This is a genomic window from Bradyrhizobium sp. USDA 4451, from assembly GCF_054822585.1.
Genome location: NZ_JBTRCH010000001.1, coordinates 4251881 through 4481101 on the forward strand (window position 1 = coordinate 4251881; position 229221 = coordinate 4481101).

Genomic DNA, 229221 nt, shown 5'->3' on the forward strand with positions numbered 1-229221 from the left:
CTAGATGGATCGCCGGGAGCATTGACGGGCGATGTTACCCCTCTATGACAAGGGCATGACCGCTGTTTCACGCCGCCGGGCGGATTGTGCTAACAAGCGACCACAAGATCAAAAAAGGAGACGCCGATGATTTCGCTCACGCCAAAAGACGTCCTGCCGGAGGACGGCACCGCCGGCACGCTGGTCGGACGGGTCTGGCTGCCGCAGGCCGGCGGGCCGGCCGTGGTCGCGGTACGCGGCGACGGCGTGTTCGACGTCACCGCGCGCTTTCCCACGGTGAGCGCGCTGTGCGAGGAGAGCGATCCGGCAGGTGCGTTGCGTGCGACCAAAGGCGAGCGGATCGGCGATCTCGCGGCGATCCTCGCCAACACGCCGCCCGACCGGCGCGACAAGGCGAAGCCGCATCTGCTGGCGCCGGTGGATCTGCAGGTGCTGAAGGCCGCCGGCGTCACCTTCGCGATCTCGATGCTGGAACGCGTGATCGAGGAGCGGGCGCGCGGCAACCCGTCCTCGGCGGAGGCGATCCGCAAGGAGGTGGTGCGCCTGGTCGGCGATGATCTCTCCAAGCTCAAGCCCGGCTCCGAGCAGGCGATGCGACTGAAGCAGGTGCTGATCGACCAGAATGCCTGGAGCCAGTATCTCGAGGTCGGCATCGGCCCCGACGCCGAAGTCTTCACCAAGGCGCCGACGCTGTCCTCGGTCGGTACCGGCATGGATGCCGGGCTGCATCCGAAGTCGACCTGGAACAACCCGGAGCCGGAGGTCGTGCTTGTCGTCTCCGGTGCCGGCAAGATCGTGGGTGCCGCGCTCGGCAACGACGTCAACCTGCGCGACTTCGAGGGCCGCTCGGCGCTCTTGCTGTCGAAGGCCAAGGACAACAACGCGTCGTGTGCGATCGGCCCGCTGCTCCGGCTGTTCGACGCGACCTTCTCGCTCGACGACGTCAGGCAGATGGATGTCGGCCTCACCGTGACCGGCACCGACGGCTTCGTGCTCGAGGGCCATTCCTCGATCTCAAAGATCAGCCGCGACCCGACCGACCTGGTCGCGCAGACCATCGGACTGGTGCATCAATATCCCGACGGCTTTGCGCTGTTCCTCGGCACGATGTTCGCGCCGGTCAAGGATCGCGACGCCAAGGGCGAGGGCTTCACCCACAAGCGCGACGACATCGTCACCATCGCAGCGCCGCAGCTCGGCAAGCTCGTCAACCGCATGCGCAGCAGCGACCAATGCGAGCCCTGGACCTTCGGCGTCGGCGCGCTGATGAAGAATTTGGCGCAGCGCAAGGTGCTGTGAGGACAAGCGTAGGGTGGGTTAGTTAGCCGAGGCGTAACCCACCGACTTCGTGCTGCGGGGAAGAGGGACCATCGTGAGGTGAGCACGCTCGTCAGGCTCCCTACCCCCTTGCGGGGCCAGCAAGGGGGAGGGAACCCTTCCTCCGGTGCTCGCCTCACTTGGTCATAGCTCACGTAATTTGCCGTCACGCTGCCGAGCGGCATGAAAATCGGGCAACGCAGGTATCGTCGTCGCCGCCGCGCCCGCCGTCTCGTGCTGCAACACGAAACGCAGCTTGAGGAACCGATCGTATTTCGCGTTATTATTCGCCGGTACATTGAACATTTTCACGGTGGCCCATGTTGCAGTGCCACGAAGGCGATTATTGCCCGCCTGTCCCGCATCCGCCGCGAAGCCGGCTTGGATTCATTGAGCTGCTGACCAGGTTGCGGCGAAATCCACTTGAGTGCTGGAGCGAGGACTTCTTCCGGGAGCCGATCGTCAAGCTGCGTCTGCCGTTCACCGACGCATTTGTCGTTCACGATCCGCACGCCATCAAGCACGTGCTGATGGACCGTGCGGGGAATTACCCGAAAGACACAATCCAGCGCCGCATTCTCTCGTCCGGATTGTCCGACGGCCTGCTGAGCGTCGACGGAGAGCGTTGGGAGGTGCAGCGGCGAACACTCGCCCCGATCTTCGCGCGCCGCAACGTCACCTCCTTCACGATGCGGATGCTGGTTGCCGCCAACGAACTGTCGGCGAAATGGTCCACGATGGGACCCGATGCCACGGTGGATGTTGCCGCCGAGATGACGCTGGTCACGCTGAACGTGCTCGCGCTGACGATCTTCTCGGACGGCATCGGCGATGATCTCGACGAATTCCGGATGGCGATGAATGTCTATTTCAGCGTGATCGGTCGCATCGGGGCGCTCGATCTGCTCGGTGTGCCCAAATACGTGCCGCGCCCGGGTCATCGTCGCCTGCGCGCGACGATGGCTTACTTCGAGGCCGTGATCGACAGGATCATCGACGTTCGATGCCGGGGACGTACCGTCCCTGTCGAGGGCCCGAGCGATCTGCTGGCCTTGTTGTTGCGGTCGCCGGATCCTTCGACCGGACGGCAGCTGAGCCCGCGGGAGATTCGCTCCAACGTCCTCACCTTTCTCTCCGCGGGACATGAGACGACCGCAAACACGCTCGCCTGGTCGATCTTTCTGCTGTCGCAGTCGCCTGAGTGGCGGTCGCGTGTCGCGTCGGAAGCCGAGCGCGAGCTGTCCAATCCGGCCGATGACCTCGCCGAGCGGCTGGTCGTGACGAAGGCGGTGATCGAGGAGGCGTTGCGTCTTTATCCTCCGATCGCCGCCCTTAGCCGGACGGCGCGCGAGGCGGACAGGCTGGGCGACCTGGCGGTCGGCGCGCGATCCCTGATCGTGATCGCGCCCTACGTCCTGCATCGGCATCACAGGCTCTGGCGCCGCCCCGATGCATTCGACCCCTCGCGCTTCCTGGGGGAGGCGCGCGGCGCAATTCCGCGGTTCGCCTATCTGCCTTTCGGGGTCGGGCCGCGAACCTGCATCGGCGCGTCGTTCGCCCTGCAGGAGGCGGCCATCGTGCTCGCGGTCCTGATCCGCGATTTCGAGATGAGGGTGCTGCCGAACGCCGACGTGCAGCCGCTCCAGCGCATCACATTGCGTCCGGCGCATGGACTGCCGATGGCGATCAGCCGAAGGTCCGCGGCGTAGCGCTTGTTGCGCAAGATATTTCCATTCGAGTCCGTCAGCGCGATCCCTGCGCCGCGCGACTGCGGCGGCAGCGCGCTGCGCGATGATGTGCTAGTGTTCGCTGCTGCCGCCTTCGTTGTCGAACATGTTCAGAAACCTGGGCGGCAGATCAATCGCATGCCGCAACTTGTGCGCGCGCAGATGCGCGAAATCCGGAGCGACCGCTTGTCGCGCCGTTGTGTGAACCAGTTCATCCTCGTCCGCGCCGATCCGTTTCAGCATAGTGGCTCGACGCGAACAGAAGGAGTCGCGGACATGAACGAGCAGCCATCAAATGGAATGCCCGATTGGCTCACGACGGACATGCTGGTGATCGCCGTCGCACTGGCGATCATCGTGATGGGAATCTGGATCGCGCCGTAGCGGCCGCAGGCGCGCGGCAATGACGCGGCTTACAGGCCGATCATGCGGAAGATCATGCCTCCGATATTCGGACCATGATGGTGGTGGCGGCGATGACGGCCTCGCGGAGCTTCGTCATTGCTTGCGGCCATCGCGGTGCCGCCGCCGTTCCGCTCGGGGCCAATCGCGTCGAACGCGGCCTTCTGCTCGTCGCTGAGCGCGCTGTAGAAGGTATCCAGCGCAGGACGCACCGTGCCGATCGCCTGCAGCATGGCATCGAGCCGGGCTGCGACCGCCGCAAGGCGCGCCGGCGGCGTGCGGGCGTCGGTGGGCGGGCAGGATGATTTCAAGGTGTCCTCGGCCTTTGTCGCCGCATCCCGCAAGGCCTCGAGGTTCGCCCGCTGTGCGTCGGTCGGCTTGACGTCGCGGTCGATGATGTCGCCGGGCCACGCAATGGCGGCAGGCTGCGCCGTGTTGCAGGTGGCATTGTCCGAGGTCGCCTCACGCTGACCGCGGTGCTGATCCGCCACCAGTGCCGTCACCTTGGCTTTCTGATCGTCGCTGAGCAGCCCGTAGAACTTCTCCAGCGCCGGCTGCAGGATCCCGACCGCATCGCGCATCGCCTGGAGCCGCTGCTGCATCGCGGAGAGCCGGCTCGGCGCGGTCAGCGGCACGTCCTTGGGACAGGAATTGAGAATGGTCTCGGACGCCCTCTGCGAGGCGCTGGCGAGTTCGTCGAGTGCCGCGCTCTGCTCCGCATTGGGCTGGATGGCGCTGCGGAATTGCTCGATCGGGAAGCCCGCGATGTCGGTTCGATCGCTGCCGCACATGTCGGCGAGAGTCGTTGCCTGACTGCTGCGCGATCGACCCGTGGCCGGCGGCCGGGGACCGGCATAGCCGGGCAGGTAGTAGGCATAGCCGCTCAACGCATCGTAGTCGTAGGGACCGAACAGACCGGCATAGAGATCGCCGTAGCCGTAATCCCAGAAGTACGGGTCGTAGCCCCAGCCCCACCAGGTGTAGTCGTAGAGATCGTAATAGGCGTAGGGCCAGAACACCGGGCCGACCCAGCCATAACCGCCATTCGGATGGCGCCACCAACCATCGCCATTGCGATAGCCCAGGGCGGCTCCAGCGGCGGCGGTCGTGATGGCGGCGCGCGTCATCGGGTTGCGCAGGCCGCCGGGTCTGCCCATCGCGGCTCGGATCTGGCGAGAGGCCAGCGAGCGCCCCACGACGTTCGCATTGTGCCGCATCGCGGCGGGCGAGGCGGCAGCACGGCCGGCGGCTACCCCCGGCGCGGAGCGTGCCGTGCGCGCGGCAGGACGGAATTGGGAATGGCGTGCGGCTGAACCGCCGCCGAGCCTCGCTCCGGCTCTTGCGGCCGGACGAATGGTATGAAAGCCGCCGCCGCGATGAAAACCACCGCCAGCGTGGGCGGCACCGCCGCCATGAAACCCGCCGCCATGAAACCCGCCACCGTGGAAGCCGCCTCCGCCGCCATGAAATCCACCACCACCATGGCCGCCGCCACCGTGACCTCCACCACCATGGCCGCCGCCACCGCGCGCGGCGTCCGCGCTCCCTGCCAACAGCGCAGTCGATGCCGCGATTGCCAGGATCGCGGCGAGTGCCAACACGGTGTGTCGGCCGCGAGCAGGCCTCAGCATGGGTCGTTACCCTCCGGATACTCAGTGATGCCCGACATCAACATCGCACGCCGCCGCCGGGTTCCGGCGGGGGCGTGGATCGCGACGGATTTAATTGGCGAGGCGGGCCTTCAAGGCGGTCGGCACCCGGTCGTCTCGCGTCACAGGTTGCTGAATTTTGCACGCCGGCCGACGCTTACGATGACGGTTGTGGCGCTTGCCCGGTCATTCCCTGCTGGCCTAACAGCCAGACCGCGGGACTCTCGGTCTCGCCGAGCATCGTGCCCAACACGTCCGCGCCGTTTGTCGCGCGATCTAGGCTGCGGACGGTCGCGCGATGCACCACACGGCGAAACGCAACGGTCGGCGTCGTCTCGCGTTCGTCCTTGCTCGTGACCCAAGTCTTCAGCTTGTGGTCGATATAGGCAATGATGCCGTCCCTGAGCGCCTGGAAGTCGAGCCCATTGGCCTTCATCACGGCCGATGCATCGGCGTCATCGAGCAACGCAAGTAGGAGATGCTCCAGCGTCGCGAATTCATGCTGCCGCTCTCGGGCATATGCGATCGCTCGATCGAGCGTCGCCGCCAACTCGTGGGTAAATCCGGAGGGCCAGACCACATTCGCGCCCGGCCTTGAGGCCGTTTCCGACTTTTGGCCGGAAACGCCGCGCCGGATCGCGGCAGCAAGGGTGTTCCAGTCGGGAAGACCGAACATCTCGGCGGTCAATTCGAGAATCTGACCGATGGTGATCTTGAGACCTTTGGTGGCGAGAGCGGCACGAAGCGTGTGTGCCATGGCTTTTGAATCGCGAAAGTCGCGCATGTCCTGTCCTTTGCGTCGAAACGGAAATGCCAGGCCTTGCATTGCTGACCCGTTTGTCCGGGCAAAGGGATGTGGACGTCGTCGCGATACGTTCACCATTCCCCGACTGGGGCGCAAGCGGCAGGTCGTATCGAACCCGCTGAAAAAATGGTCCGCTGGACCGGGATCGGGTGCGGTCAGCGGAGAGCCTGACAGAATGCCGATCACTGAGTTGCCCGACGGCGCAAGCCCCTTGTGAAAAAATATTTCGCTTTATCCGAAGGGCAACTCAGTGTATGGTCTGTGCGTCTCACCCGATCGAGGGGCGCTTCGCGGTCGTCACGAACGCGGGTCGAGATGCGGTGGACGCCGAATGCGCAGTTGACGAATGCGCATGAGGCGGACGGCGAAATCGTGCAGGCCTGACGCCCTAGCGGCAGGTGTCTCTTCGCGTTGCGCGACGCGCGTTGCGAAGACGGTGACAACAAAGCCAAGTCTCGCCGGGGAGAGCACGTATAAGCCGTAGCCCATCGCGCAGGGAAAGCCGGGTTGTTTCCGGTTACACCTGTGGTCCTACCCCCGAGCTTTCTACCCATTTGCTCGGGGCCCATGGGTGCGATCGGCACCCGGCTTTCCCTGCGCCCTCTGATCGAGAGAGGGCGGAACGACAAGCAAAGCTCGGACAGATCATGTCGCGAGAACGCGCAGTTGCATCCTTATCCTCACCTGTCATCGCCCGGCTCGATGTCCAGTCCAAACAATGCGCGGTTGATGACACCGATGTTGGATATCTTGAATCGAGAACCATCCTCATCGTCGTCCTGGCCTGCCAGGACGACGCCGTGGTGTCGGCACCGTTCGCGTGATCAACCAACACTCACACCGGCAACGCCGTCGAATACTTCACCTGGCTGAGCGCAAAGCTCGACTCGATCGAGGCGATGCCATCGAGGCGGGTCAGCTTGTTCTTCAGGAATGCCTCATAGGAGGAGAGGTCGGCAGCGACGACGCGCAGCAGGTAATCGCGGTTGCCGGTCATCAGGTAGCATTCGAGCACCTCGTCCCATTTCGAGATCGCGCGCGCGAAGCGGTTGAGATCTTCCTCCTTCTGCCGCGCCAGCTTGATCGAGATGAAGACCGAGACATGCAGCCCGATCGATTTCTGGTCGACGGTCGCGATGTAGCGCGAGATCACACCGCGCTGCTCGAGCAGCTTGACCCGGCGGTGACATGGCGACACCGACAGCCCGACCTTGTCGGCGAGCTCCTGCATGGTCATGCGGCTGTCGGTCTGGAGCAGACTCAGGATCTTGCGGTCGATGGCGTCGAGGGCAGGCATTGGGATGAACTCGGTGGTTGCGGCAGGATCGTGGGAATTTATCCCAATTTTTTCTGTGCTGTCGCGTGGAATTGAGATTTTCGGCGGCGCAGCCGGCAGTAACATCGGGAATATCGCTCGGAGCCCTGCCATGGGAATTGCGCCTGAACGCCTCGACATGCTCACAGCCCTGGCCCGCAAGGTGCTGTGGCTGTCGTCGTGGACCATCCATCACGCCAATCATGTCAGGCCAAATGCCGATGGGCTGAAGGTCGGCGGCCACCAGGCCTCGTCGGCCTCGCTCGCCAACATCATGTCGGCGCTGTACTTCTCGGTGCTGCGGCCGCAGGACCGCGTCGCGGTGAAGCCGCATGCGAGCCCGGTGTTTCACGCCATCCAGTATCTGTTCGGTCACCAGACCCGCGACAAGCTGGAGAATTTCCGCGGCTACAAGGGCGCGCAGTCCTATCCCTCACGCACCAAGGACGCCGACGACGTCGACTTCTCCACCGGCTCGGTCGGCCTCGGCGTGGCGCAGACGCTGTTCGCCTCGCTGGTGCAGGACTACGTCAAGGCGCATGGCTGGATGAACGACCGGCCCGAGGGCCGCATGATCGCGCTGGTCGGCGATGCCGAGATGGACGAGGGCAATATCTTCGAGGCGCTGCTGGAAGGCTGGAAGCACGGCCTGCGCAACACCTGGTGGGTGGTCGACTACAACAGGCAGTCGCTCGACGCCGTGGTGCGCGAGGGACTGTGGGCCAAGTTCGAGACCATGTTCCGCAATTTCGGCTGGGACGTGGTGATCGTGAAATACGGCAAGCTGATGCTGGAAGCGTTTGCCGAGCCCGGCGGCGAGGCATTGCGGCGCTGGATCGACAATTGCCCGAACCAGATGTACGCGGCGCTGTGCTTCCAGGGCGGTGCGGCGTTCCGCAAGCATCTGCGCGACGACATCGGCGACCAGGGCGACGTCTCGGCGCTGATCGATCGCCGCAGCGACGACGAGTTGCTGGCGCTGATGTCGAATCTCGGCGGCCACGACATGGCAAGCATGATCGAGGCGTTCGAGGCTGTTGATCACGACCGTCCGGTCTGTTTCATCGCCTACACCATCAAGGGCGTCGGGCTGCCGATGCAGGGCCACAAGGACAACCACGCCGGCCTGATGACGGTGGCGCAGATGGAGAAGTGGCGCACCGCGCAGAACATTCGCGCCGGCCATGAATGGGACAAGTTCGAGGGCCTGTCGCAGCAGCCTGCGAAGCTCGAGGCGTTCCTGGCCGAAGCGCCGTTCAACCGCGAGGGACGCCGCCGGCTCTCGGCGCCGGAAATCGCGGTGCCGGAGCGGCTGGCGTTCAAGGCCTCCGCGCAGATGTCGACGCAACAGGGCTTTGGTCTCGTGCTGCATGAACTCGCGCGCGGCGACAGCGAGCTTGCCTCGCGCATCGTCACCGTGTCGCCCGACGTCACCGTGTCGACCAATCTCGGTGCCTGGGTCAACCGCCGCGGCCTGTTCGCCAGGGCGGAGAACCACGATCTGTTCCGGCAGGAGAAGATCCCGTCGGCCTACACCTGGGAATATTCACCGAAAGGCCAGCACCTCGAGCTCGGCATCGCCGAGATGAATCTGTTCATCATGCTGTCGGCGCTCGGCCTGTCGCAGCAGATCAACGGCGCGCGGCTGCTGCCGGTCGGCACGCTGTACGATCCCTTCATCGAGCGCGGCCTCGATGCGCTGAACTATGCCTGCTACCAGGACGCCCGCTTCATGGTGGCGGCGACGCCGTCGGGCATCTCGCTGGCGCCGGAAGGCGGCGCGCACCAGTCGATCAAGACGCCGCTGATCGGCATGGGACAGGACGGGCTCGCCTCGTTCGATCCGGCCTTCGTCGATGAACTTGCCGTGATCATGGGCTGGGGCTTTGGCCACATGCAGCGCGAGGGCGCCGAGGGTGGTTCGGTTTACTTGCGGCTGTCGACCCGGACGCTGGAACAGCCGCAACGGATCATGACGCCGGAGCTGCAGCGCGACATCACCGATGGCGCCTATTGGATGCGCAAGCCCGGCCCGAACTGCGACGTCGTGATCGCCTATACCGGCACCGTCGCGCCGGAGGCGATCGAGGCGGTCGGCCTGATCGGCGAGAGCCACCGCGATGTCGGTCTCCTGGCGGTAACCTCGGCCGACCGGCTCTATGCCGGTTGGTCCGCGGCGCGGAATTTGCGCCGCGACCGCCGTGGCGCGCAGCATTTGAGTCGTATCGAGCGCATGCTGGCGCCGCTCGGCCGCGACTGCGGCATTGTGACCGTAATCGACGCCCATCCGGCTTCGCTCGGCTGGCTCGGCAGCGTGCGCGGCCACCGCCTCGAGGCGCTCGGCGTCGAGCATTTCGGCCAGACCGGCACCATCGGCGACCTCTACCGCCACTACGGCATCGACGCCAATGCCATCATCGACGCGGCGGAGAGCGTCTCGGCCGGCGCCCCGGTGCGGCATCGCAAGATGGCGGTGTAGCCGCATCGTGGTCCCGGCCCCGTGCGCAATTGCGCACAAGGCCGGGACGACGGATGTAATCTTGCCACCGGCGCGGCAGCGACATTATATGCCGTTCGCGTGCACGAGCCGCGCCCCGCATATGGCGGGTTCAATTCGCCCTGCTTTCGTGCAAGGATGCCTGCCGAACGCTTTCCGTTCCCCTTATCCATACGCCCCCTACAAGAGGTTTCCGATGGTCAATCGCATGCAATTCTACATCGACGGCGCCTGGGTCGATCCCGTCGTCAAGGGCAAGTCCACCCCGGTCGTCAATCCGGCGACTGAAGAGGCGATGTATGAAGTTGCGCTCGGCTCCAAGGCCGATGTCGACAAGGCAGTCGCCGCCGCCAAGCGCGCCTTCGAGACCTATTCCCAGACCAGCCGCGAGGAACGCATCGCGCTGCTCACCAAGATCGTTGAGGTCTACAAAGGCCGCATGAAGGAGATCGGCGCCGCGGTTTCCGACGAGATGGGCGCGCCGCTGCCGATGGCCGAGAAGCTGCAGGCCGGCGCCGGCCTCGGCCACCTCATGAACACCCTCGAAGTGCTCAAGAAGTACGAGTTCGAGGAGACCATGGGCACCGCCGTAATCGTGCGCGAGCCGGTCGGCGTGGTCGGCATGATCACCCCCTGGAACTGGCCGCTCAACCAGATCGCCTGCAAGGTCGCGCCCGCGCTCGCCGCCGGCTGCACCATGATCCTGAAGCCGTCGGAGTTCACCCCGACCTCGGCGCTGATCTTCGCGGAAATCCTCCATGAAGCTGGCGTGCCGAAGGGCGTGTTCAACTTGCTCAACGGCCTCGGCCCGGAGGTGGGTGCCGCGATGAGCGAGCACCCGGACATCGACATGATCTCGTTCACCGGCTCGACCCGCGCCGGCGTCGACGTCGCCAAGCGTGCGGCGCCGACCGTCAAGCGCGTCAGCCAGGAGCTCGGCGGCAAGTCGCCGAACGTGATCCTCGAGGGCGCCGATCTCGCCAAGGCGGTGACCGGCGGCGTGATGCACATGTTCAACAACTCGGGCCAATCCTGCAACGCGCCGTCGCGCATGATCGTGCCGCTTTCCAAGATGAAGGAAGTGGCCGCGATCGCGAAGGGCGTCGCCGACAAGACCAAGGCCGGCGATCCGCGTGCCGACGGCACCACGATCGGCCCGGTGGTCAACCGCGGCCAGTGGGACAAGATTCAGGCGCTGATCCAGAAGGGCATCGACGAGGGCGCAACGCTCGTCGCCGGTGGTCCGGGCCTGCCCGAGGGCGTCAACAAGGGCTTCTATGTCCGTCCGACCATCTTCGCCGACGTCACCAACGACATGACGATCGCCCGCGAGGAGATCTTCGGACCGGTGCTGACGATCCTCGGCGCCAAGGACGAGGCTGAGGCGGTGAAGATCGCCAACGACACGCCCTATGGTCTCGCCGGTTACGTCTCCGCCGACACCGTGGAAACCGCGCGCCGCGTCGGCCGCCAGATCCGCGCCGGCAACGTCAACCTGCAGGGCGTGCCGAACGAGCGCACCGCGCCGTTCGGCGGCTACAAGCAGTCCGGCAACGGCCGCGAGTGGGGCCGTTACGGTCTGGAAGAATATCTCGAGGCCAAGGCGGTCGCCGGCTACAACGCCGCGTAAGCCGGAGCTGCGAGAGACACGATTTCGGCGCCGGGGCGAATCACCGCTCCGGCGTCAGGCGTTTTGGGATAGCTGCATCTTCAACGTCGTCCCGGCCTTCGCCGGGACGACGTTGAAGTCTAACCGCCGGGCGCGCCCTGGGTGTTGACGTAGAGCGCGTAGATCGACTGGCTCGCCGCCATGAACAGGCGGTTGCGCTTGACGCCGCCGAAGCAGAGGTTGGCGCAGCGCTCCGGCAGCGCGATGCGGCCGATCATGACGCCGTCGGGCGCGAACACGACGACGCCATCGAGCTCGGGATCGCCCATTCCCCAGCCGCACCACAGATTGCCGTCGATGTCGCAGCGCATGCCGTCCGGCGTGCCGGGACCGGCATCGATGAACACGCGCTTGTTGGAGATCGTCGTGCCGTCGGCGGCGACGTCATAGGCGAGGATCTTGCGGTTCGGCTCGCCGCGGGATTCCACGACGTAAAGGATCTTCTCGTCCGGCGAGAAGCACAGCCCGTTCGGGCCGAGCACGCCCTCGGCGACGATGGTGGCCTTGCCGGTTTCGGGATCGAGCCGGTAGACGTTCGGCGCGATCTCCGGATCGGCCTTGTAGCCCTCGTAATTGCCGAGCAGGCCGAAGGTCGGATCGGTGAACCAGATCGAACCGTCGGATTTCACCACGACGTCGTTCGGCGAGTTCAACCGCTTGCCGCCGAAGCTATCGATCAGCACGGTAATCGATCCGTCATATTCGGTGCGGACCACGCGGCGGCCGCCATGCTCGCAGGTGATCAGCCGGCCCTGGCGGTCGCGGGTGTTGCCGTTGGCGAAGTTCGACGGCTTGCGGAAGATGCTGACCGCGCCGGTCTCTTCCTCCCATTTCAGGATGCGCTGGTTCGGGATGTCGCTGCACAGGAGATAGCGGCCATCGCCGAACCACACCGGGCCTTCGGCCCAGCGCAGGCCGGTGGCGATCCGCTCGACGGCGGAGAGTTTCAGCCAGTATTTCTCGAAGCGCGGATCGAGCGCGTGGATCGCGGGATCGGGATAGCAGGTCGCGGGACGCCAGCCGGCGGAATGAACATCGGACATTTGCTGTTCTCGTTGTTGTGTTTCGATGGTGTTTCCTTGAGCGCATGGTTTGCTATCATTGTCGGCCTGCGACCGCAATTCGATCGCAGCAATCAGGACAGACGAGGGACGGCATGCCACGCATATTGATGACCGGCGCATCGGGCGGAATCGGAACGAGCCTGCGCAAGATGCTGCCGTCGATCTATCCGGATCTCCTGCTGAGCGACATCAAGCCGCCCTCCGATCTCGGCGCACACGAAAAATTCAAGGCCGCCGATCTCGCCGATCTGGCGCAGGTCGAGGCGGTCTGCGAGGGCGTCGACGGCATCCTGCATTTCGGCGGCTATTCGGTGGAGGGCGCGTGGGACGCGATCCTGCAAGCCAACATCATCGGCGGCTACAATCTGTTCGAGGCGGCGCGCAAGCAGGGCGTCAAGCGCGTGATCTTCGCCTCGTCCAATCACGCCGTCGGGTTCTATCCGCGGCATCATCGCATCGGCACCGACGTCACCGCGCGGCCGGACAGCCGTTACGGCGTCAGCAAGGTGTTCGGCGAAGGCATCGGCGCGCTCTATGCCGACAAGCACGGCATCAAGGTGACCTGCATCCGGATCGGCAATTTCGGCGACGCGCCGCTCGATCACCGCAGACTGTCGATCTGGCTCAAGCCGGAAGATCTGGTGCAGCTCTGCCGCATCGGGCTCGAGCATCCCGATATCCATTTCGAGGTGCTGTACGGCGCCTCCTACAATGAGCGCTCATGGTGGGACAATCACCGCGCCTATGATCTCGGCTATCGCCCGACCGGGCGGGCTGAGGATTTTCGCGAACACGCAATGGCCGAGCAGGCCAAGCTGCCGCCGGATCCGGTCGGCGATTACTACCAGGGCGGCGCGTTCTGCAGCATGGAGTTCGACGGCGACCGGACGAGGGTGATCGACTGGAAGACGTGATCAATCCTCGCATTGCGGCAGCTGCTTGACCGCCTCGGTGTGCTCGCGCTGCGGCTCAGTCGCGCTTTTCCCGGACGTCGCCTTGGGTGCGCTTCCGGGCCCGTCATAGACTTGCGAAAAGTGGTTGAGCGGGAAGCTGAGGCTGATTGTCCGTCCGGTCAGGTTCTTGGCTTCCACCGCGATCGCCTGCGCGTGCTTGAGCCGTTCGATCAGTTCGCCATTGGCCTCCAGCGTGCCGCCGCAGCCGAGCGTGTAGCAGTGCGTCCTCGCGATCTGCATCGGCTCGTCCTGGTCGATCCGCAGGCTGATCGTGCCCTCCAGCATGGTCCGCGTGCCGACATTGGCGGTGAGCAGGGCGCGCGTGCTGCTCTGCGGCGAGATGCTGATGGTGCCGCCTGACGGTGCGCACTTGCCGCGCGCGGCGGCCGCGACGAAGCAACTCGCCTCGGTGAGGCAGGTCTTGCTCCATGGCTCATAGGTCAGCTCGGTGGCGCGCGGATCGGCCGCCTCGGCAATGCCGCCAAGCGCAAGCTGCGCCGCGAACGATCCCACCAACAAAGCCACATGACGCATCGCCGTCTCCTTTACGAGGAGGCCGCGTATCGCGCTATTGCGGCTTTTTGTCGTTGGAGATGCGGACGAGATAATCCGCCTTGCTGTACTGCATGTGATCGACGCAGAGCTGTGCCAGCGCCCAGCTGTCGCGGCCTTTCAAGAGCTCGATCATCAACTCATGCTGGCGGCGCGACAGTGCGAGGCCTTCGCTGTCGGCGAGGTTTTTGGCGCGCATCGGCAGCGTCAGGTTCATGTAGTCCTGCAACGAACGGACCAGATACGGATTGCCGCAGGCCGAGAACAGCGCGAGATGGAACGCGTCGTTGGTCTCGTGGATGCCGCGCATGTCCTGCGCGTCGGCCCTGAGGCAGTACTGCCGTTGCAGCTCGCTCAACCGGTCGATCAGGCCGTCGGGCGCGGGCAGGGCGATCATCAGCGCGGCTTGGCGCGTCAGCATCTCGCGCACCTCGTAGATCTGCCGTACTTCCTTGGCCGAATAGAACCGCACCGTGGCGCCGACATTCTTTTCGCGCAGCACGATGCCCTGGCGCTCGAGCTGGAACAGGGCCTGACGGACGAAATGCCGGCTCGCGCCGTAGCGCTGCATCAGCGTATCCTCAACCAGCCGCAGGCCGGGCGCGAAGCGGCCGAAGATGATGTCCTCCTCCAGCCGGCGGATCACCTCCGCCTGTTCCTCCTCGCGCGAGGGGGCCTGGAGTTCGGACAAGGTGGGTTCGGCTTTCATATGCGCTCGGCTTCGGATCGGTGCCGGAGGTCAGCATGGCGCTCCGGTTATTGTCAATAATGCGGGCGATTTTGCCGCAGACCAGCCGTGCTCTGTCGCCGGATTATCTCATATTGACAATAATTCCCGCCGCTCCTTAAGTGCGGCCGGATAACCATGGGACGAGAAGAAAATGGCCGACGGACTTCGCAAGGGACTGACCAGCTATGGTGACGCCGGCTTCTCGCTGTTCCTGCGCAAGGCCTTCATCAAGGCGATGGGCTATTCCGACGATGCGCTCAATCGCCCGATCGTCGGCATCACCAACACCTACAGCGACTACAATCCCTGCCACGGCAACGTGCCGCAGATCATCGAAGCGGTGAAGCGCGGCGTCATGCTGTCGGGCGCGATGCCGTTCGTATTCCCGACCATCTCGATCGCCGAGAGCTTTGCGCATCCGACCTCGATGTATCTGCGCAATCTGATGGCGATGGATACCGAGGAGATGATCCGCGCCCAGCCGATGGATGCGGTGATCGTGATCGGCGGTTGCGACAAGACCCTGCCGGCGCAGATCATGGCGGCGATCAGCGCCGATCTGCCGACGGTGGTGATTCCGGTCGGCCCGATGGTGGTCGGCCATCACAAGGGCGAGGTGCTCGGCGCCTGCACCGATTGCCGCCGGCTGTGGGGCAAGTATCGCGCCGGCGAGATCGACGACAACGAGATCGAGGCGGTGAACGGACGTCTTGCGCCTTCCGTAGGCACCTGCATGGTGATGGGCACGGCGTCCACAATGGCCTGCATCACCGAGGCGCTCGGCTTGTCGCTGCCGATGAGCGCGACGATCCCGGCACCGCATGCCGAACGCTTCCGCTCCGCCGAAGCGAGCGGCCGCGTCGCCGCCGAGATGGCGAAGACCAAGGGACCGAAGCCGAGCGAGATCCTGACGCCGGCGTCATTCCGCAACGCCCAGGTCGTGATGCAGGCGATCGGCGGCTCGACCAACGGGCTGATCCACCTCACTGCCATCGCCAATCGCTCGCCGCACAAGATCGACCTCGCGGCATTCGACAGGCTCGGCCGCGAAGTGCCCGTCCTGGTCGATCTCAAGCCGTCGGGCGAGCACTACATGGAGCACTTCCATCATGCCGGAGGCGTGCCGAAGCTGATGGCGCAACTCGGCGACCTCATCGACTTGGACGCCAAGACCATCACCGGTCAGACCTTGCGCGAGATCGTCGCCAACGCCGAAGACGTGCCGGGACAGGACGCGATCCGCTCCAAGGCCAACCCGATCAAGTCCGAAGGCGCGATGGCGATCCTGCACGGCAATCTCGCGCCGCGCGGCGCCGTCATCAAGCAGTCGGCGGCGAGCGAGAGGCTGCTGCAGCACACCGGCCGCGCCGTGGTGTTCGAATCGGTCGAGGATATGACGCTGCGGGTCGACGATCCCGCGCTCGACGTGACCGCCGACGACGTGCTGGTGCTGCGCAACGCCGGGCCGAAGGGCGCGCCGGGCATGCCCGAAGCGGGATATCTGCCGATCCCAAAGAAGCTCGCGCGCGCTGGCGTCAAGGACATGGTCCGCATCTCCGATGCGCGGATGAGCGGCACCGCGTTCGGCACCATCGTGTTGCACATCACGCCGGAGTCCGCCGTCGGCGGTCCGCTCGCGCTGGTTCGGAACGGCGACATGATCCGGCTCGATGTCGCCAAGCGGAGCATCGATCTCCTGGTCGATGAGGCCGAGTTGCAGAAGCGTCGCGCAGCGCTCGCGCCGGCCGGTACGCCTGATTGGGCCAGGCGCGGCTATGCGCATCTCTTCAACGAGACCATCCTGCAGGCCGACGAGGGCTGCGATTTCGACTTCATGCGCGCCAAGGGGAAGTAGCACGCGAAAATTCGGCGCAGCAGCCGAATTGTCGATAATTTCAGCAATGCGGCGCTCATTCTCGCCTACGACGAGCTGGTTACCTCTGTTTTATTGACAATCCCGCGCCGCAGGTGGGATGATCCTGTCAATCAAAAACAGGGGGAACGTCGCGATGGGCTATATGGCCAAAATCGTCGGGATCGTCATGGCCGCAGCGGCGCTGCTGCTGCCCGCGCGTGCCGGCGCGCAGGAGGTCAAGCATTTCCGCTTCGCCTACGACCAGCCGCGCAACACCGGCTATTCGGTCGCCGGCGATCTGTTCGCCGACAAGCTCAAGGAGTTGAGCAAGGGCACGTTGATCGTCGATCAATATCCCGGCGCGCAGCTCGGCCAGGAGCCGCAGCTGCTGCAACTCGTGAAATCAGGCGATATCGAGTTCGCGATCATTTCCTCCGCCAACACCGCGACGATCTCGCCGCAGGCCGGCGTGATGTCGCTGCATTTCCTGTTCCGCAACGACGCCCATGTGATCAAGGCACTGGCCGACCCGCAGGTGTTCGACGCGATCAGGACCATGATCGACGAAACCACGCAGGGCCTGCACGTGATCGGCACCGGCTCGCAGGGCGTGCGCCACATCTACAGCAAGCGGGAAATCCACAACGTCGGCGACCTCAAGGGATTGAAGGTCCGGGTGCAGGCGACTGCGACCGAGGACACCATGTTTCCGGCCTACGGCGCGCAGACCGTGCACATGCCGTTCGGCAGTGTCTACACCTCGTTGCAAACCGGCGTGGTCGACGCCGCCGAGAACAGCATCAACGTCTATCTCGTCAACAAGCACTATGAGGTGGCGCCGGTGCTCTCGATCACCGAGCACGAGGCCAACAATGCGCTGCTGTTCGTCTCCGACAAGCTCTGGCAGAGCCTCTCCGCCGAGCAGAAGCAGTGGGTGCAGGCGGCCGCCAACGAGGTCAGCGCCAAGGAGCCGCAGAAGGCGTTCGAGCTCGAGCGGAGCGCGCTGACCAAGCTGAAATCGTTCGGCGTCAAGGTGGTCGAGGACGTCGACAAGAAGAGTTTTACCGCGATCGCCGATCCCTATCTCGACAAGCTCGCCAAGGATCTCGGTCCGCATGCGGAGAAGATCAAGAATTTGATCCGCGCGATCAACTAGCCCCTCCATGCGTCGTCCCGGAGAAGGCCGGGACCCATACGCCGCGGCCTATCGGTTGAAGCACTGGCCGCCGTTTTTATCAAAACAACACGCGCCGGGTGTTACGGGTCCCGGCCCCCCGTGCGCAATTGCGCACTAGGCCGGGACGACGAGGAATTTCGAGCATGGCCATCGCCGACAAACTGGTGCTGCAACGGCAGCGGCATCTGAAATGGCGGGCGCTCGACCGGCTCGAGCTGGTCCTGATGATGCTGTGCGGCCTGTTGTGCTTCGGCTTCTCGCTGTCGGTGACTGCCGACATCGTCACCCGGACCATCGGCCATCCCTGGCTATGGCTGCAGGAGGTGACCTCGACGCTGTTCATCTATGCGATCTTCATCGGTGCCGCGGTCGCGACGCGGCGCAACGATCATCTCTATCTCACCGCGATTTCGGAGGCGATGCATGGCAGGTCGCGGACATTCGTCGAGATTATCATTCGTCTGGTCGTGCTGGGCGTCGCCTTCTGCCTGGTCTGGTATGGCTACCAGAACTACCTGCGCGGCTTCGGCAGCTTCCGCCTGCCGTCGGGCACGCCGATCGCCTCGCTCTATGCGGTGATCCCGCTGTCCGGCATCCTGATCGGGCTGTTCACGATCGAGCAGCTCGTCAACGGCATTCGCAACGGCTTTGATCATCCGGAGCCGCCGGATGACGACCTTGCGATCCCGGCGATCAATACCGGCGCAGCGACGGGAGCGCAGCCGTGAGCGCACCGGTCGTGCTTGCGCTGATGTCGTTCTGCTTCCTGTTCTTCGGCTATCTCGGCGTGCCGGTGCCGTTCTCGCTGATGGCCGGCGTGTTCGTCGGTGCGATGCTGTCCGACGTGTCGCTGGCCGCGATCATCCAGAAGATCTTCGACGGCGTCGATTCCGAAGCACTGCTTGCGATTCCGTTCTTCCTCCTGGTCGGCGAGCTCATGAGCTCGGCAAACGTCGTGGTCCGCATCGCCAACCTCTCGGTTTCGCTGGTCGGGCATATCAGGGGCGGGCTGTCGCAGGTCGTCGTTGTGTTCAGCATGTTCTTTTCGGAAATGTCGGGCTCGACCACCGCCGACGTCGCCGTCATGAGCCGGGCGCTCGGCGGCCCGATGCGGCGTGAGGGTTACGAGCCGGCCTTCATCGCCGCGATCATCGCCTCGGCCTCGACCATCGCGGCGCTGGTGCCGCCGAGCATCACGGCCGTGGTCTATGGCGCGGTCGGCAATGTCTCGATCGCCGGCCTGTTCATGGCCGGCGTCGTCCCCGGACTGATGATCGGCTTCGGGCTGATGATCTATTGCTACTTTTTCGGCCCCTCAGGCCTGCGCAAGCCGCGCGCGCCGCTGCGCCAGATCGCGTTCGCAGCCGGCGACGCAGCGCTGCCGCTGATGATCCCGGTGATCCTGCTCGGCGGCATCCTGACCGGCTGGTTCACGCCGACCGAGGCCGGCGTGGTCGCGGTGGCCTACATCATCATCGTGGTGATCCCGGCGCTGAACCGCGGGCACCTGAAGAAGATCCCGTACGATTTCTGCCTTGCCGGTCTCATTTTTTCGCTGCCGCTGATCACGATCGGCGCGGCGAACGCGTTCGGGTGGATGCTCGCCTATCTGCGCGGCGCGATCTACATCGCCGACTGGATCACCTCGATCGCCGGCAACGATCCGCATCTCATCATGCTCTTGATGGTGCTGCTGTTCACCGTGGTCGGCGACTTCATCGAGCCGGTGCCGACCATCATCATCTTCATGCCGCTGGTCAATGCGCTGACTCAGGCCGGCGACATCAACGGCGTCCACATGGGCGTGGTGCTGATCGCGACGCTGGCGTTCGGCCTGATCACGCCGCCCTACGGGCTGGTGCTGCTGATGGCCTCGAAATTCGTCGGCATCAGTTTTGCGAAGGCACTGCGGGCGGCGCTGCCGATCTATGTCGTGTTCCTGGTCACGATCTGCTTCACGATCTATTTCCCGAAGGTCGTGCTGTGGCTGCCCAAGCAGGTGATCCCGGAATCCGTCGGCTGCTTCAAGGCCCCCGGCGGCACCGGTTACATCTGCCCGAACTAGCCCTACCGGGGAGGACCTTCATGGGGAGGAGCTCGCATCGCTCCATCCACGTCATTGCGAGCCACCCGGTCGGCGCGAAGCGCCGCCGGATGACAGGCTCCGCGAAGCAATCCATCGCCCCGCAAGCGGAGAAATGGATCGCTTCGTCGCTATCGCTCCTCGCAATGACGGCAGTGCGAGGTGGCACCGGATGACAGGCAACAGCGGCTGTCACGCAGTCGTACCTATTGTTGCTACTTCGACTTGCTGGTGAACTTCTTCACCGCGACGCGGAAATCGTCGGTATGCATGGTCGTGATGATCTTGTGCTCCTCGGCATCGAGCTGCTGTTTGGTCGGCGTGGTGGCAGCCTGATAGACCAGTGATTTGGTGGCCGCGATCGCGGCGGGCGGATTCTTGGCCAGGCGCTCGGCGAGCTGCCGGGTGGCGGCCTTCAGCTCGGTCGCCGGCACGGTCTTGACCACCAGCCCCCATTCATAGGCCTGCTGCGCGGTGAAGCCGTCTTCCGCGAGGAAAATTTGCAGCGCGCGGCGGGTACCGACAGTGCCGACGATGCCGACCGTGCTGCCGCCGTCCGGCGACACGCCGATCTTGGCGTAGGCGGGCGTGAAGCGGGCGTCGTCCGCGGCGATGCACAGGTCGGTGACGAAGGCGAGGCCCATGCCGGCGCCGGCCGCCGAACCATGCACGCTGGACAGCACGATCTTCGGCATCCGTCGGACCGTCTCGATGAAAGCGTGGTAGTGATGCAGCATCTCGCCGACCACGGGCGTGACATTGTTGGCCTCAGTCGCGGCGCCAATGGTTTGCAGATCGCCGCCGGCACAGAAGGCGCGGCCTTCGCCCTCGATGACCAGCACGCGGACGTCCTTGTTGGCCTCGACCTCGGCGCTCAGTTGCTTGAGCTTTTTGGCGATCGTCAGGTCGATCGCATTGAACGCGGCCGGCCGGTTCAGCGTGATGGTGGCGATGGCGCCATCGATGCGGAGCAGAGCGGGGTCGTTGGCGGAGGCGGGTGCTGGCATTTTGAAGACCTTGGGCTTGTCATTTCCGGACATTTAAGGCCTTGCCGGGAGCTGTGGCAATCCGGCCCGGCGCCGCGGCGGACCCAGAATCGCCGGGGACCCCCCTTGCATCGACGCGGTCCATGAGGCCAAATAGCCCGCGCCTTCGGTACGCAGACACGAGCGCTGTGGGGACGGGGCGAGCAAGCTAACATCGACAAGAGGAAACGGCATGGGTCACTCCTGCTCGCGCGTATTTGGGTTGTTCCGATGACAGGCTCGGTCATCATCGTCGGCGCCGGACATGCCGGCTTCCAGCTCGCGGCCTCGCTGCGCCAGGCTGGCTTCACCGAGCGCATCGCCTTGCTCAACGACGAAGGTCATTTGCCGTATCAGCGGCCGCCGCTGTCGAAGGCCTATCTGAAGGGCACCGGCGGGCCCGAGACCCTGATGTTCCGGCCCGAGAATTTCTACCACGACAACAAGATCGAGCTGATCACCGATCGTGCCCACGCCATCGATCGCAACGCCCGGAAGGTCGCGCTCGCCTCCGGCACCTCGCTCGACTACGGCCATCTGGTATTTGCGACCGGCGCGCGGAACCGGCTGCTCGATATTCCCAACGCCAGGCTCGACGCCGTTCGCTATTTGCGCATTCTTGACGAGAGCCAGGCGCTGCGCGATTTGATCGCGCCCGGCATGCGCGTCGTGGTGATCGGCGCCGGCTTCATCGGGCTCGAATTCGCGGCCACCGCGCGGGCCAAGGGGCTCGAGGTCGACGTGGTCGAGCTGGCGTCGCGCGTGATGGCGCGGGCGGTGACTGCGGAGATTTCCGAGTTCTCGCAGTCGCGCCACGCCGCGGCCGGCATCCGGATTCATCTCGGCGTTCAGGTTACCGCGATCGAGGCCGATGGTACCAAGGTCACCGGCGTCAGCCTGAGCAACGGCACGCATATCCCGGCCGATCTCGTCGTGGTCGGCGTCGGCGTGCTGCCGAATGTCGAGCTCGCAGCAGAAGCCGGTCTGCCGGTCGCATCCGGGATCATCGTCGACGAGCATCTTCTGACCGCCGATCCGAATGTTTCCGCGATCGGCGATTGCGCGCTCTACACCAGCAAGCGGTTCGGCGGATCGCTGCGGCTGGAGTCGGTGCAGAACGCGACCGACCATGCGCGCTGCGTGGCGGCGCGGCTGACCGGCAAGACCGAGGTCTATGACGGCCTGCCGTGGTTCTGGAGCGACCAGGGCCCCGACAAGCTGCAGATGGCGGGCCTCACCACCGGCTACGACCGCGTCGTGGTGCGCGGCGACCGCGCGCAGGGCGCGTTCTCGGCGTTCTGCTATCGCGGCGACCAGCTGCTCGGCATCGAGTCGGTCAATCGCGCCGGCGATCACATGTTCGGCCGCCGGCTGCTCGGCGCCGGCGGCTCGATCACGCCGGAGCAGGCGGCGGATGCGAGCTTCGATTTGAAGAGTGCGCTGAGCTGAGTGCGTAGGGTGGGCAAAGCGATAGCGTGCCCACCATCACGATCAGTCCGCTCGATGGTGGGCACGGCGCAAACGCGCCTTTGCCCACCCTCCGTTTCTACGCATCGAGAGCGGCTTTGACCTCCGCCGCCGTCGGCATCGACGGCGCGGCGCCCATCCGTTGCACGCAAATCGAGGCGGCGGCGTTGGCGTAGCCCAGCGCGTCGCCGAGCGGCTTGCCGTTGGCGAGCTGCGAGGCGAGGGCGCCGACGAAGCAGTCGCCGGCGCCTGTGGTGTCGACGGCCTTGACCTCGCGTCCCGGCACCAGCAGTGGCTGGCCCTCGACCAGCGCCAGCACGCCGCGCCTGCCGAGCGTGACGCAGACTGTCTTGCCTTGCCCCAACTGTCGGGCCGCCTCCGAGATGCGCTCCGGCGTGTCGCTGTCTCGCAGCTCCGTTCCGGCGAGGGCGCCGAGCTCGGTCTCGTTGAGAACAAGGATGTCGACCAGATCGAGCAGTGTCCCGTTGGCCTGCTTTGCCGGCGCCGGATTGAGGATCGTGGTGGCTCCGGCGGCGCGGGCACGGCGGAAGAACGCGGTGATCGCCGGCAGCGGAATCTCGAACTGGCTGACCGCGACGTCGCCCTTCATCAGGGCGGGCACCGCGACATCACGAGCGTCGACAAGCCCATTGGCGCCCGGCACGACCACGATCGTATTGTCGGCATTGGCAATGGTGATGATCGCGGTGCCGGAATGCGCACCAGCCGTGGTCTTGACGAGGCTGAGATCGACGCCTTGCGCGACGAGGAACGCTCTCAGCTCCTTGCCGAACGCATCGCTGCCGAGCCTGCCGATGAGTGTGGTCGCTACGCCGAGTTTTGCCGATGCCACGGCCTGGTTGGCGCCCTTGCCGCCGGGAAAATAGAGCACGGCCTCGCCGGCCACGGTTTCGCCGACCCGCGGATGGCGCTCGGCGGTCGCCACGACGTCCATATTGATGCTGCCGGCGACGAAAACGTGCCGCATGGCCCTAGCCTCGATCCGCCCGGTCAGGCCTCGGCACGAAACTCCTGCTTGACGGCCGCGATATCGGCGAGCGTCGGCAGGCCGGCCTCATTGCCGAGCTTCTGGATCTTGTAGGTCGACGCCGCGCGCGCGAACTTGAAATGCTCATGCCAGCCTTTGCTCGGATTCGAGAGGTAAGAGTAGATGTAGGCGCCGTGGAAGACGTCGCCCGCGCCGTTGGTGTCGATCACGCGCTCGCGCGGGATCGGAAACGCCGGCAGGGTGCGCACCACGCCCGCCTCGTCATACCAGAGCAGGCCGCGCTCGCCCATGGTGATACCGCCGACCTTGCAGCCGCGGCTCTTGAGATAGTCGAGCATCTGCTCCGGCGTCTTGTCCATCTGCTCGCACAGCCGCTCGGCGACGATCGCGATGTCGATGTAGGCGAGCAGCTCGTGGGTGTTGGTGCGCAGGCCGCCGCCGTCCAGCGAGGTCAGGATGCCGTCCTCGCGGCAGAGCTTTGCGTAGTGGATCGCGGCGTCCGGCTGGTGGCCATCGATATGCAGCGCCCGGCAGCCCTTGATGTTCAAGAGCGGAAAGGGATGGATGTGCTGGTCGTCGCGGCAGCGGACGATGGCGCGCTTGCCGTCATGGGGCATGATGAAGGACAGCGAGGAGGAGTTGACCTTGCGGGGGTGGAACGAGATACCGTAGCGGTCGGCCATGTCCCAGAACATCCGTCCCAGCCAGTCATTGGCCATGGTGGCGATCAGGTCCGGCTGGATGCCGAGCTTGGCGCAGCAGAACGCCGCGGTCACGGCGTTGCCGCCGAACGATACCGCATAGGCGTCGGCGACGTGCTTCTCGTCGCCAACCGGCATGTGATCGGTGATGAAGGTGACGTCGATATAGGTCTGTCCGATGAAGAGAGCCTGCATTCGTTGTCCGTCGTCGCTTGGTGTGGTCCCGGCCGGCAACCAGACTAGAGCATTTTCGGTTCTGATTGAAATCAGAACCGAAGCTCTCGAATCGCTGAAAATATTCGCAACCCTGCTTGGTTTACAGGTAGAGATGATGGATTCCCCGAGCGGGCCGTGGTTCCGGGCGGGTTAAGGAGACGCACAATGACGGCAGATTCGGGGAGACCACAGCCATGATTACCGGCCTCGATCACGTCGTCGTCCTGACCGGTGACATCACCGCCGCCAGCGCCGCCTATCAGACGCTGTTCGCGCGGGCGCCGGCCTGGCGCAACAGCGGCGACGGCGCCGATCGCGTGCTGTTCACGCTCGACAACACCACGCTGGAATTGATGGCGCCGCGCGGCGATGATGCCGCAGCCCAGCGCGTCCGCAGCGCGCTCGTGACGCAGGGCGAGGGGCTTGCGAGCCTTTGCTTCCGTGTCGGCGATATCTCCAGGATGCACCGCCGGCTCGACCGGCTGACGCTGAAGCCCGAGCCGGTCGCCGAGGTCGAGAGCCGCGACGAGACCAGCGGCGCCACGCTGTCATGGCGGCGCACGCGCGCCGCGACCGATGCGACGCGCGGCATCCGGATGTTCTTCCTGGAGCGGGAGCAGGAGCGGCCGCTGTCGGTGCGCACCACACCGGCCTCGATCACCGCGATGGATCATGTCGTGGTCTCGACGGCCGATCCGGAACGCGCCGCTGCACTCTACGGCGCGCGGCTCGGGCTCGACATGGCGCTCGATCGCTCGCATCCCGAGTGGGGCCGGCTGATGTTCTTCCGCTGCGGCGACCTCGTCGTCGAGGTCACGCACCGGCCGGGCAAGGGAAACAGCAAGGCGGAGGCGGACGCGCCGGACCGGCTGCGCGGCATCTGCTGGCGGGTGGCCGATATCGACGCCACGCATGCGCGGCTGGTTGCCGCCGGCGTCGACGTCTCGGAGATTCGCACCGGCCGCAAGCCCGGCACGCGCGTGATGACGGTACGCAACGGCACCTGCGGCGTGCCGACGCTCCTGGTGCAGCCCTCGCAGGGAAAGCCAGACTAGGCGGCGTTTCGCACGCGCGTCGTTCCGGCAGCGGGCGTGACGGGGAAGTGCGTCCATTTTTCTTTGTCATTCCGGGGCTCGCGAAGCGAGAATCCGGACAAGCCGCACGTTCAGCGGACTGATGGATTCCGGGCTCGTGCTGCGCACGCCCCGGAATGACGAAGCGACCGTCACGACAACATTCGTTCTCAAACCGCGTGCGTCATGCTACATTCGTCAGCTCAGCATCACAGGCGACCGAATTGGCCAAGGCAAAGCGGATACAGAGATGGCAGCGCGACCCGGAGGGGATGCGGCTGCGGATTCTCGAGGCGGCCAAGCAGGAATTCGCCGCCCATGGCCTTGCGGGCGCGCGGGTCGACCGCATCGCGGCCAATGCCGGCGCCAACAAGCGCATGCTGTACTACCATGTCGGCAACAAGGAGGATCTTTATCTCGAGGTACTGGAAGGCGCCTATGAGAAGATCCGCGCCGAGGAGCGCACGCTCGATCTCGAGCATCTCGATCCGCCCGAGGCGATCGGACGCCTGATCGACTTCACCTGGAACTATTTCCTGCGCAACCCCGAGTTCCTGGCACTGCTGAACACGGAAAACCTCGCCAAGGCAAAACACCTGAAGCGCTCGACCAAGGTCAAGTCGATGCACTCGCCTTTCGTCGAGATGATCCGCACCGTGGTGACGCGCGGGGTCGAGAGCGGCGATTTCCGCGTCGCGGTCGATCCGGTGCAGCTCTATATCTCGATCGCGGGACTCGCGTTCTTCTATCTCTCCAACAGCGCCACCTTGAGCGTGATCTTCGGCCGCGACCTCTTGAAGAAGGACGCCCGCGACGAGCGCCTCGAGCACATGACCGCGCTGGTGCTGGCGGCGCTGACCGGCAAGTCCACCGCCGCATTCGGTGGCGCGATGCCGGTGCTGCGCGCTGCGGAACACCGCGTGGTGTGAGGTCTCGCGATCATTGCGATGACTCCTAGCCCGGATGAAGCGAAGCGCAATCCGGGGCGCCTCTATCCATGGCGAGGCCGGCCCCCGGATTTCGCTTCGCTGCATCCGGGCTACGAAGCGTTCGAGCCCAAAAGTTCTCATCTGACGAAATGTGGGAATTTCAGCGCGATTTTGCCGCGTGCCGGGGGCTGGACAGTATTTATCCAACGGGTTAATTTCTAACCGAATTGAGAAACGGCAAGGGAGCGTGGCGTGGCGGAGGCAAAGAGCCCTTCGGGCCTGTCGAAGGTGCTGAATGCGGCATGGGTGCGCCCGTTCCTGTTCCTGGTCGTCATCGTGGCGGCCTGGGACCTTTCGATCCGGCTGTTCCATATCCCGGCCTATCAGATCCCGTCGCCCGGCGACGTCGTTGCGGTTCTGATCAGCGACTGGCCCGAGCTGCTGCGGCAGTCCTGGCCGACCACCTATGCGACGATCTGCGGCTTCCTGCTTTCGGCGGTGTTCGGCATTCCCGTCGCGATGCTGATCGCGGGCTCGAAGACGGTCGAGAGCTACGTCTATCCGCTGCTGGTGTTCTCCCAGTCGGTGCCGAAGATCGCGATCGCGCCGCTGTTCGTGGTGTGGTTCGGCTTCGGCATCATCCCCAAGGTGATTTCCGCGTTCCTGCTCGGCTTCTTCCCTGTGGTGGTCTCGGCCGTGCAGGGCTTCAAATCGGTCGATCCCGACATGGTCGATCTGGCGCGCGCGATGCAGGGCAGCCGCTTCAAGGTGTTCTGCGCGGTCAACCTGCCGCATGCGATGCCAGCGATCTTCTCCGGGCTGAAGGTCTCGGTGACGCTCGCCGTGGTCGGCGCCGTCGTGGGCGAGTTCGTCGGGTCCAATTCCGGCATCGGCTATGTGATGCAGCGATCGATCGGCACCTTCGACCTGCCGACGATGTTCGCCGCATTGGTGATCCTGGCGCTGCTCGGCGTCATCCTGTTCTGGATCGTCGACCGCATCGAGCGGCTGGTGATCCCCTGGCACGTCAGCCAGCGCGACGACATCAGCTTCGCGTCCTAGCGCGGCAACCGGACAAGCGGCCCACGCAAGGGCCGCGGACAATAAAGGGAGAACAACCATGAAGCGTTTGATTGCGGTCGCCGGCGCCGCACTGGCCTGGACCGCGCTTGCGGTGGCACCCGCGTCTGCGGCGGACAAGGTCGTGCTGATGCTCAATTGGTACGTCTATGGCGAGCACGCGCCGTTCTATTACGGCAAGGCCAAGGGCATCTATGCGGCCGAAGGCATTGATCTGGAGATCCAGGAGGGCCGCGGCTCGGCCGCGACCACGCAGGCGGTCGCCGCCAAGACCGCGGATTTCGGTTATGTCGACGTGCCGACGATGATGCGCGCGGCGGTGAAGGGCGCGCCGGTGATCGCCACCGGCGTGCTGTTGCAGACCAGCCCGATGTCGGTGATGGGCTTCGTCGACAAGAACATCAGGAAGCCGGAGGACATCAAGGGCAAGACGGTCGCGATCACCCCCGCCGATTCGATGACCCAGATCTGGCCGCTGTTCCTGAAGAAGACCGGCCTGAAGGAAAGCGATTTCAACACGGTTGCCGGCGACGGCCAGACCAAGCTCAACGCCGTCATCAACGGCCAGGCCGATCTGCTGCTCGGCTATGTCATGGACCAGTCGATGAAGATCAAGGACGCCACGGCTAAGGACGTCTATCCGATCAAGTTCGCCGACTACGGCATCAACATGGTGTCGTCGGGCATCATCGCGAACTCCGACTACGTGAAGGCCAACGCCGACCTGGTGCGCCGCTTCATGTCGGCGACGACAAAGGCGGTTGAAGCCGCTGAGAAGGAGCCGAAGGCCGCCGCGCAATCGATCCTCGACGCCAACCCGAAGGGCGGCAAGATCGAGACGCTGACGCAGGGGTTCGAGCTGACGATCCCGCTCTATCGTACGCCGGAGACCAAGGACAAGCGGCCATTCCAGGTCACCGACCAGAACATGACCGAGTCGGTCGATCTGATGGTCGAATATGGCGGCCTCGACGCCAAGGCCAAGGCCAATCCGAAGGCGTTCTACACCAACGACTATCTGCCGAAGGGTAATTCGTGACCCAACATTCCCCGCTGTCGTCCCTGCGAAAGCAGGGACCCATAACCACCGATCTTGTTTGTTGCGAAAGGTCTCTCCTCGCGTGCCCGAACGAGAAGCCGCGGCGTGTGGGTCCCTGCTCCGTGCGCAATCGCGCACTCGGCAGGGACGGCGGGTGGAGAAAGCTGCGATGAATCCTGCGACCAAGCCAACTCACGCTGATCAACCCGCCGCGCATCTGCGCCTGGTCTCGGACCGCGCGGCCGGCGCGGCACCGGGCATCAAGCTCTCGGGCGTCTCGAAGACCTACCGCTCGCGCGATGGCGACGTGCCGTCGCTGCGGCCGCTCGACTTCACCATCAATGACGGTGAGTTCTTTGTCGTGGTCGGCCCCTCCGGCTGCGGCAAGTCCACGCTGCTCAAGATGATCTCGGGCCTGCTGCCGCCGACGACAGGCGAAGTTCTGGTCGACGGCGAGCCGGTAACGAAGCCGCATGGCAATGTCGGCATCGTGTTCCAGAACGCGCTGCTGCTGCCGTGGCGCAACATCCTCTCCAACGTGATGTTGCCGATCGACATGAAGCGGCTCGCCCGCGACAAATATCTCGACCGCGCCAAGGCGCTGTTGAAGCTGGTCGGGCTCGAAGGCTTCGAAAAGAAGCTGCCCTGGCAGCTCTCCGGCGGCATGCAGCAGCGCGCCTCGATCTGCCGCGCGCTGGTGCACGATCCCAAAATCATGCTGATGGATGAGCCGTTCGGCGCGCTCGATGCCATGACGCGCGAGCGGATGAATGTCGAGCTGATGCGGATCCAGCGCGAGACCGGCAAGACAGTGCTGCTGATCACGCATTCGATCCCGGAGGCCGTGTTCCTCGCCGACCGCGTGCTCGTGATGACCGAGCGGCCCGGTGCAATCGCGGCGATCTACGACGTGCCGATGCCGCGGCCGCGCTCGCTCGAGACGATGTCCGATCCGGTCTTCACCGAGCTGGTGCAGCGGATCCGCAAGCATTTCTTCACGCAGGGGTCGCTGGACTAACGCCGAGCCTTCCATGCCGCTTCGCCTCAAAGTCAACGATATCGCCTTCTTCGAACGACCGCTGCTGTTCGCCCGGCCGTTCCGCTTCGGCGCGGTGACGATCACCGCGTCGACGCAGCTGTTCGTGCGGGTCGAGATCGAGGTGGAAGGCAAGGGCCGTGCGACCGGTGCCAGCGCCGAGATGCTGGCACCGAAATGGTTCGACAAGCGGCCGCATCTGACGGCCGAGCAGACGGTCGACGAGCTCCGCGGCTCACTCGCGATCGCGTGCGAGCTCTATCTGGCAAACAGCGGTTTCGACACAGCATTCGGCCTGCACGCCGCGCGTATCGGCCGGCAGGTCGCTGCTTGTGCCGCGAAAGACATTCCGCCGCTCGCGGCCGGCTTCGGCCCGGCCGAGATCGACAAGGCGATCCTGGATGCGCTGCTGCGCGCGGTCGGGGTGAATTTCTTCGACGGCATGGCCGGCAATATTGCCGGCATCGACGCGCGGCTGACGCCGGATCTCGATGATGCGGCGATCGCGCGGTTCCTGTCGACGCGCAAGCGGCTCGACCGTGTCGCCGTCAGGCACACGGTTGGGATGGACGACAAGGTTGAGGGTGAGGGCGGTGTCGCAGACCCCAACGAGAACGCGGGGGCACGCTATTTCAAGCTCAAGCTGAATGGCGATCCGGCGCATGATGCGGCGCGGCTGGCGCGGATCGGCGGTGAACTCGCAAAGCTCCCTTACGCCGTCAAGGTCACGCTCGATGCCAACGAGCAATATGCCGACCTTGCCGCCCTGAACGCTCTGGTCGAGCGGCTCGACCACGACGCCGCGCTGCAGCCGATCGCAGCGAACCTGCTCTATATCGAACAGCCGATGCCGCGCGATATCACGAAGGCCTTGCCGCTCGGGACGCTGGCGGCGCGCAGCTTCATCATCGACGAGGCCGATGATTCCTACGATGCGTTTCCGCAGGCGCGGGAGCTCGGTTATCGCGGTATCTCCTCGAAATCGTGCAAGGGCATCTACAAGTCGATCATCAATGCGGCGCGCGCGGCGGCGTGGAGCGCAGATGGCGACCGGTATTTCATCAGCGGCGAGGATCTGACCTGCCAGGCCGGACTCGCGGTGCAGCAGGATCTCGCGCTCGGCGCGCTGATCGGCGTCGCCCATGCCGAGCGCAATGGACACCATTACGTCGACGGCTTTGCCGACACTCCGGCTGATGAGGCCGATGCCTTCCTCACCGCGCATCCCGATCTCTACGCGCGCACCGGCGGCAAGGTCCGCCTCGCGATCCACGGCGGCGATCTCCTGACCGGATCGATCGCCGCCGCGGCGGGCTTTGCCAGCTCGGTCCATCCGGACTGGTCCACCATGCAGCCGCTGCAGCGGCCAACACCACGCGTTTCCCAGGAGCAGACAGTATGACGACCAAACGCCTCGGCCTGATCATGAACGGCGTCACCGGCCGGATGGGGCTCAACCAGCATCTGATCCGCTCGATCGTTGCGATCCGCGAGCAGGGCGGCGTGCTGCTTGCGAACGGCGACCGCATCATGCCCGATCCGATCCTGGTCGGCCGCGACGCCGAGAAGGTCGGCGCATTGGCAAAACGCTACAACATCGAGCGGCACACCACCGATCTCGACCGTGCGCTGGCCGACAAGGATGACACCGTATTCTTCGACGCCGCCACCACGCAGGCGCGCCCTTCGCTGCTGACCAAGGCGATCGACGCCGGTAAGCACGTCTATTGCGAGAAACCGATCGCGACCAATCTCGAGGAAGCCGTTGCGGTCGTGAAGCTCGCCAACGCAAAAGGGCTCAAGCACGGCACGGTGCAGGACAAGCTGTTCCTGCCCGGCCTTAAGAAGCTCGCCTTCCTGCGCGACTCCGGCTTCTTCGGCCGCATGCTCTCGGTGCGCGGCGAATTCGGCTACTGGGTGTTCGAGGGCGGCTGGCAGGACGCGCAGCGGCCGTCCTGGAACTACCGCGCCGAGGACGGCGGCGGCATTATCCTCGATATGGTCTGCCACTGGCGCTACGTGCTCGACAATCTGTTCGGCGAGGTCGAGAGCGTGGTCTGCATCGGAACAACCGATATCCCCGAGCGCTACGACGAGAAGGGCAGGAAGTACCAGGCGACCGCCGACGATTCCGCCTACGCCACCTTCAAGCTGAAGGGCGGCGTGATCGCGCATATCAACATGAGCTGGGTGACGCGGGTCTATCGCGACGATCTCGTCACCTTCCAGGTCGACGGCACCCATGGTTCGGCGGTGGCGGGCCTGACCGACTGCGTGATCCAGGCGCGCCAGGCGACGCCGCGGCCGGTGTGGAATCCGGACGAGAAGCGCATGCATGATTTCTATGCCGACTGGCAGAAGCTGCCCGAGAACGTGGTCTACGATAACGGCTTCAAGGAGCAGTGGGAGATGTTCATCCGCCACGTCTGCGAGGATGCGCCCTACAAATACACCCTGCTCGAAGGCGCCAAGGGCGTGCAGCTCGCCGAATGCGCGCTGAAGAGCTGGAAGGAGCGGCGCTGGATCGACGTCGCCCCGATCGTGGTCTGAGAGAGGACCTTTGTCATGAACAAGCCAGTCCTGCCGATCTCGTCGCTGTCGTTGAATCTGCCGACCGCCGATGGTGGCCTTGAGACCTATCGCTTGGCGGCATCGCGAACCTTTCCGGCGAAGCTCGAGGGCACACTCAATCGTGTGGCATTCTCGGCCGCCCATGTGGTCGCCGATCCCCGCGCCGACGTCGATCCGTGGCTGACGGCCGCGATCGATTGGGACAAGACGATCGCATTCCGCGAGCATGTCTGGGACCTCGGCCTCGGCGTCGCCGAAGCGATGGACACCGCACAGCGCGGCATGGGGCTGGACTGGGCGACCTCGCTGGAATTGATCCGGCGCTCGGTCAAAGCGGCGAAGGCCAGGGGCAACGCGCTGGTGTTCTCGGGCGCCGGCACCGACCACCTCGCTGTGGAAGATGCCAGGTCGATCGACGACGTGATCCGGGCCTATGAGGAGCAGATCGCGGCGGTGGAGAAGGCCGGCGGGCGGATCATCCTGATGGCGTCGCGCGCGCTGGCCAAGCTCGGCAAAAGCGCGGAGGACTACGCTGGGGTCTACGACCGCGTGCTGTCGCAGGTCCGCGAGCCCGTGATCATCCACTGGCTCGGCGACATGTTCGATCCGGCGCTGGCCGGATATTGGGGCACGGCCGATCTCGACAAGGCGATGGACACGGCAGTTGCGATCATCAACGCCAATGCGGCCAAGGTCGATGGCGTCAAGGTCTCGCTGCTCGACAAGCAGCGCGAGATCGACATGCGGCGGCGGCTCGATCCCCGCGTCAAGATGTATACCGGTGACGACTTCAACTATGCCGAACTGATCGCCGGCGACGACAAGGGCTTCTCCCACGCACTGCTCGGCATCTTCGATGCGATCGCGCCGGCCGCGTCCTACGCGCTGTCGCGGCTGGCCGCGGGCGATGCGGCCGGCTTCCATGATGTGCTGGGCCCCACGGTGCCGCTGTCGCGCCACATCTTCAAGGCGCCGACCCGCTTCTACAAGACCGGCATCGTGTTCATGGCCTATCTCAACGGGCATCAGGATCACTTCACGATGGTCGGCGGACAGGAGAGCGCGCGCTCGACCCTGCATCTCGCCGAGCTGTTCCGGCTCGCCGACCAGGCCGGGCTGCTTGCCAATCCGGAGCTCGCGACCCACCGGATGCAGGCCATCCTGACCACACGCGGCATCGACGCCTGATGCGCGACTTTTCCCACGACCACCGCTGGCTGTCGCTGAACACGGCGACCGTCCGCAAGCAGGGCGATCTCATCGCCATCATCGACGCCTGCGCCCGCCATGGCATCCGCGCCATCGATCCCTGGCGCGACCAGGTCGCAGTCATTGGCCTCGATCGCGCCGTGCGCGCGGTCCGGGATGCCGGGCTCGATCTGTCGGGCTATTGCCGCGGCGGCATGTTCACGGCGGATGGAGCGCACCGCAGCGAGGCACGCGACGACAACCGCCGCGCGGTGGACGAGGCCGCCGCGCTCGGCGCCTCCTGCATCGTGCTGGTGGTCGGCGGCTTGCCGCAATATTCGCGGCCGGGCAGCGCGGCCTCGAAGGACATCGCGGCAGCGCGCAACCAGGTGCATGACGGCATCGCCGAGATGCTGGATTATGCCAAGCAGGCAAAACTGCCGCTCGCGATCGAGCCGTTGCATCCGGCCTATGCCGCCGATCGCGCCTGCGTGAACACCACGAAGCACGCGCTCGACATCTGCGACGCGCTCGATCCCGGCCGTACCGGCGCGATCGGGGTCGCGCTCGACGTCTATCACATCTGGTGGGATCCCGAGCTGACGAGCCAGATCGCCCGCGCCGGCAAGGATCGCCTGCTGGCGTTCCATGTCTGCGACTGGCTGGTGCCGACCAGGGACATCCTCAACGACCGCGGCATGATGGGTGACGGCGTCATCGACATCAAGTCGGTGCGCGCAGCGGTCGAAGCGCAAGGCTTTGCCGGCTACTCGGAGATCGAGATCTTCTCGAACGACTGGTGGACGAAGCCGATGGATGCGGTCTTGACGACGTGCATCGAGCGGCACCGCTCGGTGGTTTGACCCAGCGGCCGGTGCGGTGGACAAGGCGAAGCGTGCCCGCTATGCCGGATGCCGTGGCGTGAACGGCACAGAGAGCCGTTGAACGCCGCGGTCCGGACCTTCGGAGCACGACATGCGCTTGAGCCATTGCCACAACTTCCATGATTTCCGCGAGCTGGCGCGGCGGCGGCTCCCGGGACCGATCTTCAATTATATCGACGGCGGAGCGGATGACGAGGCCACGCTTCGGCAGAACACTGCGAGCTTCGAGCGGTGCGACTTGGTGCCCAACGTCCTGCGCGGCGTGCAGAACGTCGATCTCTCGGTCACCGTGATGGGGCAGAAGCTGGCGACGCCGTTCTATTGCTCGCCGACCGCGCTGCAGCGTCTGTTTCATCATGATGGCGAACGGGCCGTCGCCGCAGCAGCGTCGAAATTCGGCACGATGTTCGGCGTGTCGTCCCTCGGGACCGTGAGCCTCGAGGAATTGCGCAAGGCCTATGCGACGCCGCAGGTCTATCAGTTCTATTTCCACCGGGATCGCGGCCTGAACACGGCGATGATGCAGCGCGCCAAGCAGGCCGGCGTCAACGTGATGATGTTGACGGTCGACAGCATCACCGGCGGCAACCGCGAGCGCGACCTGCGCACCGGGTTCTCGATTCCGTTCCGCCTGACGCTCGGCGGCATGCTGCAATTCGCCGTCAAGCCGGCTTGGGCCATCAACTACGTCACCCATGAAAGTTTCAAGCTGCCGCAGCTCGACGAGCATGTCGACATGAGCGGCGGCGCCATGTCGATCGGGCGGTACTTCACCGAAATGCTCGATCCCGGCATGACATGGGACGACGTCGCCAAAATGGTGCGGGAGTGGAACGGCCAGTTCTGCCTGAAGGGCGTCATGTCGGTCGAGGACGCCAGACGCGCCGTCGAGATCGGCTGCAGCGGCATCATCCTCTCCAACCATGGCGGCCGGCAGCTCGACGGCTCGCGGGCGGCGTTCGATCAGCTGGCCGAGATCGTCGATGCCGTGGGCGACCGGATCGACGTAATGATGGACGGCGGCATCAAGCGCGGCAGCCATGTGCTGAAGGCGCTGTCGCTGGGCGCCAAGGCCGTCGGCCTCGGGCGCGCCTATCTCTATCCGCTGGCATCAGCCGGCCAGGCCGGAGTCGAGCGGGCGCTCGGTCTGCTGCAGGCGGAGCTGGTGCGGGACATGCGGCTGATGGGGTGTTCCTCGATCAGCCAGCTCTCGCGCGCAAACCTGCGGTTCAGATAGCCGCCCGGCTAACCCGCATCGCGCTCACGAGTCCTGATCCTGGTGCGCGATCTCGAGCGTGACCAGCCGCGCCAGCAGCGTGGCGGGGTAGAGCTGGCCGAAGATCGCCTCGACGTTGCACAGGCTGCGCGCAATCGGATGCAGCGGCGCGACGTCGCCATAGCCTGTCGTCGTCAGCGTGGCGAAGGAGAAATAGATCAGCTGGCTTGCGAGCGTCGGGCGGTCCTCGACCTTCATGCCGGCGAACGCATCCGGCACCAGCGTGCCGATGAAGGTGTAGAGCGCCGAGAAGATCACCGCGACCGTCAGATAGAGCAGGATCGCGCCGATCACCCGGTGATAATTGACGCGCCCCTGGGCGAAGGTGGCGCGCGCGACCGTCACCGCCATCGTGATGCCGACCAACAGCCAGGAGCCGGCGAACAGATTGAGGTCGAGGATCGAGGGCGAGCGCAGGCGCAGGATCGCGCCGGTCACGATCATCGCGAGCGCGATCAGCATGGTGACGACGGCAAGTGCGCTGCCCGACATCACGAATACGCCGCCGACCAGGAAGAGGGCGAGCAGCAGCTCGAAGATCTGAAACTCGAACAGGCCGAGCGCCTGCAGAGGTGCCACTACGAACATCATGACAAGGATCAGGACAGTGAGCACGGTCAGCAGCGAATCGCCCCAGCGATCGCGCAGCTCACTGATGCTCGTCCAACTGCGTTTCATGTCCTGCCCCGTCACTCGGCATGGCATCAGGATGCCGGTGCCGGACATTGCTGCGCGGCGGCCGCAAAGGCAAGGCGGGGGGCCGGCGTCGCCCGCACCGTGCAGCGAAGATCGCAGGCCGGCGGCCTCAGAGCGTTTTCGAGCGAAGTGGATGCCGGTTCGCGTCAAGAAAACGCGCCAAAAGCAAGATCTAAAGCCCCGTTCCGATTCCATCGGAACCGAAAGGGCTCCCTAAGGGCTCGCGACCTGCTGCAGCGTGTTGAAGCGTGCCTTCTGCTCGCTGCTCAGCGTGGCATAGAACTGGTCCAGTGCAGGCTCGATCAGCTGCGCGGCTCGCTGCATGGCCTCGAGCCGGTGCTGCATCGCCTCGAGCCGGCCGACCGGCGTCAGCGGCACGTCGTTCGGGCAGGCCGCCTGCAGATCCGCAATGGCTCTTGTGGTCGCATCGCTCAAGCGGCCGAGCGCTTCCTTCTGCTTGCCCGCCGGATGAAGCGAGGCCTCGATCCGGTTGATCGGCAATTGGGCGAGGTCGGATTTCGAATCGCCGCAATTCCCGGATCGCGCGGTCGTTTCCTGCTGTTGCGGCGAACGTTCGCCGACATGTGGACCGAGCGCATTGAAGCGGGCCTGTTGCTCGTCGCTGAGCGAACTGTAGAAATTCTCCAGTGCGGGCCGCACGATCTTGATCGCCTCGAGCGTCGCGCTGATGCGGTTCAGCATCGACCGCAAGCGGCCGGCCGGCGTCAGCGCATAGCTGTCGGTGCAGGAGTCCTTGAAGGCATTGGCAGCTTGCGCCGCGGCAGCCTTCAGATCGTCCAGCAAGGCGCGCTGCTGCTGGTCCGGCCGCACCGCCCGGGCGATGTCGGCAAGCGGCCAGGCCGTGACGCCCTTGTCGGGTTCACCGCACAGCTGCTTGATCGCCTGCGGGCTCGTATCGGCGCGTTGACGGGATCGGGTGCGGCCTGCGGTCGCCGGATAATCGCCCGGCTCGATGCTGGCATAGGCGGAGTAGGGACTGTTGGTGTCCCAGAACACGGTGTCGACGAAGTCGTCATAGGCGTAGGCCCAATAGCCGGGGTCGTAGGCATAGGACCAGAACGTGTAGTCGAAGATGTCCGAATAGGCGTAAGGCAGGAACACCGGGCCAAGCCACGCCACGAATGCCGCGCGGTGGCCGCGCCGCCAGGCATTCCGCGGCGCCCAGCCGCCTTGGCGCGCCGCAAGCGCCGCCTGGCCTTGCGCGGCGGACTGTTCGCGGAAGCGTGCGGCAAATCGCTCGCGCTGGGCCGCCTGCGTCGCGGCGCTGGTTGCGGCGGCGACCCCAACTGTCGCTGCCGGTGCCAATCGCTGCTGCCGGGCAAGGTCGGCTTGCTGTGCGCGTTGCTCGCGCTGCAGCAGGCGGTTCTGCGCCTCCAGGGCGCGGTCGTGGACGCGTTGCGCACGGGCGCCTTGAACCTTTTCCGATTGCAATTGCTGCACACGCTGCTGCAGGCGATCGATCCGGTTTTGCCGCTCCGCGGTCTGGCGCGAAAGCGTGTCACGCTGCCGCTGCTGCGCGGCCTGCTGGCGCTGCTGGGTGAGCCGCTGCTGCACACGCTGTTGAATTCGCTCGGCCGGCGAGGGCCGCTCGCTCACGCGCGCCGGCAGGCTCGGGCGTGATGGCGCGGCGATGCGGGGAGCAGGGCGCGGCGACGGGGCGCCGCGACGAAATTCGGGTCGGTGCGTTGCGACGTGCGGCGCGGCGATATGAGGAGCCTGGCGCACCGACGGAGCGGCGAAATGCGGTGCCGGGCGCGCCGCCATCGCCGGTCGCTGCGGGGCATGGAAGGCAGGTGCGGCCGGTCGAGCCATCGCTGGTGGCCGAGCCATTGCAGGCGGTCTCGCCATCGCGGGCGGGGCGGCGTGGACCATCGGCGCGGCAGGCCGCGTCATCGCCGGCGGCGCGGCCGGACGTGCCGCCGCTGCTGAGGCTCCACCTCTTGCGTGTGGATCGTGTGGTTGGGCGGCCGCGTCGCTCGCCGCCAGCGTCGCGGCACCAACCAGGAGCATGGCAAAGCAGATACCGTGGGGAGGCATGAGCGTGGCTCTCCATCCATCCCTGCCCGCAGCGCTTCAACGCACAGATGTCGAAATCGTTCGTGTCGGCCATCGCCGGCGGTGCGGTCTTGCGACGCAGGGCACCGTCAGGAGACATCCTGCGTCAAAGCGGCCGCGATCCGCTCCGTCGCCCAGTCGACCTGATCGGCGGTGATCACCAGCGGCGGGGCGATGCGGATGGTGTGCTCGTGGGTGTCCTTGGCGAGGATGCCGCGCGCCTGCAGCGCCAGGCAGTAGCGGCGGGCGCCGCCGGCTTCCGGGTGCAGTTCGATCGCCAGCATCAAGCCGCGCCCGCGCACCTCGCGGATGACGTGGGCGCGGATGTCCTGCAGTCCGGCGAGAAAGCGCGCACCCTGTTGCGCCGCGTTCTCGATCATCCCTTCCTCGACCAGCACCCGCAGCGCGGCGCGTGCCACCGCGCAGGCCAGCGGATTGCCGCCGAAGGTCGAGCCGTGCTGGCCCGGCCGCAGCGTGCCGAGCACCGCGTTGTTCGAGAGCACCGCCGACACCGGATAGAAGCCGCCCGATAGCGCCTTGCCGAGCAGCGTCACATCGGCCTCGATGCCCTCGTGCTGCTCGGCGAGCAGCTTGCCGGTGCGGCCGAGCCCGGTCTGGATCTCGTCCAGCACGAGCATCACATTGCGCGCGGTGCATAGCTCGCGCACGCGCGCGAAATAGCCCGGCGGGGGAAGGGTGACGCCGGCTTCGCCCTGCACCGGTTCGACCAGGAAGGCCGCGGTGTTCGGCGTGATCGCCTGCTCGAGCGCCGCGGCATCGCCGAACGGGATGATCTTGAAGCCCGGCGCGAACGGGCCGAAATGGTCGCGCGACCCCGGATCGGTCGAGAAGCCGACGATGCCGAGCGTGCGACCGTGAAAATTATTGGCGCAGACGATGATCTCGGCCTGCCCATCCGGCACGCCCTTGATCTCATAGGCCCATTTGCGCACCGACTTGATCGCGCTCTCCACCGCTTCGGCGCCGCTGTTCATCGGCAGCACCTTGTGCGAGCCGGTCAGCTCCGCGAGCTCGCGGTAGAAGGGAGCGAGCTGGTCGTTGTGGAAGGCACGCGACGTCAGCGTCAGCTGGCGCGCCTGCTCGATCATGGCTGCCAGGATCTTCGGATGACAATGGCCCTGACTGACCGCCGAATAGGCGGAGAGACAGTCGAGATACCGGTTGCCGTCGGTATCCCAAACCCAGACGCCTTCGCCTCGGGATAGCACCACCCCGATCGGCTCGTAATTGTAGGTGCCGAACTGCGCTTCGGTTGCGAGGAAATCAGTGACCGATGCATTCATCATGCGTCACTCCCGCTGCAGCGCACGAGAGATTACATCAATCCGTGCCTGCAGTTGATTTGGGTATCAGTTCTTCCACAGGGAAGTGTTGCCGCCAGCCAAATTCGCAGGGGACAATCTATGCGTTGATGCTGCATGGCACGCTGAGGAAGCCGCGGAAGCGCACCCGCCCGCCGCGCACCGGCTCGCCGTCAAGCGCGTAATTCGGGAAGCGCGCCAGGAAGCGCGAGATCGCGATGGCGCCCTCGAGGCGCGCCAGTGCCATCCCTGCGCATTGATGCGCGCCGGTGCCGAAGGCGAGGTGGCGGTTCGGCGTGCGTGCGACGTCGAAGCGCTCGGGCTCGGGGAATTGCGCGGGGTCGCGGTTGGCGGCGCCGATGCACAGCGTGACCAGCGTGCCGGCCGGCAGCTTGATGCCGCCGAGCTCGGTCTCCTCCACGATCATCCGGTTGCCGAGCTGGTTCGAGCTCTCGTAGCGCAGCATCTCCTCGACCGCAGTCTTGATCAGCTCCGGCTGCGCGATCAGCCGCTGCTTCTGATCCGGATTGTGGGTGAGCGTCACCAGCCCATTGCCGATCAGGTTGGTCGTGGTCTCGTGGCCGGCGTTGAGCAGGAAGATGCAATTATGCAGCAATTCCTTCGCGGTCAGCCGCTCGCCATTGTCTTCGCCCTGAATCAATCGCGTCAGCACATCGCGTTCGGGATTGCCTGGTTTGGTGCGGCGGCGTTCGACGAGGGTTTCGAGATAGCCAAGAAAATCCTTCACCGCGTTGTTGCCGCGGTCGAACGCCTGCTTGCCGATCACCGGCTCCAGCGCGCCCAAAATCGCCAGCGACCAGTCGCGCAGCGGCTCGCGTTCGTCGTGCGGCACGTCGAGCAGATTGCCGATCACCTCGACCGGAATTGCCGAGGCGAAATCCTCGATCAGCTCGAAATGATCTTTCGTGGCGATCCGGTCGAGCAGGCTGTCGACCAGCGCGATCAAATCCGGCTCCATGCCGGCGATCGCCCGCGGCGACAATGCGCCCATGATCAAGCGCCGCACGCGGGTGTGCGCCGGCGGATCGTTGAAGACGAGGCTGGTGGTGTGGTGCTCGTAGAGCAGCGAGTCGCCGTATTTCGGCAGGAACTCCTTTTTCTTATCGGAGGAGAACGCCTTGGTGTTCTTGTAGGCGGCGATCAGGTCGTCGTAGCGGGTAAGGAAATAGCAGCCGTTCGGCAGGCGTTTGACCGGCGCGGTCTCGCGCAGCGCGCGATAGGTCGGGTAGGGGTTGGCGTAGAACTCAGGCGTCAGCTTTTCCAGGTCGAAGCCGTCAGCCAGCTCTCGCGCGTGCCTGTCCATGGCCGATATCCAACCCTGATTAGTTTCATTTGCAACTATCGTAAGCCGCGGGCGGCGGCCGCGCAACACAATTTGCGGGCTGACGGAACAGCGCACCGCGCGCCGCGCGATGCCTGTAAATCGCAGAGCCACATGCGGTATTGCACTTTGATGAAGCCCGCGCGTCCCTCTACAGTCGCCGCCAAATAAAAGAGAACCGGAAACGCCGATGCATGCCCGTGCCGAGACTGCGGCCTCCTGGCCCGAGGAGATTTTTTCGATATTGCAGCGCTTCGAGGTGCGCCAGGTGCCCTACGTGCCGGACGCCGGGCACTCGGAGCTGATCGAGCGGGTGCTGGGTTCGACCTCGATGCGCGGTATCGCGCTGACGACCGAGGAGGAGGGTGTGGCGCTGCTCGCAGGCGCCTGGGCCGGCGGCCAGCGCGGCGTGCTGCTGATGCAGTCGAGCGGCGTCGGCAATTGCATCAACATGCTGTCGCTGGTGCAGATCTTCCGCCTGCCGTTCCTCACGCTGGTGACGATGCGCGGCGAATGGGGCGAGTTCAATCCCTGGCAGGTGCCGATGGGCTCGAACACCCAAGGCATTCTCGAATTGTCCGGGATCAAGGTATTGCGCGCCTCGCATCCGAGTGAGGTCCGCGAGGTCGTCGAAGCCGGCGCAGCGCAAGCCTACAACGCCTGCACGCCGACCGCCGTCCTGCTGTCGCAGCGCCTGATCGGGGCAAAGGTCTTCACCAAATGAGCAAAGTGAATCTCCTCGACCGCCGCGCCGTGGTTTCCGAACTGCTGCGGGATCGCAAGGGCGCTTTCGCCGTCGGCGGCCTCGGCGCCTCGACCTATGACATTGCAGCCGCCGGCGACCACGACCGCAACTTCTATCTCTGGGGCGGCATGGGCGGCGCCGTGATGATCGGGCTCGGCCTGGCGCTGGCCCAGCCGACGCTGCCGGTTATCGTGATCACCGGCGACGGCGAGATGCTGATGGGGATGGGGAGCCTCGCCACCGTCGGCTTGCAGCAGCCCAAAAACCTCTCGATCATCGTGCTCGACAACGAGGCCTATGGCGAGACCGGCGGCCAGGCCAGCCACACCGGTGGAACCGCCGACCTCGTCGGTATTGCCAAAGCCTGCGGAATCGGGGATAGCCGGGCGATCAGCACGATGGCGGAGGTCGAGGCTTTTGCTTCGTCTTTGCAAGACGTTACGGCGGGGCCGCGGTTCGCCAGCGCGAAGATCGACGGGGCCAATCTGGAGCGCGTGCTGTCGAGCCGTGACGGCACCTACATCGTCAACCGCATCCGCGGGTCAATCGGCCACACTCCAATTTAAAGTAGCTTTCGCGGTGCAATAGAACCTTGACTTTTGGTAAAGTGAGTGATTACTCACGACCCAAATGTCTACCTTACGCATGACGAGTGACTTGCGGCGTCAGTTGATCCTGAGCGCCGCAAAGCGGTGTTTCGCCCGCAATGGCTTTGCCGGCACCACGACAAAGAGCGTGGCGGCCGCGGCTGCCATTTCGGAGGGGCTGCTGTTCAAGCACTTCCCGTCGAAGGCGGCGCTCTATGCCGAAATCCTTGCCGAGGAGTGCGAGGCCGATCCCGATCTTGCACACCTGCTTGGCCAGGAGCCCTCGACCGCGACGCTGGTCGAGCTGGTGGAGGGCATGGTCGGTCACTTCATGCAGCTGCGCGATGCGCCGGACCAGGAAGAGGCGCAGCGGATGCGCCTGATGGTGACGAGCCATCTCGACGACGGCGAGTTTGCCCGCCTGCTCTATGACAAGGTCGGCAAGCTGATCGGTCCGACCTTCGCCGCCTCGCTGGATCGGGCGATCGCCGCCGGCGAGGCGACGCGGATCGGCGACGAGCCGCTCAACCTGTTCTGGTTTGCGCATCACACCGTGCTTATGGGCGCGTTGACGCAGTTGCCTGCGACACCATGTCTCCCCTACGGCGATGCCGCCGCGGCCGAGCGGCAGCTTTGCCAATTCATTCTTCGCGGCATCGGACTTACCGACGCCGCAATTTCAACTCATTTGGGCCGCCAGCCGTCGCCGAGCGCAGGACCGTCGGTAACTGCAGAAAGTGCATGACATGAATATTCAGACCGAAAGCCACATCTCGGGGCAACCGATCAAGGAAAAGCAGGCCAAGCGTCCGGTCAAGCTGGTGCGCTGGTTCATCATCGTGGGGTTGCTGCTGGCGCTGCTGGTCGGCGCGCTGGTCGGCTTCAACGCCTTCCGCAGCCACATGATAGCGCAGTTCTTCGCCAACAATAAGCCGCCGCCGTCGAACGTCACGGCGGCCGAGGCGAAGACGGAAGTGATTCCGAATCTGCTGACCGCCGTCGGCGATCTCGTCGCCGTGCACCAGGTCAACGTCACGACCGACGTGCCGGGCCGCATCACCGAGATCCTGTTCACCGCCGGCAGCCATGTGAAGGCCGGCACCCCGCTGCTGCAGCTGTTCGACGCACCGGAGCAGGGCGACCTCGCGAGCTTCAAGGCGCAGGCGATCGTGGGCGAGCAGCAGCTCGACCGCGCCAAGCAGCTTGCGTCGCGCCAGTTCGGGCCGCAGTCGACCGTCGACACGGCGCAGGCGACCTACGACCAGGCCAAGGCGGGCATTGCCAAGACCGAAGCGCTGATCTCGCAGAAGCTGGTGCGGGCGCCGTTCGAAGGTGATCTCGGCGTTCGCCAGGTCGAAGTCGGCCAGTATCTGACCGCCGGCACGCAGATCGTGTCGCTGACCGATTTGTCGGTGCTGTACGCCAACCTGACCGTGACCGAGAAGCAGAGCTCGCAGATCAAGGTCGGCCAGGCGGTGCGGATCTCGGTCGACGCCTATCCGGGCCGCACCTTCGACGGCAAGATCACGACCATCGAGCCGCAGATCGCGACCGACACCCGCAACATCCGGGTGCAGGCGACGATCCAGAATCCGGACAGCATCCTCAAGCCCGGCATGTTCGCGACCGCCACGATCGTGCTGCCTGAGAAGCCGCCGGTCGTGACCATTCCGGAAACCGCGGTCGACTACACGCTGTACGGCGACTCCGTGTTCGTGATCACCGAGAAGAAGGGTGAGGACGGCAAGACCACCCTGACCGCCGAGCGCACCTTCGTGAAGACGGGCAACCGCGTCGGAGGCCGAGTCGAGATCCTCAAGGGCCTGAAGGCCGGGGACCGTGTCGTGGCCGTCGGTCAGATCAAGCTGCAGTCCGGCATGGCGGTCGCGATTTCGACCGATCCGCCGCCGCCGGTGCCGGCCGAGCCGCCGCGCTACTGATCTCCACTATCTGAATTCGGAGGGCCGATTGGCCCTCCGCCACATGTTGCCGCAACCGGCAGACAACACGAATCGAGTTGGCGATGGCCTTCACTGATATTTTCATCAAGCGCCCGGTGCTGTCGGTCGTCGTCAGCCTGCTGATCCTCCTGATCGGCTTGCGCGCGGCGATGGTGCTGCCGATCCGGCAATACCCGAACCTGTCGAACACCGTGGTGACGATCACGACGTCCTATCCCGGCGCGTCGCCCGAATTGATCAACGGCTTCATCACCACGCCGATCGAGCAGGCGGTCGCTTCGGCGGAAGGCGTCGACTACATGACGTCGAACTCGGTGCTCGGCACCTCGACGATCCAGGTCTACGTCAAGCTCAACCATGATCCGAACCAGGCGCTCACCGAAGTGCTCGCCAAGGTCAACTCGGTCAAATATCTGATCCCGAAGGAAGCCTTCGATCCGGTCGTGACCAAGGCGACCGGTGACACCATCGCCGTGATGTATCTCGGCTTCTCCAGCGAAGAGCTGACCGGATCGGCGATCTCGGACTATCTGACCCGCGTCGTGCAGCCGGTGCTCTCGACGGTCGATGGCGTCGCTTCGGCCGACATCCTCGGCGGCCAGACCTTCGCGATGCGCGTCTGGCTCGATCCGACCCGCATGGCCGGCCGCGGCGTGTCGCCGAACGACGTCGCCGCCGCGATCGCCGCCAACAACTTCCAGGCGGCCGCCGGCCAGACCAAGGGCTTCTTCATCGTCTCCAACGTCTCGGCCAATACCGACCTGCAGAACATCGATCAGTTCAAGCGGATGATCGTGAAGGCGAAGGACGGCGGCTTCGTGCGCATCGAGGACATCGCGACCGTTGAGCTCGCGGCGCAGTCGACGGACGCCAGCGTCGCCTTCAACGGCGAGCACGCGATCTTCATCGGCATCAAGGCGACGCCGCAGGGCAACCCGCTGACCCTGGTGAAGGGCGTGCGCGCGCTGTTTCCCGATCTCGAGCGCAATTTGCCGCCGTCGATGAAGATGAAGGTGGCTTACGACTCCACCAAGTTCATCCAATCCTCGATCGACGAGGTCGAGAAGACGCTCACCGAAGCGGTGCTGATCGTCGTCGTCGTGATCTTCCTGTTCCTCGCCTCGCTGCGGTCGGTGATCATCCCCGTCGTCACCATTCCGCTGTCGCTGATCGGCGTCTGCATCCTGATGCTGGCAGCCGGCTTCAGCTTCAACCTGCTGACGCTGCTGGCGATGGTGCTGGCGATCGGCCTCGTGGTCGACGACGCCATCGTGGTGGTGGAGAACATCCATCGACACCTCGAGGAGGGCCTGCCGCCCGTGCAGGCGTCGCTGAAAGGCGCGCGCGAAATCGTCGGCCCCGTCGTCTCGATGACGATCACGCTGGCGGCGGTGTATGCACCGATCGGCTTCCTCGGCGGCGTGACCGGCACGCTGTTCCGCGAATTCGCCTTCACGCTGGCCGGTTCGGTGATCGTGTCGGGCGTGATCGCGCTGACGCTGTCGCCGATGATGTGTTCGGTGTTCCTGAAGAGCGCGGACGAGGGGCGGTTCGCCAAGCTCGTCAATCGCGTGTTCGGCGCAATGACCCGCGGCTATGGCCGCCTGCTCGACCGTTCGCTCGACTACCGTCCGATCACGGCGCTGTTCGCCGTGACCATCCTCGGCCTGGTCGGCTTCCTCTACATGCACATCCAGAAGGAGCTGGCGCCGCAGGAAGACCAGGGCATCGTGTTCGCGGTGACCAAGGCGCCGAAATACGCCAACATCGACTACATCGATTTCTACGGCGACAAGATGGACAAGGAGTTCCAGAAGTTTCCCGAGACCGACCTGCGGTTCATCCTGAACGGCATCACCGGTCCGCAGGGCGGCTTCGCCGGCATGCTGCTCAAGCCGTGGGATGAGCGCAAGCGCTCGGCCCAGACGCTGCAGCCGCTGGTTCAGGCCGAACTGTCCAAGATCGAGGGCGTCAGCGCGTTCGCGTTCAGCCTGCCGCCGCTGCCCGGCGGCCCCGGCGGTCTGCCGGTGCAGATGGTGATCTCGTCGACGGCCGGCTTCCAGCAGGTGTTCGACCAGATGAACAAGCTGAAGGATGCCGCGCGCAAGAGCGGCCTGTTCATCGTCACCGACAGCGATCTCGACTTCAATCAGCCGGTGGTCCGGGTGAAGGTCGATCGCTCCAAGGCGAGCGACCTCGGCATCACCATGCAATCGATCGGTGGTGCGCTGGCGACGCTGCTCGGCGGCAACTACGTCAACCGCTTCAACCTGGAGGGGCGCTCCTATCAGGTGATCCCGCAGGTGCCGCGCGCCAACCGGCTCGCGCCGGAGGCATTCAACGATTACTACGTCCCGACCGCGACCGGGCAGCTGGTGCGGCTGTCGACCGTGGTCTCGGTCGAGACCGGCGTCGATCCGAACGCGCTGACCCACTACAACCAGCTCAACTCGTCGACCTTCCAGGCCGTGCCGATGCCCGGCGTCTCGATGGGCCAGGCGGTCGAGTTCCTGCAGGGTGAAGCCAAGAAGCTGCCGTCCGGCTTCAGCTATGACTTCCTTGCCGACTCCCGGCAGTACGTCAACGAAGGCAATCAGCTCCTGGTCACCTTCGCGTTCGCCATCATCATCATCTTCCTGGTGCTGGCGGCGCAGTTCGAGAGCCTGCGCGATCCGTTCGTGATCATGATCTCGGTGCCGATGGCGATCGTTGGCGCCTTGATCCCGCTGTTCTTCGGCGTCGCCACCATGAACATCTACACCCAGGTGGGCCTGCTGACGCTGGTCGGACTGATCACCAAGCACGGCATCCTGATGGTGGAGTTCGCCAACGAATTGCAGCTCAACGAGGGACTGGACCGCCGCTCGGCGATCGAGATGGCGGCCCGGATTCGTCTGCGTCCGATCCTGATGACGACGGCGGCGATGGTCACCGGCCTGCTGCCGCTGCTCACCGCCTCGGGCGCCGGCGCCGCGAGCCGCTTTTCGATCGGGCTCGTCGTCGTCACCGGCATGACGATCGGCACGCTGTTCACGCTGTTCGTGCTGCCGATGGTCTACACGGTGATCGCGACCGACCATCAGGCCGCGGCCCGTTCCGACCGCGCCAAGCAGATCGCCGACTACGAGCTCGAGGGCCGCGGCGGCGCACTGAAACCGACCTGAGCCCTCCAGGCTCATGCTCACGGAGAGGGCGGCACTGGCGAAAGCCACTGCCGCCTTTTTCTTTGTCTCGTGATAGCCTTGCCGAAGGGCGAGGCCGAATGTCCTCGCCACCCGGAGGATCAGGCATGGCGAGCGAATTTGCAGCAGGCAATTACCGGTTCATTCCGGCCGTGTTCCAATATTCAAGCGGCGCGCAGGCGAACGCCGGCTACGAGATCGAGCGGGTCCGGTTCGACCGGCTGGTGCCGCTTGCGGAAGGCTTTGCGCGGATCGCCGCCTACATCAAGGACGCCGGCCGGCCGCTGGCCTCGTTCTGCGCCTGCGAATTGCGCTCGCCGGCCGCCTTCACCGAGGACGGCTTCCGCGCCTTCAACCAGCACTATGTCAAGACGCTCGCTGAATGGGGCCTGTTCGACGGCACCATCAATCCGGTGGCGCGCAGCAATGTCTGTCCCGAGATCGATCCGCCGGCCGAGCCGTCGTTCCATGCGTTCTCGTTCACGCGGCCGAGCACGAGCACGTCGCCGTCCTTCGTGATCGCCGGCGGCGCCGAGGCGCGCGACGGCACCGCCCCCTATCCCGACCGCATCGTATGCTATCGCGATCTCAGCCCCGGCGCGTGGCGGGAGAAGGTCCGCTTCACCACAGGCGAGATGGAACGGCGCCTGGCGGAGTTCAGCTTCGGTTGGCAGGACACGACCGCGGTGCAGGCCTACACCGTGCACGACATCCATCCGGTGATGGCCGACGAACTGGTCCGCCGCGGCGCCACGCGCTCCGGCCTGACCTGGCACTTCTGCCGCCCGCCGGTGATCGATCTCGAATATGAGATGGATTGCCGGCGCGTGTTGAGGGAAGTGGTGATCTAGCCGAAGAGCTTTGGATCGCGTGCACTACTGGTCCCGTCATCCTGAGGAGACGCGCTACGCGCTCCTCAGGATGACGGTGGGAGAGTGGAGGCCACGCTCACCGCGCCTTCGGATCCAGCGCATCGCGCAGGCCGTCGCCGACCAGGTTGAACGACAGCACGACCAGGAAGATCGCAAGGCCCGGCCAGATTGCCATCCAGGGCGCGGTGGTCAGGAAACGCTGCGCGGCGTTGAGCATGCTGCCCCAGGACGGCGAGGGCGGCTGCTGGCCGAGGCCGAGGAACGAGAGTGCGGCTTCGGCGATGATCGCAGCCGCGATCGACAGCGTCGCCTGCACGAGAAGCGCCGGCAGGATATTGGGCAGGATGTGGACCAGCGCGACGCGCCAGCGCGGATTGCCCATCGCGCGCGCCGCCTCGACAAAGTCCTCGACCTTGACATTGATCACCTGGCCGCGGGTCAGGCGGATGAAGATCGGGGTTGCCGAGACGCCGATCGCGATCATCGCATTGCCGAGGCTCGGGCCGAGAAAGGCGGACAGCGCGATCGCCAGGATCAGGAACGGGCAGGCCAGCATCGCATCGGTGATGCGGCCGATCAGGGCATCGACGAAGCCGCCGCGATAGCCGGCGAGCAGGCCAAGCGGAACACCGATCGCAAGCGCGATGCTGACCGAGATGAGGCCCGCCAGCAGCGAGGCGCGGGTGCCGTACACGACACGCGCGAGGACGTCGCGGCCGAGGTCGTCGGTGCCGAACCAGTGCTGGGCCGACGGCGCCTTGCGCACCAGCGACCAGCTTGCCGCGATCGGATCGTAGGGCACGATCAGCGGCGCGAACACCGCAAGCAGGATGAAGAACCCGATCACGAGCAGGCCGGCGACGGCGCCCTTGCGCCGTTTCAGCCGCCGCCAAGCGCGGCGCGACGGGCTCTCCAGCGTATCGGAGGCGGCAAGCGGGACCAGCCCGAGCGCGGTGTCGGTCATGGCGTCAGCCCCTCAGCCGCGGGTTGACGAGGATATAGGCGACGTCGGCGATCAAATTGAGCGTGATGTAGATCGTCGCCGTGGTCAGCACCACGCCCTGCACGACGGCATAGTCGCGGTTGAACACGGCATCGACGATCAGCTTGCCGAAGCCCGGGATCGAGAAGATCTGCTCGGTGAGGACCGCGCCCGACAGCAGCGTGCCGAGCTCGAGCGCGCCGAGCGTGATGATCGGCGTCAGCGCGTTGCGCATCGCGTGCTTGAGGATCACCGTGCGCTCCGAGAGGCCCTTGGCGCGCGCGGTGCGGACATAGTCACTCTCCAGCACCTGCAGCATGGCGCTGCGGGTATGCCGCATCAGGATCGCCGCGATCGCATTGCCGAGCACGAAGGCCGGCATGATCGACGCAGCCAGGCTGGCGCGCCAGTTTTCGCTCAAGGGCACGTAGCCCGAGGCCGGCAACCAGCCGAGCTTGATGGAAAACAGGAAGATCAACATGATGCCGAGCCAGAAATTCGGCGTCGAGATCCCCCACAGCGCGAACAGATTGGCGCCGTAGTCCCAGGCGGTGCCTTTCTTGACCGCGGAGACGATGCCGGCCGGAATGCCGATCAGGAAGGCGATCACGATGGCCATGCCGCCGATCTGCAGCGTCACCGGCAGCTTCTGCGCGATCAGGCTCAGCACCGGCATCTTGTTACGCAGCGATTCGCCGAAATCGCCCGACAACACGCCCTTGATCCAGTAGACATATTGCATCGGGATCGGTTGATCGAGGTGATACTGCTGCCGGATCTGCTGGATCACGGCCGGGTCGCGCTCCTCGCCGGCCATCACCAGCGCCGGATCGCCCGGCAGCAGATGTTGCAGCGAGAAGATCAGGATCGACACGAAGAACAGCGTCGGGACCAGCTGAACCAGCCGCCTGGCGAGGAAGTTCAGCATTGTCGGCCCCGCGTGCCCTGCGCCGTGGCGATCATTTCAATTTCAGCCCGGTCACGCGCACCAGGCCGTCCGGCATCTGCCGGTAGCCCGCGAGCTTGGTCGTGTGCGCGATCAGCAGCGTACGGTGATAGAGGTAGATGATGGGCTCGTCATCGAGCAGGATCCTGGTCAGCTTCTCGTAGATCGCCTTGCGCTGCGCCGGATCGGCGATCAGCCGGGCGTCCTCCATCAGTTTGTCGGCTTCCGGATTGGAATAGCCGCCGTCGTTCTGCGGCGCCTTCGCGTGCATGAAGATGTAGGAATTGCCGTCGGGATCGATCCGGCCGCTCCAGTTGATCTGGAAGATCTGGAATTCGCCGGCCTGGGCCTGCTTGAAGGTGGTGGCGAATTCGACCACCCGGATCCTGATGTCGAAGCCGGCTTCCGCCGCCATCGACTGGACCACCTGGGCCACCGCTTCATATTCCGTGCCCTTGGGCACCATGTAGTCGACGGTCACCGGCAGCGCGACGCCGGCTTCCTTCAACAACGCCTTGGCCTTGGCGACGTCGGCGCCGCGAACCGGAAACGCCTTCTGGTAATAGGGATGAGTCGGAGAGACCCATTGATTGCCCGGCGTGAACTCGCCGTTGAAGACGACCTGGTTGAGCGCCTCGCGATCGATCGCCAGATCCAGCGCCTGGCGCACCTTGACCGACTGGCTGAGCGGTCCCTTGGCCTTGTCGTTGCCGATGTTGATGGTCAGGCCGAGATAGCCGAGCTCGGGCGCCGTCGACAACACCAACTTCGGGTCGGAACGAACGTCCTTGATATCGGTCGCCAGCACGCGTTCGATCAGGTCGAGCCCGCCGGATTTCAGATTGGCGAGCCGAACCGTGGCGTCCACGATCGGCAGATAGACGATGCGATCGATGAAGACGTTGTCCTTGTTCCAGTAGTCGGCGAATTTCTCGAACACGATGCGGTCCTGCTGCACGCGCTCGACGAATTTGTACGGGCCGGCGCAGACCGGGTGCAGGCCGAACTTGTCGCCGGCCTCCTTCGCCGCCTTCGGCGACACCATCATGCCGGCCCGGTCGGTGAGCTGGGCGATCAGCGGAGAGTATGGCGTCTTCAGCACCAGCTTGATGGTGAGCGGATCGACCACCTCGACGTGATCGACGCTGGCGAGCTCCGATTTGCGGAATGAGGTCGGCAGCGTCATGTGGCGGTCGAGCGAGAATTTGGCGGCGTCCGCGTCGAACGGCTCGCCGTCCTGGAACTTGACGCCGGGTCGCAGCTTGATCGTGACTTCCTTGCCGTCGGCCGAGGTTTCGTGCGCCAGCGCGAGCTGCGGCACGATGTTGAGCTTTTCGTCGATGTCGAACAATTTGTCGCAAACGGCGGCAAACACGATCCGGCCGACATAGGTGCGTGCGGTCGAGGGATCGAGAATATCCGGGTCCTCGGCGAGGCCGATCCGCAACGTGGTCTGGGCCTGCGCGCCGGCGCCGAGCGCCAGCAACAGCGCCGCGGCCATCGCCGCCAAACGAAACATCTTCATCACACTGCTCCCCATGTTCACGCGCCGACCTCGGTCCCGCCTGTACCAACCCCGGAGCGTCCGGCCCCTTCCGCCGCGCCAAAGGCAGCGAGTAGCTTTTCCAATGTCGGCGAAAAACCGCCGTCGGACGGGACGATCGCATCCGCCGGCGGCAGCTCCGTCGTCCGGTGACATGCCGTTGCATGTCCGGTGCCATCTTCGACGAGCTGCGGCATTTCGCTCCGGCAACGCGCGACGGCATAGGGACATCTTGTGTGGAAGCGGCAGCCCTTCGGCGGATTGAGCGCGCTCGGCAGCTCGCCTTGCAGGACAATCCGGTTGCGTTTTGCCTTCGGTTTGGGCACCGGGATCGCCGACAGCAGTGCGCGGCTATAGGGATGGCGCGGCGCGGTGAACAGCGCTTGCGCATCCGCGGTCTCGACGATGCTGCCGAGGTTCATCACGGCGACGCGGTCGGCGATGTGCTTCACGACGGCCAGATCGTGCGAGACGAAGATGTAGGCGAGCTTCAGGCGGTCCTGCAGGTCGCGCAGCAGATTGAGGATCTGCGAGCGGATCGAGACGTCGAGGGCCGACACCGGCTCGTCGCAGATGATCAGTTTCGGCTCGACCGCCAGCGCGCGCGCAATCGCGATGCGCTGGCGCTGGCCGCCGGAGAATTCATGCGGGTAGCGGCGGGCGAAGCGCGGCTCCAGCCCGACCAGGCGCAGCAGCTCCTCGACCCGCTCGCGTCGGCCCGCTGCCGGCACCAGATTGTGCAGGGCCAGCGGCTCGCCCAGGATCTGGCTCACCGTCATGCGCGGATTGAGCGAGGCGTAGGGATCCTGGAAGATCAGCTGGGCGTCGCGGCGGAACGCGCGCAATTGCTCGGCATCGAGCGTGCCGAGGTCGCGGCCCTCGAAGCTGACGCGGCCGGCATCCGGCTCGATCAGTCGCAGCACCAGCCGGCTGACGGTGGATTTGCCGCAGCCGGATTCGCCGACCAACGCCAGCGTCTTGCCGGCCTCGACCGTGAAGCTGACGCCGTCGACCGCCTTCACATGGGCGGTCGGCCGGCCGAACAGCGAGCGCTCGGCGACGAAATGCTTCACCAGCCCTTCGACCTCGAGCAGCGCGGTCATGACACCAGCCGTTCCAGCGGCGCGCGGATGCAGCGCGAGGCGTGGGTCGCGCTCAGCAGCGCGAGCGGCGGCGGCGATTTTGCGCAGGCATGCTCCACGAACGGGCAGCGCGCGGCGAAGCGGCAGCCCGCCGGCGGGTTCGCCATGTTCGGCACCATGCCCTCGATGGTGGCGAGATGGCTGGTGCGGCGGTCGAGCCGCGGGATCGAGCCGAGCAGGCCGACCGTGTAGGGATGCTGCGGATTGGCAAACAGCTCGTCGACCGGGGCGCGCTCGACGATCTCGCCGGCATACATCACGGCGACCTCGTCGCAGACTTCGGCGACGACGCCGAGATCGTGGGTGATCAGGATGATCGCCGCGCCACTGGCGGCCTTCAGCTCGCGCATCAGATCGAGGATCTGCGCCTGCAGCGTGACGTCGAGCGCGGTGGTCGGCTCGTCGGCGATCAGGAGCTGCGGATCGCAGGCCAGCGCCATCGCGATCATCACGCGCTGGCGCATGCCGCCGGACAGCTTGTGCGGATAGTCGTCGATGCGTTTCTCGGGCGAGGGGATGTGGACGCGGCGCAGCAGCTCGACGGCGCGTTCGCGCGCCGCGCGTCGGGAGCCGCCGCGATGGCGCAGAATCGTCTCGGTAATCTGGTCGCCGATGCTGAAGCTCGGGTTGAGCGAGGTCATCGGCTCCTGGAAGATCATGGCGAGCCGATTGCCGCGCAGGTCGCGCAGCGTCGCATCCGGCACCTCGAGCAGGTCGAAGCCGTCGAAACGGATCGCGCCGGACACGGCGGCGGATTGCTTCGGCAACAGCCCCATGATCGCAAGCGACGTCACGCTCTTGCCGCAGCCGGACTCGCCGACCAGCCCGAGCGTGGCGCCGTTGGCGACGGACAGGTCGACGCTGTCGACCGCATGCGTGATGCGGCCATCGTCGCCGTGGAAGCTGACGCGCAGGCCCTCGATCTCGATCAACGGGCCCGCACTCATTCGCGGCCCGCTTTCGCGGCGGCGATGCCGGCGTCGATCCTGGTGCGGTCGCTGATTCCGGCCGGGTTGTCCCGGGTCGGCATGAAGCTCCGGAACGGCACCCAGTGCTCGCGGCTGACCGCTTCCAGCCGCTCCAGCTCGCGCAGGGGATCGGTGTGGTCGTCGACCCGCAGGTCGAGCAGCGGCCATTCCTCGGCGCCGTGGATCAGCAGGGCCGCCGATTGCTTGCCGCGCTTGTCGCCGCCAGCCGCTTCGCCGGCGAACATCGCCTTGATCAGCCGCTCCGCGAACGGCAGCCGTTCATTCGCGGCATAGACGTGCGCGGTCTCATCGAGCACCGCAGGTCCGGCCAGCATGTTTCCGGCGATCGAAAAACCGTCGCCGGCGATCTGGCCGAACCAGTCGATGCAATCCTTGCCGGAATGCGCCGCGATGCGGCCCTTAATGTCAATGACATGCAGCTGCCGGCTCTCGCGGCCGCCGTCGGGCCCGATCAGCGCCGCGATCACCTCGTGCGGGGTCTTGCCGTCGCGCAGCAGCGCGAGGCCGTCGATGCCGTAATAGGGATTGACCAGGGCCTGCGTCGCGATGGCGCCGACCCCGGGTGCAATATGCGGCACCAGCGCACCGACCGCGAAGAACCGCGTCGCGACGGCGATGCCGAGCTGGCCGGTGGCGCTGTCGCGGGCGATGATCGACCAGGTCATCTCGCTTCTCTTCTCCCTCGCCCCGCTCTTTGCGGGGAGAGGGTTGGGGTGAGGGGCTTGTTCCGCGAAGATGGTACAAATCGAGATTGCGGTGACTCCCCCTCACCCGGATCGCATCTTCGATGCGATCCGACCTCTCCCCGCAAGCGGGGCGAGGTGGAGTTTGGGGCTCGCTCCGCGATCCGACCCGACGTCATCATGCTGTGGCGATCATCTTCGTGTTTATCGGCCTGCGGCGTAACCCTGCATGCCGCGCGGGTTGGCGGCGGCGCGGCGGCGGGGGCCGACCTTCGAGGCCGCGGTGAGGCGGCCTTCCGACCAATCGGGGCCGATCTCCACCACATGGCCGCGGCGCTTCAATTCGTCGATGGTCGATTTCGGCACGCGGTTTTCCAGCACCAGCACGCCGGGGCGCGAGGTGCGCGGCCAGAACGAGATCGGGAAATGCTCGGAGTGCCAGGCCGGCGCGTCGATCGCTTCCTGCAAATTGAGCTTGGCGTGGACGTGGCGCAGGAAGAACTGCGTGATCCACTGATCCTGCTGGTCGCCGCCCGGCGAGCCCCAGGCGAGATACGGCGTGCCGTCGCGCAGCGCCATGCTCGGCGACAGCGTGGTGCGCGGCCGCTTGCCCGGCGCCAGCGAAGCCGGGTGGTTCTCTTCCAGCCAGAACATCTGGGCGCGGCTGCCGAGGCAGAAGCCGAGCTCGGGAATCACCGGCGAGGATTGCAGCCAGCCGCCGGACGGCGTCGCCGAGATCATGTTGCCGGCCTTGTCGATGATGTCGAAATGCACGGTGTCGCCGCGTACCTCGCCGAACCGGCCGACCGTCGGCTCGCCCGCGCCCATGGCGCCGACGGCCTCGCGATGCCCTTCGGCGTGACGCAGCTTGACGACGCCGCCGAAGCCTTCGACCGAGCCGGGGCGGAAGTCGAGCGACGCCTTGTCCTTCGAAATCAGCTTGCGCCGTTCGTTGTTGTAGGCATCGGACAGCAGCGTCTCGATCGGAATGTCGGTGAACTTGGGATCGCCATAGAACGTCTCGCGATCGGCATAAGCAAGCTTGGCGGCCTCGATCTGCAGATGGATGAAGTCGGGGCCTGCAGGATCGAGCCCGTCGAGCTCGAAGCCCTTCAGCAGCGCGAGCTGCTGCAGCATCACCGGACCCTGGCTCCAGACGCCGCACTTCTGCACGGTGTAGCGGCCGTAATCGTAGGTCAGCGGCGCCTCGATGGTCGGCTGCCAGCGCGCCATGTCGTCGGCCGACAGCACGCCGCGGTGCGGCGAGCCGGAGACGTCCATCACCTCCTGGGTGCGGCAGAACTTGTCGATCGCTTCCGCAACGAAGCCCTTCGACCAGGCCTGCCGCGCACGCTCGATCTGCGCGACGCGATCGCCGCCCGCGCCCTCCGCCTCGGTCAGGATGCGTGTGTAGGTCTCCGCGAGTGTCTTGTTGGTGAAAATGGTGCCGGGCTTCGGCACCTCGCCATTGGGCAGATAGACGTCGGCCGATGTGGTCCAGTATTTCCGGAACAGCTGCTCGACGGTCTTGATGGTGGCGGACGCGCGCTCGACCAGCGGGTGGCCGTCACGCGCATAGCCGATCGCAGGCTCCAGCACGTCACGCAGCTTCAATGTGCCGTAGTCGCGCAGCAGCAGCATCCAGGTTTCGAACGTGCCGGGCACGCAGGCGGCGAGCAGGCCGGTGCCGGGCACCATCTCGAGCCCCTCGCTGCGATAGTGCGCGATGGTCGCCTTCGCCGGCGCCGGGCCCTGGCCGCAGATCACCTCGGTTTTGCCGCGCTTGATGTCGTGCACGATGATCGGGACGTCGCCGCCGGGGCCGTTCAGATGCGGCTCGACCACCTGAAGCGTGAACGCGGCTGCAACGCCGGCGTCAAACGCGTTGCCGCCCTTCTCCAGCGTCGCCATGCCGACCGCGGTGGCGATCCAGTGCGTCGAGGTGACGACGCCGAACGTGCCTTCGATCTCGGGCCTTGTGGTGAATGGATCGGGGTTGACGTTGCTCATGGCTATTCACCGTTCGGCGGCTTGCTGGGCGTGTTGCGCGCGCACTTGATCACAGGCGGGCTGGCATGCCAACCGCTTGGTGGACATGGCCGCTCCCATCCGCGTGATCATGCCCGAATGGCCGCTGCCGGACTGTTGACGGCGTGGCAGGCGACGCCGTCGATCAGGTCCGGCGTCTTCCGGCGGCAGAGGTCGAAGGCGAGGGGGCAGCGCGGATTGAAGGAGCAGCCCGATGGCGGATCGATCGGGTTCGGAATCTCGCCCTTGACCGGGATGCGCTGGCGCCCGGACATCGCAAGGTCCGGAACCGCGCCGAGCAGCATCCTGGTGTAGGGCATAAGCGGGTTCTCGAACAATTTCCGGCCCTCGGCGATCTCGACGATGCGGCCGAGATACATCACGCCGATCCGGCTCGCCATGTGGCGGACCACAGCGAGATTGTGGCTGATGAACAGATAGGTCAGGCCGAACTTGTCCTGCAAATCGCGCATCAGATTGAGGATCTGCGCCTGCACGGAAACGTCGAGCGCCGAGGTCGGTTCGTCGCAGACGATGAACTCGGCCTCGGATGCCAGTGCGCGGGCGATCGCGATGCGCTGGCGCTGGCCGCCGGAAAATTCGTGCGGGAATTTCTGGCCGTCGTCGGGATGCAGGCCGACCAGCGAGAGCAATTCGCCGACCCGGGCCTTGATGTCGCGCTCGCCCTGGATCAGGTCGAAGGCGCGGATCGGCTCGGCGACGATGGTGGCGACCCGGTAGCGCGGATTGAGGCTCGCATAGGGGTCCTGGAAAACCATCTGGATGCGCCGGCGCAACCGGCGGCGCGCGTGGCCCTGCCGCGGATCGGTCATCGAGGCGCCGTCGATCACGACTTCGCCGGAGCTCGGCGGCAGCAGGCCGACAACCATGCGCGCAACCGTGGTCTTGCCGGAGCCGGATTCGCCGACCAGCGCAAAGGTCTCGCCGCGCCTGATGTCGAAAGAGACGCCGTCGACGGCCTTGAGATATTCGAGATGGCCGCCCTCGAGCACGCGGTTGAGCCATGGCTTCGAGACGTCGAACACGCGGCGCAGGTTCCTGACCTCGATCAATGTCCCGCTCATGCCGCGGTCTCCTTCGCGGGATCGAACAGGTGGCAGGCGACCGATTGCGCGCCCTGCCGGATCGGCTCGGGGCGTTCGACGCGGCAGCGATCGAAGACAAATGCGCAGCGCGGATTGAACGGGCAGCCCGGCGGGATCGCCGACAGCCGCGGCATCGAGCCCGGGATCTGCACCAGCCGCTTGTCCTCGCCCGCAAGTGTCGGGATCGCGCCCATCAGGCCACGGGCGTAGGGATGCAAGGGATTGCGCACCACCTCCTGCACCGGGCCGATCTCGGCGATGCGGCCGGAATACATCACCGCGACGCGGTCGCAGGTCTCAGCGATCACGCCCATGTCGTGGGTCACCAGCATCACCGCGGTGCCGTGGTCGCGGCCGAGCCGCTTGATCAGCGCGATGATCTGCGCCTGCACCGAGACGTCGAGCGCGGTGGTCGGCTCGTCGGCGATGATCAGCTCGGGCTCGGCGCAGATCGCGAGCGCAATCACGACGCGCTGGCGCATGCCGCCGGAGAATTCGTGCGGATAGCCGTCGATGCGCTTCTCCGGCGCAGGGATGCCGACCTCGGCCAGCAGATCGATGGCGCGCCGGCGCGCGGCGCTTTCGCTTAAGCTGGTGTGGGTGCGGATGGTCTCGACGATCTGGTCGCCGATCCGGTAGAGCGGATTGAGGCTGGTCAGCGGATCCTGGAAGATCATCCCGATCCGCTTGCCCCTGACGCGGCGGATTTCTTCCGCCGGCAGATGGTCGATCCTTGTGCCCGACAGCTCGATCTCGCCGGCGCAGATGTGGCCGGGCGGATCGATCAGCCCGATCACGGCGAGGCCGGTGACCGATTTGCCGGCGCCGGACTCGCCGACCACGCCGAGCACCTCGCCCTTGGCGATGTCGAACGACACGCCGTTGATGGCGCGCAACGTGGCGCGGCGGGTGACGAATTCCACCTCGAGATTGCGTACGGAGAGAACGGGCGTGGTCATCGGAGCTTCGGGTTGAGGGCGTCGCGCAGCCAGTCGCCGAGCAGGTTGATGGAGAGGATCAGGCCGGCCAGCGCGATGCCCGGGAAGGCGACGATCCACCATTCGCCGGCGAACAGATAGTTGTTGCCGATCCGAATCAGGGTGCCGAGCGAGGGCATGGTGTCGGGCATCCCGGCGCCGAGGAACGACAGCGTCGCCTCGGTGATGATCGCGAGCGCGAGGTTGATGGTGGCGATGACCAGGATCGGGCCCATCGTGTTCGGCAGCACGTGGCGGAACATGATCTTCGGCGCCGGCAGGCCGATCAGCTGCGCTGCCGCCACGTAGTCCTTGTTCTTCTCGACCATGACCGAGCCGCGCACGGTGCGGGCATATTGCACCCAGAAACTGAGGCCGATCGCGATGATCAGGACGCCGAGCGTGCTCATCTCGTCGAGCCGGTTGCCGAGCAGCGATTTGGCGACGCCGTTGACCAGCAGCGCGATCAGGATCGCCGGGAAGGTGAGCTGCACGTCGGCGATCCGCATGATCACGGTGTCGACCGCGCCGCCGAAATAGCCGGCGATCAGGCCGAGGGCGATGCCGAGCGCGCCGGCGAACACCACGCCGGCCAGGCCGACGGCAAGGGAGATGCGCAGGCCGTAGAGGATCGCCGAGAGCACGTCGCGGCCTTGCTCGTCGGTGCCGAGCAGGAACGGACTCTGGCCGTCGGCGGTCCACAGCGGCGCGATCCGCGAGTTGATCAGCTGCAACTGTGCCGGATCGAACGGATTCTGCACCGCAAGCCAGGACGCGAAAATCGCCAGCAGGAAGAACAACAGCGTGATCGCAGCGGCGACCATCGTCAGTTTGGAGCGGCGGAACGAATAGAAGATGTCGCTGTCGAGCGCGCGGGCGAACCAGCCGGCAGGTGGCTGGTGGTCTTCGGCGCGATGGGGGACGACGGCGTCGGACATCGGTCAGCCCCTCACGCCGCGCGGCCGACGGTCGACCGCAAGCGCGGATCGACTACGGTGTAGAGGATGTCGACCACGAGATTGATGGTGACGAAGATCAGCGAGACCATCAACAGATACGCGGCCATGATTGGGATATCGACGTTTTGCACGGCCTGGACGAACAGGAGCCCCATGCCCGGCCATTGGAACACGGTTTCGGTGATGATCGAGAAAGCAATAACCGAGCCAAACTGCAGGCCGGCCACCGTGATCACCGGAACCAGGGTGTTCTTCAGCGCGTGACCGAAATGGATCGCGCGCGTGGTCAGCCCGCGGGCGCGGGCGAAGCGGATATAGTCGGTGCGCAGCACTTCCAGCATTTCGGCGCGCACCAGCCGCATGATCAGGGTCATCTGGAACAGCCCGAGCGTGATCGCCGGCATGATGATCGCCTTCCAGCCGGAGACGGTGAGCAGCCCGGTCGACCACCAGCCGAGCTTCACGACCTCGCCGCGCCCGAACGAGGGCAGCCAGCCCAAGGTTACGGCAAACAGATAGATCAGCAGGATGCCGATCAGGAAGGTCGGCAGCGAAATGCCGATCAGCGATATCGCCTGGAATAATCTGGCCAGGATGGTGTCGCGGCGCAGCGCCGAATAGACCCCCATCAGGATGCCGGCCACCATCGCGAAGATGGTGGCGACGATCGCAAGCTCCAGCGTCGCCGGCATGCGCTCAGCGAGCAGCGAGGAGACCGGCAGGCGGAACTGGTAGGACACGCCGAACTTGAACTGCAGCGCGTTGATGAAATAGCGGCCGAACTGCACCAGCACGGGATCGTCAAGGCCAAGCGAGTGCCGGATCTCGGCGCGCTGCGCGGCCGAGGTGTCGATCGAGACGATCTGATTGACCGGATCGCCGGCGAAGCGGAACATCGCGAACGCGATGATGCCCACGGCGAGCATGACGCCGATCGCCTGCAGGAAACGGCGAAGAGTGAAAGCGAGCATCTCTACCTTTCACTGCTTTTGACATTTGGCGCGCGGCGTTGCGCGACCGGAAAACGCGAGGTCCCGGAAGCCTGCGCTTCCGGGACCCAATTCGCCGAGACCACTATTCACCCTCTTTGGTCGCCCAGTACAGCAGCACCTGGTTGTCCGCGCGCTGGGTCAATTTGACCTTTTTCGACACGCCCCACACCAGCGGCTGCTGATGCAGCGGAATGTAGCCGTAATCCTTGATGACGATCTCGTAGGCCTGCTTGATCAACCGGTCGCGCTTGGCGGTGTCGCTCTCGACCAGCACCTTGTCGGTGAGCGCGTCGACGTCCTTGTTGCAATAGCCGCCGAGATTGGCCTCGCCCCGGGTCGAGTCCTTCGGGTCGTCGCGGCAGCCGAGGATGTCGTGCAGCACGTTGTGCGAGTCGGACGTGGCGGGCGTCCAACCCAGCATGAAGAACGAGGTCTGGTAGCCGCCGGGCTTCAGCACCTTGCCGAAATACTGCGCCTTCGGCTGCGCCAGCAGGTTCACCTTGACGCCGATGCGGGCCAGCATGCCGACCACCGCCTGGCAGATCGCGGCGTCGTTGACGTAGCGGTCGTTCGGGCAGTCCATCGTGACCTCGAAGCCGTTCGGATAGCCGGCCTCGGCCAACAGCTTCTTGGCGCCTTCCGGATCGGGCTTCGGCCGGGTGAACTCCTTCGACAGCGGATACAGCTCGGGCGCGATCATCAGGGCCGAGGGCGTCGACATGCCGCGCATCACGCGGGTCTTGATCAGGTCGACGTCGATCGTCTTGTAGAAGGCTTCGCGGACCTTGATGTCCTTGAACGGATTCTTGCCCTTGACGTTGGAATACAGCAGCTCATCGCGCGCCATATCCATGCCGATGAAGATGGTGCGGATCTCGGGCGCGGTCATCACGGTGGCGACGCCGCTGGAATTGACGCGCTGGATGTCCTGCAACGGAACCGGTTCGATGACATCGACCTCGCCCGACAGCAGCGCGGCGACGCGGGTGGCGTCGGAGCCGATCGGGGTGAAGATGATCTCCTTGAGATTGTGCTCCGGCTTGCGCCAATAGCCCGGGAACGCCTTGAACACGGTCTTCACGCCGGGCTGATGGCTCTCGATCGTGAACGGGCCGGTGCCGTTCTCGTGCAGCGCCGCGTAGCTCGGCGTGGTCGCCGAGGCCGGCGTCGGTGCAACGGAGTTGTTCTCCTCGCACCACTTCTTGTCCATGATGTACCAGCTATCCCACTGCGAGATCAGGATGGGATTGGGCGAGTCCAGCGTCACGTCGACGGTGGTGTCGTCGACCTTGGTGAACTTGGCATCTGCGGGGACGTTGCTGAGGAAGTTGGAGCCCTTGGCGCGGACCCGGTCGGCGGAGAACAGCACGTCGTCGGCGGTGAAGGGGTCGCCATTGTGGAATTTGACGCCCTTGCGCAGATGGAAGCGCCATTTGGTCGGGCTCAGCGTCTCCCAGCTTTCCGCCAGGGCCGGAATGATCTTGAGGTCCTTGTCGCGGGCGGTGAGGCCTTCGTAGACGTGCGCATGGTGCGCGATCGTGGTGGTTTCCTTCAGCGTGTAGGGATCCAGCGACTTCAGTTCGCCCTGGTTGGCATACTTCAACGTCTGGGCCGATGCCGGCAAGGCAACGGCGACCAGCGCGACGGCAGCCGCCGCAAACAAACTCCAACGTACCGACATGTGATCCCGCGTCCCCGTTCTTGTCGGCCGGCTGCTTTGTCCGGCTGGTATTATTGATGCATGTTGCCAGAGTTTACCGGCCGCGCAAGCGCGATTTCCCAAAGGGTTAACCTGCTCGCGCGGGTGCAGCGCAACCACTGGGATTCTCACGATGGGCGGTCGATATCGGCGCGTGACATTCGACTTTCGGAGTGCTGCGTGCGGGGCACGGGAGTGATCTGCGGCGCGCGCTGCCGATGCCGGTCGCTGCAAGACAGTTTGGTTGACCATAACGGATGATTGAGGCCGACTGCATCTTGGGACGGCCGGGGCCGACTTGCGCAACGCACCCCGTCGCGGCGATACTGAACCGGGTCACGGCGCATTTGAGGAGGCGGATATGAAGGTCAACGTCGAGATAGATTGTACGCCCCTCGAAGCGCGGCAGTTCTTCGGCCTGCCCGACGTGGCACCGATGCAGAATGCCGTCATGGACAAGCTGCAGCAGCAGATGTTGTCGAACATCGATAAGATTTCGCCGGAATCGCTGATGCAGAGCTGGTTCACCTTCGATCCCAAGCTCGCCGAGCGCTTCCAGGACATGTTCGTGGCGATGGCCGGCTTCGGCGGCGCGAGCAAGAAGAAATAGTGACCGACATGGACAGGAGCGCTGATGGGACCGAACGCCGGTTGCGCCCGCCCAGCCTGTTCCTGATGCTGGCGGAAGCGCGCGGCGTGCTCGAACTCAATTCGAGCCTGCTTTTGTCGCCTTTGCTGATGCAGGCGCCGAAGGGCGACGGTCATCCGGTGCTGGCGCTGCCGGGCTTCCTCGCCAGCGATCTGTCGATGGCGCCGATGCGGCGCTATCTGAAACAGCTCGGCTACGACGCCTACGCCTGGAACATGGGCCGCAATTTCGGCGGCATCTCCAGCAGGCGAGGTGCGCTGCGCGACCTGCTGAAGCGGGTCCATGAGGCCACCGGGCGCAAGATCTCGATCGTCGGCTGGAGCCTCGGCGGCGTCTATGCGCGCGATCTGGCGTCGCAGATGCCCGAGCTGGTGCGCTCCATCATCACGCTCGGCAGTCCGTTCGCCGACGACATCCGCGCCACCAATGCGACCCGGCTCTACGAGCTCTTGTCCGGCGAGGGCGTGGACGACATCCCGGATGTCCGCGCCGCGATCGCCGGCGACATGCCGGTGCCGGCCACCTCGATCTATTCCCGCACCGACGGCATCGTGAACTGGCGGACCTCGCGGGTGCGGCCATCGGCGACCGCCGAGAACATCGAGGTGCATCTGGCGAGCCATCTCGGCCTCGGCGTCAACCCCGCAGCGCTGTGGGCGATCGCGGACCGGCTGGCGCAGCCGGAAGGCGAGTTCCGGCATTTTGACCGGTCCGGCCCCTTTGCCATTGCCTACGGACCGGCAGAACAGGCACTATCCTAAACCAAACGACGAGAAGCGCCTCAAGGCGCCCGCGTGAGTTGGCTCTCGGGAGGAGATCATGAGCGACGCCAAGAAGCTGTCCTCGCTGGACGCATCGTTTCTCTATCTGGAAACGCCGGAAATGCCGATGCATGTCGGCAGCATGGCGATCTTCCGCCTGCCCGACGGCTACAAGGGCGACTTCTTCGAGGAGTTCAAGGCGATGATCGCCTCGCGGCTGCACATCGCGCCGATCCTGAAGGCGCGCCTGCAGAAGGCGCCGCTCGACATCGATCATCCGTCCTGGGTCGAGGACGACCAGTTCGACATCGACCGCCATATCTTCCGCGCCAGCCTGCCGGCGCCGCGCGACCGCGCCACGCTGGAGCGCATCGTCGGCTGGATGCACGCCAAGCTGCTGAACCGCGCCCGCCCGCTCTGGGAATTCTACGTCTTCGAGGGCATGAAGGACAACGAGATCGGGCTCTATTCCAAGATGCACCACGCCTGCATCGACGGCGGCGCAGGTGCCGCGCTGACCAGCATGATCTACGATTTGACGCCGGTGCCGCGCGAGATTGAGCCGCCGAGCGCGAAGAAGGTCGCGCAGGAGCCGCGCGACATCGCGGCCAACCTGATCGATGCCTATCAGCAGCTCTGGACCCAGCCGTTCGAGGCGGCCGCCGCCGCGCAGAAGAGCCTGGAACTGCCGCGCTCCGGCAAGAGCGACCTCGGCTCGATCCTGTTCGACAACGCCATGTTCCAGATCGAGAGCGCGGTGAAGTTCGCGGGCTCGATGCCGACCGTGATGAAGAGCCTGTCCGACGTCGTCGCCAAGGTCGCCGATCCCCGTTCGCGCGAGAGCCTGCAGGCGATGTCCTCGCCGCCGACCATCCTCAACAAGGCGATCTCGTCGGAGCGCAGCTTTGCCGGCACCTCGATCTCGCTGTCGCGCGCCAAGGCGCTGGCGAAAGCGTCCGGCGGCAAGCTCAACGACGTCGTGCTGGCGCTCGCCTCCGGCGTGGTGCGGCGCTATCTGATCAGCCAGGGCGCGCTGCCGAACAAGTCGCTGACCGCCGGCGTGCCGATCTCGCTGCGCGAGGAGGGCAATGCCGAATCCAACAACCAGGTGTTCGGCATGATCTGCTCGATCGCGACCGACATCGAGGATCCCAGGAAGCGGCTGGAGACCATCATCGCGCAGTCCACCAAGTCCAAGGAGATGTCGCATCCGCTGCGCGCCCTGATGCCGCAGGTCTCCAACATCTCCATGCTCGGCGCACCGATCCTGGTGCAGATCATGGCGCTGCTCTACAGCCGTTCCGACCTCTCCAACGTGCTGCCGCCGGCGACCAACATCACGGTCTCCAACGTGCCGGGGCCGCGGCAGACGCTGTATGCGGCGGGAGCGGAGCTGTTGCATATCTTCCCGGTTTCGATCTCGACCCACGGCGTTGCGCTCAACATCACCGTGCAGAGCTACCGCGATCAGCTTGATTTCGGCTTCATCGTCGGTGCCAACATCATTCCCCACGTGCAGGTGATGTGCGACATGCTGCCGCTCGAGTTCGATGCACTCGAGGCGGCGTTCGCGCCTCCGCCTGCGGACATCAAGGGCGCGGCCGAATAGGATTTCACAATGATCGAAATGCCACCGCTGCAGTTCGCCGAGACCAACGGCATCCGCATGGGCTTCTACGAAGCCGGCCCCAGGACCGATACGCCGCCGGTGGTGTTGTGCCACGGCTGGCCCGAATTGGCGTTCTCCTGGCGCCACCAGATCAAGGCGCTGGGCGACGCCGGCATCCGGGTGATCGCGCCGGACCAGCGCGGCTATGGCGCGACCGACCGGCCGGAGCCGGTCGAGGCCTACGACATGGAGCACCTGACCGGCGATCTCGTCGGCCTGCTCGACCATCTCAAGATCGACAAGGCGATCTTCGTCGGTCACGACTGGGGCGGCTTCGTCGTCTGGCAGATGCCGCTCAGACATCATCAGCGGGTCGCCGGAGTCGTCGGCGTCAACACGCCGCATTGGGATCGGGCGCCTGTCGATCCGATCGCGTTGTTCCGCCAGCGCTTCGGCGACCAGATGTATATCGTCCAGTTCCAGGATCCGGGGCGCGAACCGGACCGGATTTTCAGCAGCCGGGTCGAGCAGACCTTTGACGCCTTCATGCGCAAGCCGGCTGCCCGCCCGCCCGGCGCGCCGGAGGAGCAGCCGATCGCCGGCGTCGGCGCGTCGGCACGGCTCAATCTGGCGTTTCCGCAGATGATCGCGAATTACGACGCCAGGCACGATCCGCGGACGCCGATCCTGTCCGCCGACGAGAAGAAGGTGTTCGTCGACACCTTCAGCAAGACCGGCTTCACCGGCGGCATCAACTGGTACCGCAACTTCACTCGCAACTGGGAGCGTTCGGCCGGGCTCGATCATCACGTGCGGGTGCCGTCGCTGATGATCATGGCCGAGAACGACGCGGTGCTGCCGCCGTCGGCCGCCGATGGCATGGAGCGACTGGTGCCGGACCTCGAAAAATATCTGGTCAAGGACAGCGGCCATTGGACGCAGCAGGAAAAGCCTGACGAGGTCAGCGCCAAGCTGATCGAATGGCGCAGAAAGCGGTTCGGGTAATTCCTGGCCGTCATTGCGAGGAGCGAAGCGACGAAGCAATCCATTCTATCCGCTTGCGGCACGATGGATTGCTTCGCTTCGCTCGCAATGACGGTTGAGACAAGGTAGGGGGCAATCTCGACATGGCGTCCGGCAACAGACTGAGTCCGATCCCGCAACCGCCGACAAAGCCGGTGGTCGGCAACATGCTGTCGCTGGATTCAAGCGCGCCGGTGCAGCATCTGGTGAAGCTCTCCAAGGAACTCGGCCCGATCTTCTGGCTCGACATGATGGGCGCGCCGATCGTGATCGTGTCCGGCCACGACCTCGTCGACGAGCTGTCCGACGAGAAACGCTTCGACAAGGCGGTGCGCGGTTCGCTGCGCCGGGTGCGTGCAGTCGGCGGCGACGGGCTGTTCACCGCCGACACCAGGGAGCCGAACTGGAGCAAGGCGCACAACATCCTGATGCAGCCGTTCGGCAACCGCGCCATGCAGTCGTATCACCCGAGCATGGTCGATATCGCCGAGCAGCTGGTCAAGAAATGGGAGCGGCTCAACGCCGACGAGGAGATCGAGGTCGTCCACGACATGACGGCGCTGACGCTCGATACCATCGGGCTGTGCGGCTTCGACTACCGCTTCAATTCGTTCTACCGTCGCGACTACCACCCGTTCGTGGAATCGCTGGTGCGCTCGCTCGAGACCATCATGATGACCCGCGGCCTGCCGCTCGAGGGGCTGTGGATGCAGAAGCGGCGCAAGATGCTCGCCGACGACGTCGCCTTCATGAACAAGATGGTCGACGAGATCATCGCCGAGCGGCGCGGCAATACCGACGTGACCGACGACAAGAAGGACATGCTGGCCGCAATGATGACCGGCGTCGACCGCTCAACCGGCGAGCAGCTCGACGACGTCAACATCCGCTACCAGATCAATACCTTCCTGATCGCCGGCCACGAGACCACCTCTGGCCTGCTGTCGTGCACGATCTACGCGCTGCTGAAGCATCCCGAGGTGCTGAAGAAGGCCTATGAGGAGGTCGATCGCGTCCTTGGTTCCGACCTCGATGCCAAGCCGACCTATCAGCAGGTGACGCAGCTCACCTACGTCACCCAATGCCTGAAGGAGGCGCTGCGGCTGTGGCCGCCGGCGCCGGCTTACGGCATTGCGCCTTTGGCCGATGAGACGATCGGCGGCAAATACAAGTTGAAGAAGAACACCTTCATCACCGTGCTGGTGATGGCGCTGCATCGAGACCCCTCGGTCTGGGGTCCGAATCCCGATGTGTTCGATCCCGAGAACTTCAGCCGCGAGGCCGAGGCCAAGCGGCCGATCAATGCCTGGAAGCCGTTTGGCAACGGCCAGCGCGCCTGCATCGGCCGCGGCTTTGCCATGCACGAGGCGGCGCTGGCGATCGGGATGATCCTGCAGCGCTTCAAGCTGATCGACGTGCATCGCTATCAGATGCATCTGAAGGAGACGCTGACCGTCAAGCCCGACGGCTTCAGGATCAAGGTGCGGCCGCGCGACGACCGGGATCGCGGCGCGTTCGCCGGCAGCGCGGGCGCGGTTGCGGCAGCGCCGAAGCCTCAGCGCGCGCCGACCACGCGTCCCGGCCACAACACGCCGATGCTGGTGCTCTATGGCTCCAATCTCGGCTCGGCCGAGGAATTGGCGACCCGCATGGCCGATCTCTCGGAGATCAACGGGTTTGCAACCCGCCTTGGCCCGCTTGACGATTATGTCGGCAAGCTGCCGGAAGAGGGTGGTGTCCTGATCATCTGCGCGTCCTACAATGGCGCGGCGCCCGACAACGCGACGCAGTTCGTCAAATGGCTGGAGAGCGACCTGCCGAAGGACGCCTTCGCCAAGGTGCGCTACGCCGTGTTCGGCTGCGGCAACAGCGATTGGGCGGCAACCTACCAGTCGGTGCCGCGCTTCATCGATGAGCAGCTGACCAAACATGGCGCGCGCGCGGTCTATCCGCGCGGCGAGGGGGATGCGCGCAGCGATCTCGACGGCCAGTTCCAGAAATGGTTCCCGGAGGCGGCCAAGGTCGCGACCAAGGAATTCGGCATCGACTGGAATTTCACCCGCACCGCCGAGGACGAGCCGCTCTACGCGATCGAGCCGGTGGCGCAGGGCGCGGTCAACACCATCGTGACCCAGGGCGGCGCGGTGCCGATGAAGGTGCTCGCCAACACCGAGCTGCAGACCAAGGACGGAGCCCATCCGTCGGAACGCTCGACCCGGCATATCGAGGTCGAACTGCCCGCCAATCTGAAATACCGCGTCGGCGATCATCTCAGCGTGGTGCCGCGCAACGATCCGACCCTGGTCGACTCCGTCGCGCGCCGGTTCGGCTTCCTGCCGGCCGACCAGATCCGTCTCCAGGTCTCGGAGGGCCGCCGCGCGCAGCTGCCGGTCGGCAACGCCGTGTCGGTCGGGCGGCTGCTGACCGAGTTCGTCGAGCTGCAGCAGGTCGCGACCCGCAAGCAGATCCAGATCATGGCAGAGCACACCCGCTGCCCGGTGACCAAGCCGAAGCTGATGGCCTATGTCGGCGACGACGAGGCATCGGCGGCGCGCTACCGGACGGAGGTGCTGGGAAAACGCAAATCGGTGTTCGACCTGCTCGAGGAATATCCGGCCTGCGAGCTGCCGTTCCACCTCTATCTCGAAATGCTGTCGCTGCTGGCGCCGCGCTATTACTCGATCTCGTCGTCACCGGCGGGCGAGGCGCAGCGTTGCAGCGTCACCGTGGGCGTCGTCGAAGCGCCCGCAAGCTCGGGCCGCGGCATCTACAAGGGCATCTGCTCGAACTATCTGGCGCGCCGCCGCGCCGGCGACACCATCCACGCCACCATCAAGGAGACCAAGGCCGGCTTCCGCCTGCCCGACGACAACGCGGTGCCGGTCATCATGATCGGGCCTGGCACCGGCTTGGCCCCGTTCCGCGGCTTCCTGCAGGAGCGCGCCGCGCGCAAGGCACAGGGTGCTGTGCTGGGCCCTGCGATGCTGTTCTTCGGCTGCCGCCATCCCGAGCAGGATTTCATCTATGCGGACGAGCTGAAGGCATTCGCCGCCGACGGCGTCAGTGAACTCTTCACCGCGTTCTCGCGCACCGATGGGCCGAAGACCTATGTGCAGCATCTCCTGGCCGCGCAGAAGGACCGGGTCTGGGAGCTGATCCAGAACGGCGCGATCGTCTATGTCTGCGGCGACGGCGGCAAGATGGAGCCCGACGTCAAGGCGACCTTGATGTCGATCTACCGCGAGCGCACCGGCACCGATGCCGATGCTGCCGCGCGCTGGATCGAGGAGATGGGGACAGGGAATCGCTACGTGCTCGACGTCTGGGCCGGTGGGTAGTTTCCCGCCATTGTAGCCCGGATGCAGCGAAGCGAAATCCGGGGCCGTCGGCCCGCGGTTGCGCTTTCCCGGATTGCGCGGAGCCTGTCATCGGGCGCGCGTTCGCGCGACCCGTTGGCTTCATCCGGGCTACGGCAGAGGTGCCGCCCATGCTACAAGCCGCCGCATGATTCCATGGGAAAAGATCGATACCGCGCGCATTCCCGGCACCGAAGGTGAATTGCGTCTGATGCGGCGGGGCCGCGAATTCTCGATCATGCTCGGCACCAACGAGCTGATGAACAGCCGCCTGTCGGGCTCGGAAGAGGCGCTGGCGACGCTTGCGGCGAAGAAGATCGAGCAGGTCGCAAAGCCGCATTTTCTGATCGGCGGCCTCGGCATGGGCTTTACCTTGCGGGCTGCGCTCAAAGTGCTCGGACAAGACGCGAAGATCACGGTGGCCGAACTGGTGCCGGCGGTCGTTGCCTGGGCGAGGGGTCCGATGGCGGAGATCTTCGGCGACAGCCTGAGCGATCCGCGCGTCAGCATCCAGGAGGAAGACGTTGCCGGCGTCATCGAGCGCCACCCGCGCAGCTTCGATGCCATCCTGCTCGACGTCGATAACGGCCCCGAGGGCCTGACCCGCAAGGCCAATGACGCGCTGTACGATGTCTCCGGGCTCAAGCTGGCGCACACCGCATTGCGACGCGGCGGCGTGCTCGCCGTCTGGTCGTCCGGGCCGAACGCAAAATTCCCGAAATCGCTGTCCCGGGCCGGGTTCGCGGTCAATGAGATCGCCGTCCGCGCCACCGGAAAAGGCCGCGGCGTCCGCCACGTGATCTGGATCGCGGCCAAGGACTAAGAGCGTTTTCGAGCGAAGTGGATACCGGTTCGCGTGAAGAAAACGCGTCACAACAAGAATCTAGAGCCCCCGTTCCGATTCTATCGGAACGGGGCTCTAGCCCGGAATCCGGGGCGGCCTTTGGCCCAGCGATCGCCTCAGAACATCGTGTTGCTGTTCGCCGGATTTTCCGGAATGGGCTGCACCACGTCCCAATGCTCGACGATCTTGCCGTCCTCGAGCTTGAAGATATCGACGATCGCGTTGCCGCGGGTGCCGGGCTCGCGCACGGCGTGGACGTGCAGGATCACGTAGTCGCCATCGACGAAGGAGCGCTTGATCTCGCTGTGCGAGTTCGGAAATTTTTCACGCAGGAAGGCGATGAACTTGCGGAAGCCCTCGGCGCCGTCGGCCGCGCCGGGATTGTGCTGTACATAGCGGTTGCCGACATAGGCGAGCGCCGCGTCGGCATCCTTCTGGTTCAGCCCTTTCTCGTAGAACGCCAGCACCGCCTTGCGGTTGGCTTCCTGCTGCGCCTCGCTGGTGGCGGCCATCGCGGACGACGATGCGAGCGCGAGGAGGAGGGCGGCGACGGCTGTCCGCGGCCGAAGCAAGGTCTTCATCTGGTTGCTCCCGGTGGCTGAGCGATGGATAGCGCTCTCTACAGCGTCTATGCCGCGCCCGGAAGAACGCACTCCCGGCTCACATGGTTACCGGGAGATACCGGCCCTCACGCTGCCTTCGCTGCCGCCCCGTGTGCGTGCTTGTCGATGGCGTCGATGATCTCTGGCCACATCGGGATCGGCAGGGCATGGCCCATGCCTTCGATCATCAGGAGCCTTGCGCCCGGGATCGAGGCTGCAGTGTCCCGGCCGCCTTCGGGATGCACCAGCGGATCGACGGTGCCGTGGATCACCAGGGTCGGCGCCTTGACGCTGCGCAGCCGCTCCTTGCGGCTGCCGGAGGCGAGAATGGCGCGCAACTGGCGACCGACGCCCTCCGGATTGAGGCCGCGCTCGAAGGTGCGCCGCGCGCGCTCGGCATCGAGCGCCTCGTCTTCCGGGAACAAGCCGTTGCGCAACACCTTCCAGGTCTGCCCGAAGCGGACGAAGTATTCTTCCTTGCTCTTCGGCGGCGGCGCCATCAGTACCGCGGTCGCCTCGCGGGTCGGCCCAGGGATCTTTGGATTGCCCGTGGTCGACATGATCGAAGTCAGCGAGAGCACGCGCTCGGGAAAGGTGATCGCAACCTCCTGCGCGATCATGCCACCCATCGAGGCGCCGACCAGATGCGCTTTGCGGATGCCGAGCGCGTCCATCAGGCCGATCGTGTCCCGCGCCATGTCGGCCAGTCGGTAGGGCGCCGCGACCGGAATTTTCAGGAAGCGCAGCTTGATGAGCTCGAGCGCGGTCAGCCGCTTGCCGCCGCTCATGCGGGAGGATTTGCCGATATCCCTATTGTCGAATCGGATCACCCGAAAACCGCGCGCGGCGAGCTGGCGGCAGAATTCGTCGTCCCAATGGATCATCTGGGCGCCGAGGCCCATGATCAGCAGCAGCGGCTCGGAATGCGCCTCGCCAAAAACCTCGTAGCAGATGTCGATGCCGTTGGCGCGGGCAAGCTGCGGCGGCTGATGGGCGAGCGTGGTCACGGGCGTCCCCTGCTGGTGTCGCGGTCAGCAACCTCTATGCCACGGATTGACGCAGCGCAGAAGGGCTCCGACGTCGCCGGGCGTGTCGCACTGTTGACCGATCATCGGCAACAGTGTCGTATGGCACAAACAAGTGGAAGCGCGGCAAGCGCTCGCAATTGGTGTGGAGGAGCGCCGCATGGCCGACAAGGGCAACGACCCTGCCGTGATTTGGCAGACGATGATTGGCGAGATGGAGAAGGGGTTCAACTCCTTCGGCAATCAGTTGATGAGCTCGCCTGAATTTTCCAAGGTGATGAATCAGGCCGGCGGCGTCGCGGCTGGTGCGCAGAAGCAGCTCGGCGAGCTGATGGAGAAATATCTGCTGGCGATGAACCTGCCGAGCCGCTCCCAGCTCGTCGGCATGGCCGAACGCCTGCAATCGATGGAGAACCAGCTCAACGAGATCAAGACGCTGCTGCAGCAGGTGCACCACAATTCGCTGGCGCCGGATGACGGCCACGGCGCAACGCCACGGCCGCCGCGCACCAGGCAGCCGCCAGCGGAGGGAGGCAGCAAATGAATGCGCCCACCCCGTTTGATTTTGCCTCGATCTCCGAGCGGGTGCAGTCCGAGGTGCAGCGCGCGATCCAGCGCAGCATCAAGGGCGTCGAGTATTTCTCGTCCTCCGGGCCCTCGCTCGGCGAGACACCGAAGGACGTGCTGTATTCGCGCGGCACCATGAACCTCTATCACTACCGGCCGCAGGCCAGTGAGGTCTATCGCGTGCCGGTCCTGATCGTGATGGCGACCACCAACCGCGGCTATATCCTCGACCTGGTGCCGGGGCAGAGCTTCATCGAATTCCTGCTCAAGCGCGGCTTCGATGTCTACATGCTGGACTGGACCGCGCCGAAGCCCGAGGAGAAATCGCTGCGCATGGAGGACTATGTCCTCGACTTCATCCCGGAATCGGTCCGCCGGGTGCAGCAGGATTCCGGCGAGAAGGACGTCTCGGTGATCGGCTATTGCTTCGGCGGCGTGCTGTCGCTGCTCTATGGCGCGATCTTCAACGACGGGCCGATGAAGAACCTGATCTGCTTCACCACGCCGATCGATTTCCGCGAGATGAAGCTGTTCTCCAATTTCGCCGACCGCCGCTATTTCGACGTCGATCGGCTGATCGACAGCACGGGCAACATGCCGCCCGAACTGATCCTGCAATCGTTCGACATGCTGCGGCCGGCCGCGCGCGTCGTCGGCCAGATCCAGTTGTGGGACAACATCTGGAACGACGAGTTCGTCAAGTCGTACCGGATGTTCGACCGCTGGGCGACCGACACGCTGCCGCTCGCCGGCGAGTATTTCCGCGCCATCACCAAGGATCTGATGTGGGACAATAAGCTCTACAACGACACCATGACGGTCGGCGGGCGGCCGGCCAGGCTTGCCGACATCAAGGTGCCGATCCTGCACGCGGTCGCCGAGCATGACCACATCGTGCCGTATGATGCGGCAAAGCATTTGATCACCAAGATCGGCTCCGAGGACAAGGAGGAGGTGATGCTGAAAGGCGGTCACGTCTCGCTGGTCGCCGGCGCCAATGCAATCAAGCGGCTGTGGCCGAAGCTGGACTCCTGGTTGGGCAAGAGATCGACCTGAGAAGGGTCGACTTGAGAGAGATCGACATGACCGAACAACGTTCCTATCCGCGCCACGTCAAGACCGAGGCCGGCGACATCGAGTTCCGCCTGATGAAGCGGGCCGACGAGGCCGCGGTGCAGGCCTTCGCGCAAAAGCTGCCGACGCACGACCTGCTGTTCCTGCCGCGCAACATCAGCCAGCCGAAGGTGCTGTCGGCCTGGATCAACGAGATCGAGCGCGGCGACATCACGAGCCTGCTCGCGATCAAGGACGGCAAAGTGGTCGGCTGCGGCACGCTGGTGCGCGATCCGCATTCCTGGTCGCCGCATGTCGGCGAGATCCGGATGGTGGTGTCATCAGACGTGCGCGGCCAGGGCGTCGGCCGGGCGCTGTCGCAGGAGACGTTCGCCATTGCCCTCGGCGCCGGGCTGGAGAAGTTCTCGGTGCAGATGACCGTCGACCAGCGGGCCGCGATCGCGCTGTTCGAAAGCCTCGGCTTCAAGGCGGAGGCCCTGCTGCGCGACCATGTCCGCGATGTCGAGGGCAAGACCCACGACATTGTCGTGCTCGGGCATAATGTGGCGCAGGTCCGGGCGCAGATGGAGGCGTATGGGCTGCCGGGCGCGGTTGGAGGTGCTTAAACACCTCTAGCTGCCGGTTTCGCAGGCAATCTGCCGGTTATTCATGCTGTTCACGAGTTCGTGATGTCGCGCTGCAACATCAATGTTGCGGCGCACCATGGGGTGTGTCATAACACCGCTGCCCCGGGCCAATCCGGACGGGGTGAGCCCATAGCTCAAACCTGAGGATGGAGAGAGACCCCAATGACCACCGAAACCAATTCCGTGCTGAACAGCGTCAAGGAAGCCTTCGCGCCCGTCACCGAGGCGTTCACCAAGCTCCAGAACCTGGAAGTTCCGGAAGCCGCCCGTGAGTTCGTGAAGAAGCAGGCCGAGGCCGCCAAGACCCGCGCTGCCGATGCCTATGCCGGCTCGGAGAAGGTGACCAACGTGATCGAGACCGCCGTTGCCGGTTCGGTGACCGAAGCCGCCAAGATCAGCCGCAACATCCAGCAAGCGATCTACCAGGACGCCGAGGCGTTCTTCGCCGGCATCGACAAGCTCGCGTCGGCCAAGTCGCTGAGCGAAGCCGCCCAGATCCAGTCGGACCTGGTCCGTGCGCGTGGCGAACTGTTCGTCTCGCGAGCGAAGGCCACGTCGGAGTATCTCGGCAAGCTCGTCACCGACGGCGCGAAGACCGCGCAGGACAACTTCGCCAAGGTCTACGGCAAGACCGCCTGATCGCGCTTGCACTGACAACTGCCCTTTTCGAAGGCCCGCCATTTCGCGGGCCTTCTTTTTTGGCGGCGTTTCTCATACATCGTTGATGTCGCGCCTGCCGTCATTGCGAGGAGCGATAGCGACGAAGCAGTCCATCTCTCCGCATGCGGTGAAATGGATTGCTTCGCTTCGCTCGCAATGACGGCTAGTGTTGTGCCCGTGCGCGAGCTTCCTCAATTCCCATGACCCTTCCCGCCGCCCTCATCGCAACCCCCGTCGATGCCGAACGTGCCGCCGAACTGCGCCGCGTGAAGTGGCTGGCGACCGGCGTGCTGGCGACGACCCTCATCGTCTTCATTGCGTCGAAGGTCCTGCTCCCGGTGCATCCGGCCTTCGGCTTCATCGCCGCCTTTGCCGAGGCTGCGACCATCGGCGGGCTCGCCGATTGGTATGCTGTCGTCGCCCTGTTCAAGCGGCCGCTGGGGCTGCCGATCCCGCACACTGCGATCATCCAGAGCAATCAGGAACGGATCGCCGAGAAGCTCGGCGAATTCATCGAGAACAATTTCCTGGAGTCGGGACCGGTCGAGGCCAAGCTGCGCGAGATCGATTTCGGCAGTTTCATCGCCGACTGGCTGCGCGACCGCAAACGCTCCGAGGACCTCGCGCGCTTCGTGCTGCGGATGTTGCCCGAAGCGTTCGCGGCGACCGAGAGCTCGGGCTTGATGCAGTTCATCAGCCGCCGCGTCACGACGCAGGTGCTCTCCATCGATCTCGCGCCGCTCGCAGCCGGCGCGCTGCGCGGTTTCGTGCAGGAGGGCAGGCATGGCGGGCTGCTCGATGACCTGCTGCGCGTGCTGCACCAGACGCTGACGCAGCAGGAGACCATGGCGGTGATCCGCGACAAGGTCCGCGCCGAGATGCCGACGCTGCTCAGGCTCTATCGCGCCGACAAGTTCGTGGTGAACCGGATCATCGCCTCGGCCACGAAATTCTTCGAGGAGGTGCGCAACGATCCGCAGCATCCGTTCCGCGGCGAGTTCGACCGCATGCTGCTGTCGTTCGTCGACCGGCTCGGCAGCGACAAGGCGTTCGCCGATCGGATCGACGGGCTCAAGCGCGACCTGCTGGCACGGCCGGAGCTCGCCAATCTCGGGCGCACCGTCTGGGCCAACGTCAAGGACTTCATCGCGCGCAGCGCCTCCGGCGAGTCGCAGGTGTTGCAGCATCAGCTGGCGCGTATGTTCGTCGAGGCCGGCGATGCGCTCGACGGCGATGCGGACCTGCGCAGCGAAATCAATCAGGGCCTGGTCGCGATCCTGCGCACGGTCGTTGCCGAACAGAAGAGCGGCGTCTCGAGCTTCATCGCCGACCAGATGAAGAGCTGGGACATGGAGCAGTTGATCTCGCTCATCGAGGTCAATGTCGGCAAGGACCTGCAATACATCCGCTTCAACGGCTCGCTGATCGGCGGGCTTGCCGGCCTTGCGCTTTACACGCTGGAATATGCGCTGCGCCTGCTGTGACCGATTGGGCACGGCGACCACATTAGTTGTGGCAAGTGTGACCTGGACCGCTTGCACGAAAGTGATCGGTTCCCTAGCTTTTCATGATCGTTTGTTGCGTTGCGGAACGATTCCGCCGGGTTTGCGTCAACCCTATTGACTCACCTGATGATCCCATTGCCGGCCGTCACCACGGCGCCGGAACAGGAGCTGAAATGTCCGTTGCTGCGCAGACGCTACGCCCGCCGTCCAGGACGCTGATGTTTCTGGAAGGTCGCGCCATTCATGAGCTCGGTGCTTTCCTCGGTGCATTGCCGCTGTTGAGCCTCGCGCCGCGCGGCGATGGGCATCCGGTGCTGGTGCTGCCCGGACTGATCGCCTCCGACATGTCGACGCGCCCGCTGCGCGACTTCCTGAAGACCAAGGGCTACGCCGTCAGCGGCTGGCGCCAGGGCCGCAATCTCGGGCTTCGCGCCGGCGTGCAGGACGGGATGGTCGACCTGCTGCAGGAGATGAACGAGACGACCGGCCGCAAGGTCTCGGTGGTCGGCTGGAGCCTCGGCGGTCTCTATGCGCGCCAGCTCGCCAAGATGATGCCGGAGCGCGTGCGCCAGGTCATCACGCTCGGCAGCCCGTTCGCCGCCGGCCCGAAATCGACCAATGCCTGGCGCGTCTACGAGATGGCCAGCGGTCGCCGCGCCGACGAAGAGGATTCCCGCTTCGGCGGCTCGCTCGCCAGCGCACCGCCGGTGCCGACCACCGCGATCTTCAGCCGCACCGACGGCGTCTGCGCCTGGCAGGGCTGCCGCGAGCAGGCCTCGTCGATGACCGACAGCATCGAGGTCGAGAGCAGCCATTGCGGCATGGGCCATCATCCGGCCGTGGTCTATGCCGTCGCCGATCGCCTCGCGCAGAAGGAAGGCGAGTGGGCGCCGTTCGACCGCAGCGGCTGGCGCAGCCTGGTCTATCCGGATCCCAACCGCTGACTTTGTTTGCCTCGCCCCGCTTGCGGGGAGAGGTCGGATCGCATGAAGCGAAGCGCAATGCGATCCGGGTGAGGGGGAGTCTCCGCGAGTCGTCTTTCACCGTGAGCGCGGAGGCAGCCCCTCACCCCAACCCTCTCTCCGCAAGAGGGTGGCGAGGGAGAAGCCAGAGCGGCGACATTGTCGTTCCTCGACAAAACGCGCTATGCGTTGCGGCATGCCACAGCCGCTTGCCCGCATCGTCGATCAGCTGAAGCGCGAGCCGTCACGCACCGGCTCGATCATCATCACCGTGTTCGGCGACTCCATCGTGCCGCGCGGCGGCGCGGTGTGGCTCGGCACGCTGCTCGAATTCTTCAAGTCGCTCGACATCGACGGCAATGTGGTGCGCACCGCGATGTCGCGGCTGGCGGCCGACGGCTGGCTCGAGCGCAGCAAGGTCGGCCGCAACAGCTTCTATCGGTTGAACGCCCGGGGACGGCAGACCTTCGACACCGCGACGCGGCACATCTACGATCCGCCGCCGTCGGACTGGACCGGCCGCTTCGAGCTGCTCCTGATCGGCAATGCCGAAGACCGCGACGCCGCGCGCGAGGCGTTGAAGAATGCCGGCTTCGGCAGCCCGCTGCCGGGCGTGTGGGTCGCGCCGTCGGGCGTGCCGATCCCGGATGAAGCGTCGCGCGCGATCCGTCTCGAAGTCTCCGCGGAGGACGACAGCGGGCGCCGGCTGCTCAGCGCGAGCTGGCCGCTCGATCGCACCGCGGACGCCTATCTGAAGTTCATGAAGACGTTCGAGCCGCTGCACGGTGCGATCATGCGCGGCGAGAGACTGAGCGACGCCGACGCCTTCACCGCGCGCATCCTGCTGATCCACCATTACCGCCGGGTCGTGCTGCGCGATCCGCTGCTGCCGTATCAGCTATTGCCGAAGGACTGGCCGGGCAGGGCTGCGCGCAAGCTCTGCGGCGAGATCTATCGCGGGCTGCTTCCCGCGTCGGAACAATGGCTTGACGATCACGCGACCAACGAGGACGGGCCGCTGCCGAAGCCCAACGGGGCGGTGGCGCGACGTTTCGAGGGCGTCTGAACATATTACAAAAATATCTTGCGTTTAAAAAATTGTGTTATATATTGCTGCCTAACAACACACTGGGAGGTCGGCCATGTACACGCAGGCGCTCAACTCATCCGACGGCGACGATCGCGGCGTCGAGGATGTTGCCCGTGCCGATCAGTTCCAGGCCCGCATCGACGCCGACGAGCGCATCGAGCCGAACGACTGGATGCCCGCCGCGTATCGCAAGACGCTGACCCGGCAGATTTCCCAGCATGCCCATTCCGAAATCGTCGGCATGCTCCCCGAGGGCAACTGGATCACCCGCGCGCCGTCGCTGCGCCGCAAGGCCGCGCTGCTCGCCAAGGTGCAGGACGAATGCGGCCACGGGCTCTATCTCTACGCCGCCGCCGAGACGCTCGGCACCTCGCGCGAAGAGCTCATCGACGGCATGCTCTCCGGCAAGGCGAAGTATTCCTCGATCTTCAATTATCCGACGCTGACCTGGGCCGACATCGGCACCATCGGCTGGCTGGTCGATGGTGCTGCGATCATGAACCAGATCCCGCTGTGCCGCTGCTCCTACGGCCCCTATGCCCGCGCGATGATCCGCGTCTGCAAGGAGGAGTCGTTCCACCAGCGCCAGGGTTTCGAGATCATGGTGACGCTGTGCCGCGGCACCGCCGAGCAGAAGGCCATGGCGCAGAACGCGCTCGATCGCTGGTGGTGGCCGGTGCTGATGATGTTCGGCCCGCCTGACCAGGTCAGCCAGCACAGCGACACCTCGACCAAGTGGAAGATCAAACGCTTCTCCAACGACGAGCTGCGCCAGAAATTCATCGACGCCACCGTGCCGCAGGCCGAATTCCTCGGGCTCAAGATTCCCGATCCCGGCATGACGCAGAACGCAAACGGCAATTGGGTGCACAGCCCGATCGACTGGGACGAGTTCAAGCAGGTGCTGGCCGGCAACGGTCCCTGCAACCGCGATCGTCTCGCCGCGCGCCGCAAGGCGCATGAGGAAGGCGCCTGGGTGCGCGAGGCCGCGATGGCCTATGCCGAGAAGCGCAAGCGCCGCCAACTCGCGCAAGCCGCAGAATAAGGGAGCCCGAGATGGCCACGCCGAACGTTCCGCTCTGGGAAGTCTTCATCCGCAGCCGCAACGGCCTCGCGCACAAGCATGTCGGCTCGCTGCACGCAGCGGACTCGACGCTGGCGCTGCAAGCTGCGCGCGACATCTACACCCGCCGCGGCGAGGGGCTGTCGATCTGGGTGGTGCCGTCGAACGCGATCACCGCGTCCGATCCGGCCGAGAAGGGCATGATGTTCGAGCCGGCGGAGTCCAAGATCTACCGCCACCCGACGTTCTACGACGTCCCCGACGAAGTCGGGCATATGTGAATTTCACCCGTCATGGTGAGGAGGCGCGTTAGCGCCGTCTCGAACCATGACGCCCGGATCGTGATCGCGGCCCATCCTTCGAGACGCCTGCTGCGCAGGCTCCTCAGGATGACGTCGAGCAAGTGGATGCAGGTGGAATAGAGAGCATGGCAACCGCCAATATCGAAGTCTCCGAAACGCCGCTGGTGCTCTACGCGCTGCGCCGCGCCGACGATGCGCTGATCCTCGGCCATCGGCTGTCCGAATGGTGCGGCCATGCGCCGGCGATGGAGGAGGACATGGCGCTCGCCAATATGGGGCTCGACCTGCTCGGCCAGGCCCGCGAGCTCTACACCTATGCCGCCAAGGTCGAAGGCCGCGGCAATGATGAGGACAAGTTCGCCTATCTGCGCGACGTCCGGCAGTACCGCAACCTGCTGCTGGTCGAGCAGCCGAACGGCGACTTCGCCCGCACCGTGGTGCGGCAGTTCTTCTACGCGGCGTTCGCCGATCTCTACTGGCGCGCGATGATGGCCTCCTCCGATCCGACCCTCGCCGCGATCGCGGCGAAGTCGGAGAAGGAGAGCGCCTATCACGTCAGGCATTCGTCGGAATGGATCGTCCGGCTCGGCGACGGCACCGAGGAGAGCCACCGCCGCGCGCAGCATGCGATCGACGATCTCTGGGCCTATACCGGCGAGATGTTCGCGGTCGACGACGCCGAGCGCGGCCTGATCGATGCCGGCATCGCGATCGATCCGGCGACGCTCAAGTCGCGCTGGCTGAAGACCGTCAGCGGCATCGTCAACGAGGCGACGCTGGCGTTGCCGAACAGCGATTGGATGCAGCAGGGCGGCCGCGTCGGCAGCCATAGCGAGCACCTCGGCCATCTCCTCAGCGAATTGCAATCCCTGCAGCGGACCTTCCCGGGGGCCACATGGTGACCGTCGCGCTCAGCGATGCCGATCTGCGCCGGCGGGCCTGGCGCGCGGCCGCACAGGTGGTCGATCCGGAAATCCCGGTGCTGACCATCGCCGATCTCGGCGTGCTGCGCGATGTCTCGGTCTGCGACGGCCATGTCGAGGTCGCGATCACGCCGACCTATTCCGGCTGCCCGGCGATGAACATGATCGCGCTCGAGATCGAACTCGCGCTGGAGCGCGAAGGCATTCACGCGCCGAAGGTGCGCACCGTGCTGTCGCCGGCCTGGACCACCGATTGGATGAGCGAGGACGGCCGCCGCAAGCTCCGGGACTACGGCATCGCGCCGCCACAGCCCGGCTCCTCGCGCCGCGCGCTGTTCGGCGAGCAGCAGGTGGCGTGCCCGCACTGCAGCTCCGTCGATACCGAGCTGCTGTCCGAATTCGGCTCGACCTCCTGCAAGGCACTGTGGCGTTGCAAGAGCTGCCGTGAACCCTTCGATTACTTCAAGTGTCATTGACCATGCTCGAGGCTATCAACAAGCACCCCGTCATTGCGAGCGAAGCGAAGCAATCCATGCTTCCTCGCTCGCGGAGCGATGGATTGCTTCGTCGCTTCGCTCCTCGCAATGACGGCGGAGATAGCTGATGTCCCTTGCGCCGCGCTTCCACCGTCTGTCCGTCAGCGACCTGCGCCGCGAGGCGTCGGACGCCGTCTCGATGACCTTCGCGATCCCCGACGATCTGCACGACGACTACCGCTTCACGCCGGGCCAGTACCTGACCTTGCGCACCACGATGGACGGCGAGGAAGTCCGTCGCTCCTATTCGATCTGCTCCGGCCCCGACGACGGCGAATTGCGCATCGCGGTGAAGAAGGTCGACGGCGGCGCGTTCTCGAACTGGGCCGCCGACGAACTCAAGGCCGGCGACCAGCTCGACGTGATGACGCCGACCGGCCGCTTCGGCCTCGCGCATGCGCCCGACGAGGCGCGGACCTATGTCGGCTTCGCCGCCGGCAGCGGTATCACGCCGATCCTCTCGATCATCAAGGGCGTGCTGGCGCGCGAGCCGAATAGCCGCTTCTTCCTGTTCTACGGCAACCGCTCGACCGAAGGCGTCATGTTCCGCGAGGCGCTGGAGGAGCTGAAGGACCGCTTCATGCAGCGGCTGTCGGTGTTCCACGTCATCTCGGGCGAGGAGCAGGACATCCCGATCCTGCACGGGCGGCTCGACGGCGACAAGGTGCGGGTGCTGCTGCGCTCGCTGGTGCCGGCCGCAACCGTCGATCACGTCTTCATCTGTGGGCCGGCCGCGATGAGCGAGACCATCGAGGCGACCTGCCGCGAGATCGGCATCGCCGACGAGCGCATCCATGTCGAGCGCTTCGTGTCGGAATTCGGCGGCAAGCCGCGCCCGAAAATCGTCGTTGCCACCGGCGCGCCGCCGAAGGCGATCGCCGGACTGATCATCGACGGCAAGCGCCGCGAAGTCCCGGTCGCCGACGGCGAATCGATCCTCGACGCCGCGCTGCGCGCCGGCATGGACCTGCCGTTTGCCTGCAAGGGCGGCATGTGCTCGACCTGCCGCGCCAAGCTTATCGAGGGCGAGGCGCCGATGGACCTGAATTATTCGCTGGAGCCGTGGGAGCTGAAGGCGGGGTTCATCCTCACCTGCCAGGCCAAGCCGTGCTCGGAGAAGGTCGTGGTCGATTACGACCACGTCTAGGTGTCATTCTGGGGCGCGCGTAGCGCGAGCCCGGAATCCATTCTTCTACCGGGGACGCGGCCCGATGGATTCCGGGCCTGCGCCTTGCGGCGCATCCCGGAATGACGGCGCAAGAGTTGACGACCATTGGTGTCGCGCACGACACTGATGTGACACCAAGAGGCCCATCGCAACGGGCCCGTGCACAGGGAGTTCGACGTGAATGTGAAGGCCACGCTATCGCCTGAGGATGTCGCCCGCGCCTGCGCGGATGCGATGTGGAAGGAAGACGACGCCAGCAAGGGCCTCGGCATGGAGCTGGTCGAGATCAAGCCGGGGCAGGCTGTGATGGCGATGACCGTGCAGCCGCATATGGTCAACGGCCAGCGCATCTGCCATGGCGGCTATATCTTCACGCTCGCTGATTCCGCGTTCGCCTTTGCCTGCAACAGTCATAACGATCGCGCGGTGGCGGCGCAGGGCAACATCACCTTCATCCGGCCCGGCAAGCTCGGCGACCGGCTGGTCGCGACCGCGCGCGAGATCTCGCGCAGCGGCCGCTCCGGAATCTACGACGTGCGCGTCGCCGCCGGCGACAACGTGATCGCCGAGTTTCGCGGACATTCGCGGGTGATACAAGGCAGCTGGCTGCCGGATACGGACATCAAGGCATAACGTTCAGGGGAAACGTCGATGGCTACGGCAAAGCTCAGGGTTGGAGACAGCGGCTATCACGCCGAGCTCGATGCGGCTGAACGCGCCTCGCGCGACGAGATCATGGCGTTGCAGACCAGGCGGCTCGCCTGGTCGCTCAAGCATGCCTATGACAACGTCGCGCATTACAAGAAAAGCTTCGATGCCGCGGGCGTGCACCCCACAGACTTCAAGCAGCTTTCCGACCTCGCCAAATTTCCCTTCACGGTGAAGACCGACCTGCGCGACAATTACCCCTTCAACATGTTCGCGGTGCCGCGCGAGCAGCTGGTGCGGGTGCACGCTTCCTCGGGCACGACCGGCAAGCCGATCGTTGTCGGCTATACCAAGGCCGATATCGACACCTGGGCGGACGTGATGGCGCGCTCGATCCGCGCCGCCGGCGGCCGCACCGGCATGCTGATGCATAATGCCTATGGCTATGGCCTGTTCACCGGCGGCCTCGGCGCGCATTACGGCGCCGAGCGGCTCGGCTGCACGGTGATCCCGATCTCCGGCGGCATGACCGAGCGCCAGGTGCAGCTGATCAACGATTTCAAGCCCGATATCATCACGGTGACGCCGAGCTACATGCTGGCAATCCTCGACGAGTTCAAGCGGCAGGGGCTCGATGCGCGCAAATCGTCGCTGAAGTTCGGCATCTTCGGCGCCGAGCCCTGGACCAACGCGATGCGCGTCGAGATCGAGCAGGCCTTCGACATGGATGCGTCAGACATCTACGGCCTGTCCGAGGTGATCGGCCCCGGCGTCGCACAGGAATGCGTGGAGACCAAGGACGGGCTGCACGTTTGGGAGGATCATTTCTATCCCGAGGTGATCGATCCGCTGACCGGCAAGGTGCTCGCCGACGGCGAGAAAGGCGAACTGGTGTTCACCTCGCTGACCAAGGAAGGCTTTCCGATCATCCGCTACCGCACCCGCGACCTGACGCGGCTGCTGCCCGGCACGGCCCGGCCCGGCATGCGGCGGATGGAGAAGGTGACCGGCCGTTCCGACGACATGATCATCCTGCGCGGCGTCAACGTGTTCCCGACCCAGATCGAGGAAGCGCTGCTGGCGACCGACTGGTGCGGCGGTCACTTCATCATCGAGCTGACCCGCGAGGGCCGCATGGACGAGATGACGGTGCTTGCCGAAGCCCGGCCCGAGAGCTGGGACGGCGAGGGGCTCGCCGCGCACGCCGAAAAGCTCTCCGGTTTCATCAAGAACACCATCGGCATCTCGACCCGAATCCGCGTCGTCGCGCCCGACACTCTGGAACGTTCCCTCGGCAAGGCGAAACGGGTTTACGATAAGCGGCCGAAAGGGTAACTCCTGCTCATAACAGAGCAGGGTGATCCTTGATGCCGGTTTCTTCAAAGCCTGACGCGCGACCCGTCTCGGTCGACGCCCGCTGCGTCCGCCTGCTGGCGAAGGCGGAGAACGCGGCGGCGGTGGCGCCGGTGGTCGAGAACCACCTTCTCTCGCGCGGCGACAATGACGTCCTGATCGAGCTGAAAGCCGCGGCGGTCAATCCGTCCGACGTCAAGGCTGCGACCGGGCTGATGCCTTATGCCGTGTTCCCGCGCACCTCCGGCCGCGACTATGCCGGCGTCGTGATCGACGGCCCGTCGGGCCTGATCGGGCGCGAGGTGTTCGGCTCGTCCGGCGACCTCGGCATCCGCCGCGACGGCAGCCATGCCACGCATCTGGTGGTCGAGGCCGCTGCCGTGGTGGAAAAGCCCGCCGGCCTGTCCTGGGACGAAGCTGCCGGGATCGGCGTGCCGTTTGTCACCGCGATGGAAGGCCTGCGCCGCGCCGGTCTGCCGAAACCAGGCGAGACCATGCTGGTGATGGGCGTCAACGGCAAGGTCGGCCAGGCCGCGGTGCAGATCGCGAGCTGGCACGGCGCGCGCGTGATCGGCGTCGTGCGCAAGAGCGAGCCTTATGAGGGCCACAGCAATGCGCCGGTCGAGGTGATCGATGCCTCCGCCGCCGATGTGGCGGCACGGGGTGCGTGAGCTGACCGGCGGCAAGGGCGCCGACATCGTCTACAACACCGTCGGCGATCCCTATTTCCAGGCGGCGCACAAGTCGCTGGCGCTGCGCGGCCGCCAGGTCCTGATCGCGGCGGTCGATCGGATCGTGCAGTTCAACATCCTCGAATTCTATCGCGGTCAGCACACCTATGTCGGCATCGACACGCTCGCGCTGTCGTCGGTTGCGACCGGCGAGGTGTTGCGCGAGCTCGCACCGGGCTTTGCCGGCGGACATCTGAAGCCGTTTCCGATCCGGCCGAGCGCGATCTACCCGCTGGAACAGGCCAAGGCCGCGTTCGTTGCCGTGGCAGGCTCGTCGCGCGACCGCGTGATTTTGCGACCGTGAACTACCGTCATTGCGAGCGAAGCGAAGCAATCCATTCTCTCCCATTGCGGTGCTATGGATTGCTTCGTCGCTCCGCTCCTCGCTATGACGAACCCTTGAGGACGTTTCCATGGACCCCGCAACGATCGTCATCCTTGCCGCCCTCATCATCGGCCTGATCTACGGCTCGGTGGGTTTGCTCAGCGGCTTCTGCATGATGAGCGGCCTGCGCGGCTGGTGGGCGGAGGGCGACGGCCGGCTGGCGCGCACCTATGCGCTGGCGATGGGCGTGGCGATCGCGGCTTCGCAGCTGCTGGCGGCAGCAGGGCTCGTCGATCTCGGCAAGTCGATCTATCTGCAGCCGTCGTTCTCGGCGCCGGCGATGTTCCTCGGCGGGCTGTTGTTCGGTTACGGCATGGTACTGTCGAACGGCTGTGGCTCGCGCGCGCTGGTGCTGCTCGGGCGCGGCAACCTGCGGTCCTTCGTGGTCGTGATCGTGCTCGGCATCGTGGCCGAGATGACGCTGAAGGGCGTGATCGCGCCGGCGCGGATCGCGATGGTGCAGGCCTCGCAGGCTACGGTCGCGGCCAATTCGGTGCCGGCGCTGCTGGCAAGCGTCGGTCTCGGCGCGGTGCCGGCGCGGATGGTCGCGGCCTCGATGCTCTCAGCCGTGCTGATCATCTTCGCCTTTGCCCACGCGCCATTCCGCAAGTCGCCCGGACAGATCGCGGCCGGCCTGATCGTCGGCCTGCTGGTGGCGGGCGGCTGGTACGCGACCGGCTATCTCGGTGCCGACGATTTCAATCCGGTGCCGGTCACGTCGCTCACCTTCATCGCGCCGATCGCCGACGCCCTGCAATATGTCATGCTGTCGACCGGCTCGACGCTGAATTTCGGCATCGTCACCGTGTTCGGCGTGTTTGCCGGCAGCCTGGTCACGGCGATCGCAACCGGGCGCTTCAAGCTCGAAGGCTACCAGTCGCCGCAGCACATGCTGCGCTCGGCAGGCGGCGCAGCCCTGATGGGCGCGGGTGGCGTGATGGCATTCGGCTGCTCGGTCGGGCAGGGGCTGACCGGATTGTCGACGCTGTCACTGTCGTCGTTCATCGCCGTGGCCGGCATCATGCTCGGCACCGGCGCGGGCCTGCGCGGCGCGCTGCGGGTCAGGCCACTTGCCGCGGTCTAAGGCGTCAAACCGTCGGCTGCCAGTCATAAAGCGGAAGTTGCCTAGTTCGATAGTTGTCGGCGGCTTCTGACCCATTGCGGACCTTTGAAAGGTATGGCCAAACACGTTCCGTTGCTTTCGGAGAACAACATGGCGGGTGAGCGAGACAAGTATGGCGATCTGATCAATCCAGCCGAACGATATGAAGAGTTTATGCTCCAGATTTATGATCTTTGGTCTCTAGCTGAAGAATACGGCTATTCGAAAGAAGCTCGTGGCGCCCTCAACCAAGCTCGCCTCATGTTCATGGATGAGTTTCAGACTCGACATCCGGGTTTCGGAAGTGGTCGCGCGACATGGAGGTAGAGCCGCTGGACTTGGCCCTTATCTGCTGTTGGCAGTAGACCGGACGCACGGCCGCACCTGCCTGACCGCCGGTTTTGACCCTGAACGGACATTCCAGCTTCTAAACTTCTGCGCTAATATTGGGCTACAAGAAGGGCAGAGCATTGGAGGGCGGCTTCTTATGTCGAAGTTGAAGTGCCTTGCTGTCTTCGCTGGTTGGCTTATTCCAGCGTATGCGAGCTTCGCCGACGACCGTGAAAAGGTGATCGGCATCTGGAAACTTGTTTCTCAAGAGATTGAAATTCAGGCCACCGGGCAGAAAGAACCTGTCTTCGGAAGTTCTCCTACGGGATACGCGATTTTCACGGCCGAGGGCCGGGTGATGTTTGTCCTGACCGGAGAGGGGCGCAAGCCGCCGCAAACGGTCGAAGATCGCGCCGATTTGCTGAACAGCATGGCTGCCTATACCGGCATCTATCGTCTCGAAGGTGACAAATGGATTACGAAGGTCGATGTCGCTTGGAACCCTGAATGGGTGGGCACTGAGCAAACACCCTTCTTCAAACTAGACGGTGATCGCCTTCAGGTCACCTCGACGTGGCGAATAATGCCCAATTGGGCAGATAGGGGGATGCAGAGAAGCCTTCTTGTATTCGAAAGAACGAAATAGAAGTTAGAAAACCTACCTTCGCGAGCCGGGCAGCGCCCGGTTGCGTTGCATGCGTCTCTTATTGGCCCAAGGCCGACATGCAGCGACGTCGGTTTCGACGTCAGTTTCCGAGACCGAAGCGGACGTGACGAATCTATCAGTGCGGGCCCTCATTACGCCCGCGCCGGCGCGTCCGCGAGCGAGCTCAGCGCGATACCGCCGATGATCAGGGCCGCTGCGATCGCCAGCGAGAGATCGATCGGCTCGCCGAGCAGCAGTGAAGCGGTCACGATGCCGACGATCGGCGTTCCCGTGGTGCCGAGCGATGTGGTCAGCGCCGGCAGGCTCTTGTTGACCATGGACATCGCCCAATAGGCGAGCGCCGTGCCGATGAAGCCGGAATAGAGGAACAGCAGCACGAGATGCGGCGACCATGTCACCGTGGGCATGCCCTCCGCCACCAGCGCCGTCGTGGTCAGCACCAGCGTCGCGACCAGCACCTGCCACAGCAACAGTTGCAGCGGCGTCGCGATCCAGCGGTGCGAGCGGATATAGATGATGTTGGCAGCCCAGCAGATCGCGGCGAGGATGATCATGCCGGCGCCGGCGATGACGTGCAGATTGCTCCAGTCCAGCGATGCCGGGTTGAGGATCACGCAGAGGCCGGCAAGCCCCGACGCGACGCCGACGAGCTTCAGCGTTCCGAGCCGTTCGGTTCGCGCGGCGCCCGCGGCGAGCGCCACCCAGAGCGGCGTGGTGTAGCCGAGCACGATGCCCTTGCTGGCCGGCAGATAGCGCAGGCCGGCGGCGACCAGCGTCGAGAAGAACGTCATGTGCAGCAGCGCGACGCTGAGCACCACCGGGACATCGGCGATCCGCGGAATGATCAGATTGCCGCTGGCGCGCAGGATCACCGAGAGCGCGGCCAGGGCGACCCAGCTGCGGATCGATGCGGTCCACAGCGGCGGCACCGCCACGACCAGCGATTTCGTCACCGACCAGTTGATGCCCCAGGCCAGCACCACGACGATGAACAAAGCGGCGGCTTTGGCCGGCGATAGCGATTGATTCACGGCGGTATCCTTGCAGGCGATACCGCTTGTGAATAGGATCGCGCTGGCTCTATCGAAAGAGCCAGATCGGATAGAACCAAGGAGCCAGATTGATCCTCGCCGAATTGCTCGAGCTGAAGCGGTCGGACGATGCCGGGCTGGCCGCGCAGCTGACGCAACAGCTGCGCGCGCTGATGGCGAGCGGCCGAATCCGCAGCGGCGCCGTGCTGCCGTCGAGCCGCACGCTTTCAGCCGAGCTTGCGGTCTCGCGCAACACGGTGACGCATGCCTATGAGCAACTCGCGGCCGAAGGGTATCTGTGCGTCGCCGCGCGGCGCCGGCCGGTGGTGACGGACGATATCGAGGCGCGCTTTGCCAAACCTGCGCCTGCGCCGCGGCGCGACGACGCCCGCAAGCCCTTGCTCTCGCCCTGGGCCTTGCAGCTCTCCGACACCGATTGGCCGCTGTCCTACCAGGCCAATTTCCGGCCGCTGCGTTCGGGGCTGGCGGATGCGCGCGAGTTTCCGCACCAGATCTGGGGGCGCTGCCTGCGCCGCAGCGCGCTGCGCCGCCGCTTGAACGACCAGACCGTGGTCAACCGGCCGAGCCTGCGCGAGGCCTTGCGCGACTATCTCGAAATCAGCCGTGGCGTGCACGCCGAGGCCGATCAGATCCTGATCCTGCCGACCGCGCAAGCGGCGCTGACGCTGATCGCCGCAACCGTCATCGCGCCGGGCGATGCGGTGTGGACCGAGGATCCCGGCTATCCCGGCGCCGCGGCGGCGTTTCGCGCGGCCGGCGCCGACGTCGTCGGTGTCAGGCTCGACCAATGGGGCATGATGCGGACGCGCGCGGCGCGTGCGCCGAAGCTGATCTTCACGACCCCCTCGCATCAGCATCCGACCGGGCGGGTGATGCCGGTTGCGCGCCGCACCGAATTGTTGGCGTCCGCCGCGCCCGGCAAGACCTGGATCGTCGAGGACGATTACGACGGCGAGTTTCACTATGACAGCCGTCCGATGCCGGCGTTGCAGGGGCTCGACCGCGAGGGACGCGTGCTCTATCTCGGCACGTTCGCAAAAGCGATGACGGCCGATATCCGCATCGGCTATCTGGTGGTGCCGCAGCAACTGGCGCGGACCATGGAGATCGCGCAGCGCCATCTCGGGCTGATCGCGTCCGTGCATGTCCAGGAAGCGCTGGCCGATTTCATGGCTGACGGGCATTTCCCGGCACACATCAGGCGGATGCGGCGGATCTACCGGTCGCGCCGCGACCATCTCGCCGCGGCGCTGGCGCGGCAGCTCGGCGAGGTGCTCGCGGCCGAGGTCCCGCCGGGCGGCATGCAGCTAATCGCGCGTTTCAAGGACGGCACGGTGGACCAGGGCGCCGTGACCCGGCTGGTGGCCGCCGGTGTCGAGGTGCGCGCGCTGTCGAGCCTCGCGCTGGAGCGGCCGCGCGATCACGGCCTGTTGCTCGGCTTCGCGGCCTGGCGCGAAAGCGAGATCGGCGCCGCGGTGCGGACCATGGCGAACTGCCTGACGGGGAAGCGCGCGGCGCCCAGGTAGACGGCGAGGGGGCGTGCAGGATTTCGGAATACTAGAAGTATATTGCTGAGTTGCCCGACGCGTCAAGTGGCTTTGGCCGGCGGTGTCTTTGGTCGGCGGTCGCCGGCTACCGCCGGCTCCTTTGCATGGGGTTGTTCCTCGATATTTGTGAGCGCGCCCTTGCGACGGCTCTTTTCCCTGCCTCGCAGGCTCACTCCGCCGCCCTGGTGACGATCCGCACCTCCGAGGTCAGCGTCTTGTGCACCGGGCACTTGTCGGCGATCTCCATCAGCCGCTTGCGCTGGTCGGCGTCGAGCTCGCCGTCGATCCTGATGACGCGCTCGATCTGGTCGAGCATGCCCTCGCGCGTCTCGCACTCCTCGCAATCCTTGGCGTAGATCTTGTTGTGCTGGAGCGTCACGGTGATGCGATCGACCGGCAGCGACTTGCGGTCGGCATACATCCGCATCGTCATCGAGGTGCAGGCGCCGAGCCCGGTGAGCAGGAAATCGTACGGCCCGGGCCCGCTGTCATTGCCGCCGACGGCGACCGGTTCGTCGGCGATCAGCCGGTGCGGACCGGTGGTGACGAGCTGCTGGAACTTGCCGTTGCGGGTCTCCTGCACCACGACGTTGCGCGGCGCGCTGCCGGCCTCCGCCGCCGCCTGCGGCATGAGGTCGACATAGCGCTCGGCCCAGGCGCCAATCACGTCGGCGACATAGGCGGCGTCCTGCTTGCCGCTCAGGAGATGATCCGCGCCCGCCAGCGAGACGAAGCTTTTCGGATGCCTGGCCGCGATGAAGATGTTGGTGGCGTTGTCGATGCCGACGGTGTCGTCGGTCGGTGCATGCATGATCAGCAGCGCCTTGTGCAGCTGCTTGACCTGCGCCATCAAATTCTGCTCGGCGACATCGTCGAGGAATTCGCGCGTGATGCGGAACGGGCGGCCGGCGAGCGACACCACGCCTTCACCCTGCGCGCGGATGTCCTCGATCTTGTCCTTGAAGAAATGCGTGACGTGGGTGGGGTCGGACGGTGCGGCGATGGTGACGACGGCCTTGGCCTCGGGGATCTGGCCCGCTGCCGCCAGGATCGCGGCGCCGCCGAGGCTGTGGCCGATCAGGATCGCCGGCGCCTTGCGCGTCTCGCGCAGATGGTTGGCGGCGCGGACCAGATCGGCGACGTTCGACGAGAACGTCGAGTTGGCGAAATCGCCTTCGCTGGAGCCGAGGCCGGTGAAATCGAACCGCAGCGTGGCGATGCCCTTGGCGGCGAGCGCTGTCGCGATGCGCTTGGCCGCCAGCACGTCCTTGCCGCAGGTGAAGCAATGCGCGAACAGCGCATAGGCCTTGATCGGGCCGTCAGGCGTATCGAGCGCGGCGGCAAGCTGGTGGCCGCCGACACCGGTGAATTGGAAGCGCTCGTGCGGCATGGCCAGGCTCCATCATTGCGTTGGTTCGTCAGTCGCCAGAATAGCGCTGTTCGGCCCAGGGATCACCGCGATTGTGATAGCCGCGCACTTCCCAGAAGCCGGGCGCATCCTCGGTGACGAATTCGATGCGTTGCAGCCATTTGGCGCTCTTCCAGAAATAGAGATGCGGCACCACCAGCCGCACCGGGCCGCCATGCTCCTGCTCCAGCGGCTTGCCGGACCAGCTATGCGCGAGCAGCGCGTCCTCCGCGGCAAAGTCCTCGATCGGCAGGTTCGTCGTATAGCCGTCATAGGAATGCAGCACGACGAAGCGCGCGTCCTCGCGCGGTTGGCAGGCGGCGAGCAGGTCGCGCGTCGCAAGCCCCTCCCATTGATTGTCGTAGCGCGACCAGGTCGTGACGCAGTGGATATCCGAAACAAATTTCGTTTGTGGCTGCGCGTTGAATTGCGGCCAGTCCCAGTAGATCGTCTGTTCGACCGCGCCGTAGACGTCGAGCCGCCAGCGCTCCCGCGTGATGTTCGGCAGCAGCCCGAGATCGAGCACCGGCCAGTCCTTGGTCAGATGCTGTCCCGGCGGCAGGCGCTGCTCCTCCGGCCTTGTGACCTTGCCGGTGAGGAATTTGCCTTCGCGGGCCCAGCGCTGCTTGCTGCGCGTCAGCTTGCTCTCGGGCGGCTCCTGGTCGTCGGTCATCGCGTCAATCCATCATTCGTGCCGATGCATCGCGGAGTCGTGCTTGGTGTCGCGCATGGTCGAGTAGATCAGCAGCGACAGGAAGATCATGCCGCTGAGATAGTAATAGAACCAGTCCTCGTGCCCGATGCTCTTGAAATAGAGCGCGACCGCGGGCGCTGTGCCGCCGAAGATCGATACCGTGATGGCGTAGGGCAGGCCGACGCCGAGTGCGCGGACATTGGTCGGGAACAGCTCGGCCTTCACGATCGCGTTGATCGAGGTATAGCCGGCGACAAAGATCCAGGCGCCGCAGATCAGCAGGAAAGCGATGAAGGGCGATTTGGTCTCCTTCAGCGCGGTCAGGATCGGGATCGTCGCCAGCGTGCCGGCGATGCCGAAGAAGATCAAGAGCGGCTTGCGGCCGATCTTATCGGAGAGGCCGCCATAGATCGGCTGCAGGAAGGTCGCGAAGATCAGCGAGCCGAAGATCACGAAGGTGGTCTGGTCCTCGGTGAGGCCGACCGACAGTTTCACGAAGGTCTGCATGTAGGTGGTGAAGGTGTAGAACGCCGCGGTGCCGCCGGCGGTGAGGCCGACCACCAGCAGCAATTCGCGCGGGTAGTTGAGGAGGCCGACGATCGAGCCGGTCGGCTTGGAGACCTTCTTGGCCTCCTCGAACGCCTCGGTCTCGTGCAGGCCGCGCCGCATCACCGCTGCGAAGATCGCGAGCAAGGCGCCGATCACGAAGGGGATCCGCCAGCCCCAGGCCTTCAACTCGTCCGGGGTCAGGAACACCTTCTGCAGCAACAGCAGCACGATGATCGCGGTCAACTGGCCGCCGATCAGGGTGACATACTGGAAGCTGGAGTAGAAGCCGCGATGCTTGGGATCGGCGACCTCGCTGAGATAGGTGGCGCTGGCGCCATATTCGCCGCCGAGGCTGAGGCCCTCGATGACGCGGGCTAGCGCCAGGATCGCCGGCGCCGCAATGCCGATCGTGGCGTAGGTCGGCGTCACCGCGATGATCAGCGAGCCGAAGCACATGCAGACCACCGAGAGCGTCAAGGACAGCCGGCGGCCGTAGCGGTCGGCGATGAAGCCGAACAGCCAGCCGCCGAGCGGGCGCATCAGGAAGGTCGCGGCGAACAGCACGGCGGCATTGAGCTGCTGCACCACCGGGTCGCTGTGCGGGAAGAACGCCGGCGCGAAATACAGCGCGAACGCGGTGTAGGCGTAGAAATCGTACCATTCGACGAGATTGCCGACCGATCCGATGAAGATCGCCTTCACCCGCCGCTCGACGTCATGGATGTCGAGATGATCGCTCGCGGATTGAGCGGTTTGTTCGGACATTGGCAGGCCTCCCCGGATTCTCTGGCACGATTCCGGGGCAACCTATCTCATTTGCGTGGGGCGATGTAACTGCTGTCCTGTTCCTCAGGCGTTCCTGCCGAACAGGACCGGCAGTTGACGCGGGCCGCGCACCGTGCCTTCGGACCAGGTGACCTTGCCGGCCGGATCGAGCCGGAAATCGGGGATCCGCTTCAGCCATTCCTCGATCGCGACTTGCATCTCCATCCGCGCCAGATTGGAACCGACGCAGCGGTGGATGCCGAGGCCGAACGCGGCGTGGCGGTTCTCCTTGCGGTCGATCACCACCTTATCGGCATCGGGGAACATGGCGGGGTCGCGGTTGGCCGCGGGGAACGACAGCAGTACCATGTTGCCGGCCTTGACCGGGCAGCCCGAGATCGTGGTCTCCTTCATCACCTCGCGCGCCATCGTGACCGGCGAATAGGCGCGCAGGAATTCCTCGATCGCGGTCGGGATCAGCGCCGGCTCCGCGACCAGGCGCGCGCGATCGGCCGGCGTCCTGGCGAGGTGCCAGAGCGAGGAGCCGATCGCGCTCCAGGTGGTGTCGATGCCGGCGATCAACAGCAGCCGCAGCGAGCCGAGCACGTGCTCGTCGGTCAGCGGCTGGCCGCCGGGGCCCTTGGCCCGCAAGAGCTGCGAGATCAGATCGTCACCCGGCTCAAGCTTGCGCTGCTCGAGATGGGCCATAAAATAGCCGGTCATCTCGCGCACGCCGTTCATCAGCTCCTCTTCATTCTTGATGCCGAGCTCGAGGATCTGGTGGATCCACTTGATGAAGAGGTCGCCGTCCTTCTCGGGAATTCCCAGCATATGCGCGATGGCGCGCACCGGGATGTGCTTGGTGTAGCGCGCTGCGGCGTCGCAATGGCCATCGGCGATGAACTCGTCGATCAGTTCGTTGCAGATCGCGCGCACCCGCGGCTCCAGCCGCTTCATCGCATCCGGCGTGAACGGCGGCAGCAGCACCTGCTTGGCGGGCTTGTGTTCCGGCGGATCGGATGTGATCGGCGGTGCGCGGGCCGAGATCTCCGGGCGGACGTCGCGCACGATGACGCGGCGCGAGGAGAAGTGCTCGGTGTCGTAGGCGATCTCCTTCACCGCCTGATAGGTGGTCGGCATGTAGCAGCCGAGGAAACGCTCGGTGTGCACGACCGGCGAGGCCGCGCGCAGCGTCTCCCAGATCGGGAATGGGTCGTCGGTCCAGACCGGATCGGTGTGGTCGAAATCATGCACCCAGTCGGTGACCGGAGGATGTTCGGGCAGATAGCTTGCGGACGGGGAATCGGACATCAGCTCGTTTCCTTCTCGTTCGATCAAACGCTGGTCGGCGCAGCGGGCGGCGCGCGGCCGTTACTCCTCGGTGACTTCGATCGCGATTTCCGGGCAGTTGGTCTGCGCGAGCCAGGCCTTGTCCTCGAGCCCGGCGGGAACGGTCCCGTCGCCGGCTTCATGAGCGTTGCCGTATTCATCGAGCTCGAACAGTTCGGGGGCGAGTGATTTGCAGCGCGCGTGACCCTGGCATTTGTCCTGGTCGACGCGGATTCTGAGCTTGGACATGCAAGCACTCTCCCTCGGCTCTGGCGCGCTGCGGAGCGCGCCGGGTTCCTCATTTTCGCATGATGCAAGTTCTAGCTTGCTTGGGCGGCCGGCCTCAAAGCCGGATCGCCAAGTTATACTCTATTACATTATCGTCAGCCGCGCGCGTCAAGCGAAAATTCAGTGGCTGGGCGCCGGCCGTTTGGGATGGCGGGCCGTCAGCCCGGCGAATTTTCCTGCAGCGCCCGGTCGAGCGCGTCGGCCAGCAGGTCGACATGCTCCGGGCCGAATACCAGCGGCGGTCGGATCTTCAGGATGTTGCCGCCGGGCCCCGCCGCGCTGATCAGCACGCCGTTCTCGCGCAGCGCATTGACGATCCGCGCCGCCTGCTGGCCGGCGGGAGCGCCGCCATGGCGCAGTTCGACACCGATGAACAGGCCGGCACCGCGGACCTCCGCCACCAATTCATGGCGCGCGCGCAATGCGTCGAGCCGCTGCCGCAGAAGCGTACCGGTACGCCCGGCATTCCCGACCAGGCCTTCGCGCTCGATCACGTCGAGCACCGCCATGCCGGCGGCGGCCGACACCGGATTGCCGCCAAAGGTGTTGAAATAGCGCGAGCGGGCGCCGAACTCCTTCAGCAACTCTGGTCGCGCGGCCATCGCGGCGATCGGATGGCCGTTGCCCATCGGCTTGCCCATCGTGACCAGGTCGGGAACGATGCCGTGGCGGGCAAAGCCCCAGAGGCCTTGGCCGCAACGGCCGAAGCCCGGCTGCACCTCGTCGGCGATGAACAGTGCGCCGGCCGCATGCGCGGCCTCCACCGCCGGCCGCAGGAAGCCCGGCGGATCGGCGAACACGCCGTCGCTGGAGAAGATCGTGTCGACCAGCAGCGCGGCCGGACGAATGCCGCTGCGGGCCATATCGGCGAATGCGGTCCGGACGTGGCTTGCAAAGATCTCGCCCGTTTCATCGCCGGCGGACTGCGGCGCCGACACCAGACGGACATGGGGCGCGGTTGGCTCGGGCAGGCCGAGTGACGGCGACAATTCGGCCAGCGCGCCGGTGACGCCGTGATAGGCGGTGCGGGTGACGATGACGCCGGTGCCGCCGGTGCAGGTGCGGGCGACGCGGAGCGCCAGATCGTTGGCCTCGCTGCCCGTGCAGGTGAACATCACCTGGCCGATTTCGGCCGGGAAGGTCGCGAGCAGCCGCTCGGCGTAGTCGAGGATCGTCTCGTGCAGATAGCGGGTGTGGGTGTTGAGCACCGCGGCCTGCCGCGCGATCGCCTCGATCACATGCGGATGGCAGTGGCCGACGCAGGCGACGTTGTTGTAGGCGTCGAGATAGCGCTTGCCTGCGGCGTCGTACAGCCAGATGCCGTCGCCGCGCACCACATGCACCGGCTGCTCGTAGAACAGCCGGTAGGCGGGACCGAGCAGCCGGTTGCGGCGCGCGATCAGCTCTTGCGTCGAGGTTTCGGCCGGCATTGTTACTCTCCCTGACAGGCACGCTCGATCTGTTGTGCGGCCTCTGTTCGCGTCAGCGTCGCGATCCGGGCGAGCCGGGCCGACGCCTGCTTGTTGTTGCGCAGAATATAGCCGCTGTTCTCCGGATAGCGAGCGGCCCTGATGTTGCTGATCACGATCGTCATCACCATGCGGGTCGCGATCAGGTCGAACAGGATGCCGCGCTCGCGCGGCTCGAGCGGCGAGACCGCATGATAGGCCGCGATCAGATCGAGTGTCGGCGCCAGCGGCTCGTCGCTGTCGGTCACCTGATAGGCGGCTGCTATCGCGAGGTCGTTGATGCGGGCCGTCGCCGTCATGTCGCCGAAATCGATGATGCCGCAGACGCGGGCTTGCGAGGCCGCGTCGACGACGATGTTGTGCGGATTGAGATCGTTGTGCAGCGGTTGCTTTGGAAGCTGCGCCAATACGGGCGCGGCGTCGGCCTCGAAATGATCGAGGACGCGTTCGACCTGCTCGCGCTGGGCTGATGGCACCGCGCCGAGCAGCGGCCGCAGCTCGGCGGCATGCTGGATGTCCCAGAGCAGTTTGTGGTCCGCGCCGGGATGAACGAAGTCGCGCAGCGCAAGCGCGAGCCGCGCCGCGCAGCGGCCGACGTCGCCGCGCAAGGTCGCCGATTGCGGCGCCTGATGCATCGGCGTTCCCGCAAGGAACGTCAGCAGCCGCACCACCCTCGTCGAGCCGTCGTCGAAGCCGATGTCGAGCTCGGCTGCGCCATTCCGCGCAGGGATGATGCGCGGGATCGGCAGCAGCGGATCACGGATCGCGACGTGACGCAGCGCCTCGGTCTGCAGATTGGTGACGGCGCGATCCTCCGTGGGATTGGCGATCTTGAGGACGTATTCGCATCCATCTGGCGCGCGCAGCCGGAAATTCTGATCGCGCTCACTGTCGAGCCGGCGGATCTCGGCCGACAGGCCGTAGTGCTCCCTGACAAGCGTCAGCGCATGTGCCTCCGCGATCGGCCCGGCGGCGCGCAGCCCGTCGAGCGGGTGCGTGGCGTCAGTGGACGAGCGGGAGATCTGCATCTGACGCTCCTCGGTGCCGCAATCAATAACCGCGAGTGCGGTCGATCGCATGCGGCGGACGCCGTCCGGCGCGGATCGCGTCTGCCGTCGTGGCGAGCGTGGTCGCGACGGCGCTGATGCTGACGTCGCTGGCGTCATGCGGCGTGATGGCGATGCGCGGATGATGCCAGAACGGATGCATCTTGGGCAATGGCTCGGTCGCGAACACGTCGAGCGCAGCTCCTGACAGCTGACCGCTCTCGAGTGCCGCGAGCAGATCGGCTTCCACCAGATGCTCGCCGCGGCCAACCTGGATCAGGTAGCCGCCATGGCGCATCCGGGCCGAACAGATCGCCATTGAGGATGTTGCGCGTCTCCGGCGTCAATGGCAGCAGATTGACCAGCACTTCGGTCTCACCGAGCATCGCGGCAAGACCGGCGGGACTGTGGAAACTGCGGCTCGCCGATGAAATCGCCTTGGCGGTCCGGCTCCAGGACATCACGGGAAAGCCGAGATGGGCGAGGTCGACGGCGACGCGCCGGCCGATCTCGCCATTGCCGAGGATGCCGACCGGGACATCCTGCGCGCGGCGCTGCGCGCCGCGTTGCCAGATCCGGTCACGCTGCTGGGCGCGGAAGGCGGCAAAGCCGCGCTGGTGCCCGATCGCATGCCAGGCAATGAAGCCCGACATCATCTGGCCCTGTCCGGGATCGACCACGCGCACCACGTCGACGCTGGGCGGCAGGCTCGGACAGGCCATGATGTTGTCGACGCCGGCGGCGATCGAGCACACCGCCTGCAGATCGGGATAGCGCTCGAACGCGTCGTCGGGCGGATGCCAGGCGAGGGCGAGACGGACATCCGCGGCATCGCCGGCGTGATCGACCACCTCGACCCGCGGCGCAATGCGCGACAGCTCGGCGCCGAAATAGTCGCGCAGATCGAGCCTGCTGCTGATCAGGACACAACGCATGGTTCAGGCCGCACGCGATGAAGAGATCTGGCCAGGCACCGCGGCGAGCAGCTCGCGGGTGTAGGGATGTTCGGGGGCCGAGAACAGCGCGGCGGTCGGCTTCAGCTCGACGATTTGGCCGCGCTGCATCACCGCGATCCGGTCGCAGATTTGTGCCGCCACCCGCAGATCGTGGGTGATGAACAGCATCGACAGGCCGAGCCGCGCCTTGAGGTCTTCCAGCAGGTTCAGCACTTGCGCCTGCACCGAGACATCGAGCGCCGAGACGGCTTCGTCGGCAACGATGATCTCCGGCTCGAGCGCAAGCGCGCGGGCGATGCCGATGCGCTGGCGTTGGCCGCCGGAGAATTCGTGCGGATAGCGTTCCATCGCGTTGGCGGTGAGGCCGACCAGGCCGAGCAGTTCAGCGGCGCGCTGATGTGCGACCGCCGGATCGGTGCCGTGGGCGATCGGCCCGTCGGCGATGATGTTGCCGACCTTGCGGCGCGGGTTGAGCGAGGCGAACGGATCCTGGAAGATCATCTGGATGCGGCTGCGCTCCTTGCGCAGCGCGCGGCCGGCGATACGGGTGAAATCGGTGTCGCCGAGACGAACCGTACCCTGATCCGGCTCGATCAGGCGCATCACGAGCCGGGCGACCGATGACTTGCCGGAGCCGGATTCGCCGACCAGGCCGACGGTCTCGCCTTGCAGGATGTCGAAATTGACCTCGTTCGCGGCGCGCACCCGTCGCTCCGGCTGGAACCAGCCGCCGCCACTGACATAGGTCTTGTCGAGACCGATCACCTCGACCGCCTTGGCGCGATCCGTGAGCGGCGTACGCGCCGGCGGCTGCATCGATGGCACCGCCGCGAGCAGCGCCCGCGTGTAGGCATGTTGCGGCCGCCGCAGCACCTCGTCGGCCGCGCCCTGTTCGACCACCTTGCCGTGCTGGAGCACGACGACGCGGTCGGCGATATCGGAAACGACGCCGAAATCGTGGGTGATGAACATCACCGCCATGTTGCGGCGGCGCTGCAAATCGCGGATCAGCTCGAGGATCTGTGCCTGCGTCGTAACATCGAGCGCGGTCGTCGGCTCGTCGGCCACCAGCACGGCCGGCTCCAGCGCGAGCGCCATCGCGATCATCGCACGCTGCCGCTGACCGCCGGACAGCTGATGCGGATAGGCGCGCGCCGAACGTTCGGGCTCCGGCAGGCCGACCTCGCGCAGCAGCTGCAAGGCTTTCTGCTTGCGTTGCCGCGATGTCAGGAGATTGTGCGCCTCGAACATTTCGGCGATCTGCTCGCCGATCCGCATCAAGGGATTGAGCGCGGTCATCGGCTCCTGGAACACCATCGCGATATGGCGACCGCGCAGGGCGAGCCAGCCGGTGTCGTCGAGGGTGAGCAGATTTTGGCCATCATACGCAATCTCGCCGGCCTCCCGGATGATGGTGTCCGGCAACAGCCCCAGCAGCGCATGCGCGCACATCGACTTGCCGGAGCCGGACTCGCCGACCACGCAGAGGATCTTGCCGGGCACGAGATCGAACGAGACGCCGTCGACGGCGTAGGCGCGGTCGGAGCCCGGCGGCAGTGCGAGCTTCAAATCCTTGATCGAGACGACGGGTGCGGCCGACATGCGTCAACGCCCTTCCTTGTTGAGGCGCGGATTGAACGCGTCGTTGAGGCCTTCGCCGATCAGGTTCAGCGCCAGCACCGAGAGCAGGATCGCGATGCCGGGGAACAGGGTGATCCACCAGGCCTGCCGGATCACGGTGCGGCCGGCGCCGACCATGTAGCCCCAGGACATCAGGTTGGGATCGCCGAGGCCGAGGAAGGAAAGTGAGGATTCCAGGAGGATCGCGGTCGCGACCATCAGCGAGGCCAGCACGATGACGGGCGACAGCGCATTGGGCAGGATCTCGCGCCAGATGATCCAGCCGTGGCTCTGACCGGTGACGATCGCGGCCTGGACGTATTCGCGGGTGCGCAGCGACAGCACCTCGCCGCGAACGAGGCGGGCGACCGGCGGCCAGCTCACGATCGCGATCGCCAGCACGATCGAGACGATCGAGGGCTGCAGGATCGCGACCAAAACGATCGCGAGCGCGAAGCTCGGCACGGTCTGGAAGAATTCGGTGAAGCGCATCAGGGCGTCGCCGACCTTGCCGCCGAAATAGCCGGCGAGGGCGCCGACGGGAATCCCGACCGCGAGCGCGGCCATGGTCGAGACCAGGCCGACCAGCAGCGAGACGCGGGCGCCGTAGATGATGCCGGCGAGCACGTCGCGGCCGAGCGCATCGGTGCCGAGCGGCAGGCCGGGCACCGTGAGCGGCGGCAGGAACGGCCGCTGTACCATGCGCCAGGGCGAGGTCGGAAACAGCAGCGGGCCGAAGATCGCGATCGCGATCGCAAGCAGCAGGATCACGAGCCCGATCATGCTGCCGGGGTTGCGCAGCATGGTGCGCCAGAACTTGCTCATGAGGCGAACTCGATGCGGGGATCGACCGCGCGGTAGATCAGGTCGGTGATCAGGTTGAAGGCCAGCACCATCGCCGAGCACACCACGAAGACGCCGAGCAGGAGATTGTAGTCGCGCTGCAGCAGCGCCTCGTACATCAGCCGGCCGATGCCGGGCCAGGCGAACACGGTCTCGGTAAGCACGGCGCCGCCGACCAGCGTGCCGGCCTGCAGGCCCGCCAGCGTCACCACCGGCAGCAGCGCGTTGCGCAGCACGTGGCGGCGCTGGATCACGGCGTCGCGCAGGCCCTTGGCGCGTGCGGTCTTGACGAAATCATGCCGCTTCACCTCGAGCATCGAGGCGCGCGTCATGCGGGCATAGGTCGCCATGAAGAACAGGCCCATCGTCGTCGCCGGCAGGATCAGATGTGCGCCGACGTCGAGCAGATGGGCGAGACCGGTGTAGTTGGCGCCGACGGTCTCGTAACCGAAGCTCGGCAGCCAATCCATCGCGACCGAAAACAGCAGGATCGCCATCAGCGCCACCCAGAACAGCGGCGTGGCGTAGAAGACCAGCGCCAGTATCGTGATCGCGGTATCCGCCCAGGTGCCGGCAAAGCGTGCGGCCAATGTTCCGAACAGCACGCCGAACAGCAACGAGATCACGAAGGCCGTGACGGTCAGCAGCAGCGTCGCCGGCAGCCGCTCGGCGATCAGCTTGGCGACCGGCATCTGCTGGCGGAACGAGAAGCCGAGATCGAACGTCACGATGCCCTTGACGTAGCGGTAGAGCTGGACCGGCACTGGCTGGTCGAGCCCGAACTTCTCGCGCAGTTGCGTGACGAAGATCTGGTCGCTGGCGCCGGCCTCGCCCGCCATCACCATCGCCGGATCGCCCGGCGCCATGCGGATCAGCGTGAAGTTGAGGACGACGATCGCGAGCAGCACGACCACGGCCTTGGCAAGTCTCTGGGCTATGAATGCGAGCATCGGTGACTTCGGTTGTGTTCGGAAAGGGAGGGGGCCGCGGCGCCTTGTGCACGCCGCGGCTCGGCAATGAGCCCTATTTGTCGAGCCAGGCGTCGCGGAAGCCGTCGTTGACGCCGATCGCGGTCGTGATCAGGTTCTTGACGTTGCAGCGGGTGATGGTTGGGAATTGCAGCTCAAGCAGCCAGGCCACCGGTACATCATCGACCAGGACTTTCTGCGCTTTGTCATAAAATGGTTTGCGTGCCGCGTCGGGGAAGGCGACCGCGCCGTCGGCAAACAGCTTGTCGATTTCCGGGTTCGAATAGCCTTCGACGTTGTTGAACGGATTGCCCTTGACGATCTGGCTGGAGACATAGGTGCGGCTGACGCCAAGCGCGGGATCGCCGTACTGATAGACATAGGTGAAGGCGATATCGTAGTCCCACTCCGAAGTCTTCTGGTTCCAGCCAGCGACATCGGTCGAGAGCATTTCGACGTTGATGCCGACGTCCTGCAGGTTCTGCTTCACGGCCTCGGCCCAGCGCTGCCAGGTTTCGCCATAGGGCAGCGGCAGCAGGCGGACCTTCTCGCCGTTGTAGCCGGCTTCCTTGAGCAGCGCCTTGGCCTTGGCCGGGTCGTAGTCGTATTTCGCCACGTCGCTGCTGTAGTACTTGATGGACGAACTCGACGGGCCGGTCGCGACCTTGCCGAGGCCGTTCCAGATCACGTCTTTCGCGAAATTGCGATCGAGCGCGTACATCACCGCCTGGCGGAACTTCTTGTTCGCGGTCGGGCCGGAGCGGTTGTTGAGCCACAGCCATGACAGCGGACTGAAGAACTCCCAGCCGGCGCCGGTAACGCAGACATTCTTCAGCTTGGACAGGCGCGGCACGTCGAAATTCTCGACCGAGCCGCCTGGCAGCACGTCAACCTTGCCGGTCTCGAACGCCACCGCACGTGCGGCGGCGTCGGGGATCACATGCCAGTAGATCTCGTCGAGATGCGGCAGGCCCTTGATGTAGTAGTCCGGATTCTTGACCAGGCGGATGAACGAGCCCTTCTGCCATTCCTTGAACATGAAGGGGCCGGTGCCAACAGGCGTATTGTTGGCGGGGTTGGTCTTGAAATCGGTGCCTTCATAGATGTGCTTCGGGATCATCGGCAGCGATCCGACCTCGAACACGCCGAGAAACGGCCCGAACGGCTGCTTCAGGTTGAAGATTACCGTATTGTCGTCAGGAGTCTCGATCTTGTCGACTTGCGCGAAATTGCCGCGCGCGCGGGGGTGGGTCTGCTTGAGGAATTCGATCGAGAACACGACGTCGGCCGAGGTGAACGGCTTGCCGTCATGCCAGGTGACGCCCTTGCGCAGTTTGAAGGTATAGGTCTTGCCGTCCTCGCTGACGCTCCAGCTTTCGGCGAGACCGGGCAGCGGCTCGAGTTTCGCTGAATAGCGCAGCAGGCCTTCATAGATATTGCCGGCGACCATCTGGGTCGGGCCGTTCTGCACCAGGCCCATCATCAGGCCGGGCGGCTCCGGCTGGATCACCGCGTTGATCACGCCGCCGGATTTCGGCTCCTCGGCGAATGCCGCACTGCTCAGGGCACTCGCCAGCAAAAGACTCAACAGAACGCGCTTCAACATGTTCAGGCTCTCTTGTTCGTAAACGATCTAGTTGACGAAATCCGGATCGGTGCGCGCGAGCATGCGCTTGAAGGCGGCCCACTCGGTATCGGGCACGCCGTTGGTCTCGATGCCGTCGTAGAAGGTTGCGTATTGCCCGGCCGTCTTGTGCGCGACCGCGTCCGACAGCGGTGCGATCTCGGCGCCGGCGGACTGGATCGCGAGCTGGGCGCGGCAGGAGCGCTCCAGATTGTGCATCAGCTTGAAGGCTTCCGAGACCGAGCGGCCGCAGGTCAGCATGCCGTGATTGCGCAGCACCATCACGAACTTGTCGCCGAGGTCGGCGACCAGGCGCTCGCGTTCGTCGAGATCGAGCGCGATGCCCTCATAGTCGTGATAGGCGAGGCAGCCGGTGAACTGCATCGACCATTGATTGAGCGGCAGCAGCCCCTGCTTCTGGCAGGATACCGCGACACCGGCCACGGTGTGGGTGTGCAGCACGCAGGCGACGTCCGGCCGCGCCGCATGCACCGCACTGTGGATGGTGAAGCCGGCCGGATTAATGCCGAGCCCGAGCGGGTCGTCGACCACGACGCCTTCGAGATCGACGGTGACGAGGTTGGACGCGGTCACCTCCTCGAAGCGCATGCCGTAGGGATTGATCAGGAAGCGGTCGTGGCTGCCGGGCAGCCGCACCGAGATGTGGGTGTAGATGCTGTCATCGAGTCCGAGCCGGTGGATCAGCCGGTAGGCCGCGGCGAGGTCGATGCGGAATTGCTGGTTCTGGTCCGTCACGGCGTCGGGCCGCACATGCGTCGTCATCGTTGCTGCTAGTCCCTGTGCGCGGGCCGTTTTTGTTGCGTTGCAATACCCGCGTCGCTAAACTGTCGACAATCTAAGAGTTGATCAAGGCTAAACTGTCGACAATCGACGATTAAATAATGTACAAGGGTCGAAACGGACCCCTTTGATGCGCACGATTTCCCCTCCAGTCGGCTTGCCGGCCCTCAACGAGACCGACCTTGTCGGCCAGGTCGCCCGGCGTCTGACCGAAGCCATCGTGCAGGGGCGCCTGCCGCCGGGGTCCAAGGTCGTCGAAGCCGGCATCGCGCGCGAGCTGGGGGTGAGCCGGGCGCCGGTGCGCGAGGCGGCGCGGCTGCTCGAGCAACAGGGCTTGCTGGTCGCGAACCCGCGCCGCGGCTTCTTCGTCCGGCAGTTTGCCGCTGACGATATCGACGAGATCTACGACCTGCGTCTCTGCGTCGAGCGTCATGCCGCGGTGCTTGCCGCGCGCAACCTGACGCCGGAGACGCGCGACAAGCTGCGCCGCCAGATCGACGTGCTGCACGAGACCGCCGATCTCGACGATCCGGCGCGGCAGGTCGAGGAGGACTACCGCTTCCATCGCCTGATCTGCGAGATCGCCGGCAACCGGCGGATGCTGCGGCTGTTCGACGATCTCGCCTCCGAGCTGCGCATGGTGATCGGCCTGATCGGCCGCCTCTATGACGATCCGCACGAGATCGCGCGCACGCATGAGCCGGTGCTTGCGGCGATCGAGGCCGGTCATCCCGAGCGCATCGTCGCGCATGTCGACTATCACATCGGCCATGCCTGGCGCGAAGTCGGACGGCTGGTGCGCGAGATTCCGCCGTGGCCGGTCGCGGCGAAATAGCCGCGCGATCTTGCAATCTTTCCGATTCATCCAACAGGAGTGTCCCGTGAAGGCCGTCTACAGTGATCTGCACCGCAGCCACGATCCGCAGTTCTTCCTGGTCCGCGGCGTAGTCCAGCGCACCACCGAGCAGCCCGAGCGCGCCGATCGCCTGCTGGCGGGCCTGAAGGCCGGCAAGCACACGCTGATCGAGCCGACCAAGTTCGGGCAGGGCCCACGCGCCCGCGTGCACAGCCCGGAATATCTGAGCTTCCTCGCCGAGGCCTGGGATGCGTGGACCGCGCTCGGCGATGCCGGGCCGGAGATGATCGCGAACATCCACCCGGTGCGCAACGCCGCCACCTATCCGACCCATATCGTGGGCAAGCTCGGCTGGCACACGGCGGATACCGCAGCGCCGATCGGCGCGGGCACCTGGGCCGGCGCCTGCGCCTCAAGCGACGTCGCGGTCACCGCCGCGCAGATGGTGCTGGACGGCGAGGATGCGGTTTATGCGCTGTGCCGTCCGCCCGGCCACCACGCCTATCGCGACATGGCCGGCGGCTTCTGCTTCCTCAACAACAGCGCGATCGCGGCCGAGCATCTGCGCCAGAAGCACGAGCGCGTCGCGATCCTCGACGTCGACGTGCATCACGGCAACGGCACGCAGGGCATTTTCTACGAACGGCCGGATGTCTTCACCGTCTCGATCCACGCCGATCCGTCGTTCTTCTATCCGTTCGTCTGGGGCTATGCGCATGAGCGCGGCGCCGGACCCGGTCTCGGCGCCAATCTCAACATTCCCCTCGCCAGGGGCACCGGCGACGACGATTACATGAAGGCGCTGGCGGCGGCGGAGCGGGCGATCCGTGCCTTCGCGCCGACCGCGCTCGTGGTCGCGCTCGGCCTCGATGCCTCCGAGAAGGATCCGCTCGCGGGCCTCGCCGTCACCACCGACGGCTTCCGCCGGATCGGCGAGGGGCTGGCCCGCTTCGGGCTGCGGACGGTGCTGGTGCAGGAGGGTGGCTATCTCTCCGATATCCTCGGCGCCAATCTGACGGCGGTGCTCGGCGGGTTCGAGGCTGCGCGCTAAAGCATGATCCGGAAAAGTGCGAACCGGTTTTCCGGAAAGATCATGCTCAAACAAGGAGCTAAAGCGCGATGACGATTCAACCCAATCTGATCGCGCTTTAGCGGCTTGCAGGAACCGGCCAGTCGCTCGCCGGTTTCGCGAACAGGTCTGGAAGGGACAAGGTAAGTGTTTGACTTCTCTGACATCCTGTTCTCAGCTACGGTCTGATGGGTCGATCATCGTTGCTGTAATGGGACAAATCGTTCGTAAGCCGTTCAAAACCTACCACCATGGCGACCTGCGCGAAGCGCTGATCCAGGCCGCGTTGCGCGAGGTCGAGCTTGGCGGGCCGGAAGCGATCAGCATTAAGGCGCTGGCCAAGCAGCTCGGCGTCTCGCAGCCGGCGCCGTACCGGCATTTCGCCGACCGCGAGGCGTTGCTCGAGGCGGTCACCGCGGAGGCGTTCCGGCAGTTCAACGTGATCATGCGCGAGGCGATCGCGCTGCCGGGCAAGGGCTCGAAACTGTCGCGTTTCGCGCAGGCCGCGCTCGCCTTCGGGCTGGAGCGCCATGGCATTTACCGGCTGATGTTCGCGTCGCGCACCATGGCCTGCGCGCCTAAGGGCAGCGAGCTGCACGTCGCGGCGATGGAAACGCTGGCGCTGTTGATCGAGTCGTTCGAGGCGCCAGCCGTCGGGCTGTTGCGCGAGCGGCAGGCACTGAAGATCTGGGCTGGGCTGCATGGCATCGTGATGCTCGCCGAGCAGGGCCTGCTCACCGGCGAAGCCGCGCAGATCAGCCGCGAGGAGCTGCTCGACGAGATCGTCGAGCAGACCAAGGCCGCACTTACGATCGCGCTGCAGGCGGCGGAAGGTAATTAGCGCGGCGGCCGCGGATCGATCGGGGTGGTGCCGTGCACGCCCAGAATGTCCTCCAGCACTTTCGCGCCGGCCAACAGTTGCGCCTCGGCGCGCGGTTTTGCGATCATCTGCAGACCGATCGGCAGGCCCGACGCGGTGAAGCCGCAGGGCAGCGACAGCGCCGGGCAGCAGGCCAGCGTGATCGCGTAGACGATGCCGAGCCACTCGACGTAATTGTCGAATTTCCTGCCGTCACACTCGGCGACGTAGCGGTTCTCGACCGGGAATGGCGGCACGATGGTCGCAGGCGCCAGCAAGAGATCATAGGTCTCGAAGAATTCGAGCGCACGCTGCGTCATCGCGACGCGCTGCGCCTCGGCACGCTCGAGCTTCTCGACCGTCAGCTTGAGACCCTCCTCGATGTTCCAGATCACCTCGGGCTTCAGCAAATCGCGCTTGGTGCGCAGCAATTCGGCCTTGCTGATCGCGAAGTCGAACGCGCGCAGCACGTGGAAACATTCATGGGCCTCGCGCAGGTCGGGATGCGCCTCCTCGACGATCGCGCCGGCTTCCGCAAAGCGCTCCGCCGCCTTGCGGGTTACCGCCTTGACCTCGGGATCGACAGGCGTGATGCCGAGATCGGGCGAATAGGCGATGCGCTTCGGCTTGCTGCCGGCCCGCGTCGCCGACAGGAACGACGTCGGCAGCGCCGGCAGCGACAGCGGATCGGCGGCGTGCTCGCCGCTCATCGCGTCGAGCAGCAGGGCAAGGTCCTCGACATTGCGCGCCATCGGCCCCTGCACGCCGAGGGTACGGTCGACGCCGAATTTCGGCGTATGTGCGACGCGGCCGATCGAGGGCCGCAGGCCGACGATGCCGCAGAAGCTCGCCGGGTTGCGCAGGCTGCCGCCCATGTCGGAGCCGTGCGCGAGCCACGCGGTGCCGCTGGCGAGTGCCGCCGCGGCGCCGCCGGAGGAGCCGGCGGCCGAGCGCGATGTGTCCCAGGGATTGCGGGTCGGGCCGAACACCTCGTTGAAGGTGTTGGCGCCGGCGCCGAATTCCGGCGTGTTCGACTTGGCGTAGATCACGCCGCCGTTCTGTTCGAGGCGTTCGACCAGGATGTCCGACTTCGCCGGCACGTTGTCCTTGAAGATCGGCGAGCCAAGCGTGGTCAGCACGCCGGACACCGCGGTGAGATCCTTGATCGGAACGGGAAGCCCCGCGAGCAGGCCGCGCTCGCCGGCCGGCTTCTGCATCAGCGCCTTGGCGTGGCTGCGGGCGCGGTCGAAGCAGAGCGTCGGCAGCGCGTTGACCTTGCCGTCGACCTCGGCGATGCGCTGTTCCAGCACGTCGAGCAGGTCGAGCGGCGTGACGTCGCCGACTTTCAGTTTCTCGACGACGGCACACGCCGTTTCCTTCACCAAGCCCTGATCAGCCACTTGCTTGTCTCCGTTGTTGCAAGTCTTCTGTTGTTGCTGCTGTAGAACATTTTGGCCGGAAGTGGAAATCGCAGGCATTGCGAACGGCTCGCTCTCTCCCCGTCATCCTGAGGAGCGAGCGGAGCGAGCCTCGAACGATGAATCGGCCCGGCCAGTGGCCGTCGATCCTTCGAGACGCCGCTTCGCGGCTCCTCAAGGATGACGGAGGAGAAAGCGAGCGCTTATCCCCACCCCGACGTCAGCCCGCCATCCACCGTGTAGATCACGCCCGAGGTATACCCCGCGCGATCGGACGCCAGGAACGCCATCAGGTCGCCGATCTCGCGCGCATGCGCGGGGCGGCCGAGCGGCAGGCCCTTCTGGAATTCCTTGTAGCGGTTCTCGTCGCCGAACTGGTTCTTGGCGCGGGTCTTGAGCAAGGTGACGTGGCGGTCGGTTCCGACAGGGCCGGGATTGATGCCGACGACGCGGATGTTGTCGGCGAGGCTTTTGCCGCCGAGCGCACGGGTGAACGACATCAGCGCCGCATTGCCGGCGCTGCCGCAGATGTAATTGGCGTCGAACTTCTCGCCCGCCGCACCGATGTCGTTGACGATGACGCCGCCGCCGCGCGCCTTCATCTGGGCATAGATCGCGCGCGTCAAATTGACATAGCCGAACACCTTGAGCTCCCAGGCATGCCGCCAGGTCGCCTCGTCGATCTTGTCGATCGAGCCGCCCGGGATGTCGCCGGCATTGTTGACCAGGATGTCGATGTCGGCGGCTTCCATGGCCAGCCGCGCGAGATCGTCCGACTTGCGCAGATCGACGACGCTGACCGCGGCATCGATCTGGTGCGCGGAACGCAGGCGCTCAGCCAGCGCCTTCAATTGCTCGCCGTTGCGGGCGGCGAGCAACAGATTGGCGCCTTCCTCGGCAAAGGCTTCGGCGGCAGCCGCGCCAATGCCCTTGGAGGCGCCGGTGATCAGGACACGCTTGCCGCGCAGATGCAGATCCATGGGATGTCTCGCTTTGGGTTGAGGAGTGAGATGTCGGCGAATTTGGTGGGGCAGGGTCGCGCGGCGGTCAACACTGCAGTGCAGCGTTGCGCTCGCGCGCAGTTTGGTCCATTGCAGGGCGATCAGAATAGGCGGCAATGCCGGCCGGGCAAATCACAAGGGTGTTCTCGATGAGCAAGAAGCGATATCGAATTGCGGTCATTCCCGGCGACGGCATCGGCAAGGAAGTGATGCCGGAAGGCCTGCGCGTCATCGAGGCGGCGGCCAGGAAGCACGGCGTCGACGTCAAGTTCGATCATTTCGACTTCGCCTCCTACGACTATTACGAGAAGCACGGCGAGATGATGCCGGCCGACTGGAAGGACAAGATCGGCAAGCACGACGCGATCTATTTCGGCGCGGTCGGCTGGCCGGCCAAGATACCGGACCACGTCTCGCTGTGGGGCTCGCTGATCAAGTTCCGCCGCGAGTTCGACCAGTACGTCAATCTGCGCCCGGTGCGGCTGATGCCCGGCGTGCCGTCGCCGCTGGCGAACCGCAAGCCCGGCGATATCGATTTCTGGGTGGTGCGTGAGAACACCGAGGGTGAATATTCCTCGGTCGGCGGCCGCATGTTCCCGGACACCGATCGCGAGTTCGTCACCCAGCAGACCGTGATGACCCGCACCGGCGTCGACCGCATCCTGAAATTCGCATTCGACCTGGCGCAGTCGCGGCCGAAGAAGCATCTGACGTCGGCGACCAAGTCGAACGGCATCTCCATCACCATGCCCTATTGGGACGAGCGCGTGGAGGCGATGGCCAGGAAGTATTTAGGCGTGAAGTGGGACAAGTACCACATCGATATCCTCACCGCGAACTTCGTGCTGCATCCGGACTGGTTCGACGTCGTGGTCGGCTCCAATCTGTTCGGGGATATCCTCTCCGACCTCGGCCCGGCCTGCACCGGCACGATCGGCATCGCGCCGTCGGGCAACATCAATCCGGAAGGCGATTTCCCCTCGGTGTTCGAGCCGGTCCACGGCTCGGCGCCTGACATTGCCGGCCAGGGCATCGCCAATCCGATCGGCATGATCTGGTCGGGTGCGATGATGCTGGAGCATCTCGGCGAGAAGCAGGCGGCTGCCGCGATCGTCGGCGCGATCGAGCGCACGCTCGGCGAACGCACGCTGCGCACCCGCGACCTCGGCGGCAATGCCGACACCACGGCCTGCGGCAAGGCGGTCGCGGAGATGGTGGATTAGGCTTTCACCCTCTCCCCTTGTGGGAGAGGGTGGCTTCGATGCGAAAGCATCGAAGCCGGGTGAGGGGTTCTCTCCGCGGGTGCAGACCCCTCATCCGTCGCGGACTTCGTCCGCGCCACCTTCTCCCACAAGGGGAGAAGGGAAGGGACGGGCGTTGAGTGGGTTATGCTTCGCTAACCCCCTACGGTCGCTGTCGTCCCTGCGAAAGCAGGGACCCATAACCATAGGGGCCTGTTATCTCGATTTGCTGTGGCCCCCAGCTATCGCCACAACGTGGAGCGGTGGTTATGGGTCCCGGCTCGCGCTTCGCTTGGCCGGGACGGTGAAATTATTGCTTCACGATCCGTCGGCAATGCTCCCAGGCCGCATGAATCAAATTCTCGCTCGCTTCGGGCGTGCGGAAGGCCGAATGCGCCGACAGCGTCACGTTCGGGATCTTGGTCAGCGGATGGTCCTTCGGCAGCGGCTCGATGTTGTAGACGTCGAGGCCGGCATGGCGGATGTGGCCGGACTTCAACGCATCGATCATCGCCTGCTCGTCGACGATGGCGCCGCGCGCGGTGTTGATCAGCACCACGCCATTCTTCATCTTCGCGATCTTGTCGCGCGTGATCATGCCGCGGGTCTCGTCGTTCAGGAGCAGATGGATCGAGACCACGTCGCTGTTCGCCAGCACCGTGTCGAGCTCGGTGAATTCGACGCCCGGATGGCTCTTGGGCGACCGGTTCCAGGCGATCACCTTCATGCCGCTGCCGAGCGCGATGCGGGCGACTTCGGCGGCGATGCCGCCGAAGCCGACCAGGCCGAGCGTCTTGCCGGTGAGCTGCATGCCGTCTTCGCGCAGCCAGTTGCCGGCGCGCATCTCGCGGTCCATCTGCGCGATCACCCGCGCCGACGACCACATCAGCGCGATCGCGGATTCCGCGACCGCGGTGTCGCCGTAGCCCTTGATCAGATGCACGGAGATGCCGATCTCGGCGAGCTCCTCCGGGTTCATGTAGCTGCGCGCGCCGGTGCCGAGGAACACGACGTGCTTCAGGCCGGTGCATTTCTTTGCGATGTCGGTCGGCAGCGCGGTGTGGTCGACGACCGCGATCTCGGCGCCGTCGAGCACCGCGGGATAATCCTCGGACTTGATGTCCGGGTTGCGGTTGATCCGCATGCTGGGATCGCCCGGTTTCTCCAGGCGCTCGGTGATGACTGCGAGCGATTCATTGGCGTCGACAAACACTGCGCGCACGAAAGCCTCCATCGAAGCAAGGAAAGATGATCAGGACGCGACGCCTGCGAGCGCCAGCACCGTATGCAACAGGACGTTGGCGCCGGCGGCGCAATCGGGCTGGGTGGCGTCCTCCAGCTCGTTGTGGCTGATGCCGTCCTTGCAGGGCACGAACACCATCGCGGCCGGCATCACGGTGTTGAGGTTGCAGGCGTCATGGCCGGCGCCGGAGGTGATGCGGCGATGCGAATAGCCGAGCTGCTTTGCGGCGTTCTCCACCGCGTCGACCAGCTTCGGGTCGAAATGCGTCGGCGCCTTGCGCCAGACCAGGTCGAGCTGGACCTCGACCTTGCGCTTCGCTGCGATCTCAGCGACCGCGGCACGCAGGTCGCGATCCAGCGCGTCCATGATCGCGGCATCCGCGCTGCGGCAGTCCACCGTGAAGGCGATCTCGCCGGGGATGACGTTGCGCGAAGGGCTTGCGATGACAGCTTCGCCGATGGTGCCGACCGCCTTCGGGCCGTGCTTTTTGGCGATGCTCTCCATTGCCAGCACGATCTCCGACAGCGTCGCCAGCGCGTCGCGGCGCAGCGGCATCGGGGTCGATCCGGCATGGCTCTCGAAGCCCGTGATCTTGCCGTCGTACCACAGCACGCCCTGGCCGGAATCGACCACGCCGATGGTCTTGCCCTCGGCCTCCAGGATCGGGCCCTGCTCGATGTGCAGCTCGACGAAGCCTGAGAACTTCTGGCGGCCGACCGGCGTATCGCCGCGATAGCCGATCGAGTCCAGCGCCTGCGCCACCGTGACGCCCTCGGCGTCCTTGCGCGACAGGATGTCGTCGGTGGTGAAATCGCCGACATAGGCGGCCGAGGCCATCATCGCCGGCGCGAAGCGCGAGCCTTCCTCGTTGGTCCAGTTGCAGATGCAGATCGGCAGCTCGGTCTCGATCCCGGCATCGTTGAGCGTGCGCACCAGTTCGAGCGCGGCGAGCGTGCCGAGGACGCCGTCATATTTGCCGCCGGTCGGCTGCGTGTCGAGATGAGAGCCGACGCCGATCGGCGGCTTCGACATGTCCCGTCCCTTCCGCAACCCGAACATCGATCCGAGCGCGTCGATCTGCACCTCGAGGCCGGCGTCCTCGCACGCCTTGCGGAACCAGTCGCGCACCTGCTTGTCCTCGGCGCTCAAGGTTAGCCGTCGCACGCCGCCCTTCTGGGTTGCGCCGAACTGCGCGGTTTCGTGGATGGCGCCCCAGAGGCGGGCGGAATCGATCTGCAGGTTGGTGGCGGCTCGGCTCATGTCGTCAGTCCATTTCAGCTGTCATTCCCGGGGGGCTCGAAGAGCCGAACCCGAGATTCCGGGTTCGATGCTGACGCATCGCCCCGGAATGACGTTTTGATTATCCGGCCTTCGTTCAATGACGCGCCGCTCTCGTGTCGTCAACCGCCACGCTCGCCTGCGCGATCTGCCTGGCGAGATGGGCAACACGCTCGATGGCGACCGCATCGGGAGAGGCGAGCCAGCTCGCGGTGAAGGTGAGCGGCGGCAGCTTGAGGTCGGTGTCGAGCAATTGCAGCCGGCCGTCGGCCAGTTCGTTCTCGACGATCGCCGACGGGATCACCGCAATGCCAAGGCCTTCATTGGCCATGTGGATCACGGTCGCGAGCGAGGTCGAGGCGTGCAGCCGGATCGGCGGCAGATCGGGCGCGTTGAACAGGGCGCGCACGGTCTCGTAGGGCTGGGTCTTGCGCGGAAAGGTGATGATCGGAAACCGCGCCAGATCCTGCCGCGCGACCGGGCCGTCGCAGAGGCCGAGCGCCGGGCTCGCCAGGAAGCCGATCGGGTAATCGCACAGCACGTGGTTGTGGGCGCCGGACGCCGAGATCGGTCCGAGCACGAAGGCGAGCTCGATCTCCTGCGCCAGCAGCCGCTGCGTCAGATTGGGCGTGATGTCGACCTCGATCTCCAGCGACAGGTTCGGGTAGATCTCGTTGACGCTCTTCACCAGTCGCGGCAGCCAGGTGTGCACGATGGTCTCCGCGACACCGAGCCGCAGCGCGCCGCGCATCGCCGAGCGGTCGCCGACCTCGGCCATCATCTCCGAGCGCAAGCCGATCAGCTTCTCGGCATAGACCATCATCAGCCGCCCACTCGGCGTCGGCGAGGCCACCCGATGATCCCGGTTGAGCAGTTTGACACCCATCTCGCGCTCGAGCTGGGCAATGCGCTGGGAGATCGCCGGCTGGGTGGTGTTGAGCCGCTGGGCGGCGCCGCGAAAGCTGCCGAGCTTGACGACCCAGAGGAAGGTTTCGATCGAGCGGAAGTCCGTCATTGGAAGCATTTTCCGGATCGATAAATTTGTATTATCGATTTTGATTAGAAAGGACGATTAGACATTATATCACGCTTGGTGTTGGTTTGTCCTTGTCGAGATTATGAGCAGGAGGCTCCGATGACTGTTTTTGCGGCAGTGCAGCGATCTCAGGGCGAAGCGGTGCTTCCGAGCGTCGAAGCGCGCCGCGCCTGCCGTGACGGCACGGCCTCGGTCACCACAGCCGGTCTCGCCAACGGCTTCGTCCAGGGCAATCTCGCGATCCTGCCGGAAAAGCTCGCCGGCGCCTTTCACCGCTTCTGCCAGCTCAATCCGAAGCCGTGTCCGATCATCGGCATGTCCGATGTCGGCGATGTCAGGATCCCCGCGCTCGGCCTCGATCTCGATATCCGCACCGATGTGCCGCGCTACCGGGTCTGGCGCGACGGCGAGGTGGCCGACGAGCCGACCGACATCACAAGGTACTGGCGCGACGATCTCGTCACCTTCGTGCTCGGCTGCTCCTATTCGTTCGAGGAGGCGCTGCTCGATGAGGGGCTGCCGATCCGTCACATCGAACGCAATCTGCGTGTGCCGATGTACCGCACCAACATCGCCTGCCAGCCGTCGGGGCCGTTCGCGGGACCGATGGTGGTGTCGATGCGCCCGTTCAAGCCGGCGGATGCGATCCGCGCGGTGCAGATCACCTCGCGCTTTCCCTCGGTGCACGGCGCGCCGGTGCATCTCGGCCATCCGCATGCGATCGGCATCAAGGACATCGCAAAGCCCGATTACGGTGACGCGGTGCCGGTGGCCGATGACGAGATCCCGGTGTTCTGGGCCTGTGGCGTGACGCCGCAATCGGTGATCGCAAGTGCGAAGCTGCCGTTTGCGATCACGCATTCGCCGGGCCTGATGCTGGTAACCGATCTCAGGAACAAGCAGCTCGCTGTGCTTTGAATAGGCAATTCGTGCAATTCATTGAGGCTTTACTGCGCGCTACAAGCATCACATCGATAACAGGCTGACCAAGGGGAAATTTCGATGACGATCTCTCGCCGTAACGTATTGCTTGGCGCCTCCGCCGCAGCGCTCGTGCCGATGATGGCCCGCGCGCAAACCTCCGAAGTGGTGATTGGCGTGCTCTACCCGTTTTCGGGCGCCAGCGCCCAGATGGGCGTTGATGCGCAGAAGGCCTACGAGACCGTGCTCGAGATCATCAACAAGAAGTACGATTTCGATCTGCCGCTCGCCAAGGATGAGGGATTGCCGGGGCTCGGCGGTGCAAAGATCCGTCTCGTCTATGCCGACCACCAGGGCGACCCGCAGAAGGGCCGTGCGGAGGCCGAACGCCTGATCACCCAGGAGAAGGTCTGCGCGATCGTCGGCACCTATCAGAGCGCGGTCGCGGTCACGGTGAGCCAGACCTGCGAGCGCTACCAGATCCCGTTCGTTTCGGCCGACAACTCGTCGCCGAGCCTGCATACCCGCGGCCTGAAATTCTTCTTTCGCGCGGCGCCCCACGACGAAATGTTCTCGAAGGCCATGTTCGACTTCTTCGATGCCATGAAGAAGAAGGGCACCAAGATCGAAACGCTGGCGCTGTTCCACGAAGACACCATCTTCGGAACGGACTCGGCGAACGCGCAGACCAAGCTGGCCAAGGAGCGCGGCTACAAGATCGTCGCCGACATCAAGTACCGCGCCAATTCGCCGTCGCTGTCGGCCGAGGTCCAGCAGCTCAAGGCTGCCAATGCCGACGTCCTGATGCCCTCGAGCTACACCACCGACGGCATCCTGCTGATCAAGACCATGGCCGAGCTCGGCTACAAGCCGAGCGCCATCGTCGCGCAGGCCGCCGGCTTCTCCGAGAAGGCGCTGTATGACGCGGTCGGCGACAAGCTCGACGGCGTGATCACCCGCGGCAGCTTCTCGCTCGATCTCGCGGCCAAGCGGCCGATGGTCGGCAAGATCAACGCCATGTTCAAGGAAAAGTCGGGCAAGGACCTCAACGACAACACCTCGCGCGAGTTCATGGCGCTGATCGTGATCGCGGATGCGATCAACCGCGCCAAGTCGACCGACGGCGAAAAGATCCGGGAAGCGCTCACCGCGACCGACATTCCGGCCGAACAGACCATCATGCCGTGGAAGCGCGTCAAGTTCGACGAGATGGGCCAGAACAACGACGCCGATCCGGTGCTGCTGCAATATGTCGGGGGCAAGTTCGTCACCGTGTTCCCGGCGCAAGCCGCGGTCGCCGAAGCCGTCTGGCCGATGAAGTGACGGTCGCGCGCGGGGGCGGGGGCAACACGCTGTGACAGCCGACACCATCATCCAGAGTCTGGCGAGCGGCCTTTTGATGGGGCTGCTCTACGGACTGATCGCCGCAGGCCTCGCATTGATCTTCGGATTGATGGACGTCGTGAATTTCGCGCACGGCGAGTTCCTGATGATCGCGATGTACGCGACCTTCTTCCTGTTCGCGTTCTTCGCGATCGATCCCTTGCTGTCGGCGCCGTTGGTCGCCGCGGCGTTGTTCGTGTTCGGCGCGGTGGTCTATCTGTTGATCGTCCGCTTCGCGATGCGCGCCAAGGCCAATGCCGGCATGGTGCAGATCTTCTCGACCTTCGGCCTTGCGATCGTGATGCGGGGCCTCGCCCAGTTCTTCTTCACGCCCGACTATCGCAGCGTCACCAACTCCTGGGTCGGCGGCAAGACGGTGTCGATCGCCGGCATCTATTTGCCGGAGCCGCAGCTGATCGGCGCCCTGGTCGCGATCGTGGCGTTCGTCGCGCTGTATTTCTTCATCAATCGCACCGATTTCGGCCGTGCGCTGGAGGCGACGCGCGAGGACGCCGGCGCGGTCGCTCTCGTCGGCATCGACAAGAACCGGGTGTTCGCGCTCGGCTGGGGTCTGGGCGCGGCACTGGTCGGCCTCGCCGGCGCCATCATGGCGATCTTCTTCTACGTCTATCCCGATGTCGGAGCGTCGTTTGCCCTGATCGCCTACGTCACCGTGGCGCTCGGCGGCTTCGGCAGCGTGTTCGGCGCCTTTGCCGGCGGCATCCTCGTCGGCCTGGTGGAAGCGACCACCGCGCTGATCCTGCCGCCGTCGCTGAAGTCGGTCGGCATCTACGCCGTCTATCTCCTGGTCGTCTTCATCCGCCCGCGTGGCCTGTTCGGATCGATGTGATGGACACCCACTTCGCCCAACGCCGCAGGCGTGACCTGATCGTGGCGCTTTGCCTTGCGGTGATCGCCGCGCTAGCGCCGCTGTTCGTCAAGGACGTCTACGTCCAGAACATCATGGTGCTGACCCTGATGTATGCGGCGCTGTCGCAGAGCTGGAACATCTTGTCCGGTTATTGCGGACAGATCTCGCTCGGCCATGCGCTGTATTTCGGGCTCGGCGCCTACACCACCGCGCTCTTGTTTACCAAGTTCGGCGTGCTGCCGTGGTTCGGCATGCTGGCGGGCGGGGCGATCTCCGCCGTGATCGCGATGGCGCTCGGCTATCTCTGCTTCCGCCTGCGCGGCCATTATTTCGTGATCGCGACCATCGTGATCGCCGAGATCGCGCTGCTGCTGTTCCAGAACTGGGACTGGGCCGGTGCTGCGCTCGGCATCGATATCCCGATGCGCGGCGACAGCTGGCTCAAATTCCAGTTCGCCCGTTCGAAACTGCCCTACCTCTATTTCGCGCTGACGCTCGCCTGCATCGCCTGGCTCGTCACTTGGTGGCTGGAAGATTCCAAATGGGGCTATTGGTGGCGCGCGGTGAAGGACAATCCCGACGCTGCCGAAAGCCTCGGCGTGGTGGTGTTCAATTCCAAGATGGGCGCCGCGGCGGTCTCCGCCTTCCTGGTCGCGATCGGCGGCAGCTTCTACGCCCAGTTCGTGTCCTACATCGATCCTGAAAGCGTGATGGGCTTCCAGTTCTCGCTGCTGATGGCGCTGCCCGCGGTGCTCGGCGGCATCGGCACGCTGTGGGGTCCGGCGCTCGGCGCCGTCATCCTGATCCCGCTGACCGAGCTGACCCGCTCCTATGTCGGCGGTTCGGGGCGCGGCGTCGATCTGATCGTCTATGGCGCGCTGATCGTTGCGATCTCGCTGGCGCTGCCGAAAGGCCTCGTCAGCGTGTTCAGCTTGCTCACTTCGCGCAAGGGAGCCGCACGATGACGGCACTCCCTGAGACCCCGCTCCTGGAAACCAGGGGCGTCTGGCAGCGCTTCGGCGGCCTGGTCGCCAACAGCGATGTCTCGATCTCGGTCGGGCGCGGCGAGATCGTCGGCCTGATCGGCCCGAACGGCGCCGGCAAATCGACGCTGTTCAACCTGATCGCGGGCGTGCTGCCGCCGACCCAGGGCTCGATCATGTTCGACGGCGAGGACGTCACCCGGCTGCCGGCGGCCGAGCGCTGCCAGCGCGGTGTCGGACGCACCTTCCAGGTGGTCAAGAGTTTTGAGACCATGACCGTGATCGACAACGTCATCGTCGGCGCGCTGATCCGCAACACCAAGATGCGCATCGCGCGGCAGAAGGCCTACGAGGTGCTGGAGTTCTGCGGACTTGCCGCGCGCGCCGACAAGCTTGCCGCCGACCTGGTGCCGTCTGAGAAGCGCCGGCTCGAGGTCGCGCGCGCGCTGGCGACCGAACCCAAGTTGCTGCTGCTCGACGAAGTGCTCACCGGCCTGACGCCGGTCGAGGCGCAGACCGGCGTCGAGCTGGTGCGCAAGGTGCGCGCCACCGGCGTGACGGTGCTGATGGTCGAGCATGTGATGGAAATCGTGATGCCGCTGGTCGACCGCGCCATCGTGCTCAACCTCGGCAAGGTGCTGGTGGAGGGCAAGCCGACCGAGGTCGTCCGCAATCCGGAAGTCATTTCTGCCTATCTCGGGGATCGTCATGCTGTCGGTGCGTGAAGTCACCACCGCCTATCAGGGCCTGGTCGCGATCTCCTCGGTGTCGATCGACGTCACCAAGGGCGAGATCGTCTGCGTCGCCGGCGCCAACGGCGCGGGCAAGTCGACGCTGTTGAAATCGATCGCCGGCGCCGAGCGCCCGCGCGCGGGGACCGTCACCTTCGACGGCAAGCGGATCGACGGCCAGCCGCAGCACGTCATCACGGCCGGCGGCATCGCCTTCGTGCCGGAAAACCGCCGGCTGTTTCCGCGGCTGTCGGTGCGCGACAATCTGCGGCTCGGCAGTTACCTCTATCGCAGCCAGGCCGACCGCGATGCGCCGCTCGATCTGGTGTTCAACCTGTTCCCGCGGCTCGGCGAGCGGCTCGAGCAGCGCGCTGAGACCTTGTCGGGCGGCGAGCAGCAGATGCTCGCGATCGGCCGCGCGCTGATGACGCGGCCGCGCCTCCTGATGCTCGACGAGCCGTCGCAGGGCATCATGCCGAAGCTGGTCGACGAGATCTTCCAGGCCGTGAAACGTATCCGCGACGCCGGCATGACGGTGCTGATCGTCGAGCAGCGGATGGCCGAGTGCCTGGAGATCGCCGACCGCGCCTACATCCTGCAAACCGGCCGCGTGCTGATGCAGGGCACATCAGCCGAGATCAGCGGCAATCCGGATGTGCGGAAGGCGTATCTGGGGCTGTAGCGATAACCGTTGTCTCCGCGGATACAGCCGTCATCCTGAGGCGCGAGCGGAGCGGGCCTCGAAGCATGGCCGCGGGCGATCATGTGGCCATCCTTCGAGGCTCGCCCAGCGGCGCAAGGGCGCCGCCGAGCTCGCACCTCAGGATGACGTCGGTATGTGTGGGGCTACAAATCCAGCCTACGCCGCCTACTTGCTCTGTTCCTTGCCGTCTTCGACCTTCTCGACCTTCGCCGCAAGATCCGGCACGCGGCTGACGCGGTAGGTCGCGTTGTTGCAGGTCAGCGTCCAGGCCTCGTTGTCGGGCTTGGAGAGCTTGTCGTCCCGCTCGGCCTTGAGCGGCTTGTCGCAGGCATAGCCCTGCGCCCGCAGCTGGATCGCCAGCAGGTCCTGCAAGCTCTGCTCGGCCCGTGCCGTCGATCCCGCAAGGTGGCCGGCGAACAGAGCGGCGAGTGCCAAACCTTTGAACGCTAGGCCCGTGAACCTCATCATGACTGTCCTCCGCATATCCATCCTCCGCTTGATCTAGTGAGGGTGATCCGGCAGCACGAGCCCGAACGTCCTGGTCAAATCCGCCACCTGTTCGGGCGAGAGATAGCGCGGGTTCAGCCCGCGCAGCAGCAGATAGAGTTTTGCGGTTTCCTCCAGTTCCTCGGTCGCGAACACCGCGGCTTCCAGCGTGTCGCCGGAGACCACCGGGCCGTGATTGGCGAGCAGCACCGATGAATATTTCCCGGCCAGCCCTTTGATCGCGTCGGCAACGGCGGGGTCGCCGGGGCGATAATACGGCACCAGCGCGGTCTGGCCGCACTTCATGACGTAATAGGCCGTCATCGGCGGCAGCGCGGCGCGCGGGTCGATCTCGGGCAGCATCGACAGCGCGACCGAATGGGTCGAATGCAGGTGCACCACGGCGCCTGTGCTCGTGCGCGTCTGGTAGAGTGCGGTGTGCAGCGGCACTTCCTTGGTCGGGGCATCGCCGGAGATGAGCCGGCCATTGCCGTCGAGCCGCGACATTTTCGCCGGATCGAGGAAGCCGAGCGAGGCGTTGGTCGGCGTCACCAGCCAGCCGCCATCGTCGAGCCGGACGCTGATATTGCCCGAGGAGCCCGGCGTCAGCCCGCGCTCGAACAGCGAGCGGCCGAAACGGCAGATGTCCTCACGAAGCCTTGTTTCGCTCATCCGCTGTCGCCTACCTTGTGTCGCCCGCCTTATTTGCGTTGGCGCTATCCGTTTTCCGCTTTGTCTCATGCTTTGGCAGCGCGGCCAAGCCGTGATAGGCAGGCAGCAAATGCGCATGAACCGGAAAGATGGGAAGCCGTTCCATGCGCAATCAAGTAAAAATTTGAGGATCGCCTTATGTCCAGTTCCGCAACACAACACGTCGCCGTCATCGGGCTGGGCTCGATGGGATATGGCATGGCGACCTCGCTCAAGCGCGCCGGCTTTGCGGTGACCGGTTGCGACGTTTCGGCCGATGCCGTCGCGCGCTTCGTGGCCGACGGCGGCAAGGGCGCGAAAACGCCGGCCGAGGCGGCCCGGGATGCCGACATCGTCGTCAGCGTTGTGGTCAATGCGGCGCAGACCGAAGCCATCCTGTTCGGCAAGGACGGCGCCGCCGAGACCCTGGCCAAGGACGCGGTCTTTATTTCCTCGGCGACGATGGACCCCGACATCGCGCGACGCCTCGCAAAGCTGCTCGAGGCGACCGGCCGGCACTATCTCGATGCCCCGATCTCCGGCGGCGCGCAGCGCGCGGCGCAGGGGGAGCTGACAATTTTGGCGTCCGGCAGCGCGGCGGCGTTCGCGAAGGCGCGCCCGGCGCTGGATGCGATGGCGGCAAAACTCTACGAGCTCGGCGATGCCGCCGGCCAGGGCGCCGCGTTCAAGATGATCAATCAATTGCTGGCCGGCGTGCACATCGCGGCCGCCTCGGAGGCGATCGCGTTTGCCGCCAAGCAGGGCCTCGACATCAGGAAGGTCTATGAGGTGATCACGGCCTCGGCCGGCAATTCCTGGATGTTCGAGAACCGCATGCCGCATGTCCTCGACGGCGACTATGCGCCGCGCAGCGCTGTCGAGATTTTCGTCAAAGACCTCGGCATCATCCAGGACATGGCGCGCAACGCGCGCTTCCCGGTGCCGGTGTCGGCCGCCGCGTTGCAGATGTTCCTGATGACCGCGGCGGCCGGCATGGGCCGCGACGACGACGCCTCGGTGGCGCGGATGTATGCCCAGGTCACCGGCACCAAGCTTCCCGGCGCGAAATAAGAGGACTTTGCGATGCCCCGCTTTGCCGCCAACCTCACCATGATGTTCAACGAGGTCCCGTTCCTCGACCGCTTCGAGGCCGCCGCGAAAGCGGGCTTCACCGCGGTCGAGTTCCTGTTTCCCTACGACCATCCGGCCGAGGAGGTCGGCAAGCGGCTGAAGGGCAACGGACTGACGCAGGCGCTGTTCAACCTGCCGCCGGGTGACTGGAACGCGGGCGAGAAAGGCTTTGCCGCGCTGCCGGATCGCTTCGCTGATCTGCAAGCGAGCCTGAAGACCGCGCTGCCCTATGTGCAGGCGACCGGCGTCAAGCGGGTGCATCTGATGGCTGGCATTGCCGATCGCGGCGACGCCAGGGCGGTTGCGGCATTTCGCAAGTCGGTCGGCTATGCCGCCGAGTTCTTCGCGCCGCATGGCCTCGACGTTGTGATCGAGCCGATCAATCCGCGCAACGTGCCCGGCTACTTCCTCAACGACTTCCTGTTCGCGCGCGACCTGATCAACGAGCTCGGGATTGCGAACCTCAAGCTGCAGTTCGACATCTACCACTGCCAGATCATCCATGGCGACGTCACGATGCGGCTGCGCGAGATGATGCCGATCATCGGCCACATCCAGATCGCCTCGATCCCCTCGCGCAACGAGCCCGATGGCGAGGAGCTGAACTACCCGTTCCTGTTCGGCGAGCTCGACCGGCTCGGCTATGCCGGTTTCGTCGGCTGCGAATACAATCCGCGGGCCAAGACCACCGATGGTCTCGCCTGGTTCAAGCCCTATGCCGGAGTGAAGCCGTGACCTCAGCCGGAAAACTGTCTCTGGGCTGCATCGCCGACGACTATACCGGCGCCTCCGATCTCGCCAACACGCTGACCCGCGCCGGGCTGCGTACGGTGCAGACCATTGGCGTCCCCGCGGACGATCTTGCGCTGCCCAAGGTCGACGCGGTCGTGGTGTCGCTGAAGAGCCGCTCGATCGAGGCCGGCCTCGCCGTGACGCGTTCGCGCGCGGCGGAGGCCTGGCTGCGCGGCCGTGGCGCGGAGCATATCCTGTTCAAGATCTGCTCGACCTTCGATTCCACCGATGCCGGCAATATCGGCCCGGTGATGGATGCGCTGCGCGCCGACTCCAAGGACAACATCGTGCTGGTGACGCCGGCGTTCCCGGAAACCGGCCGCACCGTCTACCAGGGCAATCTGTTCGTTGGCTCCGTGCCGTTGAACGAGAGCCCGTTGAAGGACCACCCGCTCAACCCGATGCATGATTCCAATCTGGTCCGCGTGCTGGCTCGCCAGAGCAAGACCAGGGTCGGCCTGGTCGATCTCGCGACCTTGAGCCGCGGCGCGGACGCAGTGCGCGCAAGACTCGCCGAGCTCGCGCAAAGCGGCATCGGCGCGGCCATCATCGACGCGGTGTTCGACCGTGACCTCGAGACCATCGGGCAGGTGGCGCTGGATCACCGTCTCTCGGTCGGCGCTTCCGGGATCGGACTCGGATTGGCGCGCGCGCTGGTCGCAGCCGGCGAGGCCCGGTCGAATGCCGCCGATGCGCAGCCCGCCGCGGCAGTCGGCGGCCCGGCAGCCTGCCTCGCCGGCAGTTGTTCGCAGGCAACCCTGCGCCAGATCGCCAACGCCGAAAAGGTGATGCCGGTGCTGCACCTCGACCCCGAGCGGGTGGTCGCCGGCAAGGACGAAGCGCAGCGCGCGCTCGCTTGGGCCAGGGAAAAGCTCGCGGGAGGTCCGATCCTGATCGCCAGCAGCTCGACCCCGGATGAGGTGGCAGCTCTGCAATCGCGTCATGGCCGCGATGCAGCCGGACATGCCATCGAGCAGGCCATGGCCGACATCGCGGACGGTCTGGTGCAGTCGGGTGTGCACCGGCTGGTGGTCGCCGGTGGTGAAACTTCAGGCGCCGTGGTCGATCGCCTCGGCATTCCGGGATTCCTGGTCGGCGCTGAAATCGCCGCAGGCGTGCCGGTGCTGCGCGCGGTCGGTGCCAAGACTAACGCCCAGACCGGTGCGATGGTGCTTGCCCTGAAATCAGGCAATTTCGGCGGCCCTGAGTTCTTCTCCGATGCGCTCGCATTGATGCCGTGATGCGGCTGTCGCACATCATGTCACGGCGGTGACAAGCGCATCTCAGTAGTTCAACGGGGAACTAAATTAACCCTACTTAAGGAGGGGGGCTGGCTTTGATGTGTGCGGCGCACCGCCGCGCCCCGAGCCATTCGATTGGGCTTCGCGAGCCCGCGTCCAAGAGACCTCAAGATGTTCGCCAAATACTCGATCCGCGCCAAGATCATTGCCGTGGTTGCGTTCCTGCTTGTCGCGATGACCGGCATGGGTTTGCTGGCGGTCGTGAACCTGAGGTCGATCAACGCCAACACGGTCGACATCACGACAAGCTGGCTGCCGAGCGTGCGGGCGTTGGGCGATTTGCGTGCCGGTGTCGTCACTTACCGCAACGTGATCCGCGAGCACATGCTGGCCGAGACGCTCGAGGAGAAGCTGGCGCAGGAAAAGACCCTTGCGACGGTGGTCGAAGCCAACATGAAGCTTCGCGCGATCTATGAACCGCTGATCACGTCCCCGGAAGAGCGCGCCCTGTATAATCAATGGGTAGATAGCTGGACCCGCTACAGGAAGGGCACCGAGGAGGTGATGGCGCTCTCACGCAATGAGGTCGGTAAGATCCCGCACGAGGCCCATGAGCTGAACGCCAAGACCGTGAACAAGATCGGCCTCGAGGCGGACGAGATCCTGCGCAAGGACATTGACCTGAACAATACCGGTGCCGACAAGGCGGCCCAGGATGCGGCGAACAGCTACGCATCGGCCGTCATGCTGCTCGCGATGATCCTGGGCGCCGCCATCATCGTCGGCGTCGGCGTCAGCTTCCTGATGATCCGCGACGTCTCCGCCGGTATTGCCTCGATCGTGAACCCGATGCAGGCGCTGGGCCGCGGCGACCTCACCGCAAACGTGCCGCACCAGGGCGAGAAGACCGAGATGGGCGCGATGGCCGATACGCTGCAGGTGTTCAAGGAAGCCCTGGTCGCCAAGAAGGCGGCCGATGAGGCGGCTGCCGCCGATGCCGAAGCCAAGATCGAGCGCGGCCGCCGGGTCGACGCCATCACCCGCAATTTCGAGCAGATGATCGGTGAGATCGTGCAGACGGTGTCGTCGGCCTCGACCCAGCTCGAAGCCTCGGCCTCTACGCTGTCGTCGACGGCCAGGCGTTCGCAGGAATTGACCACGTCGGTTGCCGCGGCGTCCGAGGAAGCCTCGACCAATGTCCAGTCGGTGGCCTCGGCGACCGAGGAGCTGTCGTCGTCGGTGACCGAGATCAGCCGCCAGGTACAGGAATCGGCGCGGATGGCCGGCGACGCCGTCGGCCAGGCGCGCACCACCAATGATCGCGTTAGCGAGCTGTCGAAGGCCGCCGCGCGCATCGGCGACGTCGTCGAGCTGATCAACACGATTGCCGGCCAGACCAACCTCCTGGCGCTGAACGCCACCATCGAGGCGGCGCGCGCCGGCGAGGCCGGGCGCGGCTTCGCGGTCGTGGCGTCCGAGGTGAAGGCGCTGGCCGAGCAGACCGCCAAGGCGACCGGCGAGATCGGCCAGCAGATCGCCGGCATCCAGACCGCGACCCAGGAATCGGTCGGCGCCATCAAGGAGATCTCGTCGACCATCGAGAAGCTGTCGGAGATCTCGTCCACCATCGCCGCTGCCGTGGAAGAGCAGGGCGCGGCGACGCAGGAGATTTCCCGCAACGTGCAGCAGGCGGCGCAGGGCACCCAGCAGGTCTCGGCCAACATCACCGACGTGCAGCACGGCGCCAACGAAACCGGCTCGGCGTCGACCCAGGTGCTGTCGGCGGCACAGTCGCTCTCGGGCGACAGCAACCGCCTCAAGCTCGAGGTCGGCAAATTCCTCGAGGCCGTCCGCGCCGCCTGACCAGTTGGAGCATCGATCATCGGAAAATGCCCGGCCGAAAGGCCGGGCATTTTCTTTATGTAGCGCTCAGTAGTTCCACGGAAGGCACGATTAACCAACCGTAGTGCCGCGCGCGGTACTGTGCCGCAGAGCGACACGGCCATCCGCACAGAATCGCGAATTCCATTCCAGATCGAAACGAGGCACCCCGGATGATGTTCCTGGCGAGATTCCGCATTCTCACGAAGATACTGGCGATTGTGGGCGGTCTCTCGATCATCGCCGGCATGCTCGCCTATCTCGGGATTTCCTCGCTGAAGTCGCTCAGCGAGCGCGGGATCGTGACGGCGCGGGCCGCGGAGCGGGCATTGCTGTCGGCGCGTGCCAACCAGAACGTGCTGGCGATCAATCGCGCCGAGTTCCGCAGCGCGCTCGATCCGCGCGACGAGAACCGGATTTCGGCGCGAGGCGTGATCGACGAACAACTCAAATTGCTCGAGGAGCGTCTCGCCGAGATCAGCAAGACCCAGGATCCGCAGACCATTGCGTTGCTGTCCGGCGTACGCTCCGCGCAGTCCGCCTACCAGGCGCAGCTGAAGCAGACGCTCGATACGGTCGACGGCGCGCGCGCCGCCGATCTGACGCAATCCGCCGAGAAGCTGCGCGACGTCGCGATGAAGAGCCGCGCGGCGGCGGAAGAGCTTCAGGCCAGGGTCCGGGCGGTCGCCGACCGCCAGGATCAGCGGGTCAGGGACAATGTGAAGGCCAACGAGCAGGAATATGCGTCGACCTCGGAGCTACTGATCCTGCTCGCCGCATCGGGCGTCCTGATCGGCCTGCTGTTCGGCTTTGTCGTCGGACAATATGGCGTCGCAAAGCCGATCCGCGCCGTGGTCGAGCTGCTGCAGCAACTAGCCAACGGCCACTATGACATCCCGGTGCACGGTACCGATCGCCGCGACGAGGTCGGCGACGTCGCCAACGCCGCACTGGTGTTCAAGGACAACGGGCTTGCCAAGGTCCGGATGGAGCGCGAGCAGAAGGACATGGAAGCGCGCGCCGCCGCGCAGCGCCGCACCGACATGCTCGAGTTGGCCGACGGCTTCGAGCGCGCGGTCGGCGAGATCGTCGAAACCGTCGCATCCGCCTCGAACGAGCTCGAAGCGTCCGCGACCACGCTGACCTCGACCGCCGAGCGGTCGCAAAGCCTGGCGACCACCGTCGCCAGTGCCTCGGAGGAAGCGAGCACCAACGTCCAGTCGGTTGCGTCGGCGACCGAGGAGCTGTCGTCCTCGGTCAACGAGATCAGCCGGCAGGTGCAGGAGTCCGCCCGGATGGCGGGCGACGCCGTCAGCCAGGCCCGTGCGACCAATGACCGGGTCGGCGAGTTGTCGAAGGCCGCCGCCCGGATCGGCGACGTGGTCGAGCTGATCAACACCATCGCCGGACAGACCAACCTGCTGGCGCTGAACGCGACCATCGAGGCGGCGCGCGCCGGCGAGGCCGGGCGCGGCTTCGCCGTGGTGGCCTCCGAGGTCAAGGCGCTCGCGGAGCAGACCGCCAAGGCGACCGGCGAGATCGGCCAGCAGATCGCCGGCATCCAAGCCGCGACCGAGGATTCCGTGAACGCGATCCGCGCGATCGGCTCGACCATCGAGCGGCTGTCGGAGATCTCGTCCACCATCGCCGCCGCGGTCGAGGAGCAGGGCGCGGCGACGCAGGAGATTTCCCGCAACGTGCAGCAGGCGGCGCAGGGCACCCAGCAGGTCTCCGCCAACATCACCGACGTGCAGTACGGCGCCAACGAAACCGGCTCGGCGTCGAGCCAGGTGCTGGCGGCGGCGCAGTCGCTGTCGGGCGACAGCAGCCGCCTCAAGCTCGAGGTCGGCAAGTTCCTCAACGCCGTTCGCGCCGCCTGATCCGGCGCCGACCGGGTCGGCGGCCGGGATCGTTCTCCGGCAACTCGTCGCAGCGTGATGGCCCTCGCTTTGCATTTTCGCAGAGCTGCGATGCGCTAACCTACTGGCGGCCGCAACGGCGTGCTCGGGTTTCGCATTCGCAGCAGAGCCGTCTCTTTTTGACGATGATCCGAGTGCCGATCGACGGCAAGCCGCCCCGCGCGGTCGATCGAAGCGTGCGGCCTCACTGCGCTATGCCAAGGAAGTGAAGGCCGCTGCGGCGCCTATGGTTGGCGTTTTGCCCGGCATCGGGTAAATCGGCCGCTATCGGAACGGCTTTTGCAATGTCGATTCCTCTGCCTGGGCGGGCTTCATTTCGGGAATGCTGCTTTTATGATCGCACTGGTCCGTATCGCGCTGAGCCGGCCATATACTTTCGTCGTGCTCGCAATCCTGCTGTTGATTATCGGACCGCTGGCAGCGCTGCGCACGCCGACCGACATCTTCCCCGAAATCCGCATTCCCGTGATCGGCGTGGCCTGGCAGTACACCGGCCTGCCGCCGGACCAGATGTCCGGCCGTATCACCACGCCGTTCGAGCGCACGCTGACCACGACGGTCAACGACATCGAGCACATCGTTGCGAACTCCTATAACGGCATCGGCATCGTCAAGATCTTCTTCCAGCCCAATGTCGACATCCGCACCGCCAATGCGCAGGTCACCGCGATCTCGCAAACCCTGCTCAAGCAGTTGCCGCCGGGCGCAACGCCGCCGCTGATCCTGAACTACAGCGCCTCGACGGTTCCGATCATCCAGGTCGCGCTGTCGGGCGAAGGTCTGACCGAGCAGAACCTCGCCGACATCGGCATCAACCAGCTGCGCACGCCGCTGGTCACGGTGCCCGGCGCCGCGATCCCTTATCCGTATGGCGGCAAGCAGCGCCAGATCCAGATCGACCTCAATTCGACCGCCCTGCAGGCCCGCGGCCTGTCGGGGCAGGACGTCGCCAACGCGCTCGCTGCGCAGAACCTGATCACGCCGGTCGGCACCCAGAAGATCGGCAGTTTCGAATACACCATCAATCTGAATAACTCGCCGCTCCGTATCGAGGAGCTCGGCGACCTGCCGATCAAGGCCGTCAACGGCGCCATGGTCTACGTGCGCGACGTCGCCACCGTCCGCGACGGCAACCCGCCGCAGACCAACATCGTCCATGTCGACGGCAACCGTTCGGTGCTGATGATGGTGCTGAAGGCCGGCGCGGTTTCGACGCTGGATATCATCGCCGGCATCAAGCAGAAGGTGATCGACGTCAAGGATCAGCTGCCGGACGCACTCAAGATCGGCTTCGTCGGCGACCAGTCGGTGTTCGTCCGCGGCGCGATCACCGGCGTCGCCTTCGAAGGCGTGATCGCGGCCCTTCTGACCAGCGTGATGATCCTGTTGTTCCTCGGCAGCTGGCGCTCGACCGTCATCATCGCGGTGTCGATCCCGCTGTCGGTGCTCGGTGCCATCATCATGCTGTCCTTGATCGGCGAGACGCTGAACATCATGACGCTCGGCGGCCTCGCGCTCGCGGTCGGCATCCTGGTCGACGACGCCACGGTGACGATCGAGAACATCAACTACCATCTGGAGCAGGGCAAGCCGGTCGAGCAGTCGATCCTGGACGGTGCCAACCAGATCGTGACGCCGGCCTTCGTCTCGCTGCTCTGTATCTGCATCGTGTTCGTGCCGATGTTCTTCCTCTCCGGCGTCGCGCGCTTCCTGTTCGTGCCGATGGCCGAAGCGGTGATGTTCGCGATGATCTGGTCGTTCATCCTGTCGCGCACCCTGGTGCCGACCATGGCGAAATATCTGCTGCAACCGCATGTGCATCACGAGGGCGCGCCGCCGAAGTCGCGCAATCCTTTGGTCTGGTTCCAGCGCGGTTTCGAGGCCCGGTTCGAGCGCATCCGCGCCGGCTATCGCGGCCTGCTCCTGCTGGCGCTCGGCCATCGCAAGGTGTTCGTCGGCGGCTTCCTTGCGGTCGTGGCGGCGTCGTTCCTGCTGGTGCCGTTCCTCGGCCGCAACTTCTTCCCCGCGGTCGATGCCGGCAACATCCTGATGCATGTCCGCACCCAGGTCGGCACCCGCGTCGAGGAAACCGCCAACCAGATGGCCGATGTCCAGAAGGCGATCCGCAAGTTGATCCCGGGCGAGATCGAGACCATGACCGACAACATCGGCATGCCGATCTCCAGCATCAACCTGACCTACAACAACACCGGCGTGATCGGTCCGCAGGATGCCGACATCCAGATCAAGCTGAAGGAAGGTCACAAGCCGACCGAGCAGCATGTGCGCGCGCTGCGCGAGCAGTTGCCGCGGCTGTTCCCGGGCACCAGCTTCTCCTTCTTGCCGGCTGACATCGTCAGCCAGATCCTGAACTTCGGCGCGCCGGCGCCGATCGATCTGCAAATCCGCGGCGCCAATCTCGAGGCCAACTACGCCTATGCCAACAAGCTGCTGGCGAAGATCAAGCGGATTCCCGGTATCGCCGACGCACGGATCCAGCAGTCGCCGAACAACCCGACCTTCAACATCGATGTCGACCGCACCCGCGCGCAATATGTCGGCCTGACCGAGCGCGACGTCACCAATGCGCTGGTCGTCACACTCGCCGGCTCGTCGCAGGTCGCGCCGACCTACTATCTCAATCCCGACAACGGCGTGTCCTATTCGATCGTGATGCAGACGCCGCAATACCAGATCGATTCGCTGAGCGCGTTGCAGACCCTGCCGATCACCGCGACCGGCAACACCCAGGCGCCGATCCTGGGCGGCATCGCCGACATCAAGCGCGCGACCTCGAGCGCGGTGGTCTCGCAATACGACATCCAGTCGCTGGTGCAGATCTACGCCACCACGCAAGGCCGCGATCTCGGCGGCGTCGCCACCGACGTGCGCCAGCTGATCGCCGACACCGCCAAGGAAGTGCCGAAGGGCTCGTCCGTGGTGCTGCTCGGCCAGGTGCAGACCATGAACTCGGCCTTCACCGGCCTGCTGTTCGGCCTGCTCGGCGCGGTGGTGCTGATCTACTTCCTGATCGTGGTGAACTTCCAGTCCTGGTCGGACCCGTTCGTGATCATCACGGCGCTGCCGGCCGCGCTTGCCGGAATCGTCTGGATGCTGTTCACGACGGAGACGACGCTGTCGGTTCCGGCGCTCACCGGCGCCATCATGTGCATGGGCGTCGCCACCGCCAACAGCGTGCTGGTGATCAGCTTCGCCCGCGAGCGCTATGAGGAGCTCGGCGATCCCGTCGCAGCGGCGCTGGAGGCCGGCTTCGTCCGGTTCCGCCCGGTGCTGATGACGGCGCTCGCCATGATCATCGGCATGGCGCCGATGGCGCTGGGGCTGGGCGAGGGCGGCGAACAGAACGCGCCGCTGGGCCGGGCCGTGATCGGCGGCCTGATCTTCGCAACCTTCGCGACGCTGATGTTTGTTCCCGTGGTATTCAGTATGGTACACAAGAAGCAAGGCGCCAAAGTCGCCGCCTCATCGGAGATTCCGCATGCAGCCCACTGAACAGCGCCCCCCGGTGTCCGGCCGGAGATTGGGCATATTCGGCGTGGTTGCACTGGTCGGCGCCGGACTGATCGTCGGCACCGGCATTCGCGCCCGTGAGGAGCAGGGCAGCCGCTTGAAGGAGTGGACCGACGACCAGGCCGTTCCGACCGTCGCGGTGGCACTGCCCAACGCTCGCGCGCTCAGCCCGACGATCGAGCTGCCGGGGCCGGCTCGAGGCCTATTCCCGCGCGCCGATCTATGCCCGCGTCTCCGGCTATCTCAAGAATTGGGACGCCGACATCGGCGCCCGGGTCAAGGCCGGCCAGGTGATCGCCGAGATCGAGGCGCCCGACCTCGACCAGCAATTGTTGCAGGCGCGCGCCGATCTCGCCAGCGCCCAGGCCTCGGCCAAGCTTTCCGAGGCGACGCTGGCCCGGCGCAAGACGCTGGTGGCCTCGAACTTCGTCTCCGCCCAGGAGATCGACGAGCGCACGGCAGACCTCTCCAACAAGAACGGTGCAGTGAAGGCCGGCCAGGCCAACGTCGAACGGCTGGAAGCACTCGCCGGCTACAAGAAGATCACGGCGCCGTTCGACGGCGTGGTGACCTCGCGCGATACCGATGTCGGCGCGCTGATCAATGCCGGCGGCGGCTCGGGCCCGGCGATGTTCACGATCTCCGACATCACCAAGCTGCGCGTCTATGTCAACGTGCCGCAGAATTACGTCCCGGCGATCAAGATCGGCGCCAAGGCCACGCTGGCGTTGCCGGATTACCCGAACCGCAGCTTCCAGGCGACGGTCGAAGCCTCCTCGCAGGCGGTCGACGTCGCCTCCGGCACCACGCGGATGCAGCTCGGGCTCGATAATTCCTCCGGCGAATTGATGCCGGGCAGCTATGCCAGCGTGAAGCTCAATCTGCAGCGCGAGTCCACGCCGCTTAGCATTCCCGCCAGCGCGCTGATCTTCAACAGCAGCGGGCTGCGGGTCGCGACCGTCAGCCCCGACGACAAGGTGCTGTTCAAGACCGTGAAGATCGGCCGCGATCTAGGCAAGGAGATCGAAATCGCCTCCGGCCTCGCGCCCGACGACCGCATCATCACCGCCCCGCCGGACGGCCTCGCCGACGGCGATCACGTCCGCGTCACCGGCGCCGGTGCCAAGGGCAAGCCGGCCACCGCGTCCGAAAAACAGGACGTGAAGGGGTAAATCCCACAGCCTTCGTAGCCCGTAGCCCGGACGAAGCGAAGCGCAATCCGGGGCAGGTCTATCAGCGGACAGAGCCTCCGGATTGCGCTGCGCTCCATCCGGGCTACGCGCGCTTGTTGCGGGCTGAAGCGCGGGAGAACTGCTACCCCACGCGCCATTCCAGCATGCCGTCATCGGCGGTGACGATGTTGCCCGTGCTGCCGACCGGCGTGCGATCCATGTCCTGGAGATATGCCAGCGTCGCGGTGTCGCTCGCCGGGATGCGGCCGAGCGTGCGGCGGCCGTCCTCGGTGCGCAGCATGGTGACGCCGTGCTCGACCTCGCCATTGGCGCGATAGATCACGGTGAAGGCCTCGACCTTGCCTTTGCCCGCCGCCTCTGCGGTGAAATCGGGCACATCGCGCCGGTTGCGGTCGGCCTCCGCCTGCACGGAGGTCTCCTGCTTGAGCGCGGCCGTCGGCGCGGCGCGCGACAGCACGAGGCCATGGTGCTTGGTGACGAAACCACCCTGGCCGTAGAGCAGGCCGAGCGTGCCGCCGCCTCTCAATTTGCGCACCATCGCGCAAGCCGAATGCGTCATGTAGGTGTTGAGCGGCGCGCCGAAGAACGTCAGACCACCGGTGACGGTCGGCTGCACGTCAGGCCCGAGGCCGAGCGTGCGGCGCGCCATCTTCGGCACGCAGGGGAAGCAGCTATAGAGTTCGATGGCGTCGAACTTTTTGCCGTCGCCGCCGACGAGATCCATGACCGCCTTCAGCACCGCGGTCTGCGCGTGGCTCTCGATGAACTGATCGCGAGTCAGATAGTCGCGCGGCTCTTCCGCCGAGGCGCCGCCGAGCGGATAGATCAGCTTGTCCTCGGGCACCCCCGCGGCGCGTGCCTTGGCGAGGCTGGTCAGGATCAGCGCACCGCCCATGTTCACGGTCGGGTTCGCCACCATCAGCTTTGTATACGGCCAGGCGATCATCCGGTTGTCGGGCGTTGCCGTGGTGATCTCGTCGCCGCTGAACTGCTTCTTCAGCCAGGAGTTCGGATTGGCGGCCGCAACCCGCGCATAGGTCGACCAGAGATCGCCGGACTCCTTCAGCGCCTGGCGCGGGGTCTGGCCCCAATGCGCCGAGGTTGCGGACTCATAGAGCGGATAGACCGTGATCGGCCTGAACACGCCGAGGCTCACGGCCAGCGGCTTCTGGAACGCGGCGCCGCGCTTCGGTTCCTCGACGTCGTGCGCGAACGGCGTCCACGGCAGTTCGACGCCGGCGCGCTGCGCCTTGGTCGCGGTCGACTGCGCCTCCGCGCCGCACACCGCCGCGACGCTGCATTCGCCGCGCGCGATGCGCTGCGCCGCCTCATGCAGATAGCGGATCGGGCTCTCGCCGCCGACCGGCCCGTAATAAAGATGCGAAGGCCGGATACCGAGCCGTGCCGCGAGCTGCTTCTCGGGATCGCGGTAGCGCCAGCTCAGGAAATTGACGACGTCGAGCGACTGCACGTCGGCGAGCAGCTTTGCGCCGCTGTCGGCCTCGGCGCGCTTCAGCGCCTGTTCCAGCAGCGTGAGCGGCTCGAGGCCGGCTGCGATGTCCTTTGGACGATCGACGATCTCGCCGACGCCGACGATAACGGGAATGCGGTCTTCGGGGATGCTGTTCGACATTCTTGTTGTTTCACTCTGCGGTATTGCACTCGGTGGTCGATTTAGCCGTCATTGCGAGGAGCGAAGCGACGAAGCAATCCATCCAACCGCATACGCGGTGAAATGGATTGCTTCGCTTCGCTCGCAATGACGGGGAGGGGCCGTCACTCCGCCACCAGCGCGTTCATGTGCTCGACGGCTTCGACGAATTCTTCCTTGAACTCCTGCACCACCGCGCCCGCAGACTTCACGCTGTCGATCAGGCCGACGCCCTGGCCGACGAAGTAGCTGACGAGATCGCGCGCCTTCTCGTTGCCGGCTGCGGCTGCACGGTCGATGGCGTTGAAGGCGTCTCGGCTGACGATGCTTTGCAGCGGCATCGGCAATGCGCCCGGGCTGTCCGGCGCGCGGTCCCAGGCGTCGGTCCACACCGAACGGAGCTGCCGCGCCGGCTTGCCGGTGCGGCCCTTGGAGCGGATCGCGTCGCGCGAGGAGGCCGCGATCATCTTCTCGCGGAAGATTTCGGAGGTTTCCGACTCCACCGTGGCGAGCCACACCGAGCCGGTCCAGGCGCCGGCGGCGCCCATCGCCATGCAGGCCGCCATCTGACTGCCGGTCATGATGCCGCCGGCGGCGAGCACCGGCACGTCGCGGATCTTTTTCACCGCCTTGATCACCTCGGGCACCAGCACCATGGTCGAGACTTCGCCGCAATGGCCGCCGGCCTCGGTGCCCTGCGCAACGAGGATGTCGACACCGGCCGCGACCTGGCGCAGCGCGTGCTCCTTGGAGCCGACCAGTGCCGCCACCGGCACGCCGTGCTTGCGGCCCATCTCGATCATCGCCCTCGGGGGCACGCCGAGCGCATTCGCAATCAGCCGGATCGGGTGACGGAACGAGACCTCGAGCAATTGCAGCGCGGTCTCGGCATCGAACGGCTGCGGCTGGTTGTCGGCGACATTGCGGCTGGTCAGCTCGATGTCGTATTTTTCGAGCAGATTGCGGGTGAAGTCGCGATGCTGTTGCGAGACGCGCGCCTCGAGGCTCTTCCAGGTGACGTTCTTCTCGCCGGCGGTCGAGATATTTTCCGGGATCAGCACGTCGATGCCGTACGGCTTGCCGTCGACATGGGCGTCGATCCACTTCAATTCCTGTTCAAGCGTTTCCGGCGAATGCGCGGTCGCGCCGAGCACGCCGAAGCCGCCGGCGCGGCTCACCGCCGCGACCACGTCGCGGCAATGGCTGAACGCGAGCAGGGGGAATTCGATGCCCAGCATGTCGCAGATCGGTGATTTCATGGACTGGTTCTCTCCCGGCGGCTGCGTGTTGTGTTTGTTGGCATCAGCCTCTGCGACGCTAGCGCATGACGGTCGGCGAAGCCAAGCGGGTTTCGGCCGCGGCGATCTTGCGTGCAGGCGCTGCTTGGCTGCATCGCCCGCAGCGCATTCCGCTGGATAGAAAATGCGATCCGGCGGGGCTGGGCAAAGCCGGGCGTGCCCACCATCTAGTGCGGGCATGCGGATGGGCGCGGCGGTCGCCGCACCATGGAAAAATGGAAACCGGGAGCCAACGACGTGACTGACACCTCTGCCTACGAGCCGCCGAAAGTCTGGACCTGGAACAAGGAGAGCGGCGGCCGCTTCGCCAGCATCAACCGGCCGATCGCCGGCCCCACCCATGAGAAGGAATTGCCGGTCGGCCGCCATCCGCTGCAGCTCTATTCACTGGCGACGCCGAACGGCGTCAAGGTCACCGTGATGCTGGAGGAGCTGCTCGCCGCCGGCCACAAGGGCGCGGAGTACGACGCCTGGCTGATCAAGATCGACGGCAACCAGTTCGGCAGCGGCTTCGTCGCGATCAATCCCAACTCGAAGATCCCGGCGTTGATGGACCGCAGCGGGCCTGAGCCGATCCGGATGTTCGAGTCGGGCTCGATCCTGGTTTACCTTGCGGAAAAATTCGGCGCGTTCCTGCCGACCGACGTCAAAACCCGCGCGGAGACCCTCTCCTGGCTGTTCTGGCAGATGGGCTCGGCGCCCTATCTCGGTGGCGGCTTCGGGCATTTCTATGCCTATGCGCCGACCAAGATCGAATACGCCATCGACCGCTTTGCGATGGAGGTGAAGCGCCAGCTCGACGTGCTCGACCGTCGGCTCGCCGACAACGAGTATCTTGCGGGCGACGTCTATACGATCGCCGACATGGCGGTGTGGCCCTGGTACGGCAGCCTCGCCAAGGGCCTGCTCTATGGCGGCGGCGAATTCCTCTCGGTGCAGGATTACAAAAACGTGCAGCGCTGGACCGACGCGATCGCGGCGCGGCCCGCAGTGAAGCGCGGCCGCATGGTCAACCGCACCTGGGGCGAGCCGTCGAGCCAGCTCCACGAGCGGCACGACGCCAGCGATTTCGAGACCAAGACGCAGGACAAGGTCGAGCAGGCGGCATCGTAATCGCGTAGGGTGGATTGATCTTACTGTGTCACGAGTCTGTCTCCGTCGTCATTGCGAGGAGCGATAGCGACGAAGCAATCCATCCAACCGCATTTGCGGACAGATGGATTGCTTCGCTTCGCTCGCAATGACGGCTGGATTCGTTTGCAGCCTCACAGGACCGGCGGAAAAGACGTTTGCGGCGCAGTATGCTAACCTGCCCTATGTGTCAGCGCTTCACCCCAGCAAATCATCATACTCCGGATGCTTCTTCATGAAGCCCTGGATGAACTCGCATGTCACGAAGAGCTTGATGCCCTGCGCGCGCACCGCGTCGAGTGCCGCGCGCGCGATCCTGGAGCCGATGCCGCGGCCGCCGAGCTCCGGCGGCACTTCGGTGTGAACCAGCGTGATCGTGTCCGGCGTCTTGCGATAGACCACGAAGGCGGTGGCGCCGTCGACGGTGAGCTCGAACCGGCTCTGCGCTGCGTTATCCCGGAATGCTTCACTCATTGTCTTGTCCTCGGCTATTTCGTCTTTGCCCCTTCGGCCGCGGGAAACACCACGCGGTCGTCGGTGCGGCAGTAGCGATCGGCGAACATGCGGCCGATCGGGTGGTAGCGGTCCATATGGACGCGCATCGCATCATGGTCCCACAATTCGTCGCGGATGTGGAAGTGGATGCCTTCGCCCATGATCAGCTCGCGGTCGCCATTGACGTCGATCAGCTTCCAGGTCTTGCACTCCATCGCGAACGGCGCGTCGGCGAGCCGAGGCACGGCGATCTTGCTCGAGGGCACGAGCTTCAGCCCGAGATAGGCGGGCTCGCCGATCTCGGGCGGGAAGTCGCCGCTCGTCTCGTGCATCGCGCGCGCGAGCGGCTCGTCGGTCAGGTTGACCACGAATTCGCCTGATTGTTGAATGTTGACCATCGTGTCCTTCTCTCGGCCATCCGGCCTGCGGTTGACCGCGAACATGCAGAGCGGCGGGTCTTCGCAGAACACGTTGAAGAACGAGAACGGCGCCGCGTTGACCACGCCATCGGCGTTTTGGCTCGTGACCCATGCGATCGGCCGCGGCAGCACGAAGGAGGTCAGCACCTTGTAGCGTTCGCGCTGGGTGAGGTCGCTTGCGGCATATTCCATGGGACTGTCCGGAAGTTCGTGGGGCGGGTTAGCGCAAGCGTAACCCGCCGCGAGCGGACAAGAAAGTAAAAGGCGGGTTACGCTTGTGCTAACCCGCCCTCCGGTTCTGTTTGTTCGTCTCACCGCGAAGTGCGGGGAGAGGACTACGGCATGCTCAGTTCATGCCGGCCGACCACCATCCAGTGCACCTCGTCCGGACCGTCGGCGAAGCGCAGATGGCGGACGTCCTGGTACATTTCGCCGAGCGGGGACCATTGCGAGATGCCGGTGGCGCCGTGCATCTGGATCGCCTGGTCGATGATCTTGCAGGCGCGCTCGGGGATCATGGCCTTGACCATCGAGACCCAGACGCGGGCTTCCTTGTTGCCGAGCACGTCCATCGCCTTGGCCGCCTTCAGCACCATCAGCCGCATCGCCTCGATTTCGCAGCGCGCCTGGGCGATGATCTGCATGTTGCCGCCGAGATGGGCGATCTTCTTGCCGAATGCTTCGCGGGTCAGGCCACGCTGCACCATCATGTCGAGCGCCTTCTCGGCCTTGCCGATGGTGCGCATGCAGTGATGGATGCGGCCCGGTCCGAGCCGGACCTGCGAGATCTCGAAGCCGCGGCCTTCGCCGAGCAGCATGTTCTCCTTCGGCACCCTGCAATTGTTGAAGCGCAGATGCATGTGGCCGCGCGGCGCGTGATCATGGCCGAACACGTGCATCGGCCCGAGGATCTCGACGCCGGGGGTGTCGATGGGGACCAGGATCTGCGACTGCTGCTTGCTCGGGGCGGCGTCGGGATTGGTCTTCACCATCACGATCATGATCTTGCAGCGCGGATCGCCGGCGCCGGAGATGTAGTACTTCTCGCCGTTGATCACCCACTCGTCGCCGACGAGTTTTGCGGTGGTCGAGATGTTCTTGGCGTCGGAGGAGGCGACGTTCGGCTCGGTCATCGCATAGGCCGAGCGGATCTCGCCGTTGAGCAGCGGCTTCAGCCACTTCTCCTTCTGCGCCTTGGTGCCGACGCGCTCCAGCACCTCCATGTTGCCGGTGTCCGGCGCCGAGCAGTTCATGGTCTCCGAGGCCAGCGGGCTCTTGCCGAGCTCGGCGGCGATATAGGCGTAGTCGAGGTTGTTGAGGCCTTCGCCGGTCTCGGCGTCGGGCAGGAAGAAGTTCCAGAGGCCGACTTCCTTGGCCTTGTCCTTGGCCTTCTGCAGGATCGCGAGCTGTTCGTCGGTGAAGCTCCAGCGGTTGGTCTTCTTCTCGCCGGCGCGATAGAACTCGACCGACATCGGGTCGACGGTGTCGCGGATGAACTGCTTCACATGGTCGTAGAGCGGGCGGACCTTGTCCGACATCCTGAGGTCGTTGAGCTCGTCGCCCGGATTGAGCGTGTAGTTCGTGGTGCGCGGCACATAGGCATGTTTCATTGTCTTTTCTCCCTCGCGAAGGCGCGTTTCGCGGCGGACAATAGACGCGTGCGGCGCCAAGCGCGAGCACCGATTTTGGCGGGATCGCTACCGCATCGCGGAATATCGCTGCGGCGTTTCAAACGTTGTTTGAACGCCGCCGCTGGCGACGCGATGCCGTTATTGCGGCAAGAGCCGTCTCAGAACGCCGTGTACCCGCCGTCGATCACAAAGCAGTCCGCCGTATGATAGGACGATGCCTTGCTCATGATGTAGACGGCGATGCCGCCGAAATCGCTCGGCTCGCCGAAGCGGCGCAGGGGGATGCGCGGCATTACATTGGCGACGAACTTGTCGTTGGCCATGATGCCGGCGGTCATGTCGCTCTTGATCCAGCCGGGCAGGATCGCGTTCGCGGTGACGCCGTGGCGGGCGAGCTCGACGCCGAGCGCACGGCACAGCGCGTTCAGCGCCGCCTTGGTGCCGGCATAGTGCTCGTTGCGCGCGGTGCCGAACAGCGAGGCGAGGCTCGACGTGGCGACCAGCCGGCCGAACTTGTCGCCGGCTTCAGAGCGCTCGGTCATGTGGCGTGCCGCAGCCTGGAATACGTGAAACACGCCGTCGAGATTGGTCGCGAACATCTTACGCCACTCCTCCTCGGTGCGGTCGATGAAGGAGCGGCGACCGCCGCCGCCGATGCCGGCATTGGCGAAGCAGCCGTCGACGCGGCCGAAGGTGTCGAGGGTTGCCTTCATCGCGGTCTTGACCGAGCCGGGATCGCTGACGTCGCAGAATTGTGTTGCGACCTTGCCGGGCCCGGCCTTCATCGACGCCGCGGCGTTGGCATTTTTTTCCGCGTTGCGGCCCCAGATCGCGACGTTGCAGCCGGCGGCGTTCAGCGCCTGCGCGATGCCGAGGCCGATGCCGCCATTGCCGCCGGTGATGACAGCGACGCGGCCGGTGAGATCGAAGATGCCACTCATTGGGGTTTCCATTTGGTTCGGTGCGCGCTAATCACGCGTTCACGGATGGGCTTGCCGCCGACCATGGACAAGCCCGGCACAAAAATCAAATATGGGTCGACACATCGACCTACCGCGGTACCCGCCGCCGCGACAACGTAAAGAGGAAACCATGCAGTTCAAGCACGTCACGCTCGACTTCGACGGATCGGTCGCGATCCTCAAACTCGACCATCAGGAAGTCATGAACGCGGTCTCGCTCGACATGCTCGGCGGTCTTGCCGAGGCGCTCGATGCGATCGACGACAAGCGTGACGAGGTGCGCTGCCTGGTGATCACGGGCGCCGGCCGCGCCTTCTGCACCGGCGCCAATCTTCAGGGCCGCAACCAGCAGCAGAAGCCCGGCAGGAGCAATGCCGGCGCGGCGCTGGAGACCGCGTTCCATCCGTTCCTGCGCCGGTTGCGTAAGCTGCACTGTCCGATCGTGACCGCGGTGAACGGTCCGGCCGCCGGCGCCGGGATGAGCTTCGCATTGATGGGCGACCTCATTTTGTGCGCGCGCTCGTCCTATTTCCTGCAGGCGTTCCGCCGCATCGGCCTGGTGCCGGATTGCGGCTCGACCTGGCTGTTGCCGCGGCTGATCGGCAAGGCGCGCTCGGTCGAGCTGTCGCTGCTGGGCGAGCGGCTGCCGGCCGAGAAGGCGCTGGAATGGGGCCTCGTCAACCGCGTCTATGACGACGGCGCACTGATGGAGGAGACGATGAAGATGGCGCACAATCTCGCCAACGGCCCGACGGTGGCGCTGTCGCTGATCCGCAAGCTCTATTGGGACAGCCCGGAAAACACCCTCGAGGATCAGCTCAATCTGGAATTCGAGTCGCAGCGGATCGCGGGCAGCGCCGAGGATTTCAAGGAAGGCGTCACCGCGTTTCTCGAGAAGCGGCCGGCGAAGTTCAAGGGCAAATGATCGAGACCGAGCTCGCCCGCTGCGTCGCCGCGTTTCATCCGGGCGCGACCGGCGTCACCGGCGCCGCAAAGCTCTCCGGCGGCGCCAGCCAGGAGACGTGGACGTTCGACATCGTGCACCCGGACGGCACGATCGGCGCGATCCTGCGCCGCGCGCCGCCGGGCTACGGTGCCGCGCCCGGCCGGGCCGCCGGGCTCGATGCCGAGGCCACGCTGATGCAGCTCGCGCATGACGCGGGCCTGCCGTCGCCGAGGGTGATGCACGTGCTGACGCCGGAAGACGGGCTCGGCCGCGGCTTCATCATGGCGCGGGTCGAAGGCGAGACCATCGCGCGGAAAATTTTGCGCGACGAGGAATATGCGGCCGCGCGGCCGATGCTGGCCCGCCAGCTCGGCCGCGTCATCGCGGGCATTCATAGCCTGCCGCAGGCCAAACTGCCGAAGCTGCGCAGCCTGACCGCGACCAGGGAGATCGAGGATCTCTCCCGCGAGTACCACAGCTTCAACTGGCCGCGGCCGGTGTTCGAGCTGGCGCTGCGCTGGCTGCGCGATCACGATCCCGGTCCGTCGTCCGAAGTGACGCTGGTGCATGGCGATTTCCGCCACGGCAATCTGATCATCGGTCCCGACGGCGTGCGCGCGGTGCTCGACTGGGAGCTCGCGCATTTCGGTGATCCGATGGAGGATCTCGGCTGGATCTGCGTCAATTCCTGGCGGTTCGGCGAGATCGACAAGCCGGTCGGCGGCTTCGGCACGCGCGAGGACCTGTTTGCTGGCTATCAGGAAGCCGGCCGCAAGGCCGACCCCGATCGGGTGAAGTTCTGGGAAGTGATGGGCACGTTGCGCTGGGGCGTGATGTGCTGCGGCATGATGCAGCGCTTCCGCATGGGCCCTGACCATTCGATGGAACGCGCGATGATCGGGCGCCGTGCGTCGGAGACCGAGATCGATTTGTTGCGGTTACTTGCTCCGCGGGGAAAATAACCATGCAGGACGAACCGACACCCACCGAACTGATCAAGGCCGTCGCCGATTTCCTGCGCAATGAGATCGCGCCCGCGATCAGGGGCCACAACGGCTTCAAGCTGCGCGTCGGCATCAACGCGCTCGACCTGGTGACGCGGCAGCTCGCGCTGGCCGAGGCTGGCGATGGGACAGAGGCCGCGCGGCTGAAGGCGCTGCTTGGCACGGATGGGTCGCTGATGGAGCTGAACCGCGCGCTGTCGGAGAGGATCGCCAGCGGCGAGGTCGATCTGACGACGCCGGGGCTATCGGAGCATCTCTGGCAGACCACGATGGACAAGCTCGCGGTCGATCAGCCGAACTATGCGTCCTACAAGCGGGAGTTAGGGAATAAGGCGTAGCGAATACCAAAACTCGTCATTCCGGGATGCGCCGCAAGGCGCAGGCCCGGAATCCATACTCACAATGGTGGTTATGAATTCCGGGCTCGATGCTGCGCATCGCCCCGGAATGACGGGAGGAGGAATGCCTTACCGCCCCAGCCATTTCGGCGGACGCTTCTCCGAAAACGCCTTCGGGCCCTCGATGTAATCCTCCGACGCGGCCATCGCCTTCACCGCGGGATATTCGCGCTGCTCGGTCATGGCCTGCTCGAGCGAGACTTCGAGGCCCTTCTGGATCGCCTGCTTGGAGGCGCGGATCGACATCGGCGAGTTCTTGGTGATGGTCTCGGCCCAGCGCTCGGCGGCCGCCAGCGCCTCGCCCTGCGGCACCACCTCGTTGACGAAGCCGAGCTCGAGACCTTCCTTGGCGCTGACGTGGCGCGCGGTCAGGATCATGCCCATGGCGCGCTTCAGGCCGATCTGCCGCGGCAGCCGTTGCAGGCCGCCGGCGAGCGCGGCGAGGCCGACGCGCGGCTCGGGCAGGGCGAAGGTCGCATTCTCCGCAGCGATGATCAGGTCGCACGCCAGCGCGACCTCGAACCCGCCGCCCATCGCGACGCCGTTGACCGCCGCGATGATCGGCTTGTCGCAGTCGAAGCGGGTGGTCAGCCCGGCGAAGCCGCCCTTGTCCCAGCCGCGCTTGCCGCCGGCGGCCTGCCATTTCAGGTCGTTGCCGGCGCAGAAGGCCTTGTCGCCGGCGCCGGTGACGATCGCGACCCACTGCTCCGGATCGGCGGAGAAGTCGTCGAACACCTTGTTGAGCTCGAAATGCGCGTCGATATGCAGCGCGTTGTAAACCTCGGGCCGCGACAGCGTCACGATGGTGATGGGACCCTTGCGCGTCACCTTGGAGAATTTCAGATCCATGTTTGCTCCCGTCGATTTTCTGCGGCGAAGAATATTGCCGATATCCTAGCGCCTGCGCGCCGGTCCGTGCCATCCAATTACGCAACGCGACCGCGCGCGCAAGCCTCACCGACCTGCTTGACTTGGCGGCGTGCTTCTCACCTTAATCGATCCGAACGCGGATGCGCGATAGCGTCTCAACGCAAAATCAGAATCAACAAGATCTTCGGGGGAGACCGCCTTGGATTTCAATCTGCCGGCTGACCTGACAGCCTATCTCGCCGAGCTCGATCAATTCATCGAACGCGAGATCAAGCCGCTGGAAGCCGCTGACGACAACATCCGCTTCTTCGATCACCGCCGCGAATGGGCGCGCACCGATTTCGACAAGGGCGGCCTGCCGCGCCACGAATGGGAGCTGTTGCTGCGCAAGGCCAAGAACCTGGCCGATGCCGCCGGTCATCTCCGCTTCGCGATCCCGAAACGCTACGGCGGCAAGGACGGCTCCAACCTCTGGATGGCTGTCATCCGCGAGCATTTTGCCTCGAAGGGGCTCGGCCTGCACAACGATTTGCAGAACGAGCATTCGATCGTCGGAAATCTGCCGATCGTGACCATGCTGGACCGCTATGGAACCGACGAGCAGAAGGCGATGATCGACGGCTCGATCACCGGCAAGTACCGCATCACATTCGGTCTCACCGAGCCCGAGCACGGCTCGGACGCCACGCACATGGAAACCAGGGCGGTGCCGGCGACCCGTGACAACGTCAAGGGCTGGATCATCAATGGCGAGAAGATGTGGACGACAGGCATGCATGTCGCGACCCACTGCGCGCTGTTTGCCCGCACGTCAGGCAATGACGGCGATGCGCGGGGCATCTCCTGCTTCCTGGTGCCGGCAAAGTCGCCGGGTGTGAAGGTCGAGGAGTATATGTGGACCTTCAACATGCCGACCGACCATCCCCGGGTCAGCTTCACCGACGTGTTCGTGCCCGAGGATGCGCAGTTCGGCGAGGTCGGCCGCGGCCTGTCGCTGGCGCAATGTTTTGTCCATGAGAACCGCATCCGTCAGGCCGCAAGCTCACTCGGCGCCGCCGTGTATTGCATCAACGAAAGTGTGAAGTATGCGCGCGAGCGAAAACCGTTCGGCAAGGCGCTGGCCGAGAACCAGGCGATCCAGTGGCCGCTGGTCGAGCTTGCGACCCAGGCCGAGATGCTGCGGCTGCTGATCCGCAAGACCGCCTGGGAGATGGACCAGCTGACCCAGGCGCAGGTCGAGCACACCCTGTCGGACCGGGTCTCGATGTGCAATTTCTGGGCAAACCGGCTGTGCTGCGAGGCCGCCGATCGCGCCATGCAGGTGCATGGCGGCATGGGCTATTCGCGCCACAAGCCGTTCGAGCACATCTACCGCCACCACCGCCGCTATCGCATCACCGAGGGCAGCGAGGAGATCCAGAAGCGCAAGGTGGCGGGCTTCCTGTTCGGCTACATGGGAGCGGGGAAGCATTAGGACGGTAGGGTGGGCAAAGCGAAGCGTGCCCACCATCCATGCCGCGCTCGCAAAGGTGGGCACGCTTCGCTTTGCCCACCCCTACGAGGCTTAATTCACCTGCCGGTCCTTGCCCGCCCAGTACGGTTCACGCAAGGTCCGCCGCAGGATCTTGCCCGACGGGTTGCGCGGCAGCGCCGGGATGAAGTCGACCGATTTCGGCGTCTTGTAGCCTGCGATCCGCTCGCGGGTGAAGTTGATGATGTCGGTTGCGGTCGCGCTCTTGCCCGGCTTCATCACCACCACGGCCTTCACCGCCTCGCCCCATTTGTCGTCGGGGATGCCGATCACGGCGGCCTCCGCCACATCGGGATGGTCGCATAGCGCGCTCTCGACCTCGGCCGGATAGATGTTCTCGCCGCCGGAGATGATCATGTCCTTGATGCGGTCGTGGATGTAGAGATAGCCATCCTTGTCCATGTAGCCGGCATCGCCCGTGCGCAGCCAGCCGTCGCCATCGATGGTGCGCGCGGTCGCCTCGGGCAGATTCCAGTAGCCGGCCATGTTGGAGCCGGAACGGGTGGCGATCTCGCCGACTTCGCCCGGCGGCAGCGGCTTGCCGTTCTCGTCGAGGATCGCGAGCTCGACGCCGGGCAGCGCCTTGCCGGCCGAGCGCATCCGCTCGAGCCCCTCGATGTGATCCTCCGGCGGCAGCGCCACGATGGTGCCGGTGGTTTCGGTCATGCCGTACATCTGCACGAAGCCGCATTTGAAGACCTCGATGCATTCCTTCAATAGCGCCGCCGGGATCGGCGAAGCGCCATAGAGCATGTATTTCAGGCGGGAGAAGTCGACCTGCCGCGCGCGCGGCTGCCGCACCACGAACTGCATCGCCGCCGGCACCATGAACAGTTTGGTGATGCCGGACTGCTCGAAGAAGTCGAGCACCTTGGTCGGGTCGAACTCGCGCGCGATCACGCCGCGGGCGCCGTGGTAGAGCCCCATCACGCCCCAGCCTGAGCCGCCGATATGGAAGATCGGCATCGCGACCAGCGAGACGTCGTCGGTGGTCCACCGGTTCCACTCCGGCTTCTCGGCCTCATTGCCGCTCTGCACAAGGTTGAGGAAGTTGGCGTGCGACAGCATCGCGCCCTTCGGCTTGCCTGTCGTGCCCGAGGTGTAGAGCTGGATCGCAATGTCCTTCGGCGCGATCGCAAGGCGCGGATCGTCGCCGCTCTGCGCGTCGCGCCAGGCGACGAAGTCGAGCCATTCCGGCGCGCCGCCCTCGGTGGTGATGATGCTGCGGACGCTCGGCAGTTTGTCCTTGATGTTGCGCGCCTGGGTGATGAATTCGGGGCCGACGAACAGCACCGGGGCCTTGCAGTCGTCGACGATGAAGGCGACCTCGGGGCCGGCGAGGCGCCAGTTCACCGGCGCCATCACCACGCCGGCCTTCATCGCGCCCATCAAGAGTTCGAAGTAGAAGTCGCTGTTCTTGCCGAGATAGGCGATCCGCTCGCCCTTCTTGAGGCCCATCGCGATCAGCGCGTTGGCGACGCGGTTGGTCTTGACGTCGAATTCGGCGAACGAGGTCTGCCGTCCCTCGAACTCATAGGCCAGCGCATCGCCGCGGCTTCTGGCGCGGTCGCGCACCATATCGGCAAGGTTGTTCAGCTTCGGCGCGTCGGACATGTTTCCCCCGTGACGTTTTGTTTTGGTTGCGCGGAGTGTGGCGGCATCGCGCGGGAAAAACAATACAGAGGAAGTAAGCCGCCTCAGCAACGTCGTTCCGGGCGGGTCGGCGCGAAGCGCCGCCCGATGACAGGCTCCGCGCGACCCGGGACTCACAACCACAGGATCGAGTTGTCGAGCGCGCTGCGGCCCCAGCGTGCTCGATGTTTTCCAGTCGTGGTTATGGGTCCCTGCTTTCGCAGGGACGACAGCAGTGACTCGGGCGCGAGCGCGGGCTTCACCCCCGTGCGGCGCGATCCTTCTCGTTCTGCGCCTTGATCGAGTCGCGCGCCTTGGTCCAGTCGTCGTCGCTCCAGTCGCGCAGCTGGTAGAAGTTGCCGCCCATCGCCAGCGCCTGCGCGCCGTCCATGGCGATGGTCTCGCCGTTGATCCAGTCGCAGCCGCCGGAGATCAGGAACACCGCGAGGTTCTGCAACTCCTCCATGGTGCCGACGCGGCCCATCGGGTTCATCGCCTTGGTGCGCGCGCCGGCCTCGTCGCCGGGCTTGATGCGCTTGCTCATGCCTTCGGTCGGAATCTCGGCCGGGCGCGATGGTGTTGAGACGGATGCCGTGCCGGCCCCACTCGATCGCAAGCGACATGGTCATGGCGTGGATCGCCGACTTGCTCATCGCCGATGGCACCACATAGGGCGAGCCGTTGCGCACCCAGGTCACCGTGATCGACACCACGTTGCCGCGATGCCCGCCGGCGATCCAGCGCCGGCCGACCGCGTGCGTTACGTAGAAGGTGCCGTGCATCACGATGTTGGCCACGGCATCAAACCCTCGCGCGGAGAGCTCCTCGGAGCGCGAGATGAAATTGCCGGCAGCGTTGTTGATCAGATCGGTGAGGGGACCGCTGGTGGTCCAGATCGCCTCGATCATCTCGTCGACCGCCATGGCGTTGCGGATATCGACGCCGTGGCTGACCACGCGTCCGCCATGCTCGGCCATCAGTTCGGTGGCGGTCTCGTCGCAGACGCTCTTGCGTCGGCCGCAGATATGCACCTCGGCCCCGAGCTGGAGGAAGCGGGTGGCCATGGCCTTGCCGAGGCCGGTGCCGCCGCCGGTTACCAGGATGCGCCGCCCGGCAAGAAGCTGATCGGTGAACATCGTTTCCTCCACGGGGGTTGTCAGTTAATTGGTCGATTGACTAAAAGCGGACAACGGCCTTTCTGTAAAGCGCCAACTCAGGGAACAAAGCGGAGGGAATGATGGAAGATCGCGTTTCGATATCGATTTCGGACGGTATCGCCGATGTCCGGCTGGTGCGGGCGGACAAGATGAACGCGCTCGATGCCGCGATGTTCGAGGCATTGGTCGCCGCAACCGACCGGCTTTCCAAGGAAAAAGGCGTTCGGGTGGTGGTGCTGTCCGGTGAGGGCCGGGCCTTCTGCGCCGGGCTCGACATGGGCCGGTTCGCCGCCATGAAGGATGGCGGTAACGGAGTGCCCGGCGGCGCGAACCGCGATCTCACGATCCGGACCCACGGCAAGGCCAACGCCCCGCAGCAGGCGGTCTGGGGCTGGCGCCAGCTCCCGGTGCCGGTCATCGCGGCGGTCCACGGCGTCGCCTTCGGCGGCGGCTTCCAGCTCGCGCTCGGCGCCGACATGCGCTTCCTGTCGCCGGATGCCCGGATGTCGATCATGGAGATCAAGTGGGGCCTGGTGCCCGACATGGCGGGCACGCCGATCCTCGCCAGTCTCGTGCGCGACGACATCCTGCGCGAGCTCACCTATACCGGCCGGATCTTCTCGGCGCAGGAGGCCCAGAGTTACGGCCTCGCCACCCGGGTCTGCGACGACCCTCGCGCCGCAGCGTTCGAAGTCGCGCGCGAGATCGCCGGCAAGAGCCCGGATGCGATCCGCGCCGCCAAGCGGATGCTGAACAATCTGTCGGTCGATCCGGCCGCGGCGCTGCTTGCGGAATCCGTCGAGCAGCAGAAGCTGCTCGGCAGCCCGAACCAGACCGAATCCGTCCGCGCCAATCTGGAGAAGCGCGCGCCGAAGTTTGCGGATGCGTGACAGCGGCGACAATAGTCATTCCGGGATAGTCCGAAGGACCAGACCTCAGATGCGCGGTGCGCATCGGGGAATCTCGAGATTCCGGGTTCGCGCTTCGCGCGCCCCGGAATGACAAGTTAACCCGACACAAGATCGGACAATAACAATGGAAACGTCCCAGCCCTTCCTCGGCATCGTCAGCGGCGAGCGCCGGCGCGATCACGCCGCCATCGCCCAGCGCACTGAGCGCATCGCCTCCGGCCTCAACAAGCTCGGCATCAAGCCGGGCGACAGCGTCTGCATGCTGATGCGCAACGACATCGCCTTCATCGAGTCGGCCTATGCGGCGATGCGGCTCGGCGCCTATGGCGTGCCGATCAACTGGCACTTCAAGCCGGAGGAGATCAACTACGTGCTGACGGATTCCGGCACGCGCGTCCTGATCGGCCATGCCGACCTGCTGCATCCGCTGCGCGGCGCGATCCCGGATGATGTCATCGTGCTCAGCGTGCCGACGCCGCCGGAGATCCTCGCCAACTACAAGATCAATCCCGATCATCTCGCGGCGCCGGACTTCGCGATCGATTTCGAATCCTGGCTGGCGCAATTTCCGCGCTATGACGGCCCCGTGGTGCCACAGCCGCAGAACATGATCTACACGTCGGGTACCACGGGCCATCCGAAGGGCGTGCGCCGTTTCGCGCCGACGCCGGAGCAGACCGCAAACGCGGAAGCGATGCGCGCGATGATCTACGGCCTGAAGCCCGGCGCGCGCGCGATCCTGCCTGGACCGCTCTATCATTCCGCGCCGAATTCCTTCGGGCTGCGCTCGGGCAAGCTCGGCGGCGCGCTGGTGCTGATGCCGCGCTTCGACGCCGAGGAGTTTCTGGCACTGATCGAGCGCGAGAGGATCGACACCATCTTCATGGTGCCGACGATGTTCATCCGCCTGATGAAGCTGCCGGAGGAGGTGCGCAACAAATACGACATGTCGTCGCTGCGCCACATCATCCATGCCGCCGCGCCCTGTCCGGCCGACGTCAAGCGCGCGATGATCGAGTGGTGGGGGCCGGTGATCTACGAATTCTACGGCTCGACCGAGTCAGGCGCGGTGACGTTCGCGACGTCGGAGGACGCGTTGAAGAAGCCCGGCACGGTCGGCAAGATATCGCCCGGCGCTGAGCTGCGCTTCATCGGCGACGACGGCCGCGAGGTGGCGCAGGGCCAGATCGGCGAGATCTATTCGCGGATCGCGGGCAATCCCGATTTCACCTATCACAACAAGCCCGAGAAGCGGACCGAGATCGACCGCGAGGGCTTCATCACCTCGGGTGATGTCGGCTATATCGATGCGGATGGCTACGTCTTCATCTGCGACCGCAAGCGCGACATGGTGATCTCGGGCGGCGTCAACATCTATCCGGCCGAGATCGAGGCCGTGCTGCATGCGGTGCCCGGCGTGCACGATTGCGCGGTGTTCGGCATTCCCGATGCCGAGTTCGGCGAGGCGCTGATGGCGGTGGTCGAGCCGCAGCCGGGCGTCGCGCTCGACATCGCGGGGGTCCGGGCGCAGCTGAAGACCGCGCTCGCCGACTACAAGGTGCCGAAGCACATCGAGATCCAGACCAACCTGCCGCGCGAGGATTCCGGAAAGATTTTCAAGCGCCGGCTGCGTGATCCCTATTGGGAGCGGGCGGGGCGGAGGATCTAGGGGCCACAAGCTCGCTGTCGTCCCGGCGAAGGCCGGGACGACGTTGGTGGACGTGTGCACCGCGCAAGTTCATCTTGCGCTGCGGCAAAAAAAGCGCACACTTGGGAGCGAGCCGGGCAACCTCTGGAGTAGCCAGCCATGTCTCCCCAGACTTTGTCTCCCCAGACTTTGCCTCCCCAGACGATGCCTTCCGAGACCGACCGGCGCGCGGCAGAAGTGCAGGCGCAGGAGGAGGATGCACGGCTGCGGAACGACATCCGCCTGCTGGGGCGCGTACTCGGCGACACCGTGCGCGACCAGGAAGGGGCCGAGGTGTTCGACCTGGTCGAGCGCATCCGCCAGACCTCGGTCCGGTTCCACCGCGACGAGGACAAGCTGGCGCGGCGCGAGCTGGAAGGCATCCTCGACGGCATGTCGATCGCCGAGACGCTGCGGATCGTCCGCGCGTTCAGCTATTTCTCCCACCTCGCCAACATCGCCGAGGACCAGAACAACATCCGCCAGATGCGCAGCCGCGGCCCGAGCGGGGCGCCGCGGCCGAGCACGCTGGAGCAGACGCTGGTGCATGCCCGCCAGGCCGGCATCAGCCCGGCCGATCTGCGCAGCTTCTTCAAGAGCGCGCTGGTCAGCCCGGTCCTGACAGCGCATCCGACCGAGGTCCGCCGCAAGAGCACGATGGACCGCGAGATGGAGATCGCCGACCTGCTCGACCGCCGCGAGCGGCTGCAGATGACGCCGGACGAGAGCGAGGCCAGCGACGAGCAGCTTCGCCGCGCCGTCGTGACGCTGTGGCAGACCAATCTCTTGCGCCGGACCAAGCTGACCGTGCTCGACGAGGTCGGCAACGGCCTGTCGTTCTACGACTACACCTTCCTGCGGGAGGTGCCGCGGCTGCATTGCGCGCTGGAGGACCGGCTGAACAAGGAGGGCGGCGAGGCCGGCGATCTCGCCTCGTTCCTGACGATGGGAAGCTGGATCGGCGGCGACCGCGACGGCAATCCGTTCGTCACCGCGGAGGTGATGCGCGGCACCTTGCGGCTGCAGTCAAGCCGGGTGCTCAGCTTCTATCTCGAGGAGCTGCACGCGCTCGGCGCCGAGCTGTCGCTGGCGGCGCACCTCGCCGACGTCTCGGACGAGCTGCGGATCCTCGCCGAGCGTTCACCCGACACCTCGCCGCATCGCAGCGGCGAGCCGTATCGTCTGGCGGTATCCGGCATCTATGCGCGGCTTGCCGCCACCGCGATGCGGCTCGAGGTCGAGACCACGCGGCCGCCGGTCGGCAAGGCCGAGCCCTATGCGAGCGTGAAGGAATTCCAGGCCGATCTCGACGTGCTGAATCGCTCGCTGATCGCGAACAATTCCGGCGTGATCGCGCGCGGCCGGCTGCGGCAGCTGCGGCGGGCGGTGGATTGCTTCGGCTTCCATCTGGCGCGGCTCGATATCCGCCAGAATTCCGCGGTGCATGAACGCACAATTGCCGAGCTGCTCGACACCGCCAATCCCGGCATGTCTTATCTGGCGCTCGGCGAGGACGCGCGCGTCAGCCTGCTGCTCGGCGAGTTGCGCAGCGCGCGGCCGCTGGCCTCGCCCTTCGTCAAATATTCCGAGGAGACCCAGAGTGAGCTCGCCGTGTTCCGGGCCGCGGCCGAGGCGCATGCCAGATTCGGCCCCGAGGTGATCTCCCAATGCATCATCTCGATGTGCAAGGGCATGTCCGACATGCTCGAGGTCGCCGTGTTGCTGAAGGAAGTTGGCCTCGTCAACCCGTCCGGCCGCAGCGCCGTCAACATCGTGCCGCTGTTCGAGACCATCGAGGATCTGCAGGCCTCAAGCCACATCATGGACCGCATGCTGGCGCTGCACGACTATCGCAAGCTGGTCGACAGTCTCGGCGGCGTGCAGGAGGTGATGCTCGGCTATTCCGACAGCAACAAGGATGGCGGCTTCGTCACCTCGGGCTGGGAGCTCTACAAGGCCGAGATCGGCCTCGTCGAGGTGTTCGAGCGGCACGGCGTGCGGCTTCGCCTGTTCCACGGCCGCGGCGGCTCGGTCGGCCGCGGCGGCGGCCCGAGCTACGATGCGATCATCGCGCAGCCCGGCGGCGCGGTGAACGGCCAGATCCGCATCACGGAGCAGGGCGAGATCATCTCGTCGAAATATTCCAATGCCGAGGTCGGCCGCAGCAATCTGGAGATCCTCGCCGCGGCAACGCTGGAGACCAGCCTGCTGCAGCCGCGGCAGAGCGCGCCGCGCCCCGAATATCTCAAGGCGATGGAGGAGATTTCCGCGCTCGCCTTCAAGGCCTATCGCGGGCTCGTCTACGAGACCGAAGGCTTTGCCGATTATTTCTGGGGCTCGACCGTCATCAACGAGATCGCGACCTTGAACATCGGCAGCCGTCCGGCCTCGCGCAAGAAGACCCGCGAGATCGAGGATCTGCGCGCGATTCCCTGGGTGTTCTCCTGGGCGCAATGCCGGCTGATGCTGCCGGGCTGGTACGGTTTCGGCGCGGCGGTCGAGACCTGGATCGCGGAGCATCCGGAGCAGGGCATGCCGTTCCTGCAGGAGCTGTACCGGGAATGGCCGTTCTTCCGCACGCTCTTGTCCAACATGGATATGGTGCTGGCAAAGAGCTCGATCGCGATCGCGTCGCGCTACGCCGAGCTGGTGCCCGACGTTGCGTTGCGCGAGAAAATCTTCGGCCAGATCCGCCGCGAGTGGCATCTTTCGATCGAGACGCTGCTCGACATCATGGGCCACGACCGGTTGCTGCAGGGCAACCCGCTGCTGGAGCGCGGCATCCGCAACCGCTTCCCCTACATGGACCCGCTCAATCACGTGCAGGTGGAACTGCTCAAGGAGCATCGCGCGCAGAACCCGGACGAGCAGGTGCTGCGCGGGATCCAGATCACGATCAACGGGATTTCGGCGGGGTTGAGGAATAGCGGCTAAGGCCGTGATGCCTGCGCCGTCATTGCGAGCGCAGGGAAGCAATCCATTGGGCCGCAAGCGGTGACATGGATTGCTTCGTCGCTTCGCTCCTCGCAATGACGACGGAAGGAAGATCGATCAACAATTATGCGCGCCCCGCGTCTCCACATAGACCGCATACAGCGATTGGCTTGCGGTCATGAACAGGCGGTTGCGCTTCTTGCCGCCGAAGGTGAGGTTGGCGCAGGTTTCGGGCAGCAGGATCTGGCCGATGCGCGCACCGTCAGGCGCGAACACTTGCACGCCGTCATAGCCCGGTCCCACCCAGCCGGCGCCGACCCAGATATTGCCGTCGATGTCGACGCGCATGCCGTCGGGGAAGCCGGACTTGCCGTCCAGCGTCATGTCGATCAGCGTGCGCGGGTTGGACAGCTTGTCGCCGTTGAGATCGTACTGCCAGACGATGTTCTTGGCGTTCGGATAGTGCGTGATGCCGGTGTCGCAGACATAGACCTTCTTATAGTCATGGCTGAAGGCGATGCCGTTCGGCTTGAACGGTTCGTCGCAGACTTTGGTGATCTGCCCGGTCGAAGCGTCGATGCGGTAGACGGCCTCCTTCTGATAGGGCTGGTTCGAACCGGTATTGGCGCGCTGGCCTTCATAGATCGAGATCGCGCCGTAGCCGGGGTCGGTGAACCAGATCGACTTGTCGTTGGGATGCACGACCATGTCGTTCGGCCCGTTGAGCGGCTTGCCATTGGCCTGCTCCGCCAATGACGTCACGGTTCCGTCGTGCTCGTAGCGCACCAGCCGGGTGCGCTCGGCGGTGATCTGCCGGCCCTCGAAATCGAAGGTCGAGCCATTGGCCTCGTTCGACGGCTTGTGGAACTGCTCGGAGATGTGGCCGTCATCGTCGAGATAGCGCAGCTGCCGGTTGGCCGGGATGTCGCTCCACACCAGATACTGGCCCTGCGCATTCCAGGCCGGGCCTTCGGCCCACAGGCAGCCGGTGTAGAGGCGCTTGATCGCGGTGTTGCCGACCTTGGCCTTGAAGCGCTTGTCGTCGATCACGACGATATCAGGATCGGGATAGCGCTGCGGCTCCGCATTGGGGCCGAAGTCGCGCGCGGTGGCATCGGATGCGGCCATCGCAGTTGCAGCAAGCGCGGTTGCGCCGCGCAAGATCGTTCGACGGTCGAACGCCTTCGTTCCGTCGCCCTCGTTTTTCGCTGTGTTGCTCGGATGTGTGTTGCTTGGATTTGTCACGAAAGTCCTCCCAGGTTTCTTGTTATCGGGAGGACGATCATACCCCCGCAATTCTGGCACAATGCGGGCACGCTATGAAGGAACAACCAAAGAGTGTGCCGCCCCGACGTTCTCGTCGAGGCGACATTTCATAAAACCGTCAGATCGGATCCGAAGATCAGATCAGATCGGATCCCAGGTGAAGACGTCGGCCGAGCGGTCGAGCTTGGCGAACGATCCCTTCAGCGCCGGCATGCCGTGCTCGGCGATGGTCTCGGGCGTCCAGCCTTCGCCGCGATGCACCGAGCGCACCGGACGGTGCTGGCCGAACAGGAAGATCTCGTTCATGCGCACGCCGAAGATCTGGCCGGTGACGTCCTTGGCGGCATCCGAGAGCAGATAGGCGCAGACCGGCGCGATCTTCTCCGGGCCCATCTGCTTGATCTTCTCGACGCGGGCCTTCTCGGCATCGGTCTCGGTCGGGATCGTGCCGATCATGCGGGTCCAGGCGAACGGCGACACGCAGTTCGAGCGCACGTTGAAGCGGCCCATGTCGAGCGCGATCGATTTCGACAGGCCGACGATGCCGAGCTTGGCGGCGGCATAGTTGGCCTGGCCGTAATTGCCGATCAGGCCGGAAGTCGAGGTGAAGTGCACGAAGGAGCCCGATTCCTGCTCGCGGTAGATCCGCGCCGCAGCGTGGCTGACATAGAACGAGCCCATCAGATGCACCTTGATGACGGCCTCGAAGGCCTCCACGCTCATCTTGTGGAAGATCATGTCGCGCAGGATGCCGGCATTGTTGACGACGCCGTCGAGCCGGCCGAAATGATCGGTCGCGGTCTTCACGATCTTGCTCGCGGGAATGGCTTCCGCCACCGATTCGAAATTGGCGACCGCGGTGCCACCGCGCTTCTTGATCTCCTCGACCACCTCCTCGGCGGGCGCTGCGCTCGAGCCTGCGCCATCCGCCGCGCCGCCGGGATCGTTGACCACGACCTTGGCGCCTTCCGCCGCGCACAGCAGCGCGATCTCGCGCCCGATGCCGCGGCCTGCGCCGGTGACGATGATGACTTTATCCTGCAGTGATTTTGCCATGTGGGTTCTCCGCTTTCGATTGCGCTCTTCGTCGTCATTCCGGGGCGCGCGAAGCGCGAGCCCGGAATCCATTTTGCCGCACGATGGATTCCGGGCCTGCGCCTGACGGCGCATCCCGGAATGACGAATGACTATCGTTCATTCGTAAAGATGATCGTGCCCGACGCGGCGAACATGCCGCCGACGCCGTGGCAGACCGAAATCTTGGCGTTCGGCACCTGTGCGGGTGCAATGCCGCGCATCTGCCGGACGCTCTCCTGCAGCGCATACATGCCGTACATGCCGGAGTGCATGTAGCTGAGGCCGCCGCCATTGGTGTTGAGCGGCAGCTTGCCGCCGGGGCGGGTGTTGCCGTCGGCGATGAACTTGCCGGTTTCCTCGTAAGGCATGAAGCCGAGGTCGCCGAGGCCGTAGAGCGGCAGGTGCGCGAAGGCGTCGTAGATCATCAGGTGATCGACGTCCTTGTGGGTGATGCCGGCCTCCTTGAACGCCAGCGGGCCTGCCACCTTGAAGGCGCGCGAACTGTCAAAAGTCTTCATCTGGCTGACCATCGGCGTTTCCACGCTCTCGCCGGTGCCGAGGATATAGACCGGCTTTCTCGGGAAATCCTTGGCGCGGTCGGCCGAGGTCAGGATCAGCGCGCCGCCGCCGTCGGTGACGAGGCAGCATTGCAGCAACCGGAACGGATAGGCGATCATCCGCGAGTTCAGGACGTCGGCGACCGTGATCGGCTCCTTCATGGTCGCGCGCGGATTCTTCGCCGCCCATTCGCGCTGCACGACGGCGACCATCGCGAGCTGCTCATGCGTGATGCCGTGGGTCTTCATGAAGCGCAGCACCGGTATCGGGAACATGCTCGGCGGCCCGTAGACGCCGAACGGCGCCTCAAACTGGCCATTGAGGCTGTCGGGCGCGGTGAAGCGCGGCTGCTTGCCGATCATCGACTTGCCGCTCTCGGCATGGGTGATCAGCACGGTCTTGCAGAGGCCGGCCTCGATCGCGGCGGCGGCGTGGCGGACATGCAGCATGAACGAGCAGCCGCCGACCGAGGTGCCGTCGACCCAGGTCGGGGTGATGCCGAGATAATGCGCCATCTGCTGCGGGGTCTCGACCGCGGTAGCGAAGCCGTCGATGTCCGACAGTTTCAGGCCTGCGTCCGCGATCGCGTTCAGCGCCGCGTCCGCGTGCAGCTGGATCTGCGACATGTTGGGGATGACGCCGAGCTCGGTGGTCTCGGCCGCACCGACGACGGCAACCTGGTTCCTGCGCATTGCGTTACCCCTTCGCCGGCCGGAACAAGGGAAGGGTGATCTTGTCGTCGAGGGCCTCGAAGGCGACCTCGAGCGGCATGTCGAGCTCGAGCGCTTCCGGCGTCTGCGGACAATCGATGATGTTGCTCATCATGCGCGGGCCCTCGTCGAGTTCGACCACGGCGATCGCATAAGGCGGCGTGAAGCCGGGCGCGGCGGGGCGGTGGTTGATGACGTAGCTGTAGAGCTTGCCCCTGCCGCTGGCCTTGAACACCGAGACCTTGCGCGAGGCGCAGGAGGGGCAGAACGGCCGCGGCGGAAAATAGACATTGGCGCAGGCGTCGCAGCGCTGCAGGCGCAGCTCACCGGCCTTGGTGCCGTCCCAGAAATGCTGGGTCTCAGGCGTCGGCTTTGGTTTCGCGCGCGCGGGCTCGGCCATGTCTATAGTCTCCTCCCGAAATCGTTACGGTCTTGATGCGCCATCGGACCAACGCCCGTCAACGGTCCATCCATGCTCCGCGCAGCGGCCTGTGTCCCGCGCATGCCGCATATTCCGCCCCTCGCACAATTGCTAAGGCCGGCGTGCTTGTGTCGCTCCGGTCCGGCGCGTAGAAGGGCCGCGTCCAAGATACGTCCAAGACACGTCAAAGATACCCGGGAGGAACAATATCATGCTGAGGATCATCGGCGCGGCACTCGCTGCCAGCCTCGCATTTGCCACGCAGGCGATGGCCGCCGACGCACCGTCGGAGATCAAGATCGGCACGCTCTACGCGTCCTCGGGGCGCTACGCCTCGATCTCGATGCCGGTCTACAGCTCGCTGAAATTGTGGGTCGAGCAGAAGAACGCCGAGGGCGGCGTGTTCGTGAAGGCGTTCGACAAGAAGATCCCGATCAAGCTCGTGTCCTATGACGACCAGAGCAATACGGCGACCGCGTCGACGCTTTATAACCAGCTGGTCACCCAGGATAAGGTCGACCTCCTGGTCGCCGATTCCGGATCGGTGCTGACGGCGCCCGCGGTTGCGATCGCGCGCGACCACAAGATGTTCCTGTTCGACCAGACCGGCACCGGTGCCAGCTTCTTCTCCAAGGACAATCCCTACATCGCGCTGATGGCCGACCCGGTGTCGACGGTCTGGCCCAAGCCGGTCGCCGACTTCATCAGCCATGACGGCCCCGGGCTCGGCATCAAGAAGATCGCGATCCTGTACGCGACCAACGAGTTCACCGGCACCCAGGCCAACGCGTTCCGCAAGTTCGTCAAGGAGTCCGGCGCGCCGATCGAGATCGTCTACGACCAGGGCGTTCCGACCGAGACCACCAATTACAACGTCATCATCAATAACATCAGCAACGCCAATCCCGACGCGGTGATCCATTTCGGCTATGCGCCGAACGACATCGCCTTCCTGCGCAACGTCCAGGACGTCGGCACCAAGTTCAAGATGCTGTTCGCGATCTATGCCGGCCTCGAGACCGAGCTGCTGGAGAAGAATGTCGGCGCCAAGGGCTTGGAGCACATCTGGACCTATGTGCCGCCGTCCGAATTGGATTATCCCGTCAATTTCGGGATGAACATGAAGGATTTCCGCGCCGCCTGGACCAAGAAGTACAACGACGGCAAGATGGAGTTCGGCTTCAACGCGGTGGCCGGCTACACCACGGCGCTGGTGATCGAGAAGACGCTGTCGGTTGCAACCAGCCTCGACCAGATGGAGCTGCGCCGCGCGGTGTTCTCGCTCAGCGGCCAGCTCAAGACGCTCGACGGCACCTTCGCGCTGGACGAGACCGGCGGCCAGATCGGCGAACTAACGCCGCTTGGTCAGCTCACGGTCGACGAGCACGATCACATCAAGTTCGTCTCGATCTATCCGCACGAGACCGCCACCGGCAAGCCGATCTATCCGGCCCCGTGATGCGATTGACAGCGGCAGGCGTACACCTTCGGCGGCGAGCGATAGCATGACCTATGCGCTTGTTGCCGGCGTGCTGTTCGGGCTGTATTTCAGCCTGGTCGGCATCGGTCTCAATCTCGTGTTCGGCGTCATGCGCATCGTCAACCTTGCGCATGGCGACATCCTGATGCTCGGCGCCTTCATCGCGCTGGGCGTGGTCGGCATCGCCGGCATCGATCCGCTGTTCGCGGTGCCGCTGGCCTTCGTGGTCTTCGTGCTCGCGGGTGTGCTGCTTTACTGGGTGCTGGTGCCGCGGCTGCAGGGCTCGGCCAATCCGGAAATGCTGTCGATCATCCTGTTCTTCGGCCTGTCGCAGGTGATCGAAGCCGTCACCACGATCTTCGCCGGCACCAGCGAGCGCTCGATCCAGAGCCGGCTGCTCGGCACCGTGTTCACGACCATCAAGGTGAAGTGGTTCGGCGGCAAGGCAGGTGGCGCAGGGCCGATCCAGATCTTCGGCCAGGGCTTTCCCGCGCCCTGGGTGATCGCGGCGATCACCAGCCTGATCGCGATCGGGCTGGTCTACCTCTATCTCTACCATACCCGGCTCGGCACCCTGACCCGCGCGGTGATGTCGCGCCGCGACGAGGCCTTGGCGACCGGCATCGACGTCGATCGCGTCTCGGCGGCGGCGTTCGGCATCGGGCTCGGGCTCGCGGCCATCGCCGGCGTGTTCGCGCCCTTCATGTTCGGCTCGGTGACGCCGGCGTTCGGCGCCGATGCCACCGTGACCTCGTTCGCCATCGTCGTGCTCGGCTCGCTCGGCAATCCCTTGGGCACCGCGCTCGGCGGCGTCGTCTATGGTCTCTGCTACATGCTGGTGCAGACCTATCTCAGTTCCTGGGCCGACTTGCTGCCCTATGTGTTGCTGATCGTGATCCTGTTGCTGCGCCCGAGCGGTCTGCTCGGAAGGCGGGTGCGCGTTGCCTAACGCCTCGAAACACCTGCTGTTCATCCTGGCGCCGCTGGTGGTGGTGTTCGCACTGCTGCCCGGCGTCTATCAAAACCATCTTTTGCTGTTCAACTTCGTGATCTTCCTGATCCTCGCGCAGGGCGTGAACATCATCTATGGCTTCACCGGCTATCTGCCGTTCGGCTATGTCGGCTTCTTCGGTGCCGGCGCCTATGGCTTTGCCATCATGGTGATGCACCTGCAGACGCCGGCGCCGCTCGCGGTGCTGGTCGGCGGCGCCGTCGCGGTCGCGCTGGGCCTGCTGCTGACGCCGTTATTGCGGCTGTCGGGCGCGTATTTCGCGATCGCGAACCTCGCGGCCTCGCTCGCGGTGCTGCACTTCGTCGCCAACCCGGCGCTGGAGGGCATCACCAAGGGCCCCTACGGCGTGTCGCTGACCGGCACCTTCAACCCGACCCACGCCTATTACGCCGCCGTGGTGGTGATGGCGCTGACCGTCGGCGCGGTGGTCTATCTGAAGAACTCTCCGTTCGGGCTTGCGCTGCAAGCCGTGCGCGAGGATGCGGTGTCGGCCTCGATGGCCGGCGTCAACATCATCAAGATGCGGGTGATCGCGTGGCTCGCCTCGGCGCTGGTCGCCGGCCTCGCCGGCGGCATCTATGCCTGGTATGTCTCGGTGTTCTATCCCGACAACGTGTTCTCCGGCGAGTTCTCGATCTTCGCCATCGTGTTCGCGCTGTTCGGCGGGGTTGCCACCATCACCGGACCGATCGTCGGCGTGCTGATCCTCTACGGCATCTACAATCTGATCGGCTTCACCACACCGCAATATTTCCAGCTGATCTATGGCCTGTTGATCATGGGACTGGTGCTGTTCCTGCCCGCAGGCCTGGTGTCGCTGGCAACCCGCAGGGGGTGGCATGTCCCCTGAGAAAAACCCCGATCCTCAAGGTCTCGAAGCTGGTCAAGCGCTTCGGCGGCTTCCACGCGCTCGACGGGCTGAGCTTTCACGTCGTGCCCGGCGAGATCCTCGGGCTCGTCGGCCCGAACGGCTCCGGCAAGACCACGGCGATCAACGTGATCTCCGGCCTCTATGCCCCCGATGGCGGTGAGGTGGTGTTCGACGGCACATCCTCCGGCGGCGTCGCCTCGCACAAGCTCGTCCATCGCGGCATCAACCGCACCTTCCAGGTGCCGAAGCCGTTCCTGTCGCTGACCGTGCGCGAGAACATCCAGGTGGCGCTGGCCTATGGCGGCGCCGCCGGCACGCCGCCATCGATCGCCGAGCTGCTCGACGAATATCGGCTGAAGGAGGTCGCCGACCGCCCCGCAGCCGACCTCAACAGCGCGCAGCAGAAGATGCTCGATCTGACCCGCGCGCTTGCGACGCGGCCGCGGCTGCTGCTGCTCGACGAGCTTGCCGCCGGGCTCAACCCGGCGGAGCTCGACTGGATCGCCGGCCGCATCAAGGCGCTGGCCGCGACCGGCATGGCGATCATCGTGGTCGAGCATCTGATGGGCTTCATCGAGCAGATCACCGACCGCGTCATCGTGCTCAATGCGGGCAAGGAGATCTTCGAGGGCACGCTCGCGACCGCGGTGCGCGAGCCGCAGGTGATCGAGGTGTTTTTGGGAGGCGAGCATGCCCACTGACGCAGCGCCGCTTCTCGACGCCAGCGGTGTCGACGCCGGCTACGGCACCATGCAGGTGTTGTGGGGCGTCGATCTCGACGTCCGCCCCGGCGAAACCGTGCTGCTGCTCGGCGCCAATGGCGCGGGCAAGACCACCTTCCTGAAGTCGCTGGTCGGCCTGATCGAAGCCCGCAGCGGCCACATCAAGCTCGGCGGCGAGGACATCACCAGAATGCGCTCCTCGGACCGCATGAAGCGCGGCATGACCTACATGTCGGAGCTCGCGGTGTTTCCCGACCTGTCGATCGAGGAGAACATCCGGGTCGGCGCGCAGGCGCTGGGCCATGCCAATCCGGGCGCGCGGGTCGACGAACTCTACGGCCTGTTTCCGGTGCTGCGCGACAAGCGCCGCGACCCGGCCTCCAGCCTGTCCGGCGGCCAGCGCAAGATGCTCGGCATCGCCAAGGCGCTGTCGGCCGAGCCGAAGCTCTTGGTCATGGACGAGCCCTCGGCCGGGCTGTCGCCGCTGTTCGTCAAGGAGGTGCTGCGCGCCCTGTCGAGCCTGCAGGGCCGCGGCCTGGCGCTCCTGATCGCCGAGCAGAATATCGGCTTCCTCGAGATTGCCACCCGCGTCTTCGTGCTGGAAGGCGGCCGTATCCGCTTCTCCGGCACGGTCGCCGAAATGAGCGGCAATGAAGAGCTGCACCGGGCCTATTTCGGGCTGAAGTGATAGTGATGCGAGGCGGGGCCGGTGCACTGGAAATCGGCCCCGGTTCGCGCGACAATCGGCTGCAAGCCATGAAGCGCACGCCATGAAGCGCACGCCGTGAAGTGCAAGCCGTGAAGTGAAAACCATGCCGAACAATCCGACACTCGCCTCCCTTGCCGCCGATCTCGCCAGCGGCGCGACTTCCGCCCGCAAGCTCGTCGAGCAATGCATCGCCAGGATTGCCGACCCGGCAGGCGAGGGCCAGCGCACCTTCATCCATGTCGACCGCGACGCCGCGCTGGACGCCGCCGACGCCATGGACCGGCTGCGCAAGGCCAACGCGGCACCGTCGCCCTTCGCCGGCATTCCGGTCTCGATCAAGGACCTGTTCGACATCAAGGGTCAGGTGACGCGGGCGGGCTCGCGGGCGCTGGAGGATTCCGCGCCGGCGGATGCCGATGCGCCTGTGGTGGCGCGGCTCAAGCGCGCCGGCTTCATCGTGATCGGCCGCACCAACATGACCGAATTCGCCTATTCCGGCATCGGCATCAATCCGCATTACGGCACGCCGAAGAGCGCCTGGAACCGGAGCGTCGGCCATGTGCCGGGCGGCTCGTCCTCCGGCGCGGCGGTCTCGATCGCCGACGGCATGGCGTTCGGCGCGCTCGGCACCGACACCGGCGGCTCCTGCCGGATTCCGGCCGCCTTCAACGGCATCGTCGGCTACAAGCCGACGCAGCGCCGGATTCCGCTCGATGGCGGCGTGCCGCTGTCGTTTACGCTGGACAGCTACGGCCCGCTGGCGAATTCGGTGGCCTGCTGCGCCGCGCTCGATGCCGTGCTGGCCGACGAGCTGGTGACGTCGCTGACCCCGCGCCCGGTCAAGGGCATGCGGCTCGCGGTGCCGACCACGATCGCGCTCGATGACCTCGACGATGCCGTCGCAAGAACCTTCGAGCGCGCGCTGGCGTCGCTGTCGCGCGCCGGCGCCTTGATCGAGCGCATCGAGGTTCCTGAATTCCTCGACGTCGGCGTGATGAACGCCAAGGGCGGGTTTTCGGCGGCCGAGAGCTATGCCTGGCACCGCTTCCTGCTGGCCAGCAAGGGCGACATCTACGATCCCCGCGTTGCAGTACGCATCCAGCGCGGCGAGGGTTTCCTTGCGGCCGACTACATCGATCTCATCAACGCGCGCCGCTCGTTCACTGCCCGCACCGAAGCGCGCATCGCGCCCTACGACGCGCTGGTGCTGCCGACCACCGCGAACCTGCCGCCGAGCATCGCCGCGCTTGCCGATGACAGGACGTTCGCAACGGAGAATCTGCGCGCGCTGCGCAATCCTTCGCTGATCAACACGCTCGACGGCTGCGCCATCTCGCTGCCCGCGCATCGTGAGGGTGAGGCACCGGTCGGCCTGATGCTCGCCGCCGCCGGCGGTTCGGATCGCCGCATCTTCGAGCTCGCGGCCGGAATGGAGACCGTCATCCGTGTTTGATCTCACCTTCACTATCGATGACAAGGGCGTCGCGACGCCGCTCACGCTCGAAATCAAGCAAGCGGTGATCGCCGGCTGGACCGGCCGCGATCCGGTGGCGCGCGACAAGCACATCGCCGAGCTCGAGGCGCTCGGCATCGCGCGGCCCGCGACGACGCCGATCTACTACCGCTGCTCAGCCCGCCGGCTGACCTTCGCCGACACGATCGAGGTCTGCGGCGAGGACTCCAGCGGCGAGGTCGAGTTCGTCCTGATCGGCTGGCAGGGCCGCATCTTCGTCGGCTGCGGCTCCGATCATACCGACCGCAAGGTCGAGAGCTACAGCGTCACGGTGTCGAAGCAGATGTGCGACAAGCCGATGGCATCTGAACTGTGGGAGCTCGAGGACGTCATCGGCCATTGGGACCAGCTCATCCTGCGCTCCTGGGCCACAATCGGCGGCCAGCGCGTGCTTTACCAGGAAGGCACGCTCGATCACATGCTGCCGGTCAAGGACCTGATCGCGCGCGGCTTCGACAACGGCGCGCTGCCGGACGGCTGCGCCATGTTCGGCGGCACCTTCGCCGCCAAAGGCGGCATCCGCCCCGCCAGCCGCTTCGACTTCGAGCTGGAAGACCCCGTGCTGAAGCGGAAGATCAGCCACGGCTACGACGTGATCACGCTGCCGGTCAGGGGCTGATTTTTTCCGCGCGTCGTTCCTCGACAGCCGAGCGACACTCTCTCCACACGTCGTCCCTGCGAAAGCAGGGACCCATACGCCGCGGCTTTCGGAAAGGGCACGCGGCTGGACGGCTTTCTAACAACCGGCACCTGTGGTTATGGGTCCCTGCTTTCGCAGGGACGACACCGTGATTATGGCAGCGTTCTCGGCAGATCTGGATCGGAAATCGGGTGGCGCGGGGCGCAATCATGCGCCAGATTCCATCCCATGACAGCAACAGCCAAAACCCTCACCCGCCCATCCAGCAACAGCCTCGCCCGCGTCGACGCGCTCGACTGGGACCGGATCACCACCGAGCTCGACGGGCAGGGCTGCGCCGTCCTCAACGGGCTGCTGACGCCTGAGGAATGCGATGCCATCGCCGCGCTGTATCCCGACGACAGCCGGTTCCGCAGCAAGGTCGTGATGGGCCGCCACGGTTTTGGCCGCGGCGAGTACAAGTATTTCTCCTATCCGCTGCCGGAGCTGATCGCGGAGCTGCGGCCGGCGCTGTATGCGCGGCTGACCGCGACCGCCAATCGCTGGAACCAGACGATGGGGATCGCGATCAGCTATCCGCCGTCGCATGCGGCATTCCTGAAGCGCTGCCACGATGCCGGGCAGACGCGGCCGACGCCGTTGCTGCTGCAATATGGCGAGGGCGACTACAACTGCCTGCACCAGGATCTCTATGGCGAGCACGTGTTCCCGATCCAGGTCGCGATCCTGCTGTCCGAGCCGGGGCGCGATTTCACCGGCGGCGAGTTCGTGCTGACCGAGCAGCGGCCGCGGATGCAGTCGCGGCCGGAGGTGGTGCCGCTCACCAAGGGCGATGCGGTGGCTTTTGCCGTGCATCACCGTCCGGTGCAGGGGACACGCGGAGCGTATCGTGTCAATCTCCGCCATGGCGTCAGCCGGATCAGGTCCGGCCATCGCCACACCGTTGGTGTGATCTTCCACGACGCAAAGTGAGTGCGAGCGAGGCGTGGCCGCTGATCTGTTCGAGACCATTGGCGATGCAAGGCCGCCGCGCGAGACGATCGCGGACGGCGCCGTGCTGCTGCGCGGCTTCGTCCGGCCGTTCGAGGCCGAGCTGATCCCGGCCTTGCGCGTCATCGTCAAGCAGGCGCCGTTCCGGCATTTGATCACGCCCGGCGGTCACCGCATGTCGGTTGCGATGACCAATTGCGGCAGCGTCGGCTGGGTCTCCGACGCGAGCGGCTATCGCTATGATCCGATCGATCCTGAGAGCGGACAGCCCTGGCCTGAAATGCCGGAGGTGCTGCGCAGGCTCGCCGCCGATGCTGCTGGTGAGGCCGGCTTCAGCGGCTTCGCGCCGCAAGCCTGCCTGATCAACCGCTACGTGCCCGGCGCAAAACTGTCGCTGCATCAGGACAAGGACGAGCTCGATTACGGCGCGCCGATCGTCTCGATCTCGCTCGGGCTGCCGGCGATCTTCCTGTTCGGCGGGCTGAAGCGCAGCGACACGCCGCGACGCTACCGGCTCGAACATGGCGATGTCGCGGTGTGGGGCGGGCCGTCACGGCTGTTTTATCACGGCGTGGCGCCGCTCGCAGACGGTGAGCACGGCGTGCTCGGCCGCCAGCGCATCAATTTGACCTTCCGTAGGGTGCGCTGAGGCGCCGGCTGGTCTAGACTTGGCGGATGACCACCAAGGCCGACCGCGCGGTCAATCGCACCGGCGTCTATCTCGCCCTGCTGCAGCTCGTATTCACGCTGGGCTGGACGACCTACCTGATCTATCTGCCGAAGCTGTGCGCCGAAGTCGGCATCGCGCCGTCAACCGTGATCCTGATCCTGATGATGGACCAGGCCATCTTCACCATCACCGACACCGCGATGGGCATGGCCGCCGACAGGATCTCAGTCCTGGTCGGGCCGGCTCGGCCTGTTCGTCGGCATCCTCGCCGCGATCTCCTGCGCCGCCTTCATCGCGCTGCCTTATGTCGCCGGCACCGGGCCGGGCGCAAAGGCCTGGCTGATCGGGCTGATCGTGATCTGGGCCGTGACGTCGTCGGCGTTGCGCGCGCCGCCGCTGACGCTACTCGGCAAGTATCGCGCGCAGCCGTCGGTCCCGTTCCTCGCCGCGCTGGCGATGCTGGGCTACGGCATCGCGGGCGCGGTCTCGCCCTATCTCGGCGTTGTGCTGCGCGATCATGATGCGCGGCTGCCGTTCGCACTGTCGGGCGCGGTGCTGCTGCTGACCGCGCTCGCGTTCTCGGGGATCGAGCGGCGTATCGCGGCGGAGACCGAGCCCGTGCTGCTCGCTGTACCGGCAAAGCGGCTCGGCGCCGTGCCGATGTTCCTGATCGGCTCGATGGTGCTGCTGTCGCTTGGCTATCAGCTGCACTTCAACATCAACAGCGCCCCGTTCTATTTGCGCTTTGCCAAATCGAACGAGTTGCAATGGTTGATGCCGGTGTTCTGGATCGGCTTCAACATCGCGATGTTTCCGGCCAGCATCGTCGTCAAGCATCGCGGCGGCCTGATCGTGATGGGCGCGGCGGGACTGCTCGGTGCCTTCGCCATCGTTGCCGCGGAGATCGCCGGAAGCCTCAACGTGCTGATCGCAGCGCAGTTCATGGCGGGCGCGGCCTGGGGCTGCATGCTGATGAGCGCGGTATCCGCGGCGCTCGCGATCGGCGAGACCGGCGCAGAGGGCAAGGTCACCGGCCTCGTGTTCTCGGCGCTGGCGTTTGCGACCTTCGCGCGGATGGCGGCGGTTGCGGGCGGCCTGCAGAAGATGCCGGACTATGCGCCCCTGGTGCATTGGGCGCCGGTCGCCTGCTGGTCGGTCGCCGGCGCCGGCCTGCTCGTGATCGCCGCGTCGCGGCTGCACCGCGGCGTGAAGAGCGCCTAGTCGTTCCTTGCCGGATGGATGAACGCCCAGGGCGAGACTTCGGAATCGGTCGGCACTTCGATCGAGATCACATAGGGCCCGCCGTCGGCCAGCGCCTTCTCCAGCACCGGGCGGAAGTGATCCGGCGAGGTGACGCGCGCCGCGCCGACGCCGAAGGATTCCGCGAGCTTGACGAAATCAGGGTTGACCAGGTCGGAGGCCACGACGCGGCCGTCGAAGCGCTCGCGCTGGTCGCGGCGGACATTGCCATAGGCGTTGTTGTTGAACACCAGGGTCACCACGCCGATCTTGAACTGCACCGCGGTGGCGAGCTCCTGCACGGCGAACATGAAGCCGCCGTCGCCGGTGATGGCGACCACCGGCTTGTTCGGATTGGCGACCTTGGCGCCGAGCGCGGTCGGGAAGCCGGAGCCGAGCGTGCCCTGATAGCCGGAGGTGACGAAGGTGCGCGGCTCGTAGATCGGAAAGCCGTACCACGAGGCGAAGCCGACCTGCGACAGCTCGTCGGTGACGATGGCATTCGCCGGCAGCACCTCGCGCAGGATCTTCAGGTAGGCCATCTGCGGCTGGATGCGCTGGATCTCCTGCTCGGTCGCGGCGGTCGCCTCGCGGATCGCGGCGCGGCGGCCGGAGGTCTTGCTGTAGCCGGCCTTGCGGACGGCCGCGACCAGGTCGGAGGTCGCAGCCTTCGCGTCGGCGATCACGCCGGCGTCGGCCGGCCAGCGCCGCAGCTCGACCGGATCGATGTCGATGCGTACGCATTTCAAGCCGGCCGGCTGATAGGGCCAGCGCGACATCGTCGGCAGCTCGAGCCGCGTGCCGATGCCGATCATCAGGTCGGTCTTCGGCCACAGTCTGTAGGCTGCGGCCATGGTGAGCCCGAGTTCATGCGCATTGGAGACGATGCCGCGGCCGCTGCGGAAAGCGACGACAGGCGCGTCGATCATCTCGGCGAGCTCGAGGATCTCCTCGCGCGCCTCGATGGCGCCGCTGCCGACGAAGATCATCGGCGTCTTGCTGCCGGCGATCAGATCGGCGGCCGCCTTGATGCGGTCCGGATCGGGCTGCGGCGCCGGCAACGGATCGAACGGCTTGACGGCTGCGACCTCTGTGCGCTGGGTGAACACGTCCCACGGCATCTCCAGCGACGCGGGGCCACGCCGGCCCGACAGCATCTCCTGGAAGGCGCGCGACACCATCGCGGGCGCATTGTCGGGGTATTCGATCCGCTCCGCCCATTTCACGAAGCTGCGCAGCGTCGCGAGCTGGTCCGGCATCTCGTGCAGGTGGCCACGGCCCTTGCCGAGGAATTGCGTCGGCACCTGGCCGGTCAGGCACAGCACCGGCTCGTTGCAGCCGAACGCAGTCAAGAGCGCCGCCGAGGCGTTGAGCACGCCGGGGCCGGGCACCACGCTGAACACGCCTGTTTTGCCGGAGGAGCGGGCATAGCCGAACGCCATGTAGCCGCAGGCCTGCTCATGCCGGGCGCCGATCACCTTGAGCTGCGCCTGGTGGAAGGCATCGAACAGGCCATAGATCTGCGCGCCGGGCAGGCCGAACACGGTGTCGACGCCGTGGGCGACGAGGCCGTTGACGATCGCTTCGCCGCCGGATGTTGAGGTCATGGCACTGTCCACTTGCTTGCAGGGTTAGATGGCTTCGTCGACGACGCCGTTGCGCAGGATGCCGACGCCTTCGGCCTCGACCTCGACGACATCGCCGGGCTTCAGATAACGCGGCGGATCGAACCGCGCACCTGCACCGGTCGGCGTCCCCGTGACGATGACGTCGCCGGGAACCAGCGTCGTGAAGGTCGAGATGTAGTTGATGAGGTAGCGGAAGCCGAAGATCAAGCGCGAGGTGCGGTCGTCCTGCCTGAGTTCGCCGTTGACCCGCGTGGTCAGCCTGACATCGGCGATCTGCGCTTCGCTGCTGTAGGGCACGATCCACGGGCCGAGGCTGCCGGTCGAATCGAAGTTCTTGCCCTGGGTGACGTTGAACTTGGCATGGCGCACCCAGTCGCGGATGGTGCCTTCGTTGCAGAGCGTGATCGCGGCGATGTGGTCGAGTGCGGTGCTTTCCGGAATGTGGCGGCCGGCCTTGCCGATCACCAGCACCAGCTCGCCCTCATAGTCGAGCTGCGGCGAGATCCGCGGCCGCACCACCGGCGTGTTGTGGCCGACGAAGGAGCGCGGCACCCGCAGGAACATGCTGGGGTATTTCGGCGCGTCCGAGCCGTCCTTGTATTCGGCATTGCGGTCCGGATAGTTGACGCCGATGCAGATGATCTTGTCCGGCGCCGGGATCGGCGGCTGAAAGGCGACCGCGTCGAGCGCGTGGTCGGGCGATCGCCTGGCCGCGTCTTCCACGAGCTTGCCCAGCGCGCCGGCGGCGATCGCCTCGCGCAAGGTCGGATAATCCCTGGCGAAGCGCGACGCGAGGTCGACGATCCCGGTGTCGGTGACAGCGCCATAGAGGGTGGCGCCGTTGACGGAATAGGTGGCGAGGCGAGGGGCTGACATCGGCGATCCCTCAGTCCGCAACCAAGACGTCGGCGACGAAGCGCGGCTCGCGCACCGCCTGCCCTGCGAAGGTCGAACCCTCCTCGAACCAGGAGCGTGGCGCCGGCGCGCCCCACAGCGTCTGGCGGCGCGGATCGCGCAGCGACCAGCGCAGCGGCTCGTGGTCGTGATCCCCGGTGAAATAGTCGCTGGTGTAGAGCTCGATGCGGTGGCCGTCGGGATCGCGGATGTAGAGGAAGAAGGCGTTGGAGATGCCGTGCCGGCCCGGGCCGCGCTCGATGTTCTTGAGGAAGCCGGAGGAGGCCATCACGTCGCAGAGATGCACGATGTTCATCGCGGTCGGCACCCAATAGGCGATGTGGTGCAGGCGCGGGCCACGGCCGTTGGTGATGGCGAAGTCGTGGACATTGCCCTTGCGGTGCATCCAGGCGGCTGCGATGCGCCCCTGGTCGCCGTCCTCCTCGGCATATTCGGTGAGGCGGAAGCCGAGCCGGGCGTAGAAATCGACGGTGTCCTGCACCTCGGCGGCGAACACGTTGAAATGGTCGAGCCGCTGCGGATGGCAGCCCTTGTAGAGATCGTAGCGCCGCAGCAGATGCGGGCGCTTCTCCATGGTGGCGTAGAGCTCGATCTGGAAGCCGAACGGATCGGTGAATTGCAGCGTGCGGCCCTGGAACGGCTGGTCGACGAAAGCGTAGGTGATGCCGTTCTCTGAGCAGAACGCGGCCGCCTTGTCGAGGTCGCCGTCGTTGCCGACCTTGAAGCCGAGCCGGTTGCAGGCCGCCTTCGCCGCCTTGCGCAGCACCACCGAGTGGTGCTGGTGCTCCTCGCTGGCGCGCAGATAGACCGATTTGTCGTCGCGGTCCTCGATATGGAGGCCGACCGTCTTCTCGTAGAAGGCGGCGCTCTTGTCGAGATCGGTGACGTCGAGCACGGCGTGGCTGCAGCGGATGATGTTGAACGGCGGATCGAAAACGTGTGTCGGAACGGGCATTGGTGTTTCCCCTCTGGATCGTCATTCCGGGACGGTCCGCAGGACCAGACCCGGAATCTCGAGGTTCCGGGTTCGCTTCGCGCCCCGGAACGACGTGCAATCAAAATCCCAGTTTCTGAATCTTGTGCGTCCCGCGCGCGAGCGAGACGTGCTTGGTTTCCATGTAGAAGTCGAACGAGTAGTCGCCGCCGTCGCGGCCGATGCCCGACGACTTCATGCCGCCGAACGGGGTCGGCAGATGGCGGACGTTTTCCGAATTGAGCCAGATCATGCCGGCTTCCAGCGCATCGGCGACGCGCAGCGCGCGGCCCATCTCGCCGGTCCAGACATAGCCGGTCAGGCCGTATTGCACGCCATTGGCGATCTCGATGGCCTCTCGCTCGTCCTTGAACGGGATCACGGTCAGGAACGGGCCGAACACCTCTTCCTGCGCGACGCGCATGCTTGCGTTGGCGCCGGTGACCAGCGTCGGCTGCACATAGTGGCCGCCGCCGGGACCGTCATGCGGCTTGCCGCCGACCGCGATGGTCGCGCCGTCCTTCTTGGCGACGTCGAAATAGCTGCACACCTTGGCCAGATGCCGCTCGTGGATCAGCGGCCCGATCTCGGTCGCGGGGTCGAGCGGGTGACCGACCTTCAACGCCTTCACGCGCGCGGTCAGCTTCTCGATGAACTTGTCGGCAATGCTTTCCTGGACCAGCAGCCGGCTCGACGAGGTGCAGCGCTCGCCGTTGAGCGAGTAGATCATGAACACGACGGCATCGAGCGCGCGGTCGAGATCGGCGTCGTCGAACACGATCACCGGGTTCTTGCCGCCGAGCTCGAAATGCACCCGCTTCAAGGTCGGTGCGCCCTGCGCCATGATCGCGGAGCCCGTCGCGCTCTCGCCGACAAACCCGATCGCCTTGATGGCGGGGTGTTCGGTCAGCGCCTTGCCGGCCTCTTCGCCGAATCCATGCACGGTGTTGAGCACGCCGTCGGGGAGGCCGGCCTGTTTTGCCAGTTTGACCAACAGGTCGGCGGTCACCGGCGACCATTCGGCGGGCTTGTGCACCACCGTGCAGCCGGCCGCGAGCGCCGGCGCGATCTTCCAGGTCGAAAGCATGAACGGCGTATTCCACGGCGTGATCACGCCGACCGGGCCGATCGGCACCCGGGTCGAGATGTTCCAATGCTCGTCCGAGGGCGTGTTGAGGCCGTCGCGGGCCTCAGTGCATTTGTCGGCGAAGAAGCGGAAATTCTCCGCGGCGCGGATCGCGGCCTTGGCCATGAAGCGGTGCGCCTGGCCGGTGTCGATGCATTCGAGTACGGCGATATCGTCGGCGCGCGCCTCGATCGCGTCGGCGACGCGATGCAGCAGCTTGCGGCGTTGCGCCGCCGGCATGTCGCGCCAGGCATTGAAGGCCTTGGCCGCCGCGGTTGCCGCGTGGTCGATATCCTCCGCATTGCCGCGCGCGACGCTCGCCAGCACCGTGCCGTCGATCGGGGATTTCGTCTCAAACGTCTGGCCGGAGGCCGCCGGCACGACCTTGCCGTCGATCACATTGCCGATGCCTTCCGCTTTTAGCTTGGCGAGCAGCGGGCCGGCGCGATCGCGGTTGGCCTGGAACACGTCGGCTGACGATTTCGCTGTCGCTTTATCCATTGACCGTCTCCACCTTCAGTGCGTCGTGGATGTTGTTGCGTTTCCAGCTGGTTTCCTTGTCGTTGATCTGCATGTCGAACGACAGAGCGAACTTGCTGTTGGCGAACACCGGATCGAGATGGGCCGACAGCGCCTTGAAGATGTGCTCGCCGGCCTTCTTGCGAGCCGCGAGGTCGCGGCCTTCGCCGAGCCGCAGCACCATGTCGAGAAAGCCGTAGGTCTTGCGGCCGTCGGCGATCGCGTAGTGCTCGCACCTGACGGCGCGAACCCGGATGCCGCCGAGCGGGAAGATGCCGGTCTCGACGGCGGCCTTGCGGACCAGTTCGACGGTCGCGCCCATGTCGACGAGGCCGTCGAGATTGGCGGAATATTCAAGCGTGAAATGCGGCATGCAGCGCTCCTGAGTGCGTCAGGCGAAGTAGCAGCTCACGGACCCGTACGGTCCGTAGTCGGCCTGGATGGTGTCACCCTTGCGGGTTTCGATCGGACGGATGAAGGAGCCTGCCAGCACGATTTGTCCAGCTTCCAGCGCCAAACCGTTCGGCGCGATCTTGTTGGCGAGCCACGCCACCGCGGTCGCCGGATGATTCAACACGCCGGCGGCGAGACCGGTTTCCTCGAGCTGGCCGTTGCGGAAGCACAGTGCGCCGATCCAGCGCAGGTCGGCCTCCAGCGGGCGGATCGGCCGGCCGCCGAGCACGATGCCGGCATTGGCGGCGTTGTCGGCGATGGTGTCGAAGATCTTGCGTGTCGCCTTGGTCTCGGGATCGACGCGCTCCACACGCGTATCCAGGATCTCCAGCGCCGGGACCACGAAGTCGGTGGCGTTCAGCACATCGAACAGCGTGCAGTCCGGTCCCGCGAGGCGATGCTTCATCACGAAGGCGAGCTCGGCCTCGACGCGGGTCGCGATGAAGCGGTCGGTCGGCACCAGCCCGCCATCGGCAAAGAACATGTCGTCGAGCAGGATGCCGGAATCCGGCTCGTCGATATTGAGCGCGCTCTGCATCGCCTTCGAGGTCAGGCCGATCTTGTGGCCCTTGACGATGCGGCCCTGCGCCACCTTCATCTCGACCCAGGCCTTCTGAATCGCGTAGGCGTCGTCGAGGGTGATGCCCGGGTATTCCAGCGACAGCTGGCGGATTTGCTTGCGGGTCTTTTCCGCAGTGTCGAGCCGCTCGGCGGCAGCGCGGATATCGTCCTTGGAGAGGGCCATGCGTGCTACACAAAAGTGGATGTCGGGAGATGATTAACATGTTAAATGAATTCCCGCAAACTGAATCGAGGCATGCTGCAATGCGAAATTTCGTTGCGGTGGATTAGGTCATGGCGCGCAAGAAATTGGATGAGATACGGCCGGAGGACGAGGCGTCGGCGCGCCGGACCCCGATGCGCGAGTTCTCGCGCTCGCTGCCGATGTCGCTGCTCCGCGCGCGCGAAGCGGTGATGCGGCAATTCCGGCCGTCGCTGCGCAATCACGGGCTGACAGAGCAGCAGTGGCGGATTCTGCGTGCGCTCACGGCGGTCGACGAGATCGAGGTCACCGAGCTCGCCCGCATGGCGTTTCTGCTCGGCCCGAGCCTGTCGCGAATCCTGCGCGATCTCGAGGCGCGCGGGCTGATCGAGCGCAAGGCGGCGGAGAACGATGCGCGGCGCGCGGTGGTCTCGATCTCCGCCAAGGGATTGAAACTGATCGAGGCGGTGGCGCCGACCTCCGAGGTGATCTACGCCGCCATCACTAGGCGCTACGGCGCGCGCAAGCTTGCGGAGCTGCAGGAGATGCTGGGCGCGCTGGAGGCGAGCCTGGCCGGAATGGGCGCGGCCGAAGGCGCCGACGTCGAGAGCGACGAATAGCCGTCGCTCAGGCCATGTAGGGCACCCGCGAAATCACGTTGATGGCGCGGAATTCGGCGATCCAGCCGGCGACCTTGGAGTGCGACCATACGATATGGCGGCGCAGGATCGCGGCTGCCGCGTCGCCGTCGCGGGCGCGCAGGGCTTCGATGATCACCAGATGCTCATCCATGAAGGAATCGATCTGCGGCGCGGTCAGCGCCACCTGAATGTGCTTGCCGATCACGAACGCGCAATGGGTGCGCTTGAGCGCTTCGAGCATCTCGCGATTGATGCCGTAACCCAGGCAGCGGATATGCAGGTCGCCCTCGATCTCGTCGAGCTCGCCGACGCCGACGTTGCTGCGGAATTGAATGCCCTCGCGCAGCCGCGCGGCCATCCGGTCCAGCAGGGCGGTTGGAATCTTCGCCGCGGCGGATTTCAAGAGCAGCGGCTCGAGGGTGGCGCGCACCTCGAAGATGTCGCGCAGGCGATCCTCGTCCAGCGGCACCACGTACCAATGCGCCTTGGCGCCTTTCTCCAGGATCCCGATCGCCTGCGCACGGAGCAGCAGATTGCGCGCGACCGTGCGCCCGACCCGGAAATGCCGCGCCAGCGCCAGCTCGCTGACCCGGAAGCGTCCGAACAGCGAGCGATAGATGATCTCGCGTTCGAGCTTGTAATAGAGGGTGTCCCAGGCATCGCTGCGCACCGCCTCGACCGGGCCGTCGGTCAGCCCGAACATCTCAGGGGTGATCGGTACGCGTCGCGGTTCGACCTTGCGCTTGCCGGCGATCACGCCGCGGCCGTCGAACCGGCGCACCAGGCCGATGTGCTCGAGCTGCTCGAAGGCCTGCCGTACCGGCGAGCGGCTGGAGCCGAACAAGGTTGCGATCGCCGACTCGGAGAGGACAGCGCCGGGCGGAACATCGCCGGCCCGGATGTGCTTTGCCAGCGCGCTCTTGATCAGCGCGTAGGCCGGCTGTTTCCGTCTGGTCTGCGATTTCGCTCTTGGAATCGACATCGATGACTGCCCGTCGGTCACATTACTGGTAGCAGGCATTTACGCACCGCCGCCAGCGAAGTTTTGGCTATTGCGTGCAATGTGCAATCATGTTTAGCTGAGCCGGTACGTTTGGATCGATTGTCGCCGTTGCACGTGTTGTGCGCTGCAGCGGCGCTGATGTTTGTTCGTCGCGCTGTTTGATGGCTGCGGATCGGGGCAACGGGTCTATGCGTCCAGCTCGTCTCAATGCAGCCGGCATCCAAGTTCGGCGCCATCAAGGGAGGATTGAATGAAACTGACGAGGCGTGAGTTTTCCGCCGGCTTGGCGGCAGGTCTCGCTGCGCCCGCGCTGATGCGGAGCGCGTGGGCGCAGGGCGCGACCATCAAGATCGGCATGTGCGTGCCGGTGACCGGTCCGGCAGCGGAGCAGGGGCTGTGGGCCCAGAACGGTGCCAAGCTGGCGCTGGCCGCGGTCAACAAGGCCGGTGGCGTGCTCGGCAAGCAGGTCGAGCTCGTGATCGAGGACGATCAGACCACCAATCCGGGCATCGTGCTGGCGTTCTCCAAGCTCGCCGCGCAATCCGACATCGTCGCCTTCCTCGGCTCGATCCGCTCGACCCAGGTGCAGGCGATGGCGCCCGACGTGATCAAGGTCGGCAAGCCGGTGATGATCGGCGGCACCAATCCCGATCTCACCCATTCCGGCAATCCCTGGCTGTTCCGCTTCCGTCCGAACGACAATTATTCCGGCCGCGTGATCGCCGACTTCGGCGTCAACACGCTCGGCAAGAAGAAATGGGCGATCGTGCATTCCACCGATGCCTTCGGCACCGCGGGCGGCAAGGCGCTCAGCGAAGCGCTGACCAAGCTTGGCGCGCCGCCGGTGCTCGACCAGGGCTATGCCAACCAGAGCCAGGATTTCACTCCGGTCGTGCTGGCCGTGAAGCAGTCCGGCGCCGACGTGCTCGGCACCTACTTCACCTTCGAGAACGATCTCGGCATCTTTGCCCGGCAGCTGCGCCAGCTCGGCGTCAACATTCCCTGGGTCGGCTCGCCCTCGGTGGTGGCGGTGTCCTCGACCAAGCTCGCCGGCCCCGCGCTGTTCGGCACCTACGGTGTCGCCGACTTCGCCGAAGACTCCAGCGATGCCGCGAAGGCGTTCGGCAAGGCCTATCGCGATGCCTACAAGACCGCGCCCGACAACCAGAGCGCCTGGCCCTATGACGCGATCACCATCCTGTCGGCGGCGATCAACAAGGCGGGCTCGACCGATCCGACCAAGATCCGCGAGGCGATCCTGGCGACGCAGAAATTCGCCGGCGCCGAAGGCGAATATAATTTCGACAAGAACGGCGACGGTCTGCACGGCTACAACGTCGTGAAGAACGACAAGGGCAAGATCGTCTACGACAAGCACATCGACTTCAACGATTGATTAGGCCGGTCAGGGAGGCACGAGTGGATGAGTTCCCTCTCCCACGCAACCGGGGTAAACCCCGGTTGCGTGGGGGGAGAGAGCCCTACCACCTCCCGAACGATAATCACTCCGATCCGGCTGGTCCCGGGATGTTCGTTTCGCCTTTCAATCGAGCGCCGTCATGGATCTCATCCTCCAACTGCTATTCACCGGAATCGGCATCGGCGCGGTCTACGCGCTGGTCGCGCTCGGTTTCGTGCTGATCTTCCGCGCCACCAACGTGGTGAACTTCGCGCAAGGTGAATTCTCGATGGTCGCCGCCTATCTGATGGTGGTCTGTGTCGAGCTCGGCCTGCCATACTGGTTGTCCTTCGTGATCGCGCTTGCCGGCATGGCGCTGCTCGGCGTCATCTTCAATCTCGGCGTCTATTATCCGCTGCGCCACCGCACCTATCTGCCCGTGATCATCGCGACCATCGGCGCCTCGATCCTGCTGTCGAACTCGGTGCTCGCGATCTACGGTCCGCAGCCGCAGGTGTTGCAGGGTTGGTTCGATACGCCCGGCATCCAGCTCGGCCCGGTCTATCTCGACAGCCAGTATCTGTTGATCATCGGCGTCACGATCCTCTTGGTGCTGTTCAATTTCTGGTTCTTCGAGAAGACGCTGCTCGGCAAGAAGCTGCAGGCGACCTCGCAGGACAAGGAGATGGCCTCGCTGCTCGGCATTTCCGTCTCCACCATGATCATGATCACCTTCATCTATTCGGCCGTGCTCGGCGGTCTCGCCGGCATCCTGGTGGCGCCGGTGCTGTTCGTCTCGATCCAGATGGGCTCGACCATCGCGCTGAAGGCGTTCGCCGCGACCATCATCGGCGGCTTCGGCGACGTTGCGGGCGCGATCGTCGGCGGCCTCGCGCTCGGCGTCATCGAAACGTTCGGCGCCGCCTACATCTCGGTGCCGTACAAGGACGGCTTTGCCTTCCTGGTGCTGATCGCCTTCCTGGTGTTCCGGCCGCAGGGCATCTTCGGCGAACGTGTCGCGGAGAAAGCATGAGCGCCAGCGACAACATGATTCCGGCGCCGGCCGTGCGCTCGAAACCGCTGATCATCCGGCATCTGCCGTATTTCCTCGGCGCCGCGGTGCTGGTGGCGCTCGCCGCCAGCATGCAGTTCGACGGTTACGTGCTCAACATCCTGCTGCAGGCCACGACCTTCTCGATCGCGGTGTTCGGGCTGTCGGTGGTGCTCGGCCTGTGCGGCCAGATCAACCTGGCGCAGGCCGCGTTCTTCGGCTTCGGCGCCTATGCCGTCGGCCTCGGGACCGCCGACCTGCATCTGAACTTCTGGCTCTGCCTGGTCGGCGGCTGCGTGATCACGTTGATCGCCGGCGCGTTCCTCGGCATGTCGACGCTGCGGCTCGGCGGGCATTACCTGGCCATGGTGACGATCTCGTTCCAGCAGATCGTGACGCTGGTGATGATCAACGCGATCGGCGTGACCCATGGGCCCGACGGCGTCGCCAACATTCGCCGTCCCGAGCTGTTCCAGTCCTCGCAAAGCTATCTGGCGTTCTGCGTCGCGATGCTCGCCATCGTCGGCTATCTGGTCTGGCATCTGCCCGACACCAAGCTCGGCCGCGCCATGCGCGCGGTGCGCGACAACGAACTCGCGGCCGGCGTCAACGGCATCGACGTGTTCCGCACCAAGGTCTCCGCCTTTGCCGTGTGCGCGGTGCTCGGCGGCCTGGCGGGCGGCCTGTTCGCCGGCGGCTTCGCCTATGTCAGTCCGGACCAGTTCTCGTTCGCCGAATCGATCCAGTTTCTGACCATGTCGCTGCTCGGCGGCGTCGCCTCGCCGATCGGCTCGGCGATCGGCACCGGGCTGCTGATCCTGATCCCGGAATGGCTGCGCTTCCTCAAGAGCGTGCCGGGTCTCTACCTCGCGATCTACGGCCTGTCGGTGATCCTGATCATCCGCTTCATGCCCGACGGCATCTGGGGCTTCGTGTCCGACGCCTTCACGCGCTGGCGTGCCCACACCAGGGCGCCGCCTGTGGCCGGAGCGCTCCAGCTCAAGCCCGCGACGACCGGCGGCGACATCGTGCTCGAGGTCACCGGGCTCTCGAAGCATTTCGGCGGCCTCAAGGCGGTCGACGGCGTCGACATCGCGGTGAAGCGCGGCAGCGTGCACGCGCTGATCGGACCCAACGGCTCCGGCAAGACCACGACGCTGAACGTGCTGTCCGGCCTCTACAAGGCCACATCAGGCAAGATCGTGCTCGACGGCACCGACATCACCGCCATGGCGCCGCATCAGCGCACCGCCGCGGGTCTCGGACGCACGTTCCAGAACATCCGCCTGTTCCGCTCGATGACGGCGCTGGAGAATGTCGAAATCGGCGCCGAGCGGCCCGGCAACACCATGATCGGGAAGGGCGACGACGCGCTGACCGAGCGCGCGATGGAGGCGCTGACCTTTGTCGGCCTCGGCAGCCGCGCCAACGAGTTGATCTCGAGCTTCTCCTACGGCCACCAGCGCCTGATCGAGATCGCGCGGGCGCTGGCCTCGAATCCGACCTTGCTGCTGCTCGACGAGCCGGCCGCCGGCCTCAACTCGACCGAGAAGCTCGAGCTGCACGAACTGCTCAAGCGCATCGCAGCGCAGGGCCTCACCATCCTGATCATCGATCACGACATGACGCTGGTCTCGGAAGCCGCCCAGCACATCACCGTGCTGAACTTCGGACGCCGCATCGCGGACGGCGAGTCGATGGCGGTGCTGCGCCATCCCGACGTCGTCTCCGCCTATCTCGGGAGCGAATGATGCCGCTGCTCGAAATCCGCAATCTCGTGGTCCGCTACGGCGAGATCGAGGCGCTGCGCGGCGTCACCATCGCCGTCGAGCAGGGCCAGGTGGTCACGCTGCTCGGCGCCAATGGCGCCGGCAAGTCGACCACGCTGCGCGCGATCAGTGGCCTCGCCAAGCCCGCCTCCGGCGACATCCTATTCGACGGTCACTCGATCGCAGGCCTCGGGCCGGAAGCGATCGTGCGGCTCGGCATCTCGCATGTGCCGGAAGGCCGCCGCGTGTTTCCGGGCCTCACGGTGAAAGAGAACATCATGCTCGGCGCGTCGAACCGGAAGGTTTCGGCGTCGCAGATCTCGCGCGAGGCCGACGCGATGTTCGATTTGTTTCCCGATATTCGCGCCTTCTCCAATGCGCTCGGCTGGACGCTGTCCGGCGGCCAGTTGCAGATGGTCGCGGTGGCGCGCGGGCTGATGGCGAAGCCGCGGCTGCTGCTGCTCGACGAGCCGTCGCTCGGTCTCGCACCTGTGATCGTGCAGGCGGTGTTCCGCATTATTTCACAGATCAGGAAGGACACCACGGTCTTGCTCGTCGAGCAAAATGCGCGCATGGGACTGTCGGTCGCCGATCACGGTTTTGTCCTCGAAACCGGACGGATCGTGCTCGGTGGCAAGCCCGACGAATTGTGGGGCAATGAAGCCATCGCCGCGGCCTATCTCGGCGGCCACGCCAAGACCCACGCTTAAGACCCACACCTAAGAACACACTGTGCCTTATCGAGCGAGCTAGTTTTTCATGGTCACCATCAAGGTCGATAATCTCATCAACTTCGTGTCCGAGGTGTTTTCGCATTCGGAGTCGTCTGCGGAAGAGGCGAAGCGCATCGCGACCTATCTGACGACCGCGAACCTCACCGGGCATGACAGCCACGGCGTGATCCGCGTGCCCGTCTATGTCAGGTGGAAGAAGATGGGCTCGATCGTGCCGAACCAGACCCCCGAGGTCGTGGTCGACACGCCGTCGCTCGCGGTGGTCGACGGCAAGTTCGGCTATGGCCAGACCGTCACCCCGGTTGCGGTGAAGCTCGGCATCGAGAAGTGCAAGAAGGCGGGGCTCGCCGCCGTCGCGCTGCGCAACTCCGGCCATCTCGGCCGCGTCGGCGACTGGGCCGAAATGGCCGCCGCCGAAGGTCTCGTCTCAATTCATTTCGTGACCGCGGCGGGCTCGCTCCTGGTCGCGCCCTACGGCGGCGTCGAGAAGCGGCTGTCGACCGCGCCCTATTGCGTCGGCATTCCGCGCCAGGGCCAGGATCCGATCGTGCTCGATTTCGCGACATCCGTTGTCGCAGAGGGAAAGTGCCTGGTGGCGAGCCGCGGCGGCAAGAAGCTGCCGGTCGGTGCGCTGGTCGACGCCGACGGCACGCTGAGCGAAGATCCGCACGTGCTGTATGGTCCGTACACACCAGATGGGCCGCGCGATCACACCAAGGGAACCGGCGCGATCCGCGCTTTCGGCGATCACAAGGGCTCGGGCCTCGCCTTCATCTGTGAGCTGCTTGGCGGCGCGCTGACCGGCACCGGTGCGACATCGTCGGACCGCCGCTTCGCCAACGGCATGATGGCGTTCTACATCGATCCCAAGGTGATCGACACCAGCAACTTCTTCGACGGCGAAATCACCCGCTACACCGATTTCATCCGCGCCACCAAGCCGATCGCGGGCACGGAGTCGGTGCTGGTTCCGGGCGATCCCGAGCGCAAGACCCGCGCCGATCGCACCAGGAACGGCATCCCCTTGCCTGACGACACCTGGGCGGCGATAGTGAATACCGCGCGCGAAGTCGGCGTCAGCGAAGTCTCGATCCAGCGGGCGACGGAATAATTCATCCGTCATTGCGAGGAGCGTAGCGACGAAGCAATCCATGCTTCAACAGACTGAGAAATGGATTGCTTCGCTGCGCTCGCAATGACGACAAGTTCGGAACAGGGAAGGAAAAACAAGATGGCAAACAAGGTCAAGCAGGTCTGGGCATCGGGCAAGGCGGTGGTCAACGCGTGGCTCGCGATCCCCTCCGGGTTTTCGGCCGAAGTGATCGCGCAATGCGGCTTCGATAGCGTCACCGTCGACATGCAGCATGGCGTGCAGGATTATCAGTCGATGGTGCAATGCTTCCAGGCGATGCATGCCCATCCGGTCACGCCGATGGTCCGCGTGCCCTGGAATGAGCCCGGCATCATCGGCAAGGTGCTGGACGGCGGCGCCTATGGCGTGATCTGCCCGATGGTCAACACGCCGCAGGAAGCCAAGAACCTCGTTTCCTACGCAAAATATCCGCCGAAGGGCGTGCGCTCCAACGGTCCGATCCGCGCCGGCATGTATGGCTCGGCCGGCACCTATCAGCAGACCGCCAACGACGAGATCGTGCTGCTGCCGATGATGGAGACCAAGACCGCGGTCGAGAACATGGAAGCCATCCTCGACGTCGAAGGCATCGACGGCGTCTATATCGGCCCGTCCGATCTCGGCTTCTCCTACGGCCTGGTGCCGAAGCTCGATCGCGACGAGCCGGAGATCCTCAAGATCTACGAGAAGATCATCAAGGAATGCGGCAAGCGCGGCCTCAACCCGGGCATCCACTGCTCCGGCGCCGAAGGCGCGGTGCGCGCGATCAACATGGGCTTCAAGCTCGTGACGCTGTCGAACGAAGTCGGCCTGATGCAGGTCTACGCCAAGATGCAGGTCAACCAGACCCGCGAGAAGTCCGGCGGCAAGGCCTGAGAACGCGAATAGCGAGTAGCGAATGGCGAATAGGGGACGATGATTGGAGTAGCACTATTCGCTACTCGCCATTCGCTATTCGCCCCTCAAAAGGAGAACTTCCATGGCCACCGCACAAACGATCCGCCTGCACGCCGACGACAGCGTCCTGATCGCGCGCGCGAGCCTGCCGCCGGGGTTGGAGGTGGCCGAAGGCGTCACCACGGTCGACCGCATTCCGGCCGGCCACAAGGTCGCGATCAAGCCGATCGCGCAGGGCGAGCCGATCCGCCGCTACGGCCAGATCATCGGCTTTGCGACGCAGCCGATCGCACCCGGCCAGCATGTGCACACGCAGAATTGCGGCATGGGCGATTTCGCCAAGGACTACGCCTATGGCGTCGACGTCAAGCCGGTGCCGAACTTCGATCTGCCGGCGACGTTCGAAGGCATCCGCCGCGCCGACGGCCGCGTCGCGACGCGCAACTATATCGGCATCCTCACCTCGGTGAATTGCAGCGCCCATGTCGCCGGAATCGTCGCCGACATGTTCAAGAAGAACCCGTTCACCGGCGACAATCCGCTGGCCGATTTCCCCAATGTCGACGGCGTCGTCGCGCTGACCCACAAGACCGGCTGCGGCATGACCCAGGACGAGCCGCTGGCGCTGCTCCGCCGCACGCTCGGCGGCTATGCGCGGCACGTCAATTTCTCCAACGTCATCGTGCTCGGCCTCGGCTGCGAGGTGAACCAGATCGGCGGCCTGATGGCCGAGCAGAAGCTGGCCGGCCGGCTGCGCGCGATGGACATCCAGGAGGTCGGCGGCACGCGCAAGACGGTCGAAGCCGGCGTTGCCTTCGTCAAGGAAGCGCTCACTGATGCCAACAAGGTCAAGCGCGAGGCGGTGCCGGCCAGCGAGCTCACCGTGGCGCTGCAATGCGGCGGCTCGGATGGATATTCCGGCGTCTCGGCCAATCCGGCGCTCGGCGCGGCGAGCGACCTGCTGGTCCGCCACGGCGGCACGGTCATTCTCTCGGAGACACCCGAGACCTACGGCGCCGAGCATCTATTGACCCGCCGCGCCGTCAGCCGCGAGGTCGGCGAGAAGCTGGTCGGCCTGATGCGCTGGTGGGAGGAATATACGAGCCGCGAAGGCGCCGAGATGAACGCCAATCCAAGCCCCGGCAACAAGGCCGGCGGCCTCACCACCATTCTCGAAAAGTCGCTCGGCGCGATGGCGAAAGCGGGCAGCACCAACCTCGTCGACGTCCTGCACTACGCCGAGCCGGTGACAAAAAAGGGTTTTGTGTTCATGGACACGCCCGGCTACGACCCGGTCGCGGCCACCGGGCAGGTCGCCGGCGGTGCCAACCTGGTCTGCTTCACCACCGGCCGCGGCAGCGTGTTCGGCTGCAAGCCCGCGCCGTCGATCAAGCTCGCCACCAACACGCCGATGTACAAGCGGATGGAAGACGACATGGACGTCAATTGCGGCACCATCCTCGACGGCGAGGAGAGCGTGCAGCAATGCGGCCAGCGCATCTTCGACCTCATCCTCAAGACCGCCTCCGGCCAGCCGACCAAGAGCGAGAGCTTCGACTTCGGCGGCGCCGAGTTCGCGCCGTGGGTGCTCGGCGCGACGATGTAGTCTCACACTCCGCTGTCGTCCCTGCGAAAGCAGGGACCGATACCGCGTGATTTATCGATAAAGGCGGTGGCAGACACCTTCCACATTACCACGGCCGGTGGCTATGGGTCTCTGCTTTCGCAGGGACGACAAGGAAGTACGTTGGCGAATGAAGCTTCCCGGATTACGCTGCGCTCCATTCGGGCTACGGACCGAACGGAGGAAACATGCGCGCACGTCGGTTGGGTTGCTTCGGATGCATCGCATTTCTCGCCGCTTTGAGCCTTGGCACCGCATCGGCTGATGCCGCAACCGTCGTTGCGCTCGGCGCGAGCAACACCTACGGCAAGGGCGTGGCACGCAACCAGGCCTATCCCGCGCAGCTCGAAGCGATCTTGCGCGCGAAGGGATTGAACGTCCGCATCGTCAACGCCGGCATCAATGGCGACACCACCGAAGGGATGCTGCAACGCCTCGACCGGGCTGTCCCGAACGGGACCAGGGCCGTGATCCTGCAGCCGGGCGGCAACGACCGGCGCAAGGGCAGCCCGGACCGGACCGCGGACATCCAAAGCCGGCTCAGCGCCCGCGGCATCACGGTGATCATGCTCCCCAACGGCATGCTGGGCGGACTTCCGCATCAGCCCGACGGCGTGCACCTGACCCCCGAAGGCTATCACATGCTCGCCGAGCACCTTGCTTCGCAGGTGTCCGGCGCGATCGGCCGTTAGTCGGTGAGGGCGATTGCCCGCGGCCATTGCTGACCTCGGCACGCCGCGCGGATAATTCCTGGGCAATCGCTGCCCGTTGTTAGTGCTTGATCCATACCGGAACCAGTGTTCTGCTCAAAAAAGCTGCTGGAGTCCTCGGTCCGTGTCGATCTTCGTCGCACTGCATCACGTCACGCACTACAAATACGACCGGCCGATCGATCTCGGGCCCCAGACCATTCGGCTCCGGCCGGCGCCGCATACCCGCACGCCGATCCTGAGCTATTCGCTCAAGGTCACGCCATCGAACCACTTCGTGAACTGGCAGCAGGACCCGCAGGGCAACTGGCTGGCGCGCTATGTTTTTCCAGAGAAGGCGACCGAGCTCAAGGTCGAGGTCGATTTCACCGCGCAGATGACGGTGGTCAATCCGTTCGACTTCTTCGTCGAGCCTTACGCCAACAGCTTTCCGTTCGAATACCCCGCCGACCTCAAGACCGAGCTCGCGCCCTATCTCGAGACCGACGAGCCCGGGCCGTTGCTCGCGGCGTATCTGAAGGGGATCCCGCGCCAGGCCGACTCGACCGTCAATTTCCTGGTCGAGCTGAATGCGCAGCTGCAAAAACAGATCAGCTACGTCATCCGCATGGAGGCTGGCATCCAGACGCCGGAGGAGACGCTGGCCGCGGGCTCCGGCTCCTGCCGCGATTCGGCGTGGCTCCTGATCCAGGCGCTGCGCCATCTCGGGCTCGCGACGCGTTTCGTCTCCGGCTATCTCATCCAGCTCCGGCCCGACATCGATCCGCTCGAGGGGCCGCGCGAGGTCGAGAGCGATTTCACCGATCTGCACGCCTGGGCCGAGGTCTATCTGCCCGGCGCGGGCTGGATCGGGTTCGACGTCACCTCCGGCATGCTGACCGGCGAGGGCCACATCCCGCTCTGCGCCACGCCGCATTACCGCTCGGCCGCGCCGGTGACCGGCACCGCGGGCATCGCCAACACCGAGTTCGGCTTCGACATGAGCGTCAAGCGGATCCGCGAGGCGCCGCGGATCACCCGGCCGTTCTCGGATGATTCCTGGGCACGGCTCGACCGGGTCGGCGAGCAGGTCGATGCCGACCTGACGGAGCACGACGTGCGGCTGACGATGGGCGGCGAGCCGACCTTCGTCTCGATCGACGATCCGGAATCGCCGGAATGGAATGTCGCCGCGGTCGGTCCGACCAAGCGGGCGCTCGCCGACGATTTGATCCGCAAGCTGCGCACGCGGTTCGCGCCGGGCGGGCTGCTGCATTACGGCCAGGGCAAATGGTATCCCGGCGAAAGCCTGCCGCGCTGGGCGTTCGGCCTCTATTGGCGCAAGGACGGCAAGCCGATCTGGAAGAATGCCGACCTGATCGCGTCGATCGAGAATCCGCGCAAGGCCGAGGTGGCCGATGCCGAGCGCTTTGCCGTCGGCACCGCGAGGAAGCTCGGGCTCGGCGCCGACTATGTCATGCCGGCTTATGAGGACCCTGCGTTCTGGCTGCAGCGTGAAGCCGGGCTGCCGCCCAACGTCACGCCCGATAACTCCAAGCTGACGGATGCCGAAGAGCGCGCGCGCCTGGCGCGGGTGTTCGACGAGGGACTGACGACGCCGAAGGGCTTTGTGCTGCCGATCCAGCGCTGGACGCCGCTTGCCGACAAGATCCCTGCGCGCTGGCGCAGCGAGCACTGGAAGATCCGCCGCAGCCATCTGTTCGCATCACCCGGCGATTCCCCGCTCGGCCTGCGGCTGCCGATCGGCTCGCTCGAACATGTCCCGCCCGAGGACTATCCTTACATCGTCGAGCAGGATCCGATGGCGCCGCGCGCGGCGCTTGCCGATGCGGAGCTGAAGCAGGCGCTCAAGCACATCCCCGAGCCGCTGCCGGTGCGCACCGCAATGGCGATCGAAGTCCGCGACGGCGTGCTCTGCGTCTTCATGCCGCCGGTCGAGAAGGTCGACGACTATCTCGAGCTGATCACGGCAATCGAGGCGACCGCCGAGGAAACGCAGCTCGCGGTCCATGTCGAAGGCTATTCACCGCCATACGATCCGCGCGTCGAGGTGATCAAGGTGACGCCCGATCCCGGCGTGATCGAGATCAACGTGCAGCCGGCGCAAAGCTGGCGCGAGGCGGTCGACATCACGCTCGGCCTCTATGAGGACGCCGCGAAGACACGGCTCGGCGCCAACCGCTTCCTGATCGACGGCCGCCACACCGGCACCGGCGGCGGCAACCACATCGTGGTCGGCGGCAGAAAGCCGGAGGATTCGCCGTTCCTGCGCCGGCCGGATCTGCTCAAGAGCCTCGTGCTGTATTGGCAGCGGCATCCGTCGCTGTCTTACCTGTTCTCCGGCATGTTCATCGGCCCGACCAGCCAGGCGCCGCGCATCGACGAGGCGCGGCACGATGGACTTTATGAACTGGAGATCGCGCTGGCGCATGTGCCGCCGCCGGGCATCGATGCGCCGCTGTGGCTGGTCGATCGGCTGTTCCGGCACATCCTGGTCGACATCACCGGCAACACCCATCGCGCCGAGATCTGCATCGACAAGCTCTATTCGCCCGACGGCCCGACCGGCCGGCTCGGCCTGGTCGAATTCCGCGCGCTCGAAATGCCGCCCGATCCCAGGATGTCATTGGCACAGCAGCTTCTGATCCGCGCGCTGATCGCAAAACTGTGGCGCGAGCCGCAGCAGGGCAAGTTCGTGCGCTGGGGCACCGCGCTGCATGACCGCTTCATGCTGCCGCATTTCCTCTGGGAGGATTTCCTGGGCGTGCTCGCCGAGCTCAAGCAGTCCGGCTACGACGTCGAGCCGGAATGGTATCAAGCCCAGCTCGAATTCCGTTTCCCCGCCTTCGGCCGCGTCCATCATGGCGGCGTCGGCCTCGAGCTGCGGCAGGCGCTGGAGCCTTGGCACGTGCTGGGCGAGGAGGGCACCTCGGGCGGCACGGTGCGCTATGTCGATTCGTCGGTCGAGCGGCTCCAGGTGAAGGCGACCGGATTCGTCGAGGGCCGCCACGTCATCACCTGCAACGGCCGGCGGATGCCGATGACCGAGACCGGCCGCTCGGGCGAGGCGGTCGCCGGCGTCCGCTTCAAGGCCTGGCAGCCGGCCTCCGGCCTGCATCCGACCATTCCGGTGCACGCGCCGCTGACGTTCGACCTGATCGACACCTGGAACGGCCGCTCGCTCGGCGGCTGCGTCTATCACGTCGCCCATCCCGGCGGCCGCAATTACGAGACCAAGCCGGTCAATTCCTACGAGGCCGAGGCGCGGCGGCTGGCGCGCTTCCAGGAGCACGGCCATACCCCCGGCAAGATCGAAACGCCGCCGGAGGAACGCACAACTGAGTTTCCCTTGACCCTCGACTTGCGGACGCCGCTCCTGCACTAATTGGCTGCAGGGGAAGTGGAATGACCGTGTCGGGTGGCCAAGGCGGCAGCAGTCAGGAGAGCAGGGCCCGTCCCGGCCAGCGCCGGATGGCGCAATGGACCCGCGACTACGTCCGGCTGCCCGGCATTCCCGACGAATATATCGCCGAGAACGGCGCGCCGCGGCCGGTCTGGGCGCGCTTCTTCGACGCCTTTGCCGCGCTGTCGCCGGCCGATATCGAGCGCCGCTTCGCCTCCGCCGATCGCCATCTGCGCGAGGCCGGTGTCACCTACCGTACGCCCGGCGATACGTCGGACCGGATCTGGCCGCTCAGCCATCTGCCGCTGATCATCGACGCCGCCGACTGGCGCCAGCTCGCCGCCGGCGTCGCGCAGCGCGCGCAGCTTCTGGAAATGGTGCTGGCCGATCTCTACGGCGACGGCCGTCTCGTTGCTGACGGCGCGATCCCAGCGGCGGCGATCGCCGGCAGCAGCGAATATCTGCGCGCGGTGAGCGGCATCAAGCCGCCGGGCGGCCGCTATCTGCATCTCTATGCGGCCGACATCGGCCGCGGGCCCGACGGCCGCTGGTGGGTACTCGGCGATCGCACGCAGGCGCCGTCGGGCGCGGGCTACGCGCTGGAAAACCGCCTGGTGCTGTCACGCGCCTTTTCCAATCTCTACAAGTCGATGAATGTCGAGCGCGTCGCGCCGTTCTTCGAGGCGTTCCGCGATTCGCTGCGCGCCAGCGCCGACCGCGACGAGCCGCGGATCGGCCTGCTGACACCAGGCGCGTTCAGCGAGACCTATTTCGAGCACGCCACGCTGGCGCGCTATCTCGGCTTCCTGCTGGTCGAGGGCGACGATCTCGCGGTCTCCGGCGATCGCATTCATATCCGCACCGTTGCCGGATTGAAGCGGCTCGACGTGCTGCTGCGCCGGGTCGATTCCAACATGCTCGATCCGCTCGAGCTCGATGCGTCGTCCTATCTCGGCGTGCCCGGGCTCGTCGAGGTGCTGCGCAAGGGCGGCGTCGTGGTCGCCAACATGCCGGGTTCCGGCGTGATGGAGGCGCGGGCTCTGCTCGGCTTCCTGCCCAACCTGTGCCGGCGCCTGCTGAGCGAAGACCTGATGATGCCGCATATCGCGACCTGGTGGTGCGGCCAGAAATCCGCCCGCGAGCAGGTGCTGTCGCGGCTCGACGAATTCGCGATCGAGGGCGCCTATGGCCGTGGCGTGGCGGATTTTCCGGGCCACGGTCCGGTACTCCCCGGCGAATTGTCGGCCGCGGACCGCGATCGCCTCAAGGATGCGATCAGCCATCGCGGCATCGACTATGTCGGCCAGGAGCTGGTGCGGCTGTCGACCACGCCGGTGTGGGAGAACGGTCGGATCACGCCGCGTCCGTTCGTGCTGCGGGTGTTCGCCGCCGCGACGCCGAACGGCTGGACCGTGCTGCCCGGCGGCTTCTGCCGGATCGCCGACCGGGCCGACGCGCGCGCGGTCTCGATGGGCGACGGCGCGGTGTCCGCCGACGTCTGGGTGGTCTCCGACAAGGCGGTGGCGACCTCGACCTTGCTGCCGGCGGTCGACACCGTCCGCATCCGCCGCATCGCCGGCGTGCTGCCGAGCCGCGCCGCCGACAATCTGTTCTGGCTCGGCCGCTATCTCGAACGCGCCGAGGCCACCATTCGCCTGATCCGCGCCCTGGGCACGCCGTTGCGCGATCCGGCGCGCGCCAATTCGAACGGCAACGCGCCGGCGATGCATTCGGCCGAGCGCATCCAGCGCCTGCTGGTGACCTGGGGCGCGGCCACGCAGACCGCGCGCGCCAATCCGGCCAAGGTCGCGCTCGAGGCGTTGCAGAACGAGGAGAAGTTCGGCTCGGCGCTGTCGCTGGTGCGATCGGCGCAGCGCACCGCGACCTCGCTGCGCGAGCGGCTGTCGCCGGACGCCTGGCAGGTCATCACCGAAATGGCCGACCGGCTCGCCATCGAGGTGCATGACGATGACGGCGTCGTCAGCGCCGCCGAACTGACCTTGCAGGAACTCGCGAGCTTCGCGGGTCTGGCGCAGGAGAACATGAACCGCGCCGCCGGCTGGCGCTTCCTCGAGATGGGGCGCCGCGCCGAGCGCGCCATCAACACCACGCGCTTCGCCCGCCAGTTCGCCTATGACGAGGCCGGCGACGAGGATCTCGACGTCCTGCTCACGCTGGTCGATTGCCAGATCACCTATCGCTCGCGCTATCTGGTGCAGCCGCTGCTGACGCCGGTGCGCGATCTTGCGGTGCTCGATCCCTACAATCCGCGCTCGGTGGCGTTCCAGGTCGCGGCGCTGAACGAACATGTCGCCGCGCTGCCGAGCCTGAAGGAGCATGGCCTGATCGAGCGGCCGCAGCGGCTCGCGGTTGCGCTGGAGGCGATGCTGACGACGGCCGAAGCCTCGAGCCTCGACGTCAAGACGCTGTTCGCGCTGGAGCAGGATCTGCTCAATCTCGCCGACGCCGTCGGGCTGCATTATTTCCCGCATGGACCGAACGCCAGCCGGCCGGAGAAGCTCACGGGGCTGGCGTGATCTACGACATCCGTCACGTCACGACCTATAGCTACGAGACCCAGGTCAGCTTCGCGCGCTGCGCGCTGCGGCTGGAGCCGATCAGCGGCGACGGGCAGCAGCTGATCTCGCATGCGGTCGAGATCCGACCCAAGCCCGCGGAGCGCACCAGCCGGCGCGACTTCTTCGGCACGCTGACCGAAAGCGTCCTGATCGAGACCGCGCATCGCAGCCTCCGCATCGATTCCCGCTCGCGGGTCTCGGTGACGCGGCAGCCGCCGGCGCGTGACGCCGCCAGCCCCTCCTGGGAGGACGTACGCGATCACGCCTTCGAAGGCTTGAGCCTCGATGCGGCCTCGCCGGTCGGTTATGTCTTTGCCAGTGCGCTGGTGCCGGTGTTGCGGCCCGTGACAGCCTATGCGTCTGCGAGCTTTGCGCCGGGTGGCGGCATCCTCACTGGGGCAGCCGACCTGATGCGCCGCATCCGCAATGACTTCAAATACGATCCCAAGGCGACGGTGATCTCGACGCCGCTGCGCGACGTGTTCGAGAAGCGCCACGGCGTCTGCCAGGACTTTGCCCATGTGATGATCGCGGGCCTGCGCGGGCTCGGCCTGCCCGCGGCCTATGTCAGCGGCTATCTGCGCACCATTCCGCCGCCGGGCCAGCCGCGGTTGCAGGGCGCCGACGCAACCCATGCCTGGGTCTCGGTCTGGTGCGGCAGCGAGCTCGGCTGGATCGGGTTCGATCCGACCAACGATCTGATGGTCGGAGGCGACCACATCATCCTCGCCATCGGCCGCGACTTCGCCGACGTCTCGCCGGTCGACGGTGTCATCGTCGGTGCGCGCAAGCAGAAGCTCGGCGTTGCGGTCGACGTGCTGCCGGTCGAGTGAGCGGAGCTGGAGGCGAGAACCGCGATCAGGCGACGTGCCGCTTGCCGGATTTGTCCCATCCGATCGGGCTGACGACGACGCGGTCGCGGCCGTCGTGCTTGGCTTGATAGAGCGCAAGGTCCGCGGCCTTGAGCAGATCGCGCGACGTGCGCTCGTGGTCGGGCACGAGGCAAGACACCCCGATGCTGACGGTCGGCAGCTCCTGCTCGGTCTCGCGTGCAGCCGTCAGCTTGGCGCGAATCTGCTCGGCGACATCAAGCGCGCCGGCCTTGCCGATGCCTGGCAGCAGCACCGAAAACTCCTCGCCGCCGTAGCGCGCGCCGAGATCGGTGACGCGCTTGGCGCTGGCTGCGATGCACCGCCCCACGGTGGCGAGCACCGCGTCGCCGGCCTGGTGCCCGTAGGTGTCGTTGAACGCCTTGAAATGATCGACGTCGATCATCAGCAGCGAGACCGGCGATTTCGCGCGCATGCCGCGCCGCCATTCGATGTCGAGGGTGTCGTCGAGGCGGCGGCGGTTGGCGAGTCCGGTCAGCGCATCGGTGCTGGCGAGGTGCGCGAGCCGGCGTTCCGCCGCGGCCCGCCGCTTGAGAGCGGCCAGCAAATAGAACATCAGCACGATCGAGAAGCCGCACAGCGCGGCCACCACGCTGCCGATCAGCCAGACCTGCTGCCACCAATCGGCATAGATGCCGTTGAGTGCGAGACCCTCGGCGATGATCAGGCGATGGCTGCCGACCGCCTGGAAGACGTAGAGCCGGCTGACATGATCGACGAGTGATTTCGTCATGTAGGAGCCGGATTGCCGTGCCGGATACTGCTTGAAGACCAGGGAGTCCTTGATGCTTTGCCCGATCTTGCCGATCTCGAACGGCGCGCGCATCAGCATGACGCCATCGGTGTTGAACAGCGCCATGCTGTCGCCGAGGCCGAAGTTCAGCTTGCGAAACAGATTGTGGAAATAGCTGAGCCGCATGCTGCCGGCGACCACGCCGGCAAACGAGCCGTCGTCGTTGCTGATGCGGCGGCTCAGGCTGATCAGATATTCGCCCTCCGGCGTGACCCAGGGCGCGCTGATGAACAGACCGCGGTCCGGTTGGGTTCGATGCACCAGGAAGAAGTCCCGGTCGGCGAAATTCGCGGTCCGCGGCGTCAATGTCCGGGAATCCAGCGTGACGTCTCCCGCGGCGCTCAGCACCAGGATCGAGCCCAGATCCTTGGCGGTCGCGGCGCGGTCGAACAGCACGACCTGGCGAAGCTCCGGGCTGATCTTGGTTAGTTCCGGCAGCTTGACGCCGTCGGCCACCGCCTGCAGCGAGAGGTCATAGAGCTCGATGTTGCGGTCGATCTCGCTGGCGATAGAGGCGACGAGGTTGGTCGCGCCTTGCTTCGCGTGCTGATAGTCCTTGTCCGCCATCTCCCAGAGGATCGATGCGCAGATCGCCGAAAAGCCCAAAACAAGGCCGATCCCGAGCGCAAGCAGCCGTTTGGTCGGCACCGCCTTCGGCCTTGGCACAAGCCCGTTCATTGCACGCTTCCACTTCCCCCCGCGCCCCCGCGCTTTGACCTTTTCTATGGGGGCATCAAATTGAGAAAGGCGACCCGAAGCGCGGGCAATTTATGTACGCGCGTTGGCAGAGTCTTAACCATCGGGAGGCGGGGAGCTACCCTGTGGTTGCGATGAATCGTTCGGCTTTTCAGAATTTATCTTGACAGTGGACCCAACTCAGATGTTCAATATGCGCGTCTCACCCGATCGAGGGGCGCTTCGCGGTCGTCACGAACGTGGGTCGAGATGCGGTGGACGCTGCGCGTGGCCTGACGAGAGCACGCAAGGCGGACGGCGAAATCGTGCAGGCCTGACGCCCTAGCGGTAGGTGTCTTTTCCGATTGCGCAAATGCGCGTTGTGAAGACGGTGACAAACAAGCCCAGTCTCGCCGGGGAGAGCACGTATAAGCCGTAAGCCATCGCGCAGGGAAAGCCGGATTGCTCCGGTTACACCTGTGGTCCTACCCCCGTGCTTTCTACCTATTGCACGGGGCCCATGGGTGCGATCGGCACCCGGCTTTCCCTGCGCCCTCACCAACGGAGAGGGTGGAAACGAAGAGCAAGACTCGGACAATTCATGTCGCGAGAACGCGAAGCTATATCCTCATCTACAACTGTCATCGCCCGGCTCGCCGCCTCCGCTGAAGCTTCGGCGAGCCCAAGACCGCAAGCCCCGTCGAAGCCTTGGCGAAGACGGGACCGGGCGATCCAGTACGCCGCGGCCTCTCGGCTCAAGCACTGCCGTCTCTGGAATACTGGATCACCCGCTTTCGCGGGTGATGACACCGACAGTGTGGCAAGTGAATCGAAACCCATTCTCATCGTCGTCCTGGAAAGCCAGGACCCATTGCCCCGAATGAGACTTGTAGCACGACGCTGGGGCCACAATCCCTACGACAACCAAAATCAGTGGCTATGGCTTTCGCCAGGACGACGAGGGGACAGGTCCAGTCAAGACATCAAACAGCGTGATGACCACCGAACACGACATCCCTGACGCAGCCCCGGGATCTGGATTGATCCCGGCAGCCGCTTTGTCGCTACGTCCCCGTCCGCCGCAGGCCCTCGTTGGCATCGCTGCGCAAATTGCGGAAGAACTGCTCGACCTCGCGCGACAGCGTTTCGGCGGTTGCGGTCAGATCGTTCGACGCCGCGAGCACCGCTTCCGCCGCCTTGCTGGTCTGGTCCATGTCGTCGCGGAGCGAGCCGACATTCGTGACCAGGGTTTCGTTGCCCTGGGCTGCCATCTGCGCGTTGGCCGAGATTTCGCGGGTCGCAGCATCCTGCTGGCCGATCGCGCTTGCGATGTTCGCGGTGACATCGCTGATCTCGCGCACAGCCTGGCCGATCTCGCGCACGGCAGCCACCGAGTTGCGGGTGGAGGCCTGGATCAGGCCGACATTCTCGCTGATCTCGGCGGTTGCCTTCGCGGTCTGCCCGGCCAGCGCCTTGACCTCGTGCGCGACGACGGCGAAGCCGCGGCCGGCATCGCCGGCGCGGGCGGCTTCGATGGTGGCGTTGAGCGCGAGCAGGTTGGTCTGCTCGGCGATCGCCTGGATCAGGTTCAGCACGCCGTCGATGCGCTGGGTGGTGGCGGCAAGGCCCTCGATCTCGGTGATCGAGCGGTCGGTGCGCAGCCCGGCCTGATCGACCGCGCCGGAGGACTGCTTGACCTGGCGGCCGATCTCCTCGACCGAGGCGGACAGCTCTTCGGCCGCGCCCGCCACCGCGGAGACGTTGCTCGAGGCCTGTTCGGTGGCGCCGGCCGCGGCAACCGCCCGGCCGCTGGCGTCCGCCGCGACGGTCGCGATGGTCTGCGCGGTCTGCCGCATCGTCGCGGCGTTGTCGTGCACCGCGCGCAGCACCTCACCGATGGTGCCGCGGAATGCGTCGACGAAGCTCTCGATGTGCCGGCCACGCGCGTCGCGGGCCGCGGAATCCTGCAGGACTTGCGCGTTCAGGCTGCGGTTGCGCTCCATCGCCTCCTGGAACACCTTGATGGCGCGCGCCAGGGCGCCGATCTCGTCGCTGCGCCCGACATGGGGCACTTCGACATGGTCGTCGCCGTCCGCGACGCGCTTGATGGTGGTGGTGATCTGCGACAGCGGCCGGGCCACCGAGCGGGCGATGATCAGGACGCCGAGCACCACCACGATCAGGGCGGCTGCACCGAGCCCGGTCAGCAGCAGCGCCAAAGTTCGGTTGGCGTCGGTCTGCCGTGCCAGCCGCTTGCTGCGCTCGGCATAGACCTTGGACAGCGCCTCGAGGTCCTTGTTCAGCGCGGTGCGCACGTCGCGGTTGGCGTCGTTGTCGCCCCACTCACGCCCGGCTGCGGCGCCGATCTCGATGCCGCGGCGAACCAGCTCCTTGCGGAATTCGACGAATTGCTCGATGCGCGTCTTGAACGCGGCGAACTGGGCGGCGTCGTCGGCCTGCACCAGGGTTTCCCAGTTCTTGACCACGCCGAGGATGCGGTCGTTGAACGCCAGCAGCCCGTCACCGTATTTCTTCACCGCCGCCGGATCGGTCGACATGTAGATGCCGCGGGACTCCATCACCACGGCATAGACCAGCGAGTTGACCCGCTCGACATTGAGTGCGGCGCGGCTCGCGAGGTCGACGGCCTCGGTCAGCTCGGCGTTGCGCCGCGCGTTGGTGTCGGACAGGAGGGTGATGGCCGCGGTCAGCGCCGCGATCAGCGCAAACGTCGAGTACAGCCGGGCAGCAAGCGAGAATCGGGATGCCATAGGAGGCCGGGATCTGGAGATCGGAGGTGTGACGGGGGCGGGCATTGCGGGCACTCCAAGAGGCCGGGGAGTACCGTCGGCCAATTAAAGCTTATGCAAAATGTTCATGGATAATGTCTTAACGAGCGCGGTTCGCCCGGGCCGCAACCGGCTAAATCTCCAAATAATCCCAATGCCTTATGAGGGGGCTCCGAACCTCCCATGTCGCGCCGCCTTGCCGCGCTGTCGAGTGACGGGCCGTCATCATCATCACTCATCAACATCCCCTGCGCGGTGGCAGCAAAGCCGATGGCACGACTTTCGCAAAGAGGTGCTAGGTTACGTTGCCCCTGCCTCGACGCGAACTCCCATGCACTATCGTCACACTATCGACGCCACCAATTACGCATTCGACGATCTGCGCATCCTGCTTGCCAAGGCCTCGCCGCCGCGGTCCGGCGACCGTCTGGCCGGCGTTGCCGCCGACAGCGCGGAAGAGATGATCGCCGCGCGGCTTACGCTGGCCGACGTTCCGCTCAAGCAATTCCTCGACGAGCCGGTCATCCCCTATGAGGACGATGAAGTCACGCGCCTGATCCTCGACAGCCACGACGTTGCCGGCTTTGTGCCGGTGTCATCGCTCACCGTCGGCGGCTTCCGCGACTGGCTGCTGTCGGATGCCGCCACGGGCGAAACGATCAGGAAGATCTCGCGCGGCATCACGCCGGAGATGGTGGCGGCGGTGTCGAAGCTGATGCGCAACCAGGATCTGATCCTGGTGGCGAAGAAATGCGAGGTCACGACCGCCTTCCGCAACACCATCGGTCTGCGCGGCCGCATGAGCACGCGGCTGCAGCCCAACCACCCGTTCGACGATCCCAAGGGCATCACCGCCTCGATCCTCGACGGGCTGCTGCTGGGATCGGGCGATGCCTGCATCGGCATCAATCCGGCGAGCGACGATCCCAAAGTGATCGGCACCCTCCTGCGGCTGCTCGACGACATCATCGCGCGGCTGGAGATTCCGACGCAGGGTTGCGTGCTCACCCATGTCACCACCACGCTCGGACTGATCGGGCAGGGGCTGCCGGTCGATCTCGTGTTCCAGTCGATCGCCGGCACCGAAGCGGCCAACCGCAGTTTCGGCGTCGACCTGTCGCTGCTGCGCGAGGCGCGCGAAGCCGGGCTGTCGCTGCGCCGGGGCACGGTCGGCGACAATGTGATGTATTTCGAGACCGGGCAGGGCTCGGCGCTGTCGGCCAACGCCCATCACCAGGTCGATCAGCAGACCTGCGAGGCGCGGGCCTATGCGGTGGCGCGCGCGTTCGATCCGCTGCTGGTCAACAGCGTGGTCGGCTTCATCGGTCCCGAATACCTCTATGACGGCAAGGAAATCATCCGTGCCGGGCTCGAGGATCATTTCTGCGGCAAGCTGCTCGGCCTGCCGCTCGGCATCGACGTCTGCTACACCAACCATGCCGAGGCCGATCAGGACGACATGGACAATCTGCTGACGCTGCTTGCCGCCGCCGGCGTCAATTTCATCATGGGCGTGCCGGGCGCCGATGACGTGATGCTGAACTATCAGTCGACGTCGTTTCACGATGCGCTCTACATCCGCGACCTGTTCGGCCTGAAGCGGGCGCCCGAATTCGACGCCTGGCTCGCGCGCGTCGGCCTAGCCGGCCAGGACTTCCGCCTTGTTGACGATGCGGAGCGGCTGCCCGATCTCGCGGCCCGGCTCCTGACCTGACGGGATAGCGAAATTCTGCAGAGCAACTATCTCGGCGTTGTGACGTTAGCCGGTGCCACAATGTTGAAGAATTTCTGGCCCAGCGTTCCGTGCCGTGGTTAGATTTGCAGGTGCTTCGGGGTCGTATTGATGAGAGCTGAGGGCATAGAGACAGCACGGCGTATCCTCTGCGTCTTTCCGCGCTATACGTCGTCGTTTGGCACCTTCGAGCACTCCTATCCCCTGACCGACGGCGTCAAGGCCTTCATGCCGCCGCAGGGCCTGCTGCTGATCGCCGCATATCTTCCCGAGAACTGGCCGGTCCGGTTCGTCGACGAGAACCTGCGGCCCGCGACCGCGGAGGATTTCGCGTGGGCGGATGCCGTGTTCGTCAGCGGTATGCACATCCAGCGCCAGCAGATGAACGACATCTGCCGCCGCGCGCATGAGCATGACCGCGTGGTCGCGATCGGTGGCCCCTCGGTCAGCGCCTGTCCGGACTACTATCCCGCATTCGACTACCTTCATGTCGGCGAGCTCGGCGACGCCACCGATGAGCTGATCCGGCGCCTGGCGGAAGACACCAGCCGTCCCGACCAGCAGGTGGTGCTGACGACCGTCGACCGCCTGCCGATGACGGATTTCCCGCTGCCGGCCTATGAACTCGCCGAGACCAAGAAGTACTTTCTCGGCAGCATCCAGTTCTCCTCGGGCTGCCCCTATCAGTGCGAGTTCTGCGACATCCCCGGGCTCTATGGCCGCAATCCGCGCCTGAAGTCGCCGCAGCAGATCATCGCCGAGCTCGACAAGCTGCGCGCCTGCGGCGCGACCGACACGGTGTATTTCGTCGACGACAATTTCATCGGCAACCGCAAGGCGGCGAGCGAATTGCTGCCGCATCTGATCGAGTGGCAGAAGCGGACCGGCTATGTGACGCGCCTTGCCTGCGAGGCGACGCTCAACATCGCCAAGCGGCCCGAGATCCTGGAGAAGATGCGCGAAGCCTTCTTCGTCACGATCTTCGTTGGCATCGAGACGCCGGATCCCGATGCGCTGAAGGCGATGCACAAGGATCAGAACATGATGGTTCCGATCCTTGAGGGCGTGCGCACGATCAATTCGTTCGGCATGGAGGTCGTCTCCGGCATCATCATGGGGCTCGACACCGACAAGCCGCAGACCGGCGACGCGCTGCTCTCCTTTGTCGAGGAATCGCGGATTCCGCTGCTCACCATCAACCTGCTGCAGGCGCTGCCGAAGACGCCGCTGTGGGATCGGCTCGAAAAGGCAGGGCGGCTGGTCGATGACGAGGGTCGCGACTCCAATGTCGAGTTCCTGCTGCCCTATGAGGACGTGGTCAGTTCCTGGCGCAAATGCATGGAAATCGCCTACGAGCCAAAGCGGCTGTTCGAGCGCTATCTGCATCAGTGCAACTACACCTATGCCAACCGCATCAAGGTGCCGGTCAGCCCGGAGATGAAGAGCTGGGCCAACATCCGGCGCGGGCTGATCATGCTGCGCAACATCTTCTGGAAGGTCGGCGTGCTCGGCGATTACAAGCGGGTGTTCTGGAAGTTTGCGCTCGGCCGGCTGAAGCGGGGCGACATCGAGGGGTTGATCTCGGCGACGCTGGTCGCACATCATCTGATCACGTTTGCGCGCGCAGCCTCCAGCGGCCGGCAGAACGCCTCGAACTACTCGATCCGGCTGCGCGAGGCATCCGTTCCCGCCGAATAGCAGCATGACCACACCGCCAGCGCCATCGCTCCCTTCGCTTCCCGATCTGCGCGAGCTCACGCCGGCGCGCGTCGGCCTCGGCCGCTCCGGGGCCAGCCTGCCGACCGATGCGCTGCTCTCCTTCACGCTCGACCATGCCCGCGCCCGCGACGCCGTTCACGCCGCCTTCGATGTCGGCGGGATTGCAGCCGGCGCTGCCGGCCTCGGCATCACGCCGCTTCAGGTATCGAGCCAGGCGCACAGCCGGCGCGACTATCTGCGCCGGCCCGACCTCGGGCGCATGCTGGATTCGGCGTCCCGGCGATCGCTGGAGGCTAGCGGCATCACCGCCTGTTCCTGTGCCATCGTGATCGGTGACGGCCTGTCGCCGACCGCGGTCAATGTGCATGCCGTCGAGTTGATCCGGCATCTGTTGCCGCAACTCGCGGCCGACAAGGTCGACGCCGCTGCGGTGATCGTCGCATCGGGGGCGCGGGTCGCACTCGGGGACGAGATCGGCGCCATCATCGGCGCGCGCATGCTGGTGATGCTGATCGGCGAGCGGCCGGGCCTGTCCGCACCCGACAGCCTTGGCGCCTATCTCACCTTCGCGCCGCGGATCGGTTTGACCGACGCCGATCGCAACTGCATTTCCAACATCCACCGTGCCGGGCTGAGCTATGCGGACGCCGCATTCAGAATCGCCTGGCTTGTGCGCGAAGGCCTGGCACGCCAGGTCACCGGGGTCGCGTTGAAGGATGAAAGTGGCGGTGGATCGTCACGGAATGCGCTCCCAGGGTGTGGCAAATCAGTTACTTAATGGCTGATATCGGTGGTTCCCCGTCGATTTGGCGCGCCCCGCGCGCTTGCGAGCAAGAGGGCGGACAGGTAAAACCGGCGCCGGTCAATATTCGCGTGTTTTCAAGGACTAGCGCCGGACAATCGCGCTCACCCGCCGCATTTGCGCCCCTGAAGCATGATCCGGAAAAGTGCGTAGCGGTTTTCCGAAAAGATCGTGCGCAAACAAGAAGCTAGAGCGCGATGATTCAATCCGATCTCATCGCGCTTTAGACCCAAGCTAGACAGATTGAGCCGTTTGCAGAACTGGACAGGGCATGCTCGAAAAGAATTCCGAAAGTCAGGTCCACGTCGAGAAGGTTGAAGAGCCGCGCTCGGGGCCCAGCATCGCCTTCGGGATCGAACGGCTCGGCCTGATCCCGATGCGGGCGCCGATCCTGTCCTGCATCGTGCTCGTCCTGCTGCTGATCGGTGCCGTGTTCGGTGTGCACCGGATCAAGATCGACGACTCGCTGTCGCAGCTGTTCCGCTCCGAATCCAAGGACTACAAGCAGTACGAGGCGGTGACCAAGCGCTTCCCGGCGACCGAGTTCGACGTCCTGGTCGTCGTCGAAGGCAAGACGCTGCTTGAGCGCGACAATCTCGGCAAGCTCCGTGACATGGTCACGGACCTGCAACTCGTCGAGGGCGTGCGCGGCCTGGTGTCGCTGTTCTCCGCGCGCCAGGCGCCGGAGCCCGGCAAGCTGCCGGCGGCGCTGTTCCCGAACGAGCTTCCGGAGGGCGCGGCCTACGACAAGTTCGTCGAGACCGTCAAAAGCAACGAGATCATCCGCGGCAAGCTGCTGTCGGAGGACGGCACGCTCGCGCTGGTCGTGCTGTCGCTCGAGCCGGAGGTGGTCGGCAGCAACAAGCTCGGCAAGGTGGTCGGCGACATCAGGAAGATCATGGCCGACGATCTCGGCGGCAGCGGGCTCAATGCCCAGTTGTCCGGCGTGCCGGTCATGCAGCTCGAGATCCGCAATGCGGTCGAGCGCGACGGCCTGACCTACAACATCCTCGGCATCCTTGCCGGCTGCGTCATCGCCATCATCTTCTTCCGCAAGATTTCCTTCATGGTGGCGGCGGCGTTCCCGCCGATGATCGCGATCCTGCTCGCGCTCGGCGGCCTCGGCTGGGCCAATTTCAATCTCAACATGTTCCTCAACGTGATGACGCCGCTCATCATGGTGATCAGCTTCTCCGATTCGATGCAGCTGACATTCGCGGCACGCGACCGGCTGATCGCGGGGCAGGACAAGTTCACCGCATTCAAGAACGCGGTGCTGGTGGTCGGCCCGGCCTGCGTGCTGACCCACGGCACGGCCGGCATTTCCTTCATCGCGTTGCAGTTCTCGGATTCCGACCTGATCCGCAAATTCGGCGAGGCCGGACTTGCGGCGACCATCATCGCGCTGGTCGCGGTGCTCTCGCTGGTGCCGGTGTTCGGCATCCTGCTGGTGCGCAACGAGAAGGTCTTCGCGGTCAAGTTCCAGAGCGCCGATGCCGGCGTCCAGGCGCTGCGCAATTTCTGCTACTGGATCGCGGTGCGCATGGTCGGCCGTCCCGGGCTGTTCAGCCTGCTCGCACTGATCGTGGTCGGCGGTCTCGGCATCATCTACGCCAATCTCGAGCCGCGTTACCGGCTCGCCGACCAGGTGCCGGACAAGCGGCAGGCGGTGGCGGCGTCAGGCCGGCTCGACGCCAAGCTGACCGGCGCCAATCCGGTCGACGTCTTGATCGAATTCCCCAAGGGTGAATCGCTCTACTCGCCGGAGACGCTGAAGACGATCGCCGACGTGCATGCGATGGTCGAGGACAGTGCCGGCGTCGGCAACGTCTGGTCGCTGGAAACCCTGCGGCGCTGGCTCGCCGAAAAGGCCGGCAGCAACGATGTCGCGACGCTGAAGGAATATGTCGGCGTGATTCCCGAACATCTCGTGCGCCGTTTCATCTCGAAGGATCAGGATGCCGTCGTGGTGTCGGGCCGGGTGCCTGATCTGGATTCGAGCCAGCTGTTGCCGGTGGTGAACAAGCTCGATCACTCGCTCGACAAGGTGCGTGCCGAGCATCCCGGCTACGAGATCGCCGTCACCGGCCTGTCGGTGATTGCCGCGCGTAACAGCGCCAACATGATCGAGAAGCTCAACCGCGGCCTCACGGTGGAATTCGCGCTGGTCGCGATCTTCATCGGGCTCGCGTTCCGCTCGGTCGTGGTGATGTTCTCCTGCATCCTGCCCGGCATCTTCCCCGTGGTGCTGTCGGGCACCGTGCTGTGGCTGCTCGGGGAGGGGCTGCAATTCGCCAGCGTGGTGGCATTGACCGTGTCGTTCGGCCTCGGGCTTTCCGCCACCATCCACTTCCTCAACCGCCTGCGGCTGGAGACCAAGCCGGGCGTCACGCCGGAACTTGCGGTGGAGCGCGCCACCGTGCTGGTCGGGCCGGCGCTGATCCTGACCACGGTGGTGCTGGCCTGCGGTCTCGTCGTCACCGTGTTCTCCGACCTGCCGTCGCTGCGCCTGTTCGGCTGGCTCAGCGCATTCTCGATGGTCGCAGCCCTGGTCGCGGACCTGTTCATCCTGCGGCCGACCTCGATGTTCCTGATCAACCTGTCGCAGAAGCTGCGCGGCAGAGGCGGCCAGCCGGCGCCGATCGAAAAGGCCTGATGCCCGATCAACAGAAGGCCCGGTTCCGACGCGTTCGGAACCGGGCCTTTTTGTTGGCTTGGGAATCGGCCGCGGAGCGTCAGCTCTTCGTCATCGTGATCGAGACGCCGCGGATCTCGCCCTTGGAGTCGATCTGCACAACCTGCTTGGAGCCGTTGGTCTGCAGGTTCAGGTTCGCGGCAAAGCCGGAGGCCTCGACGAACACGTCGATCCGTCCGCCGCCCGCGGTGCCCTGCAAATTGCCGAAGATGTTGCGGCTGGCCTCGCTCCAGTTGCCGGAGATCCGGTCGCCCTGGCTGGTGACATCGCTGGAGAGGTCGAACTTGTAGCTGTCGCTGGCGCAATGCAGAGACTGCTTCAGGTTCATGCCCGACGGCGCGACCTTGTAGTCAGCCTTGCAGCGAATCCGTTCCGTGGTGCCGTTGGACAGCGCCACCGTGCCTGTGCCGGTCCACGAGCCGGCAAAGCCGGCAAAGGGGCCGCTGGCCTGGGCGTGGACGGCGGAGGCAGACAGCATCAGTGCGGCGCCGACGCCCATAGCCCCGAGAGCCTGACCATAAAGGCTGGAACCAAACCGTTTCATTGTGAATTTTCCCATCAAAATCAACGCCTCCTACGCAAGAAAGCGTCTCGCCGCATCGAAGGTTTAGTGTCACCGAAGAATGTTAGGTTCAAACGACAGCAGCGCCGTCCCCGCGCCTCTACTGTCATCGAACAGAATCAGAAACCGCACGCCTCATGACCGCATGTAGCTTTGCGCAAGTGCTGTCCGCAATGGTCAAACGCGACAAAGTGATGGCACAAATCACTTTTTTGAATCAATAGCTTATGCGGGGGTTTACAGCGCCGCAAATTTAGCCGCATTTAGCGGTGCTTGTCGTCAATCCGTTGCCGCGTTACGTGGCGTCTGCAATCCCCAAAATCCGTCCCGGCCTTGCCGAAACGCTTTCGGGAACAGATTTTCTGCTGTCGGAAATGAAGGAATACGATGCGTAAATTTCTCTTGGCACTTGCCCTGTTGTCGATCCCGCTCGCGTCCAGCGCCGTCGCCCAGCAGCAGCAGGGACGCGGTACACCCGATGAGCAGAAGGCCTGCACGCGCGACGTGCAGCGCCACTGCCGCGCCGTGATCGATCAGGGTGATTTCACCATTCTCGCCTGCCTGCAGCAGAACCGCAGCAAGATCAGCGCCGCCTGCGACCAGGTTCTGAAGACCCACGGCCAGTAAGACTGAATTCAGGTCTCAAGGGACCGCTATCGACACCGCGGCTGGCAGCCATGCCGGCCGCGGCCGCTTATGCTGGCGGTCACAGATGGCATTGGTTTTGGTGGCGTATTCCCCTATATGGGGCTCGCAAATCCCCCGCATGCGCCCGGCCGTTCGCGCCTGCGTCGTGCCATGACCAGTGTAGCCCAAATTTCCCATGACCACCGCGAGCGACCTGCGATCCGGAAAGACCCATCGCGACGAGAATTTTCCCGTCGCGTCGTGGATCATTCATCCGCGGCATCGCGCCCTGATCCTGGCCTTCTATAATTTCGTCCGCACCGCCGACGATATCGCCGATCACGCCACGCTGCCGGCCGATGAGAAGCTGCGCTATCTCGACCTTATGGAGGCCGAGCTGCTCGGCAATGGCGAGACCCAGAAGGAAGCGGTCAATCTGCGCCGGGCCTTCGCCGAGCGCGGCATGCCGCCGCGGCACGCGCTCGACGTGCTGGTGGCGTTCCGCCTCGACGTCACCAAGCTGCGCTACGAGACCTGGGACGACGTGATCGACTATTGCCGCTACTCGGCGATGCCGGTCGGGCGCTTCATGCTCGACGTGCATGGCGAGGATACCTCGACCTGGGCGGCGTCGGATGCGCTGTGCGCCGGGCTGCAGATCAACAACCACCTTCAGGACTGCGGCAAGGACTACCGCAACCTGAACCGCGTCTACCTGCCGCGCGATGCGCTGGCTGCCGCGGGCGCGACCGTCGAGATGCTCGGCGAGGCGAAGTCGCAGCCGGCCCTGCTCAAATGCCTGCAGGCGCTCGCGGTGCGAACCGAGACGCTGCTCGACCAGAGCAAGTCGCTCGCCGCCGAGGTGAAGGATTTCAGGCTCGGCCTCGAGATCTCGGTGATCCAGGCGTTCGCCGACAAGATCGTCACCATGCTGAAGGTCCGCGATCCGCTCAGCGAGCGCGTGCATCTGAGCAAGGTTGAACTGCTGCTGCAGAGTCTCGGCGGTGTCGCCGGCGAGACCGCGCAGCGCGCCACCGGCCGCCGCGCGGCATCCAGGACGGCGGCAGGCGCATGAGTGTCGAGGCGGCGGCCAACGCAAATTACGGAAGCACCGCGTCGGGCAGCTCGTTCTACGCCGCGATGCGCATCCTGCCGCACGCGCAGCGCGAGGCGATGTTCCAGATCTACAGTTTCTGCCGGCAGGTCGACGACATCGCCGATTCCGACGGCCCGCGACCGGAGCGGCTGGCGGCGCTGCAGCAGTGGCGCGACGATATCGACGCGCTCTATGCCGGCCATCCGCCGGAGCGGCTGAAGGACTATGTCGGATCGGTGAAGGCGTTCGGCCTGAAGCGCGAGGATTTCGTCGCGATCGTCGACGGCATGGAAATGGACGTGCCGCAGGACATCCGCGCGCCGGATCTCGCAACGCTCGATTTGTATTGCGATCGCGTCGCGAGCGCGGTCGGCCGGCTGTCGGTGCGCGTGTTCGGCCTGCCCGAGGAGGACGGCATCCAGCTCGCCTATCACCTCGGCCGCGCGTTGCAGCTCACCAACATCCTGCGCGACATCGACGAGGATGCCGGCCTCGGCCGGCTCTATTTGCCGCGCGAATGGCTCTGGCATGCCGGCATCACCAACAACGACCCGGCCCGCGTCACCGCCGACCGCGCGCTGCCGAAGGTGTGTGCGCCGCTCGCCGAGCGCGCCAAGATGCATTTCCAGAAGTCCGACGAGATCATGAAGCGCAATTCGCGCCGTGCCGTGCGCGCGCCCCGGATCATGTCGAAATACTACCGCGCGATCCTCGATCTGTTGATCGCGCGCGGCTTCGCCGCGCCGCGTGAGCCGGTGCGTGTGTCCAAGGCGGCCAAGATCGGCATTCTTCTTCGTTACGCGATCATCTGATGCAAAAGACCGTTCATATCATCGGTGCCGGCATTTCCGGCCTCTCCGCTGCCGTGCGGCTCGCCAATGGCGGCTACAGGGTGGCCGTGCACGAGGCGACGCAGCAGGCCGGCGGCCGCTGCCGCTCCTATTTCGACGCCGCCACCAATCTCACCATCGACAATGGCAACCATCTCTTGCTGTCGGGCAACCGTCATGCGCTGAGCTATGCGCGCTCGATCGGCACCGAGGCCGGCCTGGTGGGACCTGCGCGCGCGCAGTTTCCATTCGTCGATCTGGCCGGCGGCCAGCGCTGGCAGCTCGATCTCGGCGATTCCCGCCTGCCGCTGTGGGTGTTCGACGAGGCGCGCCGCGTGCCGGACACCACCCTGCGCGACTACCTCGCCTTGGCGCCGCTGGCCTGGGCCGGCACCGGCGCGCTGGTCGGCAACACCATTCCCTGCAAGGGCACGCTGTATGACCGGCTGGTGCAGCCGCTGCTGCTCGCGGCGCTGAACGTCGATCCGCCGGAGGGCTCGGCCGGGCTCGCCGGCGCCATCGTGCGCGAGACGCTGCTCGCGGGTGGGCAGGCCTGCCGTCCGTTGATCGCGCGCGACGGTCTGAGCTCGGTGCTGATCGAGCCCGCCGTCAAGCTGCTGCAGGAGCGGGGCCACAGCGTCCAGTTCAGTCACGAATTGCGTGCGCTCGTCATGGCGGGTGATCGCGTCAGCGAGCTCGACTTTGGCAATGGCGACAAGATCGCGCTGGCGGCCGACGATGCCGTCGTGCTCGCGGTGCCGCCGCGCGCCGCGGCATCGCTGCTACCCGGCCTGAAAACTCCGACCAAATTCCGCGCCATCGTCAATGCGCATTTCCGCGTCGATCCGCCGCGCGACGCAGCGCCCATTCTCGGCGTAGTCGGCGGCCTCGTCGAATGGCTGTTCGCGTTCCCGCAACGGCTGTCGGTGACGATCTCGAACGGCGACCGCCTGGTCGACATGCCGCGCGAGGAGCTTGCGCAGGCGATCTGGCGGGATATCTGCAAGGCATCCGGCGTATCCGGCGACTTGCCAGCCTGGCAGATCGTGCGTGAACGCCGCGCCACATTCGAGGCGACGCCGGAGCAGAATGCCCTGCGTCCGGGGCCCGCAACGGCGCAAAAAAACCTGTTCCTTGCCGGCGACTGGACTGCTACCGGGTTGCCGGCGACCATCGAGGGGTCGGTGCGATCCGGTGATCGCGCCGCCGATCTGGTTCTGGCCACGCGCTAGATTCGACCTGCTGGAGCATTTTCGAGCGAAGTGGTCACCGGTTCGCGTCAAGAAAATGCGACCGACAAATGAATGAGAACATGATCCGATTGATCGGATCATGTTCTGGAGCGGCCGCGGCTTTCGATCAGCCGGTCCGCGATGAAGAGGATATCGAGCGAAATGCTTTCGAGAGATCACGGCGTTGCAGTCGACCCGGTCGCGCTGGAGAAGAGCATCTCCAAGGCAACCGAGGCGCTGCTCGGCTATCGCCAGTCCGACGGACATTGGGTATTCGAGCTCGAGGCCGACAGCACGATTCCGGCCGAGTACATCCTGCTGCGTCACTATCTTGCCGAACCGATCGATACAGGGCTCGAGGCCAAGCTCGGCAATTACCTGCGCCGCGTCCAGGGCGCGCATGGCGGCTGGCCGCTGGTGCATGATGGCCCGTTCGACATGAGCGCCAGCGTGAAGTCGTACTTCGCGCTGAAGATGATCGGCGATTCCGTGGATGCGCCGCATATGGTGCGGGCGCGCGAGGCGATCCGTTCGCGCGGCGGCGCCGCGGCCAGCAATGTGTTCACGCGCTTCCTGCTCGCGCTCTATGGCGTCGTGACCTGGCGCGCGACGCCGGTGCTGCCGATCGAGATCATGCTGCTGCCGATGTGGTCGCCGTTCCACATCAACAAGATCTCCTACTGGGCGCGCACCACCATGGTGCCGCTGATGGTGCTCGCCGCGCTGAAGCCGCGCGCGAAGAACCCGAAGGGCGTCGGCATCGACGAACTGTTCCTGGAGGATCCGAAATCGGTCCGCATGGCGCCGAAGGCGCCGCATCAGAGCGCCAGCTGGTTCTATCTGTTCCGCTCGCTCGACGCCGTGCTGCGCGTGATCGAGCCGATGTTTCCGAAGCGCCTGCGCCAGCGCGCGATCGACGCCGCGCTCACCTTCACCGAGGAGCGGTTGAACGGCGAAGACGGCATGGGCGCGATCTATCCGCCGATGGCCAACATCGTCATGATGTATGATGCGCTCGGCAAGGACGAGAATTTCCCGCCGCGCGCCACCACCCGCCGCGGCATCGACAAGCTGCTGGTGGTCGGCGACGACGAGGCCTATTGCCAGCCCTGCGTTTCGCCGGTGTGGGACACCGCGCTGACCTGTCACGCACTTCAGGAAGCGGGCGGCGACGACACGCTCGCCAAGGCCAGGCAGGGTCTCGACTGGCTGAAGCCGCGCCAGGTGCTGGACCTGAAGGGCGACTGGGCGGTCAAGGCGCCGGACGTTCGTCCCGGCGGCTGGGCGTTCCAGTACAACAACGACCATTATCCCGATCTCGACGATACCGCCGTGGTGGTGATGGCGATGGATCGCGCGCGCCGCCACACCGGAACCCGGGACTACGACGAGGCGATCGCACGCGGCCGCGAGTGGATCGAAGGGTTGCAGAGCCGCGACGGCGGCTGGGCGGCCTTCGACGCCAACAACCTCGAATACTACCTCAACAACATCCCGTTCTCCGACCACGGCGCATTGCTGGATCCACCGACCGAGGACGTCACCGCGCGCTGCATCTCGATGCTCGGCCAGCTCGGCGAGACCGTCGAGAGCAGCAAGGCGATGGCCGACGGTATCGCCTATCTGCGCCGCACCCAGCTCGCCGAGGGCTCCTGGTACGGCCGCTGGGGCCTCAACTACATCTACGGCACCTGGTCGGTGCTGTGTGCGCTTAATGTCGCAGGAGTCGATCGCAACGACCCGATGATTCGCAAAGCGGTCAACTGGCTGGCATCGGTCCAGAATCAGGACGGCGGCTGGGGCGAGGATGCCGTCAGCTACCGGCTGGATTACAAGGGTTATGAAGTTGCGCCATCGACGTCCTCGCAAACGGCATGGGCCTTGCTTGGATTGATGGCGGCCGGAGAGGTCGAAAACCCCGCCGTTGCGCGGGGGGTGGAGTACCTAAAGGCAACACAGACGGAAAAAGGGCTGTGGGACGAGCAGCGATACACGGCTACGGGGTTTCCGCGGGTATTTTACTTGCGATATCATGGTTACTCGAAGTTCTTTCCGCTCTGGGCGCTGGCGCGGTATCGGAATTTGAGAAGCACCAATAGCAGGGTGGTAGGGGTCGGGATGTGATTGTTGAGGCGGGGGCCGCCGAGTCCGTGGGCAGAATTGATCCTCGGCCGGTACTGATTGTGACTGGATTGGTGCAGGAGGCCCGCATCGCGGCAGGCCCCGGCATGATCGTGATCTGCAGCTCGAGCGATCCACAGCAGCTGCGTGAATTGCTGGCGACGCTGGATCCGAAGACTTTCCGTGGCGTGATTTCGTTCGGCGTGGCCGGCGGGCTCGACCCGTCGCTGAAGTCGGGCGACGTCGTGGTCGCGACCGAGGTGATGTCGGGCGATACGCGTTTCCTGGCCGCATCCGCCTTGAACGAGGAGATGATCGCCAGCGCCGCGCTGAAGCGCCGCAGGATCGTCCGCGGCGGTCTCGCCGGCGTCGAACAGGTGATCGCGGCAAAGGCCTGCAAGGCCGCGCTGCGCTCGATCACCGGCGCCGCTGCGGTGGATATGGAGAGCCATATCGCGGCCGCCTATGCCGCCAAAGCAGGCATTCCGTTCGCAGCCCTGCGCGTGATCAGCGATCCCGCGCACCGGGCGCTGCCGGAGCTGGCGAAGTCAGCGGTGAAGCCGAACGGCGACATCGATCTGCGCAAGGTGCTGCGCGGCATCGCGCGCAATCCGCGGACGCTGCGGGCGCTGGTGTCGACCGGGATCGACTTCAACCGCGCGCTGCGCTCGCTGCGCAGCTGCCGCGGCTTCCTGCTCGGCAACGAGGTGCTGATGCCGGTGGACGACGTCATGGTGACGGCGAAGGCGGCCTGATCCAACCGTCCCGGGCTGGGACGGGTTTCTCGGGACATCGAGCTCAAAACAAGGCCCGATCGCATTGCGATCGGGCCTTTTGCTTGGGTGTCCGATGATCTGACGCGATGCCACCGTGCTGCCGGCCTGGTGCCCTCAGCGGGCTGGCAGCGCTGTATTGCCCGCTGGCGCGGGCCCCTGGCCGGCGCCGCCTCCCTATCCCATAAGGTCCGTACGACGGCGGCGGCTGCGCTCCCGATGGCAGGGCGCGTCCTGGCAGGGCGCGTCCTGGCCGCAGTGCGCCTGTGGACCCTTGACAGGCAGGAGCACTCAACCGAGTATGAATTATGATCCTTTATTCATGAATTACGGTTCACTATGGCAATTGCAGCGGTTCGCCTCAATCAGCTGGTCGAGACCAAGGCACGGATCCTGGATGCCGCGAGGGAAGCCGTGGCGCTGAGCGGGTGGAAGGACGCCCAGATCGCGCTGATCGCCGCCCGGGGCCGGCGTGGCCACCGGCAGCGTGTATCGCTACTTCGACTCGAAGGCGGACCTGTACGCCCAGGTGCTCGGGCTGGTGTCGGAGCGCGAGGTGGCGGTGGTCGCCGCGATCGTCGAGGCCGAGGGATCGCCGTCGCAATGCCTGGTGGATGCGATCTACACCTTCTCGGTCCGGGCGATGCGCGGCCGCCGGCTGGCCTACGCGCTGATCGCGGAACCCTGTGAGCCCGAGATCGACGCGGCGCGGTTGAAATACCGGGCGGCACTCGCCGATCAGATCGCGCGGCTTGTCCGGCGCGGCATCGCCAATGGCGAGTTCGTCGAGACCGACGCGAATGTCGCGGCATCCTGCGTGACCGGTGCGTTCATGGAGGCGCTGGTCGGTCCGCTGGCGCCCGAAGCGGCTCCCGATTCCGATGCGGCGAAGGCGATCGCGCAATCGATCGCAGGGCTCGCCGCGCGCATGCTGTTTCGCCACACGACGCCTGAATTGCCCCCCGTATCGCGAGTCTCCGCATGAATGCGCGTGTCCAACCGGTGGCCGTCACCGCAACGAAAACCGGTGCGTTTGCGACCCATGACGTCCGCAACCAGGCGCGGCCGGCGACAGGCTTCAATGCATTCGATGACGATCGTGCGTTGAACGGCCTGATCGCGACGCTGGCGCCATGGGCGCGCGACAAGCTTTCCGCGCTCGGAGCCCATGCCGGCAGCGAGGCCATGCAGGAGGCGGCGCGGCTTGCCAATGAGCACGAACCGAAGCTCTTGACCCACGACCGCTACGGCAACCGCAATGATTGGGTCGAATTCCATCCGGCCTGGCATCAATTAATGGCGCTGGCGTTCCAGAGCGAGGTGCATAGCCTGGCCTGGTCGACGCGCGAGCCGCACGGCCATCTGGCGCGCGCGGCGCTGAGCTATCTCTGGAATCAGATCGAGAACGGCGTCGGTTGCCCGACCGGGATGGCGTACGCTGCGATCGCAGGGTTTGCCGGCAAGCCGCAATTCGCGCTGTGGCTGGAGCGGACGCTGGCCGCGGATTACGATCCGCGCCGGCTTCCGATCGAGGCCAAGCGTGCGGCTGTCATCGGCTATGCGATGACCGAAAAGCAGGGCGGCTCCGACCTACGCGAGACCCAGACCACCGCGCACTTCGTCGAGTGCGGCGCGCATGGCGAGATCTATGCGATCACCGGCCACAAATGGTTCTTCTCGGTGCCGGTCGCCGACGGCTTCTACACGCTGGCGCGCACCCAATCCGGCGTCAGTTGTCTGTTCGTGCCGCGCCTGTTGCCCGACGGCAGCGCCAACCGCATCCACATCCAGCGTCTGAAGGACAAATGCGGCAACCGCTCCAACGCATCGAGCGAGATCGAATATCATGACACCTGGTCGATCCTGGTCGGCGAGGAAGGCCGCGGCATCGCGGAAATCCTCGCGCATGCGCATCTGACGCGGCTGGATTTCGCGGTGGGCTCCGCCGGGCTGATGCGGCAGGCGTTGAGCCTCGCCATCAATCACGCGCAAAGTCGAACCGCGTTCGGCAAGCCGATGTCCGAGCTTCCGATGCAGCGCAATGTGCTCGCCGACCTTGCGCTCGAGAGCGAGGCGGCGATGCTGGGCGCATTCCGCGTCGCGCGCGCCACTGACGGCCTGCAGACCAGCGAGCACGAGCGGCTGCTGGCGCGGGTCGCAACCCCCGTGATGAAGTTCTGGAATTGCCAGCGCGCGCCGGCCTTCACTTACGAATGCCTGCAGGTGCATGGCGGCAACGGCTTCATCATGGAGAATGCGATGGCGCGGCTGTATCGCGAGGCGCCGCTGAATTCGATCTGGGAAGGCACCTCGAACATGATGTGCATGGACGTGCTGCGCGCCATGCAGCGCGATGCCAGGTGTCGCGATGCGTTGATCGACGAATTGCGCGCGAGCAGGGGCCTCAATCCGGTCTATGACCGAAGCACCGACGACCTCGCCGATCACCTGCAGGCCCACTATCCGGACGACGGACATGCGCGGGCGCTGGTCACCCGGATGGCGCATGCGTTGCAGGCGGCCGAGATGTTGCGGCACAGCGACGCCGCTGCCGCCGATCTGTTCGTGCAATCGAGGCTCGGCGCCGACGCGATGCATGTGTTCGGCGCGCTTCCATCGTCGGAAGGCCTCGACGGTATCGTCGAGCGCGCCTCCGTCATCGGTCACCAGGGACCCCGGTAACATGCGTCAGAGCCAAGTGTGCGCCGTCAACGATATCAGGGCAATCGTGGGCGAACAGGAATGGGCAACCCGGGTCGATCTCGCGGCGTGCTATCGGCTGGTCGCGCTCTATGGCATGACCGACCTGATCTACAACCACATCAGCGCGCAGGTCCCGGGGCATGACGATCAGTATCTGATCAATCCCTACGGCATGCTGTACGAGGAGATCACGGCGTCCAGCCTGGTCAAGATCGACATCCAGGGCCGCACTTTGCTGCAGCCCGATCACGGCTACAACGTCAACGTCGCCGGCTTCTATCTGCATGCGCCGATCCATCGCGCGCGGCCCGACGTGAAATGCGTTCTGCACACCCATACCAGGGCAGGCACGGCGGTCAGCACGCTTGCCGAGGGACTGTTGCCGCTGTCGCAGACGGCGATGCGGTTTCACGGCCGGATCGGCTATCACGATTTCGAGGGGCCGGCGATCGATCGCGAGGAATGCGACCGCGTCGTCGCCGATCTCGGCCGCAACAACGTCCTGATCCTGCGCAATCATGGCCTCTTGGTCTGCGGCAACACGATTCAGCAGGCGTTCAATGCGATCTATTGGCTGGAGCAGGCCTGCCGGATCCAGATCGATGCGCTCGGCTGCGGCCGGCCGCTGCACGCGCCGACTGAGCTCGCGATCGGCAACACGGTGACCTGCTTTGCCGGCACCGAGATCACGCTGGATAATGAGCGTGACACCAATCCGACGATGAATGAAGCGGCGCAGAACCTGCAAGCCGGTTATGGCCTGCTGGAATGGCCGGCGTTGCGGCGCAGGCTCGACCGCATCGACGGGAGCTACGCGCAATGAGCACGGCGCTGGCCGCGGCGCGGATCGGATTCATTGGCGCCGGCCGCGTCGCGCAAACGCTCGCGCCGGCATTCGCCCGCGCGGATCTGGATGTCGCGGCGTTCTACAACCGCGGCGCCGATGCCGCGCAGCGGCTCGGCTCCCGCGTCCCGTCGGCGAAGTCGCTGTCGGATGCGCAGCAGGTCGTCGACAGCTGCGACATGATTTTCCTCACTGTGAGCGACGATGCGATCCTGCCCGTGTGCCGCGACCTGCGCTGGCAGCCGCGTCACCGCGTGGTCCATTGCAGCGGCGCGACCGAGCTTGCGGCGCTCGACCATGCCAAAGCCGCAGGCGCGGCCACCGGCGGCTTTCATCCGATGCAGATGTTCGCAAATCCCGACGTTGCGCTCGAGGGGCTCTGCGGATGCACGGTCGGCATCGAGGCCGAGGGCGAGTTCAGGCGCGACCTCGAATGGCTTGCGACCCGGATCGGCTGCGAGCCGCTGGCGCTGCCGGCCGGGGTGCGGGCGCTGTATCACGCCTCGGCCTATTATGTCGGTCCGTTCCTGATCGCGCTGCTCAAAGAAGGCGTCGAGCTCTGGAAGAGCTTTGGCGCCAGCGAGACCGACGCGCTGCGCGCGATGATGCCGCTGCTGCGCGGCACGGTCGCGGCCGTGCTCGACGGCGGATTGGCCAACGGCATGGGCGGCTGCGTGGCGCGCGGCGATGTCGGCACCATCCTCAAGCATCTCCGCGCCCTCGACGAGCGGTTTCCGTATTCGGGCGCGCTGTATCGCGAACTGGCGCTGCGCAATGTTCCGCTCGGGATCGAGCGCGGCACGCTCAGCGCGCCGCGCGCGGCGGAGATCGAGCAATTGCTGCTGCGGACGAGATTGGAAGAGCAGGCGGCATCCTGACGCAGCAAAAAGCCCCGGTTCGCCGAACCGGGGCTTTGATGCTTCTGCGTTCGCTCGGAGCGCGCGTCAGGCGGCGGTGGAGGCCTTCTGTTGCTGCTTGGCGGCAGCGGCTTCGGCCTCGTCGCGGCGGATCTCCGAGAGCTTCTTCTGCACCTGTTCGGCGAAGATGTACTGCGCCGGACGCTGCTTCGACATGTCGATCTCCGGCGCCATCGGGCCCGTGGTCTTGATGCCGCGCAGCGCGACCCACATCGCCTTCAGCGGGTTGTTGATCGCAGCGGTTGCCGCGGTCGGCTCGTAGCCGCAATGGGCCATACAGTCGGCGCACTTCTCGTACTTGCCGGTGCCGTAGCTGTCCCAATCGGTGGTGTCCATCAGCTCCTTGAAGGTCTTGGCGTAGCCTTCACCGAGCAGATAGCAGGGCTTCTGCCAGCCGAAGATGTTGCGCGCCGGCATGCCCCAAGGCGTGCATTCGTATTCCTGGTTGCCGGCGAGGAAGTCCAAAAACAGCCCGGAATGCATGAAATTCCACTTCTTGCCCTTGCCGAGCGCAAAGACGTCGCGGAACAGCTTCTTGGTCTTGGTGCGGTTGAGGAAGTGCTCCTGGTCCGGCGCACGCTCATAGGCGTAGCCCGGCGACATCGAGACGCCGACGCCGAGCTCGGTGGTGAAGTCGAGGAATTTCGCGATCTCCTCGGCCGAATGGCCGTCGAAGATGGTGGCGTTGACGTTGACCGTGAAGCCGCGCGCCTTCGCCGCCTTGATCGCGGAGACGGCGCGATCGAACACGCCCTTCTGCGACACCGCCTTGTCGTGATGGTCCTTCAAGCCGTCGAGATGCACCGAGAAGAACAGATAGGGCGACGGCTCGAACAGATCGAGCTTCTTCTCCAGCAGCAGCGCGTTGGTGCACAGCGAGACGAACTTCTTGCGCGCCACGAGGCCGCGCACGATCTCGCCGATCTCCTTGTGGATCAGCGGCTCGCCGCCGGGGATCGCCACCATCGGCGCGCCGCATTCATCGGCCGCGTCCCAGCATTCCTGCGCCGTCATTCGGCGATTGAGGATCGCATCGGGATAGTCGATCTTGCCGCAGCCGACGCAGGCGAGGTTGCAGCGGAACAAGGGTTCCAGCATGAGCACGAGCGGATAGCGTTTGCGGCCAAGCAGCTTCTGCTTGATCAGGTAACCGCCGATACGCATTTCCTTGAAGAACGGTATAGCCATTAGACGATTTTCTTTCTGCACTTATTCAAAGGAAGTCGGTTCAGATCAGCCCGCAGTCAGTTCGGCTGGCAGCCGGAATTCGATATTCTCTTCGCGGCCCGGAACGACCGAGACCGACACCGGTCCGATGCGCCGCAGGGCCTCGATGACATCGTCGACCAGAACTTCGGGTGCCGATGCACCCGCCGTGATCCCGACGGCCTTCGCATCCTTCAGCCAATCCGGGTTGAGCTCGCTCCCATCGGCAATGAGATAACTCGCGACGCCGACCTCGGTGCCGATTTCGCGAAGCCTGTTTGAGTTGGAACTGTTGGCGGCCCCCACCACCAAAATGACGTCCACCAGCTTGCTTAGGTCCCTTACCGCAGATTGGCGGTTCTGTGTCGCATAGCAGATATCCCGGGTGTCGGGGCCTTGAATATCTGTAAATTTTGCCTGAAGGGCCGAGATGATGTCCTTGGTGTCGTCCACGGACAGGGTGGTTTGGGTGATATAGGCGACCGGCGTATCGGTCGGCAGCCGCAATTCCGCCACATCCTGAACGCTCTGGACCAGCCAAACCGGCCCCGGAACCTGGCCCATGGTTCCCTCGACCTCGGGGTGGCCCGCATGTCCGATCAGGATCAGGGCGCGGCCCTTCGAGATATAGCGCTTGCCCTGGTTGTGGACCTTGGTGACCAGCGGGCAGGTGGCGTTGAGCACCGGAAGGTCGCGGGCTTCCGCCTCCTCCTCGACGCTCCGGGCGACGCCATGGGCGCTGAACACGGTCACCGCCTTGGCCGGCACCTCCGAGAGATCCTCGACGAAGATCGCACCCTTCTTCTTCAGGCTTTCGACCACGTGCTTGTTGTGCACGATCTCGTGGCGGACATAGACCGGCGGGCCATACTTCGCGAGCGCGCGTTCGACGATCTCGATCGCGCGCACAACGCCCGCACAAAAGCCGCGTGGCTGGGCAAGAAACACTTCCATCGGACGTCCGTTACGCAAATTGCACCAATCTCATTCCAAGTCCTGTTCCAAGTCCTGCGGCCTTTTCGGCAACGCACTCCACAAGTCGGACGTCGCAACGTCAGTTGCAATGTCCGCGCCATCACAGTTCCTGCCGGGATCGATGCCCCAAGCGCATGGAAATACAGGGATTTGTGGCAAAAAGGTAGCGCTTCGAAGGGCAGAACCGTCGGTGGGGAGGGGTGTTAGAGGTAATATGGTGTGGTATCGGAGCGGTGCGACCCTCCGCCCCTCTCACTTGTTCGTCACTTTATCGCCCACTGATGCGGTTTATACCGGCCACTCGTGGCCAGTCCTGTGGTTTGGAACCTCTTCGCCATCGCGTCGAGGAAGGTAACCAAAACAACATTAGATCGGCCCCCGGAACTCCGCTACAGAGCGGGCGTTTTCGGCCATGCTTCCCCGAGATTAGAAAGAAACGAAGTGCTGACAAATATTGTCGTCTCCGTTGTTAGGACCTGTACGCGTTTTGCCCTTCCGGTTGTCATTATCTCTGTGCTGCTGTCGATCGGCGCCGGCTTCTATACGGCCCGCAACTTCTCGATCAACACCGACATCAACAAGCTGATCTCGCCGGATCTGGATTGGCGCAAGCGCGACAACCAGTTCGAGGAAGCATTCGATCGCGAGCGTCTGATCCTGGCGGTTGTCGAGGCCGCGACGCCCGAGCTGACCAGCTCGGCGGCGAAGGCGCTCACCGCGAAGCTGCAGGCCGACAAGAAGAACTTCGAGGCGATCACCGCGCTCGGCTCCGGCGAATTCTTCGAGAAGAACGGCCTGCTGTTCCTGCCGACCGAAGAGGTCGGCAAGGTCGCAGGCCAGCTCGAATCGGCCGCGCCGCTGATCGAGATCATGGCCGGCGATCCCTCGATTCGCGGCCTAACCGGCGCGCTCGAGACCGGGCTTGCCGGCGTCAAGCGCGGGCAGGTCAAGCTCGACAATGCCGCGCCCCCCTTCAACCTGATCTCGGAGACCGTCGAGACCGTCCTCAACAAGGGCAACGCCACCTTCTCCTGGCGCGAGCTGACCAGCGACAAGCCGCTGACCGATTCGGACAAGCGCGCCTTCATCGAGATCAAGCCGATCATCGACTATTCGGCGCTGGAGCCCGGCAAGGCCGCGACCGATGCGATCCGGCAGGCGGCCGCCGACCTGAAGTTCCCGACCGAGTATCACGCGCGCGTGCGCCTGACCGGACCGGTGCCGATCGCCAACGAGGAATACGCCACCGTGCAGGACGGCGCGATCACCAACGGCATCGGCACCGTGGTGATCGTCTTGATCATCCTCTGGCTGGCGCTGCACTCGGGCAAGATCATCTTCGCCGTGTTCGTCAACCTGTTCATCGGGCTTGCGCTCACCACCGCGGTCGGCCTGATGATGGTCGGATCACTGAACCTGCTGTCGATCGCCTTCGCGGTGCTGTTCGTCGGCCTCGGCGTCGACTTCGGCATCCAGTTCAGCGTGCGCTACCGCTCCGAGCGTTACAAGAACGACAATCTGACGCTCGCGCTGGAAAACGCGGCGCGCCGTTCGGCGGTGCCGCTGTCGCTTGCGGCGATGGCGACCGCCGCCGGCTTCCTGTGCTTCCTGCCGACCGACTACAAGGGCATCTCCGAGCTCGGAAAGATCGCCGGCGCCGGCATGCTGGTGGCGTTCGTCACCAGCATCACGGTGCTGCCGGCGCTGCTCGACCTGCTCAACCCTCCGGGAGAGAAGGAGCCGGTCGGCTACGCCTTCCTGGCGCCGGTCGACCACTTCCTGGAAAAGCATCGCATTCCGATCATCGTCGGCACGCTGCTGGTCACGGTCGCCGGCCTGCCGCTGCTGCACTGGATGAAGTTCGACTTCAACCCGATCAATCTGCGCAACAAGCAGGCGGAATCGATCGCGACCTTCCTCGACCTGAGGAAGGATCCGAACACCGGGGCCAACGCCATCAACGTGATGACGCGCTCGGAAGCCGACGCCAAAAAGATCGAGACCAAGCTCGAGAAGTTGCCGGAAGTGGCGCGCGTGATGTCGCTCGACAGCTTCGTGCCGGACGACCAGCCGGCCAAGCTGAAGCTGATCGCGCAGGCGGCCAAGACGCTCGGCCCCGCGCTCAACCCGGACTCGGTCGATCCGGCGCCGTCGGATCAGGAGAATGTCGAGTCGCTGAAGAGCTCGGTCGACAGCCTGCGCAGGACCGCGGGCGACGGCAAGGGGCCGGGTGCGGTTGCCGCGCGAAGGCTCGCCGACGCCTTGCAGAAGCTCGCCGATTCGAACCAGGCTGTCCGCGACAAGGCGCAGGACGTCTTCGTCGCGCCGATGAAGATCGTGTTCGATCAGCTCCGCAATACGCTGCAAGCCCAGACCGTCACCTTGCAGAACCTGCCGCCGGAACTGGTCGAGAGCTGGAAGACCAAGGACGGCCTGATGCGCGTCGAGGTCGAGCCGAAGGGCGACCCGAACGACAACGACAATCTGCGCCGCTTTGCCGACGCCGTGCTCGCCGCCGAGCCGACCGCAATCGGCGGACCGGTCTCGATCCTCAAGTCGGGCGATGTCATCGTGAATGCGTTCATCCACGCCGGCATTCTGGCGCTGGTCACCATCGGCCTGCTGCTGTGGCTGACGCTGCGCCGCATCGTCGACGTGCTGATGACGCTGGTGCCGCTCCTGGTCGCCGGCATCGTCACGCTGGAGATCTGCGTCCTGATCGGGCTGCCGCTCAACTTCGCCAACATCGTCGCGCTGCCGCTGCTGCTCGGCGTCGGCGTGGCGTTCAAGATCTACTATGTCACGGCATGGCGGCAGGGCAGGACGAACCTGCTGCAATCGAGCCTGACGCGGGCGATCTTTTTCAGCGCGCTGACCACGGCGACCGCGTTCGGCAGCCTGTGGCTGTCCAGCCATCCCGGTACCGCGAGCATGGGCAAGCTGCTTGCGCTGTCGCTCGTCACCACGCTGGCCGCGGTGCTGCTGTTCCAGCCGGCGCTGATGGGCAAGCCGCGTGAGACCCTCAAGGAGGAGGATATCGCCAACGACGTCACCTGACGCGTTGTTTTGATCGGGCTTGGCGGCCGATGCCGCCAAGCCGCAATCACAGGCCGAGCGATGCCAGCCGTGTCAGTGCGTCGGTCGCGCGATGTCCGGCAGCAGGCAGATATCGCCGACCGTGTCAGCGGACGCATTGGCATTGCTTGGGGCCTGCTTCTGGCCCGGCTTGCTGGCAGGGGCCACGGCGCCGGTGGTCTTCTGCGGCGCTGTTGATTTGGGAACGGTGCCCTTTGCTGCCGAGCCTGCGGCCGCCGGATTGCCGGCGGCGCTCACCGGGATAGGCGGGCCGACGCGGGTCCAGGTCTCGCCGCCGCACAGGAAGCCGAGCACGCAGCCCTGGATCTCGAGCTGATCGGTGCCGACCGGCTTGATGGTCGAGCTGTAGAGCTGGCCGTCCTTGGCGTTGTAGACTTGGCCTTCCCAGGCATCGACGCCGGCCTTCTTCTTCATGTCGATCAGGATCGGCATGCCGAGCGTCGGCCTGCTCTGCTTCGCAGGATCAGGATTGTTCTTATCCTTGCCGCCGGGGGTTTTTTCCCACGACACCGCCCCCCACATGTTGCCATTACACTGGGCGACGCGGATGATGGCGACACCGTCAGCGACCTTCCAGTCGCCGGTCGGGTCCGCTGCAAGTGCCGGTGATAATACGGTGGCCAAAAATAAACCCGAAAAGGCTATTGTGCGCGCGAAAGTTCTTGGGCAGTGCAACATGGTCCAAACCTGTGCTTAACTAGACGATCCGAGCGGGGGTCAAAACGCCGCTAGCGAGCGTTTTAAGTTGACGAGATGGCCATCAACCGACGTATGTAACGAATGGTAAGTTCCAATTTAGACGTTTCCGAGATTTTTGTGGAGCGCGAGGGGCAGCGCGGTGCCATGCACACGCGTCACCTCAACGAGCAGCTCGTTCGCGTCCTCAAAACCATCGGTTACGACGTCGGCTTCCAGAAGGGGCAAGGCCAGTACCTCTTCGATCGTCAGGGGGCTCGTTACCTCGATCTATTGAGCGGATTTGGCGTTTTTGCGATTGGCCGCAATCATCCCGCCCTGCGCCAGGCGCTGAAGAGCGTGCTCGACGCCGATCTGCCGAATCTGGTGCAACTCGACGTGTCGACGCTTGCCGGCGTGCTCGCGGAACGGTTGCTGGACTATGTTCCATACCTGGACAAGGTGTTTTTCGCCAATTCCGGCGCGGAAACCGTCGAAGCTGCGATCAAGTTCGCGCGCGGCGCGACCGGCCGTCCCGGCATCGTCTATTGCGGGCATTCGTTCCACGGCCTGTCCTATGGGGCGCTGTCGCTGACCGATGATTCGAATTTCCGCAGCGGCTTCGAGCCGCTGCTGCCGGGCTGCACCCCGATACCCTTCAACGATCTCGAGGCGCTGGAGAAGGCGCTGTCGTCGCGCCAGGTCGGTGCGTTCATCGTCGAGCCGATCCAGGGCAAGGGCGTCAATATGCCCACAGACGAGTTCCTGCCCGGCGCGCTGGCGCTGTGCCGCAAATATGGCACGCTGTTCATCGCCGACGAGATCCAGACCGGCATCGGCCGGACCGGAAAATTCCTTGCGATCGAGCACTGGGGCATCGAGCCCGACATGGTGCTGCTGGCGAAGGCGCTCTCCGGCGGACACGTGCCGATCGGCGCGCTGCTGACGCGCAAGAACATCTTCGACAAGATCTTCAACCAGATGGATCGCGCGGTCGTGCATGGCTCGACCTTCGCGAAGAATGATCTGGCGATGGCCGCCGGCATCGCGACCCTCGACGTCATCAAGTCCGAGAAGCTGGTCGAGAACGCCGCCAAGCGCGGCGCCGAGCTTCGCCTCGCGCTGACGCGCATGGTGCCGGGCTATGAATTGATGAAGGAAGTCCGCGGCAAGGGCCTGATGATCGGCGTCGAGTTCGGGCCGCCGAAATCGCTGCGGCTGAAGGCATCGTGGAATCTGCTGGAGACCGCCAACAAGGGCCTGTTCTGCCAGCTGATCACGGTGCCGCTGTTCAAGGATCACAAGATCCTGACTCAGGTCGCCGGCCACGGCCTGCACACCATCAAGCTGCTGCCGCCGCTGACGATCACCGAAGAGGATTGCAGCTGGATCGAGAAGTCGTTCGACGACGTGATCGCCGGCAGCCACAAGGTGCCCGGCGCGATCTGGTCGCTCGGCAAGACGCTGGTCGACAACGCGGTGCGCAAGTCGGCGTAGGCACGTTCCCGTAGCCGGGATGAAGCAGCCTTATTCGTCATTGCGAGCGAAGCGAAGCAATCCATCGAGCCGCAAGCGGCGATATGGATTGCTTCGTCGCTTCGCTCCTCGCAATGACGAGAGCAGAGGTTTTGCTGCTCACCCCTCCTTGTTCGCGCGCATCGCGCTCTCGAACTTGTCGCCGAACTCGGAGAGCTCGTCGGCGCCGAGATCGCTGACCGCCCAGTAGTTCAGGCCGCGGTCGCTCCAGCGCCGGATGTTGAAGCCCTGCAATGTCGAGATCTTCGCGGGCTTGCGTTCGGTGCTCGCGGTCTGCGCCACGAACAGGTTGATGACGTGCTGGCGCCGCTTGTAGACCACGGCGCCGATCTCGCGGGCGTTGACGTAGTCGAGCCTACCGCCGATCAGCGTGAAGCCCTGCGCGGTGAGATCGATCACCGGCGGCGAGACGTCGAGCTTGCCGTTGAACCACGGCTTGACCGTGTGCTGGTCGGTCGACACCACGTCGATCAGGTGGCCGGCCTGCAGCGAGCGCAGATGCGCCGACACCACCTCGTTCTCGATGCGCTGCTCGTCGTCATTGCGCAGCACGATCGCAACCAGGCCCGTTGCGGCCATCGCCGACACCGCCGAGCCCATCGCGAAGCCGCGCAGCACCGAGCGCCGGCTTGGCGCGGCCTGCGGTTGCGGCAGCGACTTCTCGATCTTGCGGCGCAGCTCGAGCGGAGCCTTGTAGCGCACGTCGCTCTCGGCGATTGCCTGACGGATCTCCTGATATTCCTTCATGAGAGCGGCGCAATGCGCGCACCCCTCGACATGGGCTTCCACTTCGCGCGCATGGCCGGCATCGAGTTCGCCGTCGATCAGCGCGTGGATCAGCACTTCGGCTTCCTCGCAGGTCATTTCACGTGCTCCTGTTCCGCAAGCCAGGGGGCCGATCGCAGCATGGCGCGGGCGCGCGCGAGGCGGGACATCACGGTGCCGACCGGCACGGCGGCGACATCGGCGATCTCGCGGTATGATAGATTCTGGATTTCCCTGAGCACGAAGGTCTCACGGAACGGCTCGGCGAGCGCCGCCACCAGCTTGCGCACGGTGTCGCCGTCGAACCGGCGCAGCAGCTGCTTTTCCGGGGTCTCCGGGGCTTCGTTCCATAGCGGGGTCTGCTCGCCGCCTTCCGGCAGCTCCTCGACCGCGGTGGGCGCGGTCTTGCGCCTTGCGTATTCGGCGCGGCAGACATTGCGCAGGATCGCGAACAGCCACGGCTTCATCGCGGGGCCGCGATAGCTGTCGAAATGCTTGTAGGCGCGCAGATAGCATTCCTGCACCGCATCCTCGGCGTCGGCGGCATCGCGCAGCAGATAGCGCGCCAGGGTATAGGCGTCGTCAAGGTACGGCAGCGCGGCTTCGCGGAAGCGTCGCGCCTTTTCGGGATCGTCTTGCGACGCGTTGACAACCATCGTGTCCTGCCCGGCATGTCGAGAGACGGCTTGTGCCCGGGCGGGGGCTGTGGGCCACCGACCGGGCATGGTTGTGATTGTATGGCTGGTCACGTTACCCAACCTTGATACTGCCTGTCATGTGCGGATGCAGCGAGCAGAAATACTTGTATTCGCCCGGCTCCGTGAAGGTGAACGAGAAGGTGCCGTCGGTATCCATGGTCTTGGAGCGGAATTTGCCCGCGCACACCACGGTGTGCGGGATGTCGTCGCGGTTGGTCCAGGTCACGGTGGTGCCGACCTTCACGTCGAGCGGGTTCGGCGTGAACGAGAAATTGTCGATATGGACCGCGGTGTCTTCGGCGCGGGCCGCCGTGACCGGCAGCAGCATGGTCGCGACCACGGCGATCCCGAAGTCGCGTCGATTGATCGTACTCATCGTCTGTTTCCTCAGCCGGATCCGTTAGCCTTGCAGCGGCGTGTCGATGATCGCCAGCGGCTGGCTGTTCTGCTTGAAGTTGATGCTGGCGACGCCGAGCATGCTGCGCAGCTTGGCATCCTCGACCTTCATCGGGCCGGGCGAGGGGGCAGCCCCCGGCGCCGGCTGCGGGAAGGCGGTCGAGCGCGCGGTGTGGAAGGTGACGTTGCCCTCGACCTTCTGCATCACCTGGTGGATGTGGCCGTTGAGCACGGTGACCGAGCCGAAGCCCTTGACGTATTCCAGCGCGCGGGCGCCGTCCTCGGTGCCCCAGCCCCATTGCGGATAGACCGTCCACAGCGGGATGTGGGCGAACAGCACGATCGGCGTCGACTTGGAGCGGCCCTTGAGGTCGTTCTCCAGCCATTCGAGCTGCTCATTGCCGAGATTGCCGAGGCCGCCGCCCTTGAGGTCGACGACGTTGACGAGGCCGATGAAATGCACCCCGCCGGCGTCGAACGAATAGTAGCCCGGACCCTTGGTGCCCTTGCCGTAACGCTCCTTGTAGAGCTTGACCTCCTCGTCGATGAAGTCGTGCTCGCCCGGCACGTAATGCACGTCGAGCTTGGCCTGCGAGATGATGCGGTCGGCATCATCGAACTCGGACGCCTTCGACAGATGCGTGATGTCGCCGGTATGGATCATGAACGACGGCTTGACCGGCATCGCCCGGACCTTGTTGATGGCCTCCTCCAGCGTGCCGATGGCGTTCGGGTTGGCCGGCTTGTCGAAGCCGACATGGCTGTCGCTGATCTGCATGAAGGTCATGCCGCTGGCCTCGGCGGCCTTGGCCGAGCCGACGATGCCGAGCGAATGCGGCACGCCGCCGGTGACGGTCCACAGCACGCCGGTGCCGGCCCAGGTCATGCATTCCAGCACCTTGCGTCGGCTGACGCCTTTCTCCTCATCGTGGTGATTGTGATCGTGTCCGCTCATGACAAGTCTCCCATGGGCCCAGGGATTGGGTTTCCGGGGAGGTGATCGGCAGGGCCGGAGCTTTATTCCCGGAGCGTCGGAGCGGGGTGAGGGGCGGAATGACGATTTCGTGAGGACCGGAAAGCCGGCTGCATTGCGGTGCAACATGGCGATGCCGCAACAGAAATGAACGGCCGCAACACGGCTGTCTTGCAGCCGTCAGCATAATGTCAGCGCTGCTGCGTAAGGTTGGCAGACATTTGATAGGTCCAGTACTGCGTGAGTGGCTTACGCCGTCCCCGAAAGGGGGCGGCGGTTTCTTTGGCGGCCGGGCAGCGGCGGCAATGGCTGCGGCTGGTCCATCGTGATCTACAGTTCCATCCTGCTGCCGATCTCGACCAGCGAACCGCTCGGGATCCGGAAGCGGTCGATCGCGTGCGCGGAATTTCGGGACATGAACGCGAACAGTGCAATCTGGAATCGGGCGATCGCGTTGCGGCGCGTACCGCTGACGGGATCGTGACGTTCGACGTAGTAGGTCGCGCCTTTCTGGATTGGCACCCCGATCTGCCTGGCATTGGCGAGTACGGCCGGCAGGTCTGGAATCTCGACGAAGCCGAAATGCACGGTAATGTGCCAGACGCCTTCGCAAAGCTGTTCGCAGCGAATTCGATCCGCCGAGCGGATACGGGGCACGCTTTCAAAACTTGCGGTCAGCGCGATCGTCGTTTCGTGCAGGGAACGGGATTGCTTGACGTAGTTCACGATGATCGGCGGCATTCGGTGCCTCAGTCGGGTCAGGAATATCGCCGTTCCCGGGACCCGCGCAATGTGCTGCGTGCGCAGACCGCCAACGAAGGCGTCGACATGCTGCGAATGCGCCATGCTCCGCCGATGCAGCGCATCGAGGCCGAAATGCCAGGTGGTCATGACGCCAAACACCAGCGCACCGAACAGCAGAGGAATCCAGCCGCCTTCCGCGATCTTGAAGAGATTGGCGAGAAAGAACGCAAGGTCGACCGCGAGCAGCAGCCCCGCGATCGTGACTGCTCGCGGCGCGCTCCAGCGCCACATGCCTCGCATCACCTGGTAGAGCAGAGCGGTGGTCAGGACCATGGTCGTGGAGACCGCGGCGCCATAGGCGGCGGCGAGGCGGTCTGAACTGCCGAAGCCGATTGTGAGTGCGACCGTCAGGCACATCATCGTCCAGTTCACGAAGGGTACGTAGATCTGGCCATATTCCTCGGCCGATGTCTGGTTGATCCGCACGCCTGGAAACCAGCCAAGCTGCATGGCCTGGCGTGTCATCGAGAACGAACCGGTGATGATGGCCTGGCTTGCGATGATGGTCGCGAGTGTCGCAAGCGTCACCAGCGGATAGACCGCCCAGACCGGTGCGAGCTTGAAGAACGGGTTGGCGCCGGGATCGGGGGAGGCGATGAAGTCACCGACCTGTCCGGCGTAGTTGAGGATGAGAGCAGGCAACACGACGCCGTACCAGGCGGGACGGATCGGCTTGCGCCCGACGTGTCCCATATCGGCGTAGAGGGCTTCACCGCCGGTGAGCGCCAGGAATACGCCGCCGAGCAGGGTGAAGCCGAGCAGGCCATGCGTGGTCAGAAGCAGAATGCCATATGCAGGATTGAGCGCACGCAGAACGTCGGGATGCGGCGCCACCGAGCTGGCGCCGAGCGCTGCCATTGTCACGAACCACAGCAGCATCACCGGGCCGAACGCCTTGCCGACGATGGCGGTCCCATGACGCTGAAACGCGAACAATGCGATCAAAATCCCGGCAGCGATGGGCATCGTGTACGGCCTGAACACGTCGGTGGCAACGTTCAGGCCTTCGACCGCGCTCAGCACCGAGATGGCCGGCGTGATGATGCCGTCGCCATAAATCAGCGCCGCGCCGAACAGCCCGATCGCAATCAGCCAACGGCCGCGCCCGGACCACCGCGCGCCGGTCAGCGCCATCAGCGCCAGAATGCCGCCCTCGCCATGGTTGTCGGCGCGCATGACGAACAGGCAATACTTGATCGAGATCGTGATGATCAGCGCCCAGACGATCAGCGAGAGCGAGCCGAGCGCGGCATCCGGGCTGAAACCGTTGCCCATCAGGTGAACGATGGTCTGCAGCGTATAGAGCGGGCTGGTGCCGAGATCGCCGTAGACGATGCCGAGCGCAAGCAGGATGCTGGTGAAAGTCGGCGCTTGCTCAAATCGGCTGTGCGCCTGCCCGGTGAAACCGGTCGTATCGTTCAGGGCAGAGATCGTCGAAGGCATCCGGCTCACCATTGTCGTCGAGTCGCGAGCAAGAGGCGGCCGCCCGGCGACAGGTCTCGCCGTTACAACGACGATGTAGCCCGATCGTTGCGAGGGTGCTCATCGGCTCGCGCCGGCAAACGCCCTGAGCGCGTCGAACAGCAGGCCGGGCGCCTCCTGCGCGACGCAATGGCCGACGTTCTGGAACGTCCAGCGGCTGGCGTGCGGGATTAGGGCTCCGGTGCGCTCCGCCATCTCCTTGTAGATCGGCCATGACTGCTCGGCGGTGGCGATGCGGACCGGACAGGCGATCTCGGAGAACCACGGGAACGGATTGCCTCTGATGTCGCCGGTGTAGATCTGCTCCATGGCCTCAAAGATCGGTCCCAGCAGCGCCGACTCGATCTGCGGCGTGCAGCGCAGCCGCATCCGCCCGTCGTCGAGCTTTGCATATCCATGATGCACATAGGCCCACAGCGACGGTTCGGTCCACGGCGCGAAGGCCGGCGCGGCACGCAATCGGCGGAACAGGTCGTCGGCATTGTCGAATTCGGCCCGGCGGCGCAGCACGCCCTGCACCGACCCGTTCGCGATGTCGCTGAGGCCACCGCTGCGCGGCGTGCGCGGATCCATCGCGGTCGGCTCGGTCACGAACAGCCGCGCGAAGCGGTCCGGCATCAGCTTGGTGGCGAGCAGCAGGTCGGTGGCGCCGGCACTGTGGCCGATGCCGTAGATGTCATGGAGGTCGAGGCGCTGCACGACCATGCAGAGGTCGTCGGCGAAATCCTGGAAGTGATAGCGGTCGGCCGCCGGCTTGTGGCTCAGGCCATGGCCGCGGCGGTCGAGCGCATAGACGGTGTAGTCGGAGGCCAGCGCCTCCGCGACTTCGGTCCAGACCTCGGCGACGAAACCGGTGCCGTGCAGCAGCAGCGCCGTCGGCTTGCCGGACGAAGGCTCGCCCCAACGTGCGAGCGCGATCTGCGCACCGGCATCGCCAACGAGAATGCGCTGCGGCTGCATCATCGGTTGCTATCGCGCGTCCTGCAAAATCATCGCCGCGGCCTTCTCGGCGATCATCGCAGTCGGCGTGTTGGTATTGCCGGAGGTGATGGTCGGCATCACCGAGGCATCCGCGATGCGCAGGCCGTGCAGGCCGTAGAAGCGCAGCCGCTCGTCGACCACGGCCATCGGATCGCTCGCCAGTCCCATCTTCGCGGTGCCGACGGGGTGGAAGATCGTGGTGCCGATATCGCCCGCCGCCTTGGCGAGCGAGGCATCGTCGTCGCCGACCGAGGGGCCGGGCAGGAACTCCTCGGGATGATATTGCTCCAGCGCCTGCTGCTTCATCAGTTTGCGCGTGGTGCGGATCGCGTCGGCCGCGACCCGGCGGTCGTCGTCGGTCGAGAGATAATTCGGCGCGATCGACGGCTTGTCGTCCGGCGCGGTCGATTTGATCCGCACGGTGCCGCGCGAGGTCGGCTGCAAATTGCAGGCGCTGACCGTGATCGCGGGGAAGCGGTGCAGGGGATCGCCGAACTTGTCGAGCGACAGCGGCTGCACGTGGAACTGGATGTTGGCGCGCGCGCGCGTCGCATCCGAGCGGGTGAAGATGCCGAGCTGCGACGGTGCCATGGTCAGCGGCCCGCGGCGGCGGAACGCATAGTCGAGGCCCATCAGGCCGCGGCGGACCAGGTTGTAATAGGTCTCGTTCAGCGTGCGCACGCCCGACACCTTGTAGATCGCGCGCTGCTGCAAATGATCCTGCAGATTATGGCCGATGCCTTGCACGTCGGCCACGATGTCGACGCCGAGCGGCGACAGCCATTCGGCCGGGCCGATGCCGGAGCGGTGCAGCACCTGGACGGATCCGATCGCACCGGCGCAGAGGATCACTTCGCCTTTGGCACGCGCCTCCACGGTCTCGTT

The 229221-nt window shown here is 65.3% G+C and carries 197 protein-coding genes and 5 pseudogenes (1 of these 202 running past the window's edge); 118 read left to right on the top strand and 84 right to left on the bottom strand.

Going from position 1 to position 229221, the window contains the following annotated elements:
* Positions 1-126: 126 nt before the first annotated feature.
* Positions 127-1299, top strand: coding sequence for a fumarylacetoacetate hydrolase family protein (locus tag ACVMB0_RS19600; RefSeq protein ID WP_461347340.1), 1173 nt, complete (start codon positions 127-129; stop codon positions 1297-1299).
* A gap of 162 nt (positions 1300-1461) precedes the next feature.
* Here the strand turns inward: ACVMB0_RS19600 and ACVMB0_RS19605 are convergent, their stop codons facing one another.
* Entirely contained in the window at positions 1462-1629 is a 168-nt protein-coding gene (locus tag ACVMB0_RS19605) for a hypothetical protein (RefSeq protein WP_461347341.1), read from the bottom strand.
* Positions 1630-1637: 8 nt separating this feature from the next.
* Here ACVMB0_RS19605 and ACVMB0_RS19610 point away from each other — a divergent pair, with 8 nt between their 5' ends.
* Together ACVMB0_RS19610 and ACVMB0_RS19615 are read left to right on the top strand one after the other, a co-directional pair.
* The gene (locus tag ACVMB0_RS19610) at positions 1638-3026 is read left to right on the top strand and encodes a cytochrome P450 (RefSeq protein WP_461347342.1); all 1389 of its coding nucleotides are present in this window, start codon (positions 1638-1640) and stop codon (positions 3024-3026) included.
* Positions 3027-3032: 6 nt separating this feature from the next.
* Positions 3033-3428: a hypothetical protein gene (locus ACVMB0_RS19615; protein WP_461347343.1), complete on the top strand. Its 396-nt coding sequence runs from the start codon at positions 3033-3035 to the stop codon at positions 3426-3428.
* 29 nt (positions 3429-3457) lie between these two features.
* On the opposite strand, the gene ACVMB0_RS19620 is transcribed toward ACVMB0_RS19615, so the two are convergent.
* The 3 genes from ACVMB0_RS19620 to ACVMB0_RS19630 all read right to left on the bottom strand — a co-directional run bounded on the left by ACVMB0_RS19620 (position 3458) and on the right by ACVMB0_RS19630 (position 5879).
* Positions 3458-4603: a Spy/CpxP family protein refolding chaperone gene (locus ACVMB0_RS19620; RefSeq protein WP_461347344.1), complete on the bottom strand. Its 1146-nt coding sequence runs from the start codon at positions 4601-4603 to the stop codon at positions 3458-3460.
* Positions 4604-4695: 92 nt separating this feature from the next.
* Positions 4696-4959, bottom strand: a complete 264-nt coding sequence (locus ACVMB0_RS19625) for a hypothetical protein (protein ID WP_461347345.1) — start codon at positions 4957-4959, stop codon at positions 4696-4698.
* A 293-nt stretch (positions 4960-5252) separates the two neighbouring features.
* A complete protein-coding gene (locus ACVMB0_RS19630; protein WP_461347346.1) occupies positions 5253-5879 on the bottom strand; it encodes a Clp protease N-terminal domain-containing protein in 627 nt (208 codons plus the stop codon).
* A 668-nt stretch (positions 5880-6547) separates the two neighbouring features.
* Between ACVMB0_RS19630 and ACVMB0_RS19635 the strand changes: the two genes are divergently transcribed.
* Positions 6548-6724, top strand: coding sequence for a hypothetical protein (locus tag ACVMB0_RS19635; protein ID WP_461347347.1), 177 nt, complete (start codon positions 6548-6550; stop codon positions 6722-6724).
* A gap of 11 nt (positions 6725-6735) precedes the next feature.
* Here ACVMB0_RS19635 and ACVMB0_RS19640 read toward each other — a convergent pair whose 3' ends face one another.
* Positions 6736-7197, bottom strand: a complete 462-nt coding sequence (locus ACVMB0_RS19640) for an Lrp/AsnC family transcriptional regulator (protein WP_029078130.1) — start codon at positions 7195-7197, stop codon at positions 6736-6738.
* Positions 7198-7327: 130 nt separating this feature from the next.
* On the opposite strand from ACVMB0_RS19640, the gene ACVMB0_RS19645 reads away from it, so the two are divergent.
* Together ACVMB0_RS19645 and ACVMB0_RS19650 are read left to right on the top strand one after the other, a co-directional pair.
* Positions 7328-9694, top strand: coding sequence for a transketolase (locus tag ACVMB0_RS19645; RefSeq protein ID WP_461347348.1), 2367 nt, complete (start codon positions 7328-7330; stop codon positions 9692-9694).
* 214 nt (positions 9695-9908) lie between these two features.
* The gene (locus tag ACVMB0_RS19650; protein ID WP_456756026.1) at positions 9909-11342 is read left to right on the top strand and encodes an aldehyde dehydrogenase family protein; all 1434 of its coding nucleotides are present in this window, start codon (positions 9909-9911) and stop codon (positions 11340-11342) included.
* A gap of 119 nt (positions 11343-11461) precedes the next feature.
* On the opposite strand, the gene ACVMB0_RS19655 is transcribed toward ACVMB0_RS19650, so the two are convergent.
* Positions 11462-12424 (bottom strand): SMP-30/gluconolactonase/LRE family protein, encoded by a 963-nt coding sequence (locus ACVMB0_RS19655; RefSeq protein WP_456798469.1) that lies wholly within the window; start codon positions 12422-12424, stop codon positions 11462-11464.
* 113 nt (positions 12425-12537) lie between these two features.
* Here ACVMB0_RS19655 and ACVMB0_RS19660 point away from each other — a divergent pair, with 113 nt between their 5' ends.
* A complete protein-coding gene (locus tag ACVMB0_RS19660) occupies positions 12538-13359 on the top strand; it encodes an NAD-dependent epimerase/dehydratase family protein (protein ID WP_461347349.1) in 822 nt (273 codons plus the stop codon).
* Here ACVMB0_RS19660 and ACVMB0_RS19665 read toward each other — a convergent pair whose 3' ends face one another.
* Together ACVMB0_RS19665 and ACVMB0_RS19670 are read right to left on the bottom strand one after the other, a co-directional pair.
* Positions 13360-13932: an invasion associated locus B family protein gene (locus ACVMB0_RS19665; RefSeq protein WP_461347350.1), complete on the bottom strand. Its 573-nt coding sequence runs from the start codon at positions 13930-13932 to the stop codon at positions 13360-13362.
* A gap of 34 nt (positions 13933-13966) precedes the next feature.
* Positions 13967-14659 carry a GntR family transcriptional regulator gene (locus tag ACVMB0_RS19670; RefSeq protein ID WP_461347351.1) on the bottom strand — a complete coding sequence of 231 codons (693 nt, stop codon included), beginning with the start codon at positions 14657-14659 and terminating at the stop codon, positions 13967-13969.
* A gap of 172 nt (positions 14660-14831) precedes the next feature.
* Here ACVMB0_RS19670 and ACVMB0_RS19675 point away from each other — a divergent pair, with 172 nt between their 5' ends.
* The 4 genes from ACVMB0_RS19675 to ACVMB0_RS19690 all read left to right on the top strand — a co-directional run bounded on the left by ACVMB0_RS19675 (position 14832) and on the right by ACVMB0_RS19690 (position 19777).
* The gene (locus ACVMB0_RS19675) at positions 14832-16535 is read left to right on the top strand and encodes an IlvD/Edd family dehydratase (RefSeq protein ID WP_461347352.1); all 1704 of its coding nucleotides are present in this window, start codon (positions 14832-14834) and stop codon (positions 16533-16535) included.
* Positions 16536-16698: 163 nt separating this feature from the next.
* On the top strand, positions 16699-17691 hold the full coding sequence (locus ACVMB0_RS19680; RefSeq protein ID WP_461347353.1) for a TRAP transporter substrate-binding protein: 993 nt from the start codon (positions 16699-16701) through the stop codon (positions 17689-17691).
* 164 nt (positions 17692-17855) lie between these two features.
* Positions 17856-18440, top strand: coding sequence for a TRAP transporter small permease (locus ACVMB0_RS19685; protein WP_461347354.1), 585 nt, complete (start codon positions 17856-17858; stop codon positions 18438-18440).
* Entirely contained in the window at positions 18437-19777 is a 1341-nt protein-coding gene (locus ACVMB0_RS19690; protein WP_461347355.1) for a TRAP transporter large permease, read from the top strand. The genes ACVMB0_RS19685 and ACVMB0_RS19690 overlap by 4 nt, the downstream gene beginning before the upstream one ends.
* Positions 19778-20010: 233 nt before the next feature.
* Here ACVMB0_RS19690 and ACVMB0_RS19695 read toward each other — a convergent pair whose 3' ends face one another.
* Positions 20011-20802 (bottom strand): enoyl-CoA hydratase/isomerase family protein, encoded by a 792-nt coding sequence (locus ACVMB0_RS19695; protein ID WP_461347356.1) that lies wholly within the window; start codon positions 20800-20802, stop codon positions 20011-20013.
* Between the two features lie 249 nt (positions 20803-21051).
* On the opposite strand from ACVMB0_RS19695, the gene ACVMB0_RS19700 reads away from it, so the two are divergent.
* Complete coding sequence (locus ACVMB0_RS19700; RefSeq protein ID WP_461347357.1) at positions 21052-22269, top strand: NAD(P)/FAD-dependent oxidoreductase; 1218 nt, start codon at positions 21052-21054, stop codon at positions 22267-22269.
* A 97-nt stretch (positions 22270-22366) separates the two neighbouring features.
* On the opposite strand, the gene ACVMB0_RS19705 is transcribed toward ACVMB0_RS19700, so the two are convergent.
* Both ACVMB0_RS19705 and ACVMB0_RS19710 read right to left on the bottom strand, forming a co-directional pair.
* Complete coding sequence (locus tag ACVMB0_RS19705) at positions 22367-23275, bottom strand: ribokinase (RefSeq protein WP_461347358.1); 909 nt, start codon at positions 23273-23275, stop codon at positions 22367-22369.
* Positions 23276-23298: 23 nt separating this feature from the next.
* Positions 23299-24192: a sugar kinase gene (locus ACVMB0_RS19710; RefSeq protein ID WP_456756014.1), complete on the bottom strand. Its 894-nt coding sequence runs from the start codon at positions 24190-24192 to the stop codon at positions 23299-23301.
* Positions 24193-24407: 215 nt separating this feature from the next.
* Between ACVMB0_RS19710 and ACVMB0_RS19715 the strand changes: the two genes are divergently transcribed.
* The 10 genes from ACVMB0_RS19715 to ACVMB0_RS19760 all read left to right on the top strand — a co-directional run bounded on the left by ACVMB0_RS19715 (position 24408) and on the right by ACVMB0_RS19760 (position 35250).
* Positions 24408-25268, top strand: coding sequence for a VOC family protein (locus ACVMB0_RS19715; RefSeq protein ID WP_461347359.1), 861 nt, complete (start codon positions 24408-24410; stop codon positions 25266-25268).
* Between the two features lie 242 nt (positions 25269-25510).
* On the top strand, positions 25511-26215 hold the full coding sequence (locus ACVMB0_RS19720) for a TetR/AcrR family transcriptional regulator (protein WP_456756012.1): 705 nt from the start codon (positions 25511-25513) through the stop codon (positions 26213-26215).
* A 252-nt stretch (positions 26216-26467) separates the two neighbouring features.
* A complete protein-coding gene (locus ACVMB0_RS19725; protein WP_461347360.1) occupies positions 26468-27277 on the top strand; it encodes an ABC transporter permease in 810 nt (269 codons plus the stop codon).
* A 58-nt stretch (positions 27278-27335) separates the two neighbouring features.
* On the top strand, positions 27336-28334 hold the full coding sequence (locus tag ACVMB0_RS19730) for an ABC transporter substrate-binding protein (protein ID WP_461347361.1): 999 nt from the start codon (positions 27336-27338) through the stop codon (positions 28332-28334).
* 169 nt (positions 28335-28503) lie between these two features.
* Entirely contained in the window at positions 28504-29352 is an 849-nt protein-coding gene (locus ACVMB0_RS19735) for an ABC transporter ATP-binding protein (protein WP_456798454.1), read from the top strand.
* Positions 29353-29365: 13 nt separating this feature from the next.
* Entirely contained in the window at positions 29366-30772 is a 1407-nt protein-coding gene (locus tag ACVMB0_RS19740) for a hypothetical protein (RefSeq protein ID WP_461347362.1), read from the top strand.
* Complete coding sequence (locus tag ACVMB0_RS19745; RefSeq protein ID WP_461347363.1) at positions 30769-31920, top strand: Gfo/Idh/MocA family protein; 1152 nt, start codon at positions 30769-30771, stop codon at positions 31918-31920. The genes ACVMB0_RS19740 and ACVMB0_RS19745 overlap by 4 nt, the downstream gene beginning before the upstream one ends.
* 15 nt (positions 31921-31935) lie before the next feature.
* Positions 31936-33129, top strand: coding sequence for a dihydrodipicolinate synthase family protein (locus ACVMB0_RS19750; protein ID WP_461347364.1), 1194 nt, complete (start codon positions 31936-31938; stop codon positions 33127-33129).
* Positions 33129-33992 carry a sugar phosphate isomerase/epimerase family protein gene (locus tag ACVMB0_RS19755; RefSeq protein WP_461347365.1) on the top strand — a complete coding sequence of 288 codons (864 nt, stop codon included), beginning with the start codon at positions 33129-33131 and terminating at the stop codon, positions 33990-33992. The genes ACVMB0_RS19750 and ACVMB0_RS19755 overlap by 1 nt, the downstream gene beginning before the upstream one ends.
* Before the next feature lie 112 nt (positions 33993-34104).
* A complete protein-coding gene (locus ACVMB0_RS19760; protein ID WP_461347366.1) occupies positions 34105-35250 on the top strand; it encodes an alpha-hydroxy acid oxidase in 1146 nt (381 codons plus the stop codon).
* Positions 35251-35274: 24 nt separating this feature from the next.
* Here the strand turns inward: ACVMB0_RS19760 and ACVMB0_RS19765 are convergent, their stop codons facing one another.
* Together ACVMB0_RS19765 and ACVMB0_RS19770 are read right to left on the bottom strand one after the other, a co-directional pair.
* Positions 35275-35967 (bottom strand): ion channel, encoded by a 693-nt coding sequence (locus ACVMB0_RS19765; protein ID WP_461347367.1) that lies wholly within the window; start codon positions 35965-35967, stop codon positions 35275-35277.
* Between the two features lie 231 nt (positions 35968-36198).
* A complete protein-coding gene (locus ACVMB0_RS19770) occupies positions 36199-37125 on the bottom strand; it encodes a Spy/CpxP family protein refolding chaperone (protein ID WP_461347368.1) in 927 nt (308 codons plus the stop codon).
* A gap of 51 nt (positions 37126-37176) precedes the next feature.
* Between ACVMB0_RS19770 and ACVMB0_RS19775 the strand changes: the two genes are divergently transcribed.
* Positions 37177-37626: a hypothetical protein gene (locus ACVMB0_RS19775; RefSeq protein ID WP_461347369.1), complete on the top strand. Its 450-nt coding sequence runs from the start codon at positions 37177-37179 to the stop codon at positions 37624-37626.
* Between the two features lie 524 nt (positions 37627-38150).
* Here the strand turns inward: ACVMB0_RS19775 and rocD are convergent.
* Both rocD and ACVMB0_RS19785 read right to left on the bottom strand, forming a co-directional pair.
* Positions 38151-39365 carry an ornithine--oxo-acid transaminase gene (gene rocD, locus ACVMB0_RS19780; RefSeq protein WP_461349688.1) on the bottom strand — a complete coding sequence of 405 codons (1215 nt, stop codon included), beginning with the start codon at positions 39363-39365 and terminating at the stop codon, positions 38151-38153.
* Between the two features lie 118 nt (positions 39366-39483).
* Positions 39484-40707, bottom strand: coding sequence for a cytochrome P450 (locus ACVMB0_RS19785; protein ID WP_461347370.1), 1224 nt, complete (start codon positions 40705-40707; stop codon positions 39484-39486).
* A 208-nt stretch (positions 40708-40915) separates the two neighbouring features.
* On the opposite strand from ACVMB0_RS19785, the gene ACVMB0_RS19790 reads away from it, so the two are divergent.
* The 6 genes from ACVMB0_RS19790 to cnbZ all read left to right on the top strand — a co-directional run bounded on the left by ACVMB0_RS19790 (position 40916) and on the right by cnbZ (position 48051).
* Entirely contained in the window at positions 40916-41449 is a 534-nt protein-coding gene (locus ACVMB0_RS19790) for a phosphonopyruvate decarboxylase (protein WP_461347371.1), read from the top strand.
* Positions 41446-42036, top strand: a complete 591-nt coding sequence (locus tag ACVMB0_RS19795; RefSeq protein WP_461347372.1) for a thiamine pyrophosphate-dependent enzyme — start codon at positions 41446-41448, stop codon at positions 42034-42036. The genes ACVMB0_RS19790 and ACVMB0_RS19795 overlap by 4 nt, the downstream gene beginning before the upstream one ends.
* A 64-nt stretch (positions 42037-42100) precedes the next feature.
* The gene (locus ACVMB0_RS19800; protein WP_456755998.1) at positions 42101-42802 is read left to right on the top strand and encodes a TetR/AcrR family transcriptional regulator; all 702 of its coding nucleotides are present in this window, start codon (positions 42101-42103) and stop codon (positions 42800-42802) included.
* Position 42803: 1 nt separating this feature from the next.
* The gene (locus ACVMB0_RS19805; protein WP_456755997.1) at positions 42804-43997 is read left to right on the top strand and encodes an efflux RND transporter periplasmic adaptor subunit; all 1194 of its coding nucleotides are present in this window, start codon (positions 42804-42806) and stop codon (positions 43995-43997) included.
* An 83-nt stretch (positions 43998-44080) separates the two neighbouring features.
* On the top strand, positions 44081-47182 hold the full coding sequence (locus ACVMB0_RS19810; RefSeq protein ID WP_456755996.1) for a multidrug efflux RND transporter permease subunit: 3102 nt from the start codon (positions 44081-44083) through the stop codon (positions 47180-47182).
* A 125-nt stretch (positions 47183-47307) separates the two neighbouring features.
* Positions 47308-48051, top strand: a complete 744-nt coding sequence (cnbZ, locus tag ACVMB0_RS19815; protein WP_461347373.1) for a 2-amino-5-chloromuconate deaminase CnbZ — start codon at positions 47308-47310, stop codon at positions 48049-48051.
* 97 nt (positions 48052-48148) lie between these two features.
* On the opposite strand, the gene ACVMB0_RS19820 is transcribed toward cnbZ, so the two are convergent.
* From ACVMB0_RS19820 to ACVMB0_RS19875, 12 genes are all read right to left on the bottom strand, one after another.
* On the bottom strand, positions 48149-49036 hold the full coding sequence (locus tag ACVMB0_RS19820; protein WP_456755994.1) for an ABC transporter permease: 888 nt from the start codon (positions 49034-49036) through the stop codon (positions 48149-48151).
* 4 nt (positions 49037-49040) lie between these two features.
* A complete protein-coding gene (locus ACVMB0_RS19825) occupies positions 49041-49982 on the bottom strand; it encodes an ABC transporter permease (RefSeq protein ID WP_461347374.1) in 942 nt (313 codons plus the stop codon).
* Positions 49983-50013: 31 nt separating this feature from the next.
* On the bottom strand, positions 50014-51525 hold the full coding sequence (locus tag ACVMB0_RS19830; protein ID WP_461347375.1) for an ABC transporter substrate-binding protein: 1512 nt from the start codon (positions 51523-51525) through the stop codon (positions 50014-50016).
* A gap of 17 nt (positions 51526-51542) precedes the next feature.
* Complete coding sequence (locus tag ACVMB0_RS19835; protein WP_461347376.1) at positions 51543-52646, bottom strand: ABC transporter ATP-binding protein; 1104 nt, start codon at positions 52644-52646, stop codon at positions 51543-51545.
* Positions 52643-53632, bottom strand: coding sequence for an ABC transporter ATP-binding protein (locus ACVMB0_RS19840; RefSeq protein ID WP_461347377.1), 990 nt, complete (start codon positions 53630-53632; stop codon positions 52643-52645). Before ACVMB0_RS19840 ends, ACVMB0_RS19835 begins: the two co-directional genes overlap by 4 nt.
* Positions 53629-54339, bottom strand: coding sequence for a DUF1028 domain-containing protein (locus ACVMB0_RS19845; protein ID WP_461347378.1), 711 nt, complete (start codon positions 54337-54339; stop codon positions 53629-53631). The genes ACVMB0_RS19840 and ACVMB0_RS19845 overlap by 4 nt, the downstream gene beginning before the upstream one ends.
* 222 nt (positions 54340-54561) lie before the next feature.
* Positions 54562-56367, bottom strand: coding sequence for a gamma-glutamyltransferase family protein (locus ACVMB0_RS19850; protein ID WP_461347379.1), 1806 nt, complete (start codon positions 56365-56367; stop codon positions 54562-54564).
* Between the two features lie 107 nt (positions 56368-56474).
* On the bottom strand, positions 56475-57470 hold the full coding sequence (locus ACVMB0_RS19855; RefSeq protein ID WP_461347380.1) for an ABC transporter ATP-binding protein: 996 nt from the start codon (positions 57468-57470) through the stop codon (positions 56475-56477).
* Positions 57467-58450 carry an ABC transporter ATP-binding protein gene (locus ACVMB0_RS19860; RefSeq protein ID WP_461347381.1) on the bottom strand — a complete coding sequence of 328 codons (984 nt, stop codon included), beginning with the start codon at positions 58448-58450 and terminating at the stop codon, positions 57467-57469. Before ACVMB0_RS19860 ends, ACVMB0_RS19855 begins: the two co-directional genes overlap by 4 nt.
* The gene (locus tag ACVMB0_RS19865) at positions 58447-59406 is read right to left on the bottom strand and encodes an ABC transporter permease (RefSeq protein WP_461347382.1); all 960 of its coding nucleotides are present in this window, start codon (positions 59404-59406) and stop codon (positions 58447-58449) included. Before ACVMB0_RS19865 ends, ACVMB0_RS19860 begins: the two co-directional genes overlap by 4 nt.
* A gap of 11 nt (positions 59407-59417) precedes the next feature.
* On the bottom strand, positions 59418-60398 hold the full coding sequence (locus tag ACVMB0_RS19870; RefSeq protein ID WP_456755985.1) for an ABC transporter permease: 981 nt from the start codon (positions 60396-60398) through the stop codon (positions 59418-59420).
* Between the two features lie 103 nt (positions 60399-60501).
* Positions 60502-62100 (bottom strand): ABC transporter substrate-binding protein, encoded by a 1599-nt coding sequence (locus ACVMB0_RS19875; protein ID WP_461347383.1) that lies wholly within the window; start codon positions 62098-62100, stop codon positions 60502-60504.
* Positions 62101-62479: 379 nt separating this feature from the next.
* Between ACVMB0_RS19875 and ACVMB0_RS19880 the strand changes: the two genes are divergently transcribed.
* From ACVMB0_RS19880 to ACVMB0_RS19905, 6 genes are all read left to right on the top strand, one after another.
* Entirely contained in the window at positions 62480-62728 is a 249-nt protein-coding gene (locus ACVMB0_RS19880) for a DUF6489 family protein (protein ID WP_166297834.1), read from the top strand.
* A gap of 8 nt (positions 62729-62736) precedes the next feature.
* Positions 62737-63528 (top strand): esterase/lipase family protein, encoded by a 792-nt coding sequence (locus ACVMB0_RS19885; RefSeq protein WP_461347384.1) that lies wholly within the window; start codon positions 62737-62739, stop codon positions 63526-63528.
* 58 nt (positions 63529-63586) lie between these two features.
* Complete coding sequence (locus tag ACVMB0_RS19890) at positions 63587-65137, top strand: WS/DGAT/MGAT family O-acyltransferase (protein WP_456755981.1); 1551 nt, start codon at positions 63587-63589, stop codon at positions 65135-65137.
* Between the two features lie 9 nt (positions 65138-65146).
* Entirely contained in the window at positions 65147-66142 is a 996-nt protein-coding gene (locus tag ACVMB0_RS19895) for an alpha/beta fold hydrolase (RefSeq protein WP_461347385.1), read from the top strand.
* 122 nt (positions 66143-66264) lie between these two features.
* On the top strand, positions 66265-69498 hold the full coding sequence (locus ACVMB0_RS19900; RefSeq protein ID WP_461347386.1) for a bifunctional cytochrome P450/NADPH--P450 reductase: 3234 nt from the start codon (positions 66265-66267) through the stop codon (positions 69496-69498).
* Positions 69499-69664: 166 nt separating this feature from the next.
* Positions 69665-70339, top strand: a complete 675-nt coding sequence (locus ACVMB0_RS19905) for a spermidine synthase (RefSeq protein ID WP_461347387.1) — start codon at positions 69665-69667, stop codon at positions 70337-70339.
* A gap of 137 nt (positions 70340-70476) precedes the next feature.
* On the opposite strand, the gene ACVMB0_RS19910 is transcribed toward ACVMB0_RS19905, so the two are convergent.
* A complete protein-coding gene (locus tag ACVMB0_RS19910) occupies positions 70477-70872 on the bottom strand; it encodes a nuclear transport factor 2 family protein (RefSeq protein ID WP_456756589.1) in 396 nt (131 codons plus the stop codon).
* 176 nt (positions 70873-71048) lie between these two features.
* Complete coding sequence (locus ACVMB0_RS19915) at positions 71049-71969, bottom strand: alpha/beta fold hydrolase (protein WP_456755977.1); 921 nt, start codon at positions 71967-71969, stop codon at positions 71049-71051.
* 178 nt (positions 71970-72147) lie between these two features.
* On the opposite strand from ACVMB0_RS19915, the gene ACVMB0_RS19920 reads away from it, so the two are divergent.
* From ACVMB0_RS19920 to ACVMB0_RS20005, 18 genes and pseudogenes are all read left to right on the top strand, one after another.
* On the top strand, positions 72148-72531 hold the full coding sequence (locus ACVMB0_RS19920; protein ID WP_456755976.1) for a hypothetical protein: 384 nt from the start codon (positions 72148-72150) through the stop codon (positions 72529-72531).
* Positions 72528-73610 (top strand): PHA/PHB synthase family protein, encoded by a 1083-nt coding sequence (locus ACVMB0_RS19925; protein ID WP_456755975.1) that lies wholly within the window; start codon positions 72528-72530, stop codon positions 73608-73610. Before ACVMB0_RS19920 ends, ACVMB0_RS19925 begins: the two co-directional genes overlap by 4 nt.
* Positions 73611-73636: 26 nt before the next feature.
* On the top strand, positions 73637-74233 hold the full coding sequence (locus ACVMB0_RS19930) for a GNAT family N-acetyltransferase (protein WP_456755974.1): 597 nt from the start codon (positions 73637-73639) through the stop codon (positions 74231-74233).
* A gap of 183 nt (positions 74234-74416) precedes the next feature.
* Positions 74417-74893: a phasin gene (locus ACVMB0_RS19935; protein WP_050420022.1), complete on the top strand. Its 477-nt coding sequence runs from the start codon at positions 74417-74419 to the stop codon at positions 74891-74893.
* A gap of 221 nt (positions 74894-75114) precedes the next feature.
* Positions 75115-76398: a DUF445 domain-containing protein gene (locus tag ACVMB0_RS19940; RefSeq protein ID WP_456755973.1), complete on the top strand. Its 1284-nt coding sequence runs from the start codon at positions 75115-75117 to the stop codon at positions 76396-76398.
* A 194-nt stretch (positions 76399-76592) separates the two neighbouring features.
* On the top strand, positions 76593-77363 hold the full coding sequence (locus ACVMB0_RS19945; RefSeq protein ID WP_461347388.1) for an esterase/lipase family protein: 771 nt from the start codon (positions 76593-76595) through the stop codon (positions 77361-77363).
* 214 nt (positions 77364-77577) lie between these two features.
* Positions 77578-78447 (top strand): phenylacetic acid degradation operon negative regulatory protein PaaX, encoded by an 870-nt coding sequence (gene paaX, locus ACVMB0_RS19950; protein WP_456798425.1) that lies wholly within the window; start codon positions 77578-77580, stop codon positions 78445-78447.
* Between the two features lie 76 nt (positions 78448-78523).
* A complete protein-coding gene (gene paaA, locus ACVMB0_RS19955; RefSeq protein WP_461347389.1) occupies positions 78524-79516 on the top strand; it encodes a 1,2-phenylacetyl-CoA epoxidase subunit PaaA in 993 nt (330 codons plus the stop codon).
* An 11-nt stretch (positions 79517-79527) separates the two neighbouring features.
* On the top strand, positions 79528-79815 hold the full coding sequence (paaB, locus tag ACVMB0_RS19960; protein WP_342710425.1) for a 1,2-phenylacetyl-CoA epoxidase subunit PaaB: 288 nt from the start codon (positions 79528-79530) through the stop codon (positions 79813-79815).
* 146 nt (positions 79816-79961) lie between these two features.
* Positions 79962-80738, top strand: coding sequence for a 1,2-phenylacetyl-CoA epoxidase subunit PaaC (gene paaC, locus ACVMB0_RS19965; RefSeq protein ID WP_461347390.1), 777 nt, complete (start codon positions 79962-79964; stop codon positions 80736-80738).
* Positions 80732-81235 carry a 1,2-phenylacetyl-CoA epoxidase subunit PaaD gene (gene paaD / locus ACVMB0_RS19970; RefSeq protein WP_461347391.1) on the top strand — a complete coding sequence of 168 codons (504 nt, stop codon included), beginning with the start codon at positions 80732-80734 and terminating at the stop codon, positions 81233-81235. Before paaC ends, paaD begins: the two co-directional genes overlap by 7 nt.
* Before the next feature lie 127 nt (positions 81236-81362).
* A complete protein-coding gene (gene paaE / locus ACVMB0_RS19975; protein WP_461347392.1) occupies positions 81363-82442 on the top strand; it encodes a 1,2-phenylacetyl-CoA epoxidase subunit PaaE in 1080 nt (359 codons plus the stop codon).
* A gap of 198 nt (positions 82443-82640) precedes the next feature.
* Positions 82641-83096 (top strand): hydroxyphenylacetyl-CoA thioesterase PaaI, encoded by a 456-nt coding sequence (paaI, locus tag ACVMB0_RS19980; RefSeq protein ID WP_456755966.1) that lies wholly within the window; start codon positions 82641-82643, stop codon positions 83094-83096.
* Between the two features lie 18 nt (positions 83097-83114).
* A complete protein-coding gene (paaK, locus tag ACVMB0_RS19985) occupies positions 83115-84446 on the top strand; it encodes a phenylacetate--CoA ligase PaaK (RefSeq protein ID WP_461347393.1) in 1332 nt (443 codons plus the stop codon).
* A gap of 32 nt (positions 84447-84478) precedes the next feature.
* Positions 84479-85499: pseudogene (locus ACVMB0_RS19990) on the top strand (quinone oxidoreductase family protein).
* Between the two features lie 109 nt (positions 85500-85608).
* Positions 85609-86664 (top strand): YeeE/YedE family protein, encoded by a 1056-nt coding sequence (locus ACVMB0_RS19995; RefSeq protein ID WP_461347394.1) that lies wholly within the window; start codon positions 85609-85611, stop codon positions 86662-86664.
* A 93-nt stretch (positions 86665-86757) separates the two neighbouring features.
* A complete protein-coding gene (locus tag ACVMB0_RS20000; protein WP_461347395.1) occupies positions 86758-87009 on the top strand; it encodes a hypothetical protein in 252 nt (83 codons plus the stop codon).
* Between the two features lie 160 nt (positions 87010-87169).
* Entirely contained in the window at positions 87170-87658 is a 489-nt protein-coding gene (locus ACVMB0_RS20005) for a lipocalin-like domain-containing protein (protein ID WP_461347396.1), read from the top strand.
* A 152-nt stretch (positions 87659-87810) separates the two neighbouring features.
* Here ACVMB0_RS20005 and ACVMB0_RS20010 read toward each other — a convergent pair whose 3' ends face one another.
* Positions 87811-88710 (bottom strand): DMT family transporter, encoded by a 900-nt coding sequence (locus tag ACVMB0_RS20010; RefSeq protein ID WP_461347397.1) that lies wholly within the window; start codon positions 88708-88710, stop codon positions 87811-87813.
* Positions 88711-88799: 89 nt separating this feature from the next.
* On the opposite strand from ACVMB0_RS20010, the gene pdxR reads away from it, so the two are divergent.
* Positions 88800-90257, top strand: a complete 1458-nt coding sequence (gene pdxR / locus ACVMB0_RS20015) for a MocR-like pyridoxine biosynthesis transcription factor PdxR (protein ID WP_461347398.1) — start codon at positions 88800-88802, stop codon at positions 90255-90257.
* Between the two features lie 190 nt (positions 90258-90447).
* Here the strand turns inward: pdxR and ACVMB0_RS20020 are convergent, their stop codons facing one another.
* From ACVMB0_RS20020 to ACVMB0_RS20060, 9 genes and pseudogenes are all read right to left on the bottom strand, one after another.
* Positions 90448-91668 (bottom strand): bifunctional alpha/beta hydrolase/OsmC family protein, encoded by a 1221-nt coding sequence (locus ACVMB0_RS20020; protein ID WP_461347399.1) that lies wholly within the window; start codon positions 91666-91668, stop codon positions 90448-90450.
* Between the two features lie 28 nt (positions 91669-91696).
* Positions 91697-92359, bottom strand: coding sequence for a sulfite oxidase-like oxidoreductase (locus ACVMB0_RS20025; protein WP_461347400.1), 663 nt, complete (start codon positions 92357-92359; stop codon positions 91697-91699).
* Between the two features lie 12 nt (positions 92360-92371).
* Positions 92372-93694: an MFS transporter gene (locus tag ACVMB0_RS20030; RefSeq protein WP_461347401.1), complete on the bottom strand. Its 1323-nt coding sequence runs from the start codon at positions 93692-93694 to the stop codon at positions 92372-92374.
* Between the two features lie 84 nt (positions 93695-93778).
* Positions 93779-95005: a cytochrome P450 gene (locus ACVMB0_RS20035; protein WP_461347402.1), complete on the bottom strand. Its 1227-nt coding sequence runs from the start codon at positions 95003-95005 to the stop codon at positions 93779-93781.
* A gap of 60 nt (positions 95006-95065) precedes the next feature.
* A complete protein-coding gene (locus tag ACVMB0_RS20040; RefSeq protein ID WP_029078045.1) occupies positions 95066-95272 on the bottom strand; it encodes a ferredoxin in 207 nt (68 codons plus the stop codon).
* A gap of 197 nt (positions 95273-95469) precedes the next feature.
* Positions 95470-96741 carry an aspartate aminotransferase family protein gene (locus ACVMB0_RS20045; RefSeq protein WP_461347403.1) on the bottom strand — a complete coding sequence of 424 codons (1272 nt, stop codon included), beginning with the start codon at positions 96739-96741 and terminating at the stop codon, positions 95470-95472.
* A 2-nt stretch (positions 96742-96743) separates the two neighbouring features.
* Entirely contained in the window at positions 96744-97808 is a 1065-nt protein-coding gene (locus tag ACVMB0_RS20050) for a phosphotransferase (protein ID WP_461347404.1), read from the bottom strand.
* A gap of 22 nt (positions 97809-97830) precedes the next feature.
* The gene (locus ACVMB0_RS20055) at positions 97831-98145 is read right to left on the bottom strand and encodes an NAD(P)-dependent oxidoreductase (RefSeq protein WP_461347405.1); all 315 of its coding nucleotides are present in this window, start codon (positions 98143-98145) and stop codon (positions 97831-97833) included.
* Between the two features lie 46 nt (positions 98146-98191).
* Positions 98192-98401, bottom strand: a pseudogene (locus tag ACVMB0_RS20060) (NAD(P)-dependent oxidoreductase); the annotation flags it as partial.
* On the opposite strand from ACVMB0_RS20060, the gene ACVMB0_RS20065 reads away from it, so the two are divergent.
* Complete coding sequence (locus tag ACVMB0_RS20065) at positions 98303-98782, top strand: hypothetical protein (protein ID WP_461349798.1); 480 nt, start codon at positions 98303-98305, stop codon at positions 98780-98782. The pseudogene ACVMB0_RS20060 and the gene ACVMB0_RS20065 overlap by 99 nt on opposite strands.
* On the opposite strand, the gene ACVMB0_RS20070 is transcribed toward ACVMB0_RS20065, so the two are convergent.
* From ACVMB0_RS20070 to ACVMB0_RS20090, 5 genes are all read right to left on the bottom strand, one after another.
* Positions 98765-100384 carry an ABC transporter ATP-binding protein gene (locus ACVMB0_RS20070; protein ID WP_461347406.1) on the bottom strand — a complete coding sequence of 540 codons (1620 nt, stop codon included), beginning with the start codon at positions 100382-100384 and terminating at the stop codon, positions 98765-98767. The two genes, ACVMB0_RS20065 and ACVMB0_RS20070, sit on opposite strands and share 18 nt — an antisense overlap.
* 3 nt (positions 100385-100387) lie before the next feature.
* Positions 100388-101227: an ABC transporter permease gene (locus ACVMB0_RS20075; RefSeq protein ID WP_456798403.1), complete on the bottom strand. Its 840-nt coding sequence runs from the start codon at positions 101225-101227 to the stop codon at positions 100388-100390.
* A complete protein-coding gene (locus ACVMB0_RS20080; protein WP_461347407.1) occupies positions 101224-102195 on the bottom strand; it encodes an ABC transporter permease in 972 nt (323 codons plus the stop codon). The genes ACVMB0_RS20075 and ACVMB0_RS20080 overlap by 4 nt, the downstream gene beginning before the upstream one ends.
* 73 nt (positions 102196-102268) lie before the next feature.
* Complete coding sequence (locus ACVMB0_RS20085; RefSeq protein ID WP_461347408.1) at positions 102269-103819, bottom strand: ABC transporter substrate-binding protein; 1551 nt, start codon at positions 103817-103819, stop codon at positions 102269-102271.
* A gap of 27 nt (positions 103820-103846) precedes the next feature.
* Positions 103847-104620, bottom strand: coding sequence for a class II aldolase/adducin family protein (locus ACVMB0_RS20090; RefSeq protein ID WP_461347409.1), 774 nt, complete (start codon positions 104618-104620; stop codon positions 103847-103849).
* 148 nt (positions 104621-104768) lie between these two features.
* Here ACVMB0_RS20090 and ACVMB0_RS20095 point away from each other — a divergent pair, with 148 nt between their 5' ends.
* The 3 genes from ACVMB0_RS20095 to ACVMB0_RS20105 all read left to right on the top strand — a co-directional run bounded on the left by ACVMB0_RS20095 (position 104769) and on the right by ACVMB0_RS20105 (position 107404).
* Positions 104769-105473 carry a GntR family transcriptional regulator gene (locus tag ACVMB0_RS20095; protein ID WP_456755947.1) on the top strand — a complete coding sequence of 235 codons (705 nt, stop codon included), beginning with the start codon at positions 104769-104771 and terminating at the stop codon, positions 105471-105473.
* Positions 105474-105519: 46 nt separating this feature from the next.
* Complete coding sequence (locus ACVMB0_RS20100; RefSeq protein ID WP_461347410.1) at positions 105520-106545, top strand: histone deacetylase family protein; 1026 nt, start codon at positions 105520-105522, stop codon at positions 106543-106545.
* Positions 106546-106774: 229 nt separating this feature from the next.
* Positions 106775-107404: a TetR/AcrR family transcriptional regulator gene (locus tag ACVMB0_RS20105; protein ID WP_456755945.1), complete on the top strand. Its 630-nt coding sequence runs from the start codon at positions 106775-106777 to the stop codon at positions 107402-107404.
* Here ACVMB0_RS20105 and ACVMB0_RS20110 read toward each other — a convergent pair.
* Entirely contained in the window at positions 107401-108822 is a 1422-nt protein-coding gene (locus ACVMB0_RS20110) for an amidase (protein WP_461347411.1), read from the bottom strand. The two genes, ACVMB0_RS20105 and ACVMB0_RS20110, sit on opposite strands and share 4 nt — an antisense overlap.
* 221 nt (positions 108823-109043) lie before the next feature.
* A complete protein-coding gene (locus ACVMB0_RS20115; RefSeq protein WP_461347412.1) occupies positions 109044-109820 on the bottom strand; it encodes an SDR family oxidoreductase in 777 nt (258 codons plus the stop codon).
* Between the two features lie 170 nt (positions 109821-109990).
* Between ACVMB0_RS20115 and ACVMB0_RS20120 the strand changes: the two genes are divergently transcribed.
* Complete coding sequence (locus tag ACVMB0_RS20120; RefSeq protein WP_461347413.1) at positions 109991-111064, top strand: tartrate dehydrogenase; 1074 nt, start codon at positions 109991-109993, stop codon at positions 111062-111064.
* Between the two features lie 328 nt (positions 111065-111392).
* Here the strand turns inward: ACVMB0_RS20120 and ACVMB0_RS20125 are convergent, their stop codons facing one another.
* From ACVMB0_RS20125 to ACVMB0_RS20135, 3 genes are all read right to left on the bottom strand, one after another.
* The gene (locus ACVMB0_RS20125; RefSeq protein ID WP_461347414.1) at positions 111393-112304 is read right to left on the bottom strand and encodes an NAD(P)-dependent oxidoreductase; all 912 of its coding nucleotides are present in this window, start codon (positions 112302-112304) and stop codon (positions 111393-111395) included.
* A 30-nt stretch (positions 112305-112334) separates the two neighbouring features.
* Positions 112335-113585, bottom strand: a complete 1251-nt coding sequence (locus ACVMB0_RS20130; RefSeq protein ID WP_461347415.1) for an allantoate amidohydrolase — start codon at positions 113583-113585, stop codon at positions 112335-112337.
* A gap of 115 nt (positions 113586-113700) precedes the next feature.
* On the bottom strand, positions 113701-114618 hold the full coding sequence (locus ACVMB0_RS20135; protein ID WP_461347416.1) for a LysR family transcriptional regulator: 918 nt from the start codon (positions 114616-114618) through the stop codon (positions 113701-113703).
* 120 nt (positions 114619-114738) lie between these two features.
* Between ACVMB0_RS20135 and ACVMB0_RS20140 the strand changes: the two genes are divergently transcribed.
* The 6 genes from ACVMB0_RS20140 (at position 114739) to ACVMB0_RS20165 (ending at position 120210) form a co-directional block, all read left to right on the top strand.
* Positions 114739-115557, top strand: coding sequence for a putative hydro-lyase (locus tag ACVMB0_RS20140; protein WP_456798395.1), 819 nt, complete (start codon positions 114739-114741; stop codon positions 115555-115557).
* An 84-nt stretch (positions 115558-115641) separates the two neighbouring features.
* Positions 115642-116883 carry an ABC transporter substrate-binding protein gene (locus ACVMB0_RS20145; protein ID WP_456755937.1) on the top strand — a complete coding sequence of 414 codons (1242 nt, stop codon included), beginning with the start codon at positions 115642-115644 and terminating at the stop codon, positions 116881-116883.
* A 31-nt stretch (positions 116884-116914) separates the two neighbouring features.
* A complete protein-coding gene (locus ACVMB0_RS20150) occupies positions 116915-117793 on the top strand; it encodes a branched-chain amino acid ABC transporter permease (protein ID WP_456755936.1) in 879 nt (292 codons plus the stop codon).
* The gene (locus ACVMB0_RS20155; protein WP_461347417.1) at positions 117793-118779 is read left to right on the top strand and encodes a branched-chain amino acid ABC transporter permease; all 987 of its coding nucleotides are present in this window, start codon (positions 117793-117795) and stop codon (positions 118777-118779) included. The genes ACVMB0_RS20150 and ACVMB0_RS20155 overlap by 1 nt, the downstream gene beginning before the upstream one ends.
* Entirely contained in the window at positions 118776-119522 is a 747-nt protein-coding gene (locus ACVMB0_RS20160; protein ID WP_456798394.1) for an ABC transporter ATP-binding protein, read from the top strand. The genes ACVMB0_RS20155 and ACVMB0_RS20160 overlap by 4 nt, the downstream gene beginning before the upstream one ends.
* Complete coding sequence (locus ACVMB0_RS20165; protein ID WP_456798393.1) at positions 119506-120210, top strand: ABC transporter ATP-binding protein; 705 nt, start codon at positions 119506-119508, stop codon at positions 120208-120210. The genes ACVMB0_RS20160 and ACVMB0_RS20165 overlap by 17 nt, the downstream gene beginning before the upstream one ends.
* A gap of 186 nt (positions 120211-120396) precedes the next feature.
* Here the strand turns inward: ACVMB0_RS20165 and ACVMB0_RS20170 are convergent, their stop codons facing one another.
* Both ACVMB0_RS20170 and otnC read right to left on the bottom strand, forming a co-directional pair.
* Complete coding sequence (locus ACVMB0_RS20170) at positions 120397-120699, bottom strand: hypothetical protein (RefSeq protein ID WP_461347418.1); 303 nt, start codon at positions 120697-120699, stop codon at positions 120397-120399.
* 33 nt (positions 120700-120732) lie between these two features.
* Positions 120733-121389 (bottom strand): 3-oxo-tetronate 4-phosphate decarboxylase, encoded by a 657-nt coding sequence (gene otnC, locus ACVMB0_RS20175; protein WP_461347419.1) that lies wholly within the window; start codon positions 121387-121389, stop codon positions 120733-120735.
* 177 nt (positions 121390-121566) lie between these two features.
* Here otnC and ltnD point away from each other — a divergent pair, with 177 nt between their 5' ends.
* The 7 genes and pseudogenes from ltnD to ACVMB0_RS20210 all read left to right on the top strand — a co-directional run bounded on the left by ltnD (position 121567) and on the right by ACVMB0_RS20210 (position 133074).
* Positions 121567-122478, top strand: a complete 912-nt coding sequence (gene ltnD / locus ACVMB0_RS20180; RefSeq protein WP_461347420.1) for an L-threonate dehydrogenase — start codon at positions 121567-121569, stop codon at positions 122476-122478.
* 12 nt (positions 122479-122490) lie between these two features.
* A complete protein-coding gene (gene otnI / locus ACVMB0_RS20185) occupies positions 122491-123273 on the top strand; it encodes a 2-oxo-tetronate isomerase (RefSeq protein WP_461347421.1) in 783 nt (260 codons plus the stop codon).
* Positions 123270-124571 (top strand): 3-oxo-tetronate kinase, encoded by a 1302-nt coding sequence (gene otnK, locus ACVMB0_RS20190; RefSeq protein ID WP_461347422.1) that lies wholly within the window; start codon positions 123270-123272, stop codon positions 124569-124571. Before otnI ends, otnK begins: the two co-directional genes overlap by 4 nt.
* Positions 124572-124742: 171 nt before the next feature.
* Complete coding sequence (locus ACVMB0_RS20195; protein ID WP_456755927.1) at positions 124743-126434, top strand: methyl-accepting chemotaxis protein; 1692 nt, start codon at positions 124743-124745, stop codon at positions 126432-126434.
* A gap of 191 nt (positions 126435-126625) precedes the next feature.
* Complete coding sequence (locus tag ACVMB0_RS20200; protein WP_461347423.1) at positions 126626-128332, top strand: methyl-accepting chemotaxis protein; 1707 nt, start codon at positions 126626-126628, stop codon at positions 128330-128332.
* A 372-nt stretch (positions 128333-128704) separates the two neighbouring features.
* On the top strand, positions 128705-131884 hold the full coding sequence (locus tag ACVMB0_RS20205; RefSeq protein WP_461347424.1) for an efflux RND transporter permease subunit: 3180 nt from the start codon (positions 128705-128707) through the stop codon (positions 131882-131884).
* A pseudogene (locus tag ACVMB0_RS20210) lies at positions 131871-133074 on the top strand (efflux RND transporter periplasmic adaptor subunit). The gene ACVMB0_RS20205 and the pseudogene ACVMB0_RS20210 overlap by 14 nt, the downstream one beginning before the upstream one ends.
* A 142-nt stretch (positions 133075-133216) precedes the next feature.
* On the opposite strand, the gene ACVMB0_RS20215 reads toward ACVMB0_RS20210, so the two are convergent.
* Both ACVMB0_RS20215 and ACVMB0_RS20220 read right to left on the bottom strand, forming a co-directional pair.
* Positions 133217-134728 (bottom strand): acetyl-CoA acetyltransferase, encoded by a 1512-nt coding sequence (locus ACVMB0_RS20215; RefSeq protein ID WP_461347425.1) that lies wholly within the window; start codon positions 134726-134728, stop codon positions 133217-133219.
* A 143-nt stretch (positions 134729-134871) separates the two neighbouring features.
* Entirely contained in the window at positions 134872-136005 is a 1134-nt protein-coding gene (locus ACVMB0_RS20220; RefSeq protein ID WP_461347426.1) for a nitronate monooxygenase, read from the bottom strand.
* A gap of 276 nt (positions 136006-136281) precedes the next feature.
* Between ACVMB0_RS20220 and yghU the strand changes: the two genes are divergently transcribed.
* Positions 136282-137157: a glutathione-dependent disulfide-bond oxidoreductase gene (gene yghU, locus ACVMB0_RS20225; RefSeq protein ID WP_461347427.1), complete on the top strand. Its 876-nt coding sequence runs from the start codon at positions 136282-136284 to the stop codon at positions 137155-137157.
* 216 nt (positions 137158-137373) lie between these two features.
* Here yghU and ACVMB0_RS20230 read toward each other — a convergent pair whose 3' ends face one another.
* From ACVMB0_RS20230 to ACVMB0_RS20245, 4 genes are all read right to left on the bottom strand, one after another.
* Entirely contained in the window at positions 137374-137649 is a 276-nt protein-coding gene (locus ACVMB0_RS20230) for a GNAT family N-acetyltransferase (RefSeq protein ID WP_461347428.1), read from the bottom strand.
* Between the two features lie 14 nt (positions 137650-137663).
* Positions 137664-138281, bottom strand: a complete 618-nt coding sequence (locus ACVMB0_RS20235) for a flavin reductase family protein (RefSeq protein ID WP_461347429.1) — start codon at positions 138279-138281, stop codon at positions 137664-137666.
* Positions 138282-138424: 143 nt separating this feature from the next.
* The gene (locus tag ACVMB0_RS20240; RefSeq protein WP_456798383.1) at positions 138425-139699 is read right to left on the bottom strand and encodes an acyl-CoA dehydrogenase family protein; all 1275 of its coding nucleotides are present in this window, start codon (positions 139697-139699) and stop codon (positions 138425-138427) included.
* Between the two features lie 179 nt (positions 139700-139878).
* A complete protein-coding gene (locus ACVMB0_RS20245) occupies positions 139879-140661 on the bottom strand; it encodes an SDR family NAD(P)-dependent oxidoreductase (protein ID WP_456755916.1) in 783 nt (260 codons plus the stop codon).
* 151 nt (positions 140662-140812) lie between these two features.
* Between ACVMB0_RS20245 and ACVMB0_RS20250 the strand changes: the two genes are divergently transcribed.
* Genes ACVMB0_RS20250 through ACVMB0_RS20260 form a run of 3 tightly spaced genes read left to right on the top strand, consistent with a single transcriptional unit; the run spans position 140813 to position 142970 of the window.
* On the top strand, positions 140813-141607 hold the full coding sequence (locus ACVMB0_RS20250) for an enoyl-CoA hydratase/isomerase (RefSeq protein ID WP_461347430.1): 795 nt from the start codon (positions 140813-140815) through the stop codon (positions 141605-141607).
* Complete coding sequence (locus ACVMB0_RS20255) at positions 141604-142590, top strand: phosphotransferase family protein (protein WP_461347431.1); 987 nt, start codon at positions 141604-141606, stop codon at positions 142588-142590. The genes ACVMB0_RS20250 and ACVMB0_RS20255 overlap by 4 nt, the downstream gene beginning before the upstream one ends.
* Before the next feature lie 2 nt (positions 142591-142592).
* Positions 142593-142970: a DUF6285 domain-containing protein gene (locus ACVMB0_RS20260; protein WP_461347432.1), complete on the top strand. Its 378-nt coding sequence runs from the start codon at positions 142593-142595 to the stop codon at positions 142968-142970.
* 129 nt (positions 142971-143099) lie between these two features.
* On the opposite strand, the gene ACVMB0_RS20265 is transcribed toward ACVMB0_RS20260, so the two are convergent.
* Positions 143100-143879, bottom strand: a complete 780-nt coding sequence (locus ACVMB0_RS20265) for an enoyl-CoA hydratase-related protein (RefSeq protein WP_456798379.1) — start codon at positions 143877-143879, stop codon at positions 143100-143102.
* A 220-nt stretch (positions 143880-144099) separates the two neighbouring features.
* Here ACVMB0_RS20265 and ACVMB0_RS20270 point away from each other — a divergent pair, with 220 nt between their 5' ends.
* Positions 144100-145374 (top strand): acyl-CoA dehydrogenase family protein, encoded by a 1275-nt coding sequence (locus tag ACVMB0_RS20270; RefSeq protein WP_461347433.1) that lies wholly within the window; start codon positions 144100-144102, stop codon positions 145372-145374.
* Between the two features lie 90 nt (positions 145375-145464).
* On the opposite strand, the gene ACVMB0_RS20275 is transcribed toward ACVMB0_RS20270, so the two are convergent.
* Positions 145465-147045, bottom strand: a complete 1581-nt coding sequence (locus ACVMB0_RS20275; RefSeq protein WP_461347434.1) for a fatty acid--CoA ligase — start codon at positions 147043-147045, stop codon at positions 145465-145467.
* Positions 147046-147322: 277 nt separating this feature from the next.
* Positions 147323-148199, bottom strand: a pseudogene (locus ACVMB0_RS20280) (SDR family oxidoreductase).
* Between the two features lie 101 nt (positions 148200-148300).
* Between ACVMB0_RS20280 and ACVMB0_RS20285 the strand changes: the two are divergent.
* The 3 genes from ACVMB0_RS20285 to ppc all read left to right on the top strand — a co-directional run bounded on the left by ACVMB0_RS20285 (position 148301) and on the right by ppc (position 153752).
* Entirely contained in the window at positions 148301-149110 is an 810-nt protein-coding gene (locus tag ACVMB0_RS20285) for a crotonase/enoyl-CoA hydratase family protein (RefSeq protein ID WP_461347435.1), read from the top strand.
* A gap of 145 nt (positions 149111-149255) precedes the next feature.
* A complete protein-coding gene (locus ACVMB0_RS20290) occupies positions 149256-150800 on the top strand; it encodes an acyl-CoA synthetase (RefSeq protein WP_461347436.1) in 1545 nt (514 codons plus the stop codon).
* A gap of 183 nt (positions 150801-150983) precedes the next feature.
* Positions 150984-153752 carry a phosphoenolpyruvate carboxylase gene (ppc, locus tag ACVMB0_RS20295; RefSeq protein WP_461349689.1) on the top strand — a complete coding sequence of 923 codons (2769 nt, stop codon included), beginning with the start codon at positions 150984-150986 and terminating at the stop codon, positions 153750-153752.
* A 117-nt stretch (positions 153753-153869) separates the two neighbouring features.
* Here ppc and ACVMB0_RS20300 read toward each other — a convergent pair whose 3' ends face one another.
* The 4 genes from ACVMB0_RS20300 to ACVMB0_RS20315 all read right to left on the bottom strand — a co-directional run bounded on the left by ACVMB0_RS20300 (position 153870) and on the right by ACVMB0_RS20315 (position 157763).
* A complete protein-coding gene (locus ACVMB0_RS20300; RefSeq protein WP_456756587.1) occupies positions 153870-154916 on the bottom strand; it encodes an SMP-30/gluconolactonase/LRE family protein in 1047 nt (348 codons plus the stop codon).
* 243 nt (positions 154917-155159) lie between these two features.
* Positions 155160-156074 carry an SDR family oxidoreductase gene (locus ACVMB0_RS20305; protein ID WP_456798375.1) on the bottom strand — a complete coding sequence of 305 codons (915 nt, stop codon included), beginning with the start codon at positions 156072-156074 and terminating at the stop codon, positions 155160-155162.
* A gap of 131 nt (positions 156075-156205) precedes the next feature.
* Positions 156206-157345 carry a thiolase C-terminal domain-containing protein gene (locus ACVMB0_RS20310; RefSeq protein ID WP_461347437.1) on the bottom strand — a complete coding sequence of 380 codons (1140 nt, stop codon included), beginning with the start codon at positions 157343-157345 and terminating at the stop codon, positions 156206-156208.
* Positions 157346-157349: 4 nt separating this feature from the next.
* Positions 157350-157763, bottom strand: coding sequence for a Zn-ribbon domain-containing OB-fold protein (locus ACVMB0_RS20315; RefSeq protein ID WP_461347438.1), 414 nt, complete (start codon positions 157761-157763; stop codon positions 157350-157352).
* Between the two features lie 232 nt (positions 157764-157995).
* Here ACVMB0_RS20315 and ACVMB0_RS20320 point away from each other — a divergent pair, with 232 nt between their 5' ends.
* The 10 genes and pseudogenes from ACVMB0_RS20320 (at position 157996) to ACVMB0_RS20365 (ending at position 167612) form a co-directional block, all read left to right on the top strand.
* Complete coding sequence (locus ACVMB0_RS20320; protein WP_456755904.1) at positions 157996-159243, top strand: amino acid ABC transporter substrate-binding protein; 1248 nt, start codon at positions 157996-157998, stop codon at positions 159241-159243.
* Between the two features lie 46 nt (positions 159244-159289).
* Positions 159290-160213, top strand: coding sequence for a branched-chain amino acid ABC transporter permease (locus tag ACVMB0_RS20325; protein WP_461347439.1), 924 nt, complete (start codon positions 159290-159292; stop codon positions 160211-160213).
* On the top strand, positions 160206-161126 hold the full coding sequence (locus ACVMB0_RS20330) for a branched-chain amino acid ABC transporter permease (protein WP_456755903.1): 921 nt from the start codon (positions 160206-160208) through the stop codon (positions 161124-161126). Before ACVMB0_RS20325 ends, ACVMB0_RS20330 begins: the two co-directional genes overlap by 8 nt.
* The gene (locus tag ACVMB0_RS20335; RefSeq protein WP_461347440.1) at positions 161111-161848 is read left to right on the top strand and encodes an ABC transporter ATP-binding protein; all 738 of its coding nucleotides are present in this window, start codon (positions 161111-161113) and stop codon (positions 161846-161848) included. The genes ACVMB0_RS20330 and ACVMB0_RS20335 overlap by 16 nt, the downstream gene beginning before the upstream one ends.
* Positions 161838-162557: an ABC transporter ATP-binding protein gene (locus tag ACVMB0_RS20340; protein WP_050626185.1), complete on the top strand. Its 720-nt coding sequence runs from the start codon at positions 161838-161840 to the stop codon at positions 162555-162557. The genes ACVMB0_RS20335 and ACVMB0_RS20340 overlap by 11 nt, the downstream gene beginning before the upstream one ends.
* A 124-nt stretch (positions 162558-162681) precedes the next feature.
* Positions 162682-164031, top strand: coding sequence for an amidase (locus ACVMB0_RS20345; RefSeq protein WP_461347441.1), 1350 nt, complete (start codon positions 162682-162684; stop codon positions 164029-164031).
* On the top strand, positions 164024-164710 hold the full coding sequence (locus tag ACVMB0_RS20350) for a DUF2848 domain-containing protein (RefSeq protein ID WP_461347442.1): 687 nt from the start codon (positions 164024-164026) through the stop codon (positions 164708-164710). Before ACVMB0_RS20345 ends, ACVMB0_RS20350 begins: the two co-directional genes overlap by 8 nt.
* 249 nt (positions 164711-164959) lie before the next feature.
* Positions 164960-165703 (top strand): 2OG-Fe(II) oxygenase, encoded by a 744-nt coding sequence (locus ACVMB0_RS20355; RefSeq protein ID WP_461347443.1) that lies wholly within the window; start codon positions 164960-164962, stop codon positions 165701-165703.
* A 13-nt stretch (positions 165704-165716) separates the two neighbouring features.
* Positions 165717-166370, top strand: coding sequence for a DNA oxidative demethylase AlkB (alkB, locus tag ACVMB0_RS20360; RefSeq protein WP_461347444.1), 654 nt, complete (start codon positions 165717-165719; stop codon positions 166368-166370).
* 26 nt (positions 166371-166396) lie between these two features.
* A pseudogene (locus ACVMB0_RS20365) lies at positions 166397-167612 on the top strand (MFS transporter).
* Here ACVMB0_RS20365 and ACVMB0_RS20370 read toward each other — a convergent pair.
* The 6 genes from ACVMB0_RS20370 to hpaH form a co-directional block, all read right to left on the bottom strand.
* Positions 167609-169237, bottom strand: coding sequence for a thiamine pyrophosphate-dependent enzyme (locus ACVMB0_RS20370; RefSeq protein ID WP_461347445.1), 1629 nt, complete (start codon positions 169235-169237; stop codon positions 167609-167611). The pseudogene ACVMB0_RS20365 and the gene ACVMB0_RS20370 overlap by 4 nt on opposite strands.
* A gap of 24 nt (positions 169238-169261) precedes the next feature.
* A complete protein-coding gene (locus tag ACVMB0_RS20375; RefSeq protein ID WP_456798365.1) occupies positions 169262-170134 on the bottom strand; it encodes a fumarylacetoacetate hydrolase family protein in 873 nt (290 codons plus the stop codon).
* Between the two features lie 10 nt (positions 170135-170144).
* Positions 170145-171128: a 3,4-dihydroxyphenylacetate 2,3-dioxygenase gene (hpaD, locus tag ACVMB0_RS20380; protein WP_461347446.1), complete on the bottom strand. Its 984-nt coding sequence runs from the start codon at positions 171126-171128 to the stop codon at positions 170145-170147.
* Positions 171129-171228: 100 nt separating this feature from the next.
* Positions 171229-172773, bottom strand: coding sequence for a 5-carboxymethyl-2-hydroxymuconate semialdehyde dehydrogenase (gene hpaE, locus ACVMB0_RS20385; RefSeq protein WP_461347447.1), 1545 nt, complete (start codon positions 172771-172773; stop codon positions 171229-171231).
* Positions 172766-173164 carry a 5-carboxymethyl-2-hydroxymuconate isomerase gene (locus ACVMB0_RS20390; protein ID WP_461347448.1) on the bottom strand — a complete coding sequence of 133 codons (399 nt, stop codon included), beginning with the start codon at positions 173162-173164 and terminating at the stop codon, positions 172766-172768. Before ACVMB0_RS20390 ends, hpaE begins: the two co-directional genes overlap by 8 nt.
* Before the next feature lie 18 nt (positions 173165-173182).
* Complete coding sequence (gene hpaH / locus ACVMB0_RS20395; protein WP_461347449.1) at positions 173183-173989, bottom strand: 2-oxo-hept-4-ene-1,7-dioate hydratase; 807 nt, start codon at positions 173987-173989, stop codon at positions 173183-173185.
* Between the two features lie 110 nt (positions 173990-174099).
* On the opposite strand from hpaH, the gene hpaR reads away from it, so the two are divergent.
* Positions 174100-174627, top strand: a complete 528-nt coding sequence (hpaR, locus tag ACVMB0_RS20400; RefSeq protein ID WP_456755889.1) for a homoprotocatechuate degradation operon regulator HpaR — start codon at positions 174100-174102, stop codon at positions 174625-174627.
* A gap of 7 nt (positions 174628-174634) precedes the next feature.
* Here hpaR and ACVMB0_RS20405 read toward each other — a convergent pair whose 3' ends face one another.
* Entirely contained in the window at positions 174635-175630 is a 996-nt protein-coding gene (locus ACVMB0_RS20405) for a GntR family transcriptional regulator (protein WP_461347450.1), read from the bottom strand.
* A 271-nt stretch (positions 175631-175901) separates the two neighbouring features.
* Between ACVMB0_RS20405 and ACVMB0_RS20410 the strand changes: the two genes are divergently transcribed.
* The 11 genes from ACVMB0_RS20410 (at position 175902) to ACVMB0_RS20460 (ending at position 191782) form a co-directional block, all read left to right on the top strand.
* A complete protein-coding gene (locus tag ACVMB0_RS20410; protein ID WP_456755887.1) occupies positions 175902-177047 on the top strand; it encodes an ABC transporter substrate-binding protein in 1146 nt (381 codons plus the stop codon).
* Positions 177048-177210: 163 nt separating this feature from the next.
* A complete protein-coding gene (locus ACVMB0_RS20415) occupies positions 177211-178083 on the top strand; it encodes a branched-chain amino acid ABC transporter permease (protein WP_050420108.1) in 873 nt (290 codons plus the stop codon).
* Positions 178080-179852: a branched-chain amino acid ABC transporter ATP-binding protein/permease gene (locus ACVMB0_RS20420; RefSeq protein ID WP_456755886.1), complete on the top strand. Its 1773-nt coding sequence runs from the start codon at positions 178080-178082 to the stop codon at positions 179850-179852. The genes ACVMB0_RS20415 and ACVMB0_RS20420 overlap by 4 nt, the downstream gene beginning before the upstream one ends.
* Complete coding sequence (locus ACVMB0_RS20425) at positions 179852-180580, top strand: ABC transporter ATP-binding protein (protein ID WP_021079917.1); 729 nt, start codon at positions 179852-179854, stop codon at positions 180578-180580. The genes ACVMB0_RS20420 and ACVMB0_RS20425 overlap by 1 nt, the downstream gene beginning before the upstream one ends.
* A 49-nt stretch (positions 180581-180629) precedes the next feature.
* The gene (locus ACVMB0_RS20430) at positions 180630-181715 is read left to right on the top strand and encodes a malate/lactate/ureidoglycolate dehydrogenase (protein ID WP_461347451.1); all 1086 of its coding nucleotides are present in this window, start codon (positions 180630-180632) and stop codon (positions 181713-181715) included.
* A 120-nt stretch (positions 181716-181835) separates the two neighbouring features.
* Positions 181836-182612: an HpcH/HpaI aldolase family protein gene (locus ACVMB0_RS20435; RefSeq protein ID WP_050406732.1), complete on the top strand. Its 777-nt coding sequence runs from the start codon at positions 181836-181838 to the stop codon at positions 182610-182612.
* A gap of 103 nt (positions 182613-182715) precedes the next feature.
* The gene (locus tag ACVMB0_RS20440; RefSeq protein ID WP_456755883.1) at positions 182716-184239 is read left to right on the top strand and encodes a UxaA family hydrolase; all 1524 of its coding nucleotides are present in this window, start codon (positions 182716-182718) and stop codon (positions 184237-184239) included.
* Between the two features lie 206 nt (positions 184240-184445).
* Positions 184446-184949: a GDSL-type esterase/lipase family protein gene (locus ACVMB0_RS20445; RefSeq protein ID WP_461347452.1), complete on the top strand. Its 504-nt coding sequence runs from the start codon at positions 184446-184448 to the stop codon at positions 184947-184949.
* A 142-nt stretch (positions 184950-185091) separates the two neighbouring features.
* Positions 185092-188352, top strand: a complete 3261-nt coding sequence (locus ACVMB0_RS20450; RefSeq protein ID WP_461347453.1) for a transglutaminase family protein — start codon at positions 185092-185094, stop codon at positions 188350-188352.
* A gap of 20 nt (positions 188353-188372) precedes the next feature.
* Positions 188373-190907, top strand: a complete 2535-nt coding sequence (locus ACVMB0_RS20455; protein ID WP_461347454.1) for a circularly permuted type 2 ATP-grasp protein — start codon at positions 188373-188375, stop codon at positions 190905-190907.
* On the top strand, positions 190904-191782 hold the full coding sequence (locus ACVMB0_RS20460) for a transglutaminase family protein (RefSeq protein WP_461347455.1): 879 nt from the start codon (positions 190904-190906) through the stop codon (positions 191780-191782). Before ACVMB0_RS20455 ends, ACVMB0_RS20460 begins: the two co-directional genes overlap by 4 nt.
* Before the next feature lie 25 nt (positions 191783-191807).
* Here ACVMB0_RS20460 and ACVMB0_RS20465 read toward each other — a convergent pair whose 3' ends face one another.
* A complete protein-coding gene (locus tag ACVMB0_RS20465; RefSeq protein ID WP_456755878.1) occupies positions 191808-193310 on the bottom strand; it encodes a GGDEF domain-containing protein in 1503 nt (500 codons plus the stop codon).
* Between the two features lie 1061 nt (positions 193311-194371).
* Positions 194372-196078, bottom strand: coding sequence for a methyl-accepting chemotaxis protein (locus ACVMB0_RS20470; protein ID WP_461347456.1), 1707 nt, complete (start codon positions 196076-196078; stop codon positions 194372-194374).
* 349 nt (positions 196079-196427) lie between these two features.
* Here ACVMB0_RS20470 and ACVMB0_RS20475 point away from each other — a divergent pair, with 349 nt between their 5' ends.
* The 4 genes from ACVMB0_RS20475 to ACVMB0_RS20490 all read left to right on the top strand — a co-directional run bounded on the left by ACVMB0_RS20475 (position 196428) and on the right by ACVMB0_RS20490 (position 203005).
* The gene (locus tag ACVMB0_RS20475) at positions 196428-197810 is read left to right on the top strand and encodes an ethanolamine ammonia-lyase subunit EutB (protein ID WP_461347457.1); all 1383 of its coding nucleotides are present in this window, start codon (positions 196428-196430) and stop codon (positions 197808-197810) included.
* 129 nt (positions 197811-197939) lie between these two features.
* Entirely contained in the window at positions 197940-199526 is a 1587-nt protein-coding gene (locus ACVMB0_RS20480) for a B12-binding domain-containing radical SAM protein (protein ID WP_461347458.1), read from the top strand.
* 4 nt (positions 199527-199530) lie between these two features.
* Positions 199531-200325: an ethanolamine ammonia-lyase subunit EutC gene (gene eutC, locus ACVMB0_RS20485; protein WP_456755874.1), complete on the top strand. Its 795-nt coding sequence runs from the start codon at positions 199531-199533 to the stop codon at positions 200323-200325.
* Between the two features lie 295 nt (positions 200326-200620).
* Positions 200621-203005 carry an efflux RND transporter permease subunit gene (locus tag ACVMB0_RS20490; RefSeq protein WP_456755873.1) on the top strand — a complete coding sequence of 795 codons (2385 nt, stop codon included), beginning with the start codon at positions 200621-200623 and terminating at the stop codon, positions 203003-203005.
* Between the two features lie 79 nt (positions 203006-203084).
* On the opposite strand, the gene ACVMB0_RS20495 is transcribed toward ACVMB0_RS20490, so the two are convergent.
* Positions 203085-203588, bottom strand: coding sequence for a hypothetical protein (locus ACVMB0_RS20495; protein WP_461347459.1), 504 nt, complete (start codon positions 203586-203588; stop codon positions 203085-203087).
* A gap of 405 nt (positions 203589-203993) precedes the next feature.
* Here ACVMB0_RS20495 and ACVMB0_RS20500 point away from each other — a divergent pair, with 405 nt between their 5' ends.
* The 10 genes from ACVMB0_RS20500 to ACVMB0_RS20545 all read left to right on the top strand — a co-directional run bounded on the left by ACVMB0_RS20500 (position 203994) and on the right by ACVMB0_RS20545 (position 214710).
* A complete protein-coding gene (locus ACVMB0_RS20500) occupies positions 203994-204233 on the top strand; it encodes a hypothetical protein (RefSeq protein ID WP_456755871.1) in 240 nt (79 codons plus the stop codon).
* A 196-nt stretch (positions 204234-204429) separates the two neighbouring features.
* The gene (gene hpnC / locus ACVMB0_RS20505; protein WP_461347460.1) at positions 204430-205308 is read left to right on the top strand and encodes a squalene synthase HpnC; all 879 of its coding nucleotides are present in this window, start codon (positions 204430-204432) and stop codon (positions 205306-205308) included.
* A complete protein-coding gene (gene hpnD / locus ACVMB0_RS20510; protein WP_456755869.1) occupies positions 205305-206141 on the top strand; it encodes a presqualene diphosphate synthase HpnD in 837 nt (278 codons plus the stop codon). The genes hpnC and hpnD overlap by 4 nt, the downstream gene beginning before the upstream one ends.
* Positions 206141-207391, top strand: a complete 1251-nt coding sequence (gene hpnE, locus ACVMB0_RS20515) for a hydroxysqualene dehydroxylase HpnE (protein WP_461347461.1) — start codon at positions 206141-206143, stop codon at positions 207389-207391. Before hpnD ends, hpnE begins: the two co-directional genes overlap by 1 nt.
* Positions 207392-207553: 162 nt before the next feature.
* Positions 207554-209515 carry a squalene--hopene cyclase gene (gene shc / locus ACVMB0_RS20520; RefSeq protein WP_456798347.1) on the top strand — a complete coding sequence of 654 codons (1962 nt, stop codon included), beginning with the start codon at positions 207554-207556 and terminating at the stop codon, positions 209513-209515.
* 26 nt (positions 209516-209541) lie between these two features.
* On the top strand, positions 209542-210267 hold the full coding sequence (locus tag ACVMB0_RS20525) for a phosphorylase (RefSeq protein ID WP_456755866.1): 726 nt from the start codon (positions 209542-209544) through the stop codon (positions 210265-210267).
* Positions 210268-210757: 490 nt separating this feature from the next.
* The gene (locus tag ACVMB0_RS20530; RefSeq protein WP_461347462.1) at positions 210758-211270 is read left to right on the top strand and encodes a TetR/AcrR family transcriptional regulator; all 513 of its coding nucleotides are present in this window, start codon (positions 210758-210760) and stop codon (positions 211268-211270) included.
* Positions 211267-212967, top strand: coding sequence for an acyl-CoA dehydrogenase family protein (locus ACVMB0_RS20535; protein WP_461347463.1), 1701 nt, complete (start codon positions 211267-211269; stop codon positions 212965-212967). The genes ACVMB0_RS20530 and ACVMB0_RS20535 overlap by 4 nt, the downstream gene beginning before the upstream one ends.
* A gap of 1 nt (position 212968) precedes the next feature.
* Positions 212969-213811 carry a class II aldolase/adducin family protein gene (locus tag ACVMB0_RS20540; protein ID WP_461347464.1) on the top strand — a complete coding sequence of 281 codons (843 nt, stop codon included), beginning with the start codon at positions 212969-212971 and terminating at the stop codon, positions 213809-213811.
* Complete coding sequence (locus tag ACVMB0_RS20545) at positions 213808-214710, top strand: Rossmann-like and DUF2520 domain-containing protein (RefSeq protein WP_461347465.1); 903 nt, start codon at positions 213808-213810, stop codon at positions 214708-214710. The genes ACVMB0_RS20540 and ACVMB0_RS20545 overlap by 4 nt, the downstream gene beginning before the upstream one ends.
* A gap of 66 nt (positions 214711-214776) precedes the next feature.
* Here ACVMB0_RS20545 and hpnH read toward each other — a convergent pair whose 3' ends face one another.
* Together hpnH and ispH are read right to left on the bottom strand one after the other, a co-directional pair.
* Positions 214777-215937 carry an adenosyl-hopene transferase HpnH gene (gene hpnH / locus ACVMB0_RS20550; RefSeq protein ID WP_461347466.1) on the bottom strand — a complete coding sequence of 387 codons (1161 nt, stop codon included), beginning with the start codon at positions 215935-215937 and terminating at the stop codon, positions 214777-214779.
* A 45-nt stretch (positions 215938-215982) separates the two neighbouring features.
* Positions 215983-216909, bottom strand: a complete 927-nt coding sequence (gene ispH / locus ACVMB0_RS20555) for a 4-hydroxy-3-methylbut-2-enyl diphosphate reductase (protein WP_461347467.1) — start codon at positions 216907-216909, stop codon at positions 215983-215985.
* A gap of 462 nt (positions 216910-217371) precedes the next feature.
* Between ispH and hpnN the strand changes: the two genes are divergently transcribed.
* A complete protein-coding gene (hpnN, locus tag ACVMB0_RS20560; protein ID WP_461347468.1) occupies positions 217372-219987 on the top strand; it encodes a hopanoid transporter HpnN in 2616 nt (871 codons plus the stop codon).
* Between the two features lie 72 nt (positions 219988-220059).
* On the opposite strand, the gene ACVMB0_RS20565 is transcribed toward hpnN, so the two are convergent.
* Complete coding sequence (locus tag ACVMB0_RS20565) at positions 220060-220704, bottom strand: DUF2147 domain-containing protein (RefSeq protein ID WP_461347469.1); 645 nt, start codon at positions 220702-220704, stop codon at positions 220060-220062.
* Between the two features lie 102 nt (positions 220705-220806).
* Here ACVMB0_RS20565 and hpnO point away from each other — a divergent pair, with 102 nt between their 5' ends.
* Positions 220807-222198, top strand: a complete 1392-nt coding sequence (gene hpnO / locus ACVMB0_RS20570) for an aminobacteriohopanetriol synthase HpnO (RefSeq protein WP_461347470.1) — start codon at positions 220807-220809, stop codon at positions 222196-222198.
* A gap of 138 nt (positions 222199-222336) precedes the next feature.
* Here hpnO and ACVMB0_RS20575 read toward each other — a convergent pair whose 3' ends face one another.
* The 7 genes from ACVMB0_RS20575 to ACVMB0_RS20605 all read right to left on the bottom strand — a co-directional run.
* Positions 222337-223101: an anti-sigma factor family protein gene (locus ACVMB0_RS20575; RefSeq protein ID WP_456755856.1), complete on the bottom strand. Its 765-nt coding sequence runs from the start codon at positions 223099-223101 to the stop codon at positions 222337-222339.
* Positions 223098-223658: a sigma-70 family RNA polymerase sigma factor gene (locus tag ACVMB0_RS20580; RefSeq protein WP_461347471.1), complete on the bottom strand. Its 561-nt coding sequence runs from the start codon at positions 223656-223658 to the stop codon at positions 223098-223100. The genes ACVMB0_RS20575 and ACVMB0_RS20580 overlap by 4 nt, the downstream gene beginning before the upstream one ends.
* A gap of 94 nt (positions 223659-223752) precedes the next feature.
* Positions 223753-224076, bottom strand: coding sequence for a cupredoxin domain-containing protein (locus ACVMB0_RS20585; protein WP_456755854.1), 324 nt, complete (start codon positions 224074-224076; stop codon positions 223753-223755).
* 24 nt (positions 224077-224100) lie between these two features.
* Positions 224101-225051 (bottom strand): metallophosphoesterase family protein, encoded by a 951-nt coding sequence (locus tag ACVMB0_RS20590; RefSeq protein WP_456755853.1) that lies wholly within the window; start codon positions 225049-225051, stop codon positions 224101-224103.
* Between the two features lie 348 nt (positions 225052-225399).
* On the bottom strand, positions 225400-227316 hold the full coding sequence (locus ACVMB0_RS20595) for a potassium transporter Kup (RefSeq protein WP_461347472.1): 1917 nt from the start codon (positions 227314-227316) through the stop codon (positions 225400-225402).
* A gap of 99 nt (positions 227317-227415) precedes the next feature.
* Positions 227416-228318: an alpha/beta fold hydrolase gene (locus ACVMB0_RS20600; protein WP_461347473.1), complete on the bottom strand. Its 903-nt coding sequence runs from the start codon at positions 228316-228318 to the stop codon at positions 227416-227418.
* Between the two features lie 6 nt (positions 228319-228324).
* Positions 228325-229221, bottom strand: partial view of a GMC family oxidoreductase gene (locus ACVMB0_RS20605; RefSeq protein ID WP_461347474.1) — the 3' portion only. 747 nt of this gene lie beyond the right edge of the window; only the last 897 of its 1644 coding nucleotides appear in the window; its start codon lies off the right edge, out of view; the stop codon is at positions 228325-228327.

What these genes read in the sequence shown, in the direction of transcription:
- ACVMB0_RS20600 (WP_461347473.1), bottom strand. Translation starts at nt 228,318, where the DNA reads ATGATGCAGCCGCAGCGCATTCTCGTTGGCGATGCCGGTGCGCAGATC.
- ACVMB0_RS20080 (WP_461347407.1), bottom strand. Translation starts at nt 102,195, where the DNA reads ATGCTCGCATTCATAGCCCAGAGACTTGCCAAGGCCGTGGTCGTGCTG.
- ACVMB0_RS19755 (WP_461347365.1), top strand. Translation starts at nt 33,129, where the DNA reads ATGCGCGACTTTTCCCACGACCACCGCTGGCTGTCGCTGAACACGGCG.
- ACVMB0_RS19800 (WP_456755998.1), top strand. Translation starts at nt 42,101, where the DNA reads ATGTCTACCTTACGCATGACGAGTGACTTGCGGCGTCAGTTGATCCTG.
- ACVMB0_RS20265 (WP_456798379.1), bottom strand. Translation starts at nt 143,879, where the DNA reads ATGGATCTGAAATTCTCCAAGGTGACGCGCAAGGGTCCCATCACCATC.
- hpnO (WP_461347470.1), top strand. Translation starts at nt 220,807, where the DNA reads ATGGTAAGTTCCAATTTAGACGTTTCCGAGATTTTTGTGGAGCGCGAG.
- ACVMB0_RS19625 (WP_461347345.1), bottom strand. Translation starts at nt 4,959, where the DNA reads ATGGTGGTGGAGGTCACGGTGGCGGCGGCCATGGTGGTGGTGGATTTC.
- ACVMB0_RS20030 (WP_461347401.1), bottom strand. Translation starts at nt 93,694, where the DNA reads ATGTCCGAACAAACCGCTCAATCCGCGAGCGATCATCTCGACATCCAT.
- ACVMB0_RS20495 (WP_461347459.1), bottom strand. Translation starts at nt 203,588, where the DNA reads ATGAAACGGTTTGGTTCCAGCCTTTATGGTCAGGCTCTCGGGGCTATG.
- ACVMB0_RS20470 (WP_461347456.1), bottom strand. Translation starts at nt 196,078, where the DNA reads ATGGCATCCCGATTCTCGCTTGCTGCCCGGCTGTACTCGACGTTTGCG.
- ACVMB0_RS19655 (WP_456798469.1), bottom strand. Translation starts at nt 12,424, where the DNA reads ATGTCCGATGTTCATTCCGCCGGCTGGCGTCCCGCGACCTGCTATCCC.
- ACVMB0_RS20565 (WP_461347469.1), bottom strand. Translation starts at nt 220,704, where the DNA reads ATGTTGCACTGCCCAAGAACTTTCGCGCGCACAATAGCCTTTTCGGGT.
- ACVMB0_RS20105 (WP_456755945.1), top strand. Translation starts at nt 106,775, where the DNA reads ATGGGACAAATCGTTCGTAAGCCGTTCAAAACCTACCACCATGGCGAC.
- ACVMB0_RS20435 (WP_050406732.1), top strand. Translation starts at nt 181,836, where the DNA reads ATGGCAAACAAGGTCAAGCAGGTCTGGGCATCGGGCAAGGCGGTGGTC.
- ACVMB0_RS19735 (WP_456798454.1), top strand. Translation starts at nt 28,504, where the DNA reads ATGAATCCTGCGACCAAGCCAACTCACGCTGATCAACCCGCCGCGCAT.
- ACVMB0_RS19670 (WP_461347351.1), bottom strand. Translation starts at nt 14,659, where the DNA reads ATGAAAGCCGAACCCACCTTGTCCGAACTCCAGGCCCCCTCGCGCGAG.
- ACVMB0_RS20130 (WP_461347415.1), bottom strand. Translation starts at nt 113,585, where the DNA reads ATGAGCCGAGCCGCCACCAACCTGCAGATCGATTCCGCCCGCCTCTGG.
- ACVMB0_RS20000 (WP_461347395.1), top strand. Translation starts at nt 86,758, where the DNA reads ATGGCCAAACACGTTCCGTTGCTTTCGGAGAACAACATGGCGGGTGAG.
- ACVMB0_RS20135 (WP_461347416.1), bottom strand. Translation starts at nt 114,618, where the DNA reads ATGACGGACTTCCGCTCGATCGAAACCTTCCTCTGGGTCGTCAAGCTC.
- ACVMB0_RS20595 (WP_461347472.1), bottom strand. Translation starts at nt 227,316, where the DNA reads ATGCCTTCGACGATCTCTGCCCTGAACGATACGACCGGTTTCACCGGG.
- paaC (WP_461347390.1), top strand. Translation starts at nt 79,962, where the DNA reads ATGGCAACCGCCAATATCGAAGTCTCCGAAACGCCGCTGGTGCTCTAC.
- ACVMB0_RS20235 (WP_461347429.1), bottom strand. Translation starts at nt 138,281, where the DNA reads ATGGAATATGCCGCAAGCGACCTCACCCAGCGCGAACGCTACAAGGTG.
- hpnE (WP_461347461.1), top strand. Translation starts at nt 206,141, where the DNA reads ATGCAAAAGACCGTTCATATCATCGGTGCCGGCATTTCCGGCCTCTCC.
- ACVMB0_RS20090 (WP_461347409.1), bottom strand. Translation starts at nt 104,620, where the DNA reads ATGACGACGCATGTGCGGCCCGACGCCGTGACGGACCAGAACCAGCAA.
- ACVMB0_RS19765 (WP_461347367.1), bottom strand. Translation starts at nt 35,967, where the DNA reads ATGAAACGCAGTTGGACGAGCATCAGTGAGCTGCGCGATCGCTGGGGC.
- ACVMB0_RS20120 (WP_461347413.1), top strand. Translation starts at nt 109,991, where the DNA reads ATGAGCAAGAAGCGATATCGAATTGCGGTCATTCCCGGCGACGGCATC.
- ACVMB0_RS19880 (WP_166297834.1), top strand. Translation starts at nt 62,480, where the DNA reads ATGAAGGTCAACGTCGAGATAGATTGTACGCCCCTCGAAGCGCGGCAG.
- cnbZ (WP_461347373.1), top strand. Translation starts at nt 47,308, where the DNA reads ATGGCGAGCGAATTTGCAGCAGGCAATTACCGGTTCATTCCGGCCGTG.
- ACVMB0_RS20160 (WP_456798394.1), top strand. Translation starts at nt 118,776, where the DNA reads ATGACGGCACTCCCTGAGACCCCGCTCCTGGAAACCAGGGGCGTCTGG.
- ACVMB0_RS19695 (WP_461347356.1), bottom strand. Translation starts at nt 20,802, where the DNA reads ATGCCAGCACCCGCCTCCGCCAACGACCCCGCTCTGCTCCGCATCGAT.
- paaD (WP_461347391.1), top strand. Translation starts at nt 80,732, where the DNA reads ATGGTGACCGTCGCGCTCAGCGATGCCGATCTGCGCCGGCGGGCCTGG.
- ACVMB0_RS20260 (WP_461347432.1), top strand. Translation starts at nt 142,593, where the DNA reads ATGCAGGACGAACCGACACCCACCGAACTGATCAAGGCCGTCGCCGAT.
- ACVMB0_RS20475 (WP_461347457.1), top strand. Translation starts at nt 196,428, where the DNA reads ATGCACTATCGTCACACTATCGACGCCACCAATTACGCATTCGACGAT.
- ACVMB0_RS20070 (WP_461347406.1), bottom strand. Translation starts at nt 100,384, where the DNA reads ATGTCGGCCGCACCCGTCGTCTCGATCAAGGATTTGAAGCTCGCACTG.
- ACVMB0_RS19945 (WP_461347388.1), top strand. Translation starts at nt 76,593, where the DNA reads ATGTCCGTTGCTGCGCAGACGCTACGCCCGCCGTCCAGGACGCTGATG.
- hpnH (WP_461347466.1), bottom strand. Translation starts at nt 215,937, where the DNA reads ATGGCTATACCGTTCTTCAAGGAAATGCGTATCGGCGGTTACCTGATC.
- ACVMB0_RS20155 (WP_461347417.1), top strand. Translation starts at nt 117,793, where the DNA reads ATGGACACCCACTTCGCCCAACGCCGCAGGCGTGACCTGATCGTGGCG.
- ACVMB0_RS20075 (WP_456798403.1), bottom strand. Translation starts at nt 101,227, where the DNA reads ATGAGCAAGTTCTGGCGCACCATGCTGCGCAACCCCGGCAGCATGATC.
- ACVMB0_RS20340 (WP_050626185.1), top strand. Translation starts at nt 161,838, where the DNA reads ATGCCCACTGACGCAGCGCCGCTTCTCGACGCCAGCGGTGTCGACGCC.
- paaB (WP_342710425.1), top strand. Translation starts at nt 79,528, where the DNA reads ATGGCCACGCCGAACGTTCCGCTCTGGGAAGTCTTCATCCGCAGCCGC.
- ACVMB0_RS20230 (WP_461347428.1), bottom strand. Translation starts at nt 137,649, where the DNA reads ATGAGTGAAGCATTCCGGGATAACGCAGCGCAGAGCCGGTTCGAGCTC.
- ACVMB0_RS20290 (WP_461347436.1), top strand. Translation starts at nt 149,256, where the DNA reads ATGGAAACGTCCCAGCCCTTCCTCGGCATCGTCAGCGGCGAGCGCCGG.
- ACVMB0_RS19860 (WP_461347381.1), bottom strand. Translation starts at nt 58,450, where the DNA reads ATGACCACGCCCGTTCTCTCCGTACGCAATCTCGAGGTGGAATTCGTC.
- hpnC (WP_461347460.1), top strand. Translation starts at nt 204,430, where the DNA reads ATGACCACCGCGAGCGACCTGCGATCCGGAAAGACCCATCGCGACGAG.
- ACVMB0_RS19730 (WP_461347361.1), top strand. Translation starts at nt 27,336, where the DNA reads ATGAAGCGTTTGATTGCGGTCGCCGGCGCCGCACTGGCCTGGACCGCG.
- ACVMB0_RS20440 (WP_456755883.1), top strand. Translation starts at nt 182,716, where the DNA reads ATGGCCACCGCACAAACGATCCGCCTGCACGCCGACGACAGCGTCCTG.
- ACVMB0_RS20355 (WP_461347443.1), top strand. Translation starts at nt 164,960, where the DNA reads ATGACAGCAACAGCCAAAACCCTCACCCGCCCATCCAGCAACAGCCTC.
- ACVMB0_RS19845 (WP_461347378.1), bottom strand. Translation starts at nt 54,339, where the DNA reads ATGACCTGGTCGATCATCGCCCGCGACAGCGCCACCGGCCAGCTCGGC.
- ACVMB0_RS20065 (WP_461349798.1), top strand. Translation starts at nt 98,303, where the DNA reads ATGGGCGAGGTCGACGGCGACGCGCCGGCCGATCTCGCCATTGCCGAG.
- ACVMB0_RS19660 (WP_461347349.1), top strand. Translation starts at nt 12,538, where the DNA reads ATGCCACGCATATTGATGACCGGCGCATCGGGCGGAATCGGAACGAGC.
- ACVMB0_RS19635 (WP_461347347.1), top strand. Translation starts at nt 6,548, where the DNA reads ATGTCGCGAGAACGCGCAGTTGCATCCTTATCCTCACCTGTCATCGCC.
- ACVMB0_RS19835 (WP_461347376.1), bottom strand. Translation starts at nt 52,646, where the DNA reads ATGACCGCGCTGCTCGAGGTCGAAGGGCTGGTGAAGCATTTCGTCGCC.
- ACVMB0_RS20025 (WP_461347400.1), bottom strand. Translation starts at nt 92,359, where the DNA reads ATGACCGACGACCAGGAGCCGCCCGAGAGCAAGCTGACGCGCAGCAAG.
- ACVMB0_RS19995 (WP_461347394.1), top strand. Translation starts at nt 85,609, where the DNA reads ATGGACCCCGCAACGATCGTCATCCTTGCCGCCCTCATCATCGGCCTG.
- ACVMB0_RS20165 (WP_456798393.1), top strand. Translation starts at nt 119,506, where the DNA reads ATGCTGTCGGTGCGTGAAGTCACCACCGCCTATCAGGGCCTGGTCGCG.
- ACVMB0_RS20465 (WP_456755878.1), bottom strand. Translation starts at nt 193,310, where the DNA reads ATGAACGGGCTTGTGCCAAGGCCGAAGGCGGTGCCGACCAAACGGCTG.
- shc (WP_456798347.1), top strand. Translation starts at nt 207,554, where the DNA reads ATGCTTTCGAGAGATCACGGCGTTGCAGTCGACCCGGTCGCGCTGGAG.
- ACVMB0_RS19885 (WP_461347384.1), top strand. Translation starts at nt 62,737, where the DNA reads ATGGACAGGAGCGCTGATGGGACCGAACGCCGGTTGCGCCCGCCCAGC.
- ACVMB0_RS20405 (WP_461347450.1), bottom strand. Translation starts at nt 175,630, where the DNA reads ATGTCGATTCCAAGAGCGAAATCGCAGACCAGACGGAAACAGCCGGCC.
- ACVMB0_RS19820 (WP_456755994.1), bottom strand. Translation starts at nt 49,036, where the DNA reads ATGACCGACACCGCGCTCGGGCTGGTCCCGCTTGCCGCCTCCGATACG.
- ACVMB0_RS19640 (WP_029078130.1), bottom strand. Translation starts at nt 7,197, where the DNA reads ATGCCTGCCCTCGACGCCATCGACCGCAAGATCCTGAGTCTGCTCCAG.
- ACVMB0_RS20215 (WP_461347425.1), bottom strand. Translation starts at nt 134,728, where the DNA reads ATGTCGAACAGCATCCCCGAAGACCGCATTCCCGTTATCGTCGGCGTC.
- ACVMB0_RS19870 (WP_456755985.1), bottom strand. Translation starts at nt 60,398, where the DNA reads ATGCTCGCTTTCACTCTTCGCCGTTTCCTGCAGGCGATCGGCGTCATG.
- ACVMB0_RS20410 (WP_456755887.1), top strand. Translation starts at nt 175,902, where the DNA reads ATGAAACTGACGAGGCGTGAGTTTTCCGCCGGCTTGGCGGCAGGTCTC.
- ACVMB0_RS19905 (WP_461347387.1), top strand. Translation starts at nt 69,665, where the DNA reads ATGATTCCATGGGAAAAGATCGATACCGCGCGCATTCCCGGCACCGAA.
- ACVMB0_RS20275 (WP_461347434.1), bottom strand. Translation starts at nt 147,045, where the DNA reads ATGTCCGACGCGCCGAAGCTGAACAACCTTGCCGATATGGTGCGCGAC.
- ACVMB0_RS20490 (WP_456755873.1), top strand. Translation starts at nt 200,621, where the DNA reads ATGCTCGAAAAGAATTCCGAAAGTCAGGTCCACGTCGAGAAGGTTGAA.
- hpaD (WP_461347446.1), bottom strand. Translation starts at nt 171,128, where the DNA reads ATGCCCGTTCCGACACACGTTTTCGATCCGCCGTTCAACATCATCCGC.
- rocD (WP_461349688.1), bottom strand. Translation starts at nt 39,365, where the DNA reads ATGAATGCATCGGTCACTGATTTCCTCGCAACCGAAGCGCAGTTCGGC.
- ACVMB0_RS19790 (WP_461347371.1), top strand. Translation starts at nt 40,916, where the DNA reads ATGCATGCCCGTGCCGAGACTGCGGCCTCCTGGCCCGAGGAGATTTTT.
- ACVMB0_RS20590 (WP_456755853.1), bottom strand. Translation starts at nt 225,051, where the DNA reads ATGAGCGGACACGATCACAATCACCACGATGAGGAGAAAGGCGTCAGC.
- ACVMB0_RS20200 (WP_461347423.1), top strand. Translation starts at nt 126,626, where the DNA reads ATGATGTTCCTGGCGAGATTCCGCATTCTCACGAAGATACTGGCGATT.
- ACVMB0_RS19925 (WP_456755975.1), top strand. Translation starts at nt 72,528, where the DNA reads ATGAATGCGCCCACCCCGTTTGATTTTGCCTCGATCTCCGAGCGGGTG.
- ACVMB0_RS19785 (WP_461347370.1), bottom strand. Translation starts at nt 40,707, where the DNA reads ATGGACAGGCACGCGCGAGAGCTGGCTGACGGCTTCGACCTGGAAAAG.
- ACVMB0_RS19620 (WP_461347344.1), bottom strand. Translation starts at nt 4,603, where the DNA reads ATGGGCAGACCCGGCGGCCTGCGCAACCCGATGACGCGCGCCGCCATC.
- ACVMB0_RS20375 (WP_456798365.1), bottom strand. Translation starts at nt 170,134, where the DNA reads ATGTCAGCCCCTCGCCTCGCCACCTATTCCGTCAACGGCGCCACCCTC.
- ACVMB0_RS20040 (WP_029078045.1), bottom strand. Translation starts at nt 95,272, where the DNA reads ATGTCCAAGCTCAGAATCCGCGTCGACCAGGACAAATGCCAGGGTCAC.
- ACVMB0_RS20050 (WP_461347404.1), bottom strand. Translation starts at nt 97,808, where the DNA reads ATGCAGATCTCCCGCTCGTCCACTGACGCCACGCACCCGCTCGACGGG.
- ACVMB0_RS20480 (WP_461347458.1), top strand. Translation starts at nt 197,940, where the DNA reads ATGAGAGCTGAGGGCATAGAGACAGCACGGCGTATCCTCTGCGTCTTT.
- hpaE (WP_461347447.1), bottom strand. Translation starts at nt 172,773, where the DNA reads ATGGATAAAGCGACAGCGAAATCGTCAGCCGACGTGTTCCAGGCCAAC.
- ACVMB0_RS20240 (WP_456798383.1), bottom strand. Translation starts at nt 139,699, where the DNA reads ATGAAACATGCCTATGTGCCGCGCACCACGAACTACACGCTCAATCCG.
- ACVMB0_RS19750 (WP_461347364.1), top strand. Translation starts at nt 31,936, where the DNA reads ATGAACAAGCCAGTCCTGCCGATCTCGTCGCTGTCGTTGAATCTGCCG.
- ACVMB0_RS19875 (WP_461347383.1), bottom strand. Translation starts at nt 62,100, where the DNA reads ATGTCGGTACGTTGGAGTTTGTTTGCGGCGGCTGCCGTCGCGCTGGTC.
- ACVMB0_RS20045 (WP_461347403.1), bottom strand. Translation starts at nt 96,741, where the DNA reads ATGCCGGCCGAAACCTCGACGCAAGAGCTGATCGCGCGCCGCAACCGG.
- ACVMB0_RS20285 (WP_461347435.1), top strand. Translation starts at nt 148,301, where the DNA reads ATGGAAGATCGCGTTTCGATATCGATTTCGGACGGTATCGCCGATGTC.
- ACVMB0_RS20545 (WP_461347465.1), top strand. Translation starts at nt 213,808, where the DNA reads ATGAGCACGGCGCTGGCCGCGGCGCGGATCGGATTCATTGGCGCCGGC.
- ACVMB0_RS19910 (WP_456756589.1), bottom strand. Translation starts at nt 70,872, where the DNA reads ATGGCCGCCACCAGCGAGGCGCAGCAGGAAGCCAACCGCAAGGCGGTG.
- ACVMB0_RS20305 (WP_456798375.1), bottom strand. Translation starts at nt 156,074, where the DNA reads ATGGCAAAATCACTGCAGGATAAAGTCATCATCGTCACCGGCGCAGGC.
- ACVMB0_RS20430 (WP_461347451.1), top strand. Translation starts at nt 180,630, where the DNA reads ATGGTCACCATCAAGGTCGATAATCTCATCAACTTCGTGTCCGAGGTG.
- ACVMB0_RS20020 (WP_461347399.1), bottom strand. Translation starts at nt 91,668, where the DNA reads ATGCCGCACGAGCGCTTCCAATTCACCGGTGTCGGCGGCCACCAGCTT.
- ACVMB0_RS20315 (WP_461347438.1), bottom strand. Translation starts at nt 157,763, where the DNA reads ATGGCCGAGCCCGCGCGCGCGAAACCAAAGCCGACGCCTGAGACCCAG.
- ACVMB0_RS19710 (WP_456756014.1), bottom strand. Translation starts at nt 24,192, where the DNA reads ATGCAGGCTCTCTTCATCGGACAGACCTATATCGACGTCACCTTCATC.
- ACVMB0_RS20145 (WP_456755937.1), top strand. Translation starts at nt 115,642, where the DNA reads ATGACGATCTCTCGCCGTAACGTATTGCTTGGCGCCTCCGCCGCAGCG.
- ACVMB0_RS19610 (WP_461347342.1), top strand. Translation starts at nt 1,638, where the DNA reads ATGTTGCAGTGCCACGAAGGCGATTATTGCCCGCCTGTCCCGCATCCG.
- ACVMB0_RS20095 (WP_456755947.1), top strand. Translation starts at nt 104,769, where the DNA reads ATGCGCACGATTTCCCCTCCAGTCGGCTTGCCGGCCCTCAACGAGACC.
- ACVMB0_RS19895 (WP_461347385.1), top strand. Translation starts at nt 65,147, where the DNA reads ATGATCGAAATGCCACCGCTGCAGTTCGCCGAGACCAACGGCATCCGC.
- ACVMB0_RS19855 (WP_461347380.1), bottom strand. Translation starts at nt 57,470, where the DNA reads ATGAGCGGGACATTGATCGAGGTCAGGAACCTGCGCCGCGTGTTCGAC.
- ACVMB0_RS20005 (WP_461347396.1), top strand. Translation starts at nt 87,170, where the DNA reads ATGTCGAAGTTGAAGTGCCTTGCTGTCTTCGCTGGTTGGCTTATTCCA.
- eutC (WP_456755874.1), top strand. Translation starts at nt 199,531, where the DNA reads ATGACCACACCGCCAGCGCCATCGCTCCCTTCGCTTCCCGATCTGCGC.
- ACVMB0_RS20500 (WP_456755871.1), top strand. Translation starts at nt 203,994, where the DNA reads ATGCGTAAATTTCTCTTGGCACTTGCCCTGTTGTCGATCCCGCTCGCG.
- ACVMB0_RS19825 (WP_461347374.1), bottom strand. Translation starts at nt 49,982, where the DNA reads ATGCTGAACTTCCTCGCCAGGCGGCTGGTTCAGCTGGTCCCGACGCTG.
- hpaH (WP_461347449.1), bottom strand. Translation starts at nt 173,989, where the DNA reads ATGGCCCTCTCCAAGGACGATATCCGCGCTGCCGCCGAGCGGCTCGAC.
- ACVMB0_RS19920 (WP_456755976.1), top strand. Translation starts at nt 72,148, where the DNA reads ATGGCCGACAAGGGCAACGACCCTGCCGTGATTTGGCAGACGATGATT.
- ACVMB0_RS19840 (WP_461347377.1), bottom strand. Translation starts at nt 53,632, where the DNA reads ATGAGTGCGGGCCCGTTGATCGAGATCGAGGGCCTGCGCGTCAGCTTC.
- ACVMB0_RS20255 (WP_461347431.1), top strand. Translation starts at nt 141,604, where the DNA reads ATGATCGAGACCGAGCTCGCCCGCTGCGTCGCCGCGTTTCATCCGGGC.
- ACVMB0_RS20220 (WP_461347426.1), bottom strand. Translation starts at nt 136,005, where the DNA reads ATGAAATCACCGATCTGCGACATGCTGGGCATCGAATTCCCCCTGCTC.
- paaK (WP_461347393.1), top strand. Translation starts at nt 83,115, where the DNA reads ATGGCTACGGCAAAGCTCAGGGTTGGAGACAGCGGCTATCACGCCGAG.
- ACVMB0_RS19930 (WP_456755974.1), top strand. Translation starts at nt 73,637, where the DNA reads ATGACCGAACAACGTTCCTATCCGCGCCACGTCAAGACCGAGGCCGGC.
- ACVMB0_RS19805 (WP_456755997.1), top strand. Translation starts at nt 42,804, where the DNA reads ATGAATATTCAGACCGAAAGCCACATCTCGGGGCAACCGATCAAGGAA.
- ltnD (WP_461347420.1), top strand. Translation starts at nt 121,567, where the DNA reads ATGTCCAGTTCCGCAACACAACACGTCGCCGTCATCGGGCTGGGCTCG.
- otnC (WP_461347419.1), bottom strand. Translation starts at nt 121,389, where the DNA reads ATGAGCGAAACAAGGCTTCGTGAGGACATCTGCCGTTTCGGCCGCTCG.
- paaX (WP_456798425.1), top strand. Translation starts at nt 77,578, where the DNA reads ATGCCACAGCCGCTTGCCCGCATCGTCGATCAGCTGAAGCGCGAGCCG.
- ACVMB0_RS19890 (WP_456755981.1), top strand. Translation starts at nt 63,587, where the DNA reads ATGAGCGACGCCAAGAAGCTGTCCTCGCTGGACGCATCGTTTCTCTAT.
- ACVMB0_RS19645 (WP_461347348.1), top strand. Translation starts at nt 7,328, where the DNA reads ATGGGAATTGCGCCTGAACGCCTCGACATGCTCACAGCCCTGGCCCGC.
- ACVMB0_RS19705 (WP_461347358.1), bottom strand. Translation starts at nt 23,275, where the DNA reads ATGCGGCACGTTTTCGTCGCCGGCAGCATCAATATGGACGTCGTGGCG.
- ACVMB0_RS20205 (WP_461347424.1), top strand. Translation starts at nt 128,705, where the DNA reads ATGATCGCACTGGTCCGTATCGCGCTGAGCCGGCCATATACTTTCGTC.
- ACVMB0_RS20415 (WP_050420108.1), top strand. Translation starts at nt 177,211, where the DNA reads ATGGATCTCATCCTCCAACTGCTATTCACCGGAATCGGCATCGGCGCG.
- ACVMB0_RS19680 (WP_461347353.1), top strand. Translation starts at nt 16,699, where the DNA reads ATGGCCAAAATCGTCGGGATCGTCATGGCCGCAGCGGCGCTGCTGCTG.
- ACVMB0_RS20540 (WP_461347464.1), top strand. Translation starts at nt 212,969, where the DNA reads ATGCGTCAGAGCCAAGTGTGCGCCGTCAACGATATCAGGGCAATCGTG.
- ACVMB0_RS20170 (WP_461347418.1), bottom strand. Translation starts at nt 120,699, where the DNA reads ATGATGAGGTTCACGGGCCTAGCGTTCAAAGGTTTGGCACTCGCCGCT.
- ACVMB0_RS19900 (WP_461347386.1), top strand. Translation starts at nt 66,265, where the DNA reads ATGGCGTCCGGCAACAGACTGAGTCCGATCCCGCAACCGCCGACAAAG.
- ACVMB0_RS20420 (WP_456755886.1), top strand. Translation starts at nt 178,080, where the DNA reads ATGAGCGCCAGCGACAACATGATTCCGGCGCCGGCCGTGCGCTCGAAA.
- ppc (WP_461349689.1), top strand. Translation starts at nt 150,984, where the DNA reads ATGCCTTCCGAGACCGACCGGCGCGCGGCAGAAGTGCAGGCGCAGGAG.
- ACVMB0_RS20345 (WP_461347441.1), top strand. Translation starts at nt 162,682, where the DNA reads ATGCCGAACAATCCGACACTCGCCTCCCTTGCCGCCGATCTCGCCAGC.
- hpaR (WP_456755889.1), top strand. Translation starts at nt 174,100, where the DNA reads ATGGCGCGCAAGAAATTGGATGAGATACGGCCGGAGGACGAGGCGTCG.
- ACVMB0_RS19940 (WP_456755973.1), top strand. Translation starts at nt 75,115, where the DNA reads ATGACCCTTCCCGCCGCCCTCATCGCAACCCCCGTCGATGCCGAACGT.
- ACVMB0_RS20445 (WP_461347452.1), top strand. Translation starts at nt 184,446, where the DNA reads ATGCGCGCACGTCGGTTGGGTTGCTTCGGATGCATCGCATTTCTCGCC.
- ACVMB0_RS20535 (WP_461347463.1), top strand. Translation starts at nt 211,267, where the DNA reads ATGAATGCGCGTGTCCAACCGGTGGCCGTCACCGCAACGAAAACCGGT.
- ACVMB0_RS19665 (WP_461347350.1), bottom strand. Translation starts at nt 13,932, where the DNA reads ATGCGTCATGTGGCTTTGTTGGTGGGATCGTTCGCGGCGCAGCTTGCG.
- ACVMB0_RS20245 (WP_456755916.1), bottom strand. Translation starts at nt 140,661, where the DNA reads ATGAGTGGCATCTTCGATCTCACCGGCCGCGTCGCTGTCATCACCGGC.
- ACVMB0_RS20390 (WP_461347448.1), bottom strand. Translation starts at nt 173,164, where the DNA reads ATGCCGCATTTCACGCTTGAATATTCCGCCAATCTCGACGGCCTCGTC.
- ACVMB0_RS19650 (WP_456756026.1), top strand. Translation starts at nt 9,909, where the DNA reads ATGGTCAATCGCATGCAATTCTACATCGACGGCGCCTGGGTCGATCCC.
- ACVMB0_RS20320 (WP_456755904.1), top strand. Translation starts at nt 157,996, where the DNA reads ATGCTGAGGATCATCGGCGCGGCACTCGCTGCCAGCCTCGCATTTGCC.
- ACVMB0_RS20580 (WP_461347471.1), bottom strand. Translation starts at nt 223,658, where the DNA reads ATGGTTGTCAACGCGTCGCAAGACGATCCCGAAAAGGCGCGACGCTTC.
- ACVMB0_RS19600 (WP_461347340.1), top strand. Translation starts at nt 127, where the DNA reads ATGATTTCGCTCACGCCAAAAGACGTCCTGCCGGAGGACGGCACCGCC.
- ACVMB0_RS19740 (WP_461347362.1), top strand. Translation starts at nt 29,366, where the DNA reads ATGCCGCTTCGCCTCAAAGTCAACGATATCGCCTTCTTCGAACGACCG.
- ACVMB0_RS19630 (WP_461347346.1), bottom strand. Translation starts at nt 5,879, where the DNA reads ATGCGCGACTTTCGCGATTCAAAAGCCATGGCACACACGCTTCGTGCC.
- paaE (WP_461347392.1), top strand. Translation starts at nt 81,363, where the DNA reads ATGTCCCTTGCGCCGCGCTTCCACCGTCTGTCCGTCAGCGACCTGCGC.
- ACVMB0_RS19745 (WP_461347363.1), top strand. Translation starts at nt 30,769, where the DNA reads ATGACGACCAAACGCCTCGGCCTGATCATGAACGGCGTCACCGGCCGG.
- ACVMB0_RS20115 (WP_461347412.1), bottom strand. Translation starts at nt 109,820, where the DNA reads ATGGATCTGCATCTGCGCGGCAAGCGTGTCCTGATCACCGGCGCCTCC.
- ACVMB0_RS19850 (WP_461347379.1), bottom strand. Translation starts at nt 56,367, where the DNA reads ATGAGCAACGTCAACCCCGATCCATTCACCACAAGGCCCGAGATCGAA.
- ACVMB0_RS20370 (WP_461347445.1), bottom strand. Translation starts at nt 169,237, where the DNA reads ATGACCTCAACATCCGGCGGCGAAGCGATCGTCAACGGCCTCGTCGCC.
- ispH (WP_461347467.1), bottom strand. Translation starts at nt 216,909, where the DNA reads ATGGAAGTGTTTCTTGCCCAGCCACGCGGCTTTTGTGCGGGCGTTGTG.
- ACVMB0_RS20055 (WP_461347405.1), bottom strand. Translation starts at nt 98,145, where the DNA reads ATGGCGATCTGTTCGGCCCGGATGCGCCATGGCGGCTACCTGATCCAG.
- ACVMB0_RS19935 (WP_050420022.1), top strand. Translation starts at nt 74,417, where the DNA reads ATGACCACCGAAACCAATTCCGTGCTGAACAGCGTCAAGGAAGCCTTC.
- ACVMB0_RS20585 (WP_456755854.1), bottom strand. Translation starts at nt 224,076, where the DNA reads ATGAGTACGATCAATCGACGCGACTTCGGGATCGCCGTGGTCGCGACC.
- ACVMB0_RS20085 (WP_461347408.1), bottom strand. Translation starts at nt 103,819, where the DNA reads ATGTTGAAGCGCGTTCTGTTGAGTCTTTTGCTGGCGAGTGCCCTGAGC.
- ACVMB0_RS20310 (WP_461347437.1), bottom strand. Translation starts at nt 157,345, where the DNA reads ATGCGCAGGAACCAGGTTGCCGTCGTCGGTGCGGCCGAGACCACCGAG.
- ACVMB0_RS20140 (WP_456798395.1), top strand. Translation starts at nt 114,739, where the DNA reads ATGACTGTTTTTGCGGCAGTGCAGCGATCTCAGGGCGAAGCGGTGCTT.
- ACVMB0_RS19700 (WP_461347357.1), top strand. Translation starts at nt 21,052, where the DNA reads ATGACAGGCTCGGTCATCATCGTCGGCGCCGGACATGCCGGCTTCCAG.
- ACVMB0_RS20325 (WP_461347439.1), top strand. Translation starts at nt 159,290, where the DNA reads ATGACCTATGCGCTTGTTGCCGGCGTGCTGTTCGGGCTGTATTTCAGC.
- ACVMB0_RS20035 (WP_461347402.1), bottom strand. Translation starts at nt 95,005, where the DNA reads ATGTCCGATTCCCCGTCCGCAAGCTATCTGCCCGAACATCCTCCGGTC.
- ACVMB0_RS19810 (WP_456755996.1), top strand. Translation starts at nt 44,081, where the DNA reads ATGGCCTTCACTGATATTTTCATCAAGCGCCCGGTGCTGTCGGTCGTC.
- otnI (WP_461347421.1), top strand. Translation starts at nt 122,491, where the DNA reads ATGCCCCGCTTTGCCGCCAACCTCACCATGATGTTCAACGAGGTCCCG.
- ACVMB0_RS19830 (WP_461347375.1), bottom strand. Translation starts at nt 51,525, where the DNA reads ATGAAGATGTTTCGTTTGGCGGCGATGGCCGCGGCGCTGTTGCTGGCG.
- hpnD (WP_456755869.1), top strand. Translation starts at nt 205,305, where the DNA reads ATGAGTGTCGAGGCGGCGGCCAACGCAAATTACGGAAGCACCGCGTCG.
- ACVMB0_RS20250 (WP_461347430.1), top strand. Translation starts at nt 140,813, where the DNA reads ATGCAGTTCAAGCACGTCACGCTCGACTTCGACGGATCGGTCGCGATC.
- ACVMB0_RS19685 (WP_461347354.1), top strand. Translation starts at nt 17,856, where the DNA reads ATGGCCATCGCCGACAAACTGGTGCTGCAACGGCAGCGGCATCTGAAA.
- ACVMB0_RS19715 (WP_461347359.1), top strand. Translation starts at nt 24,408, where the DNA reads ATGATTACCGGCCTCGATCACGTCGTCGTCCTGACCGGTGACATCACC.
- ACVMB0_RS20425 (WP_021079917.1), top strand. Translation starts at nt 179,852, where the DNA reads ATGCCGCTGCTCGAAATCCGCAATCTCGTGGTCCGCTACGGCGAGATC.
- ACVMB0_RS19865 (WP_461347382.1), bottom strand. Translation starts at nt 59,406, where the DNA reads ATGTCCGACGCCGTCGTCCCCCATCGCGCCGAAGACCACCAGCCACCT.
- paaA (WP_461347389.1), top strand. Translation starts at nt 78,524, where the DNA reads ATGTACACGCAGGCGCTCAACTCATCCGACGGCGACGATCGCGGCGTC.
- ACVMB0_RS19760 (WP_461347366.1), top strand. Translation starts at nt 34,105, where the DNA reads ATGCGCTTGAGCCATTGCCACAACTTCCATGATTTCCGCGAGCTGGCG.
- ACVMB0_RS19795 (WP_461347372.1), top strand. Translation starts at nt 41,446, where the DNA reads ATGAGCAAAGTGAATCTCCTCGACCGCCGCGCCGTGGTTTCCGAACTG.
- ACVMB0_RS20195 (WP_456755927.1), top strand. Translation starts at nt 124,743, where the DNA reads ATGTTCGCCAAATACTCGATCCGCGCCAAGATCATTGCCGTGGTTGCG.
- ACVMB0_RS20575 (WP_456755856.1), bottom strand. Translation starts at nt 223,101, where the DNA reads ATGACCTGCGAGGAAGCCGAAGTGCTGATCCACGCGCTGATCGACGGC.
- ACVMB0_RS20455 (WP_461347454.1), top strand. Translation starts at nt 188,373, where the DNA reads ATGACCGTGTCGGGTGGCCAAGGCGGCAGCAGTCAGGAGAGCAGGGCC.
- ACVMB0_RS19675 (WP_461347352.1), top strand. Translation starts at nt 14,832, where the DNA reads ATGGCCGACGGACTTCGCAAGGGACTGACCAGCTATGGTGACGCCGGC.